This is a genomic window from Algoriphagus sp. Y33 (genome assembly GCF_014838715.1).
Lineage (GTDB): Bacteria > Bacteroidota > Bacteroidia > Cytophagales > Cyclobacteriaceae > Algoriphagus.
This window is the reverse complement of record NZ_CP061947.1, coordinates 4,445,344-4,676,029: the sequence shown is the minus strand read 5'-3', so window position 1 is coordinate 4,676,029 and position 230,686 is coordinate 4,445,344. Positions and strand designations below refer to the sequence as shown.

The 230,686-nt window shown below is 41.8% G+C and carries 208 protein-coding genes, 7 tRNA genes, 1 other RNA gene and 1 pseudogene (2 of these 217 running past the window's edge); 159 read left to right on the top strand and 58 right to left on the bottom strand.

The features are described 5' to 3' along the window. Positions 1 to 209: the start of an acetyl-CoA carboxylase biotin carboxyl carrier protein subunit gene (locus ID165_RS18970; RefSeq protein WP_192346970.1), read on the bottom strand. 286 nt of this gene lie to the left of the window's left edge; the window shows 209 of its 495 coding nt (coding positions 1-209); its start codon is at positions 207 to 209; the stop codon falls past the left edge of the window. 66 nt (positions 210 to 275) lie between these two features. Here ID165_RS18970 and ID165_RS18965 point away from each other — a divergent pair, with 66 nt between their 5' ends. The 55 genes from ID165_RS18965 to ID165_RS18695 all read left to right on the top strand — a co-directional run bounded on the left by ID165_RS18965 (position 276) and on the right by ID165_RS18695 (position 41,009). Next, entirely contained in the window at positions 276 to 2,936 is a 2,661-nt protein-coding gene (locus ID165_RS18965; RefSeq protein ID WP_192346968.1) for a M1 family metallopeptidase, read from the top strand. 148 nt (positions 2,937 to 3,084) lie between these two features. Beyond that, a tRNA-Tyr gene (locus ID165_RS18960) sits at positions 3,085 to 3,167 on the top strand. A gap of 161 nt (positions 3,168 to 3,328) precedes the next feature. Next, positions 3,329 to 3,401 (top strand) — tRNA-Gly (locus ID165_RS18955). Between the two features lie 45 nt (positions 3,402 to 3,446). Continuing rightward, positions 3,447 to 3,518, top strand: a tRNA-Thr gene (locus tag ID165_RS18950). Between the two features lie 65 nt (positions 3,519 to 3,583). Beyond that, positions 3,584 to 4,771 (top strand): elongation factor Tu, encoded by a 1,188-nt coding sequence (tuf, locus tag ID165_RS18945; RefSeq protein WP_192346966.1) that lies wholly within the window; start codon positions 3,584 to 3,586, stop codon positions 4,769 to 4,771. A 118-nt stretch (positions 4,772 to 4,889) separates the two neighbouring features. Next, positions 4,890 to 4,963 (top strand) — tRNA-Trp (locus ID165_RS18940). Between the two features lie 16 nt (positions 4,964 to 4,979). After that, positions 4,980 to 5,168, top strand: a complete 189-nt coding sequence (gene secE / locus ID165_RS18935; protein ID WP_026966270.1) for a preprotein translocase subunit SecE — start codon at positions 4,980 to 4,982, stop codon at positions 5,166 to 5,168. Positions 5,169 to 5,186: 18 nt separating this feature from the next. Further along, positions 5,187 to 5,744 (top strand): transcription termination/antitermination protein NusG, encoded by a 558-nt coding sequence (nusG, locus tag ID165_RS18930; protein ID WP_057939469.1) that lies wholly within the window; start codon positions 5,187 to 5,189, stop codon positions 5,742 to 5,744. A gap of 3 nt (positions 5,745 to 5,747) precedes the next feature. After that, positions 5,748 to 6,191: a 50S ribosomal protein L11 gene (gene rplK / locus ID165_RS18925; protein ID WP_192346964.1), complete on the top strand. Its 444-nt coding sequence runs from the start codon at positions 5,748 to 5,750 to the stop codon at positions 6,189 to 6,191. Positions 6,192 to 6,201: 10 nt separating this feature from the next. Beyond that, entirely contained in the window at positions 6,202 to 6,900 is a 699-nt protein-coding gene (gene rplA, locus ID165_RS18920) for a 50S ribosomal protein L1 (protein ID WP_057939467.1), read from the top strand. A 2-nt stretch (positions 6,901 to 6,902) separates the two neighbouring features. Continuing rightward, a complete protein-coding gene (rplJ, locus tag ID165_RS18915) occupies positions 6,903 to 7,445 on the top strand; it encodes a 50S ribosomal protein L10 (RefSeq protein ID WP_192346962.1) in 543 nt (180 codons plus the stop codon). Positions 7,446 to 7,487: 42 nt separating this feature from the next. After that, a complete protein-coding gene (rplL, locus tag ID165_RS18910; RefSeq protein ID WP_092894643.1) occupies positions 7,488 to 7,868 on the top strand; it encodes a 50S ribosomal protein L7/L12 in 381 nt (126 codons plus the stop codon). Between the two features lie 156 nt (positions 7,869 to 8,024). Continuing rightward, complete coding sequence (rpoB, locus tag ID165_RS18905) at positions 8,025 to 11,900, top strand: DNA-directed RNA polymerase subunit beta (protein WP_192346960.1); 3,876 nt, start codon at positions 8,025 to 8,027, stop codon at positions 11,898 to 11,900. Positions 11,901 to 11,948: 48 nt separating this feature from the next. Next, the gene (gene rpoC, locus ID165_RS18900) at positions 11,949 to 16,262 is read left to right on the top strand and encodes a DNA-directed RNA polymerase subunit beta' (protein ID WP_192346958.1); all 4,314 of its coding nucleotides are present in this window, start codon (positions 11,949 to 11,951) and stop codon (positions 16,260 to 16,262) included. A gap of 337 nt (positions 16,263 to 16,599) precedes the next feature. Further along, positions 16,600 to 16,917 carry a DUF3467 domain-containing protein gene (locus tag ID165_RS18895; protein WP_192346956.1) on the top strand — a complete coding sequence of 106 codons (318 nt, stop codon included), beginning with the start codon at positions 16,600 to 16,602 and terminating at the stop codon, positions 16,915 to 16,917. Between the two features lie 98 nt (positions 16,918 to 17,015). Continuing rightward, a complete protein-coding gene (rpsL, locus tag ID165_RS18890; protein ID WP_192346954.1) occupies positions 17,016 to 17,426 on the top strand; it encodes a 30S ribosomal protein S12 in 411 nt (136 codons plus the stop codon). Between the two features lie 17 nt (positions 17,427 to 17,443). Beyond that, positions 17,444 to 17,911 (top strand): 30S ribosomal protein S7, encoded by a 468-nt coding sequence (gene rpsG, locus ID165_RS18885; protein ID WP_057939460.1) that lies wholly within the window; start codon positions 17,444 to 17,446, stop codon positions 17,909 to 17,911. A 5-nt stretch (positions 17,912 to 17,916) separates the two neighbouring features. Next, positions 17,917 to 20,040 (top strand): elongation factor G, encoded by a 2,124-nt coding sequence (fusA, locus tag ID165_RS18880; RefSeq protein ID WP_192346952.1) that lies wholly within the window; start codon positions 17,917 to 17,919, stop codon positions 20,038 to 20,040. A gap of 12 nt (positions 20,041 to 20,052) precedes the next feature. Next, a complete protein-coding gene (gene rpsJ, locus ID165_RS18875; RefSeq protein WP_008203035.1) occupies positions 20,053 to 20,358 on the top strand; it encodes a 30S ribosomal protein S10 in 306 nt (101 codons plus the stop codon). 395 nt (positions 20,359 to 20,753) lie between these two features. After that, a complete protein-coding gene (gene rplC / locus ID165_RS18870) occupies positions 20,754 to 21,386 on the top strand; it encodes a 50S ribosomal protein L3 (RefSeq protein WP_192346950.1) in 633 nt (210 codons plus the stop codon). Positions 21,387 to 21,389: 3 nt separating this feature from the next. Continuing rightward, positions 21,390 to 22,019 carry a 50S ribosomal protein L4 gene (gene rplD, locus ID165_RS18865; RefSeq protein ID WP_192346948.1) on the top strand — a complete coding sequence of 210 codons (630 nt, stop codon included), beginning with the start codon at positions 21,390 to 21,392 and terminating at the stop codon, positions 22,017 to 22,019. Between the two features lie 4 nt (positions 22,020 to 22,023). Then, the gene (gene rplW / locus ID165_RS18860; protein WP_192346946.1) at positions 22,024 to 22,311 is read left to right on the top strand and encodes a 50S ribosomal protein L23; all 288 of its coding nucleotides are present in this window, start codon (positions 22,024 to 22,026) and stop codon (positions 22,309 to 22,311) included. A 13-nt stretch (positions 22,312 to 22,324) separates the two neighbouring features. Next, positions 22,325 to 23,149 (top strand): 50S ribosomal protein L2, encoded by an 825-nt coding sequence (rplB, locus tag ID165_RS18855; protein ID WP_192346944.1) that lies wholly within the window; start codon positions 22,325 to 22,327, stop codon positions 23,147 to 23,149. Between the two features lie 2 nt (positions 23,150 to 23,151). Then, positions 23,152 to 23,430 (top strand): 30S ribosomal protein S19, encoded by a 279-nt coding sequence (rpsS, locus tag ID165_RS18850; protein ID WP_057939455.1) that lies wholly within the window; start codon positions 23,152 to 23,154, stop codon positions 23,428 to 23,430. A gap of 2 nt (positions 23,431 to 23,432) precedes the next feature. After that, positions 23,433 to 23,825, top strand: coding sequence for a 50S ribosomal protein L22 (gene rplV, locus ID165_RS18845; RefSeq protein ID WP_192346942.1), 393 nt, complete (start codon positions 23,433 to 23,435; stop codon positions 23,823 to 23,825). Between the two features lie 9 nt (positions 23,826 to 23,834). Beyond that, positions 23,835 to 24,566, top strand: coding sequence for a 30S ribosomal protein S3 (rpsC, locus tag ID165_RS18840; RefSeq protein ID WP_057939453.1), 732 nt, complete (start codon positions 23,835 to 23,837; stop codon positions 24,564 to 24,566). 24 nt (positions 24,567 to 24,590) lie between these two features. Then, the gene (gene rplP, locus ID165_RS18835; RefSeq protein WP_086500277.1) at positions 24,591 to 25,013 is read left to right on the top strand and encodes a 50S ribosomal protein L16; all 423 of its coding nucleotides are present in this window, start codon (positions 24,591 to 24,593) and stop codon (positions 25,011 to 25,013) included. Positions 25,014 to 25,018: 5 nt separating this feature from the next. After that, complete coding sequence (gene rpmC / locus ID165_RS18830; RefSeq protein ID WP_192346940.1) at positions 25,019 to 25,201, top strand: 50S ribosomal protein L29; 183 nt, start codon at positions 25,019 to 25,021, stop codon at positions 25,199 to 25,201. Positions 25,202 to 25,219: 18 nt separating this feature from the next. Next, positions 25,220 to 25,483, top strand: a complete 264-nt coding sequence (gene rpsQ / locus ID165_RS18825) for a 30S ribosomal protein S17 (protein ID WP_074226883.1) — start codon at positions 25,220 to 25,222, stop codon at positions 25,481 to 25,483. Between the two features lie 2 nt (positions 25,484 to 25,485). Next, positions 25,486 to 25,854, top strand: coding sequence for a 50S ribosomal protein L14 (gene rplN, locus ID165_RS18820; RefSeq protein ID WP_086500285.1), 369 nt, complete (start codon positions 25,486 to 25,488; stop codon positions 25,852 to 25,854). Positions 25,855 to 25,856: 2 nt separating this feature from the next. Next, positions 25,857 to 26,201, top strand: coding sequence for a 50S ribosomal protein L24 (gene rplX, locus ID165_RS18815; protein WP_192346938.1), 345 nt, complete (start codon positions 25,857 to 25,859; stop codon positions 26,199 to 26,201). Next, complete coding sequence (rplE, locus tag ID165_RS18810) at positions 26,194 to 26,754, top strand: 50S ribosomal protein L5 (protein WP_192346937.1); 561 nt, start codon at positions 26,194 to 26,196, stop codon at positions 26,752 to 26,754. Before rplX ends, rplE begins: the two co-directional genes overlap by 8 nt. A gap of 2 nt (positions 26,755 to 26,756) precedes the next feature. After that, complete coding sequence (rpsN, locus tag ID165_RS18805; protein WP_086539683.1) at positions 26,757 to 27,026, top strand: 30S ribosomal protein S14; 270 nt, start codon at positions 26,757 to 26,759, stop codon at positions 27,024 to 27,026. Between the two features lie 82 nt (positions 27,027 to 27,108). Next, positions 27,109 to 27,504 (top strand): 30S ribosomal protein S8, encoded by a 396-nt coding sequence (gene rpsH / locus ID165_RS18800; protein WP_057939445.1) that lies wholly within the window; start codon positions 27,109 to 27,111, stop codon positions 27,502 to 27,504. 9 nt (positions 27,505 to 27,513) lie between these two features. Then, positions 27,514 to 28,071 (top strand): 50S ribosomal protein L6, encoded by a 558-nt coding sequence (gene rplF / locus ID165_RS18795; protein WP_192346935.1) that lies wholly within the window; start codon positions 27,514 to 27,516, stop codon positions 28,069 to 28,071. A gap of 6 nt (positions 28,072 to 28,077) precedes the next feature. Further along, complete coding sequence (gene rplR, locus ID165_RS18790; protein ID WP_192346933.1) at positions 28,078 to 28,428, top strand: 50S ribosomal protein L18; 351 nt, start codon at positions 28,078 to 28,080, stop codon at positions 28,426 to 28,428. Positions 28,429 to 28,434: 6 nt separating this feature from the next. Then, the gene (rpsE, locus tag ID165_RS18785; RefSeq protein WP_057939442.1) at positions 28,435 to 28,953 is read left to right on the top strand and encodes a 30S ribosomal protein S5; all 519 of its coding nucleotides are present in this window, start codon (positions 28,435 to 28,437) and stop codon (positions 28,951 to 28,953) included. A 5-nt stretch (positions 28,954 to 28,958) separates the two neighbouring features. After that, positions 28,959 to 29,138: a 50S ribosomal protein L30 gene (gene rpmD, locus ID165_RS18780; protein ID WP_192346931.1), complete on the top strand. Its 180-nt coding sequence runs from the start codon at positions 28,959 to 28,961 to the stop codon at positions 29,136 to 29,138. A gap of 2 nt (positions 29,139 to 29,140) precedes the next feature. Next, complete coding sequence (rplO, locus tag ID165_RS18775) at positions 29,141 to 29,587, top strand: 50S ribosomal protein L15 (protein ID WP_192346929.1); 447 nt, start codon at positions 29,141 to 29,143, stop codon at positions 29,585 to 29,587. A gap of 4 nt (positions 29,588 to 29,591) precedes the next feature. Continuing rightward, positions 29,592 to 30,911: a preprotein translocase subunit SecY gene (gene secY / locus ID165_RS18770; protein WP_192346927.1), complete on the top strand. Its 1,320-nt coding sequence runs from the start codon at positions 29,592 to 29,594 to the stop codon at positions 30,909 to 30,911. Position 30,912: 1 nt separating this feature from the next. Continuing rightward, the gene (map, locus tag ID165_RS18765; protein WP_192346925.1) at positions 30,913 to 31,686 is read left to right on the top strand and encodes a type I methionyl aminopeptidase; all 774 of its coding nucleotides are present in this window, start codon (positions 30,913 to 30,915) and stop codon (positions 31,684 to 31,686) included. 1 nt (position 31,687) lies between these two features. Continuing rightward, a complete protein-coding gene (infA, locus tag ID165_RS18760; protein ID WP_057939437.1) occupies positions 31,688 to 31,906 on the top strand; it encodes a translation initiation factor IF-1 in 219 nt (72 codons plus the stop codon). 7 nt (positions 31,907 to 31,913) lie between these two features. Further along, positions 31,914 to 32,030 carry a 50S ribosomal protein L36 gene (gene rpmJ, locus ID165_RS18755; protein ID WP_082632371.1) on the top strand — a complete coding sequence of 39 codons (117 nt, stop codon included), beginning with the start codon at positions 31,914 to 31,916 and terminating at the stop codon, positions 32,028 to 32,030. Between the two features lie 3 nt (positions 32,031 to 32,033). Next, positions 32,034 to 32,411 carry a 30S ribosomal protein S13 gene (rpsM, locus tag ID165_RS18750; RefSeq protein ID WP_091692107.1) on the top strand — a complete coding sequence of 126 codons (378 nt, stop codon included), beginning with the start codon at positions 32,034 to 32,036 and terminating at the stop codon, positions 32,409 to 32,411. Positions 32,412 to 32,426: 15 nt separating this feature from the next. Beyond that, a complete protein-coding gene (rpsK, locus tag ID165_RS18745; protein ID WP_057939435.1) occupies positions 32,427 to 32,825 on the top strand; it encodes a 30S ribosomal protein S11 in 399 nt (132 codons plus the stop codon). 18 nt (positions 32,826 to 32,843) lie between these two features. Continuing rightward, positions 32,844 to 33,449, top strand: coding sequence for a 30S ribosomal protein S4 (gene rpsD, locus ID165_RS18740; protein WP_057939434.1), 606 nt, complete (start codon positions 32,844 to 32,846; stop codon positions 33,447 to 33,449). Positions 33,450 to 33,488: 39 nt separating this feature from the next. Further along, complete coding sequence (locus ID165_RS18735) at positions 33,489 to 34,478, top strand: DNA-directed RNA polymerase subunit alpha (protein ID WP_192346923.1); 990 nt, start codon at positions 33,489 to 33,491, stop codon at positions 34,476 to 34,478. A gap of 6 nt (positions 34,479 to 34,484) precedes the next feature. After that, positions 34,485 to 35,039 (top strand): 50S ribosomal protein L17, encoded by a 555-nt coding sequence (gene rplQ / locus ID165_RS18730; RefSeq protein ID WP_192346921.1) that lies wholly within the window; start codon positions 34,485 to 34,487, stop codon positions 35,037 to 35,039. Between the two features lie 118 nt (positions 35,040 to 35,157). Further along, positions 35,158 to 36,255, top strand: coding sequence for a glutamine-hydrolyzing carbamoyl-phosphate synthase small subunit (gene carA, locus ID165_RS18725; RefSeq protein WP_192346919.1), 1,098 nt, complete (start codon positions 35,158 to 35,160; stop codon positions 36,253 to 36,255). A gap of 22 nt (positions 36,256 to 36,277) precedes the next feature. Further along, positions 36,278 to 37,558, top strand: a complete 1,281-nt coding sequence (gene eno, locus ID165_RS18720) for a phosphopyruvate hydratase (protein WP_192346917.1) — start codon at positions 36,278 to 36,280, stop codon at positions 37,556 to 37,558. Between the two features lie 99 nt (positions 37,559 to 37,657). Continuing rightward, positions 37,658 to 37,945: a septum formation initiator family protein gene (locus tag ID165_RS18715; protein ID WP_192346915.1), complete on the top strand. Its 288-nt coding sequence runs from the start codon at positions 37,658 to 37,660 to the stop codon at positions 37,943 to 37,945. Beyond that, positions 37,926 to 38,477, top strand: coding sequence for a hypothetical protein (locus ID165_RS18710; RefSeq protein WP_192346912.1), 552 nt, complete (start codon positions 37,926 to 37,928; stop codon positions 38,475 to 38,477). Before ID165_RS18715 ends, ID165_RS18710 begins: the two co-directional genes overlap by 20 nt. 20 nt (positions 38,478 to 38,497) lie before the next feature. Then, on the top strand, positions 38,498 to 39,343 hold the full coding sequence (locus ID165_RS18705; protein ID WP_192346910.1) for a serine O-acetyltransferase: 846 nt from the start codon (positions 38,498 to 38,500) through the stop codon (positions 39,341 to 39,343). Further along, complete coding sequence (gene cysM, locus ID165_RS18700) at positions 39,330 to 40,205, top strand: cysteine synthase CysM (protein ID WP_192346908.1); 876 nt, start codon at positions 39,330 to 39,332, stop codon at positions 40,203 to 40,205. Before ID165_RS18705 ends, cysM begins: the two co-directional genes overlap by 14 nt. A 267-nt stretch (positions 40,206 to 40,472) precedes the next feature. Next, positions 40,473 to 41,009 carry a pyridoxamine 5'-phosphate oxidase family protein gene (locus ID165_RS18695; protein ID WP_192346906.1) on the top strand — a complete coding sequence of 179 codons (537 nt, stop codon included), beginning with the start codon at positions 40,473 to 40,475 and terminating at the stop codon, positions 41,007 to 41,009. 88 nt (positions 41,010 to 41,097) lie between these two features. Here ID165_RS18695 and ID165_RS18690 read toward each other — a convergent pair whose 3' ends face one another. The 10 genes from ID165_RS18690 to ID165_RS18645 form a co-directional block, all read right to left on the bottom strand. Then, positions 41,098 to 42,204 carry an acyltransferase family protein gene (locus ID165_RS18690; protein WP_192346904.1) on the bottom strand — a complete coding sequence of 369 codons (1,107 nt, stop codon included), beginning with the start codon at positions 42,202 to 42,204 and terminating at the stop codon, positions 41,098 to 41,100. Positions 42,205 to 42,552: 348 nt separating this feature from the next. Beyond that, entirely contained in the window at positions 42,553 to 43,284 is a 732-nt protein-coding gene (locus ID165_RS18685) for a class I SAM-dependent methyltransferase (protein ID WP_192346902.1), read from the bottom strand. A 33-nt stretch (positions 43,285 to 43,317) separates the two neighbouring features. Further along, complete coding sequence (locus ID165_RS18680) at positions 43,318 to 43,809, bottom strand: VOC family protein (protein ID WP_370539707.1); 492 nt, start codon at positions 43,807 to 43,809, stop codon at positions 43,318 to 43,320. Between the two features lie 9 nt (positions 43,810 to 43,818). After that, the gene (locus ID165_RS18675; RefSeq protein ID WP_192346900.1) at positions 43,819 to 44,274 is read right to left on the bottom strand and encodes a DinB family protein; all 456 of its coding nucleotides are present in this window, start codon (positions 44,272 to 44,274) and stop codon (positions 43,819 to 43,821) included. 20 nt (positions 44,275 to 44,294) lie between these two features. Beyond that, entirely contained in the window at positions 44,295 to 44,597 is a 303-nt protein-coding gene (locus ID165_RS18670; RefSeq protein WP_192346898.1) for a chaperone modulator CbpM, read from the bottom strand. Position 44,598: 1 nt separating this feature from the next. After that, positions 44,599 to 45,507 carry a DnaJ C-terminal domain-containing protein gene (locus ID165_RS18665; protein ID WP_192346896.1) on the bottom strand — a complete coding sequence of 303 codons (909 nt, stop codon included), beginning with the start codon at positions 45,505 to 45,507 and terminating at the stop codon, positions 44,599 to 44,601. Between the two features lie 110 nt (positions 45,508 to 45,617). Then, on the bottom strand, positions 45,618 to 47,501 hold the full coding sequence (locus ID165_RS18660; protein ID WP_192346894.1) for a DUF4153 domain-containing protein: 1,884 nt from the start codon (positions 47,499 to 47,501) through the stop codon (positions 45,618 to 45,620). Between the two features lie 185 nt (positions 47,502 to 47,686). Further along, positions 47,687 to 49,981 carry a BamA/TamA family outer membrane protein gene (locus ID165_RS18655; RefSeq protein ID WP_192346892.1) on the bottom strand — a complete coding sequence of 765 codons (2,295 nt, stop codon included), beginning with the start codon at positions 49,979 to 49,981 and terminating at the stop codon, positions 47,687 to 47,689. Then, positions 49,971 to 54,905 (bottom strand): translocation/assembly module TamB domain-containing protein, encoded by a 4,935-nt coding sequence (locus tag ID165_RS18650; protein ID WP_225586829.1) that lies wholly within the window; start codon positions 54,903 to 54,905, stop codon positions 49,971 to 49,973. Before ID165_RS18650 ends, ID165_RS18655 begins: the two co-directional genes overlap by 11 nt. A gap of 267 nt (positions 54,906 to 55,172) precedes the next feature. Further along, positions 55,173 to 56,540 carry a metallophosphoesterase family protein gene (locus ID165_RS18645; RefSeq protein WP_192346890.1) on the bottom strand — a complete coding sequence of 456 codons (1,368 nt, stop codon included), beginning with the start codon at positions 56,538 to 56,540 and terminating at the stop codon, positions 55,173 to 55,175. A gap of 426 nt (positions 56,541 to 56,966) precedes the next feature. Between ID165_RS18645 and ID165_RS18640 the strand changes: the two genes are divergently transcribed. The 9 genes from ID165_RS18640 to ID165_RS18600 all read left to right on the top strand — a co-directional run bounded on the left by ID165_RS18640 (position 56,967) and on the right by ID165_RS18600 (position 68,572). Beyond that, entirely contained in the window at positions 56,967 to 59,345 is a 2,379-nt protein-coding gene (locus tag ID165_RS18640; RefSeq protein ID WP_192346887.1) for a TonB-dependent receptor, read from the top strand. Next, positions 59,345 to 60,508: a PepSY domain-containing protein gene (locus ID165_RS18635; protein WP_192346885.1), complete on the top strand. Its 1,164-nt coding sequence runs from the start codon at positions 59,345 to 59,347 to the stop codon at positions 60,506 to 60,508. Before ID165_RS18640 ends, ID165_RS18635 begins: the two co-directional genes overlap by 1 nt. 633 nt (positions 60,509 to 61,141) lie before the next feature. Further along, positions 61,142 to 63,514, top strand: coding sequence for a TonB-dependent receptor (locus ID165_RS18630; RefSeq protein ID WP_192346883.1), 2,373 nt, complete (start codon positions 61,142 to 61,144; stop codon positions 63,512 to 63,514). 66 nt (positions 63,515 to 63,580) lie between these two features. Continuing rightward, on the top strand, positions 63,581 to 64,816 hold the full coding sequence (locus tag ID165_RS18625; RefSeq protein ID WP_192346881.1) for a DUF4374 domain-containing protein: 1,236 nt from the start codon (positions 63,581 to 63,583) through the stop codon (positions 64,814 to 64,816). Between the two features lie 109 nt (positions 64,817 to 64,925). Beyond that, entirely contained in the window at positions 64,926 to 65,255 is a 330-nt protein-coding gene (locus ID165_RS18620; protein WP_192346879.1) for a DUF6686 family protein, read from the top strand. Positions 65,256 to 65,407: 152 nt separating this feature from the next. Continuing rightward, positions 65,408 to 66,100, top strand: coding sequence for a DUF4198 domain-containing protein (locus ID165_RS18615; protein ID WP_192346877.1), 693 nt, complete (start codon positions 65,408 to 65,410; stop codon positions 66,098 to 66,100). Positions 66,101 to 66,293: 193 nt separating this feature from the next. Further along, positions 66,294 to 66,620: a hypothetical protein gene (locus tag ID165_RS18610; protein ID WP_192346876.1), complete on the top strand. Its 327-nt coding sequence runs from the start codon at positions 66,294 to 66,296 to the stop codon at positions 66,618 to 66,620. A gap of 2 nt (positions 66,621 to 66,622) precedes the next feature. After that, a complete protein-coding gene (locus ID165_RS18605) occupies positions 66,623 to 66,919 on the top strand; it encodes a hypothetical protein (RefSeq protein ID WP_192346874.1) in 297 nt (98 codons plus the stop codon). 9 nt (positions 66,920 to 66,928) lie between these two features. Beyond that, positions 66,929 to 68,572, top strand: coding sequence for a PepSY domain-containing protein (locus tag ID165_RS18600; RefSeq protein ID WP_192346872.1), 1,644 nt, complete (start codon positions 66,929 to 66,931; stop codon positions 68,570 to 68,572). A gap of 366 nt (positions 68,573 to 68,938) precedes the next feature. On the opposite strand, the gene ID165_RS18595 is transcribed toward ID165_RS18600, so the two are convergent. Continuing rightward, on the bottom strand, positions 68,939 to 70,399 hold the full coding sequence (locus ID165_RS18595; RefSeq protein ID WP_192346870.1) for a potassium/proton antiporter: 1,461 nt from the start codon (positions 70,397 to 70,399) through the stop codon (positions 68,939 to 68,941). A gap of 93 nt (positions 70,400 to 70,492) precedes the next feature. Here ID165_RS18595 and ID165_RS18590 point away from each other — a divergent pair, with 93 nt between their 5' ends. The 3 genes from ID165_RS18590 (at position 70,493) to ID165_RS18580 (ending at position 72,066) form a co-directional block, all read left to right on the top strand. Next, complete coding sequence (locus tag ID165_RS18590) at positions 70,493 to 70,870, top strand: hypothetical protein (protein WP_192346866.1); 378 nt, start codon at positions 70,493 to 70,495, stop codon at positions 70,868 to 70,870. A 90-nt stretch (positions 70,871 to 70,960) separates the two neighbouring features. Continuing rightward, entirely contained in the window at positions 70,961 to 71,449 is a 489-nt protein-coding gene (locus ID165_RS18585; protein WP_192346864.1) for a hypothetical protein, read from the top strand. A gap of 77 nt (positions 71,450 to 71,526) precedes the next feature. Further along, positions 71,527 to 72,066: a hypothetical protein gene (locus ID165_RS18580; protein WP_192346862.1), complete on the top strand. Its 540-nt coding sequence runs from the start codon at positions 71,527 to 71,529 to the stop codon at positions 72,064 to 72,066. A 77-nt stretch (positions 72,067 to 72,143) separates the two neighbouring features. On the opposite strand, the gene ID165_RS18575 is transcribed toward ID165_RS18580, so the two are convergent. Next, entirely contained in the window at positions 72,144 to 72,707 is a 564-nt protein-coding gene (locus ID165_RS18575) for a Crp/Fnr family transcriptional regulator (protein ID WP_192346860.1), read from the bottom strand. Positions 72,708 to 72,883: 176 nt separating this feature from the next. Between ID165_RS18575 and ID165_RS18570 the strand changes: the two genes are divergently transcribed. Then, complete coding sequence (locus ID165_RS18570; protein WP_192346858.1) at positions 72,884 to 73,438, top strand: porin family protein; 555 nt, start codon at positions 72,884 to 72,886, stop codon at positions 73,436 to 73,438. Positions 73,439 to 73,511: 73 nt separating this feature from the next. On the opposite strand, the gene ruvC is transcribed toward ID165_RS18570, so the two are convergent. Then, positions 73,512 to 74,087 (bottom strand): crossover junction endodeoxyribonuclease RuvC, encoded by a 576-nt coding sequence (ruvC, locus tag ID165_RS18565; RefSeq protein ID WP_192346856.1) that lies wholly within the window; start codon positions 74,085 to 74,087, stop codon positions 73,512 to 73,514. A 21-nt stretch (positions 74,088 to 74,108) separates the two neighbouring features. Between ruvC and ID165_RS18560 the strand changes: the two genes are divergently transcribed. The 10 genes from ID165_RS18560 to ID165_RS18515 all read left to right on the top strand — a co-directional run bounded on the left by ID165_RS18560 (position 74,109) and on the right by ID165_RS18515 (position 82,506). Next, a complete protein-coding gene (locus tag ID165_RS18560) occupies positions 74,109 to 75,209 on the top strand; it encodes a glycosyltransferase (protein WP_192346854.1) in 1,101 nt (366 codons plus the stop codon). A gap of 34 nt (positions 75,210 to 75,243) precedes the next feature. After that, positions 75,244 to 75,495, top strand: a complete 252-nt coding sequence (locus ID165_RS18555) for a hypothetical protein (RefSeq protein WP_192346852.1) — start codon at positions 75,244 to 75,246, stop codon at positions 75,493 to 75,495. Between the two features lie 2 nt (positions 75,496 to 75,497). Further along, the gene (locus ID165_RS18550; protein ID WP_192346850.1) at positions 75,498 to 76,709 is read left to right on the top strand and encodes a PP2C family protein-serine/threonine phosphatase; all 1,212 of its coding nucleotides are present in this window, start codon (positions 75,498 to 75,500) and stop codon (positions 76,707 to 76,709) included. Between the two features lies 1 nt (position 76,710). Then, the gene (locus tag ID165_RS18545; protein ID WP_192346848.1) at positions 76,711 to 77,337 is read left to right on the top strand and encodes a polysaccharide deacetylase family protein; all 627 of its coding nucleotides are present in this window, start codon (positions 76,711 to 76,713) and stop codon (positions 77,335 to 77,337) included. Beyond that, positions 77,334 to 78,443, top strand: a complete 1,110-nt coding sequence (locus tag ID165_RS18540; RefSeq protein ID WP_192346846.1) for a glycosyltransferase family 2 protein — start codon at positions 77,334 to 77,336, stop codon at positions 78,441 to 78,443. Before ID165_RS18545 ends, ID165_RS18540 begins: the two co-directional genes overlap by 4 nt. Continuing rightward, on the top strand, positions 78,440 to 79,216 hold the full coding sequence (locus ID165_RS18535) for a TatD family hydrolase (protein ID WP_192346844.1): 777 nt from the start codon (positions 78,440 to 78,442) through the stop codon (positions 79,214 to 79,216). Before ID165_RS18540 ends, ID165_RS18535 begins: the two co-directional genes overlap by 4 nt. Further along, positions 79,213 to 80,280, top strand: a complete 1,068-nt coding sequence (locus tag ID165_RS18530) for an asparaginase (protein WP_192346842.1) — start codon at positions 79,213 to 79,215, stop codon at positions 80,278 to 80,280. Before ID165_RS18535 ends, ID165_RS18530 begins: the two co-directional genes overlap by 4 nt. 123 nt (positions 80,281 to 80,403) lie before the next feature. Further along, positions 80,404 to 80,488, top strand: a tRNA-Ser gene (locus ID165_RS18525). 257 nt (positions 80,489 to 80,745) lie between these two features. Continuing rightward, positions 80,746 to 80,925 (top strand): hypothetical protein, encoded by a 180-nt coding sequence (locus tag ID165_RS18520; protein ID WP_192346841.1) that lies wholly within the window; start codon positions 80,746 to 80,748, stop codon positions 80,923 to 80,925. 57 nt (positions 80,926 to 80,982) lie between these two features. Then, positions 80,983 to 82,506 carry a hypothetical protein gene (locus tag ID165_RS18515; protein WP_192346840.1) on the top strand — a complete coding sequence of 508 codons (1,524 nt, stop codon included), beginning with the start codon at positions 80,983 to 80,985 and terminating at the stop codon, positions 82,504 to 82,506. 257 nt (positions 82,507 to 82,763) lie between these two features. Here ID165_RS18515 and ID165_RS18510 read toward each other — a convergent pair whose 3' ends face one another. After that, positions 82,764 to 86,834 (bottom strand): hybrid sensor histidine kinase/response regulator transcription factor, encoded by a 4,071-nt coding sequence (locus tag ID165_RS18510; protein WP_192346839.1) that lies wholly within the window; start codon positions 86,832 to 86,834, stop codon positions 82,764 to 82,766. Positions 86,835 to 87,035: 201 nt separating this feature from the next. Between ID165_RS18510 and ID165_RS18505 the strand changes: the two genes are divergently transcribed. From ID165_RS18505 to ID165_RS18460, 10 genes are all read left to right on the top strand, one after another. Beyond that, positions 87,036 to 90,149, top strand: a complete 3,114-nt coding sequence (locus tag ID165_RS18505; protein ID WP_192346838.1) for a TonB-dependent receptor — start codon at positions 87,036 to 87,038, stop codon at positions 90,147 to 90,149. Positions 90,150 to 90,160: 11 nt separating this feature from the next. Beyond that, positions 90,161 to 91,858 carry a RagB/SusD family nutrient uptake outer membrane protein gene (locus ID165_RS18500; RefSeq protein WP_192346837.1) on the top strand — a complete coding sequence of 566 codons (1,698 nt, stop codon included), beginning with the start codon at positions 90,161 to 90,163 and terminating at the stop codon, positions 91,856 to 91,858. A gap of 192 nt (positions 91,859 to 92,050) precedes the next feature. Further along, positions 92,051 to 93,643 carry a glycoside hydrolase gene (locus ID165_RS18495; RefSeq protein ID WP_225586827.1) on the top strand — a complete coding sequence of 531 codons (1,593 nt, stop codon included), beginning with the start codon at positions 92,051 to 92,053 and terminating at the stop codon, positions 93,641 to 93,643. Between the two features lie 653 nt (positions 93,644 to 94,296). Then, positions 94,297 to 95,103 (top strand): MotA/TolQ/ExbB proton channel family protein, encoded by an 807-nt coding sequence (locus tag ID165_RS18490; RefSeq protein ID WP_192346836.1) that lies wholly within the window; start codon positions 94,297 to 94,299, stop codon positions 95,101 to 95,103. Positions 95,104 to 95,159: 56 nt separating this feature from the next. Then, positions 95,160 to 95,489: a hypothetical protein gene (locus ID165_RS18485; protein WP_192346835.1), complete on the top strand. Its 330-nt coding sequence runs from the start codon at positions 95,160 to 95,162 to the stop codon at positions 95,487 to 95,489. 1 nt (position 95,490) lies between these two features. Next, positions 95,491 to 96,120, top strand: a complete 630-nt coding sequence (locus ID165_RS18480) for a biopolymer transporter ExbD (RefSeq protein ID WP_192346833.1) — start codon at positions 95,491 to 95,493, stop codon at positions 96,118 to 96,120. 1 nt (position 96,121) lies between these two features. Beyond that, positions 96,122 to 96,589, top strand: coding sequence for a biopolymer transporter ExbD (locus ID165_RS18475; protein ID WP_192346831.1), 468 nt, complete (start codon positions 96,122 to 96,124; stop codon positions 96,587 to 96,589). A gap of 58 nt (positions 96,590 to 96,647) precedes the next feature. Continuing rightward, positions 96,648 to 97,961 carry an MFS transporter gene (locus ID165_RS18470; protein WP_192346829.1) on the top strand — a complete coding sequence of 438 codons (1,314 nt, stop codon included), beginning with the start codon at positions 96,648 to 96,650 and terminating at the stop codon, positions 97,959 to 97,961. Between the two features lie 2 nt (positions 97,962 to 97,963). Next, complete coding sequence (locus ID165_RS18465) at positions 97,964 to 99,436, top strand: NAD(P)H-hydrate dehydratase (protein ID WP_192346827.1); 1,473 nt, start codon at positions 97,964 to 97,966, stop codon at positions 99,434 to 99,436. A gap of 62 nt (positions 99,437 to 99,498) precedes the next feature. Beyond that, a complete protein-coding gene (locus ID165_RS18460; RefSeq protein ID WP_192346826.1) occupies positions 99,499 to 100,686 on the top strand; it encodes an MFS transporter in 1,188 nt (395 codons plus the stop codon). 35 nt (positions 100,687 to 100,721) lie between these two features. On the opposite strand, the gene asnS is transcribed toward ID165_RS18460, so the two are convergent. Beyond that, the gene (gene asnS, locus ID165_RS18455) at positions 100,722 to 102,173 is read right to left on the bottom strand and encodes an asparagine--tRNA ligase (RefSeq protein ID WP_192346824.1); all 1,452 of its coding nucleotides are present in this window, start codon (positions 102,171 to 102,173) and stop codon (positions 100,722 to 100,724) included. A 176-nt stretch (positions 102,174 to 102,349) separates the two neighbouring features. Between asnS and rpoN the strand changes: the two genes are divergently transcribed. Further along, entirely contained in the window at positions 102,350 to 103,804 is a 1,455-nt protein-coding gene (gene rpoN, locus ID165_RS18450) for an RNA polymerase factor sigma-54 (protein ID WP_192346822.1), read from the top strand. Beyond that, complete coding sequence (locus ID165_RS18445) at positions 103,804 to 104,424, top strand: PA-phosphatase (RefSeq protein WP_192346820.1); 621 nt, start codon at positions 103,804 to 103,806, stop codon at positions 104,422 to 104,424. The genes rpoN and ID165_RS18445 overlap by 1 nt, the downstream gene beginning before the upstream one ends. Positions 104,425 to 104,472: 48 nt before the next feature. Here ID165_RS18445 and ID165_RS18440 read toward each other — a convergent pair whose 3' ends face one another. Continuing rightward, on the bottom strand, positions 104,473 to 105,228 hold the full coding sequence (locus tag ID165_RS18440; RefSeq protein WP_192346818.1) for a porin family protein: 756 nt from the start codon (positions 105,226 to 105,228) through the stop codon (positions 104,473 to 104,475). Between the two features lie 181 nt (positions 105,229 to 105,409). Here ID165_RS18440 and ID165_RS18435 point away from each other — a divergent pair. Beyond that, positions 105,410 to 105,483, top strand: a tRNA-Arg gene (locus ID165_RS18435). A 126-nt stretch (positions 105,484 to 105,609) separates the two neighbouring features. On the opposite strand, the gene ID165_RS18430 is transcribed toward ID165_RS18435, so the two are convergent. Then, positions 105,610 to 105,912 carry a hypothetical protein gene (locus tag ID165_RS18430; RefSeq protein WP_192346816.1) on the bottom strand — a complete coding sequence of 101 codons (303 nt, stop codon included), beginning with the start codon at positions 105,910 to 105,912 and terminating at the stop codon, positions 105,610 to 105,612. A 60-nt stretch (positions 105,913 to 105,972) separates the two neighbouring features. On the opposite strand from ID165_RS18430, the gene ID165_RS18425 reads away from it, so the two are divergent. Next, positions 105,973 to 106,215: a hypothetical protein gene (locus tag ID165_RS18425; RefSeq protein WP_192346814.1), complete on the top strand. Its 243-nt coding sequence runs from the start codon at positions 105,973 to 105,975 to the stop codon at positions 106,213 to 106,215. Positions 106,216 to 106,297: 82 nt separating this feature from the next. Here the strand turns inward: ID165_RS18425 and yidC are convergent, their stop codons facing one another. Together yidC and ID165_RS18415 are read right to left on the bottom strand one after the other, a co-directional pair. Further along, the gene (gene yidC / locus ID165_RS18420) at positions 106,298 to 108,103 is read right to left on the bottom strand and encodes a membrane protein insertase YidC (protein WP_192346812.1); all 1,806 of its coding nucleotides are present in this window, start codon (positions 108,101 to 108,103) and stop codon (positions 106,298 to 106,300) included. A gap of 43 nt (positions 108,104 to 108,146) precedes the next feature. Next, positions 108,147 to 109,763 (bottom strand): CTP synthase, encoded by a 1,617-nt coding sequence (locus ID165_RS18415; protein WP_192346810.1) that lies wholly within the window; start codon positions 109,761 to 109,763, stop codon positions 108,147 to 108,149. Between the two features lie 1,110 nt (positions 109,764 to 110,873). Here ID165_RS18415 and ID165_RS18410 point away from each other — a divergent pair. After that, positions 110,874 to 111,278: a hypothetical protein gene (locus ID165_RS18410; RefSeq protein ID WP_192346808.1), complete on the top strand. Its 405-nt coding sequence runs from the start codon at positions 110,874 to 110,876 to the stop codon at positions 111,276 to 111,278. A gap of 63 nt (positions 111,279 to 111,341) precedes the next feature. On the opposite strand, the gene ID165_RS18405 is transcribed toward ID165_RS18410, so the two are convergent. Together ID165_RS18405 and ID165_RS18400 are read right to left on the bottom strand one after the other, a co-directional pair. Next, entirely contained in the window at positions 111,342 to 111,746 is a 405-nt protein-coding gene (locus ID165_RS18405) for a hypothetical protein (RefSeq protein ID WP_192346806.1), read from the bottom strand. Then, a complete protein-coding gene (locus ID165_RS18400) occupies positions 111,743 to 112,318 on the bottom strand; it encodes an RNA polymerase sigma factor (RefSeq protein ID WP_192346804.1) in 576 nt (191 codons plus the stop codon). The genes ID165_RS18405 and ID165_RS18400 overlap by 4 nt, the downstream gene beginning before the upstream one ends. A 104-nt stretch (positions 112,319 to 112,422) precedes the next feature. Between ID165_RS18400 and ID165_RS18395 the strand changes: the two genes are divergently transcribed. The 5 genes from ID165_RS18395 to ID165_RS18375 all read left to right on the top strand — a co-directional run bounded on the left by ID165_RS18395 (position 112,423) and on the right by ID165_RS18375 (position 117,245). Then, positions 112,423 to 112,764 carry a DUF6249 domain-containing protein gene (locus ID165_RS18395; RefSeq protein WP_192346802.1) on the top strand — a complete coding sequence of 114 codons (342 nt, stop codon included), beginning with the start codon at positions 112,423 to 112,425 and terminating at the stop codon, positions 112,762 to 112,764. 113 nt (positions 112,765 to 112,877) lie between these two features. Continuing rightward, positions 112,878 to 113,348, top strand: coding sequence for a hypothetical protein (locus ID165_RS18390; RefSeq protein WP_192346800.1), 471 nt, complete (start codon positions 112,878 to 112,880; stop codon positions 113,346 to 113,348). After that, positions 113,345 to 114,787, top strand: a complete 1,443-nt coding sequence (locus ID165_RS18385) for a CCA tRNA nucleotidyltransferase (RefSeq protein ID WP_192346798.1) — start codon at positions 113,345 to 113,347, stop codon at positions 114,785 to 114,787. The genes ID165_RS18390 and ID165_RS18385 overlap by 4 nt, the downstream gene beginning before the upstream one ends. Positions 114,788 to 114,808: 21 nt before the next feature. Next, entirely contained in the window at positions 114,809 to 115,513 is a 705-nt protein-coding gene (locus tag ID165_RS18380; protein ID WP_192346796.1) for a lipopolysaccharide assembly protein LapB, read from the top strand. A 118-nt stretch (positions 115,514 to 115,631) separates the two neighbouring features. Beyond that, positions 115,632 to 117,245: a glycosyltransferase family 39 protein gene (locus ID165_RS18375; RefSeq protein WP_192346794.1), complete on the top strand. Its 1,614-nt coding sequence runs from the start codon at positions 115,632 to 115,634 to the stop codon at positions 117,243 to 117,245. On the opposite strand, the gene ID165_RS18370 is transcribed toward ID165_RS18375, so the two are convergent. Beyond that, positions 117,205 to 117,891, bottom strand: a complete 687-nt coding sequence (locus tag ID165_RS18370) for a phosphatase PAP2 family protein (RefSeq protein ID WP_192346792.1) — start codon at positions 117,889 to 117,891, stop codon at positions 117,205 to 117,207. The two genes, ID165_RS18375 and ID165_RS18370, sit on opposite strands and share 41 nt — an antisense overlap. A gap of 203 nt (positions 117,892 to 118,094) precedes the next feature. Between ID165_RS18370 and ID165_RS18365 the strand changes: the two genes are divergently transcribed. From ID165_RS18365 to ID165_RS18355, 3 genes are all read left to right on the top strand, one after another. Continuing rightward, on the top strand, positions 118,095 to 119,738 hold the full coding sequence (locus ID165_RS18365) for a tetratricopeptide repeat protein (RefSeq protein ID WP_192346790.1): 1,644 nt from the start codon (positions 118,095 to 118,097) through the stop codon (positions 119,736 to 119,738). 192 nt (positions 119,739 to 119,930) lie between these two features. Beyond that, on the top strand, positions 119,931 to 121,016 hold the full coding sequence (locus tag ID165_RS18360) for a phytase (protein ID WP_192346788.1): 1,086 nt from the start codon (positions 119,931 to 119,933) through the stop codon (positions 121,014 to 121,016). A 21-nt stretch (positions 121,017 to 121,037) separates the two neighbouring features. Then, a complete protein-coding gene (locus ID165_RS18355) occupies positions 121,038 to 123,806 on the top strand; it encodes a TonB-dependent receptor (protein ID WP_192346786.1) in 2,769 nt (922 codons plus the stop codon). A 495-nt stretch (positions 123,807 to 124,301) separates the two neighbouring features. Here the strand turns inward: ID165_RS18355 and ID165_RS18350 are convergent, their stop codons facing one another. The 6 genes from ID165_RS18350 to ID165_RS18325 all read right to left on the bottom strand — a co-directional run bounded on the left by ID165_RS18350 (position 124,302) and on the right by ID165_RS18325 (position 127,995). After that, positions 124,302 to 125,699 carry a S41 family peptidase gene (locus tag ID165_RS18350; protein WP_192346784.1) on the bottom strand — a complete coding sequence of 466 codons (1,398 nt, stop codon included), beginning with the start codon at positions 125,697 to 125,699 and terminating at the stop codon, positions 124,302 to 124,304. 51 nt (positions 125,700 to 125,750) lie between these two features. Then, positions 125,751 to 126,461, bottom strand: coding sequence for a cell division ATP-binding protein FtsE (locus ID165_RS18345; RefSeq protein ID WP_192346782.1), 711 nt, complete (start codon positions 126,459 to 126,461; stop codon positions 125,751 to 125,753). A gap of 2 nt (positions 126,462 to 126,463) precedes the next feature. Then, positions 126,464 to 126,667, bottom strand: a complete 204-nt coding sequence (locus tag ID165_RS18340) for a hypothetical protein (RefSeq protein WP_057939972.1) — start codon at positions 126,665 to 126,667, stop codon at positions 126,464 to 126,466. A gap of 44 nt (positions 126,668 to 126,711) precedes the next feature. Continuing rightward, positions 126,712 to 127,371, bottom strand: a complete 660-nt coding sequence (fsa, locus tag ID165_RS18335) for a fructose-6-phosphate aldolase (protein WP_192346780.1) — start codon at positions 127,369 to 127,371, stop codon at positions 126,712 to 126,714. Positions 127,372 to 127,556: 185 nt separating this feature from the next. Further along, positions 127,557 to 127,647: signal recognition particle sRNA small type (gene ffs / locus ID165_RS18330), an RNA gene on the bottom strand. Positions 127,648 to 127,764: 117 nt separating this feature from the next. Further along, complete coding sequence (locus ID165_RS18325; RefSeq protein WP_192346778.1) at positions 127,765 to 127,995, bottom strand: hypothetical protein; 231 nt, start codon at positions 127,993 to 127,995, stop codon at positions 127,765 to 127,767. A 424-nt stretch (positions 127,996 to 128,419) separates the two neighbouring features. Here ID165_RS18325 and ID165_RS18320 point away from each other — a divergent pair, with 424 nt between their 5' ends. From ID165_RS18320 to aroF, 8 genes are all read left to right on the top strand, one after another. Then, positions 128,420 to 129,832 (top strand): anthranilate synthase component I family protein, encoded by a 1,413-nt coding sequence (locus tag ID165_RS18320; RefSeq protein WP_192346776.1) that lies wholly within the window; start codon positions 128,420 to 128,422, stop codon positions 129,830 to 129,832. Between the two features lie 71 nt (positions 129,833 to 129,903). Next, complete coding sequence (locus ID165_RS18315) at positions 129,904 to 130,500, top strand: aminodeoxychorismate/anthranilate synthase component II (protein ID WP_192346774.1); 597 nt, start codon at positions 129,904 to 129,906, stop codon at positions 130,498 to 130,500. Between the two features lie 213 nt (positions 130,501 to 130,713). Next, positions 130,714 to 131,724 (top strand): anthranilate phosphoribosyltransferase, encoded by a 1,011-nt coding sequence (trpD, locus tag ID165_RS18310; protein WP_192346772.1) that lies wholly within the window; start codon positions 130,714 to 130,716, stop codon positions 131,722 to 131,724. A gap of 82 nt (positions 131,725 to 131,806) precedes the next feature. Beyond that, the gene (gene trpC, locus ID165_RS18305) at positions 131,807 to 132,628 is read left to right on the top strand and encodes an indole-3-glycerol phosphate synthase TrpC (protein ID WP_192346770.1); all 822 of its coding nucleotides are present in this window, start codon (positions 131,807 to 131,809) and stop codon (positions 132,626 to 132,628) included. After that, complete coding sequence (locus ID165_RS18300) at positions 132,625 to 133,251, top strand: phosphoribosylanthranilate isomerase (RefSeq protein WP_192346768.1); 627 nt, start codon at positions 132,625 to 132,627, stop codon at positions 133,249 to 133,251. Before trpC ends, ID165_RS18300 begins: the two co-directional genes overlap by 4 nt. Before the next feature lie 52 nt (positions 133,252 to 133,303). Continuing rightward, positions 133,304 to 134,482 carry a tryptophan synthase subunit beta gene (gene trpB / locus ID165_RS18295; protein WP_192346766.1) on the top strand — a complete coding sequence of 393 codons (1,179 nt, stop codon included), beginning with the start codon at positions 133,304 to 133,306 and terminating at the stop codon, positions 134,480 to 134,482. Between the two features lie 508 nt (positions 134,483 to 134,990). Further along, on the top strand, positions 134,991 to 135,764 hold the full coding sequence (gene trpA, locus ID165_RS18290; protein WP_192346764.1) for a tryptophan synthase subunit alpha: 774 nt from the start codon (positions 134,991 to 134,993) through the stop codon (positions 135,762 to 135,764). 69 nt (positions 135,765 to 135,833) lie between these two features. Beyond that, positions 135,834 to 136,853 carry a 3-deoxy-7-phosphoheptulonate synthase gene (aroF, locus tag ID165_RS18285; RefSeq protein WP_192346762.1) on the top strand — a complete coding sequence of 340 codons (1,020 nt, stop codon included), beginning with the start codon at positions 135,834 to 135,836 and terminating at the stop codon, positions 136,851 to 136,853. Between the two features lie 475 nt (positions 136,854 to 137,328). On the opposite strand, the gene ID165_RS18280 is transcribed toward aroF, so the two are convergent. The 5 genes from ID165_RS18280 to ID165_RS18260 all read right to left on the bottom strand — a co-directional run bounded on the left by ID165_RS18280 (position 137,329) and on the right by ID165_RS18260 (position 143,872). Continuing rightward, positions 137,329 to 138,843, bottom strand: a complete 1,515-nt coding sequence (locus ID165_RS18280; RefSeq protein ID WP_192346760.1) for a dienelactone hydrolase family protein — start codon at positions 138,841 to 138,843, stop codon at positions 137,329 to 137,331. Positions 138,844 to 139,180: 337 nt separating this feature from the next. Beyond that, complete coding sequence (locus ID165_RS18275) at positions 139,181 to 141,952, bottom strand: O-antigen ligase family protein (RefSeq protein WP_192346758.1); 2,772 nt, start codon at positions 141,950 to 141,952, stop codon at positions 139,181 to 139,183. A gap of 36 nt (positions 141,953 to 141,988) precedes the next feature. After that, positions 141,989 to 142,396 (bottom strand): hypothetical protein, encoded by a 408-nt coding sequence (locus ID165_RS18270; protein ID WP_192346756.1) that lies wholly within the window; start codon positions 142,394 to 142,396, stop codon positions 141,989 to 141,991. Positions 142,397 to 142,409: 13 nt separating this feature from the next. Further along, positions 142,410 to 143,558: a DUF4221 family protein gene (locus ID165_RS18265; RefSeq protein WP_192346754.1), complete on the bottom strand. Its 1,149-nt coding sequence runs from the start codon at positions 143,556 to 143,558 to the stop codon at positions 142,410 to 142,412. 80 nt (positions 143,559 to 143,638) lie between these two features. Then, positions 143,639 to 143,872, bottom strand: a complete 234-nt coding sequence (locus ID165_RS18260) for a hypothetical protein (protein ID WP_192346752.1) — start codon at positions 143,870 to 143,872, stop codon at positions 143,639 to 143,641. Between the two features lie 305 nt (positions 143,873 to 144,177). Here ID165_RS18260 and ID165_RS18255 point away from each other — a divergent pair. Then, positions 144,178 to 144,354: pseudogene (locus tag ID165_RS18255) on the top strand (3-deoxy-7-phosphoheptulonate synthase); the annotation flags it as partial. Between the two features lie 289 nt (positions 144,355 to 144,643). Here ID165_RS18255 and azu read toward each other — a convergent pair. Further along, on the bottom strand, positions 144,644 to 145,171 hold the full coding sequence (azu, locus tag ID165_RS18250) for an azurin (RefSeq protein WP_192346750.1): 528 nt from the start codon (positions 145,169 to 145,171) through the stop codon (positions 144,644 to 144,646). Between the two features lie 540 nt (positions 145,172 to 145,711). Here azu and ID165_RS18245 point away from each other — a divergent pair. Next, positions 145,712 to 146,056 carry a PadR family transcriptional regulator gene (locus ID165_RS18245; protein ID WP_192346748.1) on the top strand — a complete coding sequence of 115 codons (345 nt, stop codon included), beginning with the start codon at positions 145,712 to 145,714 and terminating at the stop codon, positions 146,054 to 146,056. A 3-nt stretch (positions 146,057 to 146,059) separates the two neighbouring features. Beyond that, entirely contained in the window at positions 146,060 to 148,684 is a 2,625-nt protein-coding gene (locus tag ID165_RS18240; protein ID WP_192346746.1) for an ABC transporter permease, read from the top strand. A gap of 63 nt (positions 148,685 to 148,747) precedes the next feature. On the opposite strand, the gene ID165_RS18235 is transcribed toward ID165_RS18240, so the two are convergent. From ID165_RS18235 to ID165_RS18220, 4 genes are all read right to left on the bottom strand, one after another. Next, positions 148,748 to 149,515, bottom strand: a complete 768-nt coding sequence (locus ID165_RS18235; RefSeq protein WP_192346744.1) for a LytTR family DNA-binding domain-containing protein — start codon at positions 149,513 to 149,515, stop codon at positions 148,748 to 148,750. 187 nt (positions 149,516 to 149,702) lie between these two features. After that, positions 149,703 to 150,788, bottom strand: coding sequence for a histidine kinase (locus ID165_RS18230; protein WP_192346742.1), 1,086 nt, complete (start codon positions 150,786 to 150,788; stop codon positions 149,703 to 149,705). Beyond that, on the bottom strand, positions 150,785 to 151,813 hold the full coding sequence (locus ID165_RS18225; RefSeq protein ID WP_192346740.1) for a sensor histidine kinase: 1,029 nt from the start codon (positions 151,811 to 151,813) through the stop codon (positions 150,785 to 150,787). The genes ID165_RS18230 and ID165_RS18225 overlap by 4 nt, the downstream gene beginning before the upstream one ends. Positions 151,814 to 151,894: 81 nt before the next feature. Continuing rightward, on the bottom strand, positions 151,895 to 153,022 hold the full coding sequence (locus ID165_RS18220) for a hypothetical protein (RefSeq protein ID WP_192346738.1): 1,128 nt from the start codon (positions 153,020 to 153,022) through the stop codon (positions 151,895 to 151,897). A gap of 515 nt (positions 153,023 to 153,537) precedes the next feature. Between ID165_RS18220 and rpsA the strand changes: the two genes are divergently transcribed. The 4 genes from rpsA (at position 153,538) to ID165_RS18200 (ending at position 158,096) form a co-directional block, all read left to right on the top strand. Beyond that, positions 153,538 to 155,310 (top strand): 30S ribosomal protein S1, encoded by a 1,773-nt coding sequence (gene rpsA, locus ID165_RS18215; protein WP_192346736.1) that lies wholly within the window; start codon positions 153,538 to 153,540, stop codon positions 155,308 to 155,310. A gap of 248 nt (positions 155,311 to 155,558) precedes the next feature. Next, positions 155,559 to 156,155 (top strand): outer membrane beta-barrel protein, encoded by a 597-nt coding sequence (locus ID165_RS18210; protein ID WP_192346734.1) that lies wholly within the window; start codon positions 155,559 to 155,561, stop codon positions 156,153 to 156,155. A gap of 210 nt (positions 156,156 to 156,365) precedes the next feature. Beyond that, positions 156,366 to 157,625, top strand: coding sequence for a hypothetical protein (locus ID165_RS18205; RefSeq protein ID WP_192346732.1), 1,260 nt, complete (start codon positions 156,366 to 156,368; stop codon positions 157,623 to 157,625). 63 nt (positions 157,626 to 157,688) lie between these two features. Then, a complete protein-coding gene (locus tag ID165_RS18200) occupies positions 157,689 to 158,096 on the top strand; it encodes a hypothetical protein (protein ID WP_192346730.1) in 408 nt (135 codons plus the stop codon). 11 nt (positions 158,097 to 158,107) lie between these two features. Here the strand turns inward: ID165_RS18200 and ID165_RS18195 are convergent, their stop codons facing one another. The 3 genes from ID165_RS18195 to ID165_RS18185 form a co-directional block, all read right to left on the bottom strand. Next, a complete protein-coding gene (locus ID165_RS18195) occupies positions 158,108 to 160,348 on the bottom strand; it encodes a molybdopterin cofactor-binding domain-containing protein (protein ID WP_192346728.1) in 2,241 nt (746 codons plus the stop codon). A 3-nt stretch (positions 160,349 to 160,351) separates the two neighbouring features. Further along, positions 160,352 to 160,822 carry a (2Fe-2S)-binding protein gene (locus tag ID165_RS18190; RefSeq protein WP_192346726.1) on the bottom strand — a complete coding sequence of 157 codons (471 nt, stop codon included), beginning with the start codon at positions 160,820 to 160,822 and terminating at the stop codon, positions 160,352 to 160,354. A gap of 254 nt (positions 160,823 to 161,076) precedes the next feature. Beyond that, a tRNA-Cys gene (locus ID165_RS18185) sits at positions 161,077 to 161,147 on the bottom strand. Between the two features lie 365 nt (positions 161,148 to 161,512). On the opposite strand from ID165_RS18185, the gene ID165_RS18180 reads away from it, so the two are divergent. From ID165_RS18180 to ID165_RS18080, 21 genes are all read left to right on the top strand, one after another. Next, a complete protein-coding gene (locus ID165_RS18180; RefSeq protein WP_192346724.1) occupies positions 161,513 to 162,775 on the top strand; it encodes a c-type cytochrome in 1,263 nt (420 codons plus the stop codon). A gap of 39 nt (positions 162,776 to 162,814) precedes the next feature. Further along, positions 162,815 to 165,898: a TAT-variant-translocated molybdopterin oxidoreductase gene (locus ID165_RS18175; protein WP_192346721.1), complete on the top strand. Its 3,084-nt coding sequence runs from the start codon at positions 162,815 to 162,817 to the stop codon at positions 165,896 to 165,898. 17 nt (positions 165,899 to 165,915) lie between these two features. Further along, positions 165,916 to 167,280 (top strand): NrfD/PsrC family molybdoenzyme membrane anchor subunit, encoded by a 1,365-nt coding sequence (nrfD, locus tag ID165_RS18170; protein ID WP_192346719.1) that lies wholly within the window; start codon positions 165,916 to 165,918, stop codon positions 167,278 to 167,280. Positions 167,281 to 167,282: 2 nt separating this feature from the next. Then, positions 167,283 to 167,813, top strand: a complete 531-nt coding sequence (locus tag ID165_RS18165; RefSeq protein WP_192346717.1) for a DUF3341 domain-containing protein — start codon at positions 167,283 to 167,285, stop codon at positions 167,811 to 167,813. A 13-nt stretch (positions 167,814 to 167,826) separates the two neighbouring features. Beyond that, positions 167,827 to 168,531: a cytochrome c gene (locus ID165_RS18160; RefSeq protein WP_192346715.1), complete on the top strand. Its 705-nt coding sequence runs from the start codon at positions 167,827 to 167,829 to the stop codon at positions 168,529 to 168,531. 2 nt (positions 168,532 to 168,533) lie between these two features. Further along, positions 168,534 to 169,826 carry a quinol:cytochrome C oxidoreductase gene (locus tag ID165_RS18155; RefSeq protein ID WP_192346713.1) on the top strand — a complete coding sequence of 431 codons (1,293 nt, stop codon included), beginning with the start codon at positions 168,534 to 168,536 and terminating at the stop codon, positions 169,824 to 169,826. A gap of 22 nt (positions 169,827 to 169,848) precedes the next feature. Further along, a complete protein-coding gene (locus ID165_RS18150) occupies positions 169,849 to 170,880 on the top strand; it encodes a cytochrome c oxidase subunit II (protein WP_192346711.1) in 1,032 nt (343 codons plus the stop codon). 18 nt (positions 170,881 to 170,898) lie between these two features. After that, entirely contained in the window at positions 170,899 to 172,782 is a 1,884-nt protein-coding gene (locus ID165_RS18145; RefSeq protein ID WP_192346709.1) for a cbb3-type cytochrome c oxidase subunit I, read from the top strand. Then, positions 172,766 to 173,842 (top strand): heme A synthase, encoded by a 1,077-nt coding sequence (locus ID165_RS18140; RefSeq protein ID WP_192346707.1) that lies wholly within the window; start codon positions 172,766 to 172,768, stop codon positions 173,840 to 173,842. Before ID165_RS18145 ends, ID165_RS18140 begins: the two co-directional genes overlap by 17 nt. Positions 173,843 to 173,844: 2 nt before the next feature. Beyond that, the gene (gene cyoE, locus ID165_RS18135; protein ID WP_192346704.1) at positions 173,845 to 174,747 is read left to right on the top strand and encodes a heme o synthase; all 903 of its coding nucleotides are present in this window, start codon (positions 173,845 to 173,847) and stop codon (positions 174,745 to 174,747) included. 6 nt (positions 174,748 to 174,753) lie between these two features. Then, positions 174,754 to 175,335 carry a cytochrome c oxidase subunit 3 gene (locus tag ID165_RS18130; RefSeq protein WP_192346702.1) on the top strand — a complete coding sequence of 194 codons (582 nt, stop codon included), beginning with the start codon at positions 174,754 to 174,756 and terminating at the stop codon, positions 175,333 to 175,335. A 27-nt stretch (positions 175,336 to 175,362) separates the two neighbouring features. Beyond that, on the top strand, positions 175,363 to 176,139 hold the full coding sequence (locus ID165_RS18125) for a cytochrome c oxidase subunit 3 (protein ID WP_192346700.1): 777 nt from the start codon (positions 175,363 to 175,365) through the stop codon (positions 176,137 to 176,139). Between the two features lie 18 nt (positions 176,140 to 176,157). Beyond that, positions 176,158 to 176,490, top strand: a complete 333-nt coding sequence (locus ID165_RS18120; protein WP_192346698.1) for a cytochrome C oxidase subunit IV family protein — start codon at positions 176,158 to 176,160, stop codon at positions 176,488 to 176,490. 77 nt (positions 176,491 to 176,567) lie between these two features. Beyond that, positions 176,568 to 177,242 carry an SCO family protein gene (locus ID165_RS18115; RefSeq protein WP_192346696.1) on the top strand — a complete coding sequence of 225 codons (675 nt, stop codon included), beginning with the start codon at positions 176,568 to 176,570 and terminating at the stop codon, positions 177,240 to 177,242. A 4-nt stretch (positions 177,243 to 177,246) separates the two neighbouring features. After that, positions 177,247 to 177,777 carry a DUF420 domain-containing protein gene (locus ID165_RS18110; protein ID WP_192351658.1) on the top strand — a complete coding sequence of 177 codons (531 nt, stop codon included), beginning with the start codon at positions 177,247 to 177,249 and terminating at the stop codon, positions 177,775 to 177,777. Positions 177,778 to 177,950: 173 nt separating this feature from the next. Beyond that, on the top strand, positions 177,951 to 178,202 hold the full coding sequence (locus ID165_RS18105; RefSeq protein WP_192346694.1) for a hypothetical protein: 252 nt from the start codon (positions 177,951 to 177,953) through the stop codon (positions 178,200 to 178,202). Between the two features lie 56 nt (positions 178,203 to 178,258). Beyond that, positions 178,259 to 181,963, top strand: coding sequence for a HAMP domain-containing sensor histidine kinase (locus tag ID165_RS18100; protein WP_192346692.1), 3,705 nt, complete (start codon positions 178,259 to 178,261; stop codon positions 181,961 to 181,963). A gap of 130 nt (positions 181,964 to 182,093) precedes the next feature. Then, positions 182,094 to 185,474 (top strand): hypothetical protein, encoded by a 3,381-nt coding sequence (locus tag ID165_RS18095; RefSeq protein ID WP_225586825.1) that lies wholly within the window; start codon positions 182,094 to 182,096, stop codon positions 185,472 to 185,474. A 63-nt stretch (positions 185,475 to 185,537) separates the two neighbouring features. Then, positions 185,538 to 186,242 carry an SDR family oxidoreductase gene (locus tag ID165_RS18090; protein ID WP_192346688.1) on the top strand — a complete coding sequence of 235 codons (705 nt, stop codon included), beginning with the start codon at positions 185,538 to 185,540 and terminating at the stop codon, positions 186,240 to 186,242. 5 nt (positions 186,243 to 186,247) lie between these two features. After that, positions 186,248 to 188,230, top strand: coding sequence for a (E)-4-hydroxy-3-methylbut-2-enyl-diphosphate synthase (ispG, locus tag ID165_RS18085; RefSeq protein ID WP_192346686.1), 1,983 nt, complete (start codon positions 186,248 to 186,250; stop codon positions 188,228 to 188,230). A gap of 92 nt (positions 188,231 to 188,322) precedes the next feature. Continuing rightward, positions 188,323 to 188,517: a DUF6728 family protein gene (locus ID165_RS18080; RefSeq protein WP_192346684.1), complete on the top strand. Its 195-nt coding sequence runs from the start codon at positions 188,323 to 188,325 to the stop codon at positions 188,515 to 188,517. A 196-nt stretch (positions 188,518 to 188,713) separates the two neighbouring features. Here the strand turns inward: ID165_RS18080 and ID165_RS18075 are convergent, their stop codons facing one another. Continuing rightward, positions 188,714 to 191,695: a DUF2723 domain-containing protein gene (locus ID165_RS18075; protein ID WP_192346682.1), complete on the bottom strand. Its 2,982-nt coding sequence runs from the start codon at positions 191,693 to 191,695 to the stop codon at positions 188,714 to 188,716. 167 nt (positions 191,696 to 191,862) lie between these two features. Here ID165_RS18075 and trxA point away from each other — a divergent pair, with 167 nt between their 5' ends. The 12 genes from trxA (at position 191,863) to ID165_RS18015 (ending at position 202,902) form a co-directional block, all read left to right on the top strand. After that, positions 191,863 to 192,183 carry a thioredoxin gene (gene trxA / locus ID165_RS18070; RefSeq protein WP_192346680.1) on the top strand — a complete coding sequence of 107 codons (321 nt, stop codon included), beginning with the start codon at positions 191,863 to 191,865 and terminating at the stop codon, positions 192,181 to 192,183. A gap of 82 nt (positions 192,184 to 192,265) precedes the next feature. Then, positions 192,266 to 193,687, top strand: a complete 1,422-nt coding sequence (locus tag ID165_RS18065; protein ID WP_192346678.1) for a rhodanese-like domain-containing protein — start codon at positions 192,266 to 192,268, stop codon at positions 193,685 to 193,687. Positions 193,688 to 193,981: 294 nt separating this feature from the next. Further along, entirely contained in the window at positions 193,982 to 194,563 is a 582-nt protein-coding gene (locus ID165_RS18060) for a YeeE/YedE family protein (protein WP_192346676.1), read from the top strand. Positions 194,564 to 194,574: 11 nt separating this feature from the next. After that, entirely contained in the window at positions 194,575 to 195,060 is a 486-nt protein-coding gene (locus ID165_RS18055; protein WP_192346674.1) for a DUF6691 family protein, read from the top strand. Between the two features lie 259 nt (positions 195,061 to 195,319). Beyond that, positions 195,320 to 196,492, top strand: a complete 1,173-nt coding sequence (locus tag ID165_RS18050) for an MFS transporter (RefSeq protein WP_192346671.1) — start codon at positions 195,320 to 195,322, stop codon at positions 196,490 to 196,492. Continuing rightward, positions 196,489 to 197,205 carry an acyl-[acyl-carrier-protein] thioesterase gene (locus ID165_RS18045; RefSeq protein ID WP_192346669.1) on the top strand — a complete coding sequence of 239 codons (717 nt, stop codon included), beginning with the start codon at positions 196,489 to 196,491 and terminating at the stop codon, positions 197,203 to 197,205. The genes ID165_RS18050 and ID165_RS18045 overlap by 4 nt, the downstream gene beginning before the upstream one ends. A gap of 97 nt (positions 197,206 to 197,302) precedes the next feature. Next, positions 197,303 to 198,349: a c-type cytochrome gene (locus tag ID165_RS18040; protein WP_192346667.1), complete on the top strand. Its 1,047-nt coding sequence runs from the start codon at positions 197,303 to 197,305 to the stop codon at positions 198,347 to 198,349. Then, on the top strand, positions 198,346 to 199,692 hold the full coding sequence (locus ID165_RS18035; protein ID WP_192346665.1) for a hypothetical protein: 1,347 nt from the start codon (positions 198,346 to 198,348) through the stop codon (positions 199,690 to 199,692). Before ID165_RS18040 ends, ID165_RS18035 begins: the two co-directional genes overlap by 4 nt. Before the next feature lie 509 nt (positions 199,693 to 200,201). Beyond that, on the top strand, positions 200,202 to 201,194 hold the full coding sequence (locus tag ID165_RS18030) for an acyl-CoA desaturase (protein WP_192346664.1): 993 nt from the start codon (positions 200,202 to 200,204) through the stop codon (positions 201,192 to 201,194). A 7-nt stretch (positions 201,195 to 201,201) separates the two neighbouring features. Next, the gene (locus tag ID165_RS18025; protein WP_192346662.1) at positions 201,202 to 202,410 is read left to right on the top strand and encodes a DEAD/DEAH box helicase; all 1,209 of its coding nucleotides are present in this window, start codon (positions 201,202 to 201,204) and stop codon (positions 202,408 to 202,410) included. 10 nt (positions 202,411 to 202,420) lie between these two features. Next, positions 202,421 to 202,702, top strand: a complete 282-nt coding sequence (locus tag ID165_RS18020; protein WP_192346660.1) for a cold-shock protein — start codon at positions 202,421 to 202,423, stop codon at positions 202,700 to 202,702. Between the two features lie 5 nt (positions 202,703 to 202,707). Next, complete coding sequence (locus ID165_RS18015; RefSeq protein ID WP_086501652.1) at positions 202,708 to 202,902, top strand: cold-shock protein; 195 nt, start codon at positions 202,708 to 202,710, stop codon at positions 202,900 to 202,902. A gap of 309 nt (positions 202,903 to 203,211) precedes the next feature. On the opposite strand, the gene ID165_RS18010 is transcribed toward ID165_RS18015, so the two are convergent. Together ID165_RS18010 and ID165_RS18005 are read right to left on the bottom strand one after the other, a co-directional pair. After that, positions 203,212 to 204,210, bottom strand: coding sequence for a 2-hydroxyacid dehydrogenase (locus tag ID165_RS18010; protein WP_192346658.1), 999 nt, complete (start codon positions 204,208 to 204,210; stop codon positions 203,212 to 203,214). A gap of 2 nt (positions 204,211 to 204,212) precedes the next feature. After that, positions 204,213 to 205,388, bottom strand: coding sequence for a hypothetical protein (locus ID165_RS18005; RefSeq protein ID WP_192346656.1), 1,176 nt, complete (start codon positions 205,386 to 205,388; stop codon positions 204,213 to 204,215). A gap of 161 nt (positions 205,389 to 205,549) precedes the next feature. Here ID165_RS18005 and ID165_RS18000 point away from each other — a divergent pair, with 161 nt between their 5' ends. Continuing rightward, a complete protein-coding gene (locus tag ID165_RS18000; protein WP_192346654.1) occupies positions 205,550 to 205,978 on the top strand; it encodes a Dabb family protein in 429 nt (142 codons plus the stop codon). On the opposite strand, the gene ID165_RS17995 is transcribed toward ID165_RS18000, so the two are convergent. From ID165_RS17995 to ID165_RS17985, 3 genes are all read right to left on the bottom strand, one after another. Next, positions 205,979 to 206,386 (bottom strand): hypothetical protein, encoded by a 408-nt coding sequence (locus tag ID165_RS17995; RefSeq protein ID WP_192346652.1) that lies wholly within the window; start codon positions 206,384 to 206,386, stop codon positions 205,979 to 205,981. It abuts the gene before it with no gap. A gap of 126 nt (positions 206,387 to 206,512) precedes the next feature. Beyond that, positions 206,513 to 207,583 carry a peptide-methionine (S)-S-oxide reductase MsrA gene (gene msrA / locus ID165_RS17990; protein ID WP_304503150.1) on the bottom strand — a complete coding sequence of 357 codons (1,071 nt, stop codon included), beginning with the start codon at positions 207,581 to 207,583 and terminating at the stop codon, positions 206,513 to 206,515. A gap of 335 nt (positions 207,584 to 207,918) precedes the next feature. Then, positions 207,919 to 208,569 (bottom strand): GDSL-type esterase/lipase family protein, encoded by a 651-nt coding sequence (locus tag ID165_RS17985; protein ID WP_192346648.1) that lies wholly within the window; start codon positions 208,567 to 208,569, stop codon positions 207,919 to 207,921. A 293-nt stretch (positions 208,570 to 208,862) separates the two neighbouring features. Here ID165_RS17985 and ID165_RS17980 point away from each other — a divergent pair, with 293 nt between their 5' ends. From ID165_RS17980 to ID165_RS17970, 3 genes are all read left to right on the top strand, one after another. Further along, positions 208,863 to 209,972 (top strand): DUF4407 domain-containing protein, encoded by a 1,110-nt coding sequence (locus ID165_RS17980; protein ID WP_192346646.1) that lies wholly within the window; start codon positions 208,863 to 208,865, stop codon positions 209,970 to 209,972. A gap of 125 nt (positions 209,973 to 210,097) precedes the next feature. After that, positions 210,098 to 210,352 (top strand): DUF6364 family protein, encoded by a 255-nt coding sequence (locus tag ID165_RS17975; RefSeq protein ID WP_192346644.1) that lies wholly within the window; start codon positions 210,098 to 210,100, stop codon positions 210,350 to 210,352. Next, positions 210,349 to 210,765, top strand: coding sequence for a PIN domain-containing protein (locus tag ID165_RS17970; RefSeq protein WP_192346642.1), 417 nt, complete (start codon positions 210,349 to 210,351; stop codon positions 210,763 to 210,765). The genes ID165_RS17975 and ID165_RS17970 overlap by 4 nt, the downstream gene beginning before the upstream one ends. Positions 210,766 to 210,800: 35 nt before the next feature. On the opposite strand, the gene ID165_RS17965 is transcribed toward ID165_RS17970, so the two are convergent. The 5 genes from ID165_RS17965 to ID165_RS17945 all read right to left on the bottom strand — a co-directional run bounded on the left by ID165_RS17965 (position 210,801) and on the right by ID165_RS17945 (position 215,522). After that, a complete protein-coding gene (locus tag ID165_RS17965; RefSeq protein WP_192346640.1) occupies positions 210,801 to 211,562 on the bottom strand; it encodes a DUF5995 family protein in 762 nt (253 codons plus the stop codon). A gap of 1 nt (position 211,563) precedes the next feature. After that, positions 211,564 to 212,292, bottom strand: coding sequence for a VIT1/CCC1 transporter family protein (locus ID165_RS17960; protein ID WP_192346638.1), 729 nt, complete (start codon positions 212,290 to 212,292; stop codon positions 211,564 to 211,566). Next, the gene (locus ID165_RS17955; protein ID WP_192346635.1) at positions 212,292 to 213,455 is read right to left on the bottom strand and encodes a dipeptidase; all 1,164 of its coding nucleotides are present in this window, start codon (positions 213,453 to 213,455) and stop codon (positions 212,292 to 212,294) included. Before ID165_RS17955 ends, ID165_RS17960 begins: the two co-directional genes overlap by 1 nt. 64 nt (positions 213,456 to 213,519) lie before the next feature. Beyond that, the gene (locus ID165_RS17950) at positions 213,520 to 213,918 is read right to left on the bottom strand and encodes a DUF779 domain-containing protein (RefSeq protein WP_192346633.1); all 399 of its coding nucleotides are present in this window, start codon (positions 213,916 to 213,918) and stop codon (positions 213,520 to 213,522) included. Between the two features lie 77 nt (positions 213,919 to 213,995). Beyond that, positions 213,996 to 215,522, bottom strand: coding sequence for an aldehyde dehydrogenase family protein (locus tag ID165_RS17945; protein WP_192346630.1), 1,527 nt, complete (start codon positions 215,520 to 215,522; stop codon positions 213,996 to 213,998). A gap of 177 nt (positions 215,523 to 215,699) precedes the next feature. Between ID165_RS17945 and ID165_RS17940 the strand changes: the two genes are divergently transcribed. After that, on the top strand, positions 215,700 to 216,623 hold the full coding sequence (locus ID165_RS17940) for an AraC family transcriptional regulator (protein ID WP_192346628.1): 924 nt from the start codon (positions 215,700 to 215,702) through the stop codon (positions 216,621 to 216,623). A gap of 514 nt (positions 216,624 to 217,137) precedes the next feature. On the opposite strand, the gene ID165_RS17935 is transcribed toward ID165_RS17940, so the two are convergent. The 5 genes from ID165_RS17935 to leuS all read right to left on the bottom strand — a co-directional run bounded on the left by ID165_RS17935 (position 217,138) and on the right by leuS (position 222,358). Then, positions 217,138 to 217,977, bottom strand: coding sequence for an FkbM family methyltransferase (locus ID165_RS17935; RefSeq protein ID WP_192346627.1), 840 nt, complete (start codon positions 217,975 to 217,977; stop codon positions 217,138 to 217,140). Then, positions 217,977 to 219,047 carry a glycosyltransferase family 4 protein gene (locus ID165_RS17930; protein ID WP_192346625.1) on the bottom strand — a complete coding sequence of 357 codons (1,071 nt, stop codon included), beginning with the start codon at positions 219,045 to 219,047 and terminating at the stop codon, positions 217,977 to 217,979. Before ID165_RS17930 ends, ID165_RS17935 begins: the two co-directional genes overlap by 1 nt. Before the next feature lie 42 nt (positions 219,048 to 219,089). Then, entirely contained in the window at positions 219,090 to 219,176 is an 87-nt protein-coding gene (locus ID165_RS27155; RefSeq protein ID WP_225587153.1) for a hypothetical protein, read from the bottom strand. A 17-nt stretch (positions 219,177 to 219,193) separates the two neighbouring features. Continuing rightward, a complete protein-coding gene (locus ID165_RS17920) occupies positions 219,194 to 219,499 on the bottom strand; it encodes a nucleotidyltransferase family protein (protein ID WP_192346623.1) in 306 nt (101 codons plus the stop codon). 84 nt (positions 219,500 to 219,583) lie between these two features. Further along, positions 219,584 to 222,358, bottom strand: a complete 2,775-nt coding sequence (leuS, locus tag ID165_RS17915; RefSeq protein ID WP_192346621.1) for a leucine--tRNA ligase — start codon at positions 222,356 to 222,358, stop codon at positions 219,584 to 219,586. A 379-nt stretch (positions 222,359 to 222,737) separates the two neighbouring features. Between leuS and ID165_RS17910 the strand changes: the two genes are divergently transcribed. The 5 genes from ID165_RS17910 to ID165_RS17890 all read left to right on the top strand — a co-directional run. After that, the gene (locus ID165_RS17910) at positions 222,738 to 224,342 is read left to right on the top strand and encodes an amidohydrolase (RefSeq protein ID WP_192346619.1); all 1,605 of its coding nucleotides are present in this window, start codon (positions 222,738 to 222,740) and stop codon (positions 224,340 to 224,342) included. 62 nt (positions 224,343 to 224,404) lie between these two features. Then, positions 224,405 to 224,857 carry a GNAT family N-acetyltransferase gene (locus ID165_RS17905; protein ID WP_192346617.1) on the top strand — a complete coding sequence of 151 codons (453 nt, stop codon included), beginning with the start codon at positions 224,405 to 224,407 and terminating at the stop codon, positions 224,855 to 224,857. A gap of 299 nt (positions 224,858 to 225,156) precedes the next feature. Continuing rightward, positions 225,157 to 225,783: a 7-carboxy-7-deazaguanine synthase QueE gene (locus tag ID165_RS17900; RefSeq protein ID WP_192346615.1), complete on the top strand. Its 627-nt coding sequence runs from the start codon at positions 225,157 to 225,159 to the stop codon at positions 225,781 to 225,783. Positions 225,784 to 225,835: 52 nt separating this feature from the next. Continuing rightward, on the top strand, positions 225,836 to 227,710 hold the full coding sequence (locus ID165_RS17895) for an OmpA family protein (RefSeq protein ID WP_370539706.1): 1,875 nt from the start codon (positions 225,836 to 225,838) through the stop codon (positions 227,708 to 227,710). Between the two features lie 477 nt (positions 227,711 to 228,187). Next, positions 228,188 to 230,686, top strand: the 5' portion of a protein-coding gene (locus tag ID165_RS17890) for a TonB-dependent receptor (protein WP_192346611.1). 495 nt of this gene lie beyond the right edge of the window; the window shows 2,499 of its 2,994 coding nt (coding positions 1-2,499); the start codon lies at positions 228,188 to 228,190; its stop codon lies off the right edge, out of view.

Sequence of the window (230,686 nt, the reverse complement as noted above, 5' to 3'; positions counted from 1 at the left end):
ATTTTGTTGTCAAACTTGAGCTGGACTGTTTTAGTTTGCCTGTCCATGGATATCAATTCTGCCTCTATAGACCTGTTGTCATAAATGATGTGAATTTTCCGGTCAGAAATCCACTCAAGGTTCCAGTTGATCGTTTTACCGTTTACTTGAATATTGTCTTCTGCTATTTCTACCGAATAGCTCTTGTTTTGGGTACTAACTGTAAACATTCCTGTTAATTTGAAGTCCAATATACAATTTCCAGCAAAACTAACCTTTTTTCATTCGTTTTAAATATGAATCAATTGTCTGCGCAAAAGCCACTTATCTTAAGGTTTTCTTACATAAGTCCACTTGCTTTTCTTTTCCTTTTTGTCGTCTCGTGTAAGTCGGCGAAAGTGGATTACCATGTCCCACCCGAAACTGTATTATCTGAAGAAACTGCACTCTCTGAAAATCCGGTAGCGGTAGTACAAGTAGATACTACCGCTATAGAAGATATAGAAGCGCTGATTTCCCGGAAAGAGACAGCCGCTGAAGCGTATAAACCTTCGGCGAAGATAGATTTTGACATTTTACATACTGATTTGGACTTGTCTTTTGACTATCAGCGACAAGCTGTGGCAGGAAAGGCCGAGTTAACTGTCAAACCATTTTTTTACCCTGTTAGAGAGTTGGTTCTTGACGCTCAAGATTTCGAGTTGGACGAAATATTTTTCATCCAGCGCGGGAATAAGGAGACTGTAAGATATGATTACAATGGGGAGAAAATCCGCATTTATCTGCCGGGAGAGTTAGCTAAAACGGACACTTTCCGGATAGTGATGGACTATATTGCTTTCCCGGAGCGAAATTCAGGAGCTGGAAGTGAGGCTATAACTGATACCAAAGGATTGTATTTCATTGATCCACTGGATACCGTACCTGACAAACCGAGGATGATCTGGACTCAGGGGGAGACTGCCCATAATTCCAAGTGGTTCCCAACGATTGATTCTCCAAATAATAAATTCACGCAGCTCATCAAACTGACCGTGTCCGACACGCTCGTCACTGTAGGAAATGGGGAACTAGTCAAGCAGGAGGAGCTAGGAGACGGTATGAGGAAGGATTACTGGGAAATGAAGCTCCCTCATTCGGCTTATTTAGCAGCATTTGCGATCGGGGATTTCGGGAAAGTTGAGGCTGAATGGGAAGGGGTGCCTTTGGGGTATTATGTGGAAAAAGGTTATGAAAAGGGAGCGGGCAAAGTTTTTAAGAATACGCCTGAGATGATAGGTTTTTTCTCTGATTTGCTTGGAGTAAGGTACCCTTGGCCTAAATATGATCAGATCGTGGTGCGGGATTTTGTGTCAGGGGCCATGGAAAACACCACTGCTTCAATTTTTATGGAGGAATTGCGTCTAACAGAGCGTGAAGCAATTGATTCCGAATGGGATTACATCATTGCCCATGAACTGTTTCATCAGTGGTTTGGCGACTATGTGACGACCGAGTCTTGGGCAAACCTTACCCTGAATGAAGGGTTTGCCAATTACAGTGAGTTTCTGTGGAATGAGTACAAATACGGGAGGGATGAGGCGAAATTGAAGTTAATTGCAGAGATGGAGAATTACTTCTTGGAAGCAGAAACAAAGCAAGTTGACTTGATCCGTTTTGATTTTGAAGAGGCAGAAGATATGTTTGATTCACATAGTTATTCCAAGGGGGGAGCGATTCTTCATATGCTGCGGGAGTACTTGGGATCAGAGGCGTTTTTTGCCGGTTTGCGCCATTATCTGATGGCACACGCATTAGATAATGTTGAAGTAAATGATCTGCGGATAGCATTCGAGAAGGTATGTGGAGAAGATTTGAATTGGTTTTTCAACCAATGGTTTCTGGATAAGGGTCATCCGGAACTTCGGTTTGAGGTAGATTATTCAGATTCAAAAAACATACAAATATCCGTTACCCAGTTACAGAATTTGTCCACTACTCCGCTTTATCGGCTTCCTCTTGATGTGAGCTGGTATGAGGGAGATGAGCGTAAAAGTAAGCAGTTTATGATCACCAAGGCTTTTCAAAAGATTGATTTGGGAAATGAGAATCCTGTGGAGCTGATATTATTGGATGAGAAGAAAGATATGCTTGCGAAAAAGTCTGTGGATATGAATGCTGATCAAATGCGTCAACAATTCAAGCTATCCCAATTCGGTGTAGCGAGATATGAGGCGTTGGATAGTTTGGCAGCATGGGAGGCAGTGACTGAACTGGAATCTATCGTCCCCGAGGCATTGGATGATGAGTTTTGGTCGGTGAGGGAGTCTGCTTTGTCCATTTTGCAAGGATATACTGATTGGCTGGAAGACAGTCCAGAGTTAGCGCGGAAGATTGCACACATGGCTGAGAATGACGAAAGAAACTCTGTAAGGGCCGGAGCACTTGATGTACTTTCTGCTTTTGCGCCTGATGAGTATTATGCTACTTTTTCGAAGTTGGCATCAGATTCTTCCTATTTGGTGGCAGGATCAGCATTGATGGGGTTGGTAAGTGTGGATTCGCATAGGATTGATCCTGCTGTGATAGAAGGTTTTGCGAGTGAAGGAAACTTCAGGATGGTGATTCCTGTAGCGGATTATTACATCACAAATTCTATTGGAGGCAAAGGGGATTGGTTTATGAATCACGCCAATACCATTTCGGGTGAGGGCTTGTATTATTATTTGGGGTATTTCAGTGAATATTTCAGCCGTTTTCCTGAAGAAGGAAAAGAGAAGGCAATTGCCTATTTATTGGAAAAGATGAGAGAAGATGCCAGAAGTTATATCCGTTTGGGAGCTTTTCAGGCGCTGTTAGGCTTTACAGAAGATGAGAAGATTTTGAAGAAAATAGCGGAGGTTGCGGATCATGAGAGGGACGGAGAATTGACTATGTACTACCAATATTTTCTAGAGGCGCTGAAAGATGAAAATTAATGTATTGATTTATAAATGTTTGAAAATAAAAACAGCAAAATCTTATCAAATTTGAAATCCACGTTTTGAATCTTTAATAAAAGACTATAATTTTGCCATCCGTTACGATAGAAAAGCCCGAGAAAAGGCAAGGAATCTAACGCTAGTTGGGGGAATACCAAAGCGGCCAACTGGGACGGACTGTAAATCCGTTGACTTATGTCTTCACAGGTTCGAATCCTGTTTCCCCCACACCATTGCCATAATGCAAAATTTTTTTTCTAGTTTTGCTGGGCGAAAAAAGATCCGGATAAGACCGGGTTGAAATGGAAGTAGCTCTCCAGGGTATTGCCGATAGGTTAAATACTTAGAGGTAGAGCGGCCAGAGATGATTTCATCTCGAAAGATTACAAGCGGGAGTAGCTCAGTTGGTAGAGCGGCAGCCTTCCAAGCTGCAGGTCGCGGGTTCGAGCCTCGTCTCCCGCTCTTTGTTTCCCCTAAGGATTACCTTAGGGGGGCATAAGAGTCTAAGCCGACGTAGCTCAGGGGTAGAGTACTTCCTTGGTAAGGAAGGGGTCAGGGGTTCAAATCCCCTCGTTGGCTCATTTCGGCTTAATAAGGAAAAAAAAATTAATATATCTTTAAACTTAAACTGAGGATTTTCACGCATGGCAAAAGCACAATTCGACCGTTCCAAGCCGCACGTTAATATCGGTACGATTGGTCACGTAGATCATGGAAAGACCACTTTGACTGCTGCCATCACTACCGTACTGGCTAGTAAGGGTCTATCTGAATTAAGAGACTTTTCTTCTATCGATAACGCACCGGAAGAGAAAGAAAGAGGTATCACCATTAACACCTCTCACGTAGAATATCAAACTGAAAACAGACACTACGCTCACGTAGATTGCCCTGGTCACGCTGATTACGTTAAGAACATGGTAACGGGTGCTGCCCAAATGGACGGTGCTATTCTAGTGGTAGCAGCTACAGATGGACCTATGCCTCAAACTAGAGAGCATATCCTTTTGGCCCGTCAGGTAGGTGTACCTCAGCTAGTAGTATTTATGAACAAAGTGGATATGGTGGATGATCCTGAGCTTCTTGAGCTTGTGGAGATGGAAATCAGAGAGCTACTTTCTTTCTATGAATTTGACGGTGACAATATCCCGGTAATCGCTGGTTCTGCACTTGGTGCATTGAATGGTGAAGCAAAGTGGGTTGATACTGTAATGGAATTGATGAATGCTGTTGATTCTTACATTCCACTTCCTGAGAGAGCTATTGACAAAGACTTCTTGATGCCTGTAGAAGATGTGTTCTCGATCACTGGTCGTGGTACTGTAGCTACCGGTAGAATCGAAAGAGGTGTTGTAAACTCCGGAGAAGCAGTTGACATCATCGGTATGGGTGCTGAAGGCCTTAAATCTACTGTTACCGGTGTTGAGATGTTCCGTAAGATCCTTGACAGAGGTGAAGCTGGTGATAACGTGGGTCTATTGCTAAGAGGTATTGAAAAATCACAAATCAAGCGTGGTATGATTATCTGTAAGCCAGGATCTGTGAAGCCTCACTCTCACTTCAACGCTGAAGTTTACGTTCTTTCAAAAGAAGAAGGTGGACGTCACACACCATTCTTCAACAAATACCGTCCACAGTTCTACCTTAGAACTACAGACGTGACAGGTGAGATTAAACTTCCTGAGAACGTTGAGATGGTAATGCCTGGTGATAACGTGACTATCGAAGTTACATTGCTTAATGCAGTCGCTCTTGAGAAAGGTCTTCGTTTTGCTATCCGTGAAGGTGGTAGAACAGTAGGAGCCGGTCAGGTTACAGAAATTCTTGACTAATCATCAATCACTGATTGACTATTAATACAATGCGATCTCAAATTATTTTGGGATCGCATTTGTTTCTTTAGTAATCAATACCTAATTTTGCGTTCCCTTTAGCGGGACGTTCATTTACACGGGCATAGTTCAACGGCAGAATAGCGGTCTCCAAAACCGTTGATGGGAGTTCGAATCTCTCTGCCCGTGCCAGTAAGTTAAGTACACTATGAATCTAAAAAACTTTGTCCTGGAATCATATGATGAAATGAAGAATAAGGTCACTTGGCCAAAATTCTCTTTTCTTCAAAACAGTGCAGTATTGGTGTTGGTCGCTTCCTTGATCTTTGCCCTATTTATAGGGGTGGTGGATCTGGGATTTGAAAACATCATGACATGGTTTTATGATTTATTCTAATTGAATTGACATTACAGAATGGCTGAACATAAATGGTACGTACTCAGAGTAGTAGCGGGACAGGAGAAAAAAACTAAGACCTATTTGGATAATGAAATTACCAGACAGGATATTGGGGATTTTATTCCTGAAGTCTTAATACCCTCCGAGAAAGTATATGAGATGCGTAACGGTAAAAAGCGTGTCCGAGAGAGAAACTTCTTTCCCGGATATGTTTTAGTTAATGCAGATCTCTCCAATGGTGAGGCCAATCACGTAATTACAAGTATTCCGGGAGTAATCGGTTTCTTAGGATCTAACTCAGGCGGGGCTTCCAAAACCCCTGAGCCACTTCGTCAGTCAGAAATCAACCGTATCTTAGGTAAGGTGGAAGAGATTGACGAGTTCGCAGAGAAACTGGATACACCATTTATAGTCGGAGAGACTGTCAAAGTAATGGACGGTCCTTTCAGTGGATTTACCGGAACTATAGAGGAGATATTTGAGGAGAAGAAAAAACTTAATGTTATGGTTAAGATTTTCGGCCGAAATACTCCTGTTGAATTAAACTTTATACAAGTAGAAAAACAAGACTAAGCAATGGCTAAGGAAATCACTGGTTATTTAAAACTACAAGTGAAAGGTGGCCAGGCAAACCCGTCGCCTCCAGTAGGTCCGGCTCTTGGTTCCAAGGGTCTGAACATTATGGAGTTCTGTAAGCAGTACAATGCACGTACCCAGGATAAAATGGGCCAAGTGCTTCCTGTATTGATTACGATCTATTCAGATAAGTCTTTTGACTTCGTAGTAAAAACACCTCCTGCGGCAAATTTGTTGCTAGAGGCTGCGAAAATTAAAAGCGGATCTGCCGAGCCAAACCGTAAGAAGGTAGGATCGGTGACCTGGGATCAGGTTAAGGAAATAGCGGAGGTTAAAATGCCTGACCTTAATGCTTTCAAAGTGGAGTCGGCTATGAAAATGGTGGCTGGCACAGCACGAAGCATGGGAATCACAGTATCTGGTAAAGCCCCTTGGGAAGTATAAATAAAAAACAATGGCTAAGTTAACAAAAAAGCAAAAAGAAGCTCTTTCTAAGTACGACCCAAGCCAAGTGTACTCCCTGGAGGCAGCTTCTACTATCGTGAAGGATATTACTATGACGAAGTTTGACGCTTCTGTAGATCTTGACATCCGTCTGGGTGTGGATCCACGTAAAGCTGATCAAATGGTAAGAGGCGTAGTTGCGCTTCCTCATGGTACAGGCAAAGACATCAAAGTATTGGTTCTTTGTACTCCTGACAAAGTAGCAGAAGCAACCGAAGCAGGTGCAGATTACGCAGGCTTGGACGACTATATAGCTAAAATCGAAGGCGGATGGACTGACATTGATGTCATCATCACTATGCCTAACGTAATGGCGAAAGTAGGTAGATTGGGTAGAGTATTAGGACCAAGAGGTCTTATGCCAAACCCTAAATCAGGAACTGTTACTCTGGATGTAGCTAAGGCGGTAAGAGAAGTAAAAGCGGGTAAAATCGATTTCAAAGTAGATAAATTTGGGATTATTCACGCGGGTATAGGTAAAGCATCCTTCACTGCTGCGCAGATCGAAGAAAATGTTAAAGAACTTATCCTTACTATTTCTAAGCTGAAGCCATCATCTTCTAAAGGAACGTATTTCAAGAGTATTCATTTATCCAGTACGATGTCTCCTGGGATTGCAGTGGACAAGGGTAGCATTCAAGGAATTTAATCATGACTAGAGACGAAAAAAAAGTAATAATCGACGGTCTTACTGAGAAATTTAAAGAAAACCCTTTCTTCTATATCACTGATGCTTCAGGATTTTCTGTAGCACAAGTGAATGCATTCAGAAGAGCTTGTTACGAAAAAGGAGTGGAGTACAAAGTGTACAAAAACACCTTGGTGACGAAAGCATTGGAAAATTTAGATGCCGACTTTACGGAGTTGTCAGATAAAGCATTGAAAGGATTCTCCGGAATTATATTCTCAAAAGAGACGAGTAATCTTCCAGCAAATGTATTGCTGGATTTCAGAAAAAAATTAGGTAAAAAAGCAACTAAGCCAGCATTCAAAGGCGCCTCTATCGATGCAGATATTTTCATCGGTGAAGAGAACCTAGAGATGTTATCTAAGTTGAAGTCAAGGGAAGAATTGTTGGGCGATCTAATCAGCTTGCTACAGTCTCCTGCGATGAATCTTATCTCAGCATTGCAAAGTGGCCAGAACAATATTACTGGTGTGCTTAAGACGCTTGCTGATAGAGAAGAAAAATAAGTTAAAAAAAATCATTCAAATAAATATTAAATTTCAAATACAATGGCAGATCTTACGCAACTTGCAGATCAGTTGGTAAACTTGACTGTAAAAGAGGTTAAAGAATTGACAGATATACTTAAGGATCAGTATGGCATCGAGCCAGCTGCTGCAGGTGCAGTAGTTGTAGCTGGTGGCGCTGGTGCCGGTGAAGCTGCAGCTGAAGAGGAGAAAACGACTTTTGACGTGATCTTGAAAGCTGCCGGTGGATCAAAGCTGGCAGTTGTTAAGCTTGTAAAAGAATTGACAGGTCTTGGTCTTAAAGAGGCTAAAGAACTAGTTGACTCTGCTCCTAAAGCATTGAAAGAAGGCGTAGCTAAAGACGAAGCTGAAGGCTTGAAGAAGTCTTTGGAAGAAGCCGGTGCTGAAGTAGAGATCAAATAATTTGCTGAACCGCAACTATTAGGTTGGGGTTCAGACCTAAGACCTGACTATTTTAGTCAGGTCTTTTCCTGTTTATGCACAGGTTCAAAATTGCATTATTCTAATCGGAAATAGAACAATTTCGATAATAACATTTCACCATAAACATACACTACCTTGGCTATCAAGAATCAAACCGAAAGGAAAAGTTTCTCCTCCATTAAGGTGGTCAAAAGCTATCCGGATTTCCTCGATATTCAGTTGCAGTCTTTTAAAGACTTTTTCCAATTGGATACGCCAGCAGAAAAACGCCGGGCAGACGGTTTATTTAAAGTATTCGCAGAAAACTTCCCAATCAGTGATTCAAGAGAGAATTTCACGCTTGAATTTATTGATTATGCAGTAGACCCACCGAAATATTCTGTGAGCGAGTGCATTGACCGCGGCTTGACCTACTCTGTACCGTTGAAAGCAAAGTTAAGATTACTTTGCCATGATGAGGATAATGAAGATTTCGAAACGATTGAGCAAGAAGTATTCTTAGGTAATCTTCCGTATATGACCGAGAAGGGGTCATTTGTAATTAATGGTGCAGAACGAGTTATCGTTTCACAACTTCACCGTTCTCCGGGTGTGTTCTTTGCCCAAAGCAAACACACAAATGGCACGAAACTTTACTCTGCCAGGATTATACCTTTCAAAGGGTCATGGATTGAATTTGCTACTGACATCAACAATGTCATGTATGCGTACATCGATCGAAAGAAGAAGTTCCCTGTAACAACCTTGCTAAGATCCATTGGCTATGGCTCTGACAAAGATATTCTTGATTTGTTTGGTCTATCTGAGGAAGTCAATGCTACAAAGACAGCAATGAAGAAAGTGGCTGGGCGTAAGCTTGCTGCAAGGGTTCTAAGAACTTGGGTAGAGGATTTCGTGGATGAAGACACCGGTGAAGTGGTTTCCATCGATCGAAATGAGGTATTGCTTGAGCGTGATACCGTACTTACAGACGAAGACATTGAAATGATTTTGGACTCAGGCTCTAAAAGCATCATTCTCCATAGAGAAGATGTGAACGTGGCTGATTACTCTATCATCTATAATACATTACAGAAAGATAGCTCCAACTCTGAGAAAGAGGCTGTGGAAGTTATCTACCGTCAGTTGAGAAATACGGAAGCACCGGATGAGTCTACGGCCCGTGAGGTGATTCACAGTTTATTCTTCTCTGACAAGCGTTATGATCTAGGTGAAGTTGGGCGATATAGAATCAACAAAAAATTGGGTCTTGACATCGATTCTGAAAAAATCGTCCTTACCAAGGAAGATATTATCAACATCGTAAAATACCTGATCGGACTTATTAATTCCAAGGCTGTGGTCGATGATATTGATCACTTGAGCAATAGAAGAGTAAGAACAGTAGGTGAGCAGCTATATAGCCAGTTCGGTGTAGGTTTGGCTAGAATGGCCAGGACGATCCGTGAGCGAATGAATGTTCGTGACAATGAAGACTTTAAACCGGTCGATTTGATCAATGCACGTACGCTTTCATCCGTGATCAATTCCTTCTTTGGTACAAACCAGCTTTCTCAGTTTATGGATCAAACCAATCCATTGGCGGAGTTGACTCACAAGAGGAGGCTTTCTGCTTTGGGTCCTGGTGGTCTTTCTAGAGAAAGAGCGGGGTTTGAGGTTAGGGATGTTCACTATACGCACTACGGTCGTCTTTGTACTATCGAAACTCCTGAAGGTCCAAACATTGGTTTGATTTCTTCCCTTTGTGTTCATGCCAAAGTGAACTCAATGGGCTTCCTTGAGACTCCTTACCGTAAGGTGAAAGAGGGTAAAGTAAGTATGAAGGCTGAGGACATTTTGTTCCTTACTGCTGAAGAGGAAGATAATCACAACATTGCACAGGCAAATGCCCCATTGGACGAGTCCGGCAAGTTTATCAATGAAAAAGTGAAAGCAAGATTTGAAGGTGACTTCCCTGTGTTGGAGCCCTCTGAAATCACTTATATGGACGTTGCTCCTAATCAAATTGTATCAGTTGCCGCATCTTTGATTCCATTCTTGGAACATGATGATGCCAACCGTGCTTTGATGGGATCCAACATGCAGCGTCAAGCTGTGCCTTTGTTGAAAGCTGAAGCCCCTATTGTGGGCACTGGCTTGGAAGCAAAAGCAGCTGTGGATTCAAGATCGCTTATCATTGCTGAAGCAAATGGTGTAGTAGATTATGTAGATGCTAAGAGAATCACTATCAAGTACGATCTGACTGATGATGAGCTATTGGTAAACTTCACAGATGAATATAAAACTTACGATCTGATCAAATTCAGAAGAACTAACCAGGATACTACAATCAACCTTACTCCTTTGGTCCTGAAGGGACAGAAGGTGAAAAAAGGTCAGGTGCTGGTAGAAGGTTATTCTACTAATAACGGTGAACTAGCTCTGGGTAAAAACCTGAAAGTGGCGTACATGCCTTGGCAAGGATATAACTTTGAGGATGCTATCGTAATCTCTGAGCGTGTGGTAAGAGAAGATATTTTTACTTCCATCCACGTAGAAGAGTTCCAATTGGAAGTTCGTGATACGAAGAGAGGTGAGGAAGAGTTGACTTCTGAAATCCCTAACGTCTCTGAAGAAGCAGTTAAAAATCTTGATGAGCATGGTATCATCGCGATTGGAGCTGAAGTAAAAGAAGGTGATATCATCATCGGTAAGATCACGCCTAAAGGTGAAACTGATCCTACTCCTGAAGAGAAATTGCTTAGAGCAATCTTTGGTGATAAAGCCGGTGATGTGAAAGATGCGTCTTTGAAAGCTTCTCCTTCATTGAATGGTGTGGTGATCGAGACAAAGCTATTTGCGAGACCTAAGAAGGACAAAGATGTAAGAGCTAAGTCTAAAGCAGAGGTTGAAAAACTTAAGGGAAGATATTCTAAGGATCTTTTGGGCATCAGAGCCCGAATGATCAATAAGATGGTGACTATCCTTGATGGGAAAACCTCCCAGGGTGTGAAGCATAAATTTGGTGACGAGATCATCACCAAAGGCCAGAAATTCAATGCAAAAAACATTGAAAACAATCTTTTCCCTGCTAAGAACCCTTACAGAGATGAGAGCAATTACAATGTGCCTGAAGAAGCTAACCTAATTTCCGATATAGTCCTTGATGACTGGACAAATGACCCTCATACCAATGAGTTGATTTCTCAGTTGGTGAAAAACTTCATCAATTCTAGAAATGAGATTGCGGGTACCTTCAAGAGAGAAAGATTTACACTTGAAGTAGGAGACGAACTTCCTGCAGGTATCGTTCAACTTGCCAAAGTTTACATCGCCAAGAAGCGTAAGCTGAAAGTGGGTGATAAGATGGCAGGTCGTCACGGTAACAAAGGTATCGTAGCAAGAATAGTAAGAGACGAAGACATGCCATTCCTCGAGGATGGAACTCCAATGGATATTGTATTGAATCCACTAGGTGTACCTTCCCGTATGAACATCGGGCAGATTTTCGAAACTGTGCTAGCATGGGCTGGTCAGGTACTTGATAAAAAATATGCTACACCAATCTTTGATGGTGCTTCTATGGAAGAAGTAGCTCACGAATTGGAATTGGCAGGGTTACCGGCTTACGGGCGTACTTATCTATACGATGGTCTTTCGGGTGTGAAATTCGATCAGCCAATCACAGTAGGTATCGCATACATGCTGAAACTTGGTCACTTAGTAGATGATAAGATGCACGCACGTTCCATCGGACCATACTCCTTGATTACACAGCAGCCATTGGGCGGTAAAGCTCAGTTTGGTGGCCAGCGTTTCGGAGAGATGGAAGTTTGGGCACTGGAAGCATTTGGTGCATCACACGTACTTCAGGAAATTCTGACAGTGAAGTCTGATGACGTAATCGGTAGAGCAAAAGCTTACGAAGCGATTGTGAAGGGTGAGAACCTTCCAAAACCTAATATTCCTGAATCATTCAATGTATTGGTTCATGAGTTAAGAGGTTTGGCTCTTGAAATTACCCTAGATTAATAAAGCGAATGGGCTCGTAAGAGCCCTTTACATATCTTTCAAAAAACTATGGCGTTCAGAAAAAATAAAAAACTTAGCAATGATTTTTCCAGAGTCACCATCAGTTTGGCTTCCCCAGAATCTATTCTGGACAGTTCAAACGGTGAGGTGACCCAGCCAGAGACTATCAATTACAGAACGTACAAGCCTGAAATGGGCGGATTGTTCTGTGAGCGAATCTTTGGCCCGGTGAAAGACTGGGAGTGTCATTGTGGCAAGTATAAGCGCATCAGGTATAAAGGTATTATCTGTGACCGCTGCGGTGTAGAGGTTACAGAGAAGAAAGTGAGAAGAGAGCGAATGGGGCACATCGAACTGGTAGTACCGGTAGCCCACATTTGGTATTTCAAATCTCTTCCTAACAAAATTGGTTACCTTCTTGGTCTTCCGACTAAGAAACTTGACCAGATTGTCTATTACGAGCGTTATGCGGTAGTTCAGGCAGGTATCAAAGCAGAAGAAGGAGTTCAGTACTTAGACTTCTTGACTGAAGATGAATACTTGGATATCATGGACAAGCTTCCTAAGGAAAACCATATGCTTGACGATGAAGATCCCAATAAATTCATCGCCAAAATGGGTGCTGAAGCATTGGAGATGCTATTGGCAAGAATTGATCTGGATGACCTTTCATACTCACTTCGTCACCAAGCTGCTACTGATACTTCTCAGCAGAGAAAAGCAGAAGCACTTAAGAGGCTTAAAGTGGTAGAAGCATTCCGTGATGCTAGAACCAGAATCGAAAACCGACCTGAGTGGATGGTCGTTCGTATGGTTCCAGTGATTCCACCGGAATTGCGTCCATTGGTTCCTTTGGATGGTGGTCGTTTTGCGACTTCCGATCTGAATGACCTTTATAGAAGAGTTATCATCAGAAACAACCGTCTGAAGCGTTTGATCGATATCAAAGCTCCTGAGGTGATTTTGAGAAACGAAAAGAGAATGCTTCAGGAAGCTGTGGATTCCCTATTCGATAACTCCAGAAAAGTAAATGCGGTAAGATCTGATGGAAACCGTGCGTTGAAGTCCCTTTCTGATATGTTGAAAGGTAAGCAAGGCCGATTCCGTCAAAACTTGCTCGGTAAGCGTGTGGATTACTCCGGTCGTTCTGTGATCGTAGTAGGTCCTGAATTGAAGCTTCACGAGTGTGGTCTTCCTAAAAATATGGCAGCTGAACTTTTTAAGCCTTTTATCATCAGAAAACTGATCGAAAGAGGTATTGTGAAGACAGTAAAGTCAGCTAAGAAAATCGTGGATCGTAAGGATCCTGTGGTTTGGGATATCTTGGAGAATGTACTTAAGGGACACCCTGTGCTCCTTAACCGTGCTCCTACACTTCACAGACTGGGTATTCAAGCTTTCCAGCCAAAACTTATAGAAGGAAAAGCTATCCAGCTTCATCCATTGGTATGTACTGCATTCAACGCCGATTTTGACGGTGATCAGATGGCAGTTCACGTTCCTCTTGGACATGAGGCTATTTTGGAGGCTTCTACTTTGATGCTTTCTTCGCACAACATTCTTAACCCTGCCAACGGAGCTCCGATTACTGTACCTTCTCAGGATATGGTGTTGGGTCTGTACTACGTGACCAAGGGCAAGAGATCTACTCCTGAGGAGATTGTTGCCGGTGAAGGAATGACATTCTACAGCACTGAAGAGGTGATTATTGCATTGAATGAAGAGAAAATCTCCAAGCATGCGAATATCAAATGTAAAGTGCAGGTAAGAACCGAAGATGGAGGATACAAGGATGAGATCATCGAGACCGTAGCCGGCCGTTTGATTTTCAACCAATTTGTTCCAAAAGAAGTAGGTTATGTAAACGAGCTTTTGACCAAGAAAAAACTACAGCAGATTATTGCTAAGGTGGTTAAGGTATGTGGAATGGCACGTACAGCTCAATTCTTGGATGATATCAAGCACCTAGGATTCCAGATGGCCTACAAAGGCGGTCTTTCTATGGGGTTGAATGATGTAATTATCCCAGAAGAAAAAGAACCGATGATTAATAAGGCCAAAGAAGAAGTGGACCAGGTATGGAACAACTACTTGATGGGGCTAATCACCGATAACGAACGATACAATCAAGTAATTGACATCTGGACCCGTACCAACTCTCATCTGACTAATAATCTGATGAAGCAGATGGAAGAGGATAAGCAAGGATTCAATGCTATCTATATGATGATGCACTCAGGAGCCCGTGGTTCCAGAGAACAGATTCGTCAGTTGGGTGGTATGAGAGGTTTGATGGCTAAGCCACAGAAAAACCTTCAGGGGTCTGTAGGTGAGATCATCGAAAACCCAATCCTTTCCAACTTCAAAGAAGGCTTGGATGTGTTGGAGTACTTTATCTCCACTCACGGTGCACGTAAAGGTCTTGCAGATACTGCATTGAAAACTGCTGATGCGGGTTACCTAACCAGACGTTTGGTAGATGTGGCTCAGGATATGATTGTCACTGAAGATGACTGTGGTAGCTTGAGAGGACTTCTTGTACAGCCATTGAGAGACAATGACGAGATCGTTGAGCCTCTTTCTGAAAGAGTCCTGGGACGTGTTTCTGTTCACGATATTTTCCATCCTCTTACGGATGAATTGATCGTAGAATCAGGTCTTCAGATTAACGATGAAGTAGCTAAGCTGATTGATGATGCAGGAATTGATGAAGTGGAGATCAGATCTGTACTGACTTGCGAAACCCGTAGAGGAGTTTGTGGTAAGTGCTATGGAAGAAACCTGACTACCGGCCATATGGTACAGGAAGGTGAATCGGTAGGGGTTATCGCAGCACAGTCTATCGGTGAGCCGGGTACTCAGCTTACACTAAGAACATTCCACGTAGGTGGTACTGCATCAAACATGGCTGTTGAAGCCAGTGTGATTGCCAAGTTCGACGGTGTAGTGGAATTCGATGAAGAATTAAGATTGATCGAGACTACCAACAAAGATGGCGAACACATTACAGTTGTCATGGGTAGATCAGGTGAAATCAAGATCAATGATCCTAAGTCGGGCAAGACATTAGTGTCTAACCATGCTCCTTATGGCGCTATTGTGAATGTGAAAGATGGTGAGAAGATTACCAAGGGCCAGACCCTTTGTAAGTGGGATCCATACAATGCAGTTATCCTTTCCGAGTTTGACGGTAAGATTGAATTCGAGGCAATTGTAGAAGGTGTTACTTATAAGGAAGTGTCCGATGATCAGACAGGTTTCCGTGAGAAAGTAATCATCGATACAAAAGATAGAACCAAGAACCCTGCTATCATAGTAAACTATGGCGAGGAGTCTAAAGGATACAATATCCCTGTAGGTGCCCACTTGGCAATTGACGCAGGTGATAAGGTAAGATCCGGTCAGATCCTGGTGAAAATACCAAGGTCTGTAGGTAAAACAAGAGATATTACCGGTGGTCTTCCACGAGTTACCGAGCTATTCGAAGCAAGAAACCCATCCAATCCGGCTGTAGTTTCTGAGATCGATGGTGTAGTGACTTACGGCGGTATCAAGAGAGGTAACAGAGAGATCATCATCGAATCCAAAGATGGTGTGATCAAGAAATACATGGTATCCTTGTCTAAGCATATTTTGGTTCAGGAGAATGACTTTATCAGAGCCGGTGAGCCACTTTCTGATGGAGCGATCACTCCTAATGATATCCTGGCTATTAAAGGACCAACTGCTGTTCAAGAATACTTGGTGAATGAGATCCAGGAAGTTTACCGACTTCAGGGTGTGAAAATCAACGATAAGCACATCGAGGTGATTGTAAGCCAGATGATGCAGAAAGTTGAAATCCTTGATGCTGGTGATACTGGGTTCCTACAAAACCAAGTAGTGGACAAGTGGGCTTTCAGAGAAGAGAATGATAATATTCTTGACCGTAAGGTGGTCATGGATGCAGGTGATTCTTCTACATTGAAGCCGGGAATGATTATCTCAGCAAGAAGATTGAGAGATGAGAATTCCAGCTTGAAGCGTAAGGATCTTAAGTTGGTACAGGTACGTGACGCAGAGACTGCGGTTTCTAAGCCTACGCTACAGGGTATCACGGCGGCATCTTTGGGTACTGAGTCATTTATCTCTGCAGCTTCCTTCCAGGAGACCACCAAGGTGCTTTCTGAAGCAGCGATCAGAGGGAAGCGGGATGAGCTCAAAGGTCTGAAAGAGAACGTAATCGTAGGGCACTTGATTCCTGCCGGTACCGGTCAGCGAAGATTGCAGCCGATCATTGTGGGATCTCAGGAAGAGTATGATAAACTTTCGGAAAATATGGAGCGCACATCTAGCAAAAGATCCAGTGAAGCAATCCTGTAATATTCTAATAAATTAATTTAAAAGGCCTGTTTCACGACAGGCCTTTTTTATGAATAACTTAAGCAACCACGGGGAACGCAGAGTTTTACGCAGAGGACACAGTTCTTTTATCTTCGCAGTAGCTAGATTTACCAACTCGATAAACAAAGGAAATAAGGCTACTGAAATCAGTATAGATAATTTAGTATACTTATCCTCTTTGTTACCGGTAAAGAGACTAAAGCATTTTAGGATTTGGTAAACAATGGCATTGAGGCCGCTTCGGTCTTCCAACCGATTAATCAAAGTATAAAGGTTACTAGCACCATTCTGGATAACCATATAAAATAAATCAATCATGCAAGACGACAACAAAAAAGTAGATCAGCAGATCAATGTAGAACTTTCTGAAGAAGTGGCAGAGGGCGTTTATTCCAATTTGGCGATGATCGCACATTCCAATTCGGAATTTGTGATCGACTTTATCCGCCTGATGCCGGGCGTACCGAAGGCGAAAGTGAAGTCAAGGATTATCGTGACTCCTGATCACGCAAAGCGATTGCTTTCAGCGCTAAAAGACAATATCGATAAATACGAGGCTGCTTTTGGGAAGATTAATCAATCCGGAGGAGCGCCGCAGTTTCCGATTAGTTTCGGTACGCCGGGAGAGGCGTAACAAAAATATAACTGCTTAGCTTTGTTACTCTTATTACTTTGTTTACCTTTGCAGTCCAAAATTTAACAGTTTACGGGAAAACTAAATTTTATCAGTTAATGCCTACTATTCAACAGTTAGTACGAAAAGGTAGAACTACACTGGAGACCAAATCAAAATCAAGAGCTTTGGATGCATGTCCACAGCGAAGAGGAGTTTGTACCAGAGTATACACTACAACCCCTAAGAAGCCAAACTCTGCAATGAGAAAAGTGGCGAGGGTGAGATTGACAAACGGAAAAGAAGTGAATGCTTACATTCCTGGAGAAGGTCACAATCTACAAGAGCACTCGATCGTATTGATCAGGGGTGGTCGTGTGAAAGATCTACCGGGTGTGAGATATCACATCATCCGTGGTGCACTAGATACCGCAGGAGTAAAAGACCGTAAGCAAGGTCGCTCTAAGTATGGTGCTAAAAGACCGAAGGCAGGAAAAGGTGCTCCAGCTGCTCCGGCGAAGAAAAGATAATATAACAATCAGAAAAAATGAGAAAAGCGAAACCAAAGAAGAGATATATTCTTCCTGATCCAAAGTTCAACGACACCCTAGTGACTAGGTTTGTGAACAATCTAATGGTAGATGGGAAGAAGAGTATTGCTTACAGAATTTTCTACGACGCAGTAGAAAAGGTAGAATCCAAAGTAGGTGAGAATGGTCTTGAAGTTTGGAAAAAAGCGCTAAACAATATTTCTCCATCCGTAGAGGTGAAGAGTCGTAGAGTTGGTGGTGCTACATTCCAGGTTCCAATGGAAGTCAGACCTGACAGAAAGATTGCCTTAGGAATGAAATGGATGATCAGCTATGCCAGAAAAAGAGGAGAGAAAACAATGATGGACAGACTAGCCGGCGAAATTATCGCTGCTTCCAAAGGCGAAGGTGCCGGTGTGAAGAAGAAAGATGATACGCACAGAATGGCTGAGGCCAACAAAGCATTCTCTCACTTTAGATTTTAATCAATATGGCTAAAAGAGATCTAACACTTACCAGAAATATTGGTATTGCTGCGCACATTGATGCGGGTAAGACTACTACGACAGAGCGAATACTTTTTTATTCAGGCGTATCTCACAAAATAGGTGAGGTTCACGACGGAGCAGCCACCATGGACTGGATGGCTCAGGAGCAGGAAAGAGGCATTACCATTACTTCTGCTGCAACTACCGTTTTTTGGAATTACAGAGAGAAAAAATACCAGATCAACATCATCGATACTCCCGGTCACGTTGATTTTACTGTTGAAGTAAACAGATCACTTCGTGTTCTCGATGGATTGGTATTCCTTTTCAGTGCTGTAGATGGCGTAGAGCCACAGTCAGAGACAAACTGGAGACTTGCGGATAACTACAAAGTTGCCCGTATTGGCTTCGTAAATAAAATGGACCGTGCCGGTGCAAACTTCCTGGAAGTGTGTAAGCAGGTGAAGGAAATGCTAGGCAGCCACGCTGTTCCTTTGCAACTCCCAATCGGTGCAGAAGACAGATTCCGCGGAGTTGTTGACTTGATCAACAATCGGGCTATCGTATGGAATGAGGAAGATTTCGGGATGACTTTCGAAGAAGTTCCAATTCCTGAAGATATGCTTGACGAAGTAGCTGAATACAGAGAATATTTGCTGGAGGCGGTTGCAGATTATGATGAGTCTTTAATGGAGAAATTCTTTGAAGATTCTGATTCTATCACAGAGCAGGAAATCCTTACAGCTTTGAGAAAAGCGGTGATTGACATGAAGATCGTACCTATGGTATGTGGATCTTCATTCAAGAATAAAGGTGTACAGACTATGCTTGATCTGGTAATGGAATTGCTTCCTTCTCCAATGGACAAGGACGATATCATTGCCCATGATATAGATGACGAGGAAGTAGATGTAAGAATCTCCCCTGACGAAACTGAGCCTTTTGCGGGACTTGCTTTTAAAATCGCTACAGATCCATTCGTAGGACGTCTTTGTTTCGTAAGAGCTTATTCCGGAATCTTGAATTCCGGTTCTTATGTATTCAACAGCCGCTCCGGTAACAAAGAGCGTATCTCAAGAGTATTCCAAATGCATGCTAACAAGCAAAACCAAATTGACAGCCTAAGAGCCGGAGATATTGGTGCAGTAGTAGGCTTTAAGGATATCAAGACCGGAGATACACTTTGTGACGAAAAGCGTAAAGTAGTATTGGAATCCATGGTATTCCCAGAGCCTGTTATCGGTTATGCTATCGAGCCTAAGACTCAGGCTGACGTTGACAAGCTGGGTATGGCTATAGCCAAACTGGTAGAGGAAGATCCTACACTTCAAGTAAATACTGACCACGAAACAGGCCAGACTATCTTGAGAGGTATGGGTGAACTTCACTTGGATATCATCATTGACCGTCTGAAGAGAGAATTCAAGGTTGAGATCAACCAAGGTGCTCCTCAGGTTGCTTACAAAGAGGCTTTGTTTGGTTCCGTCGAACACAAAGAGGTTTACAAGAAGCAGACAGGTGGTAAGGGTAAATTTGCGGATATTTCATTCGAGCTTAGCCCTAGGGATCCTGATCCTGAAACAGGTGAAATCAAACCGGGACTTGACTTTGTGAATGCTATCGTAGGTGGTGTGATTCCTAAGGAATTTATTCCTTCAATCCAAAAAGGATTCGCTGAGTCTATGAAGAACGGACCATTGGCAGGATATCCTATCGAGTCAATGAAAGTACGATTGTTCCATGGTTCATTCCACGACGTCGATTCAGATGCACTTTCTTTCGAATTGGCAGCTAGACTTGGCTTCAAAGATGCAGCGAAGAAATGTAAGCCTCAATTACTAGAGCCTATCATGGCAGTGGATGTAGTTTCTCCTGATGAGTATACCGGTCCAATCACCGGTGACTTAAACAGAAGAAGAGGTTTGATGAAAGGAATGGATACTAAAGGTACTTCTTCCGTAATCAAAGCTTCAGTACCATTGTCTGAGTTGTTTGGTTACATCACTGACCTTAGAACAATCACCTCTGGTAGAGCAACAGCTTCATTGACATTCTCTCACTATGAAACAGTGCCTAACAACATTGCCGAAGGTGTAATTGCTACAGTAAAAGGTCAGAAGGACTAAATAATATTTGCGATGAATCAGAAAATCAGAATAAAACTAAAATCATACGATCACAGCCTGGTGGATAAGTCATCAGAGAAGATTGTAAAGGCAGTGAAAGCCACTGGCGCAGTAGTAGTAGGGCCAATTCCATTGCCTACCAAGAAGGAGAAATTCACAGTGCTGAAGTCTCCACATGTAAGTAAAAAAGCTAGAGATCAATACCAGCTTTGTACGTACAAGAGATTGGTAGACATCTATTCCAACTCTTCCAAAACAGTGGATGCTTTGATGAAAATCGAGCTTCCAAGTGGAGTTGATGTAGAGATCAAGGTCTGATAGGACTGGATTAAAAGACAAAAGACCTGCTCTGAAAAGCAGGTCTTTTTTTGATTGGACAAATATTGTCAAGAGGCAAGAACAAAGAGTCAAGCGTTGGGAACCAAGTACCATGAATCAGGAGTAAAAAGTCAAGGTACTATGATACGGTAAATAGTATTAAAGTAGAGCAGGGCTTATAATTTTACATTTCTCACTTCAGGCTATCCTCCTCGGTTGCCTGGAACTGCACTTTTCTTGGATAAATGCCTGAGTTCCACAGAAATATTTTGGAATACATTTAAAATTTAGGATTTCGGATTTGTTGCAGAATTTAATTTCAGTAACTTTGCAGTCCTTTAAAAGGAGCCCCAGCAGGTAAATGCTTGTGGGTTATTATATTATCTTAATAAAAGATGTCTGGTATAATAGGTAGAAAAGTAGGAATGACTAGCATTTTCAGTGCCGATGGACGTAATGTCGCATGCACGCTAATAGAAGCTGGTCCTTGTGTAGTGACGCAAGTAAAAAACGTTGAAACAGACGGGTACAACGCAGTGCAGTTGGCTTATGGTGAGCGTAAAGAGAAAAATACGCCAAAGCCATTGATCGGTCATTTTAAGAAGGCCGGTACAACACCAAAGCATAAAGTTGTTGAGTTCAGAGATTTCCGGGTCGAGTTTGATGGCCAGGTAGATCTAGGGGCTACTGTGAAGGCTGGTGAAGTATTTATCGAAGGTGACTTCGTAGATGCTATCGGGACTTCAAAAGGTAAAGGATTCCAGGGTGTAGTAAAACGTCACGGTTTTGCTGGTGTGGGTGGACAAACCCACGGTCAGCACAACAGAGGCAGGCATCCAGGTTCAATTGGTGCATGTTCTTGGCCATCCAGAGTATTCAAAGGAATGAGAATGGCTGGTAGAACGGGCGGAGACAGAGTAAAGGTAGTCAACCTTAAAGTGTTGAAAATCTATGCTGACAAAAACCTATTATTGGTTTCTGGATCTGTACCTGGTCCTAAAAATTCTTACGTTATTCTAGAGAAGTAAGCCATGGAATTAGCAGTAATTAATCAAAAAGGAGAAGACACGGGTAGAAAAATCAGCTTGTCTGATGAGATCTTCGCAATCGTACCTAACGATCATGCGATCTACCTTGATGTAAAGCAGTACTTGGCCAACCAAAGACAGGGAACGCACAAGTCCAAAGAAAGAAATGAGATAGCAGGTTCTACTCGTAAGATCAAAAAGCAAAAGGGCACGGGTAGTGCTCGTGCAGGATCTATCAAGTCGCCGCTATTCCGAGGAGGGGGAAGAGTGTTCGGCCCACAGCCGAGAGACTATTCTTTCAAATTGAATAAAAAGGTAAAACAACTTGCCAGAAAATCTGCACTTGCTTATAAAGTGAAAGATAACAGCTTGTCAGTATTGGAAAGCATTTCATTTGACGCTCCAAAAACTAAAAGCTACATGGCATTGCTTGATGGATTGTCTCTAGGGGATAAGAAGACGTTATTGGTACTTCCTGAGGAAAATACCAACGTATTCCTTTCCAGCAGAAACTTGCCTAAGGCAAAAGTTGTGACTGTAAATGATGTAAATACTTACCAAGTTCTTAACGCTGATCACCTAGTGATCTGTGAGGGTTCTATCAGTAAGTTGGAAACCATTTTATCGAAATAAGACAATGGATATTCTAAAGCAGCCTTTAATTACAGAAAAGATTTCTGCCATGAACGAAAGAGGCGTTTATGGATTCATCGTGGAAAAAACCGCGAAGAAACCGGAAATCAAACATGCTGTAGAGAAAACGTTTGGTGTGAAGGTGGTTTCAGTGAGAACCATCAGATATGCTGCAAAGCATAAGTCAAGATACACCAAAGCTAAAGTGGTTTCAGGCTTTACCAATGCTTTCAAGAAAGCAATCGTGCAAGTAGCCGATGGTGAAGTGATTGATTTTTACGGAGAAATTTAATTGAATCTATATCATGGCAATTAAAAAGTTGAAGCCTGTAACTCCAGGAACAAGATTCAGAGTAGCTCCCGCATTTGACGAGATTACCAAGTCAAAGCCGGAAAAATCTCTTCTTGCTCCTATCAAGAAGTCAGGTGGACGAAATAATGAAGGCAAAATGACTGTCCGCAATATCGGCGGTGGTCATAAGAGAAGACTACGTCTTGTAGACTTCAAAAGAAACAAGTTCGGTGTACCTGCAGTAGTTAAAGCTATTGAGTATGATCCAAACAGAACGGCACGTCTCGCCCTACTATATTATGCAGATGGAGCTAAGGCCTACATTATCGCCCCGGAAGGTTTGTCAGTGGGACAGACAGTGATTTCCGGTGAGCAAGTTGCTCCAGAAGTGGGCAACGCGATGCCAGTGGTCAATATTCCTATGGGTACAATTGTACACTGTGTGGAATTGAAGCCGGGTAAAGGTGCCGCAATGGTAAGAAGTGCCGGAGGTTATGCACAGATCGTAGCCCGTGACGGGAAATACGTAACTGTAAAACTTCCGTCTGGTGAGATGAGACTTGTACTGAATACGTGCATGGCGACTGTTGGAACAGTATCTAACGGTGATCACATGAACGTAGTATTGGGTAAAGCCGGCCGTAAAAGATGGCTGGGGTCAAGACCTCGTGTAAGAGGTGTTGCGATGAACCCGGTGGATCACCCTATGGGTGGTGGGGAAGGTCGTTCTTCCGGAGGACATCCTAGATCCAGAAAAGGTCTATTGTCTAAAGGCAAGAAAACAAGATCTCCTAAGAAGTATTCAAACAAGTTCATCGTAAGTAAAAGATCTAAATAATTATGGCACGTTCATTAAAAAAAGGTCCTTATATCGAGCACCATCTTGTGAAGAAAGTGGATGCTCAGAACGAATCGGGAAAGAAATCGGTAATCAAGACTTGGTCAAGAAAATCAATGATTTCTCCGGATTTCGTAGGACATACCTTCGCTGTGCATAATGGAAATAAATTCATTCCGGTATTTGTAACAGACAACATGGTAGGTCATAAGCTAGGTGAATTTGCTCCTACCAGAAATTTCAGAGGCCACATTGCCAAAAAAGATAAAGGAAAGAGATAATCATGGAAGCATTAGCAAAATTAAATAATGTCCCTACCTCTCCGCGTAAGATGCGCCTTGTGGCTGACCTTGTCAGAGGCAAGAGAGTAGGATTGGCACTTAGCATTTTGAAGTTTACTCCGAATCACGGAGCTATCAGACTTGAAAAGTTGTTGCTTTCTGCTGTAGCCAACTGGCAAGCAAAGAATCCTGACGCTAAGCTAGAAGAAGCTGATCTGTTCATCAAAACCGTAATGGTGGATGAAGGAAGATCTCTTAAGAGATTGAGACCGGCTCCTCAAGGCAGAGGCCATAGAATCCGCAAAAGATCAAATCATGTAACTCTAATCGTTGATTCATTCAATGATCAGGAAGTTACCGCTGACGTAGTAGAAACAAACGAAAAGGCAAATTAAGAACAGACTATGGGACAAAAGATCAACCCAATAGGATTTAGACTTGGTGTAGTCAAAGGCTGGGATTCCAACTGGTATGGTGGGAAAGACTTTGCTGAAAAGCTGCATGAAGATCAGAAGATCCGTAAGTACGTCCTTGCCAGAATTCCTAAGGGGGGTATTTCTAAAGTGATTATCGAGCGTACGCTTAAGAGAATCACTCTTACGATTCATACTGCCCGTCCAGGTGTTGTAATTGGTAAAGGCGGAGCCGAAGTAGATAAACTGAAAGAAGAATTAAAGAATATTACCAATAAGGATATTCAGATTAATATCTTCGAGATCAAGCGTCCTGAGTTAGATGCGAAATTGGTAGGTGAATCGATCGCTCAGCAGCTTCAAGCAAGAATTTCTTTTAGAAGAGCTATGAAGCAAGCTATCGCAGCATCCATGAGAGTGGGAGCGGAAGGAATTAAAGTTAAACTTTCTGGACGTCTAGGCGGAGCCGAAATGGCCCGTTCTGAAATGTACAAAGAAGGAAGAATTCCTCTTCACACATTGAGAGCAGATATTGATTATGCATTATCCGAAGCCCTTACGGTTTATGGATTGATCGGAATCAAAGTTTGGATCTTCAAAGGTGAAGTGTACGGTAAAAGAGACCTTTCTCCAAACCAGGGAGCTGCCAATGAGCCAAAAGGTGCTCGTAATGCAGGCCCTAAGAGAAATGACGGTCCAAGACGAAGAAAAAGAAATAACTAATTTTCACCCCATAAGTGAGAACTCATGTTACAGCCAAAAAGAACTAAATATAGGAAAATGCAAAAGGGCCGTGTCAAAGGCATTGCACAAAGAGGGCATACGCTTTCTTTTGGCAACTTTGGCATCAAGTCCCTTGAGCCAGGATGGATTACATCCCGTCAGATCGAGGCAGCTCGTATCGCCATGACGAGAGCAATGAAAAGAGAAGGACAGGTTTGGATCAGGATTTTCCCTGATAAGCCTATCACTAAAAAGCCCGCTGAGGTTCGTATGGGTAAAGGTAAAGGTGCTCCTGAGTATTGGGTGGCCGTTATCAAGCCCGGAACGATCCTTTTCGAAGCTACAGGCGTGAGCCTGGAGACAGCTCAGGAGGCGTTGAGACTTGCACAGCAAAAGCTACCTGTAAGTACCAGATTTGTTGTTCGTAGAGATTACGCTGAATTATAAGCACTATGAAAAATACAGAGATCAATTCACTTTCAGTAAGTGAAATCGCCGAGCGACTTGTCGCTGAGCAGGAGAATCTAACCAAACTTAGGTTTGCGCACTCGATTTCTCCTATAGAGAATCCTAACAGAATCCGCGAGACCAAGCGCTTTATCGCAAGATTAAAGACTGCATTGGCTGCCAAATAACTAGCTAACAAAAAGAATATGGCTACGATAGAGAGAAATCTTCGAAAAGAAAGAGTTGGTAAGGTGGTAAGTAACAAAATGGACAAGTCCATTACCGTTGCAGTAGAGCGTCGCGTAAAGCACGCCATGTACGGTAAGTTTGTTGCCAAAACAACCAAATTTATGGCTCATGACGAGAAAAACGAGTGTAACCCAGGTGACCTCGTGAAAATAAGCGAAACTCGTCCGCTGAGTAAGAACAAGCGTTGGAGAGTAGTTGAAATTATTGAAAGGGCTAAGTAATTATGATCCAGCAAGAATCAAGACTAAGCGTAGCGGACAACTCTGGTGCCAAAGAGGTATTGGTAATCCGCGTATTGGGAGGAACCAAAAAGCGATATGCTTCCATCGGCGATAAAGTCGTAGTGACAGTAAAATCGGCTCTATCTTCCAGTAGCATGAAAAAAGGTACCGTGTCAAGAGCGGTTATCGTGCGTACCCGTAAGGAAATAAGAAGAAAAGACGGTTCTTATATCCGATTCGAGGATAACGCAGCTGTGTTATTGAACAACAACGATGAGCCAAGAGGCACTCGTATCTTCGGCCCTGTGGCCAGAGAGTTGAGAGAGAAGCAGTTTATGAAAATCGTTTCATTGGCTCCTGAAGTATTGTAATCATGGTAAAGAAAATGAACAAGCAAACAAAGCTTCATATCAAAACCGGTGACACTGTAAAAGTGATCGCTGGTGATGACAAGGGCAAAACAGGAAAAGTACTTTCCGTAGATAAGCTGAAAAGCAGAGCAATCGTAGAGGGACTCAACATGATCACCAAACACGTGAAGCCTACAGCAGCTAAGCCTCAGGGAGGCATCGAAAAGAAAGAAGCTTCTATCCATATCAGTAACCTGAAACTTGTAGATCCTAAAACCGGTGAAGCCACCAGGACAGGTCGCAAAGAAGGCGAAAATGGTAAATTAGTAAGATACTCTAAGAAAACCGGGGAGGTGATCAATGGCTAATCCAAGAATCAAGCAAAAGTATGTGGACGAAATCGTCCCTGCTTTGAAAGAGAAGTTCCAGTACACTTCAGTAATGCAGGTGCCTAAGTTGGAGAAAATTGTTCTCAACAAAGGTATCGGTGCTGCTGTAGCAGACAAGAAATTGGTTGACCAAGGTGTAGAAGAACTTTCTTTGATCACAGGTCAGAGAGCCGTTTCGACTATTGCAAAGACTTCAGTTTCCAACTTTAAGTTGAGAGAAGGAATGCCTATCGGAGCCAAGGTGACTTTAAGAGGTCGGACTATGTACGAATTTCTTGATCGTTTGATCACCATCGCACTTCCGCGTGTAAGGGATTTCAAAGGCATCTCTGATAAAGGTTTTGACGGAAGAGGCAACTACACACTGGGTGTGCAGGAGCAAATTATCTTCCCAGAGATCAGCATTGAGAAAGTCAACAGAATTTCAGGTATGGACATTACTTTCGTAACTTCTGCTAAAACAGATGAAGAAAGTTTAGAATTGTTTAAGGCTTTCGGAATGCCTTTCGTAAAAAAAACTAAAGAAGAATAGTCATGGCAAAAGAGTCAATCAAAGCTCGTGAGAGAAAAAGAGAGCGTCTGGTAGCCAAGTATGCTGATAAAAGAGCCGCGCTGAAAGCAGCCGGTGATTATGAAGCTCTTGATAAATTGCCTAAGAACGCATCTCCGGTAAGACTTCACAATAGATGTAAACTTACCGGTCGCCCTAAGGGCTATATGAGAAAGTTCGGTATCAACAGGGTAACCTTCAGAGAAATGGCCTCAGCAGGCAAGATTCCTGGAGTGACTAAGTCCAGCTGGTAAAATAACGACAGTAGTTTTTATTCTAAAAATCAATTCGTAACTTTGCACGCCCAAAATGGGTGTAGCTAGACTATAAAATACAATGACTGATCCAATAGCTGATTATCTGACGAGGTTGAGAAATGCCATCAAGGCTTCTCACCGAATCGTTGAAATACCCGCTTCTAATATCAAGAAGGAGATTACAAAAGTATTGCATGACAAAGGATACATTCAGAATTACAAGTTTGAAGAAAATGGTCCTCAGGGATCTATCAAAATTGCTCTGAAATTCAATCCCGTTACCAAGCAAAATGCAATTGTAAGCCTGAAGAGAGTTAGTACGCCGGGTTTGAGAAAATATGTGAAGCATACGGAGCTTCCAAGAGTAATCAATGGTCTTGGTATAGCGATCGTATCTACTTCCAAGGGAGTGATGACAGACAAGGAAGCCCGCACTGAAGGTGTAGGTGGAGAAGTCCTTTGCTACGTATACTAATTTACTATCATGTCTAGAATAGGTAAAAAACCAATAAATATACCCGGCGGTGTTACTGTAGACGTTACAGCTCATGGAACTGTGACTGTTAAAGGTCCAAAGGGTACACTGACCCAGGATGTAAATCCTGATATTACAGTGAAAGTAGAAGGCAGCGAAATAGTTGTCACTAGACCTACAGATTCCAAAAGGCATAAGTCCATTCACGGTCTTTATAGATCACTTATCAACAATATGGTGATAGGTGTCTCTGATGGCTATAAGAAGGATTTGGAGCTTGTGGGTGTGGGTTATAAGGCGTCTAATCAAGGACAGATTCTTGAATTGAATCTTGGTTACTCTCACAACATCTTTATGGCGCTTCCTGATGAGGTGGCTGTTAAAGCTGAAACTGCAAAAGGTAAAAACCCAATCATTACCTTAGAATCCATAGATAAAGAATTGATTGGACAAGTTGCTGCAAAAATCAGATCTCTTCGTAAGGTTGAACCTTACAAAGGAAAAGGTGTGCGCTTCGTTGGTGAACAAGTTAGACGTAAGGCTGGTAAAACTGCCGCTAAAAAATAATAGGTTATGGCATTTAATAGGAATTCCAGAAGACTTAGAATCAAGCAGGGTATCAGAAGAAAGATTTCCGGTACTGATTCCAGACCTCGTTTGTCAGTTTTCAAAAGTAATACTGGCATATACGCTCAGCTTATCGATGATCTTAAAGGTCAGACTTTGGCACAGGCTTCCTCCAAAGAATTGGGAGCAAAGGCTAACGCCAATGTATCAGTATCCAAAGAAGTAGGTAAAAAACTTGCTGAAAGAGCTGTTGCAAACGGAGTAGATTCCGTAGTATTTGACAGAAATGGCTACTTGTATCATGGGAACGTGAAAGCTTTGGCAGAAGGTGCCAGAGAAGGAGGCCTTAAATTTTAATAAGCTATGTCTCAACTAAGAAGAAAGCCTATCAGGGCGACAGATACAGATTTAAAGGAAAAAGTAGTAGCTATCAACCGAGTTGCCAAAGTGGTAAAAGGCGGTAGAAGATTCTCTTTTTCAGCAATAGTTGTAGTAGGAGATGGCCAAGGTGTTGTAGGTTACGGATTGGGTAAAGCCAATGAAGTAACAGATGCAATTACTAAGGGTATCGAAGACGCAAAGAAAAACTTGGTGAAAGTACCAATTTTGAAGGGTACTATCCCTCATGAGCAGATTGGAAAATACGGTGGAGGATTTGTTTTGATCAAACCGGCAGCGGCAGGTACAGGCGTTATTGCAGGTGGTGCAATGCGTGCCGTATTGGAGAGTGCAGGCGTTACAGACGTATTGGCAAAATCCAAAGGATCATCCAATCCTCACAACGTAGTGAAAGCTACTATTGAGGCGTTGGTTCAGCTAAGAGATGCTATCGCTGTTTCACAGCAGAGAGGCGTTAAAATGTCTAAAGTATTTAACGGATAATCATCATGGCTAAGATCAAAATCACGCAAACGAAAAGTACCATAAAGAGGCCTAAGGATCAGAAAGCAACCATTACTGCGTTGGGTCTAGGGCGTATCAGCAAATCAGTGGTCGTAGAGAATACACCTCAGATTGCAGGTATGGTAAATAAAGTTAATCACCTTGTAAAAGTGGAGGAAGCTTAATTATGAAACTGCATACATTAACACCAGCTGAAGGATCTACCAAAAATCGCAAGAGAATTGGTAGAGGTACAGGTTCGGGTAGAGGTGGAACTTCTACAAGAGGTCACAAAGGAGCAAAATCAAGATCTGGATACAAAAGTAAACTGGGTTTTGAAGGCGGTCAAATGCCACTTCAGAGAAGAGTTCCTAAATTTGGCTTCAAAAGCTTGAACAGAATTGAGTTCAAACCGGTAAATTTGGATACATTGCAAGGTCTTGCCGAGCAATACAGTCTTGAAGTAGTAAACATGGAAGCTATGGTTTCTCATGGTATCGCCTCCAAGAATGATAAAATCAAAATCCTCGGTGGAGGTGATTTGAAGGCCAAATTAGACGTGTCAGCCCATAAATTTTCAGCAACTGCAGTAGCAGCTATTGAGAAATTGGGTGGAACGGTAAACACAATTTAATTTAATGAAAAAGTTTATTTCGACAGTTAAGAACATTTTCTCTATCGAAGATCTTAGAGTTAGAATCATGAATACGGTCGGTTTTCTGATCATATTCAGATTGGGGTCATTCATAGTTCTTCCAGGCGTTGATCCTTCTCGTTTAGGAGATGCCCCGGAGGGGATCTTTGGATTGATCGATACTTTCCTCGGTGGAGCGTTCAGTAACGCATCTATCTTCGGTCTAGGTATTATGCCATATATATCTGCTTCCATTGTGTTGCAGTTATTGACTGTCGGAGTACCATATTTTCAGAAAATGCAAAAAGAGGGTGAATCTGGAAGAAAGAGAATCAATCAGATCACTCGGGTTTTGACAATCCTGATTACAGTGGCGCAAGGTATTGGCTACGTTTCTGCTACCATATTACCTACTGGAGCGGTGATGATTAGCTCGACCCTATTTATGTTTAGTTCTTTGGTTTTACTTTCAGCAGGCACTATGTTCTGTATGTGGTTGGGAGAGAAAATCACAGAGAAAGGCATTGGTAACGGTATCTCAATGCTCATTATGATCGGTATCATATCCAGATTTCCCGGAGCGATTATCGCAGAGGGTCTTGAGAAGGGCACCTCAGGTATGTTACTTCTGATTATCGAGGCTGCAGTGTTGTTCTTTGTTGTAGTAGGAGTGATTGCTTTGACTGAGGCGACAAGGAGAATTCCGGTACAATATGCTAAGCAGGTAGTAGGAGGTAAAGTATACGGCGGCCAGCGACAGTATATACCGATCAAGGTAAATGCTTCAGGTGTAATGCCAATTATCTTTGCACAGTCTCTGATGTTTGTCCCAGCTCTTATTGCGCAGATTTGGGCACAGGACAATGAGATAGCCAATTATATAGGTGCAACATTTAGTAATCCTATCTCATGGCAGTACAATGTATTGTTTGCCGTGTTGATTATTCTATTTACGTTCTTCTATACTGCTATTACGGTAAATCCGGAACAGATAGCCGAGGACATGAAAAGAAACGGTGGTTTTGTTCCTGGTATCAAGCCGGGAGCTCCTACCTCTGAATTCATTGATGGGATTATTTCCAAGATCACATTGCCGGGCTCCATTTTATTATCAGTTGTTGCTATTCTTCCTGCTGTAGCTGTTATTGCGGGAGTTGGTCAAGAATTCTCTTATTTCTATGGAGGGACCTCATTACTTATCATGGTAGGTGTGATAATGGATACCTTGAGACAGATCGAAAGTTATTTGTTAATGAGACATTACGAAGGCATGATGAAGAGTGGTAATGTGAAGAATAACCCTTCTAATTACCAAGTTGCCTAAGATGATCAATTACAAGACTTCTGATGAAGTTAAGTTAATAAAAGAAAGTGCCGATATACTAGCCAAAGCCCATGGGGAAGTGGCGAAACATATCAAGGAAGGGGTAAAGACCTCTTTTCTGGACAAAATAGCTGAGGAGTTTATCAGGGATCATAATGGAGTGCCTTCTTTTAAGGGCTACAATGGATTTCCTTCTTCACTGTGTATTTCTGTAAATGAAGTAGTAGTACATGGTTTTCCCAGTGAATATGAATTGAAAGATGGCGATATAATCTCAGTAGATTGTGGAGTCTTTCACCAAGGTTTTCATAGCGATTCCGCTTATACGTACCCTATTGGTGAGGTCTCTCCTGCTGTTAAAGCATTACTTAAGACCACCAAAGATTCTCTTTACATTGGAATTGAGCAGGCTGTCTTTGGGAAAAGAATAGGTGATATAGGTAATGCCATCCAGAAGTTTGTGGAAGCTAAGGGCTACACCGTAGTTAGAGAGCTTGTCGGACATGGTTTGGGCAAAAAATTGCATGAGTCACCTGAAGTTCCCAATTACGGAAAGAAAGGAAGCGGCCCTTTACTGAAAGATGGAATGGTGATCGCTATCGAGCCCATGATCAATCTTGGAACACGGAATATTGTCCAAGAGCGTGATGGATGGACTATTCGCACAGCGGATAGGAAGCCTTCTGCACATTATGAGCACACAGTAGCGATATTTGAAGACAGAACAGAGGTATTAACCTCTCATAAATACATAGAAGAGAATTTTAAATTCTAATATGGCCAAGCAAACATCAATAGAGCAAGACGGTACCATCAAGGAAGCATTGTCTAATGCGATGTTCAAAGTGGAACTGGAGAATGGACATCAACTGATCGCCCATATATCCGGTAAGATGAGGATGAATTATATAAAGATCCTTCCTGGTGATCGAGTTAAATTGGAACTGTCTCCCTATGATTTAAGTAAAGGCAGAATTGTATATCGATATAAATAAGACTGAGATGAAAGTAAAAACATCCATCAAAAAGAGAAGTGCTGACTGCAAACTTATCCGTAGAAAAGGGGTATTGTATGTCATCAATAAGAAGAATCCTAAGTTTAAACAAAGACAAGGTTAAATTATGGCTAGAATTGCAGGTGTAGACATACCAGACAATAAGCGTGGCGTAATCGGACTTACCTATATCTTCGGAATAGGTAGAAGTGCAGCCAAAGCTATCCTGACCAAGGCCGGTATCTCTTTCGATAAAAAAGCAGGTGAGTGGGATGACGATGAGTCGACTGCTATCCGTAATATTATTGCTGAAGAGTTCAGAACCGAAGGTGTATTAAAGTCAGAGATCCAATTGAACATCAAGCGACTACAAGACATCGGTTGCTATAGAGGTTTGAGACACAGAAAAGGACTTCCGGTTCGTGGTCAACATACCAAGAACAACGCCAGAACAAGGAAGGGTAAGAGAAAAACAGTTGCTAACAAGAAGAAGGCAACTAAATAAAACCTGATTTAGATTATGGCTCAGAAAAGAAACGATAAAGCAAAAGGTAAAAAAAGAGTAGTAAAGGTAGAAGCTGTAGGTCAAGCTCACATCAGAGCATCCTTCAACAACATCATTATCTCTCTTACCAACAATGCAGGTCAAGTAATATCTTGGGCTTCTGCCGGTAAAATGGGTTTCAGAGGTTCTAAGAAAAATACTCCTTACGCAGCACAGATGGCCGCACAGAACTGTGGACAGGTAGCATATGACTTAGGTTTGAGAAAAATCGAAGTGTTTGTAAAAGGTCCGGGATCTGGTCGTGAATCAGCGATCAGAACATTGCAAAATGTAGGATTGGACGTGACTACGATCATCGATGTGACTCCAATGCCACACAATGGCTGTCGTCCTCCTAAGCGTAGAAGAGTTTAATCATAAAATTGTAATACAATGGCTAGATATACAGGTCCTAAATCAAAGATTGCCAGAAAATTTGGCGAAGCTATTGAGGGGCATAGCAAAGCACTTGCAAAGAAAAACTATCCTCCAGGCATGCATGGAAGGGGTAGAAGAAAAAAGCAGTCTGAATACGCAATCCAGCTTGCTGAGAAGCAAAAAGCAAAATACATCTACGGAGTATTGGAGAGACAATTCGCGAAGATGTTTGATATTGCTTCCAGAAAATCTGGAATCACCGGGGAAAACCTTCTTCAGCTTCTAGAAGCAAGATTGGACAACACGGTATATAGATTGGGAATTTCCCCTACCAGAAGAGGTGCTAGACAACTAGTTTCCCACAAGCATGTGCTTGTAAACGGTGAGGTGGTTAATATTCCTTCGTTTACTCTTAAGCCGGGTGATGTAGTTTCTGTGAGAGAAAGATCTAAATCTCTAGAAGCGATCACTAGTAGCTTAGCAGGTAGAGGTGCCAATAAATATTCCTGGTTAGAGTGGGATGGTACTTCATTGACCGGCAAATTCGTCAGTGTTCCGGGCAGAGATGATATTCCTGAGAATATCAAGGAGCAACTCATTGTCGAACTATACTCTAAGTAATATTTTACTATTTTCAGCTTTTAAAAAAGAACGAGATATATGTCCATACTAGCATTTCAAATGCCCGAGAAAGTGGTGATGGAAAAGGCCGATGATTTTCATGGCTTATTCACTTTCAAACCACTCGAAAAAGGCTATGGAGTTACAATCGGTAACGCCCTGAGAAGAATTTTGCTTTCTTCCTTGGAAGGTTATGCCATCACCGCTATCAAGATTCCCGGTGTAGTGCATGAGTTTTCGACCATCGAAGGTGTAGTTGAAGACGTTACAGATATTATTTTGAACCTAAAGCAAGTGAGATTCAAGAAGGTGCACGAAGCATTTGACGGAAAAATCACTGTAGAGATTAAAAATCAATCTGTTTTCACTGCAGGGGACATTGCCAAGTTCACTTCTTCTTTCGAAATCTTGAATCCAGAGTTGATAATCTGTCATATTGACGAGACTAAGAACTTTGAGATCGAATTGACGATGGAAAAGGGAAGAGGGTATCTACCAGCTGAAGAATCCAAACCAAAAGAGCAGATATTCGGTACTATCGCCATTGATGCAGTTTTCACTCCTATTAAAAATGTGAAATACAGCGTTGAGAATACGCGTGTAGAACAGAAGACTGACTTCGAAAAGTTGATCATGGAAGTTTCCACTGACGGCTCTATCCACCCGGAAAAAGCGCTTCAGGAATCTGCCAAAATCCTTATCCAGCACTTTATGTTGTTCTCTGACCAAACTATGGTTTTGGATTCAACAGGAGTAGCGGAGCCGGAACCAATTGACGAAGAGTTCTTGCATATGAGGAAGCTTCTTAAGACTTCATTGGCTGATCTTGACCTTTCGGTTAGAGCGTTCAATTGTCTTAAAGCTGCTGATGTGAAGACTTTGGGTGACCTTGCCAAACTTGAGATTTCTGATATGATGAAATTCCGAAATTTTGGGAAGAAGTCCCTAGCTGAACTTGAGCAACTTATCCAAGAAAAAAGCCTGACCTTCGGGATGGATATTTCTAAGTATAAACTTGATGAAGAATAACTAATAATGAGACACGGTAAGAAATTTAACCACCTTGGAAGGAAGGCCGCTCATAGAAAAGCAATGCTTTCTAATATGGCAACTTCGCTGATTCTTCACAAGCGTATCTCAACCACGCTTGCCAAGGCAAAAGAATTGAAGAAGTATTTGGAGCCACTGGTGACAAGAGCTAAAGAAGATACTACGCATAATAGACGGATGGCTTTCGCTTATTTGAAAAATAAGGAAGCTATCATCGAACTTTTCGGTGAAGTAATCTCTAAGGTAGCTACCCGTCCGGGTGGATATACCAGAATTATTAAAACTGGGTTTAGATTAGGTGATAACGCCGAAATGTGTATCATCGAATTAGTGGATTTCAACGAATTGATGTTGAAAGATGCGAAACCGGCTAAGAAATCTACCAGAAGATCTCGTAGAGGTTCTGGCAAATCGGCTGGTTCTGAGGATACTGCAAAAGCAGAGGCCACACAAGAAGAAGCTCAGGCTAAAACTGCAGAAGAGCCTAAGGCTCCTGAAGCTTCCGCTGACTCAGTTGAAGAAGAAACTGATAACAAATAAGTGATCAGTGACTTTAAGATATTGAAAGGATTGGACATTTGTTCAATCCTTTTTTTATACCCTTTTCATTTATCTTCCTTCCCAATAAATATTTAACTTTGGGCAATTATTTAGCAAAATGATCAAACAAAAAGCAACTTTACTCTTGGCAGATGGGACAGTCTTTCATGGCTCCCTGATTGGTAATCCCGGTACAAATGGTGGTGAGATTTGCTTCAACACCGGTATGACCGGCTATCAGGAAATCTACACGGACCCATCCTATACCGGCCAAATTATTGTAACTACCACTTCACACATCGGTAATTATGGCGTGATTGATGAAGAAGTTGAGTCCGATCATCCTACCATCGGTGGTATTGTAGTCAATACCTTTTCGGATGTCTACTCCCGTCTCGATGCATCGGGTTCTCTTCAAGATTATCTAGTGAAGAATGGAATTACCGGGATAGCAGATATTGATACTAGGAAGCTCGTTAGACATCTACGCTCAAAAGGTGCTATGAACGCGATCATCAGCTCTGAATTTCAAGATGATTTGGAGGGCTTACAAGCCGAGCTGAATAAAGTGCCGGATATGGATGGTTTGGAACTTTCCTCTACAGTTTGCACGCAGGAGCCATATTTTTATGGGGACGAAAACGCTTCTATTAAAGTTGCCTGTGTGGATTTTGGTATCAAAAAGAACATCCTTAGGAACTTGGCAGATCGTGGTGTGTATTGTAAAGTGTTTCCAGCCAAGGCTACATTAGCTGAAATGGAAGAATGGGCTCCCAACGCCTATTTTTTATCCAACGGTCCTGGGGACCCTGCTGTAATGGAATATGCTGTAAAAACTACCAAGGATATTTTAGAAACCGGTAAGCCCGTATTTGGTATTTGTCTTGGGCATCAGATACTAGCCGAGTCCTGCGGTATATCTACTTACAAAATGCATCATGGTCATCGAGGTTTGAATCATCCTATTAAAAATCTCCTGACAGGCAAAAGTGAAATTACCTCCCAGAATCATGGATTCAATATAAATCGTGAGGATACAGAACAAAACGCTGAGGTTGAAATCACCCATGTTCACCTGAATGATGGTACTGTTGCGGGAATCAGACTCAAAAACAAGCCGGCATTTTCAGTTCAATATCATCCGGAATCTTCTCCCGGCCCTCATGATTCCCGATACCTGTTTGACGATTTTATTTCTTTAATCAATAAAAATTAATACCCTTAAACCTTTTAAAACTATGACGTTGATTCAATCAATTCATGCAAGACAAATTCTCGATTCTAGAGGAAACCCAACAATTGAAGTAGATGTTTACACCGAAAATGGAGCTTTTGGACGTGCAGCTGTACCCAGCGGTGCTTCTACAGGCATCAATGAAGCTGTAGAGCTTCGTGACGGAGATAAAGGAGCATACATGGGCAAAGGCGTAATGAAGGCTGTTGCAAATGTAAATGACATCATTGCTTCTGAGCTGGTCGGCTTTGATGTATTTGAGCAAAACTCGATTGATCAGATTATGATTGATCTGGATGGTACACCCAATAAAGGTAAGCTAGGAGCTAATGCTATTCTTGGTGTTTCATTGGCAGTAGCCAAAGCTGCGGCAATGGAGTCAAATCAGCCGCTTTACAGATACATAGGGGGCGTGAATGCCAATACTCTTCCGGTACCAATGATGAATATCATCAACGGTGGTTCTCACTCTGATGCGCCTATCGCATTCCAAGAGTTTATGATCCGCCCTGTGGGTGCTCCTACTTTCTCAGAAGCAATGAGAATGGGAACGGAGATCTTCCATAACCTCAAGAAAATCCTTCATGACAAAGGGCTTAGTACTGCAGTAGGGGATGAAGGTGGATTCGCTCCGAATTTCTCCGGGGGTACAGAAGAAGCTCTTGGAAGTATTTTGGATGCTATCGCAAAAGCCGGCTACAAAGCAGGTGACGATGTAACTATCGCATTGGATTGTGCAGCCTCTGAGTTCTTTGTAGACGGAAAATATGACTATACAAAATTTGAAGGTGCTACAGGAGTAGCTAGAAGCAGAGAAGAGCAAGTAGCTTACTTGGCTGAACTTACTGAGAAATATCCTATCGATTCTATCGAGGATGGATGCGCAGAGGAAGATTGGGAAGGCTGGGCTATGCTTACCGCCAAAATCGGCGATAAGGTACAGTTAGTAGGCGATGATCTTTTTGTAACAAATGTGAAGTTCCTTAAGAGAGGAATTGAAGAAAAGTCTGCAAATTCTATCTTGATCAAAGTAAACCAAATTGGAACGTTGACAGAAACAATCAACGCTGTTAATCTTGCACACAAGGCAGGTTTCACGGCTGTTATGTCACACAGATCCGGCGAAACTGAAGATTCTACTATTGCTGATCTTGCTGTAGCACTGAACTGTGGACAGATTAAAACAGGTTCTGCTTCAAGATCTGACCGTATGGCTAAATACAATCAATTGCTTAGAATTGAAGAACAATTGGGAGACGCGGCTGTATTTAACGGTAAGTTTTAACAATAGGTAATTATAAATTAAAGAAACAGCTCGCCTCGGCGGGCTGTCTTTTTTTTTGCATCATTTTTGTACCTTGAGTTCTACTAATAGTCATGTGATATGAGCAAATATTTTAAGTACACTAAGAGTTTTTATTTTCTGGGGATAGTCTTTTTTCTCGCATGGATGATTTTTATTGATTCTAATAACATAGTTAATCAAGTAAAATTGAGTAGTAAACTTGGGCAGCTCGAAGATCAAAAAGAATTTTATCTTAATCGTAAGGAGAAAATCAAATCCGAACGCGAGGAATTGATGAGTAATCCTGAACTCTTGGAGAAGTTTGCACGTGAAAAGTACTTAATGAAGAAAAATACTGAAGACCTCTATGTCATTGTCAAAAAGTAAAAATCTCCTCTTATTTTTCTTGGCATTTGCCTTGTTTCAAACTTCTTCCTTTGCCCAGCGGGAGATTTACCCCGAAGATTCTATAGCATTCAAGGATCGTTTGTACTATGGAGGCAATTTCGGAATGCAGTTTGGAACGGTCACATTAATAGACTTTTCCCCATTAGTAGGGGTAATGATTACTCCGAAGTTTTCATCGGGAGTAGGGATCACTTATCAATATTTTAATGACAAAAGATTTATAGGTGGACAGACCTCCTCTTACGGGGGGCGTTTGTTCAGTAGATACAACGTGTTTCCCAATATTTTCCTTCATGCTGAATATGAGTCTATCAATTTTGATAATTTTAATAGACGCTCGGAGCAATTTGAGCGCATCTGGTCAAATGCCTTGTTTCTAGGAGGAGGCTATTTCGCTCCCTTTGGATCTAGAGGAGGGGCAAACTTTACCTTTCTTTATAATGTATTGCATGACAATCTTCGTTCGCCCTACGGTGAACCATACGTGATCCGTGTGGGTTTTGTGCTATAAATACATCTAACGCCTTTTTCATGGAGCCTTTTGTTTCGAAACTATACAAAGCACATCAGGATTGCTCAGCATGCCCATCCCCGAAAGCAATTCAGCAGTTTTTTGAAGATGTGCTTGGTTTGCTTTTTCCGGAATATACTGTCGAGAGAATAAACGATAAGTCTCAAATAGAGGCTTCTCTTGCAGATTTAAAGTCCAATCTTTCTTCAATCCTTGAGCGCAATCCACATTTGCATAACGGAGTTGGCTCAAAGATATCAGCTGTCTTTTTCTCAAAGCTTGAACAAGTGTATGATTGGATCCATCAGGATGTCGATGCGATGTTTGCGGGCGATCCGGCAGCCAAATCGAGAACGGAGATTCTTAGAAGTTATCCCGGTTTTTACGCCATAGCGGCATACAGAATTGCACACGCACTGCATGTTCTTGGTGTAAAACTGATTCCCAGGATGATTACGGAATTCGCTCACAGTCGCACGGGGATCGATATCCATCCAGGTGCTACAATAGGCCAGTATTTCTGCATAGATCACGGTACGGGTGTTGTGATAGGGGAAACTACTATAATCGGCAGCCATGTAAAAATCTATCAGGGAGTCACTTTGGGTGCATTGAGTGTGGAAAAGGCTGATGCGGATAATAAGAGACATCCCACAATTGAAGATGAAGTGGTGATCTACTCCGGAGCGACAATTCTCGGAGGAAGCACAGTTATCGGAAAGGGCAGTGTGATCGGAGGAAATGTGTGGCTTACCAAAAGTGTTGCGCCGAAGAGTAAAGTCTATTACCAAACTCAAATGTACCATGCGGATTCAGCTGTGACCGATATGTATATTTTCAAAAACGACCACGATGAAGCTATTTGAACTGATAGGAAATACCCCTTTAGTACAGTTAGAACATATCCCTGTAAATCCAAAGGTCAAGATTTTTTGCAAACTTGAAGGCCAGAATCCCGGTGGAAGTGTGAAGGACAGAGCGGCGTATAATATGCTTAGGAGCGCAATGGATCGGGGGGAAATCAAGGTTGGGGATAAGCTCGTAGAAGCTACCAGCGGTAATACAGGTATTGCGTTGGCCATGGTAGCCAAAGTTTTAGGATTGGAAATGACCTTAATTATGCCTGATAACTCCACTAAGGAACGGGTTGTTTCTATGGAAGCATATGGGGCAAAAGTGATTTTGACTCCGGCGGCTAAGACGATAGAGTATTCAAGAACACTCGCTGAGCAGATGAGCAAAGAGGGATACTTGATGCTTGATCAGTTTGCAAACCCGGATAATTACTTGGCGCATTATAAGACCACGGGGCCTGAAATCTGGGAAGATACTGATGGGGAAATCACTCATTTCGTTTCGGCTATGGGGACTACAGGGACTATTATGGGCGTTTCCAAATATTTGAAAGAACGGAATTCAGCTATTCAGATTGTAGGGACCCAACCTACCGATGGATCAAGTATTCCAGGAATAAGAAGATGGTCTCCGGAATTTCTGCCGAAGATATTTGATTCAAACAGAGTAGATCAAATCATCGATGTAAGCGAGGCTCAGGCAACTGAGATGACGCGAAGAATGGCTAGAGAAGAAGGTATACTCGCCGGAATGAGCAGTGGCGGAGCACTTCATGCAGCCATAGAACTTTCCGGGACTTTAAGTGAGGGCCTAATTGTCTGCATTACATGTGACCGTGGCGATCGATACCTTAGCTCTGATCTTTTTGGTTAGTCCTACTGCTTTAGAACTGGCTTGTTTTTGTGAATGTTTCTAGGGATGTATTTCCCCGATTTAGGGATAAATATTGCGCTTTTTAAGTGGTAGGATTTATGGGCAAAGCGACAAAAATATCTTTACCTTCTTACAGCGCATCCTGAGCACGATTTTTGGGAAGTAATGAGTTTTTTAACTTTTGTTTCAGCTTCGGCAACCTGTTTGCACTACTTGAGATGAACCCGGATTCTGGGTTTTCATCTGAATTTTCAAACCAACTTTATTATGGACTCAATTAATAAAAACCAGGAGGAGCATACAAGAGAGAACCTTGACGGAGCCAAAGCAATACATAAAATCCGAGAATTGATCGATAAATCGGGGTCTTGCTTTTTTGTGACTTCTACAAGTCTGAATAATTCTCATAAATCACGTCCCATGTCTGTTCAAAAAACTGACGAAGCTGGAAACCTCTGGTTTCTTAGCGCAAAGGACAGTATGAAAAACATGGAGATAGCAGCAGATACAGATGTAACGTTGTATTTCCAAGGTTCATCGCACTCTGATTTTTTGGAGCTTAACGGTCATGCACTAATTACCTATGACCAAGCGAAAATTGAAGAACTTTGGGATCCTACAGTGAAAGCATGGTTTACCGAAGGGAAAAATGATCCTAGGATATCAGTAATACAATTCGTCCCTGACAGTGGATATTATTGGGATAATAAGCATGGAAATACGGTAGCGGGGATTAAGATTTTGATCAGTGCTATATCCGGAAAAACAATGGATGATTCCATTGAAGGGACTTTAAATGTGTAGTTGGGGCGCTTTAAAGTTCATAGTGTGATCCGGTCTCCCGGATCACACTTTTTTTTCTATTCTTTTGTATTGATATAGTAATTGATTCTTAAATCCTGAAAAATATTTTCTTCTTATATAGAAAATTGCATAAATACCACATTGTTCCCAAGGTTAGAAACGCAGTAATTACGGCAGTGAAGGGTTCTCCCATGCCAATCGCATCTAATATACCCTCGCTGAAAATCCCGATAAATCCGTATAACCAGCGATGTCCCAGCACCTCTGCAAAAAGGTAAATGAAAATGGAATTCATACCGACAATCACAAATGGAAATACCCATGAATTTTTCTTTTTGACGTCCACTAGCCAGTAGGAAAATGTTAATGCCAGAATTGCCAAGCCGCCTGCAGCAAGTGCAAAAGCTGAGGTACTGATCCGTTTGACGATAGGAGTGATTCCCGATAGCTCAAGTCCATATCCAATTGCCAAGGCAACTACACCTGCCAGTACTAAGACCTTGATCTTTTCTTTTCCAGAGGTTGAGGATAAGAGTATATTCCCACAAATTGCTCCCCATATAGTATGTGCAGCAGTCGGGATACAGTTGATGGCTACCCAGCCACCATCATTAATTTTCCCCATCAGGATCTGATCTATATAATTCCCAAAGTTAGTTCCATGCTCGTAAGGAGCCTCAGGATTATAGAGTCTATATAGGATTTCTGTCAACGCAAGCAAACTTATCGAAATGCCTAATTGCACTTTCCATGAGCTATCCAATAAGAAATAGGTTATCAAAATGGTGAAAGATAATTGAGTCAAGACATTCCAAAGTTCGAAAACCAATTCCCCGGCATACACACAATGAAGACCTGTGCCGAATAGAAATAGCAGCAAGCATCTCTTGAATATATGTTGTGTCACTTTTCCTTTATCACCTTCTTTTGCCATTCGTTTATTCAAGGAAAATGGCATAGCTACACCAACTATAAACATGAAAAAAGGCTGAATCAAGTCCCAGAACCTAAGCCCGTTCCAAGGATGATGGGTGAATTGAATGAAAAAATTATGAAGGAATGTTCCTTCGGGATTGGCTTCAAGTAGTGTATGGTAGACCGAAGCGGCTTCTGCTACCAGCAAAAACATAGTCAAGCCTCGGAATACATCTAGGGAAACTAGCCTGTTTTGGCCAGAAAGTTTCAGCTCACTCATGGGGTTGGGTTTAAGCCCGCATTATGCATTAGCATTTCTACGTCACGGCGTACAAGTTATTGAGACCAATAATTGCTTCAAAATCAGTCACTGCGTTGCAATTTTCGACTTCACCATATCCGCCGCGGCGGACCCAGTCTCCAAACAGCCTGATTTTATTGCAATTAATGGTCTCTTAACGAAACCTAATCCAAAATCCGGGTTAAAGTCAGTACTTTTTCTAAGATAGAAAAAATGAGAATTTAAATTACCCTAAACTTGATCAACGGGTATCAAAAATGAGAGAGTGCACTATGGGACAAAGAACTATGAGATTTCTAAAATTCTGGCCGATTTACCACGCTTACCTCACTCAACCCAGTGACCTGCCTTCTCTTTGGTTCCGCCAAAAGTTCCGAAGCACATGTTTTTGTGCAGGATTTCCACCTTACTGAAGCCTACTTTCTTCATCAGTTCCAGTTGGTAGTTCATGGATCGAGGAGAGTCTTCCTTTGCCACATAGGTTAGCACTTTTTTGCGGTATTCCTTCCCACCGACGCTTTCAAGATAATCCCCATAGCACTCCCAAGTATACTCATTAAGCATGTCTGTATCTTGAGTGATCAAATCAGAAATCATCAGGCATCCTCCTGGTTTGAGAAGCTTAAAGAGCTTTGCAAAGGTACTTTCCCAATCTTCATCATCACGTAAATGATGCAAAACTGCTCCGGCTAGGATGATGTCAAAACTTTCCTCCGGAAGAATAATATCGCGAATATCTCCATTGAAGCCAGATACATTTCCATTGGTTTTTGCGGAGACTCGTTCCATGGCTTTTTCAAGCATTTTACTGCTCAGGTCTACTAAGGCACAGTTTAGCGAAGGCAGTTTAGATAGCATCATCAGCGTATAGTTCCCCGCTCCGCACCCTACGTCTAGGACAGAAATGGCATATGGGACTATTCGCTTTGCTGCTTCAGTGATTAGCTCCAGAGATACTTTGGCATCGATAGTCGCTACCTGTCCTGTATCAAGGTTGGAAAACCGTTCTACATCATTATCGAATCTTTTGCGGATTTCTTCTATAGTAGATTTATTCATTGGGAGGGGATTACTATGTGAACTGCATAAAAACTAGCGATGTTGATCAACCAAGATCAAATTTCCATCCGGGTCTTTTACCAAAAAGCTGGCGGGTCCAGAACTACTTTCATCCGCTTCATTCATGATTTCAATGTTCTTGGACTTGAGATGATTTTGGATTACCCTCACATCCCGGAATTCTTTGATTTCCTGTGCATTTTCATCCCAGCCCGGATTAAATGTTAGCATATTGCCTTCAAACATACCCTCAAATAGACCGATTAATGCATTACCGTTTTTCATAATTAGATAATTAGCCTTCATGTCTCCGGCGAAATCAGAAAAGCCAAGAGTTTCATAGAATTCTTGAGATGCAGCTAGATCTTTTACACTGAGGCTAATTGAGAATGCTCCCAAACTGGTCTCTGTGCCCGTTGGTTTTTCCTGTGTTCGTATCGGTCTTTTTTCAACTAAGGAATTGAAAAAGAATCCTAGACCAAAAGACGCAGAGATTGCAGATAAGAAAAGAATTGACCGGTTCATGGCTATGATTCAGATTAGTTTTAAGAGACTTACCATTGTGCCCAAGTGTAATGCTTCATGGTAATTATTGAATGAAATCGCATCAGCGGCACTAGCTAGATGAAATCCTTTGGAAGTTGTGTATTCGTTATAGTTTTGAAATTTTCCGGATTCGAAATCTCTGATAGTTTGATCGATAGGAGAAATCAACAGGTCTTTGAATAACTTCACTGTTTCCATGGGTTCGACAAGTTTGGGTTTGGTTCCTGGCTTGTATTTTTGATATAGCCCATCACTAATATTCATAGGGAGACCTGATAAGCCATACACCAGTCGCTGCTGAACGGCGATCACATGGCCTATATTCCAGATCAAGTTATTATTGAACCCTTCTGGTATTTTATTGAGCTGCTCTAGAGAATTGTGCTGAAGGAATTTGTGATAAATGGAGCGGTTGTTTTTCCAGATGTGGAAGTTAGTGTTCATGGTTGATTTTGGGAGTTAGTTTATTCGTTATCTGATTCGTAACGGTCGAGTCGGTTTTTGGCAGCTGCGAGTTGGCTTTTCAACTCATCTACTTTATTCAGCAAGTTTAATATCACATCAATCCCTTCAGGGTTGACTTCGAGATCCTGATGAATTCGGATCATTTTTTCCAAATCTGCCACTTTCTCCTCGGGTATGAATCGGGTCTGTTCCACGGTATGAATTTCGATCAAGCCCATGCTATACAGGGAATCCACAAATGACACTTCAATTTCATAATGAGTACAGAGCGTCTCTATAAGTATTAAGTTTTGCTGCGCCATTTTATCGTAGTTTTTGGAGTTCTTCAAATAGCTTTTTCTCTTCTGCAGTCAGCTTTGTCGGGTTTTTGATGGAGTAGGTGAGGATCAAATCACCAAATTCACCTTCTTTTTTATAGACAGGAAATCCTTTTCCTTTCAGTCGAACCTTGGTCCCAGTTTGAGTTTCAGGGGGGATTTTCAGTTTCACTTTTCCATCAAAAGTATCTGCCACGATCTCTCCGCCAAGCATAGCCGTATAAAGATCTACTTCTACCGTAGCATACAAATTATCTCCCTCGCGGGCAAATTTTGTGTCGTTTTTGATCATAAACTTAATGTACAAATCCCCGTTCGGGCCACCGTTGATCCCAGGAGCTCCTTTACCTTTGATCTTGATAGTCTGCCCATCAGCAATACCTGCTGCGATTGTCAGACGGATATTTTCCCCATTGACTGTAAGAACCTGTTTACGGGTTTGGTATGCATCATGAATCGTGAGCTGCAGTTCGGCATGGAAGTCTTGGCCTTTGAACTTGGCGCTTCGGCCTCCTTGTCTAAAACCTCCTGAAGCTCCCCCAAACATCGATTCGAAGAATTCCGAATAATCCGCTTCGCTAAAACTTCCTCCGTCAAATCCGGATCCCTGAGAGCCTTGACTGCGTTGTCGTCTTCCACTTGTTGCTCCTGCCTGTTCAAATTGATCTGCCTGCTTCCAGTCCTGTCCATACTTATCGTATTTTTTGCGCTTTTCCGGATCACTGAGGACTTCATTCGCTTCGTTTACTTCTTTGAATTTCAACTCAGCTTCCTTATCATCTGGGTTAACGTCGGGATGGTATTTTCGTGCTTGCTTTCGATAGGCCTTTTTGATGTCCGCCGCCGTTGCGTTTTTGGCAATGCCCAAGACGCTGTAGTAATCTATAAATGCCATAGTTCAGATCGGAATTTATTTTGGTTTGGAAGAAATAGAATAAGAAATTCTCACAGGAACTTCCAATTATCAATATACTGAGAATGAAATTGGGAAGGAAAATCACATGGTTATTCCTTCTCAATTTCTCTGATTAACAAGAAGCCATCCAGATTTTGGAGTGTTAATTTCCCTTCTGCGTTAGCTACCGTTATTGAACTGATTTGTATTTTGATTTCAAGGCTTTCCTTCTTTCGGGAAATGATTAATTCCTCAGAAGGGACATTCTGATATCCATTGGTATATGAGTTTAGTAGGCCTTTTAAATAAGTTGAAATATCAATACTCATCGAGCCATCAGCCCATTTTAGAATGAGATTTGTTTTGTTGTCTTTGTCAACTTCCAAATGATATTTTCGATCGGAAAAGGCTTTTTGGTGTGTACTCCATTGGCCTACGGAAATGTGGCGCATGTAGTCGAATCCGGATATTGTTAATTGAAAATCACTTTCTCCCATCAGCGTCAGCTCTTTGTACTTGTCTGAAGAATTTAACCTCTCATAATATGGGACATAAGTCAAGTTCATCGACTCCACGAGAAGTTTGCTGGGATTAGTAAAGGAAATAGCTAGGCTGTCCTCAGTTTTTTTTATCAATGTTTCTATATCCTGCTCAAACCAGGGGTAAACTTTTTCCAGCCCATGATAATCTTCTAGGTATTCAAGTATTGAATTTACCTCGTAGAGTTCCCCGATGGGTAGTGATTTTGTCCGCAATTCTCCAATAGGTTTGAGACTTCCTCTTTCTCCTATTATCCATTTGACCTCATTTTGGATTTTGTCATTAGTCAAGATGTTGTTTTCCGTCAAAATTCGGATAAGGCGTTTTCTTTGCATCAATTCACTCAAACCAAACATTCCCCATGGACCAAAAGAAGAGAGTATCATAAAAATAGCCAGAGAAAAAGGAATGATTTTAATGTTCTTTTTACCTAAAGAATAATAGATAGAAATAAAACCTAGCCAAATTCCCATCAAAGTGATAATGTATCGGTTCACGGTCAAGCCGTAGTCCTGTAGTCGGATCCCAATTGCAAAGAAAAGCAGAACAATAAGAGGGATGAGAAAGATATAGTACCCTTTATGAAATCTCTTGATCCAATCACTTTCTTTCCATTGCTGATAAGGATATAGAAGCAGATTGGTAAAAATTCCCAGTACGGAAATAGCTATAATCATATAACTCACGATACCTTTCGGCCAGTCTCCTGAAATGATGATTTTGGCTCCGTAGAAATATAGAATGCAGAGGTAAATCAGAAGCAATGGTATCAGGATGAATTGAGTGAAGACCTTTAATCCTTTTGGGTACTCGTCAAGTGTAAGTGTATTTTCAAATGTTTCTGGAATACCTGCCAAAAAGAACCATGTATTGAAAATCCCGAAAGTAATGGCAAAAATTTGAGCGTATGTCTCACCTTGAATGTTTACTTCGAAAAGTGTGTTTATAGCTAATAGAGCGAGACTTACTCCAGTGAAAATCACCCCTGAATAATAAATCCCTTGAACTAGCCTGATGAATAGATTCTTGTTGTAGTTCCAGAAACCCTCCTGGTTTTCACTTCCAAAGTAGGGGAGAAAGGCAACCATTAAGTGAATCGCCAGATTGAAAATGGAGTAGCGAATGTAGGGAACCTTAGTGTTGGTAAATGTTTCCTCAGAAGGAAAACTGAAATAAATTAACCCTAAAAAAAGTAATCCAATTATCCATGCAAATTGTCTTTGCAAAGCCTTAAATTCTTTTCTTTCTGAAAGGATATCGATGCAAAAATAAAGTGGAATGCCAAGTGTAAAAGTCAAAAGGAGGTTTAACATCCTCAAATCTTCTACCCGCTCCATTTCGATAATCCAACATCCTAAGCCCGTAGCTAGAAAGCCGAAAAGTAAACTCAAAGGGAAGCGGAATGCAGCATTTGTTCCATCTTGCTGTAGCTTGGTGATAGAAGGGAATTTCATATGATTATAATTTTCTTTTCAGTGGTCATATGGAATCTCGCATACATTATAATCGTTCCCGTGTGTGTCACCTTTGACATGCTCGATTTCATTAGAATCAGTTAGGATGGAAAAAGTAATCCTAAGATAGCCTACAATTATTGGATTTGAAATTCAGGCACTATGAACCCTGAGCAGGAAGTTGCTTAGAAAGGGTAGCCTATGGCGAAATTGAAAATCAGATTTTCCCTTCTCCATGTTTTACTTCCTATGTCAAAGGTGTTTCCCCATCGTTCGCCTTCCTCCAAGTAAGGGACACGTACCGGCGTAGCCAAATCAAAACGTATTACAAAAAACTGAATATCTACCCTCAGGCCTACGCCCGTGCCTACTGCTAACTGCTTCCACCAAGAAGATGTGAATTTTCCTCCGGGGAGAGCCTCGTTTTCATTCATCAGCCAGATGTTTCCTGCATCCATAAACAGAGCACCTTTCAGCAAGGAAACGATAGGGAATCTATATTCAATATTTCCCTCGATCCGAATGTCACCGGATTGGTCAAAGAAAGAGTTTACATCAAAATTTTCCGGGCGATAGGTACCGGGTCCAATAGAGCGGATACGAAATGCTCTGATGCTGTTTGGCCCTCCTGAAAAGTACTGCTTGATGTAGGGCAAAGACTGAGAATTGCCGAAAGGAAAACCAACTCCGGCGAAAAGCCTTGTTGCAATGGTTTGTTTTTTGTCGATGTTCAGATGGTACCTTAGATCAAGATCTGCTTTTCCATATTGTGCATATTCCAAGCCAACAAATTTGCCGTCATCGCGTCCCAAGATATCATCTATCAGATGAAGCGTGTTTCCCGCAAAATCCAACCCTAAGCCTAAGAAATATCCGTGAGTCCGAAATCTATCATTCAGTTTGTTATAATTGAACGTGTAATTAATCCCTGCAATGAAGTTTTGTTCAAAACTACGTTTTAAGAAAGGATTGTTATCCAGAATTTGGTCAAACTCAGCTGAGGTTTGGGATAGATTTACCACGCTTAGACTGATAGGGTTGATCTCATGATAGGCAAATTGGTTGGCATTCCAGAAGTACCCATATCGGGTAGAAAACGAGTTGAGATTATAAAGTCCACCGCGGCTTAGGTATTCAGCACTGATACTCATTTTTGTTTTGGGAACAGAATAACTGAATTTCTCTTTGATCGGAACAAAGAAGATGACACGTGGGAAAATCAAATCTGCACTTAGTCCTAGTTCCAGCGATTGAAGTCCTTTTCTGTTTTCGCCGCCGGCAACTTGAAATTCATAGCCTATTCTGCCTGTGAGATTCAGTGTCTCCCCTCCTTTGAATAGGTTTCGATTTCTATAAACTAGATTCAATGCCGGGCCTGCAAAGTTGTTTGACTTGGAAACTGCGAGTAATTCTGCTCTCAATGAGCGTTTGGTCATTGGGGATAAGTAAAAATTGGCCTTAAGATGTCCCAGCGAATCCGACCTTTCCAATTCCTCATAGCGCAGATTGACAAACTTGTAGTTGCCAATAGAGCTAAGCCGGTTGCTGGAGAGTCGGGAGAGTCTTGGATTGTAGCGCTGATCTTTTTGGATAAGTATGTAATCGTTTAATAGTCGTGGCTTGAAGACATCATTTCCTTGAATAAAATTTTTACCGTCTAGATTTACCGTGTCAATTTTCCCTCCATTCTCATTGATAGAATAATTGGGGAAGACGTTGATAGAGTCAATCGTGTATGGAATGATGCCATTTTTGGGAACATTTGATTTCAGTCGAAGATACAGCTTGAAGAGTCGGGCACTATCAGAAATATTAGTGTCGGCTTCGAATATGAGGTAATCACTGTTGAAATTGTAGTAGCCTTTTTCTTTTAGCGCAGAATCAATTCTAGTCCTTTCATATTTCAGTGTGTTGAGGTCAAATCGACTTCCTGAATCAAGTGAGGTTTCTTTCATCAAAGAGATGATTTCTTTGTCTATTTCCAAGCTGTCCCGTAATACTTCTACTTCCGTCAATTGGTAAGGAGCTGAAATCGTTGCTGTATAATCTACTTTGGCAAATTTATCTTGTCGGGTGACTTCTGCATTGGTGGTACTATAGAAAAACCCTCGGTTTTCCAGTCTGTTTAGTATGAGCTCTTCAGTACGGGTCGGGACGACCTGACTGAAATAGACAGGTTTTTCTCCTATTTTTTTATTCAAAAAGCGATTGATAAAACCGGGTTTTTCCTGAGTGCCTTTGTAATGTGCCCAAAGCCCCACATACATTCCAAATATCTTGGTATTTGGCTTAGGCCTGAGTAATTCTGCCAGTTCCTCTTCTATCGCATCCAGTCCTTTAATATCAGCTTCAGTTTGTATTGCCAGCTCTGCTCCTTTGAAGAGGTATTCATCTTCTGGAATATACTTCTTCACATTGCAACTAAGTACCACCGCAAGTAGAAATAAATAAATAGCCGATATGAATCCTCTAATCTTCATTTTCCTCCGATTCTTTAGCCTTCTTGTTTTTTTTCCGATTCTTTTTCTCCAAAGTATCGATTGGGTTCGTTTGATTTTGACCCTCCCGTGCAATAGGAGCTCTCCAAAACTCAGAGAATTCATTGAACTCCCGATTAAAAATCAAACCACCGCCTGTGACTACTAGCTGTCCGTCGACAATACTTTCAAATTGGTTCTTTCGGAATGCCCGTACCCTCCAGCGTCCATCTTCAGTCAGCAAGTACTCAAAACTGATGTTGGCCAGAATAGAATTAGCCTGCTCTGAGCTTTGTGAGCTGCCTTCCAGATCTACCTGACTGCCGACCTGAACGACCAGGCGGTCATCAAAAAGTGTCTGTTGGGCATTGATATTCAGATCGGTTCTGTTCTGCGCACCACCGGACTGATAATCTTGGTAGCTGTCCACATCAAATCCAACTTGGAAGCCGCTATCTCCAAAAAGTTTGCTTGAAAGTGCATTCATTTGGTCGGAAAGTACTTGGCTCACGGAGTTTCTCGCAATGGCTTCTGCGCCTCCATTGGATCCATCACTGCCTGAAGACGGGAAAAATCTATTAAGAACAAGGAGTGAAAACACCTGCTTATTCAATTCATCTTCCTGCTCATTGATTTGCAACACTCGTGAATATACATTCCCTCCAATAGCTCCTCGTTGATTCTCCGGCATGTCAAGGTTGAATGAGATTTCAGGCCTGAGCAATTGACCTTTTACATTTAAATAAACCAAAAAAGGAAGGCGCTGCTTATACTGGGTTTGCGTTTCATTATTACTGCCGGTGAGCTGCGCTGACATCAGTTCTGAAGCTCCTGTTTCTACCTCGTAAATAGCCTGAATATCCAAGTTGGCATCCATGGGGTCTCCGTTCCAGGTTATTCTGCTTCCAGGATTGATGTCGAATTTCCTGCTGACAAGATTATATAGAGACATTTCATAATGCCCGCCTGAGATTTCATAGCTCCCACTGAGTGTGATCCTTCCATTTGGATTGATATCCATCTGGAGATCCGCATCCCCCGAAATCTGGAGGTTGTCACCCGTAGAAGGGTCTATCACAATGGTGAAAAGTGCTTTGGGGTCAACATTGAGCAAGGCTCTAATGTCAAATCCTGCAAAAGCATTGGTTGATTCCTCGGTCTGTCTTGTCAGTATATCCTCAGGATTTTCTTTATTGACATATATAACGATTCCCTGACGCTCTACAAACTCAAGTTCCGATTCGGGGACAATTACTGTCAAATTGGTATTGTCTTTTACTCCTAATCTGGCCTTTACCACGGGTAGTACAAGATCTCCCCGAATAGTGATATCTGCGTCCAAAGTTGCTTTGCCATACACTAGCTCATTTTCTTTATCAGTGGAGTTTACCGCCATAAAGTTGTCAGCAGTAAGTTTCAAGTCAAATGTTGGGTTGAGATAGCTTTCTGTTCCCACAGTTCCGTCAATAGCAAAGGTGTTGTTCTCGGTATCTCTGATAGTGAACTGATCAAAATAAACTCCTTCGTTGTCTACTTTAAGTGTTTCATTGGAGAGTATGTATTTTGTACTGAGTTGGGCAGGAACGAAAGAGGATTCCTGAAATTGAATCTCGCCTTCATACCTGGGTTCGTTGGTGTTGCCATTCAAGGTAATGATACCGGTGAGGTGTCCTGTGGCATCCAGGATTTGGTTCTGAGAGAGCGCAGCGATTTTTTCCATTTCGATCTTGTTCAGGTCAAGTTTTATGTCAAAATCCCCTCCGGCTTCATTAGCTACAAAATCTCCATTTAGGTCTAGGTCAAAGCCCCCGTCTTTTAGTCCGAGTTGTAGTACATAATTACCTATGCTTTTAGCCGTCGCTTCCAGATATAGGTTGCCCAGTGGTACATTTACTATTTTCAGGCTGTCTACTTTTAATTCGCCCATTAGGCCAGTGGCACCAAAGGGATTCTCCACCACTAATCTTCCGTCCATTTTTCCTCCCGCTATGATTTCTTCCGGATTCAATAGGCTGGTAATAGTGGATAGTCTGAAATCCTTGAATAACATAGCGACATTTTCATCAGTAAATCCCTCTACATTGTTTACAAAAGATATTTCCTGATTACCCTTGCTGAAATTGAAGTCTTTAAACTCCAGGCTTTCTCCGGAATATTTGACCAAATTCTTCTCTGGGACACTCCATTGCTCTCCCTTCAGTAGCAGATCTATGGATGATACGTGATAGCTGATCGTGTCGCCGTTCAATCCAATATCTGAAGATACGTGATACGTTCTTTCATCTTCTTCATAGGAATGAAAATCAAAAAACAGCCTAGAATCGGCGAGTTGACCTGTCAAGAAAGTTTTGCCGATGTTTAAGGGACCGGAAGTCAATTCCTGAAATCCTGCATACATCCTGAGTACGTCTTGATTGGAGCGAATGCGTAATCCCAAGCTATCCACCTCTGTTCCGGAATAATTGATGTATGGGAAGTCAATGTCAGCGGTGAGGGAATCTATGTCCTGATAGTAATGGGCTTGAATCCTTGCCGAATCAAATTGTTCCAGGCCTTGCAAGATCACCTCACTCAGCAAAGGGTCATCGGCAATTTTTAAATCCATATTCATCACGATATGTCCGTCATTTGGCAAATATGCGGAATCCGCCTTGTCGAGATAGTGGCGAAAATGAGCTAAAATAGCAGTGGAAAGATCGGTGGGGTTAGTGTTGGTGCGAACAAAACCATTTAATAAATTACTGGCGATGTCTACGCTCGTAGAATCCTCGCGTACATTTGCATCCAATGTCAATTCACCTACGGCGTAATTTTTCTCGTCGTAGAGTAAAACTGCGTCTTTCACGAACGCATTAAGGTCAAACTCCTCCATGTTTCCACTAAAATCTGCTTCTAATTTTAACTTTGCCCTAGAGCTTTTAGATGCCAGACCAAGCTTATAGAAATCAGCACCTTTCAGGTCAAGGGCGAGGTCTACTGTGGAGTGGGTTGAGTCCAAATCCATTTCGGACAGAAGGTCAAAGTCCAAGAATTCTGAGTTCAAACCAGCATGTAGATCACCGGCCCCTTCGACTAATTTGCCATCCAGCTTTAACCCTGAATAATCAGAGCCGTAAAGACGAAGCCGCTCAAATGTGGAGGTCAATTCTGCATTAAGGTCATTTAGGCTGGATCCGGAGCCCTTCGCTATGATCTGAAATGTCAACGTATCCAAATCCTGTTGTTTCATCAGATTTCCCAACTGCAACTGATTCACTTTCAGATTCGCATCAAAAGCCAGCTGTCCGTTGTTTTGATAAGCAGCGTCAAGGAGAATATTTCCCATGTCGGTATCCAAATCCAGACTTGCCAAGAGGTCATCGAGCATTCCATTAGCATTTGCTTTCAAGTCTATTTGCTTAGGTAATTGGATACCGTAATCTTCCTCTTTGACAAACTTTAGCAGTGTTTCCCGATTGGCCAGTAGGGTTATTTCCGGGAAATCAAATGTAAGATTCTCCAAGTCCATAGGGTTCTGTACCTTCCCTTTTGCGCTAAAGTCGCTTTCTCCCCAGTGAAGATTCAAACTGGGGATATCGATTGATTTGAGATCTCCGTGTGCAATTAAGTCAAGTAAAACAGGGGCTTGAGCCAGCTCATGGATAAGTGTGTCCTGAGCAAGTGTCGGGTCAAAGAAATAGCTGTCCCGGATATCCAGCTTGGATTCTTTTATTTGGAGGTCAAACTTGAGGCTTTCATAATCTTCGATGAGTGCTTGGACTGAAGGATACTCAACCGATACTCCTGCATCGAGTGTGCTGCGATTCGTAGCTAGCACAAGGTTTTTCAGTTGAGCTGAACTGTTTCCGGCCTCCAGGTCAAAATGAAATTCTTTCAGTTCAAATCCACTTCCTTCTCTGAAATGAAACTCCTGCAAATTTGCTCCTGCTTGTTCATTTTCTAGATATATATCTTCTGCGCGAAAAGTCAAGCTTGAAATGGTAATTGCCTCAGGATTGAAGAGTCCTTTTTTGATAGGGACATCTGCGGATTTATATTCGATATCCGTGGAGTCAATGGATATGTTGTCTACCTCTACTACCCATTCCGGCCATGTAAATGGAGCAGGATTGCTTGTTGTATCAGCATCGGTCGGCTTTACATCAGAAAAATCATGATATAGAATTGTAGACTTTTCCAAGGTTAGGGCTTCGAGATGTATGGTTTGGGTTTGTAGATTTGCTTCTGGCAATTCTACAAGGAAATATCCGATTTGAAGCTGAGCTTTCTGATTATCTGGTGTATTGTTGTAATCGGCGGAAACATTGGAAAGTGTGAGCTCATCTACATTGAGGATTGGCATAGGCGTTTCCTCGGTAGAATCTTCCGATAGAGGGAAAGACTTCGTCTGCCGATACTGGATATGGGTGTTTTGAAGTGCTATTTTCTTAATGTCAAACTCGTATTTATCCAAGTCCAATCCAGGTATGGTCACTTCTAATTCTCCAAGAATAATGGAAGCATCGATTCCCATTATTTCATCCACATAGGTGAGGTCAAAATTGCGAAGAGAAATTGGGGAAAGTTTGATTTTTGGTGGGGATGAAGATGTGGTGTCCGCATCTACAGGTTGGGTAGAGTCCTCAGATTGGGAAGCAAATGCCTCAATCAAAAAATTGAAGTTAAATTTCCCGGTGTCGGCGCTTCTGCTCACCCTGGCTACTAATCCATCCCATTCTAGTTTGGTTACACTTATGTCTCCAGTAGTAAGAAGTGGGCCAAAAGCGACTCCTGCTTCGATGTTTTTGGAGTAAAGCAAGGTGTCTCCCTGCATGTCTTCCATGTATAAATCTTCCAGGTAAATATTGCCGGAAAAAGTAACAAATAGCCGTTTTATGGACAGTTGAGTGCCTGTTTTTCCCGAAACGTACGAGGTAGCTTTATCCACAATTATCCCCTGACCCCAAGGGCTTCGGATAAAAAGGATCAAGGTACCAACAACCACCAGAATTACGGCGAGTATGATACCCAGAACCTTTAAAAATTTTGCAAAAAAGCGTTTAATAGATTCGAGCGTTTAAATAATGTTGGTAAATGACAAGTAGGCAAGCTAATCAAGCGACAATTAATAAGCCAGCTTGAATGAGTTGTGCGATTACTTTTTAAACCTCAGAAACGCTCCGTTGTTAGATTTATTGACTTGAGTTTTTTGTGATCAATTGCCCTTTTTATAGGTTCGCATATACTCGGCCATTTCCTCAGGAGTCATTTTTTTGTCAGATCCTGGAGTCAGCTCAACGGCTTCTTGTATGGCTTTGTCAGCTTTATCAATAAATTGTTTCGGCTTTCCTTCGGCTTTGATGATGTCAAAAGCATCGTATAATTGTCCGGTAGCGGTGTATGCTCCGTAGCTCAGACGATCGTCTTCGATACTTATAAGCTGATAAAGCTGGGTATTGGAAGCTGCGCGGTCCATCCACTTGTCGAAAGTGAGGTTATACATTTTGGGACCACTGACGGACACCACATATACCGGCCCTTGGGCAGATGGATCCTGATTTGCTACGCCCGAAGGCAGATTTCTTCCACGTCCATAGGAATGGTCATGACCCTGTAGGACCAAGTCAACTTTGTATTTATCAAATATAGGTTTGAACACCTCTCGAAACTCCTTGTTGTCACGTCCGGTTCCAGAGGAATAAATAGGGTGATGAAAAGTGATAATTGTCCACTTTTTTGTGTTTTGAGACAGCACGTTTTCCAACCAGATTCTTTGGGTTTCCATGGATTTTTCGTCTAAAACAATCTCCTGGGAATTCAGCGAAATCATTTTCAAATCTGAGTAATCTGTATAGTACACTGTTTCTTCAAATCCCTTTGGTCCGTTCTCAGGAAATGTAAATTGCTTTTTCCAGTGATGATCAAGAATTAAGGTGCCATCTTCATCCCTGTTATATTCATGATTACCCGGAGTGGCTATACTCGGAATCATGGCATTGATAAAGGAGCCTGCATAATTCCACTCGCCCCATTCCGAATCTGAGTGGGTTCTATTTATCAGGTCACCGGCATGGAGCATAAAGGCAGCTTTAGGCAGGTTGGAATAGGCCTGTCGGATAATCCTTGACCACTGGGATTTCAGGTTGTTTTGGGCATCTCCGAAGTAAATAAAGGAAAATGGCGAGCCTTTTTCAGGGGCGGTGGTGAATTGAATCCATTCTGTCCAGGTGTCCTCCTCTCCCACACGATAGGCATAAGTAGTTGCCGGCTTAAGATCCCGAAAAGTAACTGAGTGGTAATTTGCCTGTATGCTATCCACCTCCAAAAACTCTGTAAACGCATCCAAAGTTTCAACATGCTCAAGATAGATTGGGGAATTTGGAGCCAAAATTAACTGAGCTTTTGATTCAGTCACTGAAGCGGAAGTTCTCCAGGTGACGGACTGCGTGTTCATAGGGTTCTCCGACCAGGTGAGAACAATGCGGTCAGGAAATTCAGAAGGCAGAAATTGCTGCGCAATAAGATTGGTGGAAAAAGCCAGATAAAATAGCGCTACAAAAATGAATTTAAAGGAGGGGGGCATCAAATTGAGGTTTAGTGAAAATGAATTGGCAAAGAAGCCGCTTTAGGCGCAGTTATCTTCAAAAGTCGTGTTAAGGAATTTTTAAATCAGCATTTGGAAGTGGCATAAGCTCCGCATAAAACCTTAGGCTCAAAAATGATTTTGCCACTTCCACCTTCCAATACGTGAAGCTATGGGAAATAAAAATGCACATTATTAAAAACCGAGAAGGATTTTCATGAAATCGGATCAGAATATTTCTACCTCAATTTATTCATTTTGGATCCGATATCACATGTATTCGTTGGATTATTTTGTGCTTCATATGGCTGAAAAAGAGGAGGAAACATATTTTGGAATTAATTTTTATTAGATTAATTCTAAATAACTATTGTTTAGAATGGTTCTAAGTAATAGGTTTGCAGAATAGTTGAAACCAAACAAATTATGAATCGCAGATTTATACTATTCTTAAACCTATATCTCTTGAGTATTCTAGGTGCTATTGCCCAATCCGGAAGCATCAAGGGGCAAGTCACTACCTCTGACAATCAGCCTATGGAATTTGTCAATGTGGGTATAAAAGGTATGGCCAAAGGGAATACTACTGACCGGAAAGGGAATTTTGAAATCAAAAATCTTGCGCCCGGTACTTATACAGTTTTCGCCTCATTCGTGGGGGTGGAGAAGCAGGAGAAACAAGTCTCTTTGGAGACTGGGGAAGTGCTGACGCTAAATTTCACTTTGACAGAAAGCTCCACCGACTTGAATGAAGTAATCGTGACAGACATAAGTTCCAATCGCTTTTACTCAGACAGCAACTTCACAATAGCCAAGCTTCCACTCAAGGATTTGGAAAATCCGCAGGTTTACAATTCTGTTTCTTCCAAACTTCTCAAAGAGCAGGTCGTGACCAATATGAATGATGCGCTGAAAAATGCAACAGGTATCACCAGGCTTTGGGAGTCTACCGGTCGGGGAGGAGACGGAGCGGAATATTACTCTATGAGAGGATTTGCGGTACAGCCGACTATGGTAAACGGGATGCCAAGCCTGAATAACGGCGGACTGGATCCTGCGAATATAGAGACTGTAGATGTAATCAAAGGGCCGTCAGGAACGCTCTTCGGGAGTTCTGTCATCTCATATGGCGGCCTGATCAATATTACCACTAAGCGTCCGGGGGATCTGTTCAAAGGTGAAGTAGGATTTATAACAGGTAACAATGGACTGAACAGAATCACGGGTGATGTGAATGTTCCATTAAATGAGAATGCTTCCATGAGAGTGAATACTGCCTATCAGCAAAACAATACATTCCAGGATGCAGGGGGAAGGACTTCATTTTTCATTGCGCCTTCTTTTAAATTTCAGGCAAGTGAGCGCCTGTCTTTCTTGATCAACACAGAGTTTTTGAACTCAAATTCGGTAAATGCCCCGATGATTTTCCTGAATAGATCAAACCCATTGACTTTTGATTCCATTGAGCCCTTCGAAAGAAATTATAAACGTTCTTTTACAGGGAATGAATTAAGTATCAACAATAATTCCTATGCACTGCAGGCGCAGGCTTTCTACAAGCTTTCAAATTCTTGGACCTCTCAAACGGTAGTTTCGAGAAGCTCTACCAAAACTGACGGCTATTATCACTACCTGTTTGACGGAAGTGACGGAGATTCATTCTACAGATTCATTTCTGACAGAAACGGACAGACGATTTCTACTGATATTCAGCAAAATTTCATCGGTGATTTTCTGCTGGGGTCAATGCGGAATAAATTGATCGTCGGATTGGATTACTACGATCAGGATATTATGAATAGCAGCACCGGATGGGTTGCAAATGGTGTAGTCACACTGTCTGACGGCAATGATACAGGTGTTTTGACCCAAGCGGGTGTGGATGAATTGCTGAAAGATACTTTCGAAGGAAATACTACAGGGAATACCAGAGTCCTAAGTGCCTATGTTTCTGATGTGATTGAATTGACTTCACAGCTATCTGTGATGGCCAGTGTACGAGTGGATAATTTCAAAAACGAAGCATGGGGAGCCGATAGCGAGCAAAATACACAGACGGCAGTTTCTCCTAAATTCGGAGTGGTTTATCAGCCCGTGAAAGATAAGATTTCCATTTTCGGGAACTATATGAACGGATTTTCCAATGTGGCTCCGGCTACTGTCTCCGATGTTGACGGAAGCAATTCAAGATTCATTACTTTTGACCCTGAACAGGCCAATCAGTACGAGTTTGGTGTGAAAACCAATGTCTTAAGTGATAAAATCACTGCAACTGCGAGTTATTACAACATTACAGTAAGTAATCGAGTAATGACTGACCCTAACAACGTGAATAATTCTATCCAAGGCGGAGAAGTAGTGAGTAAGGGATTTGAATTGAGCGTAATCGCAAGTCCGGTTGAGGGGCTGAATTTGGTGGCTGGCTATAGCAATAATAATTCGGAAGTGACTAAAGACTATCCTGAAAGCGGCTATTTGGGCATGCGTCCGGAAGAAGCGGGACCTGAGAGTTTGTTCAATTTCTGGGCAAGTTATAATTTCTCCGCCGGTGCTTTGAGAGGTTTCGGTCTTGGCTTTGGCGGCAATACAGCCAGTGAGTACTTGACTTTGAATAGAGATAATATCGGTACATTTGCGCTCCCTTCTTATCAGGTGTTTAATGCGTCCCTTTCATACACGGGATCCCAATATTTCTTAGCTTTGAAAGTCAATAATCTGGCCGATCAGAAATACTATTCAGGATGGTCAACAGTGACTCCCCAGAATCTTCGAAACGTATCGCTCAGTCTCAATTATAGATTTTGATGAATCTAAAAAAAACGCTGAATAAATTGCACCTCTGGCTCGGACTATCGTCCGGGCTTGTTGTGTTTATAGTGGCTGTTACCGGATGTGTTTATGCCTTTCAGGCAGAAATCAAAGATTTGACATACCCATTCCTTTTCGTTGAACAGCAGGAAGGGAGAGTTTTGCCTCCAAGTCAAATCAGTGAAATAGCCCAAGAGGCTTATCCGGATGGACATCTTCATGCAGTGCTTTACCCGGCCAAAGAGAGGAGTGTACAAGCTATATTCTTCAGCTATGGAGAAGGGCATGATCACTATCAAATCGCCTATATCAACCCTTACACAGGAGAAGTGCTCAAGTTAAACGATGAGTATGCAGACTTTTTCAGATTTATTCTGGATGGACATTTTTACCTTTGGCTTCCTCCTGAAATTGGCCAGCCTGTAGTAGCCAGCTTTACCTTAGTGTTTCTCTTTATGGTGATTTCCGGTCTTATTCTTTGGTGGCCAAAAAAGAAGAATCTCAAGCAGAGTTTAAAGATAAAATGGTCTGCGAGATGGAGAAGAAAGAACTATGACTTGCACAAAGTACTTGGGTTTTATGTAATGACTTTTGCATTGGTTTTTGCAGTTACAGGGCTTGTTTGGGGCTTTTTATGGTTTAGGGATGGTGTGTTCTTCGCAGCATCCGGTGGTGAGAAGTTTGTGGAATACTACGATCCAATTTCAGATTCTACTCAAACTTATCAAGGAGAAATTCCTGCATTGGATGCGGTGTGGATGAAAATGAATGCGGAATATCCCAATGCTGACTGGATAGAAGTTCATCCTCCAGGGTTCGAGGGAGCTGCGATCGCGGCCAATGCCAATCCTGATGCGTCCACTTTTTGGAAATCAGATTATCGATACTTTGACCAAAATACCTTGGAAGAACTTCCCGTGGCACATTTTTATAATCGGTTTGAAGAGGCTACTGTAGCTGAGAAAATCATGCGGATGAATTATGATGTACACGTCGGAGCCATTGCGGGTTTACCGGGGAAAATTCTGGCTTTCTTCCTAAGTGCAATAATTGCATCCTTACCTATAACTGGATTTTTGATCTGGTGGGGGAGAAGAAATAAGGCTAAGAAGCAGCCTGTCACTCAGGCTAAAGAAATGTTGAAACTGACGGAAGCTTAGGCCATTGTAAGTGGTAAATAGTGAGTAGTTATTGACTGAAAAATTGTCCTTGGTCAGATTAAGTAAGAAAAATTTAGGATTTACAAAAGAATAATGACGGTAAGTGATTTTAGAAGCAAAGTTGGGTCACCCTGAGTGTCCCGTATAGCTATCGGGATCGAAGAGTCCTCGACTCCGCTCTGACGGACACAACATTTGCGTACTTATTTGAATTCCGTCATGGCTAGCGAAGTCGAAGTTTTTTTCATCTGTTTGTAATTGTTTTTTAGCGGCCATATGGAATCTGGCATGCATTAAACCGTCCCTGTGTGTGACTCTCGCATCATGCTCGATTTCATGTGGATATGGCCTTTGTAACATGCCCTCAACTTCGCTTGGACTTACATTGAAATTCTAGAATCCAATATCTCGATTCTAATGTCTCATACCTTACCTTAAAATAATTTCAAAAAACCTCAAAAAATCTGATCATTTCTTTGTCAGACTAGCATCCATGGCTTAGATTTGTCTTAATTTAAAATTAATCTAAATAATAATAGACAGAAGCTTTACTGCTAACAAATAGAAGAAGCCACACGGCGGCAACCGTATGGCTTCTGGTACTAAACTTCCTAATTCTCCAATTAAAAAGCGATGCAATATAGTAAAATATTGTTCCATGTATTTTTGTGCATTTTTTTCGTTAACACGGCATTTGCGCAGCAAAATACTACGATTAGTGGCCTTGTCGTAGACAAAAGCGGCAATCCCATCCCCGGGGTCTTGATCCGAATCTCTTCGGTGTCCAAAGGACTGCTTTCTGATGATCAAGGCAAGTTCTCTGTTAATCTTTCGGCTAATAGCACCTATATACTTGAGTTTTCTTTCATGGGTTTTCAGGATCATTCTGAGAATGTTATGCTTGGTGCTGAATCTCTAAATCTGAAAATTGCACTCGCAGACGACACAAATGACCTGGAAGAATTTACCGTTCTGGGTAAGTCAGAATTACGGGAAGTAGAGGAGCGTGCTTTTAATGTGACGGTGCTCGATGCTCGTAAGCTTCACCATACTAATTTGGATTTGGGACATGCGCTAGACAGAGTTTCCGGTGTGCGGGTGAGAGAAAGCGGTGGGGTTGGTTCGCGGATGAATTTTTCCCTGAATGGCTTTTCAGGAAAGCAGGTGAAGTTTTTCATAGACGGAATTCCGATGGACGATTTTGGTTCCTCTTTCCAGCTAAATAATATCCCGATCAATCTTGCTGAGCGGATAGAAGTATACAAAGGTGTCGTTCCGGTTGGGCTGGGAGCAGATGCTCTTGGTGGAGCCGTAAATATTGTCACCAAGAATGTGCAGAAAAACTACGTGGATGTATCGTATTCCTACGGCTCTTTCAATACACACCGAACCGTTATCAACACTGCCTTTGTGGCAAAATCCGGTTTCACTGTTCAGTTGAATGCCTTCCAGAATTATTCGGACAATAATTATTGGGTAGATGTGGACATTGCGGATATAGAGACAGGTAAATATTACCCGGATCAGCGTGTACGGAGGTTTCATGATACCTACCATAATGAGACTGTGATCGCACAGTTGGGGGTGCAGGGAAAACAGTACGCGGACAAACTTTTGGTAGGTATCACGGCCGGGAAAAACTATTCGGAAGTCCAGACGGGAGCACGATTGGTAACTGTTTTTGGTGATTGGCATCGCCGGGGAACCATCCTTATGCCCACCCTGAAATATCAGAAGAGAGATCTTTTTGTCAAAGGACTGGATGTGAACGTGAATGCCAATTACAATTTTGGCTCAGAGCAAAATATCGACACGGTAAACCGCCGGTACAATTGGTTCAGACAGTATAGAGAATACGATGTGCCGGGTGGTGAGCGTTCTTATACGCTCTATAAGTTTAATAATAACAATGCGGTTGTTACAGCAAACGCACATTACAATTTTGGCAAGATTCACACCATCGCCATCAGTAATGTGTTCAACAGCTTTAATCGGGAAGGGAGCGATGCGCTTAGCCCAGACAATGACCGATACGAAGAGCCACGTAAAAGTCAGAAAAACATCACAGGGTTAAGTTATCAGCTCAACTGGGAAGAAAAAGCCAGTATCTCTGCTTTCACTAAGATTTACAACCAAACCAACTATTTCGCCATGTCTTACAATCCCACTGGGAATTATGGAGATGTGGCTTACCGCAATGAGCAGGAGAATTTTACCTATCCGGGATTCGGAGTGACGGGATCTTACTTTGTCACCGGAAATATTCAGACAAAAGCTTCTTTTGAGAAAAGCTACCGTTTGCCTGAGCCCGAGGAGCTTTTCGGAGATATGGTGAATCTGCAGGGCAACCTAAGCCTAAAACCCGAGACAAGCTACAACTATAATGTGGGGCTGAGTATTTGGAAGCAGCTGAGCGCAAACCATCGCATAGATCTTTCTGCAAATGGGTTTTATCGAGATGCCAAAGATTTCATTCGTCCCCGTCTGAATAATAACCAAGCCATGCAAGTCATGGATAATCTCTACAGCGTGACCAATATCGGTGTGGAGGGAGAAGTCCGATGGACGTATAAGAATCTTTTGTCCGCGGGTGCAAATATCACCTACCAAAACCTGCTCAATAATACTGAATTCGAAGAAGGTCAGTCTATTCCAAGTTTGGTCTACAGGGATCGGGTGCCAAATATGCCCTATCTCTTCGGAAATGGAGATGTGAGCGTGATGCTTCAGGATGCCTTTGGCAAAGGGAATGACCTCAATTTTGGGTACAATCTACTTTATGTCCATGCATTCTATCTCTACTGGCCAAGTCTGGGGAGCGAGAAGTTTGACGTGCCGGAGCAGCTATCCCATGATGTAAATGTGACCTATACCACAGGAAAAAAAGGCAGGCTACAGCTTATAGCCGAATGCCGAAATATCCTTGACAGTAAACTCTATGACAATTTCAGCTTACAGAAACCGGGAAGGAACTTCTCAGGCAAAATCAGATACTTTATTTATTAATTCTTTACCAATTCATATGAAATCGTCAAAGATTCCATGTGCCCATAAAAAATCAAATTTAAACACATGAAAACCAACTTTAACTATTTGCTTGCTTTGGCCTCGGCCGTGACTATAGGTTTCTCTGCCTGTGATTCTGATGATCCTAATCCCGGTCCTGTGGCACCTGTTTCAGAGAGCAGATACATAATTGCATCTACACCACTGGCTTCTGATGGAGTTGCCGATTATTTATTGACGGCGGAAAGCCTGACTGAAGGGACTGTGAGTACACTGGGAAATGGTGTGGAACAAGACGGGACTTACCGCTATTATGTAACGCACAAGAATAAGTTTTTCAGTCTGCTCTATGGTCAGGGAAACCCCGGAGCTGTGACTACCTATGAACTGAATTCCAGCGGTGCTTTGGAGAAATTGTCAGACTTTCAGGCTGAGACTGTACAGGCTTTTGGGCCGATGAACGATGATATTGTGATGGCAAAAATCTCAAGAAGTACTACAGACCCGGTAGGTTCCTGGTATAGAATGAATGCCGATCAGCTTCAGATCGTAGCAGATGGCAAGTGGAACCAAGAAGAAATTGCCAATAATGGGGAGCGTGCATTTTTCACTTGGATTACTCAGGTAGGAGATAAGCTTTTCGCTCCTTACTTCAGTATGAAAGCATGTTGCAATGATTCCTTTGGCACAAACTATCCGGACAGTGCCTGGATCGCAGTATTCGATTATCCAAGTATGGAATTAAATAAGGTGATCAAAGATGACCGCACCAGCTTTATAGGCAGATATTTCCTTTCTGGACTTGAAGTCGATGAGCAGGGAGATGCCTATGCATTTTCGGCTTCGGTTGCGACATCCAATGGTACTATGACTTCTACACTTCCTTCGGCATTTACCAGAATCAAAAAAGGAGAATTGGAATTTGACCAGTCTTACTATTTCAATGTGGAAGAACTGGCTGATGGATACTATGTCACGGCAAAGACTTATGCGGGCAACGGGAAATTCATCGTAATGATGAACAAAGAAAAGGGGCTTTATACTGTGGGAAATCGATTTGGAGTAGCAGATGTGTATAACAAAACCTTCAGTTGGGTGACAGGTGCTCCCGGGGAAGCTTCCATCGTCAATGTGACTACGAATAACTTCTCCGAAAAAGACGGGCTTGCCTACATCGGCATTACCACAGACTTGGGCAGTTGGGTGTATGAGTTCAATGCGAATACCGCCACCGCCACAGAAGGCTTGAAAGTCGATGGAGGTAGAATCACTGCAATCAGCAAGCTGGAAGTAGCAGAATAGATGTCTTGAAAAAACTAAGTCCTGGGAATTTAGCTGCATTTGAAAACTAAACCGGCAAACGCTCTTATCCCAGGCACCAATTAAAATCTTTATCCAAAACCAATCGCTTATGTCTGCCTGTCAAACAGAAATAATCTATCAAAACGATGATTTTGTTTTTACACGATGCATCGATTGCTGCAGAATGGGACTAATGTTCAAGCAGGCAATGATCAGTTTTGACGAGCTCAATTTTGATGCTTTTCGAAGATATTTGGAGCGTATGGATTTTGAAATTGAGAAGTATCCCTTTTTTGATGGACTGGATCGGGTAGTGATCGAGACTTATCATCCGGACGTACAGTTTACCCTGCTGGAGGAAGAGTTTTATCGGCTCAAAGCGAATGTGATTGAAGCCCATGCTCAGTTGCAGTTAATTGAATTGATTAGGAAGATGTAGGGTGCTATGCGACCGATGACAAAAGACACCTGACGATAGGCAGGGGAGACCGAAGAATTAACAATTCCAGCTTCTGGAGAAGCAGGAGAACGATTAAACAGTGATAAAAACTTTGTGAACCTGAGTACCCTTTGGGGCTAAAAAAACAAACTATGAATATACTAACCTTGAAATCGTTTTGCCTTACACTAATGCTTATGATGCTTATTGTGAGTGTACAGGCCCACGCGTTATGGATCCATACCGCTTCCAATGCTGAAAAAGGCAAGGAGCATCCTTATCGGATCTATTATGCAGACTATCATGAAAACGCCATTGAGGCTGTAGCCAATTGGTATTCTGATGTAAAGGAGTTTGAACTGTGGCTAATCAGCCCATCCGGTAAGAAAACAAGACTAGAGCCTACCGCAACAGTTGAATATTTTGAAGGAACATTTTTACCTGAGGAAGAGGGAGAATACAGAATGGAAATCAGCCATACTGCCGATCCGGGCGATAGTAAAACTGCCTATCAGTTTAATGCCTATGCGCAAGTGTGGGTGGGAAAAGGAAAATCCAAAGCCAAAGTGGATACTGATCTTGCACTGATCAAAAATGCTAATTCCTCAGAATATGAGCTGCTTTACAAAGGGAAGCCTTTAGCCGAGGGAGATGTGATGGTGCTGGGTCCCAATGCTGAAACACAGGAATTGAAGACTGGCAAAAAAGGCAAAGTTAGTCTTGATCTGGCAAATAAGGGGGTCTATTTCGCGGAAGCTACCCATACCGAAAAGCTTCCCGAAAATGATCCGTCGGGTTTGAAAGCTATCTGGAGATGTGCTACACAAGCCATTGAAATACACTAACTGAAGACGATTGATTGGGTCATTTTTAAATCTGTTGTTTGAACTATGAGCTTTTCTTTTTCAATAAATATTTTTAATGCATCAGGGGGACCTTCCTTGCTAGGTTCTCCTGGTGCCATTTTGGCACCGTACGCAATTTATATGTCGCAAATAGTATAGTAAAGACTGAATTGACTATTAACCCTTTGGTACTATGATTACACTAAGTATTTTACTCTGCTTTTTTGGATTTGAGTTTTTTTATCAAACTTCCAAAAAAGCTATCCTCAATCGACCACCTCTGATGTCTTATTGGTTTGGAGCCAATGAAAGACTAGCCAAAATTATAGGCTCCTGCTTCTTAATTGCTGCACTGCTTTTTTCGATTGGCTATCTCGGATTGGGTTCTGGGATCTTTACTTTTCTGTGTATCCTGATGATGGTGGGGAGTTTGGTGGTGCTCATTTCTCCCATTTGGAAGCTGAATGTTTCTTGGCTTTTCGTCGGGTTTGTGTTGCTGTTGTTAATTGAAATAATCTAATCATGCCTGCAAATAAAAAATACTTAACCCCCACATTTCTACACAGGTTCTCACGCATTACGGCTGGATTCATTGGAGGTTATGCAGTCACTGTTTCCTTCTTTCTAGCACTTTCCTTTTGGCTGGATAAAGTATCCGTGCTGTTTACACTGGTTTTCGGTGGGTTCCTTCTGTGGGTGGCGTTGATGATCATCGCATTTATTGCCGATAGTGGCTGGAAAATCTGGGGGATATACATTCTCCTCACACTGTGCTTTTCAGCTATTGTTTACCTCAACCAATCTTTGGCAGTCATTTAATCGGAACTTATGAGCAACAGGATTTATAATATTTTATTTCATACACATACCATCTCGGGGATTGTTATCAGCGTGGCATTGTATGTGATTTTCTTTGCCGGTTCTTTCTCATTTTTCAGAGATGAAATTGTCAGCTGGGAGCGGAATGAGTCAATTTCTGAGGGATGGATGCTACAGGAAATGGACTTTGATCTTGTGCTGGATACACTGGAGACACGAAAAGGAATCGCCAAGACAGACGTTGCTTTTAACCAGCATTATGATGAGCAACGCCTGGGGGTAACCATTTCTGCACCTAAAGGTGCTGAAGTTAAGGAAGGAGAGAAGGGGAGAGGGCGTGGTGGTCGTGGAAATTTCTTCTATTTGAACACAAAAAATCTGGACACTTATGATTATCAGGAATCGTATTCGTTCGGAGAATTTCTTTATAGACTTCATTTCTTCGCGCAGCTGAATTTTTTCGGAAGGTCAGGCTATATGCTGGCGGGAATTATCGCTTTTTTCTTTCTTTTCGCAGTGATTACAGGGGTGATAGTTCATTGGAAAAAAATTATCAGCAACTTCTATATTTTCCGTCCCAATAACAGTGTCAAGAACCTTTGGACGGATGCACATACTGCACTTGGGATCATAGGTCTTCCATACCAGTTTATGTTTGCACTTACAGGCGTGTACGTTATTGTGGGGCTTACAGTCATGTCTCCTGCGATCATCAATTATATTTATGAGGGAGATCAAGAGAAGGCCTTTAGTGATTTTGGCTATAGTCCACCGAAATTTGAGTTTGTGGGAAAACCTCTCGAAGGAGAGTTTTCAGTAAATGACCTGCTTGCTGAGACAAAAGAAAAATGGCCGGAATTTCATGTGCACAATGCGAGCATTTTTAACTATGGGGATGAAGGTATGCATGTGCAGTTTACGGGGAAATCTGACTACAATAAAAAATTTGCCAGTGCAGGGAGCATCACTTATCGTATGTTGGATAGGGAAATTATAGCTGAAAAAAGCCCCTTTCAGGATGTCTCGTATCTCGACGGAGCCCGTGCTGTGATTCTGAGATTGCACTTTGGCGATTTTGGAGGTAAGGGGTTGAAGCTGGTTTATTTTGCGCTTGGCCTATTGACTTGTTTTGTGATTATCTCCGGAGTAATGATCTGGCTTGTAGCTAGGGACAAGAAGCATGTCTCGCCTGCAAAGCGAAAATTTAATGCATGGCTGGTGTGGTTTTATCTAGCGGGATGCCTAAGCATGTTTCCTGTGACGGCATTTACATTTGTGATGATCAAAGTAGGCCTGCAAGATCCTGGCGTGGATCGTATGGGATTTATTTTTCAAACGTTCTTCTGGTCTTGGTTGGCATTGACTCTCATTTTTACCTTTATACGAAGCAATGCCATTACCAATAAGTTTACTCTGATTCTGGGGGGAACCATCGGACTTGCAGTTCCTGTCGTGAGTGGGGTGATTTCAGGAAACTGGCTTTGGATTACACTTAAAAATGGACAGACCGATATATTTTTGGTTGATGCATTGTGGCTGGTTATTTCCGTTTCCGCACTAATGATAGGGGCGAAAATGAAAACAAAAAATGCGGATTCGGAACCTTCTAAACCGGCGGTTTCCAGAAAAGAATCTACACTGGCAGTGGGTTGATTTTTTGTGTTGGCGGAGCGATGATTCAGGCTCCGTCAACTTATTTCTACCGAGTAGAGCTTGAGGAGGTTTTTGAAGAGAACACAGTTGCCCTCCTTCTTTGGAAACCAGACTTGGTTTATTCGTTCCTACCTATTTTTGAAGACTTGGGTTTTCCGGGAATTTTTTGGATGCGAACGCAAAGATTACCGTTCGTCACCGTACTTGGTGAAGGCCTGACTGTTGCCATCAGGCAGTTTTTCCGACTAAAGTCTGAAACTGAAAATTGCGACTTTAAAACTGACCACTTTCACTTTCCTCCCTACACGGCTCACGATTTTTACCTTCATACCCGCTTCGGAAGACCATTGCCTAAATATACTTTTACTAAATCCCGAGTAACCTTTTTATCTGATCTTCTTCTCTTTCATTTTCAGTCATAATCATTAGTTCATCTCCGTCTTCCAATGTGGTCTGACCACTCGGTGTGATGAATTTCCCATCTCTTTTTACAAGCACGATTAGTGAAGTGTGTGGGAAGCCAAGTTCCAGGATTTTCTTTCCATTAATCGGACTGTCTTTAGGAAGCTGGATTTCCAGAATTGCATTTTTAAAATCCTCCGAAAGCTCAATATCGAGCATAGAGCGCTTTTTCAGCGAGGCAGGCAGGGAAAGATGCAGGAGCTTTGCCGCTAAGGGGAGCGTGGTGGCTTGGATAGCAACTGAGGCAAGCACAATGAAAAAGACAATATGGAATATCACGGAAGCCATTTCTATGTTTTTGATCAATGGTAAAGTCGCAAACACGATAGGAACGGCTCCCCTCAATCCAACCCAAGAGATGAATGTTTTTTCTCGTAACTTGAATTTGAAAAAAGAGAGTGAAATAAATACACCTAGAGGCCGGGCGATAAAAATCAAAAATAAAGCCGCCAAGATGGCAACTCCTGATATAGGTATGAGTTGTTTTGGGAATACCAACAGTCCCAAGGCTATGAACATAATCACTTGCATAAGCCATGCAATCCCGTCAAAAAACTTCATCAGACTCTTTTTATGGGCCATTTTCCCATTCCCCACGGTGATAGCACTGATATAAACAGCTAGAAATCCATTGCCTTTCAGCAGATCCACCACTGTGTAAGTGATGAGAACCAGTGCCAGAAGCATAACTGGGTAAAGCCCCTCAAAGTCCAGTTTGACTTTATTGGTCAGCAAGACAGTCAACCTTCCAAACAACCAGCCCAACAAACCGCCTACTATCATCTGAATGAGGAATAAGGGGATGATTTCCCCGACTGATCCTGTTTCCAGAGTGATCAGCCCTAAAACCGAAACCGTAAGGAAATAAGCCATAGGGTCATTGCTTCCGCTTTCCAGCTCCAAAAGAGGCCGTAGATTACCTTTCAACCCTATGCTTTTTGCCCGTAACACAGAGAATACTGCGGCCGCATCAGTGGAAGATACGATGGATCCAAGAAGTAAACTCTCCAGAAAAGTGAGCTCCGTAATCAGATAAACAAAACCACCAAGCGAAAAACTCGTAATCAAAACGCCCAATGTGGAAAGCGATATACCTGGCTTAAGAACAGGCTTAATGCTTGGCCATTTGGTGTCTAGACCACCGGAATAGAGGATGTAGGTCAGGGCAATGATACCCAGAAATTGGGCGATTGCAGGATTGTCAAACCGAATTCCCCCGATCCCATCTGATCCTGCCAGCATTCCTACTCCCAAAAATATCAGGAGCATTGGAATGCCTGTTTTGCCGGCAGTCTTACTGGCAAGAACTCCTGCCAACAATAAAAGTGAGCTGATTAAAAGTACGTTTTCGGCTGTGACAGACATAGGGTTGTGATGGAATACATCAAAATTAACAAAAGATTCATTTACTTTTGTGTTGGATTCAGATTGAGGAAAGCCCCCTTTTTGTAAAATAGAATGAAAAAACTTAATTCACTTATTCACCTTTTCTACCATCTCCTGCTGTGGGTTGTTTTGCCTGCTACAGGTTTGGGTGTCCGGGTAGTTGCCGGTGAAGCAGTTGACAGCAGCCATTACAGCGTATCGAAGAGTGATACGAATTTCTCTGAATTCCTGCATTGTGTCAATCCTGATTGGTATAGCATCAATTCCCGGGAATCCCAACAAAAGATGCTCTGGGGAACAGGGCATTGGCCGGTCCTTTTTTCGGCTGTTTACAAAGTTGCTTTTAGATTTTCCGGTAATGAAAAGCTAAGTCCATTTTTTTCAAACACTCCTGTATTGGGGGCTTTAACCACCACTAAAATCATCTTTCCTTTTCATTATTTCTGGTAAAACGGAGCGCAATTCAATTTGACATTGCTAAATCCTTCTGGCTTTTATAAGCCAGGCAGGAATGATATTCCATTTTATCAATCCATACAAATGAGTGAACTAACATTAATAATCGTAACGGTGGCATTGACTGGTCTGGTTTGCCTACCATTAATTCTTAATCATTTCAGACAAAAGAGCAAAGGCAATCTGCTAAAAGAACGGCTCAAGGCAGAGATGCGGGCAGACCATCTAAAAATTAGTGATTTTGAAACCTGGCGCGAAGCTTATTGCATGGGCTTGGATCAGAAAAATAACCAGCTGCTGTTTCTGAATTTGCTGGAAACGAATAATCCGGTTCAGAAAATAGACCTTGGGCAAATCCGGCTCTGTAAGCCGGCCAGACAATACCGAGAAGTGAAGGAAGGAAAAGAAAAGAGGCAAATCATTCAGAAGGTGATGCTAGTGCTAGATCAGTTTAATGAGCAGAATAAACCCTTGGAGGTCGAAATCTATGACGAGGAGAAAAGTAACTATTTGATCAACGAGTGGGAACTGGCTCAGAAATGGTCCCAGAAGATAAATGAACTGAGAAACTAGTGTAATAAAGGGGGGCTGATTGGCTTCCCTTTTTGGTAAAATTCTTTATTTTGGCTGTGTAATTCTTTTTTTTAGAAATGGCACAAGCAAGCGAACTAGCTCCCGGAAGCAAATTGATTCATCCTAAATTCGGAACCGGGATGATTCTATCCTTGGATGAGACGTATTATAAGATCTATTTTTACGCAACAGAAGAAGTAAAAATGCTCGCAAGAGATTATGAAGGGTTTGCAGTGGATGACGCAAAGGTTCCGGATTTTCCCATGCTCACGATGAAGGATGTGGAAAAGGCAATTCGAGAGGCTTTGATTCAAACTTCCGAAAGGGCTCCGATTGTACCTCTGGGAGGAAAATGGATGGGTGGTACTGTAGTCTTCGAACCTAATGACGATACATTGCAGTCCAAGGAAATTCCGATGGCGACTTTTTTTCACAAAATCGTGATGGTACGGGAAAAGCTCCGTGTATTGGAGCAAAATATCAACAACCATCCTAAACTCGATGATGAGGACCGTGTTCATCTTCAGCAATACATAACGAGAGCCTATGGTTCACTGACTACGTTCAACGTGCTGTTCTCTTATAAGGAGGACCAGTTTAAGGGAAGTGGGTCTTGAAATGTTTATTGTGACTTAGAAGAGAAAGAAGCCTGATTTTAGGCATACTTTACCGGCGGATTTTCACGAGGTGGATGTCAGATCCTAGCCCTTATCCTGCTAAGAGTTTCGATAGTCATATCCAAAAAAGAAGCGATCTGACCTACAGATGCCTTGTGGATTACCTTTGGCCGGTATCGCATCAGTTCGAGGTACCTTTCCTTGGCAGTTTTGAATTTTGTGAAGATGCGCTGCTCTTCGAGCACGATATAATACTGCTCCAAAATCATACGGTAGGCTCGCTCCAGTTCCGGGAAGTCAATGAAGCAGGCTTGGAGATTTTCATAGGAGATTTTGAAAATTTTGCTTTTTTCCATCGTTTCAATGTTTTCGTACGATGGTTTTCGCGTGATAAATGAGTGCATCGCTGTTACAAATTCCTCGTCCAAAGTGAAAGAAACTGTGATGTCCCTATTTTCGCGGATGTAATAACTTCTGGCCGAACCCACTGCTACGAAATACAGATAATTGCTTATTTGCCCTTCTTTTTCGAGCAGGAAACCCTTTTCCACTTCAAATTCATCAAGGTGACTTGCGAAAGCCCGCTTCGCTTCATCACTTGTAGTAGGGAATTTGCTGAGCAGGCTTAAGAAATTTTCCATATATTCGTTGCTAAAAATTTACGGTAATTAACTTAAAATAATGATTCTGTCTTAGTTTTGTTCAGTTAATTTAAAAGTAGGACTATCAGGACGCATCAGAGCATTGGTAATAGCCTGGCTTTTGATCTTCAAATCAGTACATTCTATAAACCTATCACACTATTAATTACTATTTTATGAAAAAACTTTTGGTACTAGTCTTTGCGCTCGGTTTCTTCGGTGCAGCTCAGGCACAATTTGGAGTACGGGCAGGTTTCAGTAGCGCAAATTTCACTGATTTTGAAACCGATGCTATTGCGGGATTTCATGCAGGGGCGTATTACAAAATAGATTTGGGATTTCTGGCAATAGAGCCCGGACTTCAGTTTTCCCAAAAAGGGCACAAGCGGGTTGGAGATACAGGTACGCCGGCTGCGGATAAAGAAAGGTTGAATTATGTGGATATTCCAGCACTGGTTCGTGTTAATCTTCTGCCTTACCTGAATGTCTTTGCCGGCCCACAAGCCTCTTTGTTGGTTTCCAGAAAACTTGAATATGTAGATGGAAGTAGCATCACGACCACTGATCCTATCAGAAAATATGATATAACAGGTGTGGTAGGCGTTGGTGCTAATTTACCACTGGGGTTGAATGCTCAGGTAAGTTATGATCTCGGGCTTGTGAGCGCTAATTACTACGAGGTGAATGTCAAGAATAACGTGTTGAAAATATCTTTGGGATATGATTTCTAAGTGATTTTGTACTTCATGAGCACTAAACCAAAAGGAGCTGTCCTTAGCTAGATTAGCCATAGGGCAGCTTCATTTATTTTTTCAACCGATCCGGATTTTCTTCTATAAATGATTTCCACCCCGCATTTCTTCCTTTCGTCTGAATTCTTCCTTCGTGGAAATGATGGCAAAGTGCTACGGCCAATGCATCGGTAGCATCCAGCATTTTTGGCAACTCAGTCAGATTGAAAAGTGTCTGAAGCATAGCAGCAACTTGCTCTTTCGATGCGTTTCCATTTCCGGTTACAGACTGTTTTACTTTTTTGGGAGAGTATTCAGTGATCGGTATGTCTCTTGCCAAAGCTGCTGCCATCGCTACCCCTTGGGCTCGGCCGAGTTTGAGCATGGATTGCACGTTCACTCCAAAAAAGGGTGCTTCCAAGGCTACGCAGTCAGGCATAAATTCCTCTAAAATCCCGGTAATTCGTTCAAAAATTTTCTTGAGTTTCAATTCGTGCGATTCATACTTTTTCAGATGAATTACGCCATATTGGAGAATTTTGTATTTTTTGCCCTCTGTCAAAATCACCCCATAACCCATCACGTTGGTGCCGGGATCTATACCTAGGATGATTTTTTCCTTTGGGGCTTTTTCTTGTTCTTTGCTCACCTCCGCAAGTTAGCCCAAAACATGCTAAGTTTTTATCTGATCTGGTCTCTGAGTTACCTCACATTACTGTGGTGGATGAGTAGGTTTTGGGTGAAAGAACAGAATACTTCTATAGCACAGTCATTTAGGCTAAATGTTACGCTCCTTATCCCTTTTCGGAATGAGAAGGAAAATATCCCGAGTTTGATTTTAAATCTGAAGAAGCTCCGATATCCACAACTTGAAATACTTCTGGTAGATGACCACTCGGAGGACGGATCATTACAGCTTTTAAAAGAGGGGCTTGGGGAACTTTGGTATGTGAAAATTCTTGAAAGTCCGGCTTTCGGGAAGAAAAAGGCAGTGGAATACGGTGTAAAAATGGCCTCCGGTGAAATCATCCTATGCTCTGACGCTGATTGTTTCTTTCCTGAATTATGGATTGAAAGAATGGTTTCTCCATTTCAGGATACTAAAATTCACTTAGTAGCGGCAGCTGTGATGGTAGAGGACAAGGGCAGGTTTTTGGATATATTCCAATCTTTGGATTGGGCGGGTATCTTGTTGATAACTAGCTACTCTTTTTCCAAAAATAAGCCACTCATGTGCAGTGGGGCAAATTTGGCGTATAGAAAAGAAGCTTTTGAGAAAGTGTGCGGATACGAAGGGAATCATGAGTTTGCTTCGGGAGACGATGAATTTCTTTTGAAAAAAATCCATAAGTTTTATGGTCAGGGGGCGACGGGCTACCTGTCTTCATCAGAGAGCTTGGTCAAGACAAATCCTGAGCTTACTTGGCGGGATTTGATCAACCAGCGTATCCGCTGGGCAGGTAAGTGGAAAGCACATTTTTCTCTTTCTCATGCTATATCCGCCCTAGGGGCGTTTATTGTTCAATTGATATGGATTGGTAGTTTTTCGTTGATCTTTCTGGGAGGAAAAGGAATTCTGACCTTTGGGGTAGTTTGGCTTTTAAAGGGAGTGGCAGAAAAAATTAGTTTAGGTGGAATTTTAGAAGTGTTGGGCTGCAAACAGAATAATATCTCTATACTCAAGACTTCGCTTGTACATCCGTTCTATGTCTTATGGGTTGGGATAAGGACATTGGACGGAAAATTCACGTGGAAAGGCAGGGAGAACTAGAGAAGTGTTAATTTAGAATCTGAAAATTTGAATCATGAACGAAGAGGAATTTGACTTGATGGACGAGCTTTATTTCGTCCAGCCCTACGGGTATCTTGTAGAAACCCTGGATTGGGAGGAGGAATTGTTGTTGAAAACATTGCAATCTCTTTTCTCTCAAGGGTATATCAAATGTCTGAACGATCCGGACACAGAGAGATTTGGAACTGTGGACATCATGAAAGAAGGTAAGGACTTGTATTTTTTGGCGACAAAAAATGGTCTCATGGCACATAATACACTTTAAAATTGACCACAGAAACACATAAATTCCAAAGGAAGGAACTGCAACTGAAATCTCTGCTGGAGATCACACAGGCTATTAATGAAAATCAGTCTGAAGCGGTTTTACTCAATATTTTCAAGTTTACTTGCTTAGTGCATCTAAATATCAAATCTCTTATACTCTATGTAGCTAAGGAAGGGGCTTTTGAGAATAAAATTTCGCACGGAGTGAAGGGGAATGTCCCGATGTTGATCTCTGCAAACCAGGTGATGGATGAGAAATCCACGGGGGAACTTCGGTTGGAATTGGAGGAAGAATATTCTTTTGAAGAACTGGAAACATACCTGCCGGTTTATCATAAGGATAAGATGCTTGCTATCCTCTTTTTGCGGAGAAAAGATCAAAGTTTGGAACTGGATCTGAATTTCACCCAAGCATTGACAAATATTCTGGTGGTGGCATTAGAGAACAAGCGCTTTGCCAGAAAGCAGCTGGAGCAGGAAATATTAAACAGGGAAGTTGCTATTGCGTCACAGGTACAGCAGATGCTTTTCCCTGCGGAACTTCCTATAGAGACGGAACTCAAGGCAAAGGTGACCTACTTGCCACATAGTATGGTGGGGGGAGATTATTACGATCTTATCCGAAAATCCGAAGATGAAGTTTACTTCTGTATAGCAGATGTATCGGGCAAGGGGATTTCGGCAGCCTTGCTGATGTCAAATTTTCAGGCAGCATTGCGTACACTTTTGCGTAGCGATGCGGATCTTGAAATGATCGTAAAGCAGCTGAATTACACGTTGTATGAAAATACACATGGGGAGCGGTTTATTACTTTTTTTCTGGGACATTTCAATTTTAGAACCCGGGAACTTAACTATGTAAATGCCGGGCATAATCCTCCGTTGCTATGCAGGGGAGAAACGGGGAAATGCGAGAGACTCCATGCAGGAACCACTATACTAGGGGCTTTTGATGAACTTCCATTTTTGGAGATAGGTAAGCGTGAGCACCTCGGAGACTTTTCACTCCATCTTTATACCGATGGGCTGACTGAAGCCATGAACCCATTCGAAGAAGAATACGGAGAGGAACGTCTGGAGAAATTTATAGATAAGCATTATAGCTTGGATCCGGATGATTTTCATCGAAAATTCTTGAAGAAAATCAATGAGTTTTCGAAGAATGTGCCCTTACGTGATGATCTGACTCTGTTGAGTTTAAGGTTTCAATGATATGATTTTACATACTGTGCCTGTTCTTTTTCAGTGGTTTTTCCCAAAAAGACTTTGGGCTAAAGGTGCTGGAGAAAACACCGTTTACCTGACTTTTGACGACGGTCCCGTACCCGGAGTTACAGACTATGTGTTGGGAGAACTGGCCAAAAGAAATCAGAAAGCCACTTTTTTTGTAGTAGGAGATAATGTGCGCAAGAACCCTGAGCTTGCTCACGAAATCCTCAGTGAAGGCCACAAACTCGGTAACCATACGTTCAACCATCTGAATGGATGGAAGACTGAAAATTCTGCCTATTTTAAGAATATTGAGCGTTGTGATCAAGCGCTGGGCGATTTGTTAGGCCTCAAAACAAAGTTGTTTAGACCGCCTTATGGATTGATTAAATCCAGCCAAGCTGTGGAGGTTTCCAAATTACATCAGATTGTGATGTGGAGCATGCTTTCGGGTGACTACGATCAAAGCATGAAACCAGAAGGCATTTTGAAAAATGCTAAAAAATACACCAGTGATGGCACTATTGCGGTATTTCATGATCAGCTGAAGACCAAGGAAGTTATACCAAAGATTTTGCCTCCATACCTTGATTATATTCAGCATATGGGCTGGAAAACAGGTGTATTATGATATTCTGGTTTTGCATCGGGATAGTAGGGCTGATTCTGGTTCAGTTTATTGTAGCGATAATTCGTGTTAAGCTTTTTTGGAAAAATCATAAGGATTACCTGACAGCACAGCTTCCGTTTGTATCCGTTCTCGTAGCTGCCAGAAATGAGGAAAGAGATATTCATAAGCTATTAAGGTCCTTCGAGTTGTTGGATTATCCATCTGAGAGTATTCAATTTCTATTTGCGGATGATCAGAGTAATGACCGCACTGCTGAGGTCTTAAAGGATTGGTGCGCCCGGGAAATAAATCGACAATTAGTAACTATTGTTACTTCGCAAAGCGGGATGTTTAATAAAAACGGCAAGGCAAATGCTTTAGCTATTTTGGAAGAAAAGGCTACAGGTAAATACTACTTTTTTACAGATGCAGATTGCGAGGTAAGTCCCGATTGGATCCGGGAAGGGGTGGATGCATTTGCCGGAAATGTGGGGTTGGTGATCGGGATAACTCAGGTGAAAGCAAATCGATGGATGGAGAAATTCCAAGAGATTGACTGGTGGCTGACTTTGGGATTTGTCAAAGTGGCAACTGACCTGGGGATTCAGACGACCGGGCTTGGCAATAATATGGTAATCAGCAGGGAGGCATATAAGCAATCAGGAGGTTTTAAAAACTTGCCTTTTTGTCTCACCGAAGACCTTGAAATTTCCAGATCCATTCAGCGGGAAGGATTCACCATCGTCCACAAAGTGAGCAGGGGGATGCTGGCAATGACAAAGCCCGAAGCAAGTTTCCCGGATCTGCTGGATCAGCGAAAACGCTGGATGGGTGGGGTGATGACTTTGCCTTTTTATTGGAAGTTGATTTTGGGACTCCAGATTGGCTATTTTGTTTGTCTCATTGGTTTGATAGTACTGTTTCCGCCCATAGGCTTGCTATTGGGATTAATCAAAATGCTACTGCAGGGTATGTTTTTAAGATTGTTTTCCCGTAAAGCAGGCGTGAAAATCAACGGCTTATCTCTTCTGCTTTTCGATTTTTATAATCTTCATACTACCGTCCTTACTATTCTTTACTATTTTTGGCCTTCCAATACAAAGTGGAAATCCAGAATATACCCATGAACTACATAGAGACGCACGCACATATTTATTCTTCCAAGTTTGATTCCGATAGGGATCAGGTAATCCAGGCTATCAGAGAGGCGGGCATAGAGCGGGTTTACATGCCTAATGTGGACGTGGAAACGATAGAGGCAATGTTGGCTTGCGAGGAGAAATATCCGGGACTATGCATCCCCATGATGGGTTTGCACCCCTGTGATGTCAAGGAAGATTTTCAGGAGCAGTTGGCGATTATGGAAGACTGGCTGAATAAGCGACAGTTTGCAGCGGTGGGAGAAATCGGACTGGATTTGTATTGGGATAAGACATTTTTTGAGCAGCAAAAAGAAGCCTTGAAAATCCAGATCAATTGGGCTAAACAGAGAGGTCTGCCCATAGTATTGCATTGTAGAGTTTCTATGGATGAGACCATAGCGATAGTGAATGAAGAGCATGACGGTAAATTGAGAGGAATATTTCACTGTTTTACCGGAACCGCAGATCAGGCCCGGCAGATTATTGGCATGGGCTTTCTACTTGGGATCGGTGGAGTAGCGACCTTCAAAAACGGAGGGTTGGATCAGGTTATTCCCGAAATCAGCCTTGATCATTTGGTTTTGGAAACCGACGCTCCATACCTGGCTCCGGTACCATTTAGGGGGAAAAGGAACTCTCCTGCTTATTTGCCGATTATTGCAGAAAAAATCGGAGATTATCTCGGGATTTCGAAGGAGGAAGTAGCTCTCAAAACAAAACAAAACGCCCTTAACCTATTCAGTGAAATTGGATCATGAATTATAAAATAGTACGATTAAATACGGCACTTCGCACCAGCAAAACCTCTTCGGTGCTTATCATATATACCGGTGGTACCTTAGGGATGGCCTACGATGACAGCGGTGCGCTTGTACCGTTTAACTTCGGTCAGATTCTGGAGAAAATCCCCATTCTCTATACCATGGATATAGCCATTACGGTAATATCCTTTCCGGAGCCGATTGATTCTTCCAATGTCTCCATGAGCCACTGGAAAGACATGGCCTATATTATCTATGAAAACTACGACAGCTATGATGGGTTTGTGGTACTTCATGGCACAGATACCATGGCGTATTCGGCTTCTATGCTCAGCTATATGCTTCAGGGGCTAAACAAACCCGTGATATTCACAGGAGCGCAGCTGCCGATCTCTGCAATGCGCTCCGATGCACGTGAAAATCTAATGACTTCCTTGGAAATCGCCACAGCAAAGATCAATGGAGAGCCGATAGTGCCAGAAGTGTGTATTTTCTTTAATCACCTTCTGCTAAGAGGCAATCGCTCCAAAAAAGTACAGAGTGTGCATTTTGATGCATTTGAATCTGAGAATTACCCTCCTCTGGCAGAGTCGGGAATTGTGATTGATTATAATACGCAGGCAATACGGCCTTTGGAGTCGCATAAAAAATTGGTGAATAGAAATTCACTTGACAACAATGTGCTTATTCTCAAACTATTCCCCGGAATTACTCAAAATGTAATAGATTCTATTCTTGACATTAAAGGATTAAAGGCAATTGTGTTGGAAACCTACGGCTCGGGAAATAGTCCCAGCGAAGAATGGTTTATGAATTCGCTACAGAAAGCGATTAAGAAAGGCATAATTATCCTAAATGTGTCCCAATGTAATGGGGGACGGGTGATTCAGGGCCGCTATGAGACCAGCAAGGAATTGCTGAATGTGGGAGTGATCAGCGGAACAGATATGACTACCGAAGCCGCAGTGACTAAACTGATGTTTTTACTAGGCCAAGAAAATAACCATTCAGATATTATAGAGAAGCTGAAGGTCCCATTGGCAGGGGAGATGAGTGCTTAAATCCTAATGCATAGTCCGGATTAAACATAATTTCATCGGCTATTTTCCGCTATTATTTGGAAACGGCATTAATAATAATTTTCTTTGCACTCCGATTCGGGGTATTGAGTCGGAAAACAAGCTAGAGAGGTGGCCGAGTGGCTGAAGGCGCACGCTTGGAAAGCGTGTATACTGCAAGGTATCGAGGGTTCGAATCCCTTCCTCTCTACATTTAAAAGCCCTAACCATTAGTATATCAAAAGTTAGGGCTTTATTTTTCTAGGGGGGTAAACGGGATGTGAATTCTATCCAAATGGTACAGGTTTTGACTTTGATAAAGTATGAAAATCTTTCAGTAGTAAATTCCCGTTTAAATTCTTACTAAGTGGTGTGATGAAATAATGGGAACAACATATGGAAATATTTCCTATATTAAAACGATTTTTATACCCGTGTAATAGTGTCTAACAGCAAAAATTCATAATTATGAACAAGATAAGCGGTTCTCAGATTCTAACTCGTGAAGCAAACCTTGCGGTTAAAAAACTTCAGGAAGCAGATGCCTTTGTTAGTAGAATTATATCTGAAACAAAGGAAAAGCAGGCTGAAGTGTTGAAACAGAAAGAGGTCGACCAAAGAGGGCTTAGGATGGTTGTTCAGCTCTAAAATTAAACTAGATGCCAAAAGTTGTACCTTATACAGAAGAGAATCTCTCTGAATGTATTGTCTAATGATTTTACTAGTTCTAAAGTGGTTTCTAGCAAAAACCACTTTATTTATTTTAAAGGATATTTAGGTGATGGGGGGTTAAAGGCTAGGACTATAGTTGTTGAGGAAGATTATGTTAGCAAAGATTTTCTTCAGGATTATGCCTCTTACTACGCTTTTTGTTTCGAAAAATACCCTAAGTTTTGTAATAGGGTTCATTTTTTCTCTAATGAATTTGATCTTGAAACATTCCAGGGAATTATAACTGAAAATGAATCTAGAAATGAGGAGTTTTGGAGCAAATACTTGGGATTTGTTGTAGTTAAGCCTATCCCCACTAAATTCATAGGGTATACGGTGTTAAAGACGTATGAATCAGGTATGGCTTTTGAATCCAGAAACTTTTGGGGAGTTCGAGAATATGAAATTCATTTATTTGGAAACAAGGTAAGAATTGCGTCTCTGGCATTTCAAGAACAAGATAGTGTGCTGGCAGCCTGTGCGACCACAGCAATTTGGTCGATGTTAAATAAGGCTTCAATTGATTTTCATACGGTATTAAAGTCACCAAGTCAGATAACTAAAGATGCTGATAATGTTTCCCCAGATGGTAGCAGGCTCTTCCCTAATAAAGGTCTAAATTTACTTCAAATTTGTCAGGCAATCTTTAATTCAGGTTTAGTTTCTGAAGTTAAGCAGGCTGATTATCAGGTTAGAGATATACATGGTAATATACTAAGGAATTGTATTACGGGGCTCTACATGAAAAAAATTTTAAATGCATATTCTCCAGTTGGTATTCCATTGATTTTTGTAATCAGTGTTCCCAATAATGGCGGATATGGGTTGCATGCTATTGCTGTCTCAGGATTTAAACAATCCGCTCCCAAATTAATACCGCCAACGACTGATGTTAGTTGGCTTGCTAGCAATATTGAAAAATTTTATGCCCATGATGATCAGTGGGGGCCATTTGCGAGGATTGATTTTTTAAATGATTTTGAAATTGAAACTCCCTGGACAACGTTTGCTTCTGGAAAGCCACCTACATATGTTACAAATATTGTAGTTCCGATTTATCCAAAAGTTAGAATTTCTTACGAAGATATTGAGGTTATTGTACTTGGTTTGGATACAATTTTAACACTTTTTTTTAATGGTAATATAGTTGCTGATTTGGTATGGAATATTCAAATAGATTATAGCGAAAATTTCAAAAATGGATTAAAAACTTCAAATTTAGACAGAGATGAAATTCTGAGCAGACTTATAAATAGTATGCCAAAATATCTTTGGATTGCGTCTTGCTATATAGCTGATTTTAAGGTTATTGAATTTACTTTCGATGCTACAAATGTGAATAATGGGATGTTTGGGGAAGATGTTATATGCTACTTGGAACCTGAAATCCGTGATAAGCTTCATGAGTTTCTTGAAGGGAATCATGAATTGTTGAAAAGTCTTTTTAAACATGCGGCTACTGAAAGCTACTACGATTTCATCTCCTCTCAGTTGAAAAATCCAACATCTATAGCTTAAAAGCTCATTTAAATCATATAGGAGGAAAAGAAATAATATCAATCCAAAGAAACTGAAATTAAGAGTGAAAAGGTGATTTTGTTTTTTTTAGTTATTTGGGTATGGATTCGTTTTCCTTCCTCTCTAATAGTAAAATGCTAACTGTCTAAAAAAATTGATGGTTAGTTTTTAGCGGAGAGAAAATGGAATATGGTTATTAAGATCAGTTCTAATTACTAATCCAAAAGCGGTTCCATACTTTATAAAATTTCTTCTTTCTACTCCTTTTCTGCCTCATTCACCTCTGAAGGAAGGTAGCCGAACTGCTCTTTAAATAGCTTTCTGAAATATTTTGTGCTGGTGAAACCTACTTCATAGGCTGCCTGGGCAACCCCCAGATTCTCTTCTTTTATCAGGGAGGCGGCTTTTGCCACTTTGACGGTGCGTACGTACTGGTTGATATTTTGGCCGGTAAGGGCTTTCAATTTTCTGAAAAGTGAGGTTCTGCTCATTCCCATGGCTTGGGAGATGGTATCTACATCGGTTGTCTGCTGGGAGATCCCTGCCAAGATATGTCCTTCCAGCTCCTTCAAAAATGATTTTTCCTTGCTGATGGCACTTTTCTCAGTGGAGGTCAGTCCGGTACTTTGGATGCTTTTGCCGAGATAATACGAGCGCATCCGGATTTTTGCATCCAGCAGGTTTCTTATTCTGGATTTTAGAATCTCCCCTTTGAAAGGTTTTGTAATGTAATCGTCTGCGCCTTTTCCAAAGCCTAAAGTGATACTGTCGGTGTTGTCTTTGGCAGAAAGCAAAATCACGGGAATATGGGTGGTACTATGGTTTTCTTTTAAAATTCCGCACAAATCAATACCGTTTTTCTCCGGCATCATAACATCTGATATAATCAGATCAGGTATAAACCGGGTTGCTTTCTCAAGTCCCTCCTGACCATTCTTGGCAAAAATCAGATCATATTCTCCACTGAGTGAGTAGTTCAGGTATTCAAGAATCTGAGGATTATCATCTATAATCAGAAGCACTTCTTTGGTTTCATTGAGATCGAAGTTGACTGTAGATTCCAGTTGTACGGGATCCTGCTCAGGTATCCATTCATTACTGTCGGGCCTATCCGACAAAACCATTTCGAACGTATTGGCTTTTTTGGGAATTACAATAGAAAAAGTACTGCCATTTCCCGGAGTACTGACTACATTGATATTGCCTTGGTGATCTTCTACCAGCCTTTTGGTCAATGCCAGTCCGATTCCGTCACCCTGCTCTTTAGCGTTTTCGCCACTCTGATAGTACCAGTTGAAAATCCTGCTTTGATCCTCCAAGGGAATTCCGGGACCATTGTCGCTCACCAATAATTCAAAATCACGCTCCTTCTCCTCTAGCGAAACTATGATTAGATCCTTGTCCCTACAATACTTAAGTGCATTCGACAAAAGGTTATTGAAAATAATATGGAGCTTTTGGAGATCCACCTCGGCGGGGAAGTCTACCTTTGGTAACCGGCTTTTGATTTTGATTCCCTTGTGCTTTGCCAGAGGCTGATATTGCTCTACCCACTGCCTGATAGGTTTGACGATTGGCTGGGATTTTAGATTCAATTCGTTGACATCAAGCTCGGCATTTCTAAATTCCAGCAATTTGGAGATCATCTCGTGCAGATACTTCGCATTCTTTTGAATCAACTTAAGACCTTTAAGGTGCTTTGAGTTTTTGATTTCCAGCAGGAGCTCATCCAATGGAGCCAGAATTAGTGTCAATGGGGTTTTCAACTCATGAGAAAATCCCGTAAAAAACTGAACGCGCTCTTCATTGAGCTCATGCTCCAACATGCGTTGTTTTTTCTCGAAAAGAAGGGAGCTTTTGAGCTTTAGTCTTTCTGCGTAATACCTCATTCCCGCCCCGATCACTGTTACGATCAGGACGATATAGATGAAATATGCAGGCCAGGTTTTCCAGAAGGGAGGAGAAATGATGAGCTTCAGTTGGTTTTCCGATATGGCTGTTGTCCCCGAAATTGCCTTGACTTTCAGCGTATAGTTCCCCGGAGGGATATTGCTGAGGTTGACGGTGCCTGTCTGGTTAGTTTCTATCCATTGGCTATGAAAAGGCTCTAGTTTGTAGGCATAGTTTATATCCTTTCCTTGGGGGAATTTCAGCGCTACAAAATCTAGGGAAATCAAACGCTGTTTATGGGTAAGGTTGAGTTGCTTGAGGTAGGGTAGGCTTTGGTCCAAGTGAAAACCCTCGGTAATGGAGTTTACCGGGACCTTCTTGTTCATAAGCCTTAAGTCGGTAAAAATAAGAGGGTAACTGACCAATTGGCTCTCTAAGGTTTCGGGACTGAAAACATTGATTCCTTTATTTCCGCCTAGGTACACATCTCCTGAAGCAGTAACTAAAGATGCGCCGATATTGAATTCGCTGAGCTGTATGTTATTGATTGAGTTGAGATTGCCGACAGTATTTGTATTGGGATCGAAATAGCTGATGCCGCGATAGGTGCCCAGCCATATTTTTCCGTCTTTTCCCTTTGCTAGGCTGTTGATGGAATTATTGCTGAGCCCGTTTTCCTCAGTGAATAGTGTGAATTCTCTACTTTGGGGATTTAATCTGATCAGGCCCTCATACCTGCTTCCTGCCAGTACATCTCCATTGTCGAGGATCTCTATGGCAAAGACTACTTCCACCGGCAAGCCAGGAATGGTTTTCTCGTTGAAAAGTTCTTGCTCTCCAGTGAGGTAATTGTATCTGATGATCCCATCACCGTAAGTTGCCAGCCAGAGATTACCCAACTCATCCTCTGCAATATCGCGGATGTCTATTTTGCCGAGTAGCTTGACATAGTCAAAATTGTCTATCGGAGGGTGGTAGCGATACAGTCCACCCCGGTTGGTGCCTACCCAGATCTGTCCATTTTTACCCTCGAAGATGACCCTGACATCATTGCCTTTTTCTTGGCTTTCCTGAAGATAATGTTTGCTGTTTCCGGTGGAAGTGTTCAATAAATTCAGTCCTCCCTGATACGTACCCACCCATAGATTATTTTTGCTGTCCTCTAGAAGGGAAATGATGTAGTTGTTTGAAAGACTTTGGGCACTGCCGGGGTCATGTTCGAAATGTCGGATTATTTCTGTCTTGGGGAAATAATGGTCTAGTCCACCGCCATCGGTTCCAATCCAGATACTCCCATCTTTGCTCTCTGCGATTGACCCGATTCTGTCGTGGGAAATTGTGTGTTCCTTGGATAAATTTCTGCTGATAAGTTTTACCGGATCTCCAGAAGGATTTACGAAGTTCAACCCTGTACTGGTTCCTATCCACATATAGCCGTCATCCGCGAGTTTCAGAGAAGACACGGTTCTGTTGAATACACTGGATCCGTCTTGTGCCGGCAGAAACCACTTAAGTTGTAACGTTTGATTTTTCAGGAATTGAATTGAATTCAGGATATTTAACCCGCCGTTTCGGGTACCGATCCATAGATTGCCCTCCGGACCTTTTTCAAAACAGAGAATATTCCCATCACTTAATCCTTTTCCGGGAATATCTGAGGGGTTGATTTGTAAGGTATCAGCGGAGGTGGTAATGACCCTGGCACCATTGGTTGAGCCGGTCCATAGATTTCCGGTTTCATCTGTATAAAGTGTATTGATATTTTTAGGGAAAGCCGGATTTGAGTTGGCCAATGCAGTGACTGTTTTTTTGCGCAAATCAATTTTATCCAAGCCATTGTCAAAATGCCCCACCCAAAGTACCGAGTCGCCTTGTAAGGACAAAGAAGAAATGCGCGAGGATGAAAGGGAGTTGGGATCCTCGGGGGAATGGAGAAAGAATGCAACAATACTGTCCCCCTTTGTGATGGCGACCCCGCCTTCATAATTGGCAATGATTTGCCTGCCATTTGGCTGATTGATTATGTAGCTGATTGAATTTTGGGCAGAACCTTCGAAATGGGTGAAAGAATCCACCTTAGGATCATATTCGCTTACTCCTTTATAAGTGGCAAGTAAGAGCTTTTGGCCTTGCCCTATTTCCAAATGCTCTATATAATTGGCCGCCGGTCCTGTCTGCGGATTGAGATTGCTTTTTCTGTAGATTTGAAAGTCGTGGCCATCGTAGCGGTTTAGCCCGTCGATAGTGGCTATCCAGATAAAGCCCAGAGAATCCTGCTCAATATGATTGATGTAGTTGTTGGAAAGCCCATTTTCTACATCGAGCAAGTAAAATGTAAGGTGATTTTGATCTGCAAATTCAGATCTTGAATTAAGGTTTTGCGCATTTCCAATCGCGGAAATCCAGAGAAGCAGAAAGGTTATTACTAAGGGTCTCATCAGCTCACAATCACGAAAAATGTAATGAAAAAAACCAGTATTATTCTAAATGGTGGACTTTTGCCCGTTTTATACCCCATAAATTGCTGATTTACGTCCCTAATCCCACCCGTATTTTTTTGAACATTGTTGCAGTGACTGAGTGGTTTTTTTCATGCAGTCACTGGACTTATTTATAGTTAACAACAAACCTAAAAAAACATGCTAACACAATTACCAGCCAAGGCATGGCTGTATTGTATGTCATTCATGCTACTAATGATGTGCAGTGTGCCCAATGTATTTGGTCAACAAAAAATTTCAGGCCAAGTGCTTGACGAAACAGGAACGGGACTCCCCGGAGCTTCCGTGTTGTTGAAGGGCACTACTACAGGTGCCGTGACGGATTTGGATGGCAATTTCACGTTGTCATTTGCCCCTACAGAAAATGCTACGTTAAGTGTCTCATTTATAGGGTATGCTACCCTTGAGCGAGTAATACAGCCTGGAGAAAGTATTATTACCGTACAACTGGCACCGGACGAGCAATCCCTCAATGAGGTAGTCGTGGTAGGGTATGGTGAGCAGAAGAAAGCTACGCTAACGGGCTCTGTCTCCCAAGTGGAGGGAAGAGATATTCAGAACAGCCCCCAGCCAAACATTTCCAACTCACTTTCAGGAAGATTTTCGGGACTTATCGCCAATAACAGAGGCGGTGAACCGGGATACGATGGATCCAGTATCAGCATCCGTGGTCTGGCGACTACAGGAAATAACGATGTACTGGTGGTAGTGGACGGTGTACCGGGACAGATAGGTGGCTTGGAGCGACTGAACCCCAATGATATTGAAAGCATCTCAGTTTTAAAGGATGCATCAGCTGCTATCTACGGTTCCAGAGCTGCCAATGGCGTAATCTTGGTGACGACAAAGCGTGGCAAATCCGGCAAGCCGGTGATTTCGTACAGCTTCAATCAGGGATTTTCTTCCCCGACAAGATTGCCTGAAATGGCAGATGCCAACACATATGGTCAGATCAGAAATGAAATAGCCTTTTATAACAATCCGCAGGGAGGAATGAATCAGGTGTATAGTAATGATGAGCTGAGCCTGTTTCAAAATGGATCCGATCCTGTTAATTACCCAAATACAGACTGGGCGGCCGCTGCGCTGAACAATACTGCACTGCAAAGTCAGCATGACCTGAGCATCAGAGGTGGTTCGGACAATGTGACTTATTTCTTGTCTTTGGGTAAAACTGGACAAGACGGATTGTATAAAGACGGGGCGACACGCTATGATCAATACAGCTTTAGATCCAATGTGGATGCAGATATCACTGAAAGACTGACTGTCGGCTTATCTCTATCAGGAAGAAAAGAGGATAGGCAATTCCCCACGTCCGGGGCAGGAGATATTTTCCGTTCGATTTATAGAGCCTATCCGACAGCGGCGGCAGTTTATCCAAATGGCCTTCCGTCTTCCGGAATAGAAAATTCCAACCCGGTAATCATGGCGACGGATCAGGGTGGATTTAATCATAATCCCCGCTATATATTCAATGGTATCCTTAGGGGAAAATATGAGTTTGGATTTTTGGAAGGACTTTCAGCAGAAGGCTTTTTCTCGGTGGACGAAAGCTCAGAGCGATCCAGAAACTTCAGTACGCCCTATACCTTATACAACTATGACCGTACCGCCGATTCTTATAATCCAATCGTAGTGGGTGGAGGGCCAGATCAGCAGCCCACACTTTCTGAGGAGCATTATTCCCAGTCTATGATGGTATCCAATATCAGATTGAACTTCAGGAAATATATTGGTGACCATTTCATAGATGCTTTTGTAGGATACGAGCAGAGTGAGAACAGGTCTCATAGAATGGGAGCTTCAAGACTTCATTTCCCTACTGCCGAAACTCCCGAGCTTTCCCAAGGCGGAGCAGCTGCATCGGATTACGATAACTGGGGCAGCAGCTATAACTACACAAGAAAAAGTTACTTAAGTAAATTAGCTTATAACTATAATGAGAAGTACCTGGCGGAGTTTCAGATGAGAGTGGACGGTTCGTCCAATTTTCCTTCTGATAGCAGGTACGGATATTTCCCCTCACTTTCTGTCGGCTATAGAATCTCAGAAGAAGGCTGGTTTAGAGATAAGGTGGGCTTCTTTGATGATTTGAAATTCAGAGCTTCTTATGGAAAGCTTGGTAATGACAATGTCGGCCAGTTCCAGTATTTTGATAATTATTCCTTTAACAACCGCTACTTACTGGGCAATGAGGTAACTACAGGGATAGATCTTACCCGCCTTGCCAACCCAAATATTACCTGGGAAGTGGCTACAAAGACCGATATAGGATTCAATGCAATCTGGCTGAAGAAATTCACTACCGAATTCATCTATTTCCAACAAGACAGAAGTAAAATTCTGACAATAAGAAATGCCTCTATTCCGGGATCTTCCGGGATTGTAAATCCTTATGATGATGGAAGTGATGATTATCAATCATTGGTTCCGGCGGAAAATATCGGAGAGGTGAAAAGCCGTGGCTTTGAGTCGACCGTAGGATATCAGCATGAAGGGAATTTCAGCTTCGGAGTGTCTGGGAACTTCACCTACGCCAAAAATGAGATAGTTTACATAGATGAAGCAGCAGGAGTACTGGATTATCAGCGGCAGACGGGCAATCCGATGAACACCTATTTGCTTTATAATGCAATCGGTATTTTCAGAAGCCAAGAGCAGTTGGACAGCACGCCTCATGTACCCGGAGCAATGGTGGGAGATTTGATTTATGAGGATTTCAACGGTGACGGAGAGATCGATGCAGATGATATGATCAGGACGAAATACGGTAATATCCCGCAGATCACCTTTGGTATGACCTTGAATGCGGCATGGAAAAACTGGGATTTCGCGGCAGTTATTTCCGGACAGTCGCAGGTCAGCCAGTATGTGTTGCCTGAATCAGGGACTGTGGGTAATTTTTACAGTAGCTGGGCAGACAATAGATATTCTCCCAACAACACAGATGGCTCTTATCCACGGGTGAGTGAGCGCGCTTCTTCAGCGGTCAGTGGAGGTTTGTACCGCAACAATTTCTGGTTGAACGACGCCAGCTTTGTCAGATTAAAGAATATACAGATTGGTTACAACGTGCCGCAACCGATATTGGAAAAACTGTCAATCAGCAATTTGAAGATTTATGCAAATGCCTTCAATCTATTTACACTCACGGGAGTGAAAGATTTTGATCCTGAGGGGTCGAGTGAAAGCGGACAGTTCTACCCGCAGCAAAAAATCATCAATCTTGGTGTAAACATTCAATTCTAAACCCGACCAAAATGACTACTAATATTATTTTCAAACCCTTTATGGGGCTTGCGCTGATCGGATTTTTGCTGGTTGGCTGTCAAGAGGATTTTCTGGACGTTGTGCCCACAGATAGGGTTTCTGATGCTTCGATCCTCTCAGATTCAACTTTATTTGAAGCCTACGTGATCAATCGATACTTAGGGGTAAGATTGACAGATAAAGAGGGGGACGGAAACCTGCCCGGCTTTGGGCGTGGTTTTGAGTACGCCATGTGGAGCTCGCTTACAGATGAATCTATTTATAACAATGATGACAATACTTGGTTTATCCAGCAAGGCCAGCTTTCACCACAGAATACCGGGATAGCCGGAACGATCTGGGGAAGATCTTATAGAAGTATCCGAGAGTGTAATTATGCTTTGGCAAACATAGGCGAACTGGAAATGAGCCAGTCCGGTAAGGATTTGCTGATTGCCGAGCTCAAGTTCATCCGGGCTTTCCGATACTTTGACCTGATCAAAAACTACGGGGATGTTGTTTTTATGGGAGATAATGTGGCTCAACTGGGAGACGATTTCACTGATCCGTCATATTATGAGCGGATTCCAAAAGAAGAGGCTATAGAGTACACCATTCAGCAATTGGATGATGCAGCGGCAGTTTTACCGCAGACCAACAGTGGCGCTTGGCTAGAAGGAAGAGCTACAAAAGGCGCTGCACTTGCGCTGAAGTCGCGGCTATTGCTTTATGCAGCCAGTCCACTTTACAACGATGGAGGCAATGACACTCAGAAATGGCAGAAAGCTGCGCAAGCTGCAAAGGCAGTGATGGATCTAGGTCAGTACAGCCTGTATCAAAGTGGCTATGGGGAATTGTTTTTGACTCCTCAGAGCAACTCTGAAATTATTTTTGCAAGGTATTATAATATCAATGCACGACATACGGCACTGGAAATCGCAAACGGACCAAACGGATATGATGGCTGGGGAGGTAACGTGCCACTTCAAAACCTAATCGACGATTATGAAATGATGGATGGTACGCCGTTCAGCTGGGATAATGAGGAGCAGGCCAGTACACCTTATGAAAATAGGGATCCTAGATTTTATGAGAGTATTCTCTACAATGGAGCTCCATATAGGGATAGAGAAGTAGAGACTTTCCTTCCTAATGGAAGGGATAGCCAAGGTGGCCCTTCTAACTGGAATACCAGCAAGACTGGGTATTATTTAAGGAAATTCATCAATGAAGACCTGCCTATACAGAATCCATGGGAAGTGGCAGGAACTCAAAACTGGATTTACTTCCGCTATGCTGAGATCTTATTGAACTATGCTGAGGCCCAGAATGAGGCGGTAGGGCCGGATGTGAGCGTATATGATGCGATCAATTCTATCAGAAGTAGAACAGGGGTAGCGATGCCTCCTTTGCCGACTGGGCTGAGTCAGGCCGAGATGAGAGAAAGAATTCATCATGAGCGAAGAATCGAACTGGCTTTTGAGGAGCATCGCTATTATGATGTGCGCAGATGGATGACTGCTGACGAAGTGGAAAACACACCTGCGTATGGGATTGAAATTGTGAAAGAAGGTGATGGTAGCCTCACTTACACCAGAAAGGTTTCACTGAGCGGTAAAATGTTCCAGCCGCAAAATTATTGGCTGCCGATACCAAGATCCGAAATATTGGCTTCGAATAATCAACTGGTGCAAAACCCGGGGTACTAGAATTTCTAAAGAGGCTGTTTCATCAATCAATATTGTCGTATTGAGCACCCATCTCCCTGAGGTCAGGAAGTCGAAATGGGCTTAAATAGTATCTAATAAAAGGCTTTGGCTTTCATGCCTTCGGCAGACTGGCTGCTTAGATGACAAGAAAAACTGATTATGAGATGGCCTCTTTTCTTAAACCTTAAGACTATGATAAGTAGAAAAATGATAGAGGGAAGATTCTTTTTTAAGGCTTTTCTTTTTTTGACTAGTACACTTCTCTATGCCTGCCAGAGCTCCGGTCAGGAAAAACAAGTAGCTACAGATACTGGAGATACTGGAGATACTGTAAAGATAAATGTAATCCGGAACCGGACTTACCAAGTAATTGAACACTTTGGTGCTTCGGACGCTTGGTCAGGGCAATTTGTAGGGCTTTGGCCCGATCAAAGGAAAAATGCAATCGCCGAGCTGCTTTTTAGTAAAGAGTTTGATTCAAATGGAAAGCCCAAGGGAATAGGGTTGTCGTTGTGGAGATTTAATATTGGGGCTGGAAGTGCTGAGCAAGGAGAGCAAAGCGGTATTTCTGATGAGTGGAGGAGAGCAGAATCTTTTTTGTCTCCTGATGGATCATACGACTGGAGTAAGCAGGCCGGTCAAGTTTGGCTTGCCAAAGCTGCGCAGGAATTTGGGGTGGGGAAATTGCTGGTTTTCCCTAATAGCCCTCCTGTGACTATGACCACTACGGGAAAGGCATTTGCCGATCAAGGCAAGTCTAATCTTTCCGAAGGCAACTATGTAGCCTTTGGTGACTACCTCGCCGAGGTCATCAAGGGACTTGGTGAAAAGGGACTTCAGGTAGACTATGTAAGCCCGGTCAACGAGCCACAATGGGATTGGTCTGATGGAGGCCAGGAAGGAACGCCCTTCCGGAACAGTGAAATAGCCGAAATTGCCAAAGCGGTAGATCATGCATTGGCTAAAAATAATTTGACTACAAAGATAGATTTAGCTGAGGCCGGAAAAATCAATTACCTCTACGAGCAAGCGGATAAGGAGGGGAGAGGTGAGCAGATTACGGATTTTTTCAATCCCGAATCCTCCAATTTCATTGGGGATTTGAAGCACCTGAGCCGCACAATTTCAGCGCATAGTTATTTTACCACTTCTCCGTACGAATCGGCTGTGCAGCAGCGTACGGCTCTTAATTCAGCGCTTAAAACGGTAGAAGGCTTGCGGTATTGGATGAGCGAATACTGTATTTTGGGTGACAATGCAGGTGAAATAAACGGCAGTGGAAGAGACCTTGGTATTGATCCCGCGCTGTATATGGCTAGAGTGATCCACAATGATCTTACGGTGTCCGATGCCAGCGCGTGGCATTGGTGGTTAGCCATTTCGCCTTATAATTATAAAGATGGTTTGATCTATATAGATAAGGAAAAAGGAGACGGTGATTTCTACGAAAGCAAAATGCTCTGGGGGTTGGGTAATTACAGCAGGTTTATCCGTCCAGGCTATCAGCGTATTGCCGTGGAGATCAATAATCAAAAGCAACAAAGACCTGAATTGCTGGTTTCTGCTTATCAATCTGAAAATCATAAGGAAGTGATACTGGTACTCGTGAATTCCGGAATTAAGGATGTGAAAGCCGATTTTTCAGATGACGGAGTTTCTTCCCCCGTTACTGGACTATACATTACATCAAATGAGTTGAGTCTGGAGTCGGTACGTATGGATGCAGGGATTAGTGATGTTACTGTTCCGGCCAGATCCATTGTCACGGTAGTGATTGGGAAATAATATTCATAGTAATCAAATTATAAAAGTCAGGAATAATGGTTTTCCTTGGCTTTTCTTCTAAATTATATTCACAAGCACAGGTCATGTTTAAATGTTTTGCAGGTTTCTACGTCATAGTCGGTCTGATTGGATAGCAATTTTCTAAAAGTATGAAATCCCACCCTTTTTGTTTTTACAAGTTTCTTTGTTGAAATAGTCCTCAAAACATTAAATTAAAACTCGTAAAGAATTAAACTTTGTTAATTTCCAAGGGGAGATATATTCAAAAATTCTTGGCTTTTTACAATTTCACTCGATGAATTATACAAGGAATGAAGAATGGGCTTATATTCTTTCAATTTGTAAAGACCAACTAATCAGCACATTCCGTCAAAAAACAAAAAAGCTCGGATCTCTTGGGTATTTTAATTTTTCTTTCTGGGAAAAAATAAGAACCTTACCGTCGAGTTTTGGAGATACGTGTTTTTTTAAATGTAAAAGGAAATACGTCCGCTCGTGTAAAAGCATGCTTATTACTAAGATTTAAGCATGATTTTTCGCAAAATTCTAAAAGAGTCGGTTGTTTTTTGAATTTAAAAAATGATAACTTTAAAACTCGATTCTAGAGTAGAAACCATTTAACCTTTATCAAAAGTCTATTTAAAATCCACATTATGAGAAAGTTAATCACTTTGTTCATGCTTGCAGGCATTCTATTTGCACCTGCTTTTGCTAACGCACAAGAGGCAGAAGATTCTGTAGCACAAGAAGAAACAACACCGGCGGCAGTTGAACCTGCTGCATCTCCCACCATTGTAGATGATGAAATCGTCGAAGAGGAGCTAAGCTTTCACCAAGTAGTAAAGGAGAAATTCATCGAAGGAGATCCTCTTTACATGACCCCCGTATTGATCTGTTTGATCTTGGGTCTTGCTGTGGCTTTGGAAAGAATCATCACCCTGAACCTTTCTACGACCAACACGAAGAAATTGTTGATCAAAGTTGAGGATGCTCTTGAATCAGGCGGAGTGGAAGCAGCTAAGGATGTTACTAAAAACACCAAAGGCCCAGTAGCTTCTATCTTTACTCAAGGGTTGATGAGATACTCAGAAGGAATCGAAATGGTAGAGAAGTCTATTATTTCCTACGGTTCGGTAGAAATGGGTAGATTGGAAAAGGGATTGATTTGGATCGCCCTCTTCATCTCATTGGCTCCGATGTTGGGTTTCATGGGTACAGTAATCGGTATGATCGGTGCATTTGACTCTATCGAAGCAGCAGGTGATATCTCTCCTTCTCTGGTAGCAGGTGGTATCAAAATCGCCCTTTTGACCACAGTAGCCGGTCTGATCGTAGCAATTATCCTTCAGTTGTTCTACAACTATTGTGTAGCTAAAATTGATTCTTTGGTTAATGACATGGAAGACGCTTCTATATCATTGGTTGACATCTTGGTTAAGCACAAGTTGACTGGCAAATAAGCCGTCAAATTTGTCGAACCTTAATAAAACGTTAACCTCAAAGAAAAAACTACATTATGGATACTTATGACATCTTATTATACGGAAGTTATCTCCTAATCGCAGTTGGAGCTGTAGTGGCTATATTTATGCCATTGATCAAGTCTTTGGATGATCCAAAAAGCTTGCTTAAAACTGCAGCTGGAATTGTCGGTATAGTTGTGTTGTTCTTCATTGCTTATTCGATTTCCGGCAATGAGGTGCTTCCTAAATTTGAAGCTTCTCCTTTCAATTTGACTCCTGAGGGATCTCAGTTGGTAGGGGGAATGCTTATCACCACATACATTCTTGCAATCTTTGCTCTTGTGAGCATTGTTTTGACAGAAGTGACAAAAGCGATAAAGTAATATGGCAACGAAGAAAAAAAGAATGAGTACGGAGGTCAATGCAGGCTCTATGGCGGATATTGCTTTCCTGCTGCTGATCTTCTATCTTGTCACCACTACGATCGCCTCGGATAAGGGGATCTTGAATGTCCTTCCTCCTAAGCTGGATCCGAACAATCCTCCTCCGGAAATTGATTTGAATGAAAGAAATATCTTTACCATTCTTATCAATGCCAACGATCAATTGTTGGTAGAAGGAGAGTATGCTGATACAGATGGATTGGATGAAAGGATTAAAACCTTTATTCTTAATTTTGGATCACCCGATGAAGAGGGTTCAGCTCTTTATAATTCTCTTCCGGCATCTTTGAAAGCTTTGTCAGCCAGAGATCCCGAGTCATCTGATGATCCAGGCGAAGCAGTTGTCTCTATCAAGACTAACAGAGGTACAAGCTATGAGATGTATCTTGAGGTTTTTGATTTGGCCAAGAAGGCATACTTTGATATCTATGCCGAGCGGGTAAATCTTTCCACTGATGAGTATAGAGCACTTACGGGAAAGAACGATGCAGAGCAAAGTCTTATAGATAAAGGTAAAGAGGGATTGCCAATGGCGATTTCAATTGCAGAACCTGATAAAATAGGTAGTTGATATGGCGAAATTTGGAAAGAAAACAAAAGCTGAGGTAGGTATAAATACATCTGCTTTGCCGGATATTATCTTTATGCTACTCTTTTTCTTCATGGTTAGTACCGTGTTGAGAGAACAGGAGTTGCTGGTTGAGCAGAAGATTCCTGCAGCTACACAGCTTCAAAAGCTTCAGAAAAAGTCTCTTATTTCTTACCTTTTTATAGGTAAACCTAAGAACACTGCACTTTACGGAACGGAACCAAGAATTCAGGCCAATGATGCTCTTTTGGGGACTCCTGAAATTGTTCAGTGGGTAAACCAAGAGCGTGATATGCTTCCTGAATCAGATCGTCCGGGAATTACCATTTCCATGAAGGTGGATCGGGATGTGAAAATGGGGCCTATCTCTGATGTTCAGAATGAATTGAGAGAAGCAGATGCGCGTAGAGTTCTTTATGCTTCTATTGGAAAAGCAGCAGGTAATGATTAATTCTATCTACTCAAAATAGTAAAGCTACCCCATACTTCGGGGTAGCTTTTTTTATAGTATGTTGTCACCCCTTAGAAATGCCAAAAAGGTTCAGAATGCCTGGGCTATGTATGATTGGGCAAATTCTGTTTATAGCTTAGTCATCACCTCAACAATTTTTCCTGTTTACTTTAATAGTGTCACAAAGGGGCTTAAACCCGATGACAATGTTGATTTTTTAGGCTTTGAGATCGTCAATACCGTTTTGTATTCTTATTCGATCTCTTTTTCTTTCTTAATAATAGCGTTGATCTCACCGATTCTTTCCGGGATTGCGGATGCCGGTGGAAAGAAACTTCAGTTTATGAAGTTCTTTGCCTACATGGGGTCTCTTTCCTGCATTGCGTTATTCTTCTTTGACGGTAGTAATCTGGAATGGGGTATTTGTTTTAGTATTCTGGCCAGTGTAGGTTATGCAGGAAGTATAGTGTTTTATAATGCCTACCTACCTGAGATCACTACTCCTGACAAGTATGATATGCTCAGTGCAAAGGGGTATGCGCTCGGTTACATCGGGAGTGTGATATTGTTGGTGGTCAACTTACTGATGATTCAGTTTCCTTCCTCGTTTTTGTTACCTGATGATGGGGCGGCTGCTAGATTTTCCTTCCTGATCACTGGGATTTGGTGGGCTGGGTTTTCCCAAATTCCTTTCAGGGTGCTTCCCAAGAATCCTTTTGGAAAAAACATTAAAAAGGAATTTTTATTACAAGGCTACCGTGAGATTCTGAAAGTATGGAATGAAGTGAAGCGGATTAAGGTGATGAATCGCTTTTTGGCATCCTTCTTCTTTTATTCCATGGGAGTTCAGACGGTCATGTATTTGGCTGCCACCTTTGGGGACAAAGAACTTGGATTGCCTGGAGATCAGTTGATCATGACTATTTTGATTATCCAGATTGTAGCGATAGCGGGCAGCTACTTTTTTGCTTTTATATCAGAGAAGTATGGCAATAAGCTAAGTTTGGTGATTATGGTTCTTGTGTGGGTAGGAATATGCGGTGGAGCTTATTATGTCTATACCGTTTATGAGTTTTTCGCATTAGCATTTGTGGTAGGCTTGGTGATGGGAGGGATACAATCCTTGTCCAGATCTACGTTCTCCAAATTGATTCCTAAAAACACTACTGATCATGCTTCCTATTTTAGCTTCTATGATGTGACAGAAAAGTTGGCAATTGTTCTCGGAACATTTTCTTATGGCTTTATCGAGCAGCTTACAGGAAGTATGAGGAATTCGACGCTTTCCCTTGGGATATTTTTTCTTGTTGGCTTGGGTTTCCTAATTTTAGTAACTATCCCCAAAAAGGGTTTAGAAACTGAAAGTTTGTAGTCATGCAGAAGATATTATCAGGGAGTCAAGTTAAAGAACTGGATTCCCAACATGTGAAGTTAGCTGGCCAAAGTAGCCACGAATTAATGGAAGCAGCATCTCAAGTTTTTGTCAAATGGTTTCTGAATCAGGGATTTCCTGCTCACTTTCCTGTTCAAATCGCTGTGGGAAAAGGGAACAATGGTGGGGATGGTCTTGCTATTGCACGGCTATTGCATGGCCATTCTTTTTTAGTTTCTATACTGAAGTGTTTCGAGTCAGTTGATGAAATGAGCTCTGACGCAGTCTTGAATTTCAAAGTACTCCCGGAATCAATTCGGATCATAGAATTTGAGGATTGGAATTTCCCTGAAAAGGGAATTTTGATTGATGCTTTTCTTGGGGTTGGACTTAGTGGACCGCTCAGATCGGATGCCGTTAAAATCATCCAAAAACTGAATGAGTATCAAGGGACAGTAATAAGTGTAGATGTGCCATCAGGCCTTCCTGCCGATGACATCACAAAGGAGCAGGCTGTGCATGCTGATTTTACCATCAGCTTTGAATTCCCTAAGCTTTCGCTCCTGCTTCCGGAGCATGCCGGATTTGTAGGCGAGTTGGTGGTATTGAAGATCGGAGTGCTTGATCAGGCTTATGATAAGCTGGATACTTCTTTTTTCTTTCTCGAAGCTCAGGATATACCGCCTTTACACAAAGTTTTCAATAGATTCAGTTATAAAGGCGATATGGGTAAGGTACTTCTTATTGGAGGAAGTCCCGGGAAGATGGGTGCACTGGTTTTATGCGCCAAGAGTGCTTTGAGAACCGGCTCGGGATTAGTGACTTGCCATATGGAAGACTCGGAACGGTCTATTATTCAGGCTGCCGTTCCTGAGGCGATGGCTTCTTGGGGGTTGATTCCAAATCCTGAGTTTTACGATGCAGTGGGGATAGGTCCCGGCTGGGGTACAGAGAATCGTGTAGGGTTGTTTAGACAGTTTTTACTAGATTTCACTAGACCGATAGTAGTAGATGCAGATGGGCTAAATCTCCTCGCAAGAAATCCCGATCTATTGTCGCTGCTGCCAAAAAATGCTATTCTTACTCCTCATATAGGTGAATTTAGAAGGTTGGTCGGCCGCCCATCAGAAAACCATTTGGAAAGATTAGACATGGCAAAGAAGTTTGCTGTTGAGTATGAGGTGATTTTAGTGCTAAAGGGAGCAAATACGGTTATTAGCTTGCCTGATGGAAGGCAGGTAGTTAATTCATCCGGAAACAAATACATGGCTACGGGAGGGTCGGGAGATGTTCTTACAGGTATGATCACAGCTTACTTGGGAATGGGCTATTCTTCTGAAAATGCGGCGCTTTGCGGGGTGTACCATCATGGATTGGCTGGAGAAATTGCCTCTGTATCAAAGAGAAGATCACTGATAGCGGGGGATATAATTGACGCTATCCCTGAAACTTATATTCAATTAAATATTTCCTGATTATTTACTTCTAGACAAACTTTTTAAACATCCCTGAGGTTCTGTGCATATCCTTTTTTATTATGAACAAAGAGAAGTTACTGCTTTGGACCCTTGCGGCCATTAATTTCATCCACATGGTAGACTTCATGATTTTGATGCCCTTAGGCCCACAACTTATGAGGATTTTTGCTATTTCGCCTCGTGAATTTGGACTTTTGGTGTCTTGTTATACCTTCAGTGCAGGGATTTCCAGTTTCTTTGGAGCCTTTGTTTTGGATCGATTTGATCGTAAGAAAATATTGGTGTGGGTTTATGTTGGTTTTGCGATTGCTACCTTGGGATGCGCATTGTCCCCCAGTTATCCGGTTCTTTTGTCTGCCAGAGTGATTTCAGGTATTTTTGGAGGATTGACTTCGGCTTTGATTTTGGCGATAATCGGGGACGTGATTCCGGATTCCCGAAGGGGAAGAGCGATGGGATTGGTGATGGCGGCATTTTCTGTTGCCTCAGTTTTGGGCGTTCCGCTGGGGTTATTTCTTGCGAGTCTCTCGGATTGGCACACCCCATTTTTCATTCTCACTGGCTTATCTATTTTGAGCTTGGGCATGATTATCAAGTTTATCCCGAATATTACTGAACATCTCAAAAATGATATAAAAAGGCCAAGCCCTCTCGTAGTGATCCGTAGGGTGACCGGTGATTCCAATCAGATGAGGGCAATTACACTTTCTGTGATGATGATGTTTGGGCAGTTTATGATAATTCCATTTTTGAGTCCGTACACGGTTGCAAATGTCGGTTTTACTGAATTGCAACTTACCTATATTTATATGGCGGGCGGGGCATTTACGATTTTCACATCTCCGTGGGTTGGGAAGCTTTCAGATAAGTATGGGAAGCATAAGATTTTTATGATTTTTATGCTCCTCAATCTGATTCCCATCGCAATCATTACTCACTTGGGCGTGACTCCGATTCCATTTGTATTGATGGTGTCGACGATGTTTTTTGTGACTTCAAATGGTAGATATGTGCCGGCTGCCGCGATAGTTACGGGTACGGCAAAGCCGGAAAATAGAGGCAGCTTTCTGAGTTTCAACTCTGCGGTGCAGCAATTGGCAACTGGGGCTGCGTCATTACTGGCAGGGATAATAATCGGTGAGAATGCTGCGGGAGAGTTGACCAATTACAATGTGGTAGGATATATCGCAATTGCATGTAGCATACTATGTATTCCGCTGGCCAGAAGGATAAAGGTGGTAAGCTAAAAAAAAGCCCGACATTTCTGTCAGGCTTTGCGTTATTAAAACTCCGCATTTCCGGGAGTTCTCGGGAAAGCAATTACATCCCGGATATTTCCCATTCCTGTGACGAAGAGCACCATTCGCTCAAAGCCAAGTCCGAAGCCGGCATGCGGCGTAGCTCCAAATCTTCTGGTGTCCAAATACCACCACATTTCATCCTGTGGAATATTCATTTCTTCCATTCTTTTGGTGAGTACATCCATTCGCTCTTCCCGTTGGGAACCACCGACGATTTCACCTATACCTGGGAAAAGTATATCCATGGCGGCAACAGTCTTTCCATCATCATTTTGCCGCATATAGAAAGACTTGATATCCTTCGGATAATCAGTTAGGATTACCGGCTTCTTGAAGTGTTTTTCTACCAGAAAGCGTTCGTGCTCTGATTGCAAATCAGCACCCCATGCATCAATCAAATAAGAGAATTTCTTTTTCTTGTTAGGATTGGAGTTTCTTAGGATCTCTATAGCCTCGGTGTAGGTGATTCTCACAAAATCATTGTCCACAACAAATCTCAGCTTATCCATTAGAGTCATTTCGCTTCGTTGATCGGCAGGCTTTGCTTTTTCTTCCTCCTGAAGTCTTGAATCTAGGAAAGCCAAATCTTCAGCGCAATTGTCAAGCGCATATCGGATCACATATTTCAGAAAATCCTCTGCCAAGTCCGCATTGTCTTCCGCGTCGTAGAATGCCATCTCCGGTTCGATCATCCAGAACTCAGCCAAGTGACGGGTTGTGTTAGAATTCTCCGCACGGAAAGTGGGCCCAAACGTATAGATATCCGCTAGTGCCATAGCCGCCAATTCTCCTTCCAATTGACCTGATACCGTGAGGTTCGTTTCTCTTTCGAAGAAATCCTGCTTGTAATCAATCGCTCCTTCGCTTGTCTTTGGAGGGTTCTTCAAGTCAAGTGTAGTTACTTTGAATGTTTCTCCGGCTCCTTCTGCATCTGAAGCTGTGATGATAGGTGTCTGAATATAGAAAAACCCTTTTTCGTTGAAGTATTTATGAACTGCAAAAGCCAAAGCATGTCTTACTCTGAAAACTGCGCTGAACGTATTGGTTCGCATTCTAAGGTGTGCGTTTTCCCGAAGGAATTCCAGGGAATGCTTCTTCGGCTGCAATGGATATTTCTCAGGATCAGCCTCGCCTAATACTTCTATAGTGATAGCATTTAACTCAGAACTCTGCCCGGCACCTTGGGATTCTACCACATTTCCAGTCACTTTCAGGCATGCGCCTGTGGTGCATTTTTTCAGGATTTCTTCCGAAATCAGATTTGGGTCGGCCACCACTTGGTAATTGGTAATGATGGAGCCGTCATTTAGTGCGATGAATGAAACGTTTTTGTTTCCCCTCTTTGTACGTATCCAGCCCATGAGCGTCACTTCTGTCCCAATCGGATGTGTATCCAGGATGGTCTTGATTTTGACTCGTTTGTTAAATGCCATTTGGTGATTTGTTAATGCGGTATTTTTGAGCCCGCTTATAATTTAAAGGAATGCAAAAAAACGATTAAATAAGCTTTTTATCAAAAATTTGCTCCTTTTTCCTAACTTTGGCATAAGGCTTTTTCATAAGAAAAAGCCTTTTTTGAACCCAAACAGCAGGTTTTACCAAATCCCGAATGCAAAAGTTAAATCTTAGCCAATCACTTTCCCAGAAGCTTTCACCTCAGCAAATACAATTTATCAAATTGCTGCAGGTACCGACGGCCGAATTAGACACTCGAATCGAAGAAGAACTCGAGATTAATCCTGCGCTGGAAGAAGGCAAAACGGAAGAAAAAGAAAGTGCGGATGACGACTTTGATGATAATTACGAAGAGGAGTCTACGCAGGATGATCGTGATGTAAATATCGACGACTACTTGGATGATGAGTATGGAGGCTATAAAATGCAGGGTGACGGCAACTACAATGCAGATGAGGAAGACCGGGAAATACCTATTTCCAGTCAGACTTCACTTCATGAGCAGTTGGTTTCCCAATTGAGCTTCCTCAGACTAGATGATAGGGAAAAGATTATCGGGGAGCAGCTCATAGGAAGTATTGAGAACGATGGATACATCCGCAGAGATTTGGAGGCGATCATCAATGATCTGGCTTTCAGTCAAAATATAGAGACAGATATAGACGAGCTGGAAGAAATTTTGAGAAAGATCCAAAATTTTGATCCGGCGGGAATTGCTTCCAGAAATCTTCAGGAGTGTCTTACCATTCAGCTGGAGCGCAAGGAGCATCCGGATGATCCTACTGTTCAGAATGCGCTGAAGATTATGCAGGACTGCTTCGACGAATTTACCAAAAAGCACTATTCCAAGATCCAAAAACGCTGTGACCTTACGGATGAAGAAACTAAGGAAGCTGTCAATTTGATTACGAAACTCAATCCGAAGCCGGGAGGGGTGGCTGACGGCCTGGTGAGGACACAGTACATCATACCGGATTTTACACTCACAAATACTGCTGGGAAATTCGAAATCAGCCTAAACTCTAAAAATGCTCCGGAACTGAGGATCTCCAGATCATACTCTGAGATGTTTGATGCCTATGATAAAAGTGACAAAAAAGACAAAAAGCTAAAGGAAACAGTCTCTTTCGTGAAGCAGAAGTTGGATGCTGCCAAATGGTTTATTGATGCGATAAAGCAGAGACAGAATACACTTTTGAGAACTATGGAAGCAATCCTGCAGTATCAGAAGGAGTTTTTTATAGATGGGGATGAGACGAATCTCCGTCCTATGATCTTGAAGGATATTGCCGAGAGGATCGATATGGATATTTCCACTGTATCCAGAGTTGCCAACAGCAAAGCGATTCAGACGGAGTTTGGGGTGTATCCTTTGAAATATTTCTTCTCGGAAGGCATTGCCACTGATAGCGGTGAGGATGTAAGTAATCGGGAAGTGAAGTATATTCTCCAGGGAATGGTGGATGCTGAGGATAAAAAGAGGCCTCTCTCTGACGATAAACTTGTCAAAATGCTAAATGCCAAGGGGTATAACATCGCTCGAAGGACTGTAGCAAAATATCGTGAGCAGCTGCAAATCCCAGTTGCCAGACTTAGAAAAGAACTGTAGTGCGGAGAGGTTTTGCGTTAGTCGTTTCCGTTGTTTTGCAGCCGTTGGTTATTCCGAGTTTAGTCTTTGGATTAGCTTTATTTGTGGTGCCGGAGGCAACCAGTATTCCTGACACGTTCAAAAACCGGTTGTTTTCCCTTATTGCTTTGTCCACTTTTGTTATTCCGATGATCACAGTCCTTGGATTGAGATTAAGCGGAACCCTCAAAAGCATCCATATGGCCGAACTGAAGGATCGGGCCATTCCTTTTGCAGTGACGAGTATCTATTACATTCTTACGGTATATCTTTTGTATCAGCAGCGACAATTTGACCCTGTCTTATGGAAGATTTTGGGAGTGATCACGCTGTCGATTGTAATCCTGACACTGGTTACTTTTTTTTGGAAAATGTCAGCGCATATGACCGGAATGGGTGGTTTAATTGCGGCAGTTGTGGTTTTAGGGCTCAAATTCTCTACATTTCAGCCACTTTATCCATTGTTGGCAGCAGTGGTGCTGGCTGGATTGGTTGGCAGTGTGAGATTGTACCTGGAGTCCCACAGGCCTATAGAAATTTATGTGGGGCTGATTTTTGGGTTTATTCTTTGCTTTCTGGGATTTGGCTGGATTTGGGCATAAAAAAACCGAGCCTAAGCCCGGTTTATATTTTTTTAAAGAATGGTTTCTTTAGAAAACGTTTACAGCAATGCCAAAGTTGATTTGTGTAGCTTCGGTGCCGTTTGGTCCCATCCCCTTTTTAAAGACCTGGTTCAAACCAAAATAGCTCCAAGCATAAAACCCGGGAGAACCTGCCTTTAGGGATAAACCGTATCTGAATTTTTCAAAGCCATAATTCTGTGAGTCTTTGATTTTTCTTTTTAGTCCATCAGCATCTTCGTATTTTACTTTGGTGTGCGATTCGTACAGGTAGCCGACTTTGCCGCCAATGCTTATATTAAAGCCTTGTGAATAGTTTCTTTTATTGAAATGATAGGTAAAGTCTAGCGGAATATCAAAGTAGTTGGCAGCTACTACATTCTTTTTAATAGAAATATCGTCCCCCAAGACATCTGTAATATCTCTTAACCTACTTGATTCCGGTCCAACTGTAGGGTTATTGTACAATGTTTGATCGTCTTTGAAAGCATATTTGTCTGTTCCCACACCTATGCCTATATCCATAGTAAACCCGGAAGCATCACCGAAAATGGAAACAGGATATTGATAGTAGACATTGAATGTTCGTGAAGCGAAGAAACGCATACTCAAGTCTTCGGATTTATTGTTGAGTTGGTTGAAACCAAATTCAAATTTCAAATCACTGGGAATATTAGGTCTTCCTCCGATAGGAGTTTTTGACTTTTTGGCGACTTGCAGACTGTCCTGAGCAAATGCTCCTTGAATTAAAGCAAAGGCTAGTAGGAGGGTGTATATTTTTTTCATCAAATTGGTTTACTTAAAATGCATTCAATGCGGGCAAAAATAGGAAATCCTACAGGATTTACCCCTTTATTGATCTTAATTATTCTTAAGGATAAACGTGGACTAGCTTAGAAAATTATAAATTTCTTATGGGTGGGTGTTTGGATAAAATCGAATTTTGGATACCTTTGCATTTCAATTCGGCTTCGTAGCTCAACTGAATAGAGCACCTGATTACGGCTCAGGAGGTTTCAAGTTTGAATCTTGACGAGGTCACAAAGCCCAAAGCCCAGCTTTTCAGTTGGGCTTTTTTTACTTCATTTTTAGCAGGGATGGCGGTATCATTCCATGCTAATCTTCGAGGCTTAGAATCTGCTGTTACCCCAGTGGTGGCTCCCCTCATTAGGATTCGTGGCAGCCTGTCCCAATTCTTTTCGCAAATTCTTCAAACTGCGGGAAAATCAGTCGCTTTGAATATCCAGTCGTCCTATATATAGGTGAAGTTGAGAGCAAAAAGTGAAGCATGCCGAGTGATTTTGAGGCGATTTGAAGCCGTAGTAGATCTTCTAATGCATAATTCAGGTTAAGTGTCAGTTTGCGTAAGTCATCGATTGATTTAGTTGTTTTTGTGGGTTCCAACGCAAAAGCCGTATGGATTTCTATGAAACTTTTTGTTGCTTTCCCCGGTTTCTTTTGAGTCCACATTTTTTTAGAAAGAATTTATACTCATTTTAGTCCATGTATTCGGACTCTGGATTTTTTAGAATGAAAAAGTACCTTATCCCTTTTCTGCTGTTATCTGGCTGTAGCCTTTTTGAGGATACCAAGTTGGTAGATATTAAAGATATCGAAGGACCTTGCACTATCGTGCTCGCTGATGGCACGGGTATCGTAAGCAACGGGAATATTGAATTCAGCAAACGAACTCAGGCGATTACCTATCGGGATGAGGCAGGCAAGATTTGGTCTCTTTTTAAAGAGGACTATACAAGTTATTCCTGTGATTAATCGGTTGCTTGATATTAGATGTACCTGAGGGGGGATGGGCAAAAAAAAAGAGTCCCGCAGCTGATGCGGGACTCTTTTAAAGTTATTTTTTACGGGTGTTATCTGCTGCTTTCATTGCATCTTCCAGTTTCTGCTGGAACTTAGATTTCTTTTTGTTTACGTTTTTCGCTTTGCTTTCTTCCACTTTTGCCCGGATTTTATCATCATCCACAAACAACTTGATCAAAGCTTGCTGACCAAAAGTCACCATGTTCGATACAAAATAGTAAAAGCTCAAACCGGCTGGATATGAGTTTAGGATGAACATGAACATTACAGGCATGATGTAGCCCAAATTCTTCATTGGTCCTGTTGCCGTAGTGAGTTGGTTATTGAAGTGTGTATAAATAATTTGGGACACAGTCATCAGTAAAGTAAACATACTCACGTGTGATCCATAGAAAGGAATCGTAAATGGCAAATTGAAAAAGGTGTCGTAGGTAGAAAGATCAGTTGCCCACAAAAAAGATTCTTGGCGGAGTTCTATCGCATTTGGGAAGAAAAAGAACATCGCAAATAAGAATGGCATCTGAAGTACCATCGGAAGACATCCCGAGATTGGGCTTACACCCAATTTTGAGAAGAGCTTCATCTGCTCCTGTTGCATTTTGGTGGCATCGTCTCCGTATTTCTCTTTCAGCTCATCTATTTCCGGCTTGATTACTCTCATTTTGGCCATTCCTATGTATGACTTGTAAGTCAATGGGAAAAGGGCGAGTTTGATCAGGAATACGATGATGATAATGATGACACCGTAGTTGGTGAAAAATTTCTCCAGAAAGGCAAAAAGATTAACAATGATGTATTTGTTTACCCAGCTGACAAAGAAGTAACCCATGTCCACGTTATCCTCAAATCCATCTGTGACCTTCTTCAGTGTTTTGTATTTATCAGGGCCGAAATAGTAATTAAAGCCTGCTTTGCCATCCTGAAGTGGAATGGATAGGCTAGTGGCCATTGAGCGTACTACAGTGCTATCAGTCGGAGTGCTCTGGGTGATCGATACATTTTGGAAGTCAGTGTCTGCAATAATTGCCGCCGTGAAAAATCGCTGACTGAAGCCTACCCATTTTACAGATTCTCCAATAGTTTCTTGTTCTAAATCATTACCGGATCCTAGATTGTCGAAAGATCCTGAAATAGTATAATAGTTTAATCTAGCCTGTCTTCTGGATTCTGATAGATCCATTTCCTGAGCGATGACCTGGTCTTCCCAGTTGAATGCTAATTCACTTCCGGTGAATACACCTTGAAAACGATCTATTTCAAATGATTTCTGAACTTGATAGCTCCCGTCAGCTAAGGTGAACGATTGAATAATATGTCCGTTTTCCGTCTCTGCCTTTAGTAAGAGGGTTTGTGTATGTATGCCTTCATCGTTTTGGCTGCTCTCTATAGAAGGGCTGAAATAAATGTCATTTAGATCTAAAGGGCCATTTTTGCTTTCAAGCATGAAGCTCATTTTAGAGCTTTCCTCGTTCAAGAGCTCCAGGGGTTCCATTTTCCAGCTTTTGTATTCTTTGAGAACGACCTTCCTGATTTCTGCTCCCTTGGAGGAAATTTCTACCTGAATCAGGTCGTTTTCTAGGGTAATGGTTTCTTCTTCCCCTACAGTTATGCTTGCCAGTGCGCCATATTTTGCGAGCCTAGCTACATCCAGTGTGCTGTCGTTTTCAGCAATAGTGTCTGTGACTGCCTGTTGGCTTATTCCATTTGATTGAATCGATTCTGTTTGAGTGGTAGTTGCTGTTTCCACTTCAGGGATCTCCGGTGTACTCGCAAAGAAAAGTGAGTATACCAGGATGACCGCCGCAAAAAGAATCAAACCAGTTGCTTGATTTCTGTCCATAAAGAATAATTGTAAAACCCGATGAAGAATCTTCGGGGAAGTTTTATTTAATTTTTTTGTCCACTGCCGCTAGTATGAATTTCACGAAGAGGGGCTGTGGGGTAAGTACTGTGCTTTTGTATTCGGGGTGGAATTGAACTCCTACAAACCAAGGATGGCTTTTTATTTCAACGATTTCTACCAAACCTGTTTCAGGGTTTTTTCCTGTGGCGATCATACCATTGTCTTCCATTGCTTTCAGATACTCGTTGTTAAATTCGTATCGGTGACGATGTCTCTCCTGGATTTTGGATTTTCCATAGGCTTGATATGCCTTGCTTCCCTTTTTGAGATCACAAGCGTATGAGCCTAATCTCATTGTTCCGCCCATTTGATCAATGTTTTTTTGCTCTTCCATCAATCCTATAACTGGATTTGCGGTGTTGGGATCCATTTCAGTACTATTTGCATCCTTTAGATTGAGCACGTTTCTGGCATATTCTATCACTGCCACCTGCATGCCCAGACATATTCCCAAGAAGGGGATGTTGTTTTCCCGAGCGTATTTTACCGTGTCTATTTTCCCTTCAAAGCCTCTCTCACCAAACCCCGGAGCCACTACAATTCCGTCTAAATCGGTTAGTTTCTGAACAATATTATCGGGATTGATTTCTTCAGATGAAATTAATCTAAGGTTTACATCACACTCAATAGAAGCACCTGCATGGGTAAAGGACTCTATGATAGATTTATAGGAGTCAGGGAGTGAGACGTATTTCCCTACCAGTCCTATAGTCACCTCTTGTGTTGGATTTTTCAGCTTTCCGAGAAAGTCTTTCCAGTTTTCTAAATCAGTATTTTCTTTGGAGGTAAGTTTTAGCTTGGTCATTACACGCTCATCCAATTTCTCCTTTTTCATCAATAAAGGGACATCATAGATGGAATCGGCATCCATTGCCTCAATTACACTGTTTAATTGAACATTGCAGAAAAGCGCAAGTTTTTTCTTCACGTCGGAAGGCAAATGATGTTCTGTGCGGCATACAAGAATATCAGGTTGTATGCCTGCTTCGAGCAATTGCTTTACAGAGTGCTGGGTAGGTTTGGTTTTCAGCTCTTTGGCAGCGCGTAGGTAAGGGATCAGCGTAAGGTGGATCACCAAAAAGTTGTTTGCTCCCAAATCCCATTTCGCTTGACGGACTGCCTCAATAAATGGTAGGGATTCTATATCGCCTACACATCCGCCGATTTCGGTAATCACCACATCATACTTCCCCTCTTCACCCAGTTTGTAAAAATTCGCTTTGATTTCGTCTGTAATGTGGGGGATGACTTGAACAGTTTTGCCCAAAAATTCGCCTTTTCGCTCTCTGGTGATCACATTATTATATATCCTGCCGGTGGTAATGTTATTATCCTGAGAAGTAGGGATATTCAAAAAGCGCTCATAATGTCCCAAATCCAAATCTGTCTCTGCTCCGTCGTCAGTTACATAGCATTCGCCGTGTTCATAGGGATTAAGAGTGCCTGGATCGATATTCAGATAAGGATCAAATTTTTGGATGGTCACTTTGAAACCCCTGGCTTGGAGCAACTTGCCTAGTGAAGCTGCAATAATGCCCTTGCCGAGAGAGGAAGTGACTCCTCCGGTAATAAAGATGTATTTGGTGCTTGAAGCCATAAGAATGGGGGAGGATGGAAATTTGTTTGGATTCTTATGGGGCTCAAAATTATGGAAAAATTCCCGATTAATGGCTTTTTGAAGATTAAATAGATGACTTTTCTATAATTTCTTCTTCTCAAATGAGAAATATACATACGACAGTATGTGTCAATAGAATGGTTGATTGAAGGGGGGAGTTCAGTTCTGTAGAGGCCGATTGAGTTCAAGGTGGAGTATGCATTGCGTGTGTTTGTCGAACCGTCCCGATTGATAAACAGACTTCATAATATAGTGTAAGGGATGGAGCCCCAAGCAATTAAACTAACCATGGGGATGTGTTTCATTTCCTCTATGCATAACTGCATGATAAGGAGTTTTTTGTGGTCAATTTTGCTTTGGACTTAAACAAAGCAGGCTGAAAAGGGTTGCTATATAGTGATGATCTATTGGGCTTGCTGTGTGCATTCCCGGTAGACGGAATTGAAGGTGCTCATAAAACACCCATATGTTATGAGAGTGTGGTGATTTTTCCATTTGTTATAATTTAACACTACTAGTAGTACAGCGGTTAGGAGGACAGAACTACAGTCGTATGAAAAAAATCACCTTTATATAAAGCATAGAATGAACTTTCAGGATCCGATTGTTTATTGTAATCTTTCTTATGGCTACTGGGTAATTACAATCTAAGATGCAGCAACGAAGATCTTTTCATTTTTAGTATAAATGGGGATGAAAAGTCTCCCTATAGTTAGTATAAATTCATATTGCGATGGTTGGTAGCTGAGTGAATTCTGCCCTTTAAAGATAAATATTACAGCAGTGGTAACTCGTTTTTAAGTGTTTAGTGAAATAATTGTAGATGAAATTAAAATTATGAAATTTGACTTGTTTTTTTTAGCAAAAATAGTGTAAAATGACTGTGGAAGTATGGATTTGCAAAATTTTTATTTGTTGACTCATGTTCTAGCTGTAGATTTCTTGTACTTATTAAATCGAGAAAATTGTAGTTGATAGGCTTTTTGTTTGTTAAAAAAAGTTTTTTTATGGTTAATTATTAATTCAAACTTAATAATTATATATATTGCACGTGGTTTATAAAAAATAATTATCAACGTTAAAAAAAATATGAGAGATTTAATCAAAGAAGCTATTGCTGATCTTAAAAAAGGAGATGGTTTTATTTATGTTACTGCTGACGGTAACCAGATCGATTTGCATGATGCGGCTAAGCAAGGAATTTCTGTTACTCCGGTGAATCCTAAAGCACAGGTAATAAAAAAATTGGAGGAAGCTGGTCTTTCATTGAACGATGCAAGATTCCTTAATGAACTTAATGAATTGATTTCTTTGGTAACCGGCAACAGTGCCGCTCCCAAGGCTGCCAAAAGGAGATCATTCAGCGATGCTGAAAAAAGCAAAATTGTTGAAGAGTGGAAAAAAGTAGAGGCTGCAGGTAAGAAGACCAAAGCGGCATTTGCTAGAGAAATCGGTGTGGGTTACCAGACTTTTATCAACTGGTTGAGAGGATAAGATCGTCTCATGCACAGAAAAAAGGCAGCTGATCAGCTGCCTTTTTTATTTTGTTTGGATAAGCTAAGATATTTTTATTTTTTTAAGTGTAGTGATAGCAGATAGGCCTGCCAACAGAATAAATACTATCAAGGATTGGATGACAATCGGAGAGAGGTCTAGTTCAGGGATAGAAATTTTTGGCAGTGAAATAATTACTTGAGGAATATAAATCCCCGTGATTTGATCAGCCAAAGGAGTAGCTCCCCCACCGGGCAAGAATAGAATTACATATAAGACTAAGGCAACAATAGCGCTGCTTATTAATTTCCAGGCAAAGGATGAGACCACAGGTCTATAGGTAGATAGTGTTTGTTTTGGATTTAGCTTTTCTAATATAGATTTATGGAAGCCTACAGATGGCTTTTCGATTCCAAGTTCTGAGATGAACTGTCTGATGTATTCGTCTTCCTCTCGTAGATTTTTCATAGCAGATGAATTAATTCACTGTTTGTAATATTTCGTAATGCGTCCAGAAGATTTTTTCTTCCTCTATGCAAAAGGATCTTTACGTGCGAACTTGTTAAACCCACAATTTCTTCAATTTCTTTTATACTTTGCTCCTCAAGATAAAATAATGTAAGCACAGCCGATTCTGCCGGTTTGATAGCATCAAGTCCACGCCGAATAAGGTCTTTTCTCTCTGCGAGCTGAAGTGATTTCAATCCATCCAAATAGTCAGCAGAATCGCTTGCCAAGTCACCGATCTCATCCAGTTGGATAGCGTGGTTTTTTGATTTTCTTAATCTTCCCAATGCCTCATTATATGCTATTTTATAAAGCCATGTGGTAAACTTAGAATTTCTCTGAAAGGTTTTTAACGCATGGAACGCTTTCATAAATGCATCTTGAGCAGCTTCTTGGGCTTCTTCTCTGTTTTTCAGAATCCGTAAGGCGAGAGTAAATACGTGCTTTTCATGCTTTAGGATCAATTGCCCATAAGCATTCATATTACCTTGCAGTGTTTTTTCTATATAGTGGTGGTCTTCCTTGAATCGCATTTTCACATTGGATGCATATGCCCGAAAAAAAGTTACAGTTTTTTCTAATGAGTTGTAACCTTTGGGCCGAGTCGTTACATCCAAGAAGAAAAAACAAACAGAACATGGCAGAAACCATCTTAGTTACACTGATTATTTTCTCCAGTATTTTCGGAGTCATATTTACTTTCTTGACTACCCGAAACAAGGAGAGGCTTGCCCTTATAGAAAATGGTGCAGATGCAAAGCTCTTCAACTCGGGCAAGAAATACAGCTTTGGTCATTTTATTCTAAGTATCGCACTTCTTGCGATTGGTGTGGGTGCAGGGATTCTTTTTGGGGCTTTGCTAAGACAAAACGGAATGGAAGATGAGGTTGCCTTTAGCTCTTGTATCTTTATTTTCGGAGGAATTGGCCTTATGTTTAGTTTTTTCTTGACCAGAAAACTTGACAAAGAGGACAAGTAAGACGGATTCCAATACGTGCCAAAAGCCTTCTCTTCCCGGAGAAGGTTTTTTGGTTTTTGGACAAAAGAACTTGCTCTCGAAATTCTGATTATTTTTGTGAAAAAATAAACGTTTTGGATCACGCACAATTAGTATCAGCTTTTAGGGAAAAAGGGGTTTTGCACCTGAAGGAAGGAAATGGAAAAGTTGTCACCCTTATGAGGCCGGAGCTCTGGAAACCTGAGATGGGTGAGGATTGGACGTTTTTACTTTTTGATTTATTCCAAATACGTTCGATATGCGAGCCTTTTTCGGAAGTTTCGTTGGATATAGTAGAATACACCAACAAGCCTACTGTCTATCATAGCCCTGCAAATCGTATAATCAAAAACGGACCTATCGTGGATGGGGTTTTGAAGTTCAGCCTTATCCTGGAGCCTAACTGGAATAAATTGCTATTTCAGATTTCCCAGCCAGTGCTGTTGAAATTAGACTCGCAGAAAGCCACTTCGTTTCATACGTCAATCTTATTTCCGCTTTTGAGCCCAACTACGAAAGAAATGTTTTTGGGGCCTGAAGGGGAAGTGAAAATTATTAAGGGATGAATTTTAAATCACATATTGACGAATTCGAGGTTTTTGGAAAGGTGGCAAAAGCTGCTGCTAATTTGGGATTGGAAACCTACGTAGTGGGTGGCTATGTGAGGGATTTGATTCTGAAAAGAAAGAAAAGTGGGCAAAAGGATATAGACTTTACCTGCGTAGGAAGTGGAATAGAGCTTGCCAAGGAGGTTGCCGGACAATATGATGAACATGTCCCACTCTCAGTTTTTAAAAACTTTGGCACAGCTATGCTTAAATTGGATGAGTGGGAATTGGAGTTTGTGGGTGCCCGTAAGGAATCTTATCGTTCAGATTCCCGTAATCCTATCGTGGAGACAGGGACGTTGCAGGAAGATCTGGAGCGTAGGGATTTCACGATCAATGCCATGGCAATCTCCCTGAACGCGGCGAATTACGGCGATCTATTAGATCCCTTTGATGGACTTGGTGATATCAAAAGGAAGTTGATCCGAACTCCATTGGATCCTGATATTACCTTTTCGGATGATCCACTCCGTATGCTCCGTGCGGTCCGCTTTGCGGCGCAACTTGATTTTGATATTGATGGGGATACTTTTCACGCACTAAGTGAGAATGCAAATCGCCTGAAGATCATATCGGGTGAACGGGTGATTGTGGAATTGAATAAAATTATTCAGGTAAAAAAGCCTTCTTACGGTTTCAAATTACTGTTTGCGGGCAAATTACTCCATGAGTTCTTCCCTGAAATGGTTGATTTACAAGGAGTGGATTCTGTGGATGACAAGTCGCACAAGGATAATTTTTACCATACGCTGCAGGTTCTTGATAATGTTTGTCAGATGAGTGATAACTTGTGGCTCAGGTGGGCAGCGATCTTGCACGATATAGCTAAGCCTGCTACCAAGCGCTTCAACAAAAAAGTCGGCTGGACATTTCATGGCCATGAAGATAAAGGTGCCCGCATGACTCCTGGAATTTTCCGAAGACTGAAGCTTCCGATGGATGAGCGTATGAAATATGTACAGAAATTGGTGAAGCTGCACCTTCGACCAATAGCACTGGTCAAGGATGAAGTGACAGACTCGGCCATGAGGAGGTTGCTTTTCGAAGCTGGAGATGATATAGATGATCTGATGAAGCTTTGCCGTGCGGATGTGACTTCTAAAAACAACAAAAAAGTAAAGCGATACTTGGAGAATTTCGATAAAGTAACACAAAAGCTTATCGAAGTAGAGGAGAAAGATCAGGTCAGAAACTTCCAACCGCCAATTTCGGGAGAGGAAATCATGGGGATTTTTGGTTTGGAACCTTCAAAAATCGTCGGAGATATTAAAGAAGAAATTAAAGAAGCTATATTGGAGGGCAAAATTCATAATAATCAGGAGGAGGCCCGTGAGTTGATGCTGGAGATTGCCAAAATAAAAGGTCTGTCTCCTGTGTCGGAAGGCCCAAATCCATAAATCAATCAAAATTCAATTCAAATGAAGCGCGTACTATTCATGCTGCTTATGGCCTTTTGTGCCAGCACTGCCATTGCCCAGACTGCCGATTCTGTGTCCAGACTCGACCCGAAATTAAAAAGGACCTTGAATGCATCTGATCAGGCTGCGTATCAATTGGCTTTACGTTACAATGATGTAGCTTCTGCCAAGAGTTCGCTTTACCATTTGATAGCCAGAAACCCTGATGATATTCGTTATGTGGAGATGCTTGGTTCGCTGTATTATGAAGCAGGGCAAGCCATGTCCGCAGCACTGGTTTCCATGGACGTATTGAAAGTCAATGACAAAAACGTTGCCTCTTTAGAGATAGCGGCATACTCGTTGGAACAGGTGGGGGCGTTGGAGAAATCTCTGCCGTATTTCGAAAGTCTGTACTTGCTCAGCGGGGATAATTTCAGCCTTTACAAATCAGGCTTCATTCAGTACAGTTTAAAGAAGTATTCTGAGGCACTGAATTCCATGAATATCTTGGTGAAGAACTCTAAACCCGATGATAAGGTAGGCTTTCCAAAATCTCAAACAGAAACTCAGGAAATCAGTATGAAAGCTGCGGCATTGAATCTAAAAGGAATGATCTATTTGGATCAAGGTTCTAAAGTTGAAGCGAAAGCTGCCTTTGAAGAAGCTATTTCTCTAGATCCTGAATTTGATCTTGCAAAAGAAAATCTTGCAAAAACAAATTGATTAACCCAATTATCAATCATAAGACCGGCAGAAATTGCCGGTTTTTTTGTCTAAAAGCTAATAAATCCTTAATAAGGAATTGATCTGAATATCTGTTTTTCACTGTTCCTTTACTTATATGAAGTGGCTTGAGCATCAATGGGTAACTGTCGTTTTTTTGATTTTGGCACTGTTTATTCATTTCTCCCAATTGGGAGCATTGAGTATTTATATATTGGATGAAGCCAAAAATGCTACCGCCGGCTTTGAAATGTGGCAGTCATCGGATTGGATTTTGCCTACGTTCAATGGGTATCCCAGGTATGACAAGCCGCCACTGCACTATTATTTTTTTGGACTAGCCTATCAGTTTTTTGGGGTCACGCCTTTTGCTGCCAGATTTTTTCCGGCTTTGATGGGATGGCTTACGGTATGCTTGGTTTATTTTACGGTGGATAGACATTTTGGCAGACTTGCAGCATTGACCTCAGGAGTCATTTTGTTGGCGTCTGTTCATTGGGTTATTCAGTTTCATCTGGCTGTTCCCGACCCATTTTTGATTTTTTTTCTTACGGCTTCTTTATTGTTTTTTGTTAGGCACTGGGAGGGAAACCAGGAAAATAAATCCTATTTGAGGTGGATGGCACTAACGCTGGGCTTAGCTGTTTTGAGCAAAGGACCTGTTGCCTTGGCATTGATAGCAGGTACAATCTTGTTGTTTTTCCTCTTTCAGAAAAAAGGATTCTGGAAGAGATTCAAATCAGTATTAGACCCTATGGCGATAGTCATTTTTCTTGCTGTAGCTCTTCCTTGGTATTTTTTGATTGCTTGGAAAACAGATGGTGTCTGGGTTCAGGAGTTTTTTTTCAAGCATAACCTCAGTCGGTTTTCTGCGCCTATGGAAGGACACGGAGGAGGATTTTACCTTACCTTACTTTATGTTTTGCTAGGGATGATGCCTGGGTCTTTGGTCATAGTATCTTCTTTCAGATCCCTTGTTGTCTATTCCTCTGTGCCGGATTTAGTTAAAATTTCGCTGATTTTCTCCTTTCTTACGATCTGTTTTTTCATGATATCCGGAACTAAACTTCCCAATTATACTGCTCCGTCATATCCTTTTTTAGCCATTGTTATTGGCTGGCTGTTAAGGGATGGCAAAGAATGGGAGCGGGTGAAGTGGCCTGGATTAGTTGGGGTGATTTTTCTCTGTGTTTTGCCTTTTGGGATCTATTTTGGACTAAAAGCCAATATGGAATATGCTGAAAGTGCCTACGTAGGATTGTATTTTTTTACCGGTAGCTTAATTGGTATAGGGAGTGTCTTTTTCTGGTTTAAAGAGAGGTGGGTGCTTCATTGGGTCGTACTTTGTTTAGGGTTTGTTTCTGTAAGTCTTATGTTCTTATACTTGGCATTTCCTGTGTTGGATAGGAAAAATCCTGTTATTTCCTCGGGGGTGGAGCAATTTAGGGAGCTTGACTTTTACCATTTCAAGGAATTCAATCCATCATTTGCTTTTACTCTCCAAAAGGAGATAAAAGAGTTGGGAAGTAAGCATGTCGGCCAAGTGAGTGAAGGAATAGTCATCCTGAGGAAAAGAAATTTGGATGAGTTTAAGGAGTTGGGGTATTCTTACGAGTTGATTTTTGAAGGAAGGGATTTGTTTGAAAGTCCAACTACCGTTTTGCTGCGGATAAGAAAGCCTGATCAGAATTCTAAGCAGAGGCTTGAGGTTGTCCCAAATCCTGTAGAATGACTTTCCGCTTGGGATAAAGACTTCGTCTGTACTTTTTTGAAGAGAAAAAGCTAAGTGTAATCCATCTTGCGGCAAAAGCCGACCAGACACCGGCTAACGAACCTGCCAGTACATCCATGAAAAAATGCTGCATAAGGTAGACCCGGCTGAATCCAATTAGAATAGCGGTAAGTAAAAAAATGATTTGAGGCCATACTTTTTTGGAAAAAATCATGGAAAGTATACAAGCTAGCATAAAAGCAGAGGCTGTATGCCCGGAAGGAAAGCTGTTCCAGTGATGGAGAGATACTCCCGGAACAGTGTAGAAGGGAATGTCTGCTAAGTATTCCGCGGGTCGGGGAATACCATGGAAGAGGATTCTTTTGCATAACACTACCACCAGCATATGAATCAACGTGGCCCATGTAAGTAATATGGTGTAGCTATAGCGTACGAAAAGTAAAACTAAAATTGGGGCTATTAAAATAATCCCATCACCGAGGTGGGTGATGTTTTTGAAGAAAATATCCGAGGGGACGTTATGGTAGCTGTTGATCCATAACTCGAGTGTGCCTTTTTCTGTCCTCAAGAGCAAGACAAGCAAGACAATTAGGATTTGAAAATACAAATAGGCAAAAACCGGTGCGGAGTACTTTTTCTTTCTCATCGATCAGGATTCTGATCAAATGTAAAAGTCACGTAAAAACTCAGGTTTAAGCCATGGTCAATCTTCCTTGAAATCGCTGGCTAAAAAATGAAGATTAGTGTAAGTTTTACCCGCAGGGCAGGATTTGGAATGAGGTGAAGTTTAACCAAATGGCAACGTTGGCTTAATCGTTTTTATTCCGGATACGCTGAACTTGGCCCGTTATGAAGGGATTGGTTTTATTTACGTGTTCCGCGATCATTCTTTTTGCGTGGAGTATCCACTTCACACAGGCTCAAACACCTTATATAATTGACTCAAAACTGGATTCGGCAGAGCGATTGGCTAAGAGTAAGCCTGATAAGGCATTCTTGCTTGCCACAGAAATTTTGGGAAAAAGTAAGCTTATGACCCTGGATACTATGGTTGGGAAAGCTCAGTTACTACGGGGACAGATTCTATTGAGATTCGGTCTTTTTCAGCCCTCTGCAGAGGCATTCTACGAGGCTGAACATATTTTCCAAGATCATAGATTGCCGGCACTTTTGGCTCGGGTAAATAATGCTTTGGGAGAAGTCTATTATAAAATTAAAACACCTGAAGATGCACTTCTACGACATGAGGCTGCATTGGGTATTTATCATCAGCTTAAGGACTCAGAAGGTATAGCTGAGACAAAAAGTTTCATCGGTGGGATGTATGAGAAAATGGGTTTGTATCCCGAAGCCTTAGCAAATCAACAGGAAGCATTGAGGATTTTTGAGAAGCTAACCCTGAATTACCAGCTGGCTTTTGTCAGAGAAAATATCGGAAGTATTTATGAAGACTTGGAGCAATATGATTCTGCCTATGTCAATTTTCATAAGGCATATATCTTGAATACGTTCCTAGGAGATAGTCTTCGCATCATTGGGAATCTCAATAATCTTGGTGACGTGCTGCGTAAAACGGGAAAGCCGGAAGAAGGCTTACTCTATTCCGTAAGAGCTGCTGAGATGAGTGAAAGGCTTGGATATTTGTATCAGCAGAGAAGTGCTGTGGTGGATATATCGAAAGGATATGCTGAGATGCGGGATTATGAAAATGCCTATAATTTTTTGGAACAAAGCCGTAGATTAAGTGACTTGGTTTATTCTGAAGAATCCGCTAGGCAATTGGGAATTCAGGAAGCCCAAAACCGTCTATATGCTAAAAACCAACAGATCATTCAGCTAGAGCAAATGCATGATTTCGATGCCATAGTAAAATGGCTTCTTTTGTTTTTGGTGGGCTTGATGTGTGTGCTGGGTTGGGTGATTTTCACAAGGCAGAAGCTCAAAATCCGAAGTAACAAGGAATTACTGGAGCGTCATCAGGAAATACTTCAGGTGAAAGAGCAATTGATTGCTACGGAGCAACAGAATATGCAGCTGCTGGAATTGAAGATGGAAGCAGAAGAAAAATCCCATTCCAAAGCACTCACTGCGCAGACATTGCATGTCATCGATAAAAATCAAATGCTTGAAGACATACAGTCTAAGCTGAAGAATATTTTAGAAGAAGACTCAAAAGAGCAAAAGAAGAAGATCAGAAATCTCATCAAGCAAATTGATTTCAATTTTTCCCACGATACAGATTGGGAAGATTTCAAGCATAGTTTTGAGAAAGTGCACCAGGATTTTTTCAGGAATATTCAACAGCGTACAGGGGGATTGACTCCTGCCGAGATGAAATTGGCAAGCCTGATGCGATTGAATCTTAATTCAAAAGAGATCGCGTCCTCGCTTGGTATTTCCATGGATAGCTTGCGTATTTCACGGTATAGACTCCGCAAGAAATTGAACTTGGAAAAGGGGGATAGCTTACAGCAATTTATTCTTTGTATATGATTTACAATTTGTTAATCTCTTTTTAACATTTAGTAAGTAATTGAAAATCAATTTTTTGATTCCATTTTTTCAGATCCTGTTTAGGTTTTGTTAACGGTCACTTTTTCAATTGTTGCTCAATTGATAACAGCCATTCGTAGTCAGTAGCTGCTTCTCAAGCTAACATTGTAGCATCAAAACCATTCAAATCTTATGTCAAAAAGTAAACTGATTTATGGCTTGTCCGCACTGGGGATTTTAGCGGGTTCCTGCAGCAAGCCGGTCCAACAAAATGAGGTGTCTGCTGAGCAAAGCCTAGTCAAACCGATCTACATTACTGATTCGGTTATTCATGATACCGACGATCCTGCGATTTGGGTCAATCCCACGGATCCATCCAAAAGCCTAATCATCGGCACAGACAAAGATGCCGAAGGAGCCCTGTATGTATTTGACCTGAAAGGTAAAGCAATCGACTCGCTTATCGTGCGGGATATACAGCGTCCCAACAATGTAGATGTGGGATACGGATTGAATCTAGGAGATAGGATGGTTGATTTTGCTGTCACAGGAGAGCGAATGACTTCCAAGTTGAGGTTTTTCAGTCTTCCCGATATGAAAGAAATCAACACTGGAGGAATCGAGGTGTATCATGACGAAAAAGGCCCTGACTACAGAGACTTGATGGGGGTAGCACTTTTTCAGGATAAGACCACGGGGAAAACCTTTGTCATCGCAGGACGAAAAAATGGACCGACTGATGGCACCTACCTATGGCAATACGAGGTATTGGGTCAAGACGGTGAGCTCAAACTAAACCTTGTGAGAAAGTTTGGAGCCTATTCCGGGAAGAAGGAAATCGAGGCAATCGCCGTGGATAATGAGCTTGGTTACATCTATTACTCTGACGAAGGGGCGGGTGTGAGAAAGTATTATGCTGACCCGGAGAAGGGAAATGAAGAGCTAGCCTTTTTTGCACAGGAAGGTTTCTCGGATGATCACGAAGGGATTTCTATTTACAAACTGGACGATAGCACAGGTTACATCCTGGTGTCTGACCAAGGGGCAAATCTTTTCCACGTGTTCCCAAGAGAGGGGAGTGCTTCCAATCCGCATGAGCATGCATTGATCACCAAGATCTCCACCAGTACAAATTCAAGTGATGGATCAGAATCCATCAGTGTGCCTTTAGGGACGGATTTTCCACACGGACTTTTCGTAGCCATGTCGGATGACAGGACTTTCCAGATCTACCGCTGGGAGGACATAGCGGGCAGTATCTTAAAATCCAGAAACTAATCATTTATTCTTATACGTATTATGAAAAAGCAATTACTGAGCGTAATAACTTTGATCGCTGTTTTTTGCCTGAGTCACCAGGTGCTGGCGCAGGGTGTGTTGAAAGGTAGGGTGATAGACAAGCAAAACCTATCTATGCCTGGAGCCAATGTGGTGTTGAAAAACACCACATTGGGCACGATCACAAATCAATCGGGAGATTATGCTATCGTTGATCTTCCTGAGGGCTCTTATGAAGTTCAGGTTTCGTACTTGGGCTATGGCTCTATTGTTTATAAAGCGACGATAGAAAACGGAGAAACAACCACCGTGAATTTTAAATTGGATGAGACTACCATCGAAAGTCTGGAATTTGTAGTGATGGGTGACCGGTTGAAGGGGCAAGCTAAGGCACTCAACCAACAGAAAAACAATGCAAATATAACCAATGTGGTATCTTCCGACCAAATCGGGCGGTTTCCTGATGCCAATATTGGGGATGCATTGAAAAGAATCCCAGGAATCACCATGCAAAACGATCAGGGAGAAGCGCGAAATATTATTATCCGCGGTCTTGCTCCTCAGTTAAACTCTGTGACGCTAAATGGTGAAAGACTGCCTTCAGCCGAAGGAGACAACAGAAATGTGCAGATGGATTTGATTCCTTCGGATATGATTCAGACTATAGAAGTGAACAAGGCCGTACTCCCAAGTATGGACGCAGATGCCATCGGTGGTTCCGTAAACCTTGTGACACGTCAAGCGCCAAATTCACTTAGAGTTTCAGGGACGGCCGCTTCTGGGGTTAATTTACTGTCCAACAAACCCATCTGGACAGGAGGGGTGATCATTGGTGACCGCTTTTTCAATGATAAATTCGGTGTTATTTTTTCGGGGTCTTATAATAATCACCGCTTTGGTTCAGATAATATAGAGGCTGTTTGGAAAAACTATGAAAATGGAGCTGCACTAGAAGAATTTGATATCAGAAAGTATGATGTACAACGTGTGCGTCGATCAGCGTCTATAGCACTTGATTATGATATCAATGACAATCATACGCTATTCCTTTCAGGAATGTATAACCACCGGGATGATTGGGAAAACAGATTTAGAATGCGGGTAAGCCAGCTCGATGATTCTTTTGAAGAGAGAGACTTCACGGAAGTGAGCCCGGGCAAGTATCTTACTAAAGGCCGTGTAGAATATGAGACAAAAGGCGGTGTGGACAGTGATAGAAACAAGGCTGCAAGACTTGAAGACCAACGGGTGTATAATACTACATTGGGAGGTAGCCACTTGTTCAATAAACTAAAAATGGATTGGTCTCTAACCTCTGCTAAGGCATCAGAAGAAAGACCGTTTGAGCGCTACACGTCCTTCAGATCCTCCAATCAAGATGTCACCGTAGATGTGTCAAATCCTGATAAACCATATGCTTATTTGGCTAACCATGCAGATAATTATGCTATAGGATTCAACGGGCTGTCAGAGCAATACGGCTATACTTTTGACCGGGATCTGAATGGGAAGCTGGATTTTAAGCTGCCTTATAGCCCTAAAGGTATACTTCAGTTTGGAGCGAGATATCGTGGAAAGGATAAAGAGCGCGACAATAACTTCTATGAATATGAGCCAGTGGATGAGGAAGCTTTTGGAGAAACTCTCGGGAATGTGCCAAATGTCAACTACTCAGATCCTGATTTTCTGGCAGGATCCAACTATCAAGTCGGTCACTTTATGGATCCTAACTATTTGGGAGGATTGGACTTTAGAAATGCCGGGTCGTTTGAAGAAAGCGATATTCCGGAAGAATATGCTCCCGGCAATTACACTGCAAAAGAAACAATTACCGGAGGCTATGTAATGGCAGACCATCAGTTTTCGGATAAGTTCTCGGCGATTTTTGGTGTGAGGATGGAGCATACTTTCATAGATTACATAGGGAATATCTTTGACGTGGATAACGAAGAGATTTCATCGGCTGAAGGAGAACAGAGCTACACCAATTTCATGCCCGGTGTACATCTTAAGTACGCTGTGAATCCAAATAGTATCTTGAGATTTGCATGGACAAATACCATTGCGAGACCGAATTATTTCGACTTGGTTCCTTATGCTGAATTCAGTCCTGAGGACGAAGAATTGTCCAGGGGAAATCCTAATCTAAAGCCTGCTACGGCTATGAATTTTGATTTGATGGGAGAACAGTATTTTGATAACGTAGGACTTATTTCCCTTGGAGGGTTTTACAAGGATATTGACGATTTTGTTTATACCATTACCTCTCAAGGATATAATGATCCTCAGTTTGGTTCCGGACTACAATATTCCCGTCCTGAAAATGGAGGAACTGCAAAAATCTACGGGCTGGAAGCTTCGGTTCAGCGTCAGATTTGGAGAGGAATTGGCATTTATCTGAATTATACTTATACCCAATCTTCTACCACTGGCATTGAAGGCAGGGACAATGATGACATAGAGCTTCCGGGCACAGCAGACAATATGTTTAATGCTTCTTTGTCTTACGAAAACAAGCGGTTTGTAGCCCGGGTGTCCTTGAATTATGCTTCAGATTACTTGGATGAATTGGGAGGGGAAAGCTTTGAGGATCGCTATTACGACAAGCAGACATTTTTGGATGTGAATGCTTCTTATGCCCTATCACCTAAGTGGCGTGTGTTTTTCGAAGGAAATAACCTTACCAATCAGCCTTTGAGATACTATCAGGGGATTAAGTCAAGAACTATGCAGGCTGAATATTACAATGCAAGATTGAACTTCGGGTTGAAGTTCGATTTATTCGAATAGTTGATATGCTTTGAAATAGAAAAAGGCAGCCAAATCAGTTGGCTGCCTTTTTTCTATTGTAGAGGAAAGGTATTAACGGAGGAATAGATAGTATGCAATGAATGTGGTAAGAAGGGAGATTCCAAAGCTCAGCGAAATGATCTTGGGATAGTTAGTGACCCATTGGGCTTTTTTGTTTTGACCTTCTATAACCAATTTTCTGTTAGGTCTAATGATCTCTTGTATCAGTGCTAGACAACCCAAAAAATAAACTAGTAAAATAAGAATAAAGCTTGCGACAGTTTCCATAACATTCAATATTGAGTGCCAAATTTAGCAGCTATTTTAAAGGAAGAGTTTAGAAATGAGAAACTTAACAATTTGGTAATGGATGGAATAAAAAAACAGGCTGTCCCAGAAGTGAGCAGCCTGTTTTGTGTTCATAAAAATACTTGAATTATTTAGGCAGGAAAATCCCATAGACTTCATGTGAATTAGGGAAATCCTGCCGGTTGATTATTTAATAATCTGGGATTCTATCATTTTTCCTGTCCGTATTTTTCCTTGTAAAGTATTGGCGATTTCTACTCTGTCCAGTTTGGTTACTCTGGCCGAAGACGGTATTCCGGTGATTTCCTCTATGGCGGTTCTAAGCATTATTTCATTTACATCCCCCAATGCTCTCAGTCTCTCGCTGATTTCCAGTACAGTAATGTTTGGTTCAAAACCGGTACTGTAATCAGATTGATCTAAACTATTGAAACTTTGGGTTACGATAGGCAGTAATCCGTAGTTGTTTTCAGGATTCTCTTCATCTTCAATAGCAATGGATCCTACATTTTTTCCGTAAGTAACATCTCCAATTAAGAAGACATCCATATACGGCTTGAGGCCATTAATGATCAATTCAGATGCAGAAGCCGTTCCCTCAGAGGTTAGAACATACAGACGATTGCCTGCTAAGGTATTGCCTAGATTTTGAGATTTGGTCAAAAACGCAGTTTGTACATTACTAAGAGAAGGTATTGCTGACATTACTAAGCTATTATACTTAGTCTTTGAGAAAATATCTGAGCTTGTTACCGGGCCAATCAAACTGGCTAGATTGACTGCAGAGCTTACATATCCACCACCGTTATACCTCAGATCCAAAATCAGGTTGTTGATATTTTCAGCCTTCATTTTTTCAAATATGGCATCCATTTCTCTGTCATATTTGGTTTCATCTGAAGAAGTGCCAGGTGCGAAAAAGTTATAAACTAGATATCCGATCTTTTGATTGTTAATTGTGTATACCGTATCTAAGAAATTTGGATTTTCGGAAAGTTGTACAGGAGTAAGGGAAATATCATTTAGTGGTTCATATACCAGCGATTCTTCATTGTATCGTAGTGGGCTTATGGTGTGGGTTGTTGCAGTTTGACTTAAAATATTTCTGTAATTATTAATAGTAAGTATGGTTCCATTGATGGCTTCGATGACATCGCCACGCTTCAAGCCTGTAGACGATGCAGGGCTATTTTTCTTTACATAAATCACTTCAGCATAGACTAATTCATTGTCAGGCGTAAACAGTTTGAATTCATATCCTGCATCTAGTGAAATACCGCTTAGTGAATTGATTAGTTCTTGGTAGTCAGGATAGATTATGGAAAAACGATCCACTTCTCCCGGGAGGTAAAGCAAGGACTCAAAATAGTCAGTGGGATCGGAAGTAGCGGCTATGGGGGTGCCGAGATTATCTCTCCAATAGTAGACTTCGTCCATCACATCATAAATCCAATTGTTGATTTTTTCTTCTAGTGTAATGTCTGGGTCTACAACAGGGTCTTGATCATCGTTTTGGTCACAGCTCCAAAGTAATCCGCTCAGGATCAAAAAGAAGAAAGCTCTTGAAAGTAGGGTAGATTTCATACTAGAGAATTTTGGATGATTACAAAACGCATATATGTTGAAGATGTTCTTTTAATAAGAAGAACCGTAGGAAACGTCGTGTGTCTGACTATCCTGAAGTTCCCCATTTTCACACTTTAATACTCGATAAGGATACTTACGAAGTAAATCATAATTATGGGTTGCCATCAATATAGCAGTTCCTTTTTTATTTATTTCCTGAAAAAGCTTAAAAATTCCATCAGCCACATCCGGATCTAGGTTTCCGGTAGGTTCATCGGCCAATAAGATGGAGGGTTCATTGAGTAGTGCCCGGGCGATTACCACACGCTGTTGCTCTCCGCCGGATAATTGGTGAGGCATTTTGCTTGAGGCATTGTTCAGTCCTACCAAAAGTAAAACTTCAGCCATTCGGGCATTTATTTTTGATTTGTCTTTCCATCCGGTAGCTCTCATTACAAATGCTAAGTTTTCAGCTACCGACCGATCATTGAAGAGTTGGAAATCCTGAAAAATGATCCCGATTTTTCTTCTCAGAAAAGGGATGTCTTTTGTTTTGATGTTTTCCAGAGTAAACCCGGCTACTTCGGCACTTCCACTTCTCAGCTCAAGGTCTGCATAGAGGGTTTTCAATAAGGAGCTTTTTCCACTGCCTGTTCTACCTATAAGAAACACAAATTCATGCTGCTCCACGGAGAAATTCACATTGGTGAGAATAGGGTCAATTCCCTGGAAGATCGTCGCTTGGTTTACCTGAAGTACAGGCTGAGTACTGAAGTCCATTCTTATAATTCTAATTTTTGCAATTTCCCAAAAGGAAGATCCAGTATTAACGCTTCAAGTTCTTTTTCCTTTCCCTCCAAGCCAAATTTCTCGATTTTCTTTAGGGGCCTATCAGCTCTGAAGTAAGCTACCAGCACAAAGTTTTCATCTCTGATCTGAATGTAATCAGGGATTTTTGCTTTGCCTTTTACTTTGATAATATACATAGGAGAAGTTAAAAAAAGACCGACGTAGGCCGGTCTTTCGTTACTTATTTTCCAGCTGCCTTGGCATGGTCAGCCAAAAACGTTGCCAAACCGGAATCCGTAAGCGGATGGTTTAGCAAGCCGGTAATTACTTTCAGCGGACATGTCACCACATCGGCACCAACTTCAGCGCATTTCAACAGGTGCATGGTATGTCTTACAGATGCCGCAAGAACTTCTGTTTCAAAACCGTAATTGCCATAAATATGAACAATCTGTGCGATAAGGTCCATTCCGTCAAATGCGATATCATCCAGCCTTCCGATGAAAGGAGAAACATAAGATGCTCCTGCTTTTGCTGCCAAAAGTGCTTGGCCTGCAGAGAAAATCAGTGTACAGTTTGTACGGATACCTTCACTCTGGAAGTATTTAAGTGCTTTTAGGCCGTCTTTGACCATTGGGATCTTCACTACGATTTTGTCATCGATCTTAGCAAGTTCTTTCCCTTCTTTGACCATGCCTTCAAAATCTGTAGCGATTACTTCTGCACTTACTTTATCATCTACGATATCACATATCGCTTTATAGTGAGCTCTTACTTTTTCGTCTCCGCTGATGCCTTCTTTGGCCATCAAGGAAGGGTTGGTGGTTACGCCGTCTAAAACTCCAAGTTCGTAAGCTTCGCGAATGTCACTTAGATTGGCTGTGTCAATAAAGAATTTCATATTTTGAATTGTTTAATAGGTATGGAAACAGCTTTTGTCAGGCCTTTGTGCTCTTGACTAATCCGTAAAGAGGATAAAAGCCATTTAAAAGGATGGTTCCAAATGGATTTGATTGTAGGAAACAAAGTTAGAAGATAAATCAAGATTTGGAACTTGATTGGGGATGTCACAGAAAAAAATAGATCAAAAAAGAAGCGGCATCGCACCGCTCAACCACCTACCCTTGCTTCCTTCCGGACCTGGGGGATTTAGCAGGAGCTGGTCGTGCCGCCGGTGCAAAGGTAAGCAGAAAATGCTCCTTTTCAATAAGAGTATTCTGTTTTCCCTTTGAAATGGGGTTCGGGCCTGATTATGAGGCGGATTAATTTGAAATCTGAAATCGCAAAATTGAAATTAGCGTGTTTTGGCGAGATGCATCTGGAATTCCAGCACATTGCAATGAATGAATTCATCTTCGGCCAGATCGTCGAATATTTCCTCATCAAATTCCATTTCGGTTTTCTCAATTTTCCCGTCTGGATGTACGATAAGTTCTATTCCTGTGAATGTATCGGGATTTACCTGAACCAGAACTTGGTAGTCATCAAATATCCGCTTGAAATACTGTGGGAATGCTTGTGCCATTGTAAAATCTTTTTTACAAAACTACTCATTCGGGCCAATTGGACTATAGCTTGAGTAAAAACCATCAAATCTGAAGATGGCTTTGGGTCATTTTTATCTCAGGTTATATACTTGATACCAACGGGTTAAATGTGTTTTCGTTTCGGTTATGGAGCTTGCGGGTAGCTATTGTTTCGGTTTTTTGTTTTAGTGTGGTTTATTTTTTTTGATAAAAAAAACGGGTTGATGCTTTGTACTTCGCAATCCCTTTCTAAATTTGCTCTCATTCTTATGAAAACAATAGCAAACAAATACTGGTGGTGGCATTCTTACTCTTTCCAAAAGGAAGTTTAGAAAGCCCCTGCGTATAATTTTGCGTATCGACATAGTATAAAAGGCTTACTGGATTTCCGGTAAGCCTTTTTTCATGAAAAACCAACCAAGAATGACTCAAATAAAATTTCCTATACTGACTACTTACCAGAAGCGACTGGCCGACACAATCACTCCGGTAAGCATTTATTTGCAGATAAGGGATCGATTTGCCAATCCCATCCTACTGGAGAGTTCCGATTACCATGGTCAGGAAAACAGCTATTCGTATATCTGTTTTAATCCTCTGGCTACCTTTACCTTCAATGCCGGCAAAGTGTTGGAAAATCTTCCATCAGGCAAAAAGGAGAGTTATGAAGTGAATTCTGATCAGAAGTTGATGCAGTGTCTGCGGGCTTTCGGAAATAAGTTTGACGTGGCACCTGATAATTTCAAATTCAGTTCCAATGGACTCTTTGGATACATACAATACGATACTGTAGCCTATTTTGAGGATATCAAACTCCAAAATACAATCCCATCTGCAGTGCCTATGATGCAATATTCGGTTTATCAGAATGTGATTGTGGTGGATCATTATAAGAATGAATTGCACCTGCTAGAGCATCGAATAGCAGGGGCTGAAAACGATGCGAAAATGGAGGAAATCGTGCGCCTCCTTAATAATAAAAATATTCCGAGCTACGCTTTTCAGCGGGTGGGTGAAGAAGAGTCAAACTATACCGATGAGGAGTTTTTGAAAATTTTGAACCAAGGGCGTGAGCATTGCTTTAAGGGCGACGTGTTTCAAATAGTACTCTCACGTAGGTTTAGTACGGCGTTTAAGGGAGATGAATTCAACGTGTACCGGGCATTGCGCTCGGTGAATCCTTCGCCTTATTTATTCTATTTTGATTATGGTTCTTTTAAGGTCTTTGGAAGTTCTCCCGAAGCCCAAATCGTAGTAAAGGATAAAAAAGCGACCATTTATCCAATTGCAGGTACATTTCGTAGAACCGGAAATGATCAGGAAGATGCAGCTTTGGCACGCAAACTCTACGATGATCCCAAGGAAAACTCAGAACATGTGATGCTGGTCGATCTGGCGAGAAATGATTTGAGCAGATCTTCCGAGAAAGTAACGGTGGAGGTGTTTAAAGAAATACAATACTATTCACATGTGATTCACTTGGTATCCAAGGTGACAGGGGAGTTGCCGGAAAACACCAATCCCCTACAGTTGGTAGCGGATACGTTTCCCGCGGGGACACTTTCCGGAGCTCCCAAATATAGAGCTATGGAGTTGATCGATGAGTTGGAAAATGTTTCGAGAACCTTTTACGGAGGAGCAATCGGCTATTTGGGGTTCAATGGAGACTTTAACCATGCGATTTTGATCAGGTCTTTTGTCTCTGAAAACAATCAGCTTCGATTCCAAGCCGGTGCAGGCGTAGTCGCCAAATCCACAATACCTTCCGAACTCCAAGAAGTAGCCAATAAGTTGGAAGCGCTGAGGGTGGCGCTGAGAGCGGCGGAGGGGATTTGATTGGAAGATTTCAAAATTGAAAAATTATGGCAAAATATGAGCGATTTGAGGATTTACCGGTTTCTAAACTAATGAAAATACTAGTCCTAGATAATTACGATTCCTTTACCTACAACCTGGTCTATATCGTTAGACAGCTGGGATATGGGACACAGATGGATGTCTTTCGAAATGATAAGATCAGTTTGGAAGAGGTCTCTCAGTACGACAAAATACTCCTTTCCCCGGGACCGGGAGTTCCTGAAGATGCAGGGGTCATGCCCGAGCTTTTGAAGAAATATGCCGCCACCAAATCAATTCTGGGAGTTTGTCTGGGACATCAGGCAATTGGTGAAGCTTTCGGAGGAGATTTGATAAATTTGTCTGAAGTACTTCATGGTGTGGCTTCTACCGTGACGGTAGAGGAAGATTTGCTGTTCAAAGGAGTTCCGAGCACGTTCAGTATTGGCCGATACCACTCTTGGGTTGTAGATGAAAATACGCTTTCGCCGGATTTGGAGGTGATAGCACGTACGCCCGACAGTCAAATTATGGCAATAAGACATAAGGAGTATGATGTCAGAGGGGTACAGTTTCATCCGGAAAGCATTCTTACCGAAAACGGAGTACAGATTCTCAAAAATTGGTTGGAGCATTCAGTAGCAGTCCCGCCGAACAACACCTATTAATTATGGAATCGAGTATGATCCCAACGGGAATAAACACTGGGATGATTATAAACCCGGCGAGATTCCCAGTCCGACGACAGACGGGCATATGACCTTTAAGAAAAAATTATAATCATATGAAATCGAGCGTGATCCCGTACCTACGGGATCACACACTGGGATGATTATCCATTGCGAGATTCCATCTGACCATAAAAAATCAATTATAAACAGATGAAAGATATTTTGAATCACCTCATCGAGCACCGTACGCTTACCCGATCTGATGCAAAGGAGGTTTTGAAAAACATTACAGCAGGAAATTACAATACGAGTCAGATCGCTGCATTTATGACAGTGTATCTGATGCGTAGTATTACAGTAGAGGAGTTGTCAGGATTCCGTGAAGCTATGCTGGAGCGTTGTATTCCGGTGGATATTGAGGAATACGATGCTATGGATCTTTGCGGTACAGGCGGAGATGGCAAAGACACCTTCAATATCTCTACTTTATCTTCTTTTGTAGTGGCAGCTGCAGGACAAAATGTGGCAAAACATGGGAATAATGGAGTCTCCTCCATCTGTGGGTCTTCTAATTTGTTGGCATATTTTGGGTATGAATTCACCAGTGACGTGGATCAGATCAGGAGAAGTTTGGATGAAGTGGGGATTTGTTTTTTGCACGCGCCGCTCTTTCATCCCGCGATGAAGCATGTGGGGCCGATCAGAAAGGATCTTGGAGTTAAGACCTTTTTCAATATGCTCGGCCCCATGGTAAATCCAAGTTTTCCCAAGAAGCAATTGGTCGGTGTATTTAGTCTGGAGTTGGCTAGATTGTACGGATATCTTTACCAGGATATGGAAGGGAGATTCTCTATTCTTCATGCATTGGATGGTTATGATGAGATTTCGCTTACAGGCGATTTTAAGATGATCTCAAATGCAGGGGAAAAAGTCTATAGCCCCGAAACTATAGGTTTACCGAAATTGAAATCTGAGTCTATCAAAGGAGGCGAGACTATTCGGGAGTCTGCCGCTATATTTGAGAATATCCTGAAAGGGAAGGGAACGAAAAGCCAAAATTCGGTGGTGATTGCAAATTCCGCAGCGGCGCTTGTCACTGCACGCGAAGGACTTTCTTTTGTAGATGCAGTGGGTATAGCGGAGGAAGCACTTTTGAGCCAAAAAGCACTTCAGGTTTTTAACGGACTGGTCAATCCAAAAACAACAGTCTCTTTAGCATAAAACCTCATGAATTAGTCAAAGACTCCATCCCTTTCCTTCGTCACGGGACAGGTTATGGACTTTGGAATAAAATTGTAAACACATGAATATTTTAGATAAAATAATCGCCAGAAAGCACGTAGAAGTAGCCGAAAGACGGAGTCTGGTGCCGGTGAAACTTTTGGAACAAAGCATCTTTTTCGATGGGAAAGTAGTGTCCATGAAAAAGTATGTGACTGATCCCCAGAAATCAGGGATTATCTCTGAATTTAAGAGAAAGTCACCTTCCAAAGGATTGATCAATGGATCTGCTTCCGTAGAGGCGGTAAGCATAGGATACATGCAGGCGGGAGCTTCGGCATTGTCGATTTTGACAGATACTGATTTCTTCGGTGGGAGCAATGCTGATCTCAAGGAAGCCAGGAAGTTTAATTTCTGCCCGATTCTTCGTAAGGACTTCGTGGTCGATGAATATCAAATTCTCGAAGCCAAATCTATCGGAGCTGATTGTATTCTGCTGATTGCAGCAGCGCTGGAACCGGTTAGATTGAAGGAGCTGGCGGCATTTGCCAAAAGCTTGGGACTGGAAATTCTGATGGAAGTACACGATAGGGAAGAGCTGGATAAGAGCCTTTGCGACGACTTGGATCTGGTAGGGGTGAACAATAGGAATTTGAAGACTTTCGATGTGTCTTTGCAAACTTCTCTAGACTTAGTAGATAAGATTCCTGCTGATTTTATAAAGATATCTGAAAGTGGGATTTCTGACCCAAATACGTTGATCACTTTGAAAAGAGCTGGATTTGATGGCTTTTTAATAGGTGAAAACTTCATGAAATCCAGCCGCCCGGAGCAGGCAGCTTATAATTTCATGAAAGAGTATAGAAAACTTCTGTCCATGGAAACTGAAGTGAGTGCCAAATGAAGATCAAAGTCTGCGGGATGCGGGAACCGACAAATATCAAAGAGCTGCTCCGGGAGGTTAAACCTGACTGGATGGGTTTGATATTTTATTCCAAGTCCCCAAGATACGTTTCTGAAGATTATGCTGCGGAAATTCAGGTGGCAGAAGTGCCAAAAGTCGGGGTTTTTGTGAATGAATCCATTGCGTTTGTTTTATCCAAAATCGATGAATTCAAGTTGTCCGTAATTCAGCTTCATGGCAACGAAAGCCCGGAATATGTGCGGAAGCTGAAATTGGAAACAGACAAGAAGGTTTGGAAAGTCATCCCGGTAGGAGAGCGTATCGAGTGGGAGGCCTTAAGGGGTTATGTGGATTTGGTGGAATACTTTCTCTTCGATACTGCCACGGCCTCACACGGAGGATCAGGGAAGAAATTCAACTGGGAGGTGCTGAAAACGTATCCATTTCAAAAGGGATTCCTATTGAGCGGAGGGCTGGATGAAAAGAGCACGTCTGAAGTGATTTCTCTAGCGGAAAAATTACCGCAGCTGGTGGGGGTGGATTTGAATTCCAAGTTTGAAGATACACCGGCACTAAAAAATATTGAAAGGCTGAAAAGCTTTAAAGATAAATTATTGAGTTAGAAAATTGTTGGACAACCATAGTTCATGGGTATCAACTAATAACTGTAAAAATATGATCAAAGTAGATGAAAAGGGGTTTTATGGCAAGTTCGGAGGAGCTTACATTCCCGAAATGCTGCATCCGAATGTTGAAGAACTGAAAGAGAATTACGAGTCGATCATGGCTTCTAAGGAGTTTCAGGATGAATTCAGGGGATTGCTGAAAGATTATGTGGGCCGTCCGACTCCTCTCTATTTTGCTTCCCGCCTTTCCGAAAAGTACGGTGCTAAAATCTACCTTAAGCGCGAGGATCTCTGCCATACAGGGGCTCATAAGGTGAACAACACCATAGGTCAGATCATCTTGGCGAAGAAGCTCGGGAAGAAGCGAATTATAGCGGAGACAGGAGCAGGACAACATGGAGTGGCTACGGCGACAGTTTGCGCACTTATGGGGATGGAATGCACGGTGTATATGGGAGAAATAGACATCGCCCGCCAGCATCCCAACGTAGAGCGTATGAAGATTCTCGGAGCTACTGTAGTTCCGGCAACCTCAGGTTCCAAAACACTTAAAGATGCAACTAACGAAGCTATGCGGGCATGGATCAATAATCCGGTAGATACCCATTATATTATCGGTTCGGTGGTAGGACCGCATCCCTATCCTGAGATGGTAGCGAGATTTCAGTCCGTGATTTCGGAAGAAATCAAGTGGCAACTGAAAGAAAAGGAAGGCAGGGAAAACCCTGATATCGTCATTGCCTGTGTAGGAGGCGGGTCAAATGCAGCCGGTGCTTTTTATCACTACTACAATACACCTGAAGTTCGCTTGGTAGCTGCAGAAGCGGCAGGGCTGGGGATTTCTTCAGGAAAGTCAGCAGCGACAACGGTGCTTGGGACTCCCGGGATTTTGCATGGATCGAAGACGATTTTGATGCAAACTGAAGATGGGCAGGTAGTGGAACCGCACTCGATCTCCGCAGGATTGGATTATCCGGGAATAGGACCTGTCCATGCCCATTTGTTTGATGTGGGAAGAGGAGAGTTTGTGGCAGTGGAAGATAAAGATGCGATGGCGGCGGGAATTGAGTTGAGCAAGCTTGAAGGAATTATTCCCGCAATCGAATCTGCCCATGCGCTGTATGCTTTGAATATGATCGAGTATTCCAAAGATGATGTGATCGTGGTGAATCTTTCGGGAAGAGGGGACAAGGATCTGGATACTTATATTAAATGGGGAAAGTACTGATTTAGGATTTGCGATTTTTGATTTACGACATAAAGCTGAACCTCAATCGTAATTTGAACTTGGTGCTATTACCTGTCAAAAATGAGGAACGCTGAATGTCGAATTTTGAAGTGGAGGCTTCCTGGTAATATGAACCAATGCTGAAGTGCTTGCCCGCCATGGCGGAGATTGTATCCTAATTGACATGAGGGTCTGTGATGCTATCGGAACCTGTAGATATAACGTATGATCTTATTTGTATTAACCCTGAAGGGGTTAAACCTTTCAATAACCATGGGTGTAACCCATGGGAAAAATCATGGGGCCGCCTTAAATCAACCCTGAAGGGGTTGAATAAATTAATATATCAACAGTCTCATTACCAATTCTTCACAATCTTACCGCTTTTGTGCCTCATATATAATTTTCCAATTTTTGAGTTTTTCAATTAGAAATAATGAATGTCGAAATAGGAATGCTGAATAATGAAGTTTTCAAATCCGAATAATTACGAAAACCAGTAATCAAAATGAACCGAATACATAAACTATTTAAAGAAAAGGGCTCCCGTGCGCTCTCTATCTATTTCACAGCGGGTTTCCCGGAACTGGAAAGCACTATGGGAATCATGGAGGCAATCCAGCGGGGAGGTGCTGATATTATAGAGATTGGCATTCCCTATTCTGATCCTGTAGCTGATGGGCCGACTATCCAGGATAGCAATATGATTGCGCTTGAAAATGGGATTTCACTGAAGAAAATCTTTGAGCAACTTGAAGACTTTCGTGAGAAAATTTCCATTCCTGTGGTTATGATGGGGTATTTAAATCCGATTATACAATATGGCATGGAGGCTTTTTGCGAAAAATGCCAGGAGGTAGGAGTGGATGGACTCATTCTGCCGGACCTTCCTATGCAGCAGTATTTGGATGAATATAAGGTGCTTTTTGAACAATATGGTTTGGTAAACACATTTTTGATTTCTCCGCAGACCTCAGAAAAGCGTATTCGGGAAATCGATGAAAACACTAGCGGATTTATTTACATGGTTTCTTCCCATAGCATCACAGGAGCAAAAGCAGGAATTAGTGATGAGCAGATTTCTTATTTCGAGCGGGTCAAAGCTATGAATTTGAAAAATCCGAGACTGATCGGTTTTGGTATTTCAGATTCCGAGACTTTTTCCAAAGCTTCCGAATACAGTAATGGGGCCATTATAGGATCGGCCTTTATCAAGACGGTAAAGGATTCTAAAAATCTGAGTGAGGACATTCAGGGGTATATTCAATCATTAATCAATTAAGATTTTCCAATGATTTAGCTTTTCCAAAGTTTCGAACTTTGGAAAAGCTTATATAAAATCGACAAAACCATGATCATTCAGCTTCAACCCGATATTTCCGACAGTCAAAAAGAGAATTTGATCCAAAAAGTCAATGGCATTGGCTATAAAACCACTGAGGTGAAAACTCAGCTTGGTGACTATCTGATCGGTATCGGCAAAAAGGAATTTGATATCCGCCAAATCGGACAGATGGATGGGATAATCGATATCCACATTGTCTCTGACGAGTATAAGTTGGTGTCCAAAAAATGGAAAGCCAAGCCGACTTCTGTTGATTTGGGGGATGGCGTATTCATCAAAGAAGGGGAAATGGCAGTGATCACCGGACCATGCTCTATCGAATCCGAAGAGCAAATCCGTGCTGTCGTAGCCCATTGCGTAGAAAATGATATCAAGATGATGCGTGGAGGAGTGTTCAAACCAAGAAGCAGTCCTTATGCATTCCGTGGATTGGGACTGGAATGGCTGAAACTGTGGCACGATATCGCCAGTGAGGCTGGGATCAAGATTGTGACCGAGGTGATGCAGACTTCGCAGATCGAAGAAATGTATCCTTATGTGGATATTTATCAGGTAGGAGCCAGAAATTCCCAAAACTTCAATCTGCTGGATGAGTTGGGAAAAGTGGATAAAGCAGTGATGATCAAGCGGGGGATTTCCGGTACAATTGAAGAGCTTTTGCAGTCCGCGGAGTATGTGTTCTCTGGAGGAAATGAAAAACTGATTCTCTGCGAAAGAGGAATCCGGACTTACGAGCGGGCTAGTAGAAATACATTGGACTTGAATGCTATTCCGATTTTAAAAGCGAAATCCCACTTGCCTGTAATCGTGGATCCTTCACATGGAATCGGTATTCGGGCTTATGTGCCACAGATGGCACTTGCAGGAGTAATGTCCGGTGCGGATGGGATTATTTACGAATCGCATGAAGTTCCGGAGAAGGCCTATTCCGACGGACAGCAGACGCTTGACTTTGCGCAGAGCGCACGATTGGCAAGCTGGATCAGAGAGAGTTTTGCGATGCGGAAGGGATTTGAATTGTTGTAGGGATAGCACAACGTCAGTAGTGATACTGGCTTTGTGTTTATTGATTTAGTTAATTAAATAAGATGCATTAAACAGTGTTCAAAACAAATCTTTACAAGTATGACTGTTACTCTTGAATATATCCGCTACTCTGCTCGAAAGGAACGAGTTGACTTGAGGGGCATATTAGATCTTAATTGTTAGAGCAATCAAATCGTGCTAGATTGGGTTAACTATCTATAGTTGTTGCATAGATTGCTCTGTATTTTTATCAAAATGGATCCAGAAAACTGGATAATCCAATTGATTTTATTAGGAATATTTCCTGGATAATCAAATTCAAAGATTCTATTTAATCCAAACTATTTATTTTAATATAGGAGGTTTCCAGATGTCAACTTTAACTTAAAATAAGACAAGGTTGAGGCAATTGACACAGCTCATCAAGGAGCAGTATTGCGCAGTGTCGAGGAATCTTACAAAGTAAGAATCACATCTAGATGTCTCCAAATCTGCAAAAGTGTTTAATAATTTCTGTAACACTATTTTCGATATTATTTTGATTCCTAAACCAGTGTCCCTCATTCTTATAGCTAACTAATCGGACATTATTATTTGAAGCCGAATTAAGTTTCTTACTCGTTTCGACAAATTCAATTATAGGGTCATTTTCTCCCAAAATATATAAAGTAGGAACCATGGGAGATGGATTGTCAAATGCAGGTATACCAAACATTGAAACAGCGGCATCAACTTTTTCTTCGACCTTAGATAACACCTGTTCCATTAATATATTACCAGAACTTGAGGATAGACAGTAAAAAGGCATGTTTTTAAACCGATTTTTTAAATCATTAACCCATCTTTCCATATCATCTACAGCGTCTTTAAAAGAAGCATTATAATAAGTTTTTCCAAAGCCGCTTGACATTGGATAGTTAGGGCTAATTACTACATATCCGTTGTTTACAAGATTATTTAGAACAGGATCCCATCGTGGTGAAAAATCACTATGTAATCCAGGTCTAAAATGCAAAATGACTCCTTTAATGTCTTTCTTCGAATCAGGGAAATATTCGTAGGCGGAAGACTTTGCGGCATCCCCATTAATATATTGATAGGAGAGGTCTGCTATGACAGATTTTCCAGTTATATTATTCGTTGTTCGGTGTTTAGTATCATATACATATAATGATTTAGGAGTATTAAAATCTGAATAAATGTAATAAATGTATTGATCTTTATGTAGAGTGTAGTTGTAGACAACTCCTTTATTGGTAATATTTTGTATTTTAGATGTTTTTAGATTTTTTTTCTTAAGTAAATATTCTCCGTTTTTAACTTCGATAAAAAATAAATCATCCTCAAGAATTTTTGGCAACCTAACATCATTTTCAGAATAGTAAACCAGCTTAGGGCTAAAGGTTGTCTTCATGGCATCAATCGCATATATTCTAAAATACTCGGAATCGTGGTTGGAGGAAAAGTACACTGAATCCTTCCATATATATGGGTTTAATTTTTGGGATCCGCTAGTTGTTATTTTTAGATCGATACTATCTGTTTCAAGATCTACGCGAAATAACTTGTCATCAAAATTAATTATTATGAAGCGGTGTTCTTCCGAGTATTCCACATGATGCAAGGCATAAGTATTGTTGAACAACACTTTCTTAGTTTTTGTATTAGTATCAATGAGGTATATTTCACCTTTGTTTTTCAACTTGACGACCAGTAATTTTCCTTGTATGAAGGAAAATATTGATTGAATATAATCCCACTCCTCAAAATATCTATTAAGCTCCGTGCTTGTAGACTTCCATTTTTCATTCCCATTATAGTCTTGAAGACCAACTATTTTTTTATTATAAAGAAAAGGAGAGTGCTGGTTGCTTAATGTGTCAAAGGTGCCAACGGAAATCCCATCATATTGAAAAAATGAAAAAGAGTTTGACGGATTAGCAGAAAAAATGATATCTCCTGTCTCCAACAAAAAAAACTTACTTTCCATTTCCAAGCCAGATGAAAGAAAAGAAATCGAGAGATCGTCACAGTAATATCTTTTCTCACTAGTACAAGCTAGGGATAAACTGACTATGATTTGAAATATTGTACGTGTGATTTTTGACACAAACTTATCTTATTAGTATTTCATATATTGATTATCTGTATATCCGCTTTTCTACCAGTAAGGAAGCAAAAGCGACATAAGATATGGTAAACTTTATCGATGAGGCTACTTCGGTCATCCGTCATCGGTCTTCCAGCCAATAAAGCAAGGAAAATACGGTTACTGGTATCATTGCGGATAAACATATTGATTAAATACTCCTGAAAATTATTTCTGATTATTTTTGTTCCACCCAATTCACATAAAATTGATTCCATTCTTGAAGGTTGGTTTCCCAATCACAAAATATAGCTATTCCATCTACGAGTTTATTACTGGGGTCTATTTGAAAAGAACTGGTTTTAATTGTATTTAATGAATTAGGCACATTTTCTATTTCCATGTTACGGTATTTTTGCAGTTCTGGTCTGTTTACAAATGTCCCAATAGCCACAAGGTATTGAATATCATTTATTGCTTTTAGAGTCTTGATATCTTGAATTAGTGCTGTGCAATTCCGTTGAAATGTCTCTTGATCGTTTATTTGGGTATCGTAGTACAAAAAGGATAGCTGATCGATATATTGGGTTAGTTTTTGAAGCTCCTCGAGACTAAACTTTCTTTTCCAAGGACTTGACTCCGGAGAGGTGGCTACCATAACTGAAGAAATAAAGGCCTCGGGTAATTTACTACGCAGTTGTTTGTGAAAGTTATTGACATGTTCTCCATACATCTCACGATCTCCTATCTTTTCTTTTTTGATGTTTCGATCCAGAAATGAGTCTCCTGGAATAATATACTCAAAATCCACGTGCACTCCGGGGACAGAAAGCGTTTCCACTAGCAGCTTAGTGTCTTCTACTGCATTTTTCACCCAGGAAGAATCATTGATATACACAGTTTTGTTTTGTACCCCTCCTATCCAGGGTAATATTACTATTTCGGGGTAATGTTCTTTAAGTAGCTTTACAGACCGAATAGCTGTTTTGGAAAAAGGATATTCGGGTAGATGTCCATCTTCTTTGTAAGGCCCAGCAAAGAGATAGGCATACTTTACATGGTACTTTTTGAGTGTTTTGGCATATTTGATGATATGTAGGTCTGTAAGTTTTTCCCCAGTAGTGATATTTTCGCCTCTCAAATAAATGCCTTCAGTCCAAATGGCATTGTCTTGACCAAATAGAGCCTGAGGGGAATGCATCTCCAACAAATCCTTCATGTCTTGTTTGATTTCGTCTACTGCTTGGGAGGGGACCTTTGGCTCCTTATTTAAAAGGTATAAAGCAATACTTTCCATTTTTCCTTTTTCACCCATAAGGTCGTAAAGTTTTGCTAATAGGTATTTCGGATAAAGTCGGTCGGGAAGCATATCCGAAGCCATTTGATAGGCCATTTCAGCTTTTTCATACCTGAAGATAGCTTTATAGCTGTTTCCTAAAGTAGTTTGGACAATCGAATTGTTCAAATGTTTTGTTCCTTTTTCCAGTACATCAATAGCTTTTCCGTGCTCCTCAGCCATGGAAAGTGCCTTTCCATAATTCATCAAAAACTCTCCGTCATAGGAATAATGTGGATAGGCTTTATCGTAAGTCTCTATAGCTGACAAATAGGATCCCTTATGATAATAGGTAAGGGCTTCTTTCCAATGTAATGTAGCTTGATACTGTCGATATCCTTGCCACATGGTAGTCACAGATATTATGATAAGGAGTATGGGTATGATCCTGCGTACATCTTTTAGTAATTTTACTTGTCCTAAATTTGGAGCATGTTTAGCCAAAATCACCAGGTATAGTATCCCACATAACTTGATGGGTAAGATATTTGAAGGATAGGAAAACATCCCAAAGACAAGTAGAGCTATTAGACCTGCTTGTGCTGTCCATATTTCTGGTTTTTTCTGGCTCCCTCGTATTCGAAATGCCATAACCAATAAGATCAAAACTAAAGAAAGCCCAATTGTCCCTTGTTCGGTCCATATCAATAGTAACTCGTTGAAGGCGTATGTTGTATCATCGGCTAACGCAATTGCGGGGTCGTTTGGGAAACTTCTGAAATAATCTGCCTGCGATTCCATATAAACAGCCTCGAAGCGATCAAGCCCAACCCCAGTCAAAACATGTTTCTGGATAATTCCCATGGAAGCCTTCCAAATCAATAGTCTACCATCTACTGAATCCTTCCTCAACAGGTACATTCCCGACAGGGCTAGAAGTACTAGGATCAGAGCCAGAGCCGCCAATGTGATTTTTTTTGTCTGGGTAGTCAGATAGCTTTCAATGCTTTTGGATCTATAGCGGGTAGCGTATAAGAATATTGAAGAGAGAGCCACTGCCAGCCAAGCAGCCCGGGAACCTGTTACCGGCAGGACTATTATGATGCCTAGGCAAATAACCAGAAAACCATACTTAATCAAGAATGGGCTCAATGGAAATGGGGAGTTTCCTGGTTTGAAATAGAAGTATGCCCCCAGCGCTATAGGGAAAACAATAGCAAGATATCCTGCATATGGTCCCGGATTGAAAAAGCTGCCCGTCAGAGGAAATAGTGGGTGCAAAGAGGGGAAAACTCCTAACAGTTGCAGCTCTCCATATACAACTTGGACTAGACATCCAAAAACGGGAAAAACTAAAACAGGCCAAGGCGAAAGGTTACCGATACTTCTGACCAATATGTAGATTATAGTCAGTCCAAATAAGTCATATAGTCGGGAGGAGACGGTGGGATTTGTTTGTATGATAAAGCAGTTAATTAGGTAATATAAAATAACCAGAAGTAGGAGCAAATCTATGGAAGTTAACTTGATCAAGTAGGGGCTTCTATTGAGCAAGAGTAGGGATGATGCCACCCCAAATAATCCAGACAAAACAAGTAGATATGCGGTTTGGTCAGCTTGCAAAAAAGAGGGAAGATCACCAAATCCCCAAAAAGGAAGCACTGCGACCAATATCATACCCAGTAGTAACAAACTTAATCTTGTGTAATTTTTGTGAAGAATTGTTGTTGTCATTAACAAGGGTTTTAAATGGTTAATTATGATCTGTTGCTACTCTGAGTATAATCTGTCAACTTCTTTTAACTTTTCAACCAGAAGTAGATATTCCATGATCTCATATCTTTTGATGCTTCCCCCGCTAAAAAGCAAAAGCTGATCTTGGTATTTAATCAGCCCCTTCTTGAGCAATACCCTCTGCTCATCAAGATAGAGAGGGACAGGAGATTGCTCAAAAATGGCCGACATTCTAAGTGTTTTACTGTTTTTGGCAACTATGACTATCGCTCCTCCAGTTAGTTCTAGTTCGCTTAGCGTTTGGTACAGTTGATCCAGACACGTCCTACATCCTGCAGGATGGATCACCAATATCCAGTCATTTGCTTCCTCAACTCCCAGAACACGGTTTACTTCATCTTTACTTAAGGTTGTTTTACAACTTATTAAAAATAAAAGGAGCAAAGTTGAACAAGCCTTAATCCTCATATTCCAACTCGGAAAACTGTATAATGTCATAGCGAAGGATATTTTCGTTATAGTCGTCTCTGTTAGGATTGTTGGTGGAGATATAGAGCCCTTGGCGGCCCACGAAATAGTTCAAATTTTCAGCGTAATTATTTTCGAATACATACTCCCCGAGTGTCTCTAGGTTAGAACTCAGTAGCATCAAACCTATCTTGGGCCGGTAGCTGTAGAGTTCCCGGAGCCCGATTTCATAGTCCTCATGGTCCACGCCTATCAAGAAAAATCGGTAAAAAACGTCCCGGTAGGGGTCGTGGAGGATTAGGTCGTAACGGTCACCTGCTAGTGATTCGATGATTCCCTGATCTCCCATCAGGGGCCGGCCTTTGATAATGTGGTACTGCTTCACATAGGAGGAAGGGACTTCTTTACGCTCGAGCAGCTTTCCTTCCTTTTTGGAGATGACCCAGAGCCGATGGTCACTTACTGAAGACACCACAATGCTATCATAACGATCTGTCCATGTGAAATTTTGGAGTTTTTTTCCCTCCTTCCATATATCGGGAGGATTGGACACAGGTAACCAACTTACCTCCCCTGAGGTCAAGTCAACCCGGTACACGTGCACGTGATCTGAAATCTCTCCAACCCCCATGTCAAAAAAATTTCTGAAGTAAGGCTGTGCTCCAAAGAGAACCTTTCCGTCAAATAAGAAGGGAGTTTCAATGTTGGAAGCGAGGTACCGAACATAATTGTTGGGATCCTGAATCGGTATACTTGCCTTTAGGTTTCCTCTAATATCCATAATTCTGAGTTCAGGAGGGAGAGAGGCCACCAATAAAGTATCTGGAGAGAAGATCCTAAAGCCATTGGTGGTGCCTACCCCATTAGGCCCCTCATACTCCAGCTTGATCCGTCTAGTGGACTTTCCAGTATTTAGGTTAAATAGCTCCACACCATATACGGTTTTATTTAGAAGAGCCAGATACTCCCCCGAGTCAGTGTCCATGTACTGCAGGCTGCCCATTTCCGGGTTGATACTGGAGTCCAGAGGAATTATGAGAGTACTGGTAAGGTTAATGGCTGGCTTGGTGGAAGATTCCTTCGGGGAGGAGCAGCCGAGTATCAACAGTAAAAGAACCCAGGGGCTATAATTTTTCATGGAATAGTATTTAAAGGGGAAAGAGCCGTCCATGGACGGCTCTTAAATAGTGGAATTCTTCTCCAGATCTTTTCTGTCCATTATTCACAGCCACATGTATTGGTTTGCAAGGGGCTTTTGCAATTATTATTTTTCCATTCACACTGGAAGGATTCCTGTTGTGCATAGGCTTGGCCTCCTAATTCCGTCAAGGTTAGAGATGGTAAAATTTCATCTTTTTCAAATTCTAAACCTACCATCACGTTCAGTGTAAGCATTAGTCCAAATGCTCCTGCAGCTCCCCAACGGAGCCATTTTTTTGCTTGTGTTTTCATGTTTTTAGAAGTTTTAGTGTAAAATATTTTTCTAACTCCTATCAATATAGGGACATACTCCAAAAAAATCAAATAGGAGATATAATTTAGTTGGTGTTTTTTTAAAATATTTTCAGAGTCAAGGAAGGGGTGTGAATTTAAAATTTGGATCATCAAGAGGTGAAAATATATTTTGTTTACATAAGGGGAATCCGAAAGAAGATATGCCACGAACTCGTTGAAAGGGTGTAAGCGGGTAAGAAAAGTAAGTCCAAATGAACGTTTCAGTCCAGAAAAATAGTATGCTAATGATCCGTCAGAATGCACAGATGGCATTGGCAGGGGTGATGTCAGGAGCTGATGGGATTATTTACGAATCGCATGAAGTTCCTGAGAAAGCCTATTCCGATGGACAGCAGACACTTGATTTTGCCCAAAGTGCGAGATTGGCAAGCTGGATCAGAGAGAGTTTTGCGATGCGAAAGGGATTTGAATTGTTGTGAGGGAATTGATAAAGCCAGCGGTAACGCTGGTTTTTTTCTGTAAAGTTTTTTACCACGGGGAGCACAGCTTAGTTATAACAGTAAAAGAATCCAGTGGCTAAAGTTTTTTATGGGATAGTATTTAAAACTAAAAGAGCTGTCCGGGGACAGCTCCTACTAATTGGCATTCTTCACCGTGTCTTTCCTGTTGATTTAAAAGGAGGAATATTACAATTGAGAATTCCTTTTCAGGGAAATCGCTTTTCACCAATTGGATTTTTAAAGGCGATTTCCCTGACTGCCTTTCCCCTTACTCTACGATAAATTTGCCTTTCATCAGGCCATAGTGTCCCGGGAAGCTACAAATGAAATCATAGGTTCCTTTGGCAGGAGCTATAAATGTGATCGTATCGCTTTCACCGCCGCCGATAAGCTTGGTGTGTGCTAATACCACATCACCGGAAGGAATATAGCCAGTGTCTTTGGAGCGGGCAGCTTGGGAAGCAAAAGTTTCTACAGATGTGCCTTCTTTCAGTAGGACAAAATTATGTCCCATTACCTCCTTACCCATCGTGCCTACGTGAGTCAGAGTCAAGGTTACTTCCGAGCCGGCTTTGACTCTAAGTTCTTCCTTGTTGAAGCGCATCTGATCGTTGGACTCCAGGCTGAGCGTTTCTTGTGAAGTAGGAGCAGCTACCGGTTCCTCAACAGCATTTTCAGGCTGCGTGGCTTCCTGCTGAGCGGCGGGGGTACTTTGTTCGGTGCTTTCTGTCTTTTTTTCACCGCCGCAACTTGACAAAACAAGTCCGGTAACCGCTGCAATCATTAACTTTTTCATGGTTTGCTATTCTATTTGATTATTGTTTATTATTAAAGTGTTTAATGCTTAGTTTGTTTGATTCGTCAGAGTTTTTTTTCTGGCTTGGGATTGATTATGCTAAGGCGGCATTTTACTTCTCTTTGATGACTGGTAGCTTGGCGAAAGAGAGGAGAGCTTTACAATACTTGATTGATCTATTTAAAATCGATCTAAATTAAGTCAAAAAATCAAAATTCACAACCAAGTCCTGAGTTTTGGCTATCAGTTAGCCAAGATTGGCGGAGGTAGTTGTTGGTCAAACTAGCGAAATCAATCCCTGATGGATTTGTGATGGACTTCCATCATCATCAATCGATAGAAAATGAGCCAATTACGAAATTTGGGTTCTCATTAGTGGGCATCATTTGTATTCGTGATTTTTCAAATAGTCCGCTACCGCCCGTTTTTGCCCATTCACGAACATCGCATTTTTTACAAATAAGCTCTTAATTGCAATTGAATACCGTTTCAGAAGTGGCACGAATATTATTCCTACATTTAGATAATATATTGTTTGCTATGAAAGATTTTCAACTGGGAGAATTTGAAGAGATCGTAATCCTCACTGTGGGCATTCTGAATAATTCTGCTTATAGTGTTGCGATCAAAGATGAGATTGAGTCAAGGCTTACCCGAACAGTTAGCATGGGAGCCTTGCATACGGCTTTGAATAGGATGGAGGACAAGGGCTACTTGAAATCATTTTCTGGAGAAGCCACAGAAGAGCGGGCAGGTCGGCCGAGAAGATATTTTGAGATAACAGCACTGGGCAAAAAAGCCATTCTGCATGCCAAGGAGATAAGGGATGGTTTATGGAATGCCATTCCGAAAGCAATTTGGCAGTCAAGTTTAGCAGGAAGTTAAGCTATGGCTAAAGTTAAGAATTCACCTCCCAAGTTATTCCTTCACTTCTTCCGATGGTACTGCCATCCAAGAATGCTGGATTATATCGAGGGAGACCTCATGGAGGTGTATGAGAGAAACGTAAAAGTGTCTGGCAAGCGAAAGGCAGACCGGAAATTTATCCTCGATGTGCTGCTGCTTTTTCGCCCGGGAATCATCAGACCACGAAGGCCCTATCAAAATCTAAACACTTACAGTATGTACAAGAGTTATTTCAAAATAGGTTGGAGAACCCTCCTTCGTAACCAAGAATATGCGGTGATAAATATTGCGGGGCTAGCATTGAGTATCACTTGCTGTATCCTCATTTTCGCTTTAATCTCTCATCACCTTGGTTTTGATGACTTTCATCCTGAAAAGGCAGATACCTATCGTATCGTCACTGAAATGCAAAGTGAAACAGCATCGTATTCTTCGGGAGTACCTACCCCCCTGGGAGGGTTAATTCGAGAGAACCAGACTTTTTGGAAATATATTGCACGTACTTATAAGGCTCCGAATATCCTGGTGACACTTAAAAATGATCGAGAGAGTCTGAAATATAAAGAGCCCGAAGGCATCGTTTTTGTCGAACCTGACTTCTTTGGGATTTTTGATTTTCCATTGTCCAAAGGGAGCTTTGAATCAGTTCTAAAAGAACCAAATACAGCGGTGATCACCGAAAGGCTGTCTAAAAAATACTTCGGAGATGATGATCCGGTGGGAAAATCTCTATGGGTGGACAATACCTTGGCTTTGACGATCACCGGAGTTTTGAGAGATTTGCCTAGCAACACAGATTTCAGATCTGAGATAGTGGTATCTTATCCTGCATTTACTACCTACATGCCCTGGCTGGCAAGCGAGAATTTTTGGAGTGGGATCTCCGGTAACTTTCAGTGCTACACTGTCCTCAATCCGGGTGTTTCAGTAGGGCAAGTAGAAGAAGCTCTGGCCTATTATGCCAAAGAGTATCCTATCGGCAGCAACACGAAGAACATATACCATTTACAGGGATTATCAGATATCCACTTCAATGCCAAGTATGGGGGGGCGATGGATAAAAGTAGCCTATGGATCCTTTCTGCTGTCGGTCTATTCTTATTACTGACAGCCTGCGTGAATTTTGTAAATATGGCTACGGCAAAAGCACTAAGACGGTCTAAAGAAGTGGGTGTGAGGAAAGTGATGGGAGGACACCGGTGGCAACTGTTCTGGCAGTTTGTTTTTGAGACGGGAATCATTACTACTTTAAGTGTAGTCTTGGCGGTGATTTCTTCTTTACTCTTGCTGCCCGGTATCAATAATTTCTTTAATACCCAACTAAGTGCCCGGCTTTTTGCGGATATAGACGTAATTCTATTCATTCTTATTTTGGATGTAAGTATTACACTGCTGGCCGGATTCTATCCTGCCTTTATTTTGGGCGGATTCAAACCCATTGCGGCATTGAAGGGCAAAATCCCGCTACAACAGATAGGAGGCTTTAATACCAGACGTGCCCTGATTGTGTCCCAATTTGTGATTTCACAGGTCTTGGTTATCTCTTTACTTGTGGTGGTGAATCAAATGCGATTTGCCAAACAGTCAGATCTGGGATTTGACAAGGAATCGATTGTGATGGTGGAGATGGGAAGTGATTCCGTCAAAATGAATCATGCCTTGAAAAATGAATTTATGCGCATCCCTGGAGTGGAGAAAGTAGCACTTTGCTCCAATGCCCCTGCATCCAGTGATAATTGGAACACAGATCTTCAATTCGATAACCGGGAAGGGGAGCTGGATTTTCTTGTTAATATGAAGCTGGTGGACGAGGATTATGCCTCAGTGTTCAATTTGCAGCTCGTGTCTGGCAGAGATCTTTTACCCTCTGACACGGTGAGAGAGGTATTGGTCAATGAGGCACTACTTCACAAGTTAGGTATTGCCACTGCGGAAGAGGCAATTGGGAGGATGGTTACTGTCAACGCAGGCAGTATGAGTGGACCAATAGTAGGGGTGATCAAAAACTTCCATGACCAGTCTTTCCATCGGGAAATCAGCCCTACTGTTTTCACCACAAAAGCAGGCAACTACTCAAGTTTTGCGATAAAGCTTAATCCACATGTAGGCAAGAGTTCCTTAAAGCAAATACAGGGTATTTGGCTTACAAACTACCCTGATCAATTGTTTGAGTTCAGTTTTCTGGATGAGAGTATAGCAAGGTTTTATGAGACGGAGGAGACCTTGCTAAAAGGAGTAAAATTGTTTTCATTCATTGCCATATTCATCGGCTGTCTGGGATTATATGGCCTGATTTCTTTTATGGTAGCCCAAAAGACCAAAGAAGTAGGAATCAGAAAAGTAATGGGTGGAGGCGTTTCCCATATTGTCTGGTTATTCGGCCGGGAGTTCGTCCGCTTGATTTTGATTGCGTTCGTCATCGCTGCCCCTATCGGTTGGTACCTGATGAGCAACTGGCTTCAGGATTTTGAATTTAAAATTCAATTGGATCTGTGGACATTTGGCATAGCAATAGGCTGCTCCTTTGTCATCGCAGCAGTGACTGTGGGCTATCAGGTGATCCGTGCGGCAGTGGTCAATCCTGCGGTGAGTTTGAAGACGGAATAGGGAAATTGGGAGGAAGTGGAATGGGGTGATCCATTCGCTGTCTCCTTATTTTAGTATGCTAGATCAACTGTTTCTTTCACCATCCAACCATTCCTTAAACCGGTTTACCCGGTCACGGCTTACGATGATTTCCTCGCTGTAAGCGAAGTTAGGATTGATCTTCAGGCGACTATTGGAGTAAACCAATACATCTTTTATTGCTTCCAGATTGATCAAATAGCTTCTGTTCACCCTGAAAAAAAAAGAGGAATTAAGAATTTCCTCCAAAGCTTCCAATTTGTAATCGGTGATGAATGTGCGTCCATCAACCCGAATGATGTACGTATTTCTACCTTCGGCAAAAAACAGTTTGATGTTCTTTGTAGATATCGAATGGATGTGTTCCCCAATTTTCACCATGAACCGCTCCTTGTAGGCAGGTTTTGAAAGTGTCTTCCACAGGTTTCGGTTAGTAGGTTCACCACTTGTTGTCTCTTTCAGCTGGTGGAATTTGTCCAGACTGGCCGCAAAGGAAGCATAGCGGATCGGCTTGATCAGGTAGTCTATTCCATTGGCCTGAAAAGCCTCCAGCGCATATTGATTGTGTGCAGTAATGAAGATCACAGGTTTGAAAAAACCTACTTGGTCCAATGCCTGAAATGAAAGTCCGTCAGCCAGTTGTACATCCACGAGAAGCAAATCCGCATTTTTCCCCCGGGTAGCTAGTAGAGGAACCGCTTCACCGATGGATTGGGCTACGCCAATAATCTCTGCAGAAGAGTCGTACTGAAGCAGAAAATGGGTGATTTTTTCCAGTGCGGGAAGCTCGTCTTCTATTACGATTACTTTCATATGTTTATAATTTGATTTTTAATGGTCAGATGGAATCTTTGACGATTAAAATAATCATTGCTCTGTGAGTTTTAACGATGGTTTTAATCGTGTCGATTTCATATGATTATAATTGTTTATCAGCGGCCATATGGAATCTCGCATGGCTTATAATCATGCCCGTGTGTCGCCTTCGGCATGCTCGATTTCATCTAGTAAGAGTTGAATGGGTGAATACAGGATTAGGCGGATTTGTCTCGCTAGTAAAGGGGATTTCCATAGGGACAAAAATAGAAAAGGCAGAAGTGTCTGTCCAATGCAGGGTTTTATTCAGCCAGCCATAATGTTGCTTTACCAAGTTCAAGGTCTTGAGCAACTGATCTCCTGTAGTCAGGGAGAAATTACTTGGGAAGCTTATAGTCAATTGGTTTTTTCTGATTTCTAGCTTGATTTCCAATGGGAATTTGGAAGAAGATAGCTGGGAATAGGCGATGGCTTCCAGGATCTTGGTCAAGGTGCGGGGCACCAAAAGAAAATTTTTGGTAGTCTCTGGCATCGATAATTGGATGTGTTTAGAAATGAACTGATTTAAAAATGCCTGGACACTTTGCATCGCTGCCAATTCATCTGCTAAAGAAACGAGTTCTTCCTGAGTTCTCAGTGAATGCCTGTAAATATCTGAGAGCAAGGTGATCCCTTCGTCAGCAAGTGAAAAACGGTTTTCCTTGATACAAAGTAAAATTGATTCCAATCCGACCAAGAGGAATTCAGGGTTGAGCATATAATGAAAAAGATCTACACTTCTGTGCAGTTCCTCTTTTTCCAGCTGTTCTTTTTCCAGCTCTTGTTCGTATTTTTTATGGATAATAGAAAAACCCAAAAAGTGGCTTTGATACATCAGGGTGACGAAAAGGAATATACCATTGAATATCTTCAGCTCTGTCAGGTAGATCTGCACATCTACCATGTTTTCGAACCAGAAGAAATATCCTACCAGCAGGAAGCTAACGGTGAAAATTGAGGCAACGACAGAGGTGACAAGCAGCGTAATGGTGTGCCGTATGAAATTAAGTCCTTGACCCGGTTTTTTCTCGAAGAAGACCAAAAGCATCCGGTTGATTTCCAATAGTGCATAACTCGAAACGACACAGAACAACAGCTCACGGGTAAAGAAATCGGCTGTGATATTTCCCACTGTATCAAAGGCCAGAAGTATAGCCAGATATACCAGCGTACCTACCGGTAGGGGAAGTAAAAGTCTATATATAGGCTTGATTCCTGAGAGTGCAGTCATTGTTTTGCGGGGTTCTGGATGACATAAGGCAGGCAAACATAATAGAAGCCTTCTGACTGGTAAATGGATGGTGCCGAATTCCCGTGGTATTGGTAACGCTCTTTCAGGTTTTTGAGTCCGACTCCGGTGGATTCAACGGACTGAGGCTTTTCGGTAATGCTATTGGCTACGGCCACTTGCTCATGGTCGGCCGTGATTATTATTTTGACCGGACGGGCCATACTCGCCACATTGTGTTTTAAGGCGTTCTCAACCAATAACTGGATTCCAAGTGCAGGGATAAGTTTGGAAGTAAATTCGGGTTTGATCCTTTTCTCCAAAACCACCTTCTGGCCATACCTGACCTGCATCAGGTGCATGTAGTTGTCGATGATTTCTATTTCCCTTTTTAGCGTGTTGAGAGGCTGTATTCCATTATGGATTAGATTGGAGAAGTTGAAGGCCAGTTTTCTGATGAACTCCTCGGCTCTTTGAGGTTGATGCGTGATCAGGTTGGAGGCGCTGTTGAGCGAGTTGAACAAAAAGTGGGGGGTAAGTTGGGATCTGAGCAGTTTAAACTGAAGTTCTTCCTTGTTTCTGGAGTCCCTCATCTCTTGGATGGTTTCCTTTGAAAACCGGGCAAAGGAAAACCAGCTGTAGTCAATCCAAACAATGAGTAGAGAAAGGATCAATGAAACAACACTGCCTTTGATAGCCAAATTCCCGCTGATGTAGTCAAGGCTATCTCCAAAGCCTTTTTCAAACAGGCTTTCAAGCAAGTAAGAATAAAGCGTCAGGCTGCCCCAAATCAACAACATGATTAACACAGATCGGGTAGTGTGCCCTTTATCCCAAGGTTGCAGCTTTACAATGAAAAGATAACCAAGGGAAAGAACCAGGCTTACTGATATACCCATCAGTGCCAGCGACCACTGTGCGCGGCTAACAGAACCAAGCCAGTGCAACAACCCTCCATTGTAGAGTAGGTAGAGGGTTAGACTACTTGTCAGCACTAATGCCAGAAGAAAGGAAATAGTTTTTTCCATGGGGTAAATAAGACTTTATCCCAGTCCCGATTACGAACTGATTGGTTTAATTTACAAAACCATTTGAAGACGAGAGTATTTTCAAGAAGCGCATCTCATTACTTCACCAAAGAAATGGGAAGAATGAATTTCTGATTTAGCCGTTTCACGGATTTTGGCTTTTACTTTTTCGGATCCTTGTTTCTGACAGAGGTATTTCAGGATTTCGGCTTTGAAGTGATCGCTGTCGATGTCCTTCACACCTGAAAGGATTATCAATGATCTGTTTTCAGTCATATTTCCCTCGTTTATCGCGGTTTTCAGCAATTCATTTTTGAAATGATCTGAGTCAATAGAAGGAACAAGCTCGTCGACCATAAATTTCAATTCCTGATCAGACAGCTTTCCGAAATCAAGTGTGCGGGCAATTTCATTTTTGAAATGGTCGCTGTCTAACATGTTGATCAGTTCAATGGATTTCTGTCCTTCTCCTCCAACAGTATGTTCAGAAAAAATAGGTTTGAGCAGCTCTGCCCTGAAGTGATCGGATTGCAATGATTCAACGACTCTTCTAAGCTGATTGATATCGTTGAAATAGAAAGGCTTTATCTTTTTGTAAATTTCAGTCTGGTAGTGGTCAGAGCTCACCTGACTGATTGTTTTGTCAATAGTGGCTGTGATTTCGCTCGGTTTTAGGTTTTTCTGCAATAGTAACCCGAGGTAGTGGGTTTTGACATGGTCTCCCCCGAGATTTCCGATCATGTCCAAAACAGATTTTGCCCCGCCTTTTCTATACAAACGATCAACCCGTTCTTCCGATGCTATAGTGGTGGTATTCAATAATTCAGGCAGGATTTCGGCAAGCCAAGCACGTCCATCCGGATCAAAAGGTTTTTTAGTTCTTCCTTCCTTGTATTCATAATCCAGACCATTACCTGAATTGCTGATGAATATGGATCTGGTATTGCCGAAGGTCGTTTTCTCGATTTTGAGATAGCCTCCGCTGGAAATGGAACTGATCGATTTTTCGTCATTTCCGATAACAACCTTGCCGTTTGATTCAATATTTAATTTTTGATTGTTGCTATTGGAAGTATATCGACTGGTAGATCCATTGGTTGAACTACTAATAGAGCTGTTTCTTGATTGGGCATGCGTTGCGCTGAAAGCAAAAAGGCCGCAAAAGCAAAGAACTGCGAAAACAAGCTTAGGTGTAGATGTCCTGTTCATATTTGATAGCGAGTTATGATTGAATTTCTTTTCCCAAATATTGCATGGTTGAAATTTTTAATAAAACGGGAAGTAGTGAATAGCGGAATTGCTGTATTGAATCGTAGAAGAAATGGGGTGAGTGTTTTTACGGTCAAGAATTACTTTTGAGTTGTAGGCTTTTACCAATGGGGAAACTGGCCAAGTTTTTAGAAAAAAATCAGGGAAAAATATAGTCTATTAAAAATAATAGCATTGTGGTTCTGAACCTATGAAAATTTAGGGAACCGTGGTTTTATTGTAAATGTATAGACGTTATCAGCCAAAAAAATCAAATTTTCCCGCTTACCAAGTTTCCAACCGTCAAACTTTTCCTCCCAAATATTCCTTAAAATCCCTCATTTGTCAATATTTCCCTACCTTTGCAGTCCGTTCGGGTGAATGGAGTGTGTTTTGCTTGCTTAATGCGCTGATTTACAACTAAAAACGATAGCTTCCTGACCCGAGGGCTATTGCTAATCAGGGTTTTTACTATTATGTCTAACAAAGAAGATTTTAACTGGGACAACTTCGAAACCAAAGGTTTTGGCGAAGGCTATTCCAAAGAACAGCGTGAGCAAATGGCTGCGATGTACGAAGGTACATTAGGCGAGATCACTGAGAAAGAAGTAATCAAAGGCACTGTGGTAGGTGTGAATGACAAGGACGTAATCATCAACATCGGCTTCAAATCTGATGGATTGGTTCCTCTTTCTGAATTCAGAGATCTTGAATCTATCAAGCCAGGTGATACTGTAGAGGTATTCATCGAAGAGCAGGAAAACGCCCTTGGGCAGTTGATCCTTTCCCGTAAGAAAGCTAAGATCGTACGTGCATGGCAGGACATTGAAGATGCCCTTGAAAATGACAACGTGATCGAAGGTTTGGTGAAAAGAAGAACCAAGGGTGGTTTGATCGTAGATATTTACGGTGTAGAAGCATTCTTGCCGGGTTCTCAGATCGACGTGAAGCCTATCAGAGATTTCGATATCTATGTAGGTAAGAAAATGGAAGTGAAAGTGGTGAAAATCAACCACGCAAATGATAACGTAGTAGTATCTCACAAAGTGTTGATCGAGAAAGATCTTGAGAAGCAAAAAGCTGAGATCTTGAACAACCTTGAGAAAGGTCAGGTATTGGAAGGTGTGATCAAGAACATGACCAACTTCGGTGTATTCATCGATTTGGGTGGTGTGGATGGTCTTCTTCACATTACAGATATCTCTTGGGGACGTATCAATCATCCGGAAGAAGTATTGCAACTTGACCAGAAAGTTCAGATTGTGGTTCTTGACTTTGATGATGATAAGAAGAGAATTTCTTTGGGTATGAAGCAGCTTACTGCCCATCCTTGGGATTCTTTGGCGTCTAGCCTTGAAATCGGATCTAGAGTGAAAGGTAAGATCGTAAACGTAGCGGACTACGGTGCGTTCCTTGAGCTTGCTCCGGGTGTAGAAGGTTTGATCCACGTGTCTGAAATGAGCTGGTCCCAGCATTTGAGAAATCCTGCCGACTTCGTGAAAGTGGGTGACGAAATCGAAGCTGTGGTATTGACTCTTGACAAAGATGACAGAAAGATGTCTCTTGGCATCAAGCAATTGACTGAAGATCCTTGGACTAAGAACGATATGGGTACTAAGTACGCTGTAGGTTCTAAGCACAAAGGTGTGGTAAGAAACTTGACTAACTTCGGCCTATTCCTTGAATTGGAAGAAGGAATCGACGGTTTGGTTCACGTTTCTGATCTTTCTTGGACTAAGAAAATCAAGCATCCTTCTGAGTTTGTAAAAGTAGGCGATGAGCTGGAAGTAGCAGTTCTTGAGCTTGACGTAGACAACAGAAGATTGGCTCTTGGCCACAAGCAATTGGAAGAGAATCCATGGGATACATTCGAATCTGTATTCCCTATCGGATCAGTTCACAAGTGTACTGTAAACTCTAAAAATGACAAAGGTGCAGTTCTTGAATTGCCATACGGTCTTGAAGGGTTTGCTACAGTGAAAAACTTGGAGAAAGAAGACGGATCTCAAGTAGAGGTTGGTGAGTCTCTGGACTTCAAAGTGACTGAATTCTCTAAAGATGATAAGAGAATCGTTCTCTCTCACACTGCAATGTTCAGAGAAGAAGCGAAATCGGCTAAAAAAGAAGTGAAGAAGAAATCTGATTCAGGTTCTGCTTCTACTTCATCTTCTGCTCCGGCTGAGAAGTCAACTCTTGGTGACTTGGACGCTTTGACTCAATTGAAAGAGCAAATGGAAGGAAAGAAGTAAGAAGCTAGATTCTAGAACTTAGCATCAAGACTTACTTAATATTGGAAAACGCCGGCTGAGAAGTCGGCGTTTTTTATTTTTTAACCACAAAGGTCACGCAGAGGACGCAGCTGCTGTTTGTTATCCCGCTTCTCCAGAAGCTGGATTTTATGAAAACGCCGGTTGATTGGTGAAGTCACGCTGCTTTGTAGCAAATAAGCATTTGCTCTCGTCTTGGCTAAACTACTTTTGTCATTAACTTCGACCTTATGAAAAATGCACTTTTACTTTGCTTTATCCTGCTAGCAGGTTTTTCTGTGACAGCTCAATCAGCTTTGGAAGTGAAAGGGTATTTTGGAGTTTCTGGAGTAAGAGCGGATCCCAAAGTTGATCTGGATGGTGCAAGTTCAGTCACTATCAGAAATTTTAAAGAAGTAGGAGTGCTTTTGTCGCAAGGAATTGGAGAGAAACTCTCCCTGACAGGAGGAGTGGATTATTCCTTTGCTGATGTGAAATACAATCCTAATTTCCCTCCCTGCATCAATTGCCTCTATGGCTATTCGCATAACCCCAATTTCCAGATGCTTTCCATTCCTATCTATGCAGAGTATGCTTTAGGAAAAGTTTTTTATGCGGCAGCAGGTCCCATCATAGATTTTCAACTTTCCGAAGACAATAATATTACAGATCAAAGTGGAATTGGTTATTTGGCTGGTTTGGGAGCTAAATGGAATACGGGAAAATTCTCATTCTCTATTTTTCCCAATTACAAAAGGCATAGTGTCATTCCATTTGAAAAAACAGGCAACTACAAACATATCTTGCAGGAATTGGGCATTCAGCTCGGTGTGGGATACCTATTCTAATATGCCTTGAATGAATCTCTTTCTTAATTAAAGACGTAGAGATTTTAACCGAATGGTTATCCGCTTTTAGCAGTTGGGATTCAAAGACGCCATAAGAGAAGGTGAATTTAAGAATTGCGGCTACGTCGGCCATCCGTCTTCGGTTCCTCCCAAGCAAAGAAAATAACCTCACTGGCAGCATTAAGGGCAGTCATATAACTAAATCATCTTATGAAGAGCGTTTTACTCTTGTTTTCAATTCTAATTTTTTCATCCTGTGAAAATTTCGATGACCCCATTCCTGAAGGTAGCGTATTGGAGGCCCCTATGTTGTATTCAAAATTGATTGGGGCAGACAAGGTAGAGCTCACATGGAACTCAAATCAGTTATGTGCAGGATTTTGCCCCTCTGTTGTTCCGGCGACTTATTATGAGATCTGGACGAAGTCGCAGACAACCACTACCACCTATAAAGTAGCAGAAACTCAGGCGGGAGAGATGACTTTTCTTGTGGAGGGTTTGGAACCTGGCGTCAAGCAGGAGTTTTTCGTGATAGCTAAAAGAGCGAATATAAGCAATGAAACTAATCGCGTGATGGTGGTGCCGAATGAGCTCCCCGCAGGAGTGACTGTTTTCGAAAGAGACGGATTTGATTACATCACGCACCCCCAAGTGTCTCCTGATGGACAAATCCTAGTTTATTCAGTTTCGGAAGCTGTTTCAACTGTAAGTCCACAAAGGGTTTTTCTATATGATCTGAACAATAGGACTCACCGTCTGATTATAGAAAACGGGAAATATCCGTCCTGGTCTGCGGATGGAGTTAACTTGGCGTTTGTGGGTGGAGATGATAATTCGTCTTCAATCAACCAGTATAATCTTGCCTCACGTGAAGTAAAGGAATATGCAAGTGACTCATTCCAGAGTTATTTTCCCGTGTTTGGAATTGGAGACACTACGCTGTTGTATTTTTTGGATAGTTTGGTGCAAGGTCAGTCTGGAATTATTGAGTTTGAAATAACAAAAGATACATTGAGCCTGATAAGGGAAGAAGAAATTTTGGAAAATGCTCCAATCCATTTATCTGGAATGAATTATTCGGTTGAAGAAAACATGATCGCTTACAGCTTGGCTTTTCCAAAAGAGACATTTCTTGGCTTTTCTTATGATGTGGTAGGTTTTGACCAGGGAACGCCTTCTGTTTTGAGGAACTTTGAGGTGTCTGATTGGAACGATAGCCATCCATCCTTTTCTAGGGAAAATCCGGGGCTTTTAGCTTTTGTATCTGATCGATCCGGAGTAGAACAGGTTTGGATCAAGAATATGACTTCTGGGAGTTTTGTCCAGGTTACGGATTTTCAGGAAAGCAAGTGGATCAATGCCGGAATAGTGGGGTTGAGCTGGAGTGGGGAGAAGCTGTATGTAAATATTCAGGGTACTGAGGGCACCGCATTGTTGGAAATTGATGTGTCTTCTATATTAGGTGATTGATCTTTGTAGCGTATCTGATTTCAGATTCGTCTTTTATCCGGAATCAGATAACATACTATGACTATGAGATACTATTGGATTGCAATTATAGGGTTGCTATCTTTTTCATCTTGCGATAAAGAAGATGATGCGCCTTTTGAGCTAACTTCTGAAGGACTGCTAGGCAAGTGGGAGCTCTATCAGTATCAAGGGAACACGGGAGCTGAAGATTACAGAACTGCTTATGAGCCTACAGGCAAGACTATTACTTTTCTCCCTAATGGAAGTCTTCTTTCAGTTGAGTTTTTTGGATGTAATGAAGGTGAGTACGAAATAACAGACCATGTTATTGCAGTGCTTTTTGACTGTGAGGAAGAGGTGCCTGAGCGGACATATTTTATGAAGAGAGAAAGCGGAGATTTGGTTTTTTCTCCGCGTACGCCTTCCATGTGCATAGAAGGATGCTCTTACATCTTCAAGAAGATTGGCTGATTGACCGTGAATTAGCTTATTGAGTCCCAATCTATCTTTTCCGACTTGATTGGCAGATTCCTGACCCGACTTCCCGTGGCATCAAATACCGCATTGGCGATAGCTGCGGCAACCGGTCCCATAGCAGCTTCACCGGCACCCATAGGTTTTGTCTCCGGTCTATTAATAATGTGAACTTCCATTTCCGGCACATCCATCATTCGAATAATCGGGTAGGATACCCAATCCGTACTGATTATTCCTTTTTCGTCATAATTGACTTCTTCCATCATCGTCCAGCTGGCGGATTGGATCATGCCTCCTTCGGTCTGATTTTTCAGCCCGTCCGGATTGATTGTCAATCCAGAGTCAATCACCCCTGTGAGTTTTTTGAGTTTATAGTTCTTTGCTGCTTTATCGATTTCAACTTCAGCCATTACTGCAAAATAAGATGTGGCATTCTTGTATCTCGCATAGGCAACCCCCAGTCCGTTATTTGCACCTTTGCTTTTTGATTTCCAATTGGTCTTTGTAGCGAGTTCTTCCAAAACAGCTCTAGCCCGTGGATCTTCTAGGTTATGTATACGAAAAGCAATTGGATCATTCCCGGATTTATTGATCAGTTCATCCAGGAATGATTCCATTGCAAAAGTATTTGCATATGCTCCCAGTCCTCTAAGTGAAGAGGTTCGGAGTGGTCCGTCAAAATTGTAGAGATGGAGTTGCTTGGCTTGTATGCTATATTCCGGGATTCCATTTCTATAGGAACCGGCGGAAAATCCTCCTTTTTTAAATTCGAAAGGAGGGTCCAGCTGTCTTGCGGATATGAAACTCGCTGCCTGGCCATTAGGACGGGTGCTGTGAGAGTCTGACCATACAACGCTATCCCAACCCAGTAGCTTTCCCTCAGAATCAATACCCGCAGAAAGCTGAAATGCCATCGCAGTGCCGTATGGCTCCCATTTGTGCTCGTCTTCTCTCATCCACTGCAGTCGAACATGTTTTCCGGGTATTTCTCTGGCAATCAAAGCTGCCTCTCCGGACACGTCATCAGCACCATTATGTCCATAGCAGCCAGCCCCAGGGATGCCTATGCAGCGGATTTTTTCCTTGTCTATAGCGAAAAGATCGGATAAGGTGCTGCGCAAAGGGTAAACGCCCTGCGTGGCAGTCCAAACTGTCAGCCCATCATTTTCCCAAATCGCCAACGCACAGGAAGGCCCCATGGAGGCATGCATGTGATATGGGCGGAAATATTCTGCCTGATGCTTTATGTATGCATTTGAAATGGTGTCTGCTATTCCCGGAGAGGCTTTTACTTCCTCGGGTTTACCAGAAGTACTTTTCATTGAATCTTGAAGTTGATCAGCAAGAATTTCTATTGAAGTAGTCTTCCATTCAGCTATTGATCTTAATTTCTCGCATGCTTTTATGACTTGATATTCCCGCTCAGCGACTACTGCTAAAAAACTCCCATTTCTAATTACTTTCAAAACACCCGGCATGGATTCTACTTCAGACAAATCTACAGACAGTAACTGACTCAGGTAAGAAGGCGGGTGATGAACCCGGGCATGCACCATTCCGTGCATTTGCATGTCGTGCACAAAGTGGGATTCGCCATTAACAATTTTTCGTATATCATCCCGCTTCAAGGGTTGCCCCACGTACTTGTAATCTTTTGGGTTTTTAGGACTAACTTCTCCTGTGATTTTCTCTTCAATGAATTTTCCTTCCAATAGTTTCCAGTAGCTTATTTCTTCTCCGGAAGGGGACTTGATGTTTCCATTTTCCACTTGAAGTGAGCTAGGGTTTACATCCCATCTTTGTCCCGCCAGCTTTAATAAATATTGTCTGGCTTCCGCAGCTGCCTGACGTATGGAGTTTCCGCTTCCTTCTACTGAATTACTCCCGGCTGTAAACCCCTCATTTGCTGTTTGACCGGTATCTGAATTAATAATGTGACAGCGATCCGGATGGATATCCAACTCTTCCGCTGCGATTTGTATCAAGGCGGTTTTTATTCCCTGCCCAAGTTCCTGCTTTCCCGAGAGTACAGTCAAGTATCCTTCAGCATCAAGTTTAATCCATGAATCAATTAACTTACTATCGGTAATTGGGCGGAGGGGGACTCCTGCATAGGGCAAGATCTCATTCGGGACTCCCTTAGTTTGGCAAAAAGTGAGTGGAAAGAGATTAAATCCGACTAGAAGATGCCCGGTAGTTTTGAGAAATGAACGACGACTGGAATTGAGGCTCTGAATATCTTCCATGGACTAGGCGTTTGAGGTTTCAGAAGCCAGCTTTACAGCTTTGATAAATCTGGAATGAGTGCCACAGCGACAGATTACAGGATTCAGTGCTTTACGGATTTCTTGGTCGCTAGGATTGGGGGTATTTTCTAATAGTGCCACTGCGGATATGATCATGCCATTGACACAATAGCCACATTGAGCCGCTTGCACATCTATGAAAGCCTGTTGTACGGCGTGTAGCTTACCGTTTTGTTGCAATCCTTCAAGGGTGGTGATTTCCATATTTTCAAAACTCACGCATGGTCTTAGGCATGTAGGCTCCGCTTTCGAATCAACCAGCACCATGCATGCACCACATTGCTGTAGCCCACAGCCATATTTTGCACCTTTCAACCCAAAATCATCCCTTAGAATATAAAGAAGAGGCTCTTCTGGATTTGTGGAAACAGTCTTAGTCTTTCCATTTATATTTAATGTGATATTTTGAGGCATGATAATCAATGGTTTAAACTTTAAACTAAGGAATGTATGCCTGAATTGCAATGAAGGAAAAAGAATTAACTCATGAAATTCTTTAACATATAAAAAGTTTAGGGCTAAAAATCAACTGAATGATCGGCAACGATGGTCTGTGGCCATCCGCTAGATTTCATCGGGCTCTATATCCGTTTAAAGCTTTTAGGGGGGTAAGAGACGCTAAGTATAAAAACTAAAAAAGCACTCGCTTTGGCGAATGCTTTTGGATGAGGTCGAGAGCGGATTCGAACCGCTGTAGAAGGTTTTGCAGACCTCTGCCTAGCCACTCGGCCACTCGACCAATCAGAATTGGAATGCAAATGTAGTTAATATCTTTTTCTCTGCAATGAAGCACTTAATTATTTTAAATCTTTATCAACAAAACGGCTTCAGCGTTAATTTGAATTCAATAATTCTGTGCCTTGTATCGGGGGATTTTAACGTAGGTTTTAAAAGGTTGCAAAATACATTCTATTTATAAACATTCTAAATTGATTTTTGCCTCTTTATTACTTCTTAATATCCTGTTATACAGTAGTATATAAAATCAAACAGTGGATACCCTTATCGTCTACCATCCATCAAGACAAGTTTGAAAAATTGGCTTCGGGTAGTACCTTTGCAAGGGTTATAAAAAACCGCTTAAACTATTTAATTAGCTATAATATGTTATCCAAACGCTCGTTAGTAGGGGTTCGATTGAATTTCCACACACTGGCAGTGCTGTTTTTCATGCTGATCGGGACACAGGCTTTTGCCGCTGATCCGGCAGTACAAAGCAGCGACGAAGCAGTAGCAGCAGGCAAGGCTCTATTCAATACCAATTGTAAGACATGCCACAAATTAGATCAGAAGATGATTGGTCCAGCTTTGAGAGGAGCTACCGATAGACAACCTGCTGATCTTGTTAAGAGTTTTATCAAAAACTCTCAGGCTGTTATTGCATCCGGGAATTCGTATTACTCCAACCTCTTTAAGGAGTACAATAATACGGTGATGATCTCACATGAGTTCTTGTCAGACGAGGACCTAGATAACCTTCTTTCCTACATCGAGTTTGGTGATACCGTGGATCCGGCAGCTCCCGGCGGTGGCTCAGGAGCAGAAGGTGGTGAAGCTTCAGCAGGCGGAGGCATTCCCAATGAGTACCTTACAGTTATTTTGGGGGTTTTGGTAGTCGTTCTACTGTTGATTCTGGTAGTATTGGGATTGATTATCTCGGTTTTGACCAAATATCTTACCAAGCAGGATCTTGATGAGGACGACAAGGAATTTGTCAATCAGAAGACTAACCTAGGCAAGGTATTCAAAAGCGATATGTTTGTCGTTGTTGTGACGGCTCTGGTAGTCGCCCTGGTTGCCAAAACGGCACTTGACGGTCTTTATTCGGTAGGCATACAACAAGGCTATGCACCGACCCAGCCGATAGCTTATTCACACGCACTTCACGCCGGTACCTTAGAGATCGAATGTCAGTATTGTCATACGGGGGTAGAGATAGGAAGGTCCGCAAACATCCCTTCTGCTAACATTTGTATGAACTGTCACACACATGTACAGAATGTACAGGGTAAAGAAGGCGTCTCGCCTGAAATCCAGAAAATTTACAATGCAATAGATAACAATCAGCCTATTGAGTGGGTTAGAGTTCATAACCTTCCTGACTTGGCTTATTTCAATCATTCTCAGCATGTTATGGTAGGGGAGATTGAGTGTCAAACTTGTCATGGACCTATTCAGGAGATGGAAGTGGTAGGTCAGCATAGTGCGCTGACCATGGGCTGGTGTATTGATTGTCACAGACAGACAGAAATCACTACTGAAGGCAATGCCTATTATGATAAGTTGGTTCAGATTCACGCTGATTCCAAGGATGCTTTGAAAGTCAAAGACATCGGAGGTTTGGAGTGTGCTAAGTGCCACTATTAATTCATTATTCTTTTCGCAAATTCATTCTTATATCATAAAATGAAGGAAAATAAAAAAACGTACTGGAAAGGGCTTGAGCAGCTCAATAACGATCCAGAGTTTGTAAAGAACGCGGGCAGGGAATTTCCTGAGCTTCCTTCTACACTCAATGAAGAGGGTAGCGCTTCCAGAAGAGATTTTCTGAAAGTAATGGGATTCAGCTTGGCGGCAGCTTCGTTGGCGGCATGTGAGGCTCCTGTCAGAAAGATGATCCCCTACGTGAATAAACCGGTTGATATCAACCCGTCTATTCCCAATTATTACGCATCAAGTTATTTTTCCGGAGGAGAGTATGCTTCAGTGGTGGTGAAAACCCGCGAAGGCCGGCCAATTAAGGTCGATGGAAATACACTTTCTCCTGTTACCAAAGGGGGGACCAGTGCAATAGTAGAGGCTTCCGTCCTTTCCTTGTATGACAAAGAAAGGCTTTCCGGGCCATACGTGGCTGGTCAAAAATCTGATTGGGCTACACTGGACAAGGAAGTAGCGTCAAAATTAAAATCTGCGGGTACAGTTAAGCTAGTTACCAATACGATACTTTCTCCTTCTACAGAAAAAGCCATTCAGGCACTTTCCGATTCCTTGGGGGGCGTAGATATAGTGACTTACGATACTTCATCTGCTTATGGAATTACCAAAGCAAATGAAACTTACTATGGCAAATCGGTATTGCCAACGTACAAATTTGATCAGGCACAAACTATTGTCAGCTTTGGGGCTGATTTCTTGGGAACATGGATAGCTCCGATCGAATTCTCCAAACAGTATGTTGTGGGTAGAAAAGTGACGAAAGAAAAACCTGAAATGTCACGTCACTATCAGTTTGAGTCCAATTTGTCATTGACTGGAGCCAATGCGGATTACCGTACGCCTATCAAAGCTTCTCAAAGCGGATTGGCAGTTTTGGGACTCTATAATCTGCTGGCTAAAAAGGCCGGTGCAGCTTCAGTGTCTGCTCCTGCAGTAGAAGTTGCTAATCTTTCGAAAGCGGCTGAGGACCTTTGGGCTAAAAGAGGCAAATCACTTGTCATATCAGGATCCAATGATCCCAATATACAGATTGTGATCAATGCCATCAATGAATTATTGGGTAATACGGGGACTACTATTGATTTGGTAAAAACCAGTAACTACAAGAAAGGCGATGATCGGGCAATGAACCAATTCATTGCAGATTTGGCAGGAGGTAAAGTGGGAGGAGTGATATTCTACAACTGTAACCCTGTCTACGATCATCCTCAAGGTGAGGCTTTGGGACAAAATATTGCCAAGGCTAAAGTATCTGTAGCCACCGGCTTGACAATGGATGAAACGGCATCCTTGGTGCAATATGCGGCTCCGGATCATCATTACCTTGAATCATGGAATGATTTCAATCCTCAAGTAGGAGAATACAGCTTGTCTCAACCTGCTATTTCCCCACTTTTTGATACAAGACAGGCTCAGGAATCTTTCTTGAAATGGTCTGGCTCTTCTTCAAACTATTACGATTTCCTTCAGTCAAACTGGCAGGAATTTTTTGCCGGACAAACTGAAAGTGGAGATTTTCAGGAGTTTTGGGATAAGACTCTTTATAATGGGTTCTATTCTACTCCTGTAAATGCAGATGCACAGTTGACTGCAACAGGAGACATCAGTGCTGCAGCGACTGCAGTTAGCAAAAGTTATTCTGCTTCCGGTGAAGGAGCTGAGCTGGTTATTTATCAAAAGATCGGATTAGGAGACGGCACGTATGCCAACAACCCTTGGCTACAGGAAATGTCTGATCCTATCACCAAAGCTACTTGGGATAATTACCTTACCGTGTCACAAAAATGGGCTTCTGAAAACGGAGTCTCCATGAATGAGGAGAATACATCCAAAGCTTCAATCTCGGTAAACGGGAAATCTTTGATCGTGCCTATCCTAATACAGCCGGGACAAGCAGACGGGACATTTGGTCTGGCTGTAGGCTACGGTAGAACTAAAGCGGGCCGTGTAGGTAACGGTGTGGGCGTAAATGCATACAGCTTACTTGATATAACCAAGGGCTTTGTGAATGCAGACATTACTTCCGGCGTAGAAGTGCAGACTACCGGTGATTCGTATAAGATCGCCCGTACCCAGACTCACCAGACTTTCATGGGGCGTGAAAACGTCATCCAGGAAGCAACACTGGCGGACTATAAAGCAGATGCTTCTGCCGGACGATATCATCCCAAAATTTATAAAGACGGTGAATTTGTAAAACCTTCTAAAATATCTCTTTGGTCAGGGCACCAGTATTCCAATCATCACTGGGGACTTGCCATCGATATGAATTCATGCATCGGTTGTGGTGCCTGTACAGTAGCCTGTCAGGTAGAGAATAACGTAGCTGTAGTAGGTAAGCAGGAAGTGCTAAACAGAAGAGAAATGGCATGGATCAGAATAGATCGCTACTATTCTTCTGATGCCCCTGCAGATGACTTAAGTGGAATGGAAGTAGCTGCCCAGAACCCTGAGGTGACTTTCCAGCCGATGATGTGCCAGCAGTGTAACAATGCTCCTTGTGAGACAGTCTGCCCTGTAGCTGCTACTACCCACTCTTCTGAGGGACTTAACCAAATGACTTACAACAGATGTATTGGTACAAGATATTGTGCAAATAACTGTCCGTATAAAGTGCGTCGATTCAACTGGTTCAAATACCATGACAATAAAGACTTTGCAGGAGTAAACGTAGCTCAGAATGATGATTTGGGCAAAATGGTCTTGAATCCTGATGTGACTGTACGTGCTCGTGGGGTAATGGAAAAATGCTCTATGTGTGTGCAGAGAATACAAGCAGGTAAACTTGAAGCTAAGCGTGAAAAACGTAAAGTGAAGGATGGCGATATCAATGTGGCTTGTGCGGTAGCTTGTTCTACGGATGCATTGGTTTTTGGTGATTTGAACGATGCAAACAGCAAAGTTTCGAAAATGTTGAAAATCGAGGAGAACACTACTTCTGCCACTAAAGAAGTGAATGAAGAAAGAGCTTACCATGTACTGGAAGAGATCAATGTGAGTCCAAATATTTGGTATTTCACAAAAATCAGAAATAAAGACAAAAACGAAGCGTAATAAAAATTTATTAAACTATGCAGGTTACTTCATCCGTACGCGAGCCGTTAGTTACCGGGGGTAAATCCTACCATGATGTGACACATGATGTGTCACGCCATGTAGAAGCAAAACCAAATATCAGATGGTTTCTTGCTTTTCTTACTTCCGCCGGTGTTTTGGCTTTAGGATCTATAGCTGTTATTGCCACCGTTTGGGAAGGCATTGGTATGTGGGGTCTTAACAAAACCGTAGGCTGGGCTTGGGATATCACCAACTTCGTTTGGTGGGTAGGTATCGGCCACGCAGGTACACTTATCTCAGCTGTATTATTACTCTTCAGACAGAAATGGAGAACATCCATTAACAGGGCTGCAGAAGCGATGACTATTTTTGCTGTTATCTGTGCTGCGATGTTCCCTGTACTTCACATGGGGCGTCCATGGTTAGGAGCTTATTGGGCACTTCCACTTCCGAACGTTTTTGGATCTCTTTGGGTAAACTTTAATTCCCCACTTCTTTGGGATGTGTTTGCGATTTCGACTTACTTCTCTGTATCTCTAGTGTTCTGGTACATTGGTTTGATTCCCGATTTCGCTACCATCAGAGATAGAGCTACAGGTTTGAGGAAAATTATTTATGGTGCACTTTCATTTGGATGGGATGGCGCAGCAAAATCCTGGAGCAGATATGAATCCGTTTCTTTGATTTTAGCCGGTTTGGCTACCCCTCTCGTACTTTCTGTGCACACGATTGTATCCTTTGACTTTGCTACATCAGTAATACCAGGTTGGCATACCACAATTTTCCCACCATATTTTGTAGCCGGAGCGATTTTCTCTGGCTTTGCGATGGTGTTGACACTGATGATTATTACCAGAAAAGTGTATAAACTGGAAGATTACATTACTATGGGGCACATTGAGTTGATGAATATTGTAATTATCATCACCGGCTCTATCGTAGGCATCGCATACATTACTGAATTCTTTATCGCTTGGTATTCAGGTGTGGAGGCAGAGCAATATGCATTTATAAATCGTGCTACAGGCCCTTATTGGTGGGCATACTGGTCAATGATGACCTGTAATGTGATTTCTCCCCAGCTATTCTGGTTCAAGAAAATCCGTACTTCCGTCGTTGCTACCTTTGCTTTGTCCATCGTAGTGAACATTGGGATGTGGTTTGAACGATTTGTGATTATCGTGACGTCTCTTCATAGAGATTACCTTCCTTCCTCATGGGCGATGTTCTATCCGAGCTGGACTGATGTGGGAGTTTACCTATTTACCTTTGGTTTGTTCTTCACCCTATTCTTCTTGTTTGCCAAATTCTTCCCGGTAATCAACATGGCTGAAGTAAAATCTGTATTGAAGTCTTCATCTGATAAAGTGAATAAATAATCATGGAAAGAGATACACATTTTGTTACGGGAGTTTATGAAGATGAAGATGTACTGCTTGCTGCAATCACGCAGGTAAAATCTTCAGGAATTAAAATCCATGAAGTTTACTCACCGTACCCTGTTCACGGTATAGATGATTACCTAGGCTACAAAAGAAGTAAATTGCCGATTGCGGCCTTCTTGTTTGGCTTGCTTGGAACTACTTTGGCTTTGACCATGCAGTTTTATATGATGCGGTTTGACTGGCCAATGATCATTGGTGGTAAAGATTTTGCCGCTTTCCCTGATTTTATTCCCGTTACCTTCGAACTGACTGTTTTGTTGGCATCATTTGGAATGGTAGGAGTCTTTATGGTAAGCACTAATCTGAAGCCATGGGCTCAGCCTAGAATATTTGATTTGAGAATTACTGATGATAAGCACGTGATGGCAATAGATATAGCGAATAACTCGGCTATTGAGCTGGCGAAGATCGAAGAGATATTGAAATCTTCAGGAGCATCAGAGGTTAATAAAAAAAGTTTTGAATAGTAAATCCGGAAAAATGAAGATTGCTAAAACACTAAGTATTTTAGGGATTGCAGTGGCAGGGATTGCCCTAGCAGGCTGTAGAGCCGGAGGAGAGAATCAAGGCTTGGAATTTGCTCCTCAGATGTACCACTCGGTAGCCTATGAACCTTTGACTCAGATCGTGGATTCTGAAACAAAAGGTAACATAATCTCCACCAGAGAAGATGGAAAGGGTGAATATTTCAACAGTAATATCAACAACCCTCATAATATGAATATGAGAGAGCCTGTAGCAAATACGGTTCCTAGAAATAAGCAGGGCTATTTACCGTACAGATACAAAGCTTTCGAAGTAGAAGAAGCCGGAGCCGCGGTGAAAAATCCGATTGAACTCTCGGATGGAGTATTGGAAGAGGGTAAGAGACTTTTCGGTCTTTACTGTACTCCATGCCACGGATCAGGGGGAACAGGTGACGGTAAAGTGGGGGAAATTATCGGTGGTGTGGCCAACCTTACAGGCGGTGCATATACCGGTCTTTCTGAAGGACATATTTACCATGTGATCACTAAAGGTAAAGGAAGAATGGGAGCTCATGCTTCTCAAATCACTCCGGAAAACAGATGGAAGATTGTTCACTATGTGAAGCAGGATCTTCAAGGCGGTCAGAATGCTGATAATGCAGTAGCAGTGGCAGAAGCGGACCAAGATGTTACACAAGTAGAAACTCCAGCTAATTAATTATGGCTCACGACGTACAACACTATAATCTGGATCAAAAATTTGATTTCTCCGCAGCGACCAAAAAAGCCATTTTTATGGTTTTGGGAATCGGTGCAGCATTACTGGTTCTTGGTATTGTAATGGCTATCTTTGGTGGTGGTCATCATGAAGCTGCTGAGGCAGAAGGACACGCATTTCATTGGTACCAGCGCCTATACGCTAACCTCTGGATCAATAACGTGTATTTTACAGGTATTGCAATCATTGGAGTATTCTTCTTTGCTATTCAATATGCCGCTCAGGCAGGTTGGTCTTCAGCGATCATTCGTGTGATGCTTTCTTTAGGCAACTGGCTTCCAATTGCCGGTGTATTAATGATCGTTACATTCTTCGTAGCAAATCATAGTCTTTTCCATTGGACACATGCTTACTTGTTTGATACTGCTTCTCCGGAATATGACAGTATCATAGACGGCAAAGGAGCTTTCTTTTACTGGCCTATGGCTAAAGGAACTTTCCCTGTGTTTTACATCTTGAGGATGGTTTTGTTCTTTGGATTTTGGGTGTTCTTTTTCAAGAAATTCCAAAGCTTTACCTATAATGAAGACCTTATCGGCGGCACCTCTTCTTGGTATAAAATCAGAAGCTGGTCAGCGTTTTTCTTGATCTTCTTTGCAGTATCATCTTCCATCTCCGCATGGGATTGGGTAATGTCAATTGACACGCACTGGTTCTCCACGCTATTTGGATGGTATGTATTCTCTTCCTGGTTTGTTGCCGGTCTTTCCACCATTACCCTGATCACAATTTTCCTAAAGAGTCAAGGATTACTGGAAATGGTAAATGAGAATCATGTTCATGACTTGGGTAAGTTTATATTTGGTTTCACTATCTTCTGGACTTATTTATGGTTCTCCCAGTTTTTGTTGATTTATTACGCCAACATACCTGAAGAAACAGTATACTTCATCGAAAGATTGTCCAGTGATATCTATGGTCCGTTTATCTTTGTGAATCTGGGAATGAATTTCGTCTTGCCGTTCTTTTTGTTGATGACTAGAGATTCAAAGAGACATGGAGTATTCTTGAAACTAGTTTGTGCTTTGATCATTGCCGGTCATTGGGTGGATTTCTTCCTAATGGTTCAGCCCGGTACTTTGGGGCATAACGGAGGCGTTGGATTTATGGAAGTTGGGATGTTCTTAGTATATGGAGCAGCCTTTACATTTGTAGTTCTTTCCGGATTGGCAAAAGGGAACCTAGTTCCTAAAAATCATCCTATGCTTGAAGAAAGCTATCATCATCACATTTAATAACAGCCGAAATAATTAAGGTATGTACGGATTTCTGATTGGAGTAGGGGTTCTTTTGATATTTTCCATAATATGGATGGTATATAGAATCCAAACGTTGGTCTCTGTGGTAAAAGGATCTGATAAAAAGATCGCTTCAGGGAGTAATAAGGTAAATGCAATTTTGTTTATAGTTTTCTTGGTAGGTGCCAGCATATTGATGTTTTGGTATTCTATCAAAGAGTTTGACAATTATCAATTGCCGATTGCATCTGAGCACGGTGTGGTTACCGATTCTTTGTTTTGGTGGACAATGGCTATCACGGGGATAGTATTTTTGATTACTCATGTGTTACTATTCATATTCCCTTATAAGTATCAGTATAGTGAAAAGCGAAAGGCAGATTTCTATCCTGATAATAATAAACTTGAGATTATCTGGACTATAGTTCCTGCCGTAGTACTTGCAGGATTGGTAATTTCCGGATGGGTAGCTTGGTCGGATATCACCGCTCCGGCACCGGAGAATGCGCACACTGTGGAAATCATGGGGTACCAATTTGCATGGGAGATTAGATATCCAGGCAAAGACAAAGTATTGGGAGATTATGATTATAGACTGATCACCGCTACTAATGCCCAGGGAATAGATTTCACTGATAAAAATGCTCTTGATGATTTTTCATCTCCTGTTGTAGTAATCCCTAAAGGAGAGCCTGTTCTTTTCAAAATCAGAGCAAGAGATGTACTCCATTCTGTTTTTGCTCCGCACATGAGATTGAAAATGGATGCTGTTCCTGGAATGCCTACCCGTTTTTGGTTTGTACCTACTAAGACTACAGCTGAAATGAGAGAGGAGACAGGAAACCCTGAATTTAATTATGAGATCGCTTGTACAGAAATCTGTGGAAATGGACATTTCTCCATGCGACGAGTTATTGAAGTAGTAGAGCCTGAGGCGTATCAGAAGTGGTTTGCTGAGCAGAAGTCTTTTATTCAGATGAATCCGTCCCTAGCGGATGGTCTTTCTTCGGAGACTAAAGAGCTTGCGGAAATTCAATTAAGCGAAAAGTAACAAACAAAATTATAGATTATGTCTACAGCATCTGTCGCAAATCATGACGCAGCACACGATCATCATGACCATGAGCACCATGATAATTTTGTAACAAAATATATTTTCTCTCTAGATCACAAGATGATCGCAAAGCAGTATCTGGTTACGGGTATGTTTTGGGCTCTGCTTGGAGGCTTTCTTTCGATCCTTTTTAGATTGCAATTAGGCTTTCCTGAGATGGATATGTCTTTCCTCCGCCCAATTCTAGGTGGTTGGATCGATGAGACCGGACATTTAGATCCTACATTCTACCTTGCATTGGTTACCATGCACGGTACCATCATGGTATTCTTTGTATTGACTGCCGGACTGAGTGGTACCTTTTCCAATTTCCTTATTCCATTGCAAATCGGTGCAAGAGATATGGCATCGGGTTTTATGAACATGCTATCTTACTGGTTATTTTTCCTTTCCGGTGTTATCATGTTTATATCTCTGTTCCTTAAGACTGGCCCTGCTTCAGGTGGTTGGGTAGTGTATCCTCCTCTGTCGGCTTTGGAGCAGGCAATTCCCGGTTCCGGACTGGGGATGACCCTGTGGTTGATAGCGATGACCTTCTTTATCGCCTCATCTCTTATGGGAGGGATAAACTACATCACCACGGTAATCAACCTTAGAACAAAAGGGATGTCTTTCTCAAAGCTTCCTTTGACGATTTGGGCTTTCTTCTTGACAGCAGTAATCGGTTTATTGTCATTCCCTGTATTATTTGCGGCAGCATTACTATTGGTATTTGATAGAAGCTTCGGTACGTCCTTTTACCTTTCTGATATTTACATCGGTGGGGAAGCACTTCCGAATACAGGAGGTAGCCCAGTTCTCTATCAGCATTTATTCTGGTTCTTGGGACACCCTGAAGTGTATATTGTATTGCTTCCCGCATTGGGGATTACCTCTGAAGTAATAGCTACCAATTCGAGAAAACCGATTTTTGGATACAAAGCAATGATTATCTCATTGTTGGGTATTACTGTACTTTCCTTTGTTGTTTGGGCTCACCATATGTTCGTGTCAGGTATGAATCCATTCCTTGGATCGATATTCATGTTCTTGACCTTGATCATTGCAGTACCATCTGCGGTAAAAGTCTTTAATTATTTGACAACCCTGTGGAGAGGTAATTTGATTTTTACTCCCGGGATGTTGTTCTCCATAGGGTTGGTATCTTTCTTTATCTCAGGTGGATTGACAGGTATTTTCCTAGGGAATTCTGCTATTGATATTCAACTTCATGATACTTACTTTGTAGTAGCCCATTTTCACTTGGTGATGGGATCTGCTTCTTTCTTTGGTATGATTGCCGGTGTTTACCATTGGTTCCCTAAGATGTTTGGAAGAATGATGGATGCCAAGTTGGGTTATATTCACTTTTGGATCACCTTTGTAGGGGTATACATGGTGTTCTTCCCTATGCACTACATCGGTATCGCCGGCTTCCCTAGAAGATATTATACTTGGACAAACTTTGATTTTGCCAATATGTATACTGATTTGAACATGTTTGTATCGGTTGCTGCGATTGTCACCTTCTCTGCACAGTTCATCTTCTTGTTCAACTTCTTCTACTCTATGTATAGAGGCAGAAAGGCAACTCAGAATCCATGGAGATCTAACACGCTAGAGTGGACTACACCAATTGAACCAGGACATGGCAACTGGCCAGGCGAAATTCCTTCTGTTTACAGGTGGCCTTATGATTACTCTAAACCGGGTGCTGAAGAGGATTTCATTCCTCAGACAGTTCCTCTTTCCGCAACTCCTGAGTCTAATCTTCCACATGAACAAGAATTGGTGAAAGTGGAACTGGAAATCATGAAGGAAGAAGAGGAAGTCTTGGTTTCAAATGGAACAAGCCACTAACAACTCACTGAATAGCTTTCGCCGTGTGAGTTTAATCACGGTGATAGCTGTTTATTTGCTGATTCTTATCGGTGGGATAGTGAGAAGTTCCGGTTCTGGAATGGGCTGTCCTGATTGGCCGAAATGTTTTGGTGCGGTGATCCCTCCCACTAGTGTAGATCAGCTCCCCGCAAATTATCAGGAGATTTATCTAAATAAAAGATTGGCCAAGAACGAACGGTTCGTGGCAACACTTGAAAAACTGGGATTCTCAGAAAAGGCTGAGGAAATAGCGAATGACAAATCTATTCTTATTGAGGAAGAGTTTAATCCAGTGAAAACCTGGATAGAATACCTCAATCGATTGGCTGGCGTAGTGATTGGCCTGTTGATTGTTCTTACCGTTTGGAAATCATTTTCGCTCGGAAAGGCTGATCGATGGATACCTATCTTATCTGTTTTCAATCTTATTCTAGTCATTTTCATTGGATGGATTGGGTCTATTGTAGTATCTACTAATTTGCTGCACTGGATGATTACTTTCCATATGATGTTGGCTTTACTATTAGTTTCTCTTCTGATCTATGTCTATCACAGATCCGGTAGATTGATCAAAGGTAAAGGCCTGAAAATTGATGTCCCGAGACGAATAGAACTGATTTTGCTGATTGGTACTATTTTGATGTTAATTCAAATCGTTTTAGGAACACAAGTTCGTGAGCAAATTGATATTATTTCCTCTTCACTTGGAGATATGCTAAGGGATGAGTGGATAGGTCGTATAGGTATAGAATTCTTGATACACCGATCCTTTTCTATAGCTCTGCTGGGAATTCATGTAGTGTATTTCTTTTGGGCATTTAAGTATACCCTGAGAAAATCTCAAGTTAATCTTTGGTCTCAGGTCTTAATGATTTTGATTATACTGGAAATAGCGACAGGAATGGGTATGGCATACTTCGGTATTCCTGCATTTCTTCAGCCTATCCATCTCTTATTAGGTTCTTTGACTATCGGTGTGCAAGTCATTTTGCTGCTGGAGATTAGAGAGCAAATTCAGTTTCGATTAAATACAAATTGATCATGAGGACAGTTGAAGTAACTGACCATATTAGTAGTTTAGTAGTTGGCAAGATCAAAGCTTACGCTGAGTTGATAAAATTAAGGCTTTCTGCTTTAGTTACTTTCTCTGCCGTATTTGGCTATATTCTTGGCGATCGGGGAGTAAGTTTTGGTTGGTCTGGCTTTATTGGACTTGCTCTTGGCGGATTCTTAATCAGTGGTGCTTCCTGTGCGGCAAACGAAATCCTAGAGCGTGATTTGGATAAGCTGATGAAGCGTACCCAGAATCGTCCGCTTCCATTAAAACTTATTTCACTTCAGGAAGCACTTTGGGTTACTTCCCTTGTTTCTATTCTTGGTGTTGGCTTGCTTTGGTATTTTACCAATCCGATGACCACTTGGTTGGGGATTTTAAGCATGGTCCTCTATGTATTTGTCTATACTCCTTTGAAAAGAATAGGGCCAATAGCAGTATTTGTCGGTGCTATTCCCGGTGCTTTGCCTCCGCTTTTGGGTTGGACGGCTGCTACGGGTTCTATCAGCCATGAAGCCTTGATTATTTTCGGGATTCAATTCATCTGGCAGTTTCCCCACTTTTGGGCTATTGCTTGGGTGGGAGATGAAGATTATAAAGCAGCCGGGTTCAAACTATTACCAAGTGGTGGCGGCAAAGACCTAAACACTGCAATTCAAATAATGATTTATACACTATTCCTTTTGCCTCTGGGTTTGCTTCCAAGTTATTTTGGACTTACCGGAATGACATCAGGTGTTGTGGCTACAGTATGTGGAGTTTTATTTCTTGCCCAGACATTTTCATTGATGAAAGATTGTTCTCGCAAATCCGCATTACGAATTATGTTTGGATCATTTTTATACCTACCCATCGTACAGATTGCTTACTTATTGGATAAATTACCATAACGACCGATGGAAAAGGAATTAAAATATGTAGATATAGTAGATCAGCCGATTTCAATGCATCCTAAGAAGTTTGCGTTATGGTTGTTCTTAGTGACTGTTGTAATGATTTTTGCGGCGCTTACCAGTGCATATATCGTGAGGCAATCAGAAGGTAATTGGTTGGAGTATGATCTTCCGGCGATCTTTTGGTACACTTCAGGGATAGTAATTGTAAGTAGTATTTGTCTTCAGTATGCCTATTCAGCTGCTAAAAAAGATAATTTAGTAGGTGTGCGGGCTGGCCTTAGCCTAGCTGTGTTATTTGGGGTTGCATTCCTTGTGGGGCAGTGGTATAGCTGGGTTGCGCTGGTGGATGAAAATGTGTTTTTCGTAGGGAATCCTTCGGGATCGTTTCTCTATGTATTCACGGGATTGCATGCCGTTCACTTGATCAGCGGTGTGATATTTCTGATTATTGTATTAATTTCGACCTATACTTATAAAGTACATTCTAAGTCGCTTGATACACTTGAGATGGCTACTACTTATTGGCATTTTCTTGCTGCTCTGTGGTTATATCTCTTCATGTTTTTGCTTTTGAATCATTAAAATAAACCAAGTACAAATCAATATCTTATGTCTGCGCATTCTACTGCTATAGGAGTAAGCCCGAAAAGAGGCGTCTGGGGAGGTGGTAACGAACCTCTAAAAGCCAGTTATGGAAAACTCATGATGTGGTTTTTCCTTCTTTCGGATATCTTTACTTTTGCCGCTTTTTTGATTACCTACATCGCGATTCGTGTCAGTTATCCATCTTATGCCGGACCTGCCACCGATTTTGTGGGTTCTAACGAATATTGGCCTATACCTGAATTGGTATTTGATGCTATACCATTTGTTCACGGAGGCCATTTTCCGTTGATATTTGTTGGTATTATGACTTTTATCTTGATCGCCAGTTCTGTGACTATGGTGCTGGCTGTAGAAGCAGGACATAGAAATGATAGAAATGATGTGGTAAAATGGATGCTCTGGACACTTCTGGGTGGGATTACCTTCTTGAGCTGTCAGGCGTGGGAATGGAGTCACTTCATCCATGGTTCTGACACTGGTGTTGTTCTTACTTATATCAACAACCTAAACCAAAATGTGACAGAAACTGTGCATGGTGCCAATTTGTTGGTGAACGAATACGGTCCTGCGTCTTTTGCAAACCTGTTCTTCTTCATTACCGGATTTCATGGTTTCCATGTTACGATCGGTGTAGTACTTCTGTTTATGGTGTTTTACCAAGCAGCAGTTGGGGTTTACGATAGAAGAGGTCACTACGAAATGGTGGAAAAAGTCGGTTTGTATTGGCACTTTGTTGACCTGGTTTGGGTCTTTGTATTTACATTATTCTACCTGATCTAAGCTATAACTATTAGTATTATGGATATTCAAGAAAATAAATCAACACTTAACGTTGTACCTAGGAACAACGTTAAGATTAAGAAAATCTGGAAGACTGCGCTTATTTTGCTATTGATCACAGCAGCGGAATTTGCAATGGCCTTCACCATGCCTAGAGGAATACTTCTTTATGTATTGTTTATGGCTTTGACTATTTGGAAAGCTAAGTATATCATGATGGAATTCATGCACTTGGGTGATGAAGTGAAGCCATTGATCTATTCTATCCTAGTGCCGATTGTATTCTTGTTCTGGCTAATCATAGTGTTAGTTAAAGAAGGCTCAGATATATTTTCGCTACGCTGGTTTTAATCAGAAATTCTAAAAGTGTATGAAAAAAGAAGGTTGAAGTGAGACACTTTAACCTTCTTTTTTGTTAAACCGCTATTATGAGAAGTTTAAGAATATTGCAGGGGTTAGTGCTGGTCTGTATCCTGCTGGTGCCTATATTGATTTTCCTGTTTCTCAAAGGCTTTGGCAGCAACAGTTATGATATTCCTGTTTATTTTGAAAAAGGTGTTGACAACCCTTTCAAGGAATGCCCAATAGCGGACACCACCCAACATTACATTCCTGAGTTTTCTTTTACCAATCAGGTAGGAGAGAAGGTAGGCAGAGGGGATATGGAAGGTAAGATCACTATAGTGGACTTTTTCTTTACTTCATGCCCAAGTATCTGTCCCAAAATGTCTGCGGAAATGGAACGTGTAAACGACATGTTTAGGAGCTATGATCAAGTTCGGATTATGTCTATCAGCATTGATCCTACGTATGATACCCCGGAAATACTTAAGGAATACGCAGATAAACATAATGCCGAAGCCGGGAAGTGGGATTTCTTGACGGGTGGAATACAGGAAACTTATGATCTTGCCAAATGCGGTTTTATCATCCCTACTGTAGATGGTTTGGGAGTTCCTGATGATTTTGTTCACAGCGATAAGTTCATGCTTATTGATGAGCTGGGACGGATAAGAGGGTATTATAGTGGGACATCACGCGAAGATGTGGATTTATTGATGTTAGAGACAAAAGTGTTAATGCATGCAGGCGAAGAAAAATAGTTTGATGGAAAATGAGGGAAGGGTGAAGGGGTGGATTATTGCAATTTCTGTAATCATCCCGGTAGTAGTGGCTGTGCTTATATTCATGCCGTCTAAAATCGATTTGGGTGTAGAGTGGGTTTATTTTCTTCCTCATTTGAATGCCGTAATTAATTCTGCTGCCACTGTAGCTTTGATCATGGGGCTTCTTTTCATCAAAAGGGGAAACATTCCCTTACATCGAGCTTCGATGACAGTAGCGTTTGGTTTGGGATCCATATTCTTGATTTCTTATGTAGTATATCATGCAGCAGCTGATAGCACGTCTTTCGGTGGTGAAGGAATGATTCGGAGCATTTATTACTTCTTGTTGCTCACACATATCGTTTTGGCAGCTGTGGCGCTTTTTCCAATCCTGTTTGCATATTATTATGGATATACAGACCAGCGTGAGAAGCATAGAAAAGTTGTTAGATTTGCATACCCGATATGGCTTTATGTAACTGTCACTGGAGTGATAGTTTACCTGATGATCAGTCCTTATTATGTACATTAAAAACCTGCGTTCTGGATAAACCGTAGGAAATAGCATGAAATCGAGCAGGTGGTATACGAGCACACTGAGGAATGATTATCCGTAATGCGAGATTCTCCCGAGAATCGAGACGTGCTATCCTGTATCCTTCGTCACCGGACAGATAGTATCCTTTAAATCCAAATTGTAATCAGATGAAAAAAGCTTTCAAAATAGGGTTCTTGACTTTCTTATCTTTTGTGTTTCACACAGCATGCTTTGCTCAGTGTGCTATGTGCAGGGCATCCGTGGAAAACAATGTAAGCAATGGAGATACGAGTATTGGGGCAGGGTTGAATCTGGGGATTATGTATCTTTTTGTCATGCCCTATCTTATAGCTATGGTTCTTGGCTTTTTCTGGTATCGAAATGCTAAAAAAAGGAAGGCGAAAATAGCCTTTCATTAAAGGAATAGAAGAGCAAAGTTTGATCAACGACTTTGCTTTTTTTATTTTACATATAAATGAAGCATGATTCTCGTAGTCTGATCATTTTGATCAGTGTTTTCTCTCTTCTTGCGGTATTGGTTTTGAATTTCTTTTTTTTTCAGAAAAGTGATCAAGCGACCTATTTGCAAGCTTTGCAGGATCGTGTGCAAGCGGTGGATAAGGAATTTGATGAGGATTTCATTCAGGTTCTAATGGATGTCAGACCAGACGATACCTTGAGTTTTGGACAGATAAGTACCCCTGCCCACAAGCACCCTTTTTTTATATTAAATACGGAAAAGGAATTGCTGTTCTGGTCAGATTTTACCTTAACCCTTGATTTTTCTCAAGTTGATCTTGCTAAAGAATACCAACTACTGGAAGATCCCTATGGTACACTTTTGCTTAAGGTTCGTAAAATCAAAAGGAATGGGGCCGATTATGTAATGCTTCATGTACTTCGGCTGATTTGGCCCGGAAATATTGAAAACAATTACCTGATCACAGGACCAAATCCAACTGTATTTGGAAATGGACGATTTGAGCTTTTTTCAAATCCCGATGAAGCAACATCTGTTGTAAGAAATCCTGCTGGCATCCCGCTTTTTGGAATCAATTTCCTTTTTGGCTACAGTCCGGCAGGAAGGGTTGTTAATCCGGCTATTCTTATATTCTTTACCTCTGTTTTTCTGCTTTATTTTCTATTGAGCTCGGATTTCGTGTTGAGTAAGTGGAAAGCCGGAAGAAGGTGGCAGGCAATTGGCTATGCAATTTTTGTGCTTGGAGCATTTAGGATGATGATGTTGCTGCTGGATTTTCCGGGCAACTACCTTAATTTGGCATTATTTGACTCTGCCAATTATGCATCATCGTGGTTCAATCCGAGTTTGGGAGATTTGCTGATTAATACGTTGTGTGGTGTACTTCTCCTGGCAATGGTGATCTATCAGATGTCATCCAGGATCATGCATGAGAAAATCAAAGTTCTCAAATCACAAAATGAATTTTTGGTCTTTTTATTTTTCTCACTTGTGCTAAGCACTATTGGAGTCTATATGGTATGGTCTCTGCCGAGGGATTTGATGACTAATTCCCAGTGGGCCTTGGACATCAGTTCCATTCCTTCCTTCGATTGGTTTAAGGGGATAAGTTTTTTTCTGCTGTTTCTTTGGGGAGCAATTTATGTGCTGATCTCGCTGACAATGTTCAGTTTACTCTTGGAAATTAACCGAAGTAAAAAAGTTTATTACAAATGGATGGCAATTATTGGATTGCCCATAGGTGCTGTACTGTTCTTCTTATCAGTTTGGGATGGAGTGGCTTGGTTTGTTCATCTAGGTTTTCTGGTTACCATTGTCCGTCTCGAACTTTTCAAAAATGCCTTTAAACTTGGGCTGGATACGTTCTTAACCTTCTTTTTTGCCTGTTTGGTGACAGCAGTTATTGGAGGGATTAGCACTTTTCAGACAGAAAAAAGTGAATTGATTCAGTCCAAAATCCGCTTCGCTAACCAAAACCTCATCGAAAGTGATGTGATGACTGAGTTTTTTTTGGGGGAGATTTTTACTCGTATCAAAAGTGATTTGTTTATTCAAAATAGGATAGCTGACCCACTTTTCTCCAAAGAACCAATTGAAACAAAAATCAGGAGGATTTATTTGGATAATTACTTCGACCAATTTGAAGTTAAAGTCCGTATTTTCTCATCTTCAGGACAGCAGATATTGGGGTCTTCGGATTCGGAGAGTCTCAAGGATATCCAATTGGAGTACATCAAAAGTGATTATGCTACAAGTGTGAAGGATTTATATTTTATACGTGGCAATGAATCGAATAGCGGAAATCGATTTGTAGCTTTTGTGCCGATGAGCAGAGAAGGTTCATCATTGGGAACAGTTTTTCTTGAGCTTCGGCAGTTGAGGGTACAACCTACAAGCGTCTATCCCAAATTGCTGTTGGATAAAAAATATAACGACAAGCTGGATCCGGTACTTTATGATTATGCCATTTTCAAAGACTCAGAGTTTATTAGAAATTCTGGATCGTTTAATTATCTGAGTAAGGATTTCGAACAGGTTTTAACTCGAAAAGTATTGGTCACGGAGGGTGTTAGGCAAAGTGGTTATCACCATTTTGGGATAGAAAATGGTGATGAACTGATCATTGTGTCATCCAGAAATATATCGTTGGCTCACTTTTTAGGGAATATTTCCCTCTTCTTTGTGCTTTTTGTGATCATGACTTTCTTGACCATCCTGATCAATACCCTGATCACAGGAGTCAAGAATTTTGAATTCAATTATTCCACAAAGCTTCAGCTTTATCTGAATTTCGCTTTCTTCTTTCCTATTCTCATAATCAGTATTATCACAATAGGTCTACTTGCAAATAGCTACCGTGATGATCTTGACAGGCAATATATCCAAAAGGCTGCATTGATAAGAGGAAATCTGGGAAGCTTTCTCAATAATCAGAAACCCGAAGTCGTGGATAGTGATCAACTCAATGAAGAGGTGAATGAATTGGCCAATACTACTGCCAGTGATATCCATGTATATAGCTCTGAAGGCAAGTTAGAATCTACCAACCGCCCGAATATTTTTGACAAGAAAATTTTAGCCCCTCTGATCAATCCCAAGGCGATTGCTGAGATTCAGGAGATGGGACAAAGTCAGTATTTAGCTGATGAGCAAATCGGGAAGTTAAGGTATAAGACAGTTTATCTGTCCATTCCAGCCGTAGCAAAACAGGAAAATCTGGGGATTTTGGCCGTGCCGTTTTTCGAGTCAGAGACGGAATTGAATACACTGATTGCCGATGTGTTGAGCAATATTTTCAACACATTTGTGGTGATTTTTATCCTCTTTTTGTTTGTTTCTTATTTTGTGTCAACCAATCTTACTTTTCCGTTCAAATTGCTTACGCAAAAGTTAAAAGTTACAAATCTGGAAAATAATGAACCTATGCACTGGGGGTCCAAGGATGAAATTGGCCTGTTGGTAAATGAGTACAACAACATGCTTTTCAAGCTGGAAAATAGTAAAAAAGTGCTGGCTTCTACTGAGAAGGAATCTGCATGGCGTGAAATGGCAAAGCAAGTAGCGCATGAAATCAAGAATCCGCTAACACCAATGAAGCTGACGCTACAGCATCTGATCCGACTGCAAGATGCAGGCGGGTTAGACGATGCCGAGAAGTTGAAAAGATCACTGGAAACCCTGATTCATCAAGTAGATGCCTTAAGCGGGATTGCTTCCTCTTTTTCCACATTTGCGAAAATGCCTCTTCCAAATAATGAGCTGATCAATTTCAAATCAGTGCTGAACAAAGTTTTGGAGTTGTTCAGTGGTGATCCACAGGTGGAATTGATTTTTCAGGACGATTCTTTTACCCATAATATCCCAATTATGGGAGATGATAAGCTTTTCGGCAGAGTGATCTCAAACCTGATCATCAATGGAGTCCAAGCTGTGGAGCCCGGAGTGAAACCTAAGATCAGGATATGGCTTTGGATGACGGATCAAGCAGTTTTTCTTGAGATTACGGATAATGGCAAAGGCATATCAGATGAATTGAAGGATAAGATTTTCATTCCTAATTTCTCAACCAAATCTACCGGATCGGGCTTAGGATTGGCCATTGCAAAAAGTGGTGTAGAGACTGCTGGAGGCAAGATCTGGTTTGAAACTAAACTGGGGAAAGGCACCACATTCTATCTTACCTTTCCATTGATAGCTTAATTCATCTTTTTAGTACCTTCAACTCAAAAGGTATTTCGGAGTGAACATGCGTATTTGGCTACTTTTCTGGATTTTAGTACTGGGATTTTTTACTTCGGTAAGGGCTCAGGAAAAATGTCGGTGGGTAGAAATGGAAGTATTCTCCAATCCTATGGTTCCGGATTCACTCTCTTTACAGGAAGAAACTATCAGAATCACGGATAGAAGTGGGAAAACCTATAATTTCAACTATTACTTAAGTTCTAATACGCTTGAGGTGTTTTTTGAAAATGATGTCAAGCCAGACTCACTTTTAGTATGTTATCAAACTTTTTCTATTCGCTTTGATAAGCCGGTCGCCCGTAGAACGTTGCTGACGGATTATGATTCTACAGCCCGTTTTAAAGACGGAAGAACGGCTGAATTGCCAGGGTTTGATTTTCGTGAGGAGCTTTTCCCGACTACAAATCTGTACAGATCCGGAAGTCTTACACGGGGGATATCCTTTGGGAATACACAGAATGTATTTGTAAACTCGTCACTAAACCTACAACTAGAAGGTGATATTTCGGATAATCTCAAGATCAGGGCAAGTATAACAGATCAAAATGTGCCTTTTCAGCCAGAAGGAAATACCCAACAGATCCAAGACTTTGACAATGTATTGATCGAACTTTACAACAATGATTTCAGCTTGGCTGCGGGAGATGTAGTCTTGCAGCAAAGGCGGTCTGAGTTTTTGCGCTACTATAAGAATGTGCAGGGACTGCAGTTTACATCCAATTACAAACCGTACGAAAATTGGACGGCAAGTTCACAGGCTTTTGCTTCCATTGCCAAGGGGAAATTTGCATCCATTCAACTCCCGATTATGGAAGGTGTTTTGGGCCCGTATCGAATTAATGGCCCGAATAATGAGCGATTTGTGATCATTATGGCGAATTCAGAGCGTGTGTTTTTGGACGGAAAGCAACTTAAGCGCGGATTTAATGAAGATTACGTGATTGATTATAACCAAGCAGAAATCACGTTTACGCCTAAAGTTCTGATCACTCAATATTCTCGGGTTCGTGTGGATTTTGAATATGCAGAGCGGAATTATTCCCGATCCATCATCGGTGCAAACCACACCCAGACCAATGGTAAAGTGGATGTGTATTTGAATTATTACCAAGAGAAGGATAATAGAAACAGACCCTTGTTTACAGATTTTTCACAGGAAGAGTTAGGGCTTTTGGCTTCCGTGGGCGATAGTTCGGAGTTGGCAAGAATTCCCAGGATAGATAGCGTTGCTTTCGATCAGAATAGAATTTTATATGAAAAAATTCTTGGGTTTGACGAGTTTGGAAATCAATTGATTTACTATCAATATTCCACTGACCCTGAGAAAGCTCATTATGAGTTGGGGTTTTCTCAAGTTGGAGCAGGACAAGGTGATTACCGTCGATCCAACCAGTTATCCAATGGGACGCTTTACGAATATATTCCGCGATTGGATGGACAGCCGCAAGGCAGCTATTCGATTTTATCCCAGCTTCCTCTTCCCGACAGTAAACGGATGGTCACGGCGGGGACTAGAGTCAAACTTAATGATTACGAGAATATTTATTCTGAACTGGCGCTTTCTGCAGTAGACAATAATCTCTTCTCGGAGTTGGGTGATGATGACAATCAGGGGATGGGGATGAAGGTAGGATTGCAAAGCGAGGGGCGTGGATCTTCGCTTTTCAAAGGCTATACCATGAAGGGGCTGACAGAATATGAATACAACTCTACTAATTTCAATTTCATAGATCGATTCAGATATGTGGAATTTGACAGAGATTGGGGGGTGGGTCAGACAGCTTTGCAAAATCCGGCTGCTGAGCAATTTTTTCGTGCCGGAGTTGGTTTGGACAAGGACGCACTCAATCGCTTTGACTATCTTTTTTACTTAAGAAACAGAGAAAATGTGCTCAATGGCACGCAGCATTCCGCCAATTGGAACTTACAGTTGGGATCCAAAATCCGTCTACGGCAGGAGTTTTTTAGACTGAATTCCAAGCAAGATTCGCTCACTTCAGACTGGACACGGTACTTGGGTGATGTGAGTTTTGCTTCTAAAATAGTTGTTCCCGGTTATCAATTCTCCGTGGATCAAAATGCCTTTCGAATTGCCGAAACGGATTCTGTTCTTAGCACTGCCATGAATTTCAAACAGCATTTACTTTATTTGCGCAGCAGCGATTCCCTGAGGTATTCCTTTTTGGTAGATGCAGCTTGGCGGGAAGATAAAGCTCCCTTTGCAGGGCAATTGCTAAAGGATACCCGTGCATTTACTTCCAATTTCACCTTTCGAAAGCAATGGACGCAACACAGTCTGAGTAGTACCTTCACTTATCGGGAGCTGGAATATTTGCAGCGGGATTTACCTTCTGAACTTACCGTCATGGGAAAACTTGATTATCACGGAAGTTTGGGCAAAAATCTCATCCGGAATGAAGTCTCTTATGCAATCGGAAATGGTCGTGAGTTGCAGCGTGAGTTTGTCTTTTTGCCTGCTCCGAATGGAGACGGCACACACACGTGGCGTGATGATAACGGCGATGGTATACAGCAGCTCAATGAATTTTATCTGGCGATCAATCCAGAGGAAAAGCAGTACATTAAGATTTTTGTTCCCACTGACACCTATATCCAGGCATACACGAGTATTTTGAATTATCGAATTCAGGCGAAATTTCCTGAATCTTGGAAAGAAATTTCTGGCTTCCGATCCTTTTTACACAAATTTTCCAATACGACCAGTTTGAGCGTAGAGAAAAAAATAACTTCTGATGATTTTGGAGATCGAATCAATCCTTTTGTTGGCGGAGGGGATAGGGAAGATATTTTGTCACTTCGCCAAGTGATTCGGTCTAGTTTCTTTTTTAACCGGGCATCTGCGAAATACGGATTTGATCTAACTTTCTTTGATTCTCAGTTTAAGCAATTGCTGTCAGGCGGCTTTGAGGATTTGATTCAAAAAGATTGGAAGTTGAATACGCGCTATAATTTCAGCGGACAGACGACACTTAGGGTTTTGGCCGGTACAGGTGATAGACTTTCTGCTTCAGATTTTCTGGACAACAGGAATTACACAATCTCTCAGAATCAAATTGGACCGGAATTTTCTTGGCAGCCCACGCCTTATTTCAGGGCCACGGCGATGTATAATTTTACAGGCAAAATAAATACTGCAAATGTGGAATATAAAGAAAAAGCCCACTTACATCAGGTGGGGATGGATCTTCGGTTTGCTAGGGCAGTGAAAACTACGTTGACGGGTAATCTCAAACTGATTCAAATCGACTACAATGGAGTTGACAACTCTCCTGTGGGCTATGAAATGCTTCAGGCACTGACTAGTGGGACTAATGTGACTTGGAACGTAAACTGGCTTCAAAAAATAGGAGAAGGCTTACAGCTTAATCTGGTATATGAAGGAAGGAATTCTCAGGGGTTGGACCGTATTGTCCATGTGGGGAGAATGCAAGTTTCGGCACTGTTTTGATAAATTAATGTAACTTTGCGAAAGCTAGATAGTTGTCATACTAACTATTAAACTACGAATCAAATGAGCAAAAGCATCCTCGTCACAGGAGGTACAAAAGGAATAGGAAGAGCTATCATAGAACGCTTTGCGGAAGAAGGGTTTGATATCTTTACCTGCGCAAGAAATGGAGCTGAGTTGGCGGGTCTAAAGGCTTCTCTGAAAGAGAAGTATCGAACTATCGCAGTGAATGCAATTCAGGCAGATCTTTCTAAAAAGGCAGATGTCGCAAGGTTTGTGACTGAAATCAAGGCTGTGGGGATTCCGGATGTGCTGGTGAATAATACAGGTGTATTTATCCCGGGAGCTATTCATAATGAGCCGGAGGGGAATTTTGAGCTGATGATGGAGACAAATTTGTATTCTGCGTATTATCTAACCCGTGGGTTTGTCAAAGAAATGATTGAAAGGGCATCAGGACATATTTTCTCTATGGGCTCAGTGGCCGGACTTACTGCGTACCCCAACGGGGGGACCTATGCTGTCTCCAAATGGGCTATGCTGGGTATGACCAAGTGCCTTCGGGAAGAATTAAAACCGCATCAAATAAAAGTGACTTCCATACTTGCGGGAGCCACCTATACATCAAGCTGGGAAGGGGTAGATTTGCCTGTAGAAAGATTTATGAAAGCTGCAGATGTCGCAGAAAGTGTTTGGTCAGCTTATAACCTTTCGCCCCAGTCTGTTGTTGAAGAAATAGTAATCCGTCCTCAATTAGGAGATATATAAACCCCATGGATCCAATTATCAAATCATTAGATCAGCTGTATTGCGATAGCTTGACGAGTTATTCGAGGAGAAAAACTATCCCTGTAAAAATCGGGGATGTCATCGTAGGAGGTGACAATCCTATCGTGGTACAGTCCATGACCACCATCGATACGATGGATACTGAAGGCTCTATAGCGCAAAGTATCCGCATGATTGAAGCAGGCTGCGAACTGGTAAGAATCACTGCTCCTAGCATAAAGGAAGCGGAAAATCTTCAGCATATTAAAGATGGGCTTCGCAAAAGAGGCTATACTACACCGCTGGTAGCAGATATCCATTTTACTCCGAATGCAGCAGAAGTAGCAGCAAGAATTGTGGAAAAAGTACGTGTGAATCCGGGCAATTATGCGGACAAAAAGAAATTTGAAGTCATAGAATATACTGACGTAACCTATCAGGAAGAATTGGACCGTATCCGTGAGCGGTTTTTGCCGTTGGTGAAGATTTGTAAGGAAAACGGGACAGCCATGAGAATCGGGACTAATCACGGATCGCTTTCTGACCGGATCATGAGTAGGTACGGCGATACTCCGCTGGGAATGGTGGAGTCGGCACTGGAGTTTTTAAGGATCTGTGAGGACGAAAATTACTTCGATATCGTGATTTCTATGAAATCTTCCAATACGCAGGTCATGGTACAAGCGTATCGATTACTTGTGGAGAAATTGGATCAGGGAGGATTCAAGCCCTATCCATTACATCTTGGAGTAACTGAAGCGGGAGAAGCGGAAGACGGAAGGATCAAATCAGCTGTAGGGATTGGCACGCTGTTGGAAGATGGATTGGGAGATACGGTGCGGGTTTCGCTGACCGAAGATCCGGAGTTTGAGGCACCGGTCGCTAAGGCTTTGATTGAACGATATGCCAACCGCCCGGGACACATAGAAATCAGTCCTATCCAAGACTATCCTGTAAATCCTTACGAGCATTTCAAGCGGCATAGTTCTGAGATCTATAATTTCGGAGGACACAATGTGCCTAGGGTGATTACTGATATTTCAACGATTGAAAAAATAACGGAGAAGGAAATGAAATCAGTTGGTCATTTCTATTTGCCGGAACTGGACAAATGGAAAATGAATGATCAGGGTTGTGATTTTGTCTATTCAGGATCTAATTCAATTCCTTTTATGCTTCCTAATGGCATGAAAGAAATCCAGAATGCCGCTAGCTGGATTACCTGCTCAGATCAGCACAATAAATTTCCACTTTTCGATTTGGCAGGTTTTTCATCTGCCGGGAAGTTTCATCCGGAATTGAATTTTCTGGAAGTTTATGATACGCAAATTGAAGAAGCTATTACTTTGGCCTCAGAGAGGAATGATACGGTCTTGATTTTAAAGACTGAGAATAAGCATGCTATGCCTGCGCTGAGAAGAGCATTTGTGAGTTTGCTGAAAGTCAAGTCCGAGATTCCTGTGATCGTGAAAGTGAGCTATCCTGATCAGTCCCAGGATGAAACAATGCTCTATGCTGCGACGGATGTGGGAGGCTTACTGATTGATGGATTAGGGGATGGCATCTTTATTTCATTAGAGAAGGAAAAGGAACATACCCGCGAAGAAATTCTGGATCAGATCAAACTTCATAACTCTGTTGGGTTTGGCGTGCTTCAGGCAGCGCGGACAAGAATGTCAAAGACGGAATATATTTCCTGTCCTTCCTGCGGTAGAACGCTCTTTGATCTTCAGGAAACTACAGCAATGATCCGTAAGCGAACTGATCATTTGAAGGGTGTGAAAATCGGAATCATGGGCTGCATCGTAAATGGCCCCGGAGAGATGGCTGATGCGGATTATGGTTATGTAGGTTCGGGTAAAGGGAAGATTACGCTGTACAAGGGCAAGGAAGTAATGAAGCGATCTGTTCCTTCGGAAAAAGCAGTAGACAAACTCATAGAAATCATCAAAGAAGACGGCATGTGGAATGAGCAGGAAACTCTTTAACCAGAAAGTTATCCTGCTTCTCCTGAAGCAGGATTAACGAGACTAAGTAAACCAATAACCAATCCTATCTGTTTATCCAATAAAACCAAGCTATGTCCGAAAACAACAAAGTAAAAGGATTTTTCAATTTGGGTGAATTTGGAAGTTATTTCACCCGGGTGTTTCAAAAGCCTGATCCTAATCAAAAATCCAATATTAACCTACGCATGATGCATGGGATCAATAAGATTTCGATTGTAGTGTTTTTGTTGGCTTTGATATTTTGGATTGTAAAGCGATTAGCCTGATCTTTTTACTGCCGAGTATGAGCAGGCAAAGTTTTTTGCGGAGAGCACAGCTGTTGTTGTCGGATTTTAATCCAAGGATGGTTATAATTCTTGTTTTAGGTTAAGCTCTCTGGATTGATTTTCGATAAACCTTAATAAAGAAATGAAAAAGGGATCCGAATTAATCCGGATCCCTTTTACTAAGAACACGTTGTTTTTATCTTCTATCCAATGCGCCGCCGCCACTTTGCTGTGGTCCGAGGAATTGCTCCATCCTAAGCTTCAGCTCCTGGGCTTTTTCCTGATATCCCCTTTCTTCCAACAACGGAATGAAATAACGGATCATCTCAATAGATATCATCATCTCTCTGTCGTAATCTCTGTTTTCTCTGGTGTAAAACTCAATCATATCCAATGATTTCTTAGAGACTTTGTCGATGATATCCAACGCTTTTTCGTCTTCACCAACTTCAAAGAACAATGGAACCGATTGCCCGCTGGAGAGATCGTAAGGGATTGCCTCATTTGGCATTACCTCCAATCCGTAGTTGAGAAGTGTGGATGCTTTTTCAAGATCACCTTCATCTAGCAAAGCTATCACGATGCTATTCAGTGCACTACGGTGATTTGAGGCAAATCTTCTGTATTCCTCGTCCAAATAGGCATCAGGATTATCCATGCCGCGGAAAGCAAATTTGGTCATGTAGTTTTCATACGCCAAATCAGCATTTACAAGCTCTTCCCGAACATAGTCAGGCCTTCTTACAGGAAGCAGCCGGTAAGTTAAACCTTCCATTACTACATGATCCTGTATGTTGATTCCAATGGTCGCAAGAGAGGTATTATTGAAGTAAATCGGTCTGTCCCAATTATTGGAAGCGATCAAATCAATCAGCATTAAAGTTCCTTTGGTGACATAATTCCCTTTCACCTGAAGGTTCATTTGTGGAGCAAAAAGTGGAGCGAATTCTTCAGGAATGATATCTTTATTGGCAACGGCGGAGCTGTCAACTTCCAATATCAAGTTTCTGGAAGGAACCATGTTGGCAACTGACTTACCGCCGGTTTCCATTTTCAGAAGATCAGATCCTGAGTTCAGCAGTTTCAGATATTCCTTCACGGAGATTGCATTCATGCCTTCTCTTTCCATTACATAGAGCACATCGTTTGTCCCTTTTTGATAGCGATTTGCGTCTAGGCTGAATGGCAAAGCTTCTGATTCATTGACAGGTCTGGTCATTTGATTCACATACCAATCCGTGTCAAAGTAACTCAAGACAATCACTCTGACGTCCGTACGGAAGTTTTCCACTTCCTGTACATACCAAAGCGGGAAAGTATCATTATCTCCACCCGTGAACAAGATGGCATTTGGTGCGCAGGAGGCTAGGAAATTTCTGGCAGAATCCACTGAGAAATATCTTCCTTTTCTGTTATGGTCATTCCAGTTTTGTCCAGCCATCAGCCCTGCAACAGGAAGCGTAAGTAGCGTTGCAATAATCCCGGCTGCAGCAAGATTTTTGGTAGCTCTGCCTATCATATGGGCGATTGCCATCACACCGATGCCGACCCAGATCGCAAATGCATAGAAACTACCAACATAGATGTAATCTCTCTCCCGTGGCTCTACCGGGGGGGAATTCAGATAAAGTACCAGCACTACACCCATCATTAGGAATAGCATAAGGTTCACGTAGAAAGATTTTGGATCAACTTTGGCCTGAAAGAACAGTCCGATTATTCCCAGCAATAGCGGGAGCATGAGGTAATTATTGTGACCTTTGTTCTCGGTGATGTAATCAGGATAGTCTTTGAACGCATCCGTGATGCCTGTCCATGGCGCATCACTAAAATCGGATTCCCGGCCGGAGAAATTCCACATAAAGTAACGCCAGTACATGTGCCCCAACTGATGTGAAAACATAAAATAGATGTTGTCACCAAAGGAGGGATCCTGCCCTTCTCGCAGTCCCAGTTTTTGACGGTAAAGCCTCTTGTGACTTTCTTGGGTAGAATAAATTCTTGGCAGAATAGTCGTTTTGGTGGGATCGTAGGTGTTTACCAAAGAATAGTCCACAATCTCGTACTTGTCCTTGCCTTTCATATAGACAGGAGCTCCCTCTTCTTGAGACACCAATTGTGCGGTGAAATACTGCCCATGCATCAATGGTCTATAGCCATATTGCTCCCGCTTTAGATAGGACACGTAGCTGATAATATCCTTTGGTGCATTTTCGTTGATGATAGGATCCTGATTGGCACGCACTACTATCAGTGCATAGCTTGAGTATCCAATAAGGATAAAGATGAAAGAAAGCAATGCGGTGTTTAGAATTGCATTTCCCTTTTTTCGGGAATATTTATACGCATAGAATACGGCGGCAAAAAACAAGATCATGAATACCACGATCCCTGAGCCAAATGGTAAGCCTATGCTGTTGACAAAGAAAATCTCCATGGATCCTGCCAAGCTGGGAAGTCCGGGGATGATAAAATTGTTGATGATGATCAGTGCTACTCCACCTAGGAACATGGCAAAAAGAGCTCCTTTGAAATTTGGCTTGTCGTATTTTTTGAAATAATAGATCAATGCCAAAGCTGGTAAAGTCACCAAGTTCAACAAGTGAACGCCGATAGAAAGCCCAACCAAATAGGCGATGAAGATCATCCATTTATTTTCTTCACGTGGATCCTTGATCACATCCCACTTCAAGAATGCCCAAATCACAATCGCCGTGAAAAAGGAAGACATGGCATAAACTTCCGACTCTACAGCCGAGAACCAGAAACTGTCGGAGAATGTGTAAACCAACGAGCCTACAATTCCGGCGCCCATCAAGGTGATGGTTTCTCCTTTGCTTTCCTGAGCTTCTATTACGTTGAAAAGTTTTTTCCCAAATAAGGTGATCGACCAAAAAAGGAATAGGATTGTGAAGCCTGAGAAGAATGCACTTCCAATATTCATCCAATAGGCCACTTGCAAAGGATCTCCAAAAGCGAAGAAACTGAACATGCGATAGACCAGCAGAAAGAATGGTGCTCCGGGAGGGTGGGGTACTTGTAGCTTATATGCTACGGCTATAAACTCTCCCGGATCCCAGAAACTAGCAGTTTGTTCGACAGAAAGAATGTAAACTAGTGTAGCTACTGCAAAAACGACCCAACCGGTCAGATTGTTGATTTGCTTATAATTGAGCATTTAATAAGTGGAATTTGACTGGCGAAAATAAAAAAAATAAATGCCAATTAGGGCGATTTTAGGTATTTTAAAACATCAACCTACCCGCTGGTTCCTGTAGTGTGATAAAAATTACCGTGTTGAACTGATTTTGCTTCTACTTTTGTTGTGTCAAAAAATCAGAAATCATGCCTGCAAAAACTAAAACATTCCAAGAATTGATAGATGGGGACCAAGCGGTTTTGGTGGATTTCTTTGCCACTTGGTGCGGCCCGTGTAAAATGATGCAGCCAATTCTGGAAGATACCGCCAAACAGCTAGGGGATAAAGTGAAGATCCTAAAAGTCGACGTGGATAAAAATCAATTGGCCGCCGGCAAATTTCAAGTGCGTGGTGTTCCCACTTTGATTCTTTTCCGGAAAGGTAAAATTCTCTGGAGAGAGTCTGGCGTAGTTCCGACTCATCAATTAGTGAAAATACTCGCTAGCCATATCAAAGAACCTGTTTGAGTGCTATGTGACAAAAGTCATTCTACTCCAAAGGCTAATGTTCTACTTTTGAGTATCCTTTAGAATAAAAAATAACATACATATGAAAATCGAACAAATATACACAGGATGCCTAGCTCAGGGAGCCTATTACATTGAATCAGAGGGAGAGGCAGCGGTCATTGATCCGCTTAGGGAGGTCCAGCCTTACATTGAGAAAGCAGAGCGGAGAAATGCAAAAATCAAGTACGTGTTCGAAACGCATTTTCATGCGGACTTTGTCTCTGGTCATCAAGACTTGTCCGCAAAGACAGGCGCTTCGATTGTGTACGGCCCTACGACTATGAAGATGGGGTTTGATGCTATTGTGGCTGAGGATGGACAGGAATTCAAGATTGGTAAGGCCAAAGTAAAAGTACTTCACACTCCGGGGCATACGATGGAAAGCTCCTGTTATTTGCTTTTCAATGAAGAGGGAAAAGCTGAAGCAATCTTTACAGGAGATACCTTGTTTATCGGAGATGTGGGAAGACCTGATTTGGCACAGAAAGTAGTGGCAGAGTTAACTCAAGATAAGTTAGCGGGGCATTTGTATGATTCGCTTCGCAATAAAATCATGCCTTTGCCGGATGAGCTGATTGTCTATCCTGCTCACGGTGCCGGATCAGCCTGCGGCAAGAATATGAGTAAAGAGACCTCCGATACATTGGGAAATCAGAAGAAAACTAATTATGCCCTTCAGGAGATGACCAAAGAAGAATTTACCAAGAAGCTGATCACAGGATTAACTCCACCGCCTGCTTATTTTCCGCAGAATGTCATGATGAATATCGAAGGATATGACAGCATTGACACTGTGTTGGAAAGGGGCGTGAAGCCACTTATACCTAAGGAATTTGAGGCAGCAGCCAATGAAACAGGGGCTTTGATCTTGGATACCAGAGCACCGCAGGTTTTTGCCAAAGGATTTGTACCAAACTCTATTAATATTGGAATTGACGGAAGCTTTGCTGTTTGGGTAGGAGCGATGATCCCAGACTTGAAGCAGCCGATTCTTCTAGTAGCAGATGAGGGAAGGGAAGAGGAAGTGGTTACCAGACTAGCCAGGGTAGGGTATGATTATGCTATTGGCTATTTGAAAGGTGGATTTGAAGCATGGGAAAAATCAGGAGAGGAGATCGATCAGATCACTTCAATTTCTGCCGGAGAACTTGCGAAGATTAAGAAAGAAAATAATTCGGTGAATATTCTGGATGTGAGGAAGGAGTCCGAATACCAGTCTGAACATGTATTGAATGCTGAAAACGCACCGCTTGATTACATCAATGAAAGCATGCTGAAAATAGATAAGGATAAAACCTACTACGTGCACTGTGCAGGTGGCTACCGCTCCATGGTCTTCAATTCTATTCTGAGAGCCAGAGGCTATGACAATCTGATCGATGTCAAAGGAGGCTTCAAAGACCTGAAAGAGTCAGGGGAATTTGAGATTTCTGAATTCGTATGTCCCACTACATTATTATGAGTATCAGGTAGCTAGTATCAAGGTTTTAGATGCCTAGATACAAGACCCAAGAAACTAGATGGTAGAGCAAAGATTTTAGAGCGGTGGTCTTTGTTCACAGGCCACTTGCTCTGATTATCTAGCATTGGATTTCCGCTTTTATAAAGCGCAAAAGCATCACAGAATAAGCACAACTCTTGAATTGAGATGCTTTGGTCACCTGTCTTCGGTCTTCGAGCTGATCAAGCAAGGAAAATTAGGTTTCTATCCTCTATTTAAATCACTAACTGGGAAAATCACCCAAATACAATACTTATGAATCATCTTATTGACTGGATATCCCAGCCATGGCCGTGGTATGTGGCCGGTCCACTGATCGGCTTTACCGTTCCCGCGTTGCTGATTTTGGGAAACAAGAGTTTTGGGATTTCATCTTCTCTCCGACATGTCTGTGCGATGTGTATTCCGGCGAAAATTCCCTTTTTTCAATACAACTGGCGAAAAGAGACTTGGAATCTGGTATTTGTATCTGGAGTTTTAATCGGAGGTTTTATCGCGACCGAATTTATGTCAAATCCCGGGGAGATAGTCATTGCCACGCAGACACAAGCTGATTTGGCTGCTTTGGGAATAACGGACTTTTCCGGCTTGATGCCCTCGGATATTTTCTCTTGGGAAAATCTGTTCACTGCCAAGGGATTAATATTCTTTGTTTTAGGAGGGTTTCTGGTTGGCTTTGGAACTCGTTATGCAGGAGGTTGTACTTCGGGACATGCGATTATGGGTATCAGTTCCCTGCAATGGCCATCCTTGGTCGCTACAACTTTCTTTATGGTTGGTGGCTTTCTGATGACTCAGGTGTTCTTGGCTCCTTTAATGAAGTTGGTAGGATTTTAATCCCTAAGAAAATGGAAAAAGTAGAAAGAACTATACCTGAAGTAATTTGTGACGCACCCAATTCTCAGGAGACAGGGGAGCAGGGATGGGCTTTGATGAAGTATTTGATTCTCGGGATTTTGTTTGGGATTGTTTTTGTGAAAGCTGAAATTATCTCCTGGTTTAGAATCCAGGAAATGTTTCGATTGGATTCATTTCATATGTATGGGGTAATCGGTTCAGCGATAGTGACCGGGATTATCTCCATCCAATTGATCAAGCGATTCCGGATCAAATCCATAGCAGGAGAGGAAATTAAAATTCCTAAAAAGGAATTTCGAAAGGGGCAGATCATTGGGGGATTTATCTTCGGTCTGGGTTGGGCAATTACAGGGGCTTGCCCCGGACCGCTTTTCGCACAGATTGGGAGTGGCTTTACGGTTGTAATTGTGACTTTACTTTCAGCTATTGCCGGAACTTGGGTCTATGGTAAGTTCTCAGATAGACTCCCGAATTGAAGGGAAGAATTTGAAAATTGATTGGTGAAAGCCACTTTCTGAGAAGGAAGTGGTTTTTTTAGTCAAAAACTTTTTTGATAATAAAGCGCACGATAAAAATTGCGGTAACGATTACGGCTCCTGCTATGACCAGTTCCATGTTGCTTGGATAAGATGAGTTGGACTAAGGTAACTAGTTTTCAGAAGCAATGTTGTAGAGCCCGCATGATTTTGAGGGAATGTTCTGTACTTTTGTGAGCCTCTTAAATCTAGCTATTTCATGAATATACTTTCCAAAAGACGATTTGCCCTAGGGGCTTTTTTCTTTTTTGTAGGACTTTGCTTTGCTTCTTGGGCAGCAAGGATTCCCGATATTCAAGCCAAGTTTGATCTCTCAGAAGGGCAATTAGGAACTTTGTTGTTGTTTCTGCCAATGGGATCGGTCATTGGCTTGCCCATAGCAGGCTGGGCAGTACACCAGTACGGTAGCCGTAAAGTGATTATGTTGGGTAGCTTTGCTTATGCAACCACGCTTCCGTTGATTGGATTGGCACCAACGACCTGGCTGCTTATTCCCGTGCTTATTCTGTACGGAATGCTCGGGAATGTAATGAATATCTCACTTAATACGCAGGCACTTGATTTGGAGGATCAGATGGGGAAAAGCATTTTAGCTTCTTTCCATGGACTCTGGAGTTTGGCGGGGTTTTCAGGAGCAGGATTGGGGGCATTGATGATATTTCTAGGTGCTTCTCCCGCGCTGCATTATGCGGTAGTGATGCTGGTTTCTATTATTATCATACTTTCTGCCCAAAAATACATTTTCAAGGAAAAAGTACTTACTGAAGGTGGAGGATTGGTGATGAAGAAGCCTGATGCGCTTTTGCTTCGGATTAGCCTGATCGCTTTTCTAGGTATGATGGCTGAAGGCTGTATGTTTGATTGGAGTGGTGTTTATTTCAAAAAAGTCGTCCAATCAGACCCGTCTTTAATCGCTCTCGGTTATGTTGCCTTCATGGGAGCCATGGCTTCAGGGAGATTTATTACGGATAAGATAGCTGCGAGATTTACCAAAGTTGCGGTGATTCAGGTAAGCGGCGTTTTGATTTTCTCAGGATTGAGTTTAGCCGTATTATTCCCCACTGTGGCAGTATCAACAGCAGGTTTTCTATTGGTAGGACTTGGTGTAGCTTCCATTATTCCGCTCTCTTACAGTATAGCAGGACGGTCTAAATTGTATACTCCCAGTGTGGCTCTGGCCTTGGTTTCTACCATTTCATTCTTTGGATTTTTACTTGGCCCCCCTTTGATTGGATTTATTGCAGAATTATTTAATTTAAAATTCTCTTTTGCGCTAATCGCCATTGCGGGACTGGGAATTACCCTATTGTCAAGCGTAAGAAAAGCTGTATTTCTTATTCCAATTAAGCAATCACCTAACCGTGCTAAATGAGTTCAGAACTTGTTTTTCAGTTTCAAAAGGGTTTTGAGATCCGTTCTTACCAGGTAGATCCCGATGGGAAGCTGAGCTTGACGGCATTGTCTAATTTGTTTCAGGAAATAGCGTGGCGGCATGCTGATTCCGCCGATTTTGGCAGAAATCTACAAGAGCAGAATTTATCTTGGATTCTGGCCCGTATGGAAATCACTTGCAAGAATCTGCCTTCATGGGGAGATTCGATTTTGGTTTATACTGCCGGAAGAGGAGTGGATAAGCTTTTCGCTTTCCGTGAGTTTCTGGTGACCAATCCCGAAGGAGATCCTCTTGCCAGAGGGATGAGCTCTTGGGTTTTGATGAATGTGCAGCGCAAAAGAATATTAAGACCTGAAAATGCACTGCCCCCAGAATTGTTCGATCCTAATGAAAAACCAGAGTGGAACCCTAAAAAGATAATTCCTCGGGGGAAGCTAGTGAAAAGTGAAAAGCTCAAGGTAAGGTACTCGGATCTTGATCTGAACAACCATGTGAACAATACCAGTTATGTACGTTGGGTCGAAAATATTCTTCGGGAAAGTGGTTGCCATACCTTACCGTTTTTGATCAATTACCTAGCGGAATGTGTGCTGGGAGATGAGCTGGACATTCAGCTGTATAAGCATGCCGGTCATTTTATAGTAGAGGGCAAAGTAGAGGGTAAGCAGGTTTTTTTGGCAGAAGCCAAATAAGAAGTCCGGCATAGGGCGCATTTTTTTTTGGCAAGGTGATCTTGATCACGTTTTTAAGTGGGGATTTCGATCATTTTTGTAGCTTAATCCTGTACTTATGAACCAGATACCAAAATCCCTCTTAGATCTATTCGCCCTTATCATCGGGCTTTTGGTGACAGTAAGCGTTCTTGTTGGTCTGGTGGGAGTGATATTGTACATTGATTCTGATGGGTGGAAGTTTTCTCAGGAGAAATTAGCCTATGCTCCTATTCAGCTTAATGAACCAAAATCAATTGCTTTGATGGATCCTACAGGGATGTGGACTGTTCCTGACTGGGATTTGGTGGCTAAAGAGGCAAATGCCGATGAGATAAATTATGGACGTGAGCTTATAGCGAATACAGCTGAATACCTCGGGCCGCAGGGTAAAGTGATGAGGATTTCGAACGGGCTGAACTGTCAAAACTGCCACTTGGATGCCGGAACAGTTCCGTTCGGAAACAATTATTCTGCGGTGAGCAGCACATATCCCAAGGTGCGGGGAAGATCGGGCAAATCAGAAGATATCCAGATGAGGATCAATGACTGTTTTCAGCGTAGCTTGAACGGAGAGGCTCTGGCAAATGAGAGCAAAGAAATGAAAGCCGTCGTAGCCTATATGGATTGGCTTGGTCAGAATGTGCCGAAAGGAGAAAAGCCGAAAGGTTCCGGAATTTACGAAGTGCCCTTACTTGATAGAGCAGCTGATCCGGTTTTAGGGAGAACTATTTATGAAAGGCAGTGTATGGTTTGTCATATGAGTGATGGGCAGGGAGTGATGAAAGTAGATGAAAGCGGCTATATATACCCGCCTCTTTGGGGTGAGCATAGCTATAATCAGGGAGCTGGATTGTTTCGTATGTCGCGATTTGCAGGTTATGTGAAAGCCAATATGCCTTTTGGTGCGACCTACGAAAGACCCGTCCTCACAGATGAGGAAGCTTGGGACGTGGCTGCCTATGTCAATAGTATGGATAGACCGAAGCGGGATTTTCCGGAGGATTGGCCCGACATATCAAAAAAGCCAATGGATCATCCTTTTGGGCCATATTCCGATGGATTTTCTGAAGAACAGCACAAATTTGGTCCTTTTCAGGCAATTAAAGCAGCTACACTCAAATGATAAGATCTGTAATTGGACTTATTTTTTTAATCCCTTTTGCGGTACTTGCGCAGCAACCTGAAGGAAAACTTCAAATTTCTCCGGATGTTCATTACCGAGTGTTCTGGATGAATACGAATTATTGGGATGCCTACAAGAGTGACTATGCTTTGGGTACAAGTTTGAATCTGGGAGCAAAACTCAACTATATAAAGCACTGGGAGTTTCGGGTTGGTTACAGAGTTTATGCAAATCTTTGGAGTAGTGATCTGACTGCGTCTGACCCCAAGAGTGGCGGTAGAAATAGATATGAAGTTGGGCTATTTGATCTTTTAAATGAGGGCGACAGGATTTTCGGCAAGCTGGAAAATTTATCAGTAACTTATTCGAGAGCCAATTGGGGGATTTCTGCGGGGAGAATGCACATAAATGAAGATTGGATGAATGCTCAAGATGGCAGACTTTCTCCTACAGGAATAGAAGGAATAAAAGCATGGCTTACCGTATATGACGAGGTGAAGTTCTCTGTTTGGGGAGTTGGAAGGGTGAGCGTGCGTGGAACAGGTGAATGGCTTTCTGTTGGCGAAAGCATTGGTGTTTTTCCTGTTGGTCGAAATTTAACAGGAGGCACTTCATTATATGCCGGGAATACCCATAGTGATTGGATTGGGATTGCTGAAGTTACGAAAGGAGGTGTAGGTACGAGCTGGAGTCTTTCCACTACCTTGGTACAGAATATTTCAAATACACTATGGGCAAAAGCTGAGAGACGTTGGGAAAAAGAACGATCTGGGATTGTATGGTTCTGGGGGATTCAGACAGGATTTCAGTCTGGATTGGGGAATGGAGGGAATGAAGATCCTCTTTTCAGATACAAGAATCCAAAAGACAGGAATTGGATCGTATCCACGAGATTTGGATACAATAAGTCGGTCTGGAATCTTTATTTAGCTTATACTAAATTGGGGGGAAACGGTGTTTGGCTAAGCCCAAGAGAGTGGGGGAAGGATGCTTGGTATACCTTTATCCCAAGAGAAAGAAATGAAGGGAATAGTGCTTTGGATGCATTTACTGCTTTTGCTGAATATACTTTTCCGAATACCAACCTGAGAGCATTTGCCCATTTTGGATTTCATTGGCTTCCCTCCTTGGACACGCCTAAGAGGAATAAATACAACATGCCGTCATATAGGCAAATCAACATGGGGATGAAGTATTCCCCGAAGTCAATACCAAAACTTGATTTTCAATTATTGGCCATGAACAAAGAAGCATTTCGGGGGCAGAATTTGAAACCCAACCAAAAATATAACAAGGTTGGTTTGATTCATGTAAATGGAATTGTAAATTGGAGATGGGATTAGAAATCCAGTTAACTGACATATTTGATTTTCGACGGAAAATAGGTTTAGAGGTTCTTTAGTAAGAGTATTTTGGTAAATTCTCCATAATGTCTTGGTTCAATGGATACTTTTGAGGAAGTTTCGTTTAGCATGAATTAGGATATTCGGAATCTTCTCCTCACCTTTGTAAATATAAAGGCGCTGCCCGCAAGGCAACCTTTTTACTTGAAATAAAGTATGCGTTGATTATCAACCTGCTTAAGTAGCAAATTCAAGAGTTTCCCCTCGCAAGGTTTTAATTCTTCATCTTTCTACTTTTTTAATTCGCAAGATTTGGTCAAGTCCAATCTTCAAATTAAAACCTGCAGAGAAAATCCCACGGGAAACATTAGTATTTATAATTTAATTACAGTAGTATTAAGACAGTAAGGTTCTCAGAATCAGAATTATCTGAATTCTCCCAAACATTAAGAAAGAGAGTTTATGGGCATTTCAAGTCCGCAAACAAATCCAAGTATGGAAATACTGGGATGGTTATTAAATCCGTCCTTTTAGTTTCCTTGTATATTGTACCGTTCACTTTAGTGATTACGGGTGTAGCTAGTACCACGCTTCAATTATTTGCTTGTTATTTGCTTTCTGCTTTTGGAATGGCGGGTGTAGGCATGGGGGTTATGCATGATGCAATTCATGGGTCTTATTCCAAAAATAAAAAAGTGAACACCTGGATAGGATACACCCTTGATATGGTGGGGGCTAGTTCTATGGTTTGGCATCTTCAGCACAATGTGCTGCATCATAGCTACACGAATATCGATGAGCATGATGACGATATCAATGCGCCGTTTTTTTTGAGGTTCTCTCCGAATGCAGAGAAAAACGGATTACATAAATACCAACATTTATATGCTTGGTTCTTCTATTCACTTTCTACCCTTTCATGGGTGACTGCCAAAGACTTTATCAGATTCACTAGATATTATAACAGAGGGCTTGTCAAGGGCGGGGAGAAGGCATACAGAAGAGGAATAGTGAAATTGATTTTCCTTAAGCTTGCGTATTTCTCTGTTGTATTGGGTTTGCCGATTATCTTCGCTCCATTTTCAGTGGGGATGATTTTGCTAGCGTTTGTAATGATGCATTTTGTGACAGGATTTGTAATCACGATGGTATTCCAAATCGCACACATTGTTGAGGAGGTTAACTTTCCCAAAGCTGACTCGGATGGTGTAGTGGAAGGAGAAAGAATACTTCATCAGTTGGCTACTACTTGTAATTTTGCACCTAAATCAAAAGCATTGTTTTGGTTTGTGGGAGGATTGAATTTTCAAGTAGAGCATCATTTGTTTCCTGATATTTGCCATGTGCATTATAGAGAAATAGCACCTATTGTGAAGGCCACGGCTGAAGAATTCAACGTGCCTTATTATTCAAAACCTCTTTTTTTGATGGCTGTGCTGGACCATTTTAAAATGCTCTATGAGCTGGGTAACTCTCCCAAAATGGAGCCGGCAAAAGCCTAATTATATCATGAATAGTAATAGAAACAGTAATACAAGGCCTGTAGTGGCTGCTAATCCTAGACGAAATTCACGTCCTGCTGGAAGACCTGTCCAAAATAAAAAGAAGGAGTCTAAATTAGATCCCAACTTGTTGGTGAAATTGGCTCAGCCCAGCGGGCAAGAAGGATTTCGTTCAGAGACTCCATTCTCAAGCGTTAATCTGAACGCTGTTTTGTTGAGAAATATCGAAGCAAAAGGGTATGAAAGCATGACCAATATTCAGGAGCAAGCCATTCCTTCCTTGATGGATCGAAGAGATTTGCTCGGGATATCAAATACAGGTTCGGGTAAGACCGGAGCTTTTTTGATTCCGATTATTGAGCATGCGAAATTGGATTCCCAGAATTTTACCGCTCTGATAGTAACGCCTACTCGTGAGCTGGCTTTGCAGATCGAAGAAGAATTTAAAAGTCTTAGCAAAGGCATGAATTTGTATTCCAACACCTTCATAGGTGGGACGAATATCAACTCTGACGTTAAGGCGTTGGGTAGAAAACTTCATGTGATCGTTGGTACTCCGGGCAGATTGTTGGATCTTTCCAACCGTAAATTGCTGCATCTCAACAGGGTAAACACACTTGTTTTGGATGAATTTGACCGTATGCTTGATATGGGGTTCGTACATGATGTGAAAAAACTCGTAAATTCAATGACAAAGAGAAGCCAGACAATGCTTTTCTCCGCCACATTGGAACCCAGCCAAAAGGCTCTTATTGACGGATTGCTAAATAATCCTGTAGAAATAAAAGTAAATACCGGTGGTACTACCAGTGAGAATGTAAATCAAGAAATTATCCGTGTGCCGGAAGGCAAAGATAAGTTTGATATACTTGCTGATTTATTCAGTGGGAACGATTTAGAGAAGGTGATTATCTTCACTGAAACTAAACGTCTTGCGGATAAGTTGAGTAAGAAATTAAATCAGTCCGGCATCAAGTCTGGGTTGATTCATGGAAATAAGTCCCAAAATTTCCGGAACAGAACTATAGATGAGTTCAAGACCGGGATGACTCGAGTCCTGGTCGCTACTGATGTAGCAGCCAGAGGTATAGACGTAGCTGATGTGACCCATGTGATCAATTACCAGCTTCCCATGTCTATGGATAGTTATATCCACAGAATTGGCCGGACAGGTCGTGCAGGAAAAACCGGCAGGGCTATAACATTTGTCAATTAAAATCGTCGCAATGTCAAAAAACCAAAACACATTCATTAAAAAGCAAAAAGCAGAACTTAAAAAGAGAAAAAAGAGAGAAAAGCAAGAAAAAATGGCTGCTCGTAAGGATCAGCCCAAAAGCGGAGATCTGGACGATATGATTGCGTACGTGGATGAGTTTGGTAACATCTCAGACACTCCGCCAGAACCAGAACCACCGAAAAAAGAAAATGCTCCTAGGCCACAGAATTCACCTAGAGCACAGAATACACAACATCAAAAATTTAATAGAAACACCAATTTAAAAAGTTAGTAATCATGAATGAAGGAACAGTAAAATTCTTTAACACAACCAAAGGTTTTGGTTTTATTACACCAGCAGACAACAGTGAAGATGTATTTGTACACCACTCAGGTCTAGTGCACGAAATCCGTGAAAACGATCACGTTACTTATGACGTAGTTCAAGGTAAAAAAGGCGTTAACGCAGTGAACGTGAAAGTAGCTAAGTAATTCCAACGGGCTTTGCCCGGTTAAGAAATACAAAAGGTCGATGCCTGCAAGTCTATGATTTGCAGGCATTTTTTTAAGTCTATAGTCCCTGTGGACGCGGCATCTTTCAGACAGGAGGCCACAGGTTTATTGTTCCTCTGGATTAATTTTTCTATTGTGTGCTGTCCCGATTCTTCCGAAAGTCGGATCAAGTCTACACTTTCATATCCGTTTGCCCATGTTACACTTCATGACTATTGGGTTTAATTATCGGGCTTCTTGGATGGAAGGCAAATGTGTCTAGGCTGAGTTTGGCGTGATGGGCTAGGCCTATTTGTTCTTCTTTACTTCGTTTGTCAGCTCAGCTCCAGCTTCTAATTCTTCAAGATTTCGAAAAGTTGTCGCTGAGATTTGTGAGAGGGCTTCTTTGGTTAGGAAAGCCTGGTGGCCTGTTATCAGGACATTGGGAAATGTCATCAGTCGGGCGATATCCTCATCCTGGAGAATTTCTTCTGACCTGTTTTGGAAAAATAGATCCTCTTCCTGTTCATACACATCGATTCCCAAATTTCCCACTTTTTTGGTTTTCAGTGCCTGAATCACCGCTTTGGATTCTATCAATGCCCCTCTGCTTGTATTGATCAGTACTACCCCTCCTTTCATCTGCGCTAACCTTTGTTTGTTTATTAGATGGTAGGTGTCAGAATTTAAAGGACAATGAAGGGATATGATATCGCTTTGGGTCAACAATTCATCAAGAGGAAGATATCGCACACCCAGTTCTTTAAGTTCCTCATTTTCTTTGATATCATAGGCTATCACTTCGCACCCTATGCCAAGCATGATTTTGCAGAAGGCCTTGCCTATCGCCCCAGTACCTATTACTCCGGTTGTTTTTCCGTTGATGTTAAATCCTGTGAGGCCTTCCAGAGAATAGTTATTTTCCCTAACCCGGTTATAAGCTTTGTGGGTTTTGCGGGCAAGAGTCATGATTAGTGCCAAAGCATGCTCGGCCACTGCTTCAGGACTATAGGCCGGCACTCTGCATATTTTGAAGCCCAATTCCTCAGCCTTTTCTAAGTCCACTTGATTATAACCGGCGCATCTTAGCACAACGTTTTTTACGCCCATTTCTGAGAGTTTGGTTAGAACTCTTTCGTCCAAATGATCATTTACAAAGGAGCAAATAGCATCGTGTCCTTCGGCAAGCGCTGCAGTGTTGCTGTCAAGTTTTGGCTCGAAGTAAGTGAATTCATGGTTGTGGTCAGGTAAAAACTCATTGAAACTTTGCTTGTCGTAAGATTTGGTACTGAAAAATGCCACTTTCATGCTTAGTTGGTTTGAAGTTGATATATGGAAAAGCGAGTAAACTCTTCCTCAAGGTCAGAATTTTCGGGCTCTTGAACTAATATCTTGCTGTCTGGAAGTGAAATGATTAAGCTTCCGACTATGCCTGAAAGTTCATGGGGAATCTGCTTGCCATTTTTGAAAATCAATATGCGCTGTTCATTTGTATCAAACCGACCGATATAAGGGGCTTCTTCAGAATTTCTACTATCATATTCTGCTTGGGATACACCGGTGAAGTATTGAAGTAAATAAGTTTTGTCTCCAAGATTCAAGAGCTTTTGATTTCGTGCAGACAGCCTGTTTAGTGCTATTGTTCTTTCATCCGAAAAAGAAGTGCCAATCGGGAGAGGGGGATAGGTAAGGAACTCTGAATGTACAATCGGAATCGATCTACTGAGAGTCAATCCAGGTAAGTCGTAAATCAAAATCTCAGTGTCCAAATTATGAACCACAGCAAATTCATTGCTTGCGCGATCTGCAAAGAATGATTTCCCCATTAGTTCCTGATAGATGTTTTCTGTGGAATTGTAGATCGAATTGTCTTCATAAGGAATAACTGATTTGACTGATCCGGTTTGCATATTCAGTTGATAGAAATTTTGGAGAGTATCTTTTCCCTCTTGATTGTGGATAAGAAGTGTGGCTGTGAGATAATTACTTGGACCAACCAAGAGATATGTGGTGTCGGCCAGTTGATAAAACGGTGGTCTTCCTAAAGGTGCATTGGCACGAATAGGGAGCGGAGACATGATTCTATGCTCGTTTATTACTTCATAATTTTTGTCATAGCTGAACACCGCAAATGGCAATTCGACAATCCGTTGTTCGGTAGGTCCAAAACCCAAGCCTATGGGATTCCAATTTCCATAATTTCCAGGCCCATCTCCTTTCTTATGTACCCGCTTGAGAATTTGTCCTTTTTCTGAAATTTCCAAGATATCATCTTCATTGATAGCGTAACCCAAGTATATTTTTTCCTCAGGACTGTAATCGAGGATACTAATTCTGGTGAAATTGTCTACCTGAAAGGAGTCAATTTTGGTGAGTTTAAATTTTTCTTCGTCCAATATAGTGCTTTCGCTTTTTTTTGTCGAACAGCTAGTGTAAATACCAAGAACAAGAAGGTATACCGCGAGTTGATAGAGAGGATATTTCATTTTACTTTTAATTCGTAGATCTACTAAATTTTCGTTAAATATAGTTTTAATATTAATAAAACCACGAGGTCCTAATATTTTTGGGAATGGGGTCCTACATTCTTGGTGAGATTTAGAATATTTCTTCGAATCTCCCTAGATTGGTAAAAAATCTAATACCTATGAGGAAACTACTTTATTTTCTTCCTTTGGCATTGGCGCTTGCCTGCGCTCAAAAAGAAGAAAAACAAATCGAAAAAGAAATTACAGAAATTCGCGAAAGTCCTATGGCATCACAACCCGATTCAGTATTAAGACACAGTGTTTTTTTTAGCTTCAAAGAGACCTCTTCTCCCGAAGATATTCAATCCGTAGTGGATGCTTTTAGAAATCTTCAGAATGAGATAGACGGGATTGAGGGTTTCGAATGGGGAACCAATTCCAGTCCTGAGAACTTGAATCAGGGCTTGACACATGCCTTCACGCTGACATTCCATTCTGATGAAGCTAGAGACGCCTATTTACCTCACCCTGCTCATAAGGCTTTTGGAGCTATTCTGGGGCCTCACTTGGACAAGGTAACTGTGGTGGATTATTGGACCCGTCCTTAATTATTGATCAAAGGGCAAAGCTGATCCTTCAGTTTTGCCCGAATTATTAACTGTCAGCACTTCTGTGACTACGAAGTTGCTGGTTCCTCTCCAAGGTAGCATTCCATTATATTCTTTGTAGCGAAGTTCTACGAACTTGCCTGAAGCTCTTTCCAATTGTTCTGCAATAGCATTGTCTACCACACTGAACCGAAACTCGTTGCTTTGAAGTCCGCCTGCTGTAGGGCTTTGAAAACCTTCTTGGACAACCCGCCCCTCATAGGTTTTGAACATCACGCCTTTTTTCACGAAGTAGTTTAAGCTTCCTGCTTTCACTCCTTCCCCAAACACGAAGTAGAATTTGTACCAAAATATCCCGGCCAAAACCCCGATTATAACAATGCCGGCAATCCAAGCGAATTTTTTCATGATGAGAACAAGTTAGACTTAAAGATAGAAATCGGGATGAGTTTTTATTGAAAAGGTCATCAAAAAATCTTTTATCGCCTTTGGTCAATAGAATAGACTACCCGAAAGTAGCCTGTTCTCTTTAAATCAATTAACCAACCACAGGTATTCTCCATACCCGGCAGCTTCCATTTCTTCTTTTGGGATGAATTTCATAGCTGCGGAGTTCATGCAATAGCGAAGATTGGTAGGTTCCGGCCCATCATAGAACACATGGCCGAGGTGGCTTTTTCCAAACTTACTTCTAACTTCCACCCTAAGCATTCCAAGATCATCGTCGGTTGGCTTCTCCAATGCTCTCGCATCAATAGGCTTAGTGAAACTGGGCCATCCTGAGCCTGACTCATACTTGTCTCTGGAACTGAAAAGCGGAGCGCCTGAGACGATGTCCACATAGATTCCATCCTTTTTGTTGCCATTGTATTCATTTTGGAAGGAAAGCTCCGTCGCGTCTTCCATCGTGACTTCATACTGCAACTTTGTCAAGGTCTTCTTCAGCTCAGATTTGGAAGGGGATTTATAGTTGTTTTCACTTAGTTCAGGCCAATGCGTTTTGATGAATTTGTCCCGCCCTGACCCGTTTCTATAAGAATAATAGTCTTGCGGATTTTTTTTGTAATAATCCTGGTGATAGTCCTCAGCCGGGTAGAAGTTAGTGTATTTAATCACTGGGGTAGCAACCTGTTTTTCAAATTTTCCCGACTTGTCCAATAATTTTTTGGATTCTTCGGCCACTTTTTTTTGAGTGGGGTCATGATAGAAAATAGCCGATTCATATTGAGACCCTCTGTCGTAGAAGGAACCTCCTACATCGGTAGGGTCATAAGTTTGCCAGAAAACATCTACCAATTCTGAGTAACTGATTACTTCTGGGTCGAATGTGATCTGTACGGATTCTCTATGAGAAGTTTTGCCGTTGGATACTTCACTGTATGTCGGATTTTTTTCTTTGCCTCCCGAATATCCGGAAATCACGGTAATTACTCCGTCTATTCCTTCAAATGGTGCTTCCACACACCAAAAGCACCCGCCTGCAAAAGTGGCCAGTTCGGTTTTTCCTTTGTAGTCTGCAAGCTTAGCGGCATCTTGGGATTCTTCACTGCTTTGGACCGATGTATTGCCACAGGCAAACATCAGTGCTATGATTAGGGATAGCATTGGCGTTATAAGTTTATTTGAGCTAAACATTATCTTTGGTCTTTTTTGATTTGGATGATAAAGGGATCACAATACTCTAAACTCAATTTGAACAATCCTGTTTAAAGCGCATGTTCAATATTCTGACAAGTAGAAGTACGTGATGAATCGGTGCTTGGTTTGTCTTTTGGATTACCTATTGGCAGAATTTATTCGCCCTGTGGATATGAAAAATCTAGTTGCCTTGGTTTTACTTCTAATAGGAGGCAGCGTTGAATGATCAAAGATTGATCTTAATTCCACTGCTCAAGCCTTTGACTTTTTCAGATCAGCTGTTTTGTACGCATAGCTCAAAATTACTTCAAGAAGGGAGTGAAAATTTCCTTCCAGAGTTCATAGCCTGTTTCGTTCATGTGGAGATTGTCCTCAAGGAAAATATCCGCTCTTGGATTTCCGGTGTCATCAAGCATGATGTCCCATACATTGACAATATGTACGCCTTCATGGGTGGTAGCATACTGTCGGATAAGATCGTTCAATGCCAAGTAAGATTTTTTTTTGTCCCATCGGGAAGGACTTGGCTTTGCGGCGATGAGATTGATGATTGTGTCCGGATATTTCGCATGGACTTGAGAGACAATCTTATCCAGATTTTCCATGATTTCAGCTACTTCTTTACCGGCGTTTATGTCATTGTCTCCTTCGTAAACAAAAACTTTTGATGGGGCATAGCGCAGTACGGTTTTATCTAAATGTATCAAAAGGTCATTTGCCTGAGACCCGCCAAATGCTGAATTTATTATGACTATATCAGGGAATTGATCTTGCAGATTGTCCCACATTCTCACGCTTGAGCTTCCGGTAAACACCACACTTCCTTTTTCCCATCCACTATCGTCAATTTCTTCCGCACGTCTATCCACTTCCTCTTGGAAGGGAATGTCTTGAGCATAGACGAATTGTAGCGTAAATAACAAGAGCAACGCAGGGGAGATGTAGTTCTTCATTCTTTAAATATAGCAAAGTGGTTGCCGGAATGCCATGATTGCTTTTTCTCCCCCTCAAATTCTTATACAAATGAACAAAATCGATCAGTTAAAGTACATGTGCGGACAGTTCGAACATTTTTCAGCTCTTGTGCGGAAAATGGGAACATGGTTTTCGTCACATGCTTTCCTCGAAATTTTGATGTATAGCATGTTTTTGGAGATTTTCGTCCCATTTCAATAGAGTGGATTCTGGAGTTGATCTTTTTTGGAGGAGTTTTAGCGTTGATTAATAAGATCAACCTTACCCTCCAATGAAACACATTACCCGTTTTTTCTGGTTTTGCAGCGGTGCTAACTTCTCGTTGCTCAAGCGGTCGCCTACAGAATCGAATAAATATCTAGGAATCGGAGCGACTGTTTTTTTTACAGGAGTATTGGCAGCGTTGGCTGCAGGATATGCTTTGTTTACCGTGTTTCAATCTATATGGCCAGCCGTTTTTTTTGGATTGCTTTGGGGATTGATGATCTTCAATCTGGATCGGTTTATAGTATCCAGTATGCGTAAGAAGGAAAATGCTTGGGCTGAGTGGAAGCTTGCAATTCCCAGATTGGTATTGGCGGTATTGCTTGCTTTGGTGATTTCAAAGCCGCTGGAATTGAAAATGTTTGAACGGGAAATTGATCGTAAAATTGATGAGAAACGGACAGAATTTATTACTCAATCCAAACTGGATCTAGCTAAGGGCTTTCCCGAAATCCAGGAACTGGAATCAAAAATAGATACCTTAAAAGCTGAGGTCGCAAATTTCGAAGCGTATCGTGATCAACTTCAAAAAGAGTATGATGCAGAGCGGTTTGGAGAGAAAACCGCCGGTACCAGCGGAATAGTAGGACTGGGTACAAATGCCAAGAAGAAGGAGCAGCAACTTGATGCGGCACAGAATTCTTTGGATGACATGAGGAAAAGAAACCAAATTAGAGTAGATACTCTCGAAGCACAAATTCGTGGATTTATGGCATTGCGACAGGAGGAATTTGAAAAACAGCAGCCGGGAATCGAAGGGTTTGACGGGCTTGCGGCTAGAATGGAGGCACTTGATGCGCTGACAAAAGAAAGTTCTGCTATGGCTATGGCAAATGTATTTATCATGTTGCTTTTCATAGCTATCGAAACTGCACCGATCTTTGTGAAATTGATCTCTCCCCGTGGTCCTTATGATGAGTATTTGGAATTGCATGAAGATAAGGTTAGGCTTTTCAAAGGGGAAAAATGGACTTTTGCCAAAGGCGAATCTGAGGCGAGAATTGGGTACTTCCAAGACACTCATTTCTATGCTACCGATCTCCAAAAAGATAAAACCAATCGAAAAAACAAGGCTCAGACGGAGGCGGAAATAGCCAGGATTAAATCAGAGTTTTAGGTTTAAGCCGTCCTTGCAGATTATTTGGTAAAACCTGACTTGAAGCGTATTGTGAAAAAAAATATTCAAAACAGTATGTAATACGTATGATAAATAATATTTTTACGTATATAAAATCAGGTGTTATGGATGCGAAAGTCACATTATCATTCAATAAAGATGTAATTGATCGGGCAAAGTCATTTGCTGAAGAAAATAACATCAGTCTTTCTAGACTGACTGAATATCTCTATTCTCAGATTACCTCCAAAAACTATAAGTCCTTAGAAGATTTACCGGTGTCTGACTGGGTAGATTTTGTAGCTGAAGGACGTATTGAGTACCGAAAATCACCAAGTAGAAAAGACGTAAAGGATGAATTCTTTTCTTCTAAGAAATGAGGGTTTTTCTTGATGCAAATGTTTTGATATCAGTACTTAACAAAGAATATCCACTATTTCCTATTTCTTCTCGGGTACTTAGTTTAGCAGATCGGCAGGGGACTCAGCTTTTCACTTCGCCTATATGTTTGGCGATTGCTTTTTACTTTTCAGAAAAGAAAAGCGGTGCAGAAATGGCGAAGTTGAAGATAGAAATGTTGTCCAAGAAGATTTTGATGACCTCAGTAGACCAGACGATCTGCAGTCAAACTTTATCTGATCGTCAAGTTTATGATTTTGAAGATGGATTGGAATATTATTCTGCTTTGGGAAGTGATTGTGAAGTGATCGTGACGGAAGACCCGGAGGGCTTTTATTATTCTAAAATTCCTGTGTTGGGATGTGAGGATTTTCTTAAGAAGTATATTTTTTGATTTTTGTCCAAGTATGCGAGAATTGGTTTTTATGGCTAAATAGTCTGCGCTTCCTTCACCACCATATCCAATTGATCCATTGTACGGCTGACGGATTTCCATTCTGCCAAGCTGACTATTTTCACTATAAACAGCAAGAATTTGCCTGGGTTTATCAGTTTATTTGCCAGTTTAGCGATAGTCATATCACGCTCGAAGACCGAGGCGGGACGATCTTCGCATGCATAGTATTCTCCGGCATATTTCCATGCGCCGTCTCTTGCCAGCCGGATGGAGAAATTGAGCAGCATTTCATCACGTCCTTTTGCCAGAGGGACTAACCACCCAAAAATCGGTGATACTGTGCTGATGTTAGCCTTGACTCCGTCGACCAATTCCGCCAGTACAGCATTGATTTTATTGAAGTCATTTTGAATTTCGGCAATGGGCTCTGCTCCCATAGTGTCGGCAGCGGAAATGCCCAGATCCAAATTGATGTGTGCATTGATGCCAAGAAATAAATGCTGGAGAACTAGATGGCTACTAGCTTTACTCGCTTCAAAAGCCATAAGCCAGCTTTCTGTTGGGCGCATACCGCTCTTCCAGGAGGCGTATGCATCTATGAACCTACCCGCAAAAAGCACATCAAGCTTTTCCATTCGTGGATTGTCTTCAAATTCTCTCGCTAAAATCCCATCGCGGATTCTACGGGTCACCTGTCTATAAAGAATTGCAAAATAGCCAATGCGTGATTGATTGTTTCTGCATTCATCTACGATTTGATCCATTCGAACCAGTACTTCGTCTATAGTTTCCATGCTATTGTTTTATGAAAAAGTTTTGAAGAATATCACCCACATAATAAGCTACCACGGCTGCAAGAAGCCCCAAAGCGACTGTCTCTGCAATACTTTTAATAACCGAAGTCTGATTTACTAAAGATTTCAAAGCCCCAATCACTACAAAAGCAAGCCCTGTAAGAAAACTGGTCCAAAAGAAAATATCAATAGAGGAAGGGTAGAAAAATGTCCAGAGATAAATCAGAAGTGGGATGAAACCGATTATAATAAAAGAGAAAAACGTAGCCAGACCGATTTTAAATGGACTTTTTGTTTCTTCCATTAGGCTGAGCTCGTCTTTCATCATCTCGGCCACCCAGAGGTCTTTATTGGAAGTGATTTGATCTACTACTTGCTCCAATAACTCTCCCTTGAACCCCTTCGCCTTGTATATGTCCACAATCTCCTGACGCTCTGTCTCAGCTAGATTTTCTACTTCCCAGTACTCAATTGATTCATGTTTTTTAAAATTTTCTTTGTCACTTTTGGCTGATAAATATGCCCCTACAGACATAGAGAAGCCATCTGCAAGTAAATTGGCAAAGCCCAAAATTATAATAACACCGGAATCAAGATCGGCACCGAATCCACCGGCGACTACAGCAAATGTGGTGATAGCTCCGTCAATTCCCCCATACACAAACTCCCGGAGATATTCTTGAAGTTTTTTGAAATACTTACTATCTTGGTGAATGCGTGTTTCGTTCATTAGTTGAGGTTTTGAAGGAAAAATCTCTTCACGTTTTCTCCCATTACAGCTTTGATTTCCGGTTCGCTAAAGTCTGCATTCATCATTCCTTCTACCAAAAGAGACAATCCTGTAATGTCAAAAGGCACAGTGACAGCTCCGTCATAATCCGAGCCCAATGCTATGTGCTCTACGCCTACCAAATCCCGAACGTGCTTTATGGAAGCGATAATATTTGGCAACTCAGGTACGCCGACTGCTTCATCAAAGAAGGCGATGCCGATAATGCCTCCGTTAGCGGCTATTTTCTGAATTTGAAGATCACTTAGGTTTCTTTGAGAATCCAATACAGATTTGACGCCTGTATGGGAAACCATCACCGGTTTGTCTGTCATAGCCAGTACATCCTCTACAATCGCAGGTGAGCAGTGTGCCAGGTCAACCAAAATCCCTAACTTATTCATTCGATGGACTACAGATTTACCAAAATCAGTAAGCCCCTCTTGACTCAGCCCGTGAGCTGAGCCACCAAGTTTATTGTCAAAAAAGTGGGTTAGTCCAATCATTCTCACTCCCGCTTCGTAGACTCGGTCAAGATTATTCAGATCCCTTTCCAGCGCATGTGCTCCTTCGATTCCCAGCATGGCTCCTATAAGAGCTTTATTATTTTTTCTGTCAGTGATAAGCTTGTTTAGATCTGATTTACTTTTGATAAAGATTGCCCTATCCTCCTCGTCTTCTATGAAGCCGGCCAATTTTTCAGATTGGGAAAGCGTGCGGTTGATCAGGCTAAACCAATTGGCGGGAGATTCGCCTTTGGCGATAGTGAGCGGAGTGATATTGTCAAAGGCATCGGAGCTGTTGCTTTGCATGTTTTGCCCGGCAGGTGACTTGGATACTATGGTAAACATCTGTAAGGCTACGTTAGCTTCCCGCATACGCGGAAAATCAACATGTCCCCGATTGCCTCTTTTGTTCAAGTCTCTTCCCCAAAGCAAGGCATCGCAATGTAGGTCTGCAATGAAATCCAGCCGGTCATAGACGGTTTGCGCTTCGGCGGATACAGAATAGGGTGGAGGTGATTTGACAGGATTTCGTTGGGATTCTATATAAGGGGGGACAATTAGTGTGGCGGCAAAATAAAGCAGCACTACAGTTCCCAAAACAATGATTGTTTTCTTCATAACAAGTGATTACACTTTTGAAGATAATGAAAAATACAACGGAATCGTAACAGGTATATCCTGCTTAAATCTCTCCTAGTTTTTCTTCTCCTGTCATTATTGGGCTTAGATTTTTCAGTTCTTCCGAAGTGAAAAGTTTGGATCGGATCATAAACCTGATTCCCATCGGAATCTCTATGGAAAAGCTGCTTCCTCTTCCCGGGACGACATCCAAAGTGAGTTGTGTATGCTTCCAGTATTCAAATTGATCTGCACTTATGAAAAAATCGCAGCTATACACTTCACCTAACCATATGTCCTGACTTCCTACTTTGAAATCTCCTTTTTCAAAGCACATAGGAGAGGAACCGTCACAGCATCCGCCGCTTTGATGAAACATCAATTCGGAATTGAAACGCTTTCTGAGTGTGTCTATTACCTCTTTTGCGGCATCCGTGATGAGGACTCTTTTGATTGATCCCATGGTTTAGTTGGTTTGGTGAAACTAAAGAAAGGCAGAAGAGAGTTCTCCTGCCTTTACCGGTTTTAGAAATTGACAATTTAAAAGAATCCTAGTTTCTCTTTGTTGTAGGAGATGAGCATATTTTTGGTTTGTCTGTAATGGTCGAGCATCATAAGGTGATTTTCTCTCCCGAAGCCTGATTTCTTGTAACCGCCAAATGGAGCATGTGCAGGATATGCATGATAGCAGTTTACCCACACCCTTCCTGCTTGGATAGCACGGGGGACTTGGTAAAGCTCATGAGCGTCTCTTGACCACAATCCTGCTCCAAGACCGTACATTGTGTCATTGGCGATCGCTATGGCTTCCTCTGTGGTCTTGAAGGTAGTCACGCACGTAACCGGACCAAAGATCTCTTCTTGGAAAATGCGCATTTTATTGTTGCCTTTGAAAATAGTTGGTTTGATGTAGTACCCTGTTTCCAGTCCGGAATTCAGGCCTGCACTCTCTCCTCCGCACAGTGTCACAGCACCTTCCTGTTTGCCTATGTCCAGATAGGAAAGAATTTTCTGATATTGATCATTGGAGGCTTGGGCTCCCATCATGGTGTCTTCCGCCAATGGATGTCCCATTTTGATTGCTTTGGTCCTCTCTATGACGCGCTCCATGAATACATCGTAAATATCTTCATGAACTAGGATTCTGGAAGGGCAGGTACATACTTCTCCTTGATTCAAGGCAAACATCACAGCTCCTTCTATAGCTTTGTCAAAGAACTCATCGTCTGCATCTGCTACAGATTTCATGAAAATATTCGGTGATTTTCCGCCCAGTTCCATGGTGACGGGAATTAGGTTTTCGGATGCGTACTGCATGATGAGGCGTCCTGTGGTGGTTTCCCCAGTAAATGAAACCTTGGACACTCTATTGGATGAAGCGAGCGGCTTGCCTGCCTCTACCCCAAAGCCTGTGACTACATTGAGTACTCCCGGAGGAACGACGTCGCCAATAAGTTCCATGAGTACCATTATGCTGGCAGGAGTCTGCTCAGCAGGTTTTACCACTGTACAGCATCCCGCCGCCAGAGCAGGGGCAATTTTCCATGTAGCCATGAGCAGGGGGAAATTCCATGGGATAATCTGCCCGACGACCCCAAGAGGTTCGTGCAAAGCAATACTTACGGTGTGCTCATCATGTTCAGATATAGTGCTCTCATCGGCTCTGATGACTCCTGCGAAGTATCTGAAATGGTCTATGCAAAGTGGGAGATCAGCTGCTCTTGTTTCTCGAAGTGCCTTACCGTTATCGACTGTTTCCAGTCTAGCCAGCATTTCAAGATTTTCTTCCATGATGTCGGCGATTTTGTTCAGTACTCGACTTCTTTCTGCAGCAGAGGTTTTAGACCAAGTCTTGAAAGCAACATGAGCGGCATCGATTGCTTTTTCTATGTCTTCCTTGTTACCTCTCGCGGCCTTTGTGAATGGCTTTCCATCGATAGGGGAAATATTGTCAAAGTATTCTCCTGAACTGGGGGCTACCCATTTTCCGCCAATAAAATGATCGTATTTGTCCTTTACAGAAGGACGGTCTACAGGTTTGGATTGGGATAATGTTAACGTTGTCATATCACACGGTTATTTTGGTTATGATCAAATTTCCAAATTTCCCGTTATTAAAAATTACACTGGAACAACATCCCATCCACCTGAGTTGATTAATTGGGTAGTGCTTGCTTAGGGTTAAATGATTTAGGGGACACTATCCGATTTCAGAAAGCATTTAATTATTAGTATTTTAAAGGCATGACCCAAAATGATTTTATTGCCGGTGTTCCTTGGAGGAATGCCAGGGACTTGAAAACGCTGGTAGAGAACAGAACTACTTACACATTGGATAACTGTGAGTTGAATATCTTCGAGACTCACCAGCAGGCCGATGATGTCAATTTGGTCTTTGGAGATCTGGTGCTGACTACTATGCTAAAAGGCAAGAAGGTAATGCACCTGTTTGATCGGCCGGGCTTTGAGTATTTGCCGGGTGAATCGGTGATCGTCCCGCCCAATGAAGTGATGAAAATTGATTTTCCTGAAGCTCGCATCAACAATCCCACGCAATGCATAGCCCTTTCGATATCAAAAGAGATGATTGAAGCCACTTTTAACTTATTGAATGAGAAGTTCCCTGATAAAATGATTAAAAAAGACTGGGGCTTGGATCTCAATTATTTTCATTTAATCAATACTCAGGATCTCTCCGAAATCATCAACCGCTTTATTAGAATAGGAGTGAAGGACGGTTCTAGAGAAAAAGACCTAATCGCTTCGTTAGCACTCAAGGAACTTCTGATTAGGCTGACCCAGACTCAGGCTCGGGATATGATGGAGAAGTTTTATAAAGAATTGGCTGCGGGAAACAGAATGGCACATGTCGTCGATTATATTAAAAAGAATATTCGGGAATTAATTTCTCTGGAGGAGTTGGCTTCCCAGGCATGTATGAGCAAAGCTCATTTTATTCGCACGTTTAAGTTGGATATGGGACTGACTCCGATGGGATTTGTACTTCAAGAACGATTGAAGCTTTCAAAACAGTACTTGATTTTAGGTGGATTTCAGATTCAGGAAGTTTGCTATATGTCGGGATTTCGCAATATCACGTATTTTATCCGCGCTTTTAAGGAGGAATTTGGCGTGACACCAAAAGTATTTCAGTCCAATAAAACTTAGTTATCGTGAAAATTTGCATAAAATAATTATTTGTTTTTGGGCGGTTTGAAACATTTTCACTATGTTTAACAAAATATAAAGATCAAAAAAACAAATACACAGCAAGGATTACGAAAGTATATTTGGTTTTAGATGATTGACAATAGACCCACTCTAGGGGGCTTTTACTAAAAAGGCTCCCTTTTTTTATGCTTATTTTTTTTAACATTATGTTAATATGAAAAAATTTGGTTTAAAAAACCTTTGATTTAGATCAAAAATGTGTTGAAGTCTGGAAATTCGGTTAAAAATAGTTAAAGAGTCGTTGTTTGGTGTTTTAGACTGAAAATTTGGCGTAGCTGGAAAAGCCTTCTCTAAAATTCTGAAAAGGTAGTTTTTGAGCTTTAAAATACTGGAAAGGTTTGACGGTTAATTGTACCCGGTCGATTTGGGGTTTTGTCTTTTGCAGTTTGAAACCTATGCATACTACTAAACTTCTTGTCTTGAGTGCCAGATTCTGTCGTCAGGATACATTTTACTGTGGAATAGCTACAATATTACAGAAATTAGGTAGTTGGTTTACCTTGCTCAACGAACCTCTAAGCCCTACTTTCGAAAAGGAATAATTGAAAGGCTTCAGAAGTGTCAAAATATCCTCAGGCAGATACCCTCCGGCTATGCAGGCATCCTTGTTTATTTCCAGAAGAATAACGGGACGGTTTTGTTTCAATGTATTCAGAGCGCCTTTTAGTACCTGAAGTTCGGCTCCTTCTACGTCAATCTTCAAAAAATCCACTTTATTGATTTTCAGTGATTTTAGCTGCTCATCCAGTGTGTCAAGCTGGATTTTTCCGGATTCGATACTGAATTTTTCCGTATTGTAAATGGTGTTTGTCCCTTCGTTGGAATCGGCACTGGAATAGAGAATGACTTCTCCTTTTTGATCTGATAATCCTAGTTTTATAGGCGTAATGGTTTTGTGGAATGATTTATTGAGCCGGATGTTTTCAGCCAATTGATCAAAAAGTTGCTGCATAGGTTCGAAAGCAACGACTCTTCCTTTTGCACCAACTTTTCTGGCTGCCCAAAGTGAGTATTCACCCTGATTGGCACCCACATCAATGAATGTATCTCCCTTTTTCAGGGCCTTTTCCAAAACAAAAATGGGGGCCCAGTCATGGGCACCGCGCCAATAAATCGCATTGCCCATTTGCTTTGCAATATCCACTTTCATCACTACGCTCCTAAATTTGAAATTTCTCCAGTTTTCACCTTGACTCGAAGATTTGAAGAATTTTCGAAACAATTTTGTGACAAAAAAGCCGCCCGGAATCACATATAAATTTCTCGAAATTTTACTTAATAAGTGCTCCATTAGTTGGTGTATGACTGACCTGTAAATTGTTCCAAGGACTCAATTAATTTCTGCTCTCTAAGCTGTAGAGAATAATTGGCTTGGATATGAAGTCGTGAATTTAGGGAAAGTAAGTCTTTGTTGACACTGTTGAGGGCTTTATCCATAATCGGAATAGCAGCTTTCAGTGATTTTTCGGTAATGATAAAGCCTGAGTTCCCTACAATTTTTGGTATGTGATTCGTGCCGGAACCTATTGGAATTGCTCCACAAAGCATGGCTTCGCATAGAGCGCAGCCGAATCCTTCAAAACTGGAAAGCTGAAAGTAAAACTCACTTTTCTGATACCAACTGAGCAATTCCTCCGAGGTGAGAAATCCTAGGAAATGCACATTGTCAGTCTTTTTATGTGTTATTTCTAAGGTTTTAATCCCTGCAAAATAGAAGTTGCTAGTTGGATACTTCTTGGCAATCTCAAGAATCAGATCCCCTCCCTTAAGCTTAAACTGAGAAGGAGACATTACTGCCAAAAAGCTGTTTGCTATTCTTTTTGGCTTGTCGGGCAGGAGCCACTGAGTATCATCGAGTCCATTGTAAATTGTTTTTAGCGGAACGGTAAGCTTGGGGAAATGATACAAAAGACCCTGTTTTCTCGAAGTGATCGCCGGATCAAAAAGCAGTTCCGTTTCTATCAAAGATTCGCTTACCGGGAATATTGCATCAGCTTTGTGGTAGCTGAATTTGCATATTCGCTTCAGTAGACTGATGCGAAGGCTGCCGTAATTTATTTCGGGAATACTAGCACAATCAGTTCCATGGGTGACAATAAAGACTTTCTTTCTAAATACCTTGCCAAAGACAATCCCCCAAAATGCCCAATATCCCCCAAAATTGACGATAATTAATTTAGCCCCGAATATGTTTGTGAGCATGGAGAAAAATTGGGCTATGAAATTAAGTGGAGCAAGTTTTTTATTGCTCCAAGGCTGGTTGATGACCCGAACATCAAAATAGTTGCGCAGAATCCTTATGTCACTTTTTACAAATGACTGCGTGGATGGTGTTACATACACTAGTTTGGTTCGGCTCATTTAGTTTTATTGGACTTTGCGTGATTTGAGTGGCCTGATTCGTCACGAATTATCTAGAAGAGTTTTAACTTCCTTTTTTAAAATCGGAAAATATTGACTGATAATTTTCAGAATAATTTCATAGGATATGTTTCCATATTCATGTGCTATGATGTTTCTAGCATTAATAATTTTGTCTCTTCCACCTCCTCTTTGAAATATGGATTGCGAATTGCTTCGCGTTCTATGAGATCGATATTACGGTTAAAAAGATCTTCCAATGCAAATTTGAATTCGAAAAAAATTGTAGCAAAATCCTTAATATTCAACTTGTCAAAATCGATCAAAAAATCCAGATCGCTTTCATCATTGAAAGAAGTAGTCATCACAGAGCCAAAGACAAAGAGCTGCTTTACTTTGTGTGTTTTACAAAGTAAGTTTAGTGCTTCCCTATTTTTCTCTATGAGATCCATATGTCAAAGATAAGCTGAAACAAATTAACACGAAAAAAGCTCAACCTGTTATAGCTTGAGCTTTATCTATTGATTTTAAGATTTTTAAACCACCAAATTCACGATTTTTCCCGGAACGATGATGATCTTTTTAGGGGCTTTTCCTTCCAGCCATTTCTGTACCGTCTCGTCACCCAAGGCCGCTTCTTGGATTTGATCTTTGGTGAGGGAAAGGTCTAGGTTGATCTTCGCTCTCATTTTTCCATTGATCATTACCGGATATTCGAATGCACTTTCTTTCAGATGACTTTCATCAAATGTAGGAAATGCAGATTCGGTGATAGATTTTTCATTCCCTAAAAGGCTCCACAATTCCTCAGCGATGTGAGGAGCATAAGGCGAAACCAAGAGGGCTAGAGGTTCGAGAATTTTGCGCTTATTGGATTTAAGTGCGCTTAGTTCGTTTACACAGATCATAAAGCTGGATACTGAAGTATTGAAGGAGAAGTTAGCCATGTCTTCCTCCATTTTTTTCAGTGCCTTGTGAAGGGCTTTGTATTCTTCCTTGCTTGGTTCGGCATCCGATACCTGGAACTCACCTGAATTGCTGTGATAAAGATTCCAAAGCTTACGGAGAAACTTGAATACTCCGTCGATTCCGTTGGTGTTCCAAGGTTTGAATTGCTCCAAGGGGCCCAAAAACATCTCATACAGCCTCAAGGTATCCGCGCCATATCGTTCGATGATATCATCCGGATTGACCACGTTGTATTTTGACTTGGACATTTTTTCCACTTCAGATCCGCAGATGTATTTGCCGTCTTCCAGGATGAATTCGGCATCTGCCAGATCAGGTCTCCAGGCTTTGAATTTATCCAGGTTCAACTGATCGTTGTGGACGATGTTGACATCCACATGCATCGCAAATGAGTCGTATTGGTCCCGTAGTCCGTAGCTCACAAATTTGTTGGTGCCTTTGACTCTATATACAAAATTTGATCTTCCCTGGATCATGCCTTGGTTGATCATCTTCTGGAAGGGCTCATCTACGCTCACTACTCCAAGATCGTAAAGGAACTTGGTCCAGAATCTGGAATACAATAAGTGACCGGTAGCATGCTCAGATCCCCCGATGTATAAATCTACAGCTCCCCAGTAATCTGTTTTCGCTTTGTCGGCAAATTCAGTTTCATTTTTAGGATCAGTATATCTGAAGAAATACCAGCTTGATCCTGCCCAGCCAGGCATAGTGCTTCTTTCAAGAGGGAATTCACCATCCGGAGTTTTGTAGTTCCAGTCTTTCGCTCTTGCAAGTGGAGGTTCTCCATCTTCGGTAGGCAGGTATTTGTCTACCTCCGGCAATACCAAAGGCAAATCTTTTTCTTCAATCAAATAGGGTAATCCTTCCTTGAAATAAACCGGAAGCGGCTCACCCCAATAACGTTGTCGGGTGAAAATCGCATCCCGCATCCGGTATTGGATCTTACCTTTTCCTATGCCTTTTTCCTCTAAAAATTCTATGGCTTTGTCCATAGCATCCTTCATGTACAGATCTGAGATAAAGCCGGAGTTGATGATCAAGCCACCTTTCCCCGGAAAAGAGCCTTCTTCCATGGAGCCGTCGATCACTTGTCTGATCTCAAGTCCGAAGTGCTTGGCAAAGTTGTAATCCCGCTCGTCATGTGCAGGTACAGCCATCACGGCACCGGTACCATAACCTGCCAAAACATAATCGGCTACCCAAACTTGGATTTCTTCACCGTTGAATGGATTGATCGCATAGGATCCTGTAAATGCACCTGAGATGGTTTTGACATCACTCATACGCTCGCGTTCCGAACGGTTTTTGGCTACTTCAATGTACGCTTCCGCTTTTTCGCGTTGATCTTCAGTGATCAGAGCCGCTGCCAGATCGCTTTCCGGTGCCAAAGCCAAATAGGTGACACCATATATAGTATCCACACGGGTAGTAAATACCTTGATGGTTTGTTCTGAGTCTTTTACTTGGAAAACCACATCAGCTCCGATGGATTTACCAATCCAGTTGCGCTGCATTTCTTTGATCGGTTCAGACCAATCGACTTTTTCCAAGCCTTGCAATAATCTATCTGCGTAGGCGGTGATCCGCATAGACCACTGCATCATCTTTTTACGCTCCACCGGATGGCCGCCACGCTCGGAGAAGCCTTCTTTTACTTCATCATTGGAAAGTACTGTTCCCAGTGCCGCACACCAGTTGACTGTGGTTTCGGCTAGAAATGTCAGTCTGTATTTTAGAAGTGTTTCCTGCTTTTCTTTTTCGGAGAAAGCATTCCACTCTGCAGCGCTGAACTTTTGAGTATCTTCATCACAAACAGCCTTCACGTTGGCATTTCCTTCTTTTTCAAATCGTGCAACCAAAGACTCAATGGAAAGTGCTTTGTCCGCATCCTGATCATAGTAGCTATTGAAAAGCTGCATAAAGATCCACTGCGTCCACTTATAGTAGTCTGGATTAGAGGTTCTTACCTCTTTGCTCCAGTCGAAAGCAAAGCCTATGTTTTTCAGTTGTTCAGTATAACGGGCAATGTTTTCTTCCGTAGTGATCGCAGGATGTTGACCTGTTTGAATCGCATATTGCTCCGCAGGTAGTCCAAAGCTGTCATAACCCATCGGATGAAGAACGTTGAATCCCTTCAACTTCTTAAATCTACTGACGATATCCGATGCGATATATCCCAGCGGATGCCCTACATGGAGTCCGGCACCTGAGGGATAGGGGAACATGTCGAGAGAATAGAATTTAGGTTTGTCCGGGTTTACCTTGGCAAGGAAAGTTTGGTTGTTTTCCCAGTATGCCTGCCATTTTTTCTCGATTTCTCTAAAATTGTACTCCGCCATGATTGAATTATTCGTTATTTTTTAGCTGAACGCCTGCAAAAATAGAAAAATTGCCGGGCTTTGGAATTCAAATTCATAATTCCTCCCAACATCCATTTTTTCCTTTGGTCATTTTTGTCAGAATTGATGAAACATTTTTAATATTTTACATCTCAACCTAGCCACTAATCCTATGAAATCGAGCAGGACTAAAAAGTCACACAGATGCATGATTATGCGCCCTGCGAGATTCTCCCGATGAAAAATCGGGACATGCTATATGGCCACTGAAAAACAATTATAAACATATGAAATCGAGCATGTCGAAGACGACACACAGAGGGATGGTTATTCGCCGTGCGAGATTCCATCTGACCATTAAAAATCAAAATATAAACAGATGAAATCAACTTTACTATGCCGCTATATTGGGTTATTCTTTTTTATGATACTCCTGACTCCGCACTCTTTTGCTCAAAAGAGAATGACCCCAAAGAGAATCACCGAACTCAAGCAAGAAGCCGTACTTCTGGTAGATCAGAAAGCTAAAATGAGTCAGGTGATGGTGGATAAAATCTTCAGCTTTGCTGAATTGGGCTTTCAGGAAATTGAATCATCCAAGTACTTGACCGAAATACTCCGTGAAAGTGGTTTTGAGATAGAAATGGGTGTCTCCGGTATTCCTACGGCCTGGTTTGCTACCTGGAAAAACGGGGAGGGACCGACCATTGCACTGGGTTCTGACGTGGATAACATTCCCAAGGCCTCCCAATATCCGGGCGTAGCTTATCATAAACCGATTGTGGAGGGAGCTCCGGGACATGGAGAGGGGCACAATGCAGGGATTCCTTTGAATATTACGGCGGCTTTGGCGGTGAAGGAGATTATGGAGCGTGAGAATATAGGCGGTACGCTTGTGCTCTGGCCGGGAATTGCGGAGGAGCTGGTGGCAGCCAAAGCTTGGTACACTAGGGACGGTTTATTTGATGGGGTGGATATTTGTATTTTCACCCATGTTGCAAATAATCTTGGGGTGAGCTATGGACAAACTTCGGGTACCGGACTGATCTCTGTGGAATATACGTTCTCAGGCGAGGCGGCTCATTCTGCCGGAGCTCCCTGGAGGGGGAAAAGTGCGTTGGATGCTGCTGAGTTAATGAATGTAGGCTGGAATTATAGAAGAGAGCATTTAGATCCTCTGAAGCGTTCACATTCGATTTTTACAGACGGGGGTGATCAGCCCAATGTGGTTCCTTCCAAAGCTTCCATTTGGTATTATTTCCGGGATGTGAACTATGAAGGAATAATGGAAATGTATGAGATGGCCAATAAAATGGCGGAGGGGGCAGCACTGATGACCGATACTGAAGTGACTTCAAAAATTCTCGGGACAGCTTGGCCGCGACATTTCAATAAAACCATTGCTGAGAAAATGTATGCAAATATTCTTGAAGTGGGCTTGCCTGAATGGTCTGAGGCAGATCAGCAATTGGCCAAAGCAGTGCAAACTGAATTGGGGGTTAAAAAAGTGGAAGGTTTACCCACCAAATTGGATACGCTTGGATTGCCTGTCAAGGAACCGAGGTCAGGAGGCTCGGATGATATAGGAGATGTTTCTTGGGTAGTTCCTACGGTTACGTTGAGATTTCCGTCCAATATTCCCGGACTTCCGGGACATCACTGGAGCAATGCGATTGCGATGGCAACTCCTATTGCACATAAAGGAGTGACTGCAGGAGCCAAAGCTGAGGCGATGACAATTTTGGATTTCTTGCTTCAGCCGGAATTGGTGGACGAAGCCTGGGATTATTTCAAAAATGTGCAGACAAAGGAGACAGTATACAAGCCTATGATTTCTGCGGATGATGAAGCTCCTATTTACCTGAATAAAAGGATTATGGACCAATTCCGTCCGGAAATGGAAAAGTTCTATTACGATGAGGCTAAGTTTGACACTTATTTGGAGCAATTGGGAGTGGTTTATCCAACACTTAAAAAAGATTGATGTTGAAAGCACAGTAGAAGTTTACAGTGCTATGATTTTCCGGTTTTTAAGTTTTCAACGTAATGAAAAGTGATTTATCAGAAGTAATAGTTCGTAAAGCTTCGCTTGAAGAGCTTCTTTGGGTGCATGAACGCATCCCGGAGTTTGGAGGCATGGGAGACTTGGATCTTTATAGAAAAAGATTGGAGGGCAAGAGACATTTGTCCCTGGTAGCTGAAATAGAAGGTGAATTGACGGGATTTAAGGTTGGGTATCAAAGTGACAAACCCAAGGTCTTTTATTCTTGGATGGGCGGTATTATTGCTGGGTTTAGAAGGAATAATGTAGCGACCGCTCTGGCAGAGTATCAGGAAAATTGGGCAAGAAATAATGGATTCGAAGAAATATTCTTTAAAACCAGAAATCGACTTCCTCCAATGATCAACTTCGGGTTACAAAGAGGGTTTAAGATTATGGAAGTAATCCGAAAAGGGGGCGTGGATGATTATCGGATTGTAATGATGAAAAGATTGTAGAATTTGAAGAGTGAAAATGGCGGAGTTAATCTTTCAACCTGCATTATGCATTAGCATTTCTATTGCGACCAATAATTGCTTCAAAATCAGTCACTGCGTTGCAATTTTCGACTTCACCATAGCGGTGCTATGCCTCAGTCTCCAAACAGCCTGATTTTATTGCAATTAATGGTCTCTTAACGAAACCTAATGCAAAATCCGGGTTCAATTTTCCGATTTTTAAATATTCCAATTCAAAGCCCTACCTTTGAGGCTTAATTCACCCAGCGGTTCAATTGCCCGCTTTACCAAAAATTCAGATGAATATAGAAGAATCAATAGCGCAAGGAGTTCAGCTTCCGGTAATGGAGGCTTTTTATACCATACAGGGAGAGGGGAGATTTTCGGGATATCCTGCTTATTTTATCCGGCTGGGAGGCTGTGATGTAGGATGTGTCTGGTGTGATGTCAAGGAATCATGGGATTCAGGCAAGTGGCCTATCTTTTCCATCGAAACAATTGTTGAAGAAGCTATGGCTTATCCGGGAAGGTTGGTTGTGGTTACAGGAGGAGAACCTTTGATGTATGATCTGGGACCATTGACAGCACTTTTGAAAGAAAAGGGGTTTACTACCAACATTGAAACTTCGGGTGCTTATCCGTTTTCAGGTGATTTTGATTGGGTTTGTTTTTCTCCGAAGAAATTCAAAAAGCCCCATCCCTCGATCTATGCTGAGGCAGATGAATTGAAAGTGGTGGTTTTTCACCAAAGTGATTTTTCCTTTGCCGAAGAGCATGCTTTGTTGGTGAAGACTACGTGCGAATTGCGCCTTCAGCCCGAGTGGAGCAGAGCTGTGAAGTTCACTCCTGCCATTGTTGATTTTGCAAAAAAATACCCAAAATGGAAAGTTTCGCTCCAAACTCATAAATTTATGGACATTCCATAAGTCCATGCGTCCTGCTTTAGTCATAACCCTTCTTTTCCTATCCTTTTCTTTTGTGAAAGCACAAGGATATTCGATCATTGATGGCAAGGCGATCAAGATGTATCAGGAGGCTGGGGAGCTGACATTGACAAGACAATACGATGCGGCTATTGACAAATATAAAGATGCGATTAAGAGGGAAGCATCATTTTTGGAAGCTTATGTGAAATTGACGCAGCTCCAAATTACCAAAGGGGAGTTTGATGATGCGGAGGCTACTGCCCTGGTAGGAAAGTCTCGTTTGTCGGGTAAGAATGCAACTCAGAAACATCGGGCAGATATGGGCTGGGTACTTACTCATGTTTATTTGAAGCAGGGTAGATTTAAAGAAGCATACAATGAATTTCTTACTGTCGATCCGCTGTTTGATTCATCATTCCGTAAGTTGCCCAATTATTTAGAAATGCAGGAACAGATGTTTTTTTTGGCAGGGCAGCTGGAAAATTACAGTCAGATCGAGAAGGAAATATTACCATCTCCGCTCAATGAATTTCAGCTTCAGTATTTTCCTGTATTGACGGCAGATGGTCAGCAGATCCTTTTTACCAAAAGAGATGGTACCGGCAATAATGACAAAGAGGATATTTTTATGGCCTTTGTGTCTCCTGAAGGTAATTGGTCAAAGCCTCAAAGTATAGCGCAGACTATCAATTCACCCTACAATGAGGGGACTTGTACTGTGACCGCAGATGGTAATATCTTAATCTTTACTTCCTGTGATGCGCCAGACTCTGAAGGGAGTTGTGATTTGTACATAGCTTACAAACTAAATGGAATGTGGCAACGGCCCAAGAATATGGGGAAGAATGTCAATTCCAGGTCATGGGATTCTCAGCCTTCTCTTTCTGCTGACGGCAGGATATTGTTTTTCTCTTCAAATAGGAAAGGTGGGTATGGAGGAAATGATATTTGGTATAGTGTCATGCAAAATGATGCAACTTGGTCTGAGGCTAAAAACCTCGGGGATGTAGTGAATACACCAAAGGATGAGATTTCACCGTTTATGTTTTTCAATAACGAAATACTTTTCTTTTCGTCTAATGGCCACCCGGGATTTGGCGGGATGGATATTCACCTTTCAAAAGTAGTGGAGGGGCAATTCACAAAGCCTGAAAATCTCGGTTTACCTATCAATGATCAATTGGATCAAGTTGCTTTATTTATAACAGCACAGAAAGACTACGCCTATTTTACAGAGTTGACTACTTCTGAAGGAGCAAACGATCGCTCTTTACTATACAGATTCAAATTTCCTTCTGAAATATCGTTGGGGGAGAATTTGACCGTTACAGAAGGAGGTGTATTTAATTCAAAAACCGGCGAACCTATTGATGCTACCTTGTCTCTGGTGTCGCTGACAAATGACAGCACATTATACAAGTTCAAAGCTGATGGCAAAACAGGTGCATTCACTATGATTTATCCCGATAAAGCCATCTCTGGATTATATGTTGAGAAAAAAGGGTTTATACCCAAAATATATAATGTGGAGCGGGATAAGATCAAGAATGTTAAAGATTTAAAGGTGGAGTTGGTGCCTGTGGCTCCGGGAGAGGAATTCGTGTTTGAAAATGTGTTTTTCGAATTTGATGAGTATAGTTTGAAACCTGAGTCTATTTCATCGCTGAAAAGACTGGTTAAATTTTTATCTGAGAATCCAAATGTGAATATTTTGATCACAGGGCATACTGATAATGTAGGTAGTGCAAGCTATAATCAGAATCTCAGTTTGCAGCGGGCCAAGAGTGTACAAAAGTATTTGGTGGGTAGTGGTTTTCATCATGGGCGCGTGTTGGTAGAGGGGAAAGGAGACAAGGAGCCAATGGTACCAAACAGCAATCCGAAAAATCAGGCATTGAATAGAAGGATTACTATCAAGGTGTTATAGGGGACTTTTGAGGTATTGCCTGTTCACATAGCATGTCTATTACTATTCATAAAGTTTTTTGCTTACTTAAATAGTTTTTTCTGTATGGACATGGGAGGTTTTAGGTTTTTATTCTTTATTTTCATGTGTTTACCCATGTAAACTATATTTTTTTATGTTTAACGTACAATAAAATTTTGCAAATATACTCTATTGTGAAATTAAAGTTGTTTCGGTATGATTCTGTCTCATTTACAGTGTATTATGTGATTTATGTAATAAAAAATTAACTTTTGTTAACAATTGATTAACGAAATTTAAATCTATCCTTTTGAAAAAAAACAGGAATAACAGTTGATTGTTTTGGGAGTAAGAAAAAATATAGACTTGTTCAACACTTTATTTGAATTGTAGACCTCTCAAATAACATGCTGATTATTGTGTTTTTCTCCGAAAACTTTATAATAGGGAATTAATATAAACCAAATCATACAATTTATGAGGAAAATTTTACTTCTAGGACTCATGCTGTTTTTGGGAAATACGATTGTTTTCGCCCAAAGCCGCGTGATCACTGGTACGGTTACTTCCACGGAAGATAATCTTGGAGTACCGGGTGCAACAGTTCTGGTGAAGGGAACCACAATCGGTACAGCCACAGATATTGATGGTAAGTACTCGATCAGCGTGCCCGCCGGAAACAATGTGTTGGTCTTCACCTTTATAGGGTTGAAGCCACAGGAGGTCACAATTGGTAATCGCACATCAATAGATGTTGCAATGGAGTCGGATGTGCAGTCTCTTTCAGAATTTGTAGTTACCTCTTATGGGGATCAGTCCCGACGGGAAATTACAGGTGCCATTTCCGCAGTTAAAGGTGAGGTGTTTCAAGATCTGCCTGTTCAGTCATTTGACCGTGCGATGCAAGGTAGAATTGCCGGTGTACAGGTGACTTCTTCCACAGGCCAGCCGGGTGGAGCACTTAATGTACGTATACGCGGGGTAGGTTCTATCAATGCCGGAAATGATCCACTGTATATTGTGGATGGGGTTCAGATAGCTGTGGGTGGAGTCGGAGATAATGGTAGTTTATCCAACCAGGGATCTCAAAATGCACTGGCCTCTATTAACCCGAATGACATTGAATCAATAGAAGTGCTAAAAGATGCAGCTGCTGCAGCGATTTATGGTGCTCAGGCTGCAAACGGCGTGGTATTGATTAATACAAAAAGAGGTAAAAAAGGCAAGACAAATGTTCGGCTTTCTGTTCAGGAGGGTATTGTAAAGCCAATGAATCTTTATAATGTGATGGATGCGTCACAATTGGCAGCAATCAAACGTGATGCATATATCAACGCGGGGCTAAATCCTGCAAATGCGGCGGCTACGTACGGTAATCCTGAAGATCCGAATCTTGAGTCATACAGCTGGGTGGATGAATTGTATCGTGATGGACGATTGAGCGTTTATGACCTTTCTATTTCAGGTGGTGATGAAAAGACCACGTTTTTCCTTTCGGGTTCGTACACCGCTCAAGAAGCCCAGATTATCAAGTCTGATTATGAACGTGCTACAGGGCGCCTTAATTTGACACATAGGCCTAATCAAAAGTTTACTGTGTCTGCAGCCTTATCGTTAGCATACCAAAACACAAATGGAAGTATTGATCGGGGTAATTTTGTAAACGGGCCATTTATGGCAGGCTATTCCGCCAGACCTAATGTCCCTATTTATGATGAAGAAGGCGAGTTCTCTCCTTATCCATCCAATCACCTGTTTGGGTATAATATCATTCAAGGAGTGAACGAAGAGACCAGAAACGCCAAGACGGTACAGACGGTTTCAAATTTGAGTTTGACTTATCAGTTTGCACCTTGGTTAAGTTTCACTTCCTACTTTGGTGTCGATTTTTCTGACGTTCAAGAAATCAACAATCGTCCTTCTACGATTCCCGCATTTTCATCTTATGGTGGATCTTCCGTATTTAATGCAAGAAGGAATATGAACTTCAACACCAATCACAACTTCAACTTCAATAAGAAGTTCAATGATGTTCATACCGTGTCAGGTATCTTAGGCTTTGAATTTAAGAGTGCCAATGGGGATGTGCAATCAGCTACGGGTAGAGGTTTTCCTAATCCCGCATTGATTTATCTGCAAAATGCAGCTACTCCTTTTGCTGTAAACAGTAATTATACGGAATACAAAAGAGGTGGTTTTTTTGGCCAGGCAAAGTATGATTATGATGATCGCTATACGGCAGACGTAACACTTAGAAGAGATGGTAATTCCAGATTTGGGTCAGAGTATAGATGGGGCACGTTTGGGGCGGTATCCGTAGGATGGAGGCTCTCTTCTGAGACTTTTCTTCAGGATGTCAACTGGCTGGATAACTTGCGGGTTAGGGGATCTTATGGTATTACAGGGAATTCTGATATAGAGGATTTTGCATCAAGAACCTTGGTGGGGTCAAGCGGACAATATCTTGGTGGAGGAGGCTTAAGCATTAGTCAGTTAGGCAACGATCTTTTGACTTGGGAGGAAGCTGAAACATTTAATATTGGAGTGGACGGAACCATGTTCAATGGTAGAATCATTGCTACAGTTGATTTCTGGAGAAAAAATTCTAAATCTCTCCTGTTTGATACCCCGCTTCCCGTGGATTCGGGATTTGGCGAAATCAACCGTAATACAGGGGAAGTAAGAAACCAAGGTATTGATATTGACTTGCAGACCACAAATATAGTTGCAGGTAAATTTCAGTGGAGTACGGCATTCAATATTACCTTTTTGCAAAATGAGCTGCTCTCTCTTTACGATGGACTGGAGAGAGTTGGAAACGACCTGATCGTTGGGAGACCAATTGAATTCTGGTATACAAATGAATACCTAGGCGTGAATCCAGCGAATGGTCTTGCGATGTATGCTGATGGAAATGGAGGTTATACCTACTTAGTAGGAGAATCTACACTGGATTATAGAGGTAGCGCACTTCCG

Bases quoted from the DNA above. Each gene is read 5' to 3' on its own strand.
- ID165_RS17905 (WP_192346617.1), top strand. From the start codon at position 224,405: ATGAAAAGTGATTTATCAGAAGTAATAGTTCGTAAAGCTTCGCTTGAA.
- ID165_RS18035 (WP_192346665.1), top strand. From the start codon at position 198,346: ATGATAAGATCTGTAATTGGACTTATTTTTTTAATCCCTTTTGCGGTA.
- ID165_RS18415 (WP_192346810.1), bottom strand. From the start codon at position 109,763: ATGGCTTCAAGCACCAAATACATCTTTATTACCGGAGGAGTCACTTCC.
- ID165_RS18510 (WP_192346839.1), bottom strand. From the start codon at position 86,834: ATGAGACCCTTAGTAATAACCTTTCTGCTTCTCTGGATTTCCGCGATT.
- ID165_RS18325 (WP_192346778.1), bottom strand. From the start codon at position 127,995: ATGGCACAAGCATTCCCACAGTATTTCAAGCGGATATTTGATGACTAC.
- rplC (WP_192346950.1), top strand. From the start codon at position 20,754: ATGTCTGGTATAATAGGTAGAAAAGTAGGAATGACTAGCATTTTCAGT.
- rplE (WP_192346937.1), top strand. From the start codon at position 26,194: ATGGCTAATCCAAGAATCAAGCAAAAGTATGTGGACGAAATCGTCCCT.
- ID165_RS17975 (WP_192346644.1), top strand. From the start codon at position 210,098: ATGGATGCGAAAGTCACATTATCATTCAATAAAGATGTAATTGATCGG.
- rpsN (WP_086539683.1), top strand. From the start codon at position 26,757: ATGGCAAAAGAGTCAATCAAAGCTCGTGAGAGAAAAAGAGAGCGTCTG.
- ID165_RS17995 (WP_192346652.1), bottom strand. From the start codon at position 206,386: ATGAAAAAATTCGCTTGGATTGCCGGCATTGTTATAATCGGGGTTTTG.
- rplF (WP_192346935.1), top strand. From the start codon at position 27,514: ATGTCTAGAATAGGTAAAAAACCAATAAATATACCCGGCGGTGTTACT.
- trpB (WP_192346766.1), top strand. From the start codon at position 133,304: ATGATCAAAGTAGATGAAAAGGGGTTTTATGGCAAGTTCGGAGGAGCT.
- ID165_RS18615 (WP_192346877.1), top strand. From the start codon at position 65,408: ATGAATATACTAACCTTGAAATCGTTTTGCCTTACACTAATGCTTATG.
- ID165_RS18630 (WP_192346883.1), top strand. From the start codon at position 61,142: ATGCAATATAGTAAAATATTGTTCCATGTATTTTTGTGCATTTTTTTC.
- ID165_RS18715 (WP_192346915.1), top strand. From the start codon at position 37,658: ATGAGCAAATATTTTAAGTACACTAAGAGTTTTTATTTTCTGGGGATA.
- ID165_RS18375 (WP_192346794.1), top strand. From the start codon at position 115,632: ATGAAGTGGCTTGAGCATCAATGGGTAACTGTCGTTTTTTTGATTTTG.
- ID165_RS18500 (WP_192346837.1), top strand. From the start codon at position 90,161: ATGACTACTAATATTATTTTCAAACCCTTTATGGGGCTTGCGCTGATC.
- ID165_RS17945 (WP_192346630.1), bottom strand. From the start codon at position 215,522: ATGACAACGTTAACATTATCCCAATCCAAACCTGTAGACCGTCCTTCT.
- ID165_RS18320 (WP_192346776.1), top strand. From the start codon at position 128,420: ATGACTCAAATAAAATTTCCTATACTGACTACTTACCAGAAGCGACTG.
- trxA (WP_192346680.1), top strand. From the start codon at position 191,863: ATGCCTGCAAAAACTAAAACATTCCAAGAATTGATAGATGGGGACCAA.
- rpsL (WP_192346954.1), top strand. From the start codon at position 17,016: ATGCCTACTATTCAACAGTTAGTACGAAAAGGTAGAACTACACTGGAG.
- ID165_RS18195 (WP_192346728.1), bottom strand. From the start codon at position 160,348: ATGGAAGATATTCAGAGCCTCAATTCCAGTCGTCGTTCATTTCTCAAA.
- nrfD (WP_192346719.1), top strand. From the start codon at position 165,916: ATGCAGGTTACTTCATCCGTACGCGAGCCGTTAGTTACCGGGGGTAAA.
- ID165_RS17980 (WP_192346646.1), top strand. From the start codon at position 208,863: ATGAAACACATTACCCGTTTTTTCTGGTTTTGCAGCGGTGCTAACTTC.
- ID165_RS18520 (WP_192346841.1), top strand. From the start codon at position 80,746: ATGAACAAGATAAGCGGTTCTCAGATTCTAACTCGTGAAGCAAACCTT.
- ID165_RS18245 (WP_192346748.1), top strand. From the start codon at position 145,712: ATGAAAGATTTTCAACTGGGAGAATTTGAAGAGATCGTAATCCTCACT.
- rplQ (WP_192346921.1), top strand. From the start codon at position 34,485: ATGAGACACGGTAAGAAATTTAACCACCTTGGAAGGAAGGCCGCTCAT.
- ispG (WP_192346686.1), top strand. From the start codon at position 186,248: ATGGATCCAATTATCAAATCATTAGATCAGCTGTATTGCGATAGCTTG.
- ID165_RS18660 (WP_192346894.1), bottom strand. From the start codon at position 47,501: ATGAAATTCCCTTCTATCACCAAGCTACAGCAAGATGGAACAAATGCT.
- ID165_RS18425 (WP_192346814.1), top strand. From the start codon at position 105,973: ATGAAAAAGTACCTTATCCCTTTTCTGCTGTTATCTGGCTGTAGCCTT.
- ID165_RS18670 (WP_192346898.1), bottom strand. From the start codon at position 44,597: ATGGCGCAGCAAAACTTAATACTTATAGAGACGCTCTGTACTCATTAT.
- rpsQ (WP_074226883.1), top strand. From the start codon at position 25,220: ATGGCTACGATAGAGAGAAATCTTCGAAAAGAAAGAGTTGGTAAGGTG.
- ID165_RS18260 (WP_192346752.1), bottom strand. From the start codon at position 143,872: ATGAAAACACAAGCAAAAAAATGGCTCCGTTGGGGAGCTGCAGGAGCA.
- ID165_RS18145 (WP_192346709.1), top strand. From the start codon at position 170,899: ATGTCTACAGCATCTGTCGCAAATCATGACGCAGCACACGATCATCAT.
- secE (WP_026966270.1), top strand. From the start codon at position 4,980: ATGAATCTAAAAAACTTTGTCCTGGAATCATATGATGAAATGAAGAAT.
- ID165_RS18680 (WP_370539707.1), bottom strand. From the start codon at position 43,809: ATGAACCGGTCAATTCTTTTCTTATCTGCAATCTCTGCGTCTTTTGGT.
- trpD (WP_192346772.1), top strand. From the start codon at position 130,714: ATGAAAGATATTTTGAATCACCTCATCGAGCACCGTACGCTTACCCGA.
- ID165_RS18340 (WP_057939972.1), bottom strand. From the start codon at position 126,667: ATGTATATTATCAAAGTAAAAGGCAAAGCAAAAATCCCTGATTACATT.
- ID165_RS18150 (WP_192346711.1), top strand. From the start codon at position 169,849: ATGTACGGATTTCTGATTGGAGTAGGGGTTCTTTTGATATTTTCCATA.
- ID165_RS18165 (WP_192346717.1), top strand. From the start codon at position 167,283: ATGGAAAGAGATACACATTTTGTTACGGGAGTTTATGAAGATGAAGAT.
- fsa (WP_192346780.1), bottom strand. From the start codon at position 127,371: ATGAAATTCTTTATTGACACAGCCAATCTAAGTGACATTCGCGAAGCT.
- ID165_RS18370 (WP_192346792.1), bottom strand. From the start codon at position 117,891: ATGAGAAAGAAAAAGTACTCCGCACCGGTTTTTGCCTATTTGTATTTT.
- ID165_RS18075 (WP_192346682.1), bottom strand. From the start codon at position 191,695: ATGCTCAATTATAAGCAAATCAACAATCTGACCGGTTGGGTCGTTTTT.
- ID165_RS18220 (WP_192346738.1), bottom strand. From the start codon at position 153,022: ATGAACAGGACATCTACACCTAAGCTTGTTTTCGCAGTTCTTTGCTTT.
- ID165_RS18155 (WP_192346713.1), top strand. From the start codon at position 168,534: ATGGCTCACGACGTACAACACTATAATCTGGATCAAAAATTTGATTTC.
- leuS (WP_192346621.1), bottom strand. From the start codon at position 222,358: ATGGCGGAGTACAATTTTAGAGAAATCGAGAAAAAATGGCAGGCATAC.
- ID165_RS18360 (WP_192346788.1), top strand. From the start codon at position 119,931: ATGTCAAAAAGTAAACTGATTTATGGCTTGTCCGCACTGGGGATTTTA.
- ID165_RS18355 (WP_192346786.1), top strand. From the start codon at position 121,038: ATGAAAAAGCAATTACTGAGCGTAATAACTTTGATCGCTGTTTTTTGC.
- rpmC (WP_192346940.1), top strand. From the start codon at position 25,019: ATGAAAAATACAGAGATCAATTCACTTTCAGTAAGTGAAATCGCCGAG.
- ID165_RS18140 (WP_192346707.1), top strand. From the start codon at position 172,766: ATGGAACAAGCCACTAACAACTCACTGAATAGCTTTCGCCGTGTGAGT.
- ID165_RS17950 (WP_192346633.1), bottom strand. From the start codon at position 213,918: ATGGGATCAATCAAAAGAGTCCTCATCACGGATGCCGCAAAAGAGGTA.
- ID165_RS18605 (WP_192346874.1), top strand. From the start codon at position 66,623: ATGCCTGCAAATAAAAAATACTTAACCCCCACATTTCTACACAGGTTC.
- ID165_RS18025 (WP_192346662.1), top strand. From the start codon at position 201,202: ATGAATAGTAATAGAAACAGTAATACAAGGCCTGTAGTGGCTGCTAAT.
- ID165_RS17965 (WP_192346640.1), bottom strand. From the start codon at position 211,562: ATGGAAACTATAGACGAAGTACTGGTTCGAATGGATCAAATCGTAGAT.
- rplB (WP_192346944.1), top strand. From the start codon at position 22,325: ATGGCAATTAAAAAGTTGAAGCCTGTAACTCCAGGAACAAGATTCAGA.
- ID165_RS18125 (WP_192346700.1), top strand. From the start codon at position 175,363: ATGTCTGCGCATTCTACTGCTATAGGAGTAAGCCCGAAAAGAGGCGTC.
- ID165_RS18405 (WP_192346806.1), bottom strand. From the start codon at position 111,746: ATGAAAAATCTACGAGAGGAAGACGAATACATCAGACAGTTCATCTCA.
- ID165_RS18080 (WP_192346684.1), top strand. From the start codon at position 188,323: ATGTCCGAAAACAACAAAGTAAAAGGATTTTTCAATTTGGGTGAATTT.
- ID165_RS18045 (WP_192346669.1), top strand. From the start codon at position 196,489: ATGAGTTCAGAACTTGTTTTTCAGTTTCAAAAGGGTTTTGAGATCCGT.
- eno (WP_192346917.1), top strand. From the start codon at position 36,278: ATGACGTTGATTCAATCAATTCATGCAAGACAAATTCTCGATTCTAGA.
- ID165_RS17910 (WP_192346619.1), top strand. From the start codon at position 222,738: ATGAAATCAACTTTACTATGCCGCTATATTGGGTTATTCTTTTTTATG.
- rpsH (WP_057939445.1), top strand. From the start codon at position 27,109: ATGACTGATCCAATAGCTGATTATCTGACGAGGTTGAGAAATGCCATC.
- ID165_RS18735 (WP_192346923.1), top strand. From the start codon at position 33,489: ATGTCCATACTAGCATTTCAAATGCCCGAGAAAGTGGTGATGGAAAAG.
- ID165_RS18620 (WP_192346879.1), top strand. From the start codon at position 64,926: ATGTCTGCCTGTCAAACAGAAATAATCTATCAAAACGATGATTTTGTT.
- rpsA (WP_192346736.1), top strand. From the start codon at position 153,538: ATGTCTAACAAAGAAGATTTTAACTGGGACAACTTCGAAACCAAAGGT.
- ID165_RS18395 (WP_192346802.1), top strand. From the start codon at position 112,423: ATGGCAGAAACCATCTTAGTTACACTGATTATTTTCTCCAGTATTTTC.
- ID165_RS18230 (WP_192346742.1), bottom strand. From the start codon at position 150,788: ATGACTGCACTCTCAGGAATCAAGCCTATATATAGACTTTTACTTCCC.
- ID165_RS18180 (WP_192346724.1), top strand. From the start codon at position 161,513: ATGTTATCCAAACGCTCGTTAGTAGGGGTTCGATTGAATTTCCACACA.
- rplK (WP_192346964.1), top strand. From the start codon at position 5,748: ATGGCTAAGGAAATCACTGGTTATTTAAAACTACAAGTGAAAGGTGGC.
- ID165_RS18640 (WP_192346887.1), top strand. From the start codon at position 56,967: ATGAATCGCAGATTTATACTATTCTTAAACCTATATCTCTTGAGTATT.
- rpsS (WP_057939455.1), top strand. From the start codon at position 23,152: ATGGCACGTTCATTAAAAAAAGGTCCTTATATCGAGCACCATCTTGTG.
- rpoN (WP_192346822.1), top strand. From the start codon at position 102,350: ATGCAAAAGTTAAATCTTAGCCAATCACTTTCCCAGAAGCTTTCACCT.
- fusA (WP_192346952.1), top strand. From the start codon at position 17,917: ATGGCTAAAAGAGATCTAACACTTACCAGAAATATTGGTATTGCTGCG.
- rplW (WP_192346946.1), top strand. From the start codon at position 22,024: ATGGATATTCTAAAGCAGCCTTTAATTACAGAAAAGATTTCTGCCATG.
- ID165_RS18030 (WP_192346664.1), top strand. From the start codon at position 200,202: ATGGTTATTAAATCCGTCCTTTTAGTTTCCTTGTATATTGTACCGTTC.
- ID165_RS18465 (WP_192346827.1), top strand. From the start codon at position 97,964: ATGCAGAAGATATTATCAGGGAGTCAAGTTAAAGAACTGGATTCCCAA.
- ID165_RS18590 (WP_192346866.1), top strand. From the start codon at position 70,493: ATGAAAAAACTTAATTCACTTATTCACCTTTTCTACCATCTCCTGCTG.
- ID165_RS18240 (WP_192346746.1), top strand. From the start codon at position 146,060: ATGGCTAAAGTTAAGAATTCACCTCCCAAGTTATTCCTTCACTTCTTC.
- ID165_RS18710 (WP_192346912.1), top strand. From the start codon at position 37,926: ATGTCATTGTCAAAAAGTAAAAATCTCCTCTTATTTTTCTTGGCATTT.
- ID165_RS17920 (WP_192346623.1), bottom strand. From the start codon at position 219,499: ATGGATCTCATAGAGAAAAATAGGGAAGCACTAAACTTACTTTGTAAA.
- ID165_RS18505 (WP_192346838.1), top strand. From the start codon at position 87,036: ATGCTAACACAATTACCAGCCAAGGCATGGCTGTATTGTATGTCATTC.
- ID165_RS18275 (WP_192346758.1), bottom strand. From the start codon at position 141,952: ATGACAACAACAATTCTTCACAAAAATTACACAAGATTAAGTTTGTTA.
- ID165_RS18105 (WP_192346694.1), top strand. From the start codon at position 177,951: ATGAAAAAAGCTTTCAAAATAGGGTTCTTGACTTTCTTATCTTTTGTG.
- ID165_RS18895 (WP_192346956.1), top strand. From the start codon at position 16,600: ATGCAAGACGACAACAAAAAAGTAGATCAGCAGATCAATGTAGAACTT.
- ID165_RS18210 (WP_192346734.1), top strand. From the start codon at position 155,559: ATGAAAAATGCACTTTTACTTTGCTTTATCCTGCTAGCAGGTTTTTCT.
- ID165_RS18160 (WP_192346715.1), top strand. From the start codon at position 167,827: ATGAAGATTGCTAAAACACTAAGTATTTTAGGGATTGCAGTGGCAGGG.
- ID165_RS18050 (WP_192346671.1), top strand. From the start codon at position 195,320: ATGAATATACTTTCCAAAAGACGATTTGCCCTAGGGGCTTTTTTCTTT.
- rplV (WP_192346942.1), top strand. From the start codon at position 23,433: ATGGAAGCATTAGCAAAATTAAATAATGTCCCTACCTCTCCGCGTAAG.
- rpsM (WP_091692107.1), top strand. From the start codon at position 32,034: ATGGCTAGAATTGCAGGTGTAGACATACCAGACAATAAGCGTGGCGTA.
- ID165_RS18685 (WP_192346902.1), bottom strand. From the start codon at position 43,284: ATGAATAAATCTACTATAGAAGAAATCCGCAAAAGATTCGATAATGAT.
- rpoC (WP_192346958.1), top strand. From the start codon at position 11,949: ATGGCGTTCAGAAAAAATAAAAAACTTAGCAATGATTTTTCCAGAGTC.
- ID165_RS18205 (WP_192346732.1), top strand. From the start codon at position 156,366: ATGAAGAGCGTTTTACTCTTGTTTTCAATTCTAATTTTTTCATCCTGT.
- ID165_RS18090 (WP_192346688.1), top strand. From the start codon at position 185,538: ATGAGCAAAAGCATCCTCGTCACAGGAGGTACAAAAGGAATAGGAAGA.
- carA (WP_192346919.1), top strand. From the start codon at position 35,158: ATGATCAAACAAAAAGCAACTTTACTCTTGGCAGATGGGACAGTCTTT.
- ID165_RS18410 (WP_192346808.1), top strand. From the start codon at position 110,874: ATGAGAGATTTAATCAAAGAAGCTATTGCTGATCTTAAAAAAGGAGAT.
- trpA (WP_192346764.1), top strand. From the start codon at position 134,991: ATGAACCGAATACATAAACTATTTAAAGAAAAGGGCTCCCGTGCGCTC.
- secY (WP_192346927.1), top strand. From the start codon at position 29,592: ATGAAAAAGTTTATTTCGACAGTTAAGAACATTTTCTCTATCGAAGAT.
- ID165_RS18695 (WP_192346906.1), top strand. From the start codon at position 40,473: ATGGACTCAATTAATAAAAACCAGGAGGAGCATACAAGAGAGAACCTT.
- ID165_RS17985 (WP_192346648.1), bottom strand. From the start codon at position 208,569: ATGAAGAACTACATCTCCCCTGCGTTGCTCTTGTTATTTACGCTACAA.
- ID165_RS18575 (WP_192346860.1), bottom strand. From the start codon at position 72,707: ATGGAAAATTTCTTAAGCCTGCTCAGCAAATTCCCTACTACAAGTGAT.
- yidC (WP_192346812.1), bottom strand. From the start codon at position 108,103: ATGGACAGAAATCAAGCAACTGGTTTGATTCTTTTTGCGGCGGTCATC.
- ID165_RS18690 (WP_192346904.1), bottom strand. From the start codon at position 42,204: ATGAGTGAGCTGAAACTTTCTGGCCAAAACAGGCTAGTTTCCCTAGAT.
- ID165_RS18545 (WP_192346848.1), top strand. From the start codon at position 76,711: ATGATTTTACATACTGTGCCTGTTCTTTTTCAGTGGTTTTTCCCAAAA.
- ID165_RS17970 (WP_192346642.1), top strand. From the start codon at position 210,349: ATGAGGGTTTTTCTTGATGCAAATGTTTTGATATCAGTACTTAACAAA.
- cysM (WP_192346908.1), top strand. From the start codon at position 39,330: ATGAAGCTATTTGAACTGATAGGAAATACCCCTTTAGTACAGTTAGAA.
- rpsE (WP_057939442.1), top strand. From the start codon at position 28,435: ATGTCTCAACTAAGAAGAAAGCCTATCAGGGCGACAGATACAGATTTA.
- ID165_RS18280 (WP_192346760.1), bottom strand. From the start codon at position 138,843: ATGGAAAGTAAGTTTTTTTTGTTGGAGACAGGAGATATCATTTTTTCT.
- ID165_RS18485 (WP_192346835.1), top strand. From the start codon at position 95,160: ATGGATACTTATGACATCTTATTATACGGAAGTTATCTCCTAATCGCA.
- rplD (WP_192346948.1), top strand. From the start codon at position 21,390: ATGGAATTAGCAGTAATTAATCAAAAAGGAGAAGACACGGGTAGAAAA.
- ID165_RS18315 (WP_192346774.1), top strand. From the start codon at position 129,904: ATGAAAATACTAGTCCTAGATAATTACGATTCCTTTACCTACAACCTG.
- ID165_RS18350 (WP_192346784.1), bottom strand. From the start codon at position 125,699: ATGAAATCTACCCTACTTTCAAGAGCTTTCTTCTTTTTGATCCTGAGC.
- ID165_RS17940 (WP_192346628.1), top strand. From the start codon at position 215,700: ATGACCCAAAATGATTTTATTGCCGGTGTTCCTTGGAGGAATGCCAGG.
- rpmD (WP_192346931.1), top strand. From the start codon at position 28,959: ATGGCTAAGATCAAAATCACGCAAACGAAAAGTACCATAAAGAGGCCT.
- ID165_RS18115 (WP_192346696.1), top strand. From the start codon at position 176,568: ATGAGAAGTTTAAGAATATTGCAGGGGTTAGTGCTGGTCTGTATCCTG.
- ID165_RS18365 (WP_192346790.1), top strand. From the start codon at position 118,095: ATGAAGGGATTGGTTTTATTTACGTGTTCCGCGATCATTCTTTTTGCG.
- ID165_RS17955 (WP_192346635.1), bottom strand. From the start codon at position 213,455: ATGAAGAAAACAATCATTGTTTTGGGAACTGTAGTGCTGCTTTATTTT.
- ID165_RS18095 (WP_225586825.1), top strand. From the start codon at position 182,094: ATGGAAGTATTCTCCAATCCTATGGTTCCGGATTCACTCTCTTTACAG.
- rpsK (WP_057939435.1), top strand. From the start codon at position 32,427: ATGGCTCAGAAAAGAAACGATAAAGCAAAAGGTAAAAAAAGAGTAGTA.
- ID165_RS18460 (WP_192346826.1), top strand. From the start codon at position 99,499: ATGAACAAAGAGAAGTTACTGCTTTGGACCCTTGCGGCCATTAATTTC.
- ID165_RS18585 (WP_192346864.1), top strand. From the start codon at position 70,961: ATGAGTGAACTAACATTAATAATCGTAACGGTGGCATTGACTGGTCTG.
- ID165_RS18665 (WP_192346896.1), bottom strand. From the start codon at position 45,507: ATGGCATTTATAGATTACTACAGCGTCTTGGGCATTGCCAAAAACGCA.
- ID165_RS18495 (WP_225586827.1), top strand. From the start codon at position 92,051: ATGATAAGTAGAAAAATGATAGAGGGAAGATTCTTTTTTAAGGCTTTT.
- ID165_RS18235 (WP_192346744.1), bottom strand. From the start codon at position 149,515: ATGAAAGTAATCGTAATAGAAGACGAGCTTCCCGCACTGGAAAAAATC.
- ID165_RS18005 (WP_192346656.1), bottom strand. From the start codon at position 205,388: ATGAAATATCCTCTCTATCAACTCGCGGTATACCTTCTTGTTCTTGGT.
- rpsG (WP_057939460.1), top strand. From the start codon at position 17,444: ATGAGAAAAGCGAAACCAAAGAAGAGATATATTCTTCCTGATCCAAAG.
- ID165_RS18655 (WP_192346892.1), bottom strand. From the start codon at position 49,981: ATGAAGATTAGAGGATTCATATCGGCTATTTATTTATTTCTACTTGCG.
- ID165_RS18645 (WP_192346890.1), bottom strand. From the start codon at position 56,540: ATGCCCCCCTCCTTTAAATTCATTTTTGTAGCGCTATTTTATCTGGCT.
- rplA (WP_057939467.1), top strand. From the start codon at position 6,202: ATGGCTAAGTTAACAAAAAAGCAAAAAGAAGCTCTTTCTAAGTACGAC.
- ID165_RS18010 (WP_192346658.1), bottom strand. From the start codon at position 204,210: ATGAAAGTGGCATTTTTCAGTACCAAATCTTACGACAAGCAAAGTTTC.
- tuf (WP_192346966.1), top strand. From the start codon at position 3,584: ATGGCAAAAGCACAATTCGACCGTTCCAAGCCGCACGTTAATATCGGT.
- nusG (WP_057939469.1), top strand. From the start codon at position 5,187: ATGGCTGAACATAAATGGTACGTACTCAGAGTAGTAGCGGGACAGGAG.
- ID165_RS18200 (WP_192346730.1), top strand. From the start codon at position 157,689: ATGAGATACTATTGGATTGCAATTATAGGGTTGCTATCTTTTTCATCT.
- ID165_RS18100 (WP_192346692.1), top strand. From the start codon at position 178,259: ATGAAGCATGATTCTCGTAGTCTGATCATTTTGATCAGTGTTTTCTCT.
- ID165_RS18430 (WP_192346816.1), bottom strand. From the start codon at position 105,912: ATGTGGACTCAAAAGAAACCGGGGAAAGCAACAAAAAGTTTCATAGAA.
- map (WP_192346925.1), top strand. From the start codon at position 30,913: ATGATCAATTACAAGACTTCTGATGAAGTTAAGTTAATAAAAGAAAGT.
- ID165_RS18040 (WP_192346667.1), top strand. From the start codon at position 197,303: ATGAACCAGATACCAAAATCCCTCTTAGATCTATTCGCCCTTATCATC.
- rpmJ (WP_082632371.1), top strand. From the start codon at position 31,914: ATGAAAGTAAAAACATCCATCAAAAAGAGAAGTGCTGACTGCAAACTT.
- rplN (WP_086500285.1), top strand. From the start codon at position 25,486: ATGATCCAGCAAGAATCAAGACTAAGCGTAGCGGACAACTCTGGTGCC.
- rpsD (WP_057939434.1), top strand. From the start codon at position 32,844: ATGGCTAGATATACAGGTCCTAAATCAAAGATTGCCAGAAAATTTGGC.
- ID165_RS18560 (WP_192346854.1), top strand. From the start codon at position 74,109: ATGCTAAGTTTTTATCTGATCTGGTCTCTGAGTTACCTCACATTACTG.
- ID165_RS18530 (WP_192346842.1), top strand. From the start codon at position 79,213: ATGAATTATAAAATAGTACGATTAAATACGGCACTTCGCACCAGCAAA.
- ID165_RS18265 (WP_192346754.1), bottom strand. From the start codon at position 143,558: ATGAAAAATTATAGCCCCTGGGTTCTTTTACTGTTGATACTCGGCTGC.
- ID165_RS18440 (WP_192346818.1), bottom strand. From the start codon at position 105,228: ATGAAAAAAATATACACCCTCCTACTAGCCTTTGCTTTAATTCAAGGA.
- rplO (WP_192346929.1), top strand. From the start codon at position 29,141: ATGAAACTGCATACATTAACACCAGCTGAAGGATCTACCAAAAATCGC.
- ID165_RS18060 (WP_192346676.1), top strand. From the start codon at position 193,982: ATGAATCATCTTATTGACTGGATATCCCAGCCATGGCCGTGGTATGTG.
- ID165_RS18675 (WP_192346900.1), bottom strand. From the start codon at position 44,274: ATGAACACTAACTTCCACATCTGGAAAAACAACCGCTCCATTTATCAC.
- ID165_RS17935 (WP_192346627.1), bottom strand. From the start codon at position 217,977: ATGGAGCACTTATTAAGTAAAATTTCGAGAAATTTATATGTGATTCCG.
- ID165_RS18055 (WP_192346674.1), top strand. From the start codon at position 194,575: ATGGAAAAAGTAGAAAGAACTATACCTGAAGTAATTTGTGACGCACCC.
- ID165_RS17960 (WP_192346638.1), bottom strand. From the start codon at position 212,292: ATGAACGAAACACGCATTCACCAAGATAGTAAGTATTTCAAAAAACTT.
- ID165_RS18300 (WP_192346768.1), top strand. From the start codon at position 132,625: ATGAAGATCAAAGTCTGCGGGATGCGGGAACCGACAAATATCAAAGAG.
- ID165_RS18020 (WP_192346660.1), top strand. From the start codon at position 202,421: ATGTCAAAAAACCAAAACACATTCATTAAAAAGCAAAAAGCAGAACTT.
- aroF (WP_192346762.1), top strand. From the start codon at position 135,834: ATGATCATTCAGCTTCAACCCGATATTTCCGACAGTCAAAAAGAGAAT.
- rplP (WP_086500277.1), top strand. From the start codon at position 24,591: ATGTTACAGCCAAAAAGAACTAAATATAGGAAAATGCAAAAGGGCCGT.
- rplX (WP_192346938.1), top strand. From the start codon at position 25,857: ATGGTAAAGAAAATGAACAAGCAAACAAAGCTTCATATCAAAACCGGT.
- ID165_RS18470 (WP_192346829.1), top strand. From the start codon at position 96,648: ATGTTGTCACCCCTTAGAAATGCCAAAAAGGTTCAGAATGCCTGGGCT.
- ID165_RS18610 (WP_192346876.1), top strand. From the start codon at position 66,294: ATGATTACACTAAGTATTTTACTCTGCTTTTTTGGATTTGAGTTTTTT.
- ID165_RS18625 (WP_192346881.1), top strand. From the start codon at position 63,581: ATGAAAACCAACTTTAACTATTTGCTTGCTTTGGCCTCGGCCGTGACT.
- rpsC (WP_057939453.1), top strand. From the start codon at position 23,835: ATGGGACAAAAGATCAACCCAATAGGATTTAGACTTGGTGTAGTCAAA.
- ID165_RS18130 (WP_192346702.1), top strand. From the start codon at position 174,754: ATGGAAAAGGAATTAAAATATGTAGATATAGTAGATCAGCCGATTTCA.
- azu (WP_192346750.1), bottom strand. From the start codon at position 145,171: ATGAAAAAGTTAATGATTGCAGCGGTTACCGGACTTGTTTTGTCAAGT.
- ID165_RS17900 (WP_192346615.1), top strand. From the start codon at position 225,157: ATGAATATAGAAGAATCAATAGCGCAAGGAGTTCAGCTTCCGGTAATG.
- ID165_RS18635 (WP_192346885.1), top strand. From the start codon at position 59,345: ATGAATCTAAAAAAAACGCTGAATAAATTGCACCTCTGGCTCGGACTA.
- trpC (WP_192346770.1), top strand. From the start codon at position 131,807: ATGAATATTTTAGATAAAATAATCGCCAGAAAGCACGTAGAAGTAGCC.
- ID165_RS18065 (WP_192346678.1), top strand. From the start codon at position 192,266: ATGAAAATCGAACAAATATACACAGGATGCCTAGCTCAGGGAGCCTAT.
- ID165_RS18015 (WP_086501652.1), top strand. From the start codon at position 202,708: ATGAATGAAGGAACAGTAAAATTCTTTAACACAACCAAAGGTTTTGGT.
- ID165_RS18120 (WP_192346698.1), top strand. From the start codon at position 176,158: ATGGATATTCAAGAAAATAAATCAACACTTAACGTTGTACCTAGGAAC.
- ID165_RS18000 (WP_192346654.1), top strand. From the start codon at position 205,550: ATGAGGAAACTACTTTATTTTCTTCCTTTGGCATTGGCGCTTGCCTGC.
- ID165_RS18345 (WP_192346782.1), bottom strand. From the start codon at position 126,461: ATGGACTTCAGTACTCAGCCTGTACTTCAGGTAAACCAAGCGACGATC.
- ID165_RS18540 (WP_192346846.1), top strand. From the start codon at position 77,334: ATGATATTCTGGTTTTGCATCGGGATAGTAGGGCTGATTCTGGTTCAG.
- ID165_RS17930 (WP_192346625.1), bottom strand. From the start codon at position 219,047: ATGAGCCGAACCAAACTAGTGTATGTAACACCATCCACGCAGTCATTT.
- ID165_RS18190 (WP_192346726.1), bottom strand. From the start codon at position 160,822: ATGCCTCAAAATATCACATTAAATATAAATGGAAAGACTAAGACTGTT.
- ID165_RS18580 (WP_192346862.1), top strand. From the start codon at position 71,527: ATGGCACAAGCAAGCGAACTAGCTCCCGGAAGCAAATTGATTCATCCT.
- ID165_RS18555 (WP_192346852.1), top strand. From the start codon at position 75,244: ATGAACGAAGAGGAATTTGACTTGATGGACGAGCTTTATTTCGTCCAG.
- ID165_RS18965 (WP_192346968.1), top strand. From the start codon at position 276: ATGAATCAATTGTCTGCGCAAAAGCCACTTATCTTAAGGTTTTCTTAC.
- ID165_RS18705 (WP_192346910.1), top strand. From the start codon at position 38,498: ATGGAGCCTTTTGTTTCGAAACTATACAAAGCACATCAGGATTGCTCA.
- ID165_RS18385 (WP_192346798.1), top strand. From the start codon at position 113,345: ATGAATTTTAAATCACATATTGACGAATTCGAGGTTTTTGGAAAGGTG.
- ID165_RS18600 (WP_192346872.1), top strand. From the start codon at position 66,929: ATGAGCAACAGGATTTATAATATTTTATTTCATACACATACCATCTCG.
- ID165_RS18570 (WP_192346858.1), top strand. From the start codon at position 72,884: ATGAAAAAACTTTTGGTACTAGTCTTTGCGCTCGGTTTCTTCGGTGCA.
- cyoE (WP_192346704.1), top strand. From the start codon at position 173,845: ATGAGGACAGTTGAAGTAACTGACCATATTAGTAGTTTAGTAGTTGGC.
- ID165_RS18400 (WP_192346804.1), bottom strand. From the start codon at position 112,318: ATGCGATTCAAGGAAGACCACCACTATATAGAAAAAACACTGCAAGGT.
- rpsJ (WP_008203035.1), top strand. From the start codon at position 20,053: ATGAATCAGAAAATCAGAATAAAACTAAAATCATACGATCACAGCCTG.
- msrA (WP_304503150.1), bottom strand. From the start codon at position 207,583: ATGCTATCCCTAATCATAGCACTGATGTTTGCCTGTGGCAATACATCG.
- infA (WP_057939437.1), top strand. From the start codon at position 31,688: ATGGCCAAGCAAACATCAATAGAGCAAGACGGTACCATCAAGGAAGCA.
- rplL (WP_092894643.1), top strand. From the start codon at position 7,488: ATGGCAGATCTTACGCAACTTGCAGATCAGTTGGTAAACTTGACTGTA.
- ID165_RS18110 (WP_192351658.1), top strand. From the start codon at position 177,247: ATGGAAAATGAGGGAAGGGTGAAGGGGTGGATTATTGCAATTTCTGTA.
- ID165_RS18380 (WP_192346796.1), top strand. From the start codon at position 114,809: ATGAAGCGCGTACTATTCATGCTGCTTATGGCCTTTTGTGCCAGCACT.
- rplJ (WP_192346962.1), top strand. From the start codon at position 6,903: ATGACTAGAGACGAAAAAAAAGTAATAATCGACGGTCTTACTGAGAAA.
- ID165_RS18595 (WP_192346870.1), bottom strand. From the start codon at position 70,399: ATGTCTGTCACAGCCGAAAACGTACTTTTAATCAGCTCACTTTTATTG.
- rplR (WP_192346933.1), top strand. From the start codon at position 28,078: ATGGCATTTAATAGGAATTCCAGAAGACTTAGAATCAAGCAGGGTATC.
- ID165_RS18475 (WP_192346831.1), top strand. From the start codon at position 96,122: ATGGCGAAATTTGGAAAGAAAACAAAAGCTGAGGTAGGTATAAATACA.
- asnS (WP_192346824.1), bottom strand. From the start codon at position 102,173: ATGGCATTTAACAAACGAGTCAAAATCAAGACCATCCTGGATACACAT.
- ID165_RS18535 (WP_192346844.1), top strand. From the start codon at position 78,440: ATGAACTACATAGAGACGCACGCACATATTTATTCTTCCAAGTTTGAT.
- ID165_RS18480 (WP_192346833.1), top strand. From the start codon at position 95,491: ATGGCAACGAAGAAAAAAAGAATGAGTACGGAGGTCAATGCAGGCTCT.
- ID165_RS18225 (WP_192346740.1), bottom strand. From the start codon at position 151,813: ATGGAAAAAACTATTTCCTTTCTTCTGGCATTAGTGCTGACAAGTAGT.
- ID165_RS18490 (WP_192346836.1), top strand. From the start codon at position 94,297: ATGAGAAAGTTAATCACTTTGTTCATGCTTGCAGGCATTCTATTTGCA.
- ID165_RS18175 (WP_192346721.1), top strand. From the start codon at position 162,815: ATGAAGGAAAATAAAAAAACGTACTGGAAAGGGCTTGAGCAGCTCAAT.